Source organism: Sphingomonas rustica, assembly GCF_039652585.1.
GTDB lineage: Bacteria > Pseudomonadota > Alphaproteobacteria > Sphingomonadales > Sphingomonadaceae > Sphingomonas > Sphingomonas rustica.
This window is the reverse complement of record NZ_JBDIZK010000003.1, coordinates 54702-283976: the sequence shown is the minus strand read 5'-3', so window position 1 is coordinate 283976 and position 229275 is coordinate 54702. Positions and strand designations below refer to the sequence as shown.

Below are 229275 nucleotides of genomic sequence, written 5' to 3'. Positions count from 1 at the left end.
CGGTGGTCGCGGCCTATGGCCTCATCCTGCCGGTGCCGGTGCTGGAGGCGCCGCGTCATGGCTGCCTGAACGTCCATGGCTCGCTGCTGCCGCGCTGGCGCGGCGCCGCACCGATCCAGCGCTCGATCCTGGTCGGCGATGCCGAGACCGGGGTCGGGATCATGCAGATGGAAGCCGGGCTCGACACCGGCCCGGTGCGGCTGGAGGATCGGACTCCGATCGATCGCAAGACGGCTGGAGAACTCACGGACGAGCTGAGCGCGATGGGCGCGCGGCTGATGGTGACGGTGCTGGGCGATCTCGACCGCCATCCCGCGGTGGCGCAGCCCGATGACGGGGTGACCTATGCGCCGAAGATCGACAAGGCGGAGGCACGGCTGGACTTCGGCCAGCCGGCCGAGGTGGTCGAGCGACAGGTCCGCGCCTTCAACCCTGCCCCCGGCGCGTTCTTCGAATATGACGGCGAGCGTTTCCGCGTCCATGCTGCGGAAATCGTTGACGCCAGCGCCCCCCCCGGGACGGTGATCGACGAGATGCTGACCATCGCCTGTGCCCAGGGCGCGATCCGCCCGTCGCGCATCCAGCGGGCCGGGCGCGGCGTCATGACGTCACGGGAACTGCTGCGCGGATTCGCCATCCCCGCAGGCGCCCGGCTGTGACACGCTTCGCGCTCACCGTCGAATATGACGGGCGGCCGTTCATGGGGTGGCAGCATCAGGATCATGGGCCGAGCGTCCAGCAGGCGATCGAGGATGCGCTTCACGCGATCACCGGCGAGGATGCGCTGGTCCACGCCGCCGGTCGGACCGATGCCGGCGTCCATGCGCTGGAGATGCGCGCGCATTGCGACGTGGCCAAGGACATCGCGCCGTTCCGGCTGATGGAGGCGCTCAACGCACGGCTGCGGCCCAACCCCGTCGCGATCCTGGGGTGCGAGGTGGTGCCCGACGACTGGCATGCCCGCTTCTCGTGCCTGGCGCGCCATTACGAATATCGCATCGTCCAGCGCCGCGCGCCGCTGACGTTCGAGAAGGGGCTGGCGTGGCGGGTCGCCAATCCGCTCGACGCGGACGCGATGCAGGAGGGCGCGCAGCACCTGGTCGGCCGGCACGATTTCACCACCTTCCGCTCCGCCCATTGCCAGGCCGACAGCCCGCTCCGCACGCTCGACCGGCTCGACGTGGTGCGCCAGGGCGACCGGATCAGCGTCTTCGCCTCGGCCCGGTCCTTCCTCCACCATCAGGTGCGCTCGATGGTCGGGTGCCTCTCGCTGGTCGGCCAGGGCAAGTGGCGTCCCGACGACATGCGCACGGCGCTGAAGGCGCGCGACCGCGCCGCGCTGGGCTTCAACGCGCCGTCCGACGGCCTCTATTTCCTGCGCGCCGACTATCCCTGACGGGTGAACTGCGCGGCCAGTTCGACATGGGTCGACCAGCGGAACTGGCCAACCGGCTGGATCCAGTCGAGCCGATAGCCGCCCTTGCACAGGATCTCCGCATCACGGGCGAAGGTACTGGGATTGCACGAGACAAAGGCGACACGCGGTACGATCGAGGCAGCGATCTCGGCGCTCTGTTCCTTCGCCCCGGCGCGCGGCGGGTCGATCACCATCGCCTGGAAATTGTTCAGCTCCTTCGTCGTCAGCGGACGGCGGAACAGGTCGCGGTGATCGGCAAAGATCTGTCGACCCGCGCGCGCCGCCGCAGCCTTCAGCGACAGGACCGGATCGCGCGCGGCTTCGCCCGCATAGACTTTCGACCCGGCGAAGGCGAACGCGAAGGTCCCCAGCCCCGCGAACAGGTCGGCGATCGCGGCCGCGCCGCCGGCGATCTCGCGGACCGCCGCGACCAGTGCCGCCTCGCCCTCGGGCGTCGCCTGGAGGAAACTGCCGTGCGGAAAGGGGACCGGCACCCCGCCCTGCGTGATCGTGACCGGATCGGGCTCCCACCGCGTCGTTGGCCCCAACCCCTCGTCCATCGCCAGTCTCGCCAGCCCGTGGCGCTGCGAGAAGGCGGTGAGCGCCTCCGCAGCGGCCAATCCCTCGGCCTCGATCCCGTCGATCAGCACGTCGGGCCCCTGGTCGGTCAGGGCAAGCTGGACGTTGATCCGCCGGCTGACGGGCGCAACCGTCGCGAGCAAGCCACGCAGCGGCGCCAGCAGCGCGAACAGCCGCGGATCGAGGACATGGCACTCGTCCAGGTCGATCAGCCGGTGGCTGCCCTGTTCGGTGAAACCGAGATGGACCTGCCGCCCGCGCCGCTCGGCGTGAAGCGTCGCCCGGCGCCGGGTACGCGGCGCCGACAGCAACGGCGTCCGGATTTCGGTCTCCAGCCCATGCTGGCCCAGCGCGGCGCGGATCCGCTCGACGATGAATCCGCTCCAGCTCGCATCGTCGAGATGCTGGAGCTGGCAACCGCCACATTGGGGGAAGTGCCGGCACGGCGGGTTTTGATGGTGCGGCCCCGGGGCGATCGTCCCGTCGGCGGCAACGCGGTCGCCCGGTGCAGCCAGCGGCACGTGGCGGCCATCCGCGGTCACGCCGTCGCCGCGCGCCGCGACGCGAATGACTTCTTCCTCGATCACAGACACTCCGAAACCGCCTGGGGTATTTGGCCAATCAGCGCATCGGCGACGAAGGCAGGGCCGGCACGACGCGCGGCGGCCGCATGGAGCCACACTGCGGTCTCCGCCGCCACGAGCGCATCGTCACCGCACGCGACCCGCGCCGCCAGCAGCCCGGCCAGCAGGTCGCCCGTCCCCGCCGTGGACAGCCAAGGCGAGGCATGCGCCGCAACCCGAACCGCGCCGCGCGGATCGGCGATCACCGTATCGGCACCCTTGTGCACGATCGTCGCCTGCGCCTCGGCCGCCGCCGCCAGCGTGCGGTCGATCTTGCTGCCGCCCGCCTCGCCGAACAGGCGGTCGAACTCGCCGCCATGCGGCGTCAGCCAGGATGGCGCGGTGCGCGCCTGCAGCCAGCGCGCGGCATTGCGGCCGAGCAGGCTCAGCGCATCGCCGTCGAGCACCAGCGGATGGCTGGTGGCAAGCACCGCCTTCAGCAAGCCCTCCGCCCGCCGGTCGCGGCCCAGGCCGGGTCCGACCACCACCACCCCGATCCGCGGATCGGCGAGCGCGTCGGCCAGATCCTCAGCCGCCGCGACCGATTTGCGCACGATGGCGTCCACGCGGCTCGCCGGGTCCGTCCCGATCAGCATGACATAGCCCGCGCCGGCCGAAGCGGCCGCGCCAGCCGCCAGCCGGGCCGCGCCCGGCATCGCATTCTCGATCACCGCCACCATGCCGCGGCTATATTTATGGTCGAACGCGCCGGGCGCCTCGATCCGCGGCCGCGCCAGGCTGTGCCAGGCGGACTCGACCGGGATGCCGATGTCGGCCAGCAACACATGGCCGCATTTCTCCAGCCCCGCACCCAGCAGATGCGCCGGCTTCAGCGCGGCGAGCGCGATCGTCGCCGACACCCGCGGCGCACCGTAATCGGCACCGCTGTCGGTCTCGAGGCCCGAGGGCAGGTCGATGGCCAGGCTGAACTCCGCCCCTTTGGCCAGATCGGCGAGCAGCGCGCGCGGGCCGCGATCGAGCGCACGGCTCATGCCGGTGCCGAACAGGCCGTCGATCAGGATCGGGCGCGGCCGCGCCTCGTAGAGCGAGCTGGTCGCCCCCTCCCATCGTTCGAACATGGTCCGCGCGGCCGGCGTCTGCGGCTCTCCCATCGCCGCAACGGTCACGTCATGTCCGGCAGCCTTCAAAAGCCGTGCCGCCACAAAGGCATCGCCGCCATTGTTTCCGGGCCCTGCAAGCACCAGCATGTCGCGCCCGGTCGCGAACCGCGCCGCCTCGCGGGCGATGGCAGCGCCCGCCCGCTCCATGACGTCGAGCTGGGGCACGCCGCGGAAATGCGCATCCTCGGCCGCGCGCATCGCTTCGGCGGTGAGGATCGGCGCGCCGGGCGGAATCATGACCGTGCGCTTCTGGCCGACGGCGCCTTGGGCGTTGCCCGCACCGTTGCCGGCAAATGATAGCGCGCCCCGCCCAGCCGGACCTCGATCAGGTCGGACGCCACCGGCGTGACCACCGCTCGCTCTGCGCCGTCGGCTGCGACCACGCCGCGGCCATCGGTCGTCACCAACAGCCGTCGGAAGCCGCCATCGGCATGGCGAAGCGTCAGGAAGAGGCCATCCTGCGTCTGGGTCCGGGTGATGGTGCAGGTCAGCGCCATCGCCTGTTCCCCCGGCCCCGCGCATTCGATCCGGCTTTCGGCCTTCGCCATCGCCTCGCCATGCGACCTGGCCTTCACCTCCGCCATCTTGTCGGGAACGGCGACGCCATCGCATCCACCAAACCCGAGACACATGGCGGCCAGTGTTGCACCGACTGCGGCGCGGCAAACTGTTCTCATGGACAGTTCGAGATGGCCAGCAAGAACCTGATTGGTATGATATTTTCTCATCGACCGAGCTCCCCACGGAGAATCTCTGCCATGGCCGCGAGAATGCCCGCCCAGCGGGCGACGCCGGCGGCGTCGCGGATCAGGTCGTTGCGGATCTCGATCGCGAACGACGGGATATCATTGGCCTCGGCATGACGGTTGAGCGTCGCGTTCAGCGCCTTGCCCGAATAGGGCTCGTTATCGCCGACGATCAGCCCCTGACGCCCCAGCCACTCGATCGCCGGGCGAGCCAGCCGCGCATCCTGATTGTAGAGGATGCCGATCTCCCACGGCCGTTCACTTCCGCCCTGTTCCAGCTTCGGCGTGAAACTGTGGACCGACAGGATGTAATCGGGTCGGCGCGCCGCGATCCATTGCTCGATCGTCGCATGATAGGGGATGTGGAAGCGCACCAGTCGCTCCTCAGAATCGATCTGAGCATTGCCCGGTATCTCATGACCATCGCTGACTTGCGGGATCAGTCCGGGATGATCAGGCTCCCGGTGAAGATCGATCACCAGCCGCGACACGGTCCCGAGGATCGCGGGCGCATCGAGCTGCGCGGCAAGCGCGCGAGTCACGTCGGCCGCGCCGATATCGATCGCGATATGCAGGTCGAGCAGCGCCGGATCGATATTCAGGTCGATATCGTCCGGCACGCGGTTGGACGCATGGTCGCACAACAGCAACAGCCGATGCGCTGCGCCATCGATGATCTCTGCCGGCGCGACGCTCACTGGAACACCGGCCGTCGGCGCTCGCGAAACGCCGCCCTGCCCTCGGCGAACTCGGCGCTGTCGAAACAGGCGTCGAACGCATCGTCCAGGCCGGCATCGTCAGGATCCGCCAGCGCGCGTTTCAGCAGCCGCATCGCGCCGGGGGCATTGGCGGCGATACGATCTGCGAACGTGCGCGCGAGCGGTCCCGCATCCTCCCAGTGCAGTTCGACCAGCCCCATTGCGTGGGCGTCGATGGCCTCGACGATCTCTCCGCTGAACAGCATCCGTGACGCATTGCCGCGGCCGATCTGCGCGGACAGCCGGGCGACGTCCTCGCGCGGATAGCCGATGCCCAGCTTGGCCGGCGTCGCGGCGAATTGCGCGCCCTGCCCGGCGACCCGCAGGTCGCAGGCGAGGATCAGCGCAACCGCGGCACCATAGCATCCGCCGTCGATCGCGGCGATCACCGGCATCGGCAGCGCGGCAACCGCATCGATCCCGCGGCGCATGGCCAGCCTGAAACGCGTCGCATCGCCCGCCTCGAAGCGCGAGAACTCTGCGATATCGGCGCCCGCCGAGAAGATCAGCGGCACATGCGACTGGAGGATCACCACCCGCGCGTCGCTGTCCGCCAACGCCGCGGCGGCCTCGCTCAGCGCCTGCCAGCCGGCGATCGGCAGCGCGTTGCGCGCCTCGGGCCGGTTGAGGGTCACGGTGGCGATGGCGCCGTCGCGCTCGATCTGGATCATCGCGTCGCTCTGCCCGATCACGGCGCGCCTGTCATCCCGCGGCTCAGACCAGTGCCGTCTCGGCGACCCACCAGCCGGGCCGGGCTACCGCCAATGCCGCGCCATGCCGTGCCTCGATACTGTCGAACAGGGCGAAGCAGGTCGCGCCCGATCCGGACATCCGGGCCAGGATCACCCCCGGCAGTGCGTCCAGTGCCGCCAGCACCGCATCGATTTCCGGCGCGATCGCCCGCGCCGGCGGTTCCAGGTCGTTGCGTCCGGCCCGTGCACGGTCCAGCAATCCGCCGCCCCCGATCGGCCCACGATCGACGCCGTCCCAGCGGCGAAACACCTCGGCGGTCGAAACGCCGACGCCCGGATTGACCATCAGCACCGGCTGTCCCGCCAGCCCCTCGATCGGGTCGAGCCGCTCGCCGCGCCCGGTGCCCAGCGCGGTGACGCCGAACAGGCAGGCGGGCACGTCCGATCCCAGTGCATCGGCGATCGGATACAGCGCGTCGATAGTTACCCCCTGCAGCCGTGCCAGCGCCCGTAACGTCGCGGCGGCATCCGCCGATCCGCCGCCGATTCCCGACGCAACCGGCAGGTGCTTTTCCAGCTCGATTGCCCAGGGGCCGCCGCCGAACCGCTCGGCAAAGCGCGCCGCGGCGCGCATGACCAGATTGTCCCCCTCACCCTGGAGCGCGCCGGCGAAGGGGCCGGTGACGGTGAAACCGTTGCCGGGCCTGATCCGGACGATGTCGCCCAGATCGACGAACGCGAACAGCGTCTCCAGCTCATGATAGCCGTCGGGTCGTCGCGCCCGGACGTGCAGCGCCAGGTTCAGCTTGGCGCGGGCAGGCTCGGCAATCGGGTCGAAGCTCGGGTCAGTTGAGGGCACGCGGTCCATTCTCGATCTTGGCGGCAATGCGGCCGACCGTCGCGCTGTCGGCATAGATCGACGCCGCATTCCACGCATAGCGCGCGTCGACGCGTCGCCCAAGCTGCCAATAGACGTCGCCCAGATGCTCGTTGACCAGGCTGCCGCCAGGATCGCCGCGCGCCGCCTTTTCCAGAAGCGGCAGCGCCCGCACCGTGTCGCCGGCCATGAAATAGGCCCAGCCGAGCGAATCGATGATCGCGGCGTCGTCGGGCTTCAGCCGGTTGGCGCGTTCGAGCAAGGTCTGCGCCTCGGCCAGTTGCTGGCCGCGACGCACCATCGCCGATCCCAGCGTGCTGAGCGGCTTTGCCTCGCGCGGACCAAGCTCGATCGCCTTGCGCAGCGCAGCCTCGGCGCCGGGCCAGTCGCCGGCCGTGTCCAGCGCCACGCCCCGGCGATAATGGAGGCTCCAGCTGTCGGCGCCCCCACGATCGATCGCGGCGCGATAGGCGGTCGCCGCGGCGGCGTGCTGCCCCTCGTCGGACAACAGGTCGCCATAGGTGGCTGCGTCCTGCCATCCGGCGTCGCGCCGCTCCGCCTGAACCTTGGCGAGGACCAGCGCCTCGTCCTCTCGCCCGGCACGGTCGAGGACCGAGATGCGGCTGACGATCGCGCCCTGGGCAAAGGGGCTGTCGCGCCGCACCTCGGCAAGGACGGTGAGCGCCAGATCGGTCATCCCCAGCTTCGACAGCGCCTCGGCCAGATAGAGCCGTAACCGGTCGTCGCCGGGTTCGAGCAGCAATGCGGACCGGGTCAGCAGCACCGACACTTCGGGCGGTGCCTGCTCGCCCGCCAGATCGGCCGCGATACTGAGGAACAGCCAGGCGGACCCGAGCGCGGCACCCGGCCTGGTCGTGCCGCGGCCAAGGCGGTCGCGCAGTGCCTTGGCCTGGGCGCCGTCTCCCAACAGAAGGTCGCGCGCGCGATCGCGCCTGCCCGACAGGCCGAGCAGGAATGCGGCATCGATGCGCAAGTCATTGCTGCGGGGCGCCTCGATCAGCGGCTGGAGCACCGCCAGCCCCTCATCCACCTGCCCCCGATGGATCAGCAACAGGCCACGATGCTCGGCGGCATAGCGGCCGCCCAGCGGCCCCGATGCGGCAGCGAGGGGAGCGAACGGATCGCCACCGCGATCCTGGGCGACCCAGGCGCGCAGAACCGGCGCCATGAAGTTCAGCGGACCGCCCGCCAGCCGGTCGAGCGCGGCATCGACCCCGGCGCGGTCGCCGGCCTTCAGTGCGATCGCATAGCGCAGGATCGCCGAATCGAGCGGGGCGGCATTGGACCGGGCCATCGCCGCCTGTGCCCGTTCGGCCAGCGGATAATCGCCGATCGCCAGGGCCTGGCGATAGGCGAGCAGCGCGATATCCGCATCGTCGGGCGATGCGGTCAGCGCCGCCGCGAACCCGCGCGCCGCGGTGGCGGCATCGCCGCGTTCGGCGGCGGCGCGCGCACGGACATAGACGGCGGGATCGACATTTTGCGCGAGCGCCGGCGCGGCAACCAGAAGCGCCGCGATCCCGATGCCCAGTCGCTTACATATTGGGGTAATTGGGGCCTCCGCCGCCTTCGGGAACCACCCAGTTGATGTTCTGGCTGGGATCCTTGATGTCGCACGTCTTGCAGTGCACGCAATTCTGGGCGTTGATCTGGAAGCGAGCGTCCTCGCCCTCGCCGATCACCTCGTACACGCCGGCCGGACAGTAACGCTGCGCGGGCTCGGCATACAATGGCAGATTGACCCGGATCGGAACGTCGGGGTCCTTGAGCGTGAGGTGGACCGGCTGGTTCTCCTCGTGATTGGTGCCCGAGAGGAACACCGACGACAGCCGGTCAAAGGTCAGCACGCCATCGGGCTTGGGATAGTCGATCGGCTTCGAGTTCGCGGCCAGATGCATGTATTTGTAATCGGGCTTGTGCTTCATCGTGAACGGCCAGCGCAGGCCGAGCAACTCGCTCCACATGGCGACGCCCGCGAACACCGTGCCCCAGGTGGCGCCGAACTTCTTCACCAGCGGCACGACGTTGCGAACGCCGCGCAGCTCCGAATACATCCAGCTGCTCTCGTAACCGCTCGTATAGGCGTCGAGCTCGTCCGCGCTGCGCCCTTCCTGAACCGCGGCAAAGGCAGCCTCGGCGGCGAGCATGCCGCTCTTGATCGCCATATGCGTGCCCTTGATCCGCGGGACGTTGAGGAAGCCCGCCGAGTCGCCCAGCAGCGCGCCGCCGGGGAACACCAGCTTCGGCACCGCCTGCCAGCCGCCGTCGCTGATCGCGCGGGCGCCGTAGGAAACGCGCTTGGCACCCTTCAGCACCGCGGCGATTTCGGGATGCGTCTTCCAGCGCTGCATTTCCTGGAACGGCGAGAGATAGGGGTTGGCGTAATCGAGCCACACGACGAAGCCGAGCGCGACCTGGCCGTCCGCCTGGTGATAGAGGAATCCGCCTCCCTGGGTGTCGTCGTCGAGCGGCCAGCCCTGCGTATGGATGACCTTGCCCGGCACATGGTTGGCGGGATCGATGTCCCACAATTCCTTGATGCCGATGCCATAGACCTGCGGCTGGGACTCGCGCGCCAGCTCGAACTGGCGGATCAGCTGCTTGCTCAGATGGCCGCGAACGCCTTCGCAGAAGAAGGTGTATTTGGCGTGGAGCTCGAGCCCGGGCTGATAGTCGGGCGTGTGCGTGCCGTCCTTGGCGACGCCCATGTCGCCGGTGGCGACGCCCTTCACCGACCCGTCCTCGTTGAACAGGATCTCGGCGGCGGCGAAGCCGGGGAAGATCTCGACGCCCAGTTCCTCGGCCTTGCCCGCCAGCCAGCGACACAGGCTGCCCAGGCTGCCGGTATAGGTGCCCTTGTTGTGGAGATAGGGCGGCGTCAGGAATTCGGGCATCGCCGACTTGCCGGTCGCGCTGAGCGTCCAGTGGTGATTCTCGGTCACCGGCGTGCTCGCCAGCGGGCAGCCGTCCTCGCGCCAGTCGGGCAGCAGCTCGTCGAGCGCACGCGGATCGATGACCGCGCCCGACAGGATATGCGCGCCGACTTCCGATCCCTTTTCGAGGATGCAAACCGATATTTCGCTGCCCGCTTCGGTTGCCATTTGCTTCAGCCGGATCGCCGCCGAAAGCCCGGCGGGCCCGGCACCGACGATCACCACGTCGTAGGGCATCGACTCGCGTTCGGTCATCACAATCTCCTCAACCCATCAGCGCGCCGTGCGCCCAACCGCCTGTCGTCGCGCGGGCGCCACGTCTTGTCCTCTTGCCGATGAAGCCTAATTGACCGTGCCGTCAAGGCAGGAGCCTATGCGGATTCTATGGGGGTGGAACTGACTCACGATTGGCGCGGCAGCATCGCAAGCGCACTGGACTGGTGGTCCGACGCCGGCGTCGACATGCTGGCGGACGAGGAGGCGCGCGACTGGCTGGCGCTGCCGCCCGCGCCGGCGACTGCGGAATCTCGCGCCGCCGTAGCGGAACCGATCGTCGAGGCGCTGCCCGAAACTTTGGTGGATTTCGTCGCCTGGCGGATGGGCGATGCCGCCCCCGAGGCAGGATGGATGACCCCGCGGATCGCCCCGGTCGCTCCGGATACAATCTCATTGATGATTCTCACCGACCTGCCGGGACCCGAGGATCATGACGGCCTGCTGGGCGGCCTGCCCGGCCGGCTGCTCGACCGGATGCTCGCCGCGATCGGCGAATCGCGCGACTCGGTCTATCTCGCCTCGCTCGCCTGGGCCCGGCCGCTGACGGGGCGGATCAGACCCGATGATGAAGCCCGACTGATCGAACTGGCACGTCATCACATCATGCTTGCACAACCTAAGCGGCTGTTATTGCTGGGACAATCGGCAGGGCGTGTACTGGATGGGACGAACGGTGACGAAAGTTCGGAACGTAAAGCGGACGTTCAACGTCTTCCGGCGAGTATCGAGGCGGTGGCAAGCTATCATCCTCGTTTCCTGCTGGAGCGGCCCGCGGCCAAGGCGGAAGCGTGGAGGCACTTATTGCTGTTAAGTCGGGGGACTGGCCAGTGAACCTGCGTATCATCATGGCGGCTACGCTGGCCGCCGCACCCATGCCCGCCCTTGCCGAGGACCTGGACGTGGCGCCGCCAGCGGTACCTGCCGCGTCCAGCAGCGCGATCGCGCTCGCCGCTCCCGCCCTGAGCGCGGAGGCCGCACCGCCAACCTCGCACGGCGCCGAGATCGATGCGCGCGACGGCATTCCCGACCAGCTGGATGCAGAGCAGCGCCGTCAATATCGGTCGGTATTCATGGCGATCCGCACCGGACGCTGGAGCGAGGCGACGGCGCAGCTCGACGCGATGCCGGCGGGTCCGCTTCACGCGATCGCCCGCGCCGAGATCTTCACCGCAAAGAATTCGCCCAAAGCCGAGTTGTCGCCGCTGATGGCGCTGCTCGCCTCGGCCCCCGACCTGCCGCAGGCGGCACAGATCAGCCGCATGGCCAGCACCCGCGGGGCGACCGCCCTGCCCCAGTTGCCCGCGGTCCAGCGCCTGATCTGGTTCGACGCGGCGCCGGTGCGCAAGCGTACCCGCTCGGTCCGCTCGGACAGCGCGGCGACCGAAGTCGCGTTGGCGATGCAGCCCTTCATCAAGGCCGATGACGGAGTCTCCGCAGAGGCGCTGATCGACCGGTTCAGCCCCGACCTGACCGACGAGTCGCGCACCGAATGGCTGCAGAAGACTGCCTGGATCTATTATGTCGCGGGCGACGACGGCAACGCCCGCCGCGTCGCCGAAAAGGCCGAGCGCGGATCGGGCGCCTGGGCCGCGCCCGCCAGCTGGATCACCGGCCTGGCGGCATGGCGTCAAAAGGATTGCGAGGGCGCCGGCCGTGCGTTCGAGACGGTGGCCCAGCGTGCCGACGATGTCGAACTGCGTTCGGCCGGCCTTTATTGGGCATCGCGCGCCGACATGGCGTGTGGTCGGCCCGATCGGGTCGCCGGGCACCTGAACGGTGCCGCGCAATATGGCGAGACCTTCTACGGGCTGCTCGCGCGCCAGTCGCTGGGGATCGACGAAAAGCCCTTCCCCGGCAACCGCGCGATCGCGGCGGACTGGCGCCGGCTTGAAAGCCGGCCGAACGTCCGGGTCGCGGCTGCGCTGATCGAGATCGGCGAGACCGACTTGGCCGACGAGGTGCTGCGTCACCAGGCGAAGCTGGGCGATGCCCAGGATCACGCCGCGCTCACGCGCCTGGCGGGCCGGATGAACCTGCCACAAACACAGCTCTGGCTGTCGCATAACGGCCCTGCCGGCGCCCGGCCGCTGATCGAGGCGCGCTATCCCGCCCCCAATTGGGCGCCCGCGGGCGGATGGCGGGTCGATCGCAACTTGGTCTACGCGCACACGCTCCAGGAATCGCGGTTCAACGCCAGCGTGCGCAGCGCAGCGGGCGCGATGGGCCTGATGCAGGTCCGCACCGGCGCGGCGATCGATGTCGGCCGCCGCCGCGGCGTCACCTATGCCGCCTCCGACCTGACCAAGCCGTCGGTGAACATGGAGATCGGCCAGTCCTATCTCGAGCAGCTGCGCGATTCGTCGATGACCGGCGGCCTGCTGCCTAAGGTGATCGCCGCCTATAATGCCGGGCCGAACCCGGTTCAGGCCTGGAATGCGGGCATGCGCGACAATGGCGATCCGCTGCTCTATATCGAGAGCATCCCCTATTGGGAGACGCGCGGCTACGTCATGATCGTGCTGCGCAACTACTGGATGTACGAGCTGCAGGAAGGCCGTCGCTCGACGAGCCGCGGCGCGCTGGTCGAGGGCATGTGGCCGCGCTTCCCCGGCCTGCCCGGTGCGCCCGCGATCCGCATGCCGGGACGCCAGCAGGCATCGCGCATCTCCGCGGGGCCCAATGCCAATCGATGACACGCGGGTCCTTCAGCCCGTTCGCATTGCCGTCCTGACCGTTTCCGATACCCGCACCGCAGCCGATGACCGGTCGGGCGACACGCTGGTCGAGCGGCTGGAATCGGCCGGGCACGTGCTGGCCGATCGCGCGATCGTTGCGGACGATACCGATCACATCGTCGCGCGGCTGCACGGCTGGATCGACGATCCCGATATCGACTGCATCCTCACCACCGGCGGGACCGGGGTTACCGGGCGCGACGTCACGCCCGAAGCGCTGGCTCGGGTCTGGGACAAGGAAATTCCCGGTTTCGGCGAACTGTTCCGCTGGCTCAGCTATCAGACGATCGGCACTTCCACGATCCAGTCGCGCGCGACCGCTGGCGTTGCCCGCGGCACCTATATCTTCGCCCTGCCCGGCTCGACCGGCGCGGTGAAGGACGGCTGGGACGGAATCCTGCGCGATCAGCTTGACAGCCGCCACCGCCCTTGCAACTTCGTCGAACTGATGCCGCGCCTCACCGAACGTTGAAGCAAGAAGATCGGTTCAGCCCGGCTTCTTCAGCCGCTTTGTCTCCTCGTCATCGATGAAGGTGCCGACGTCATCACTCATGACGCTCCACCAGTCCAGGATATCGCCGAAATGCGCCGAACTCATCCTGCCGACAAGAGAAATGTCCATGTAGACTGATAGATCACCATCAGCATCGATCGCGACTTTTACGAACCGATATTTCGCGTTCCAGCGATTGGCGAAGTCAGTGTTGAACCAGTCACGTTTTTTGTACCAGGTATAGAACTGCATCGACTTGCACTCCGAGCCCTCGCACCAGAATTCAATGCTGAACCCTGAGCCACTCGCGGCACTTTCGATATAGGCTCCACCGTCGTCGCGCTTCTTGAGTAACGCCTTATAGCCGGCGCCTTGCAACGCTTGCGCCACCTTCTCCGGTGTCGAAAGATCCAGCGATGGATCCTGCGCAGTGGCAGAGTTCCTCGGCGATTGCGCATGGCCGTTCGCAGCCGTTGTCACCGTCAGGAGTGCAGCAGCGATCATCAGATATTTCATAGATGTCCGTCCCCCAAAGAATACTTCTGGCGGTCGCGCAACCGCCATACCACTGTCCCATAGACCACGCCTGGACGAAACCTTTGAGATCAGTCTTGGTCGCTCAGAAACACGCCCAGTTCGTGCCCGGCCGGATCGCGGAAATGGAAGCGACGGCCGCCGGGATAGGAAAAAATCGGCGCGGTGATGGTGCCGCCGGCCGCGACCACCTTGTCCAGCGCGCCCTCCAGGTCCGACGTCACCTCCACGATGGGCAGCATCGCCGCCGCGGGATGATCCTCGTCGCCGCTCAGCCCAAGGTCGGTGTCCCCGGTTGTGGTGGCCGAATAGCCCGGTCCGAAATCGGTGAAGCCCCAACCAAAGGCATCGGCGTAAAAGTCGCGGACGCCCGCAACATTCTTCACCGACAGTTCGAGATAGCTCAGGCGCGGCATGATGGTTCCCCTTGAATGTTCTTGATACGTTCTAATCGGGCACGTAGGGTCTGGCAATGGCCAAGACACGCCCTGTCCGCGGCGCGACGCTCAACGGCGAGAGCCGCCGCTTCAACCTGCCCGAGCGGCAGGCCGATGGCGACTGGCTGGACGATCGCGAGACGGTGGACGAGGGCGAGCCGGTGCTGCGCACCACGGTGACGGTGGAGCATCCGCGCACGATCATCACCCGCAACCAGTCCCCCGACATCGGCTTCGACCGTTCGATCAACCCCTATCGCGGCTGCGAACATGGCTGCATCTATTGCTTCGCCCGGCCCAGCCACGCCTATCACGACCTGTCGCCGGGCCTGGATTTCGAGACGCGGCTGTTCGCCAAGCCCGATGCACCCACGCTGCTACGGGCCGAGCTTGGCAAGCGCGGCTATGTCTGCGAGCCCATCGCCTTCGGCACCAACACCGATCCCTATCAGCCGATCGAGAAGGACTGGCGGATCACCCGCGGCTGTATCGAGGTGCTGGCCGAAACCTGTCACCCGCTGACGATCACGACCAAGTCGGACCGGGTGACGCGAGACCTTGACCTGCTCGCGCCGATGGCGGCGCGCGGGCTGGCGGCAGTGATGATCTCGGTCACCTCGCTCAATCCCAGGGTGTCGATGACGGTCGAGCCGCGCGCGCCGCATCCCGAGAAGCGGCTGGCGGCGGTCAGGCGGCTGACCGAGGCGGGCATCCCGACCTATGTCTCGCTGTCTCCGATCATCCCCGCCATCACCGACCATGAGATGGAGCATCTGATGGAACGCGCGGCCGAGGCGGGTGCGCGGGGCACCTTCTTCCTCCCCGTCCGGCTGCCGCACGAGGTCGCGCCGCTGTTCCGCGCCTGGCTCGACACGCATTTCCCCGATCGGGCGGGCAAGGTCATGTCGATCATCCAGTCGATCCGCGGCGGGCGCGACAACGACCCCAATTTCCACACCCGGTTTCGCGGCCAGGGCGCCTGGGCCGAGTTGCTTCGCACCCGATTCCACATCGCCGCCAAACGCTTCGGCCTGGACGGCGAGCGGATCCGGCTGCGCACCGACCTGTTCCGCCCGCCCGCGGGACCGCAGGGCGAACTGTTCTAGCGGCAGAAACCGTCCATCGCCGGCGGCTGATAGGCCGCGGGAACCGGCAGGCCCCGCGCGCGCATCGCGCCTTCCAGCCCCTGGGGCGGGGGCGGCAGCGCCGGGTCCACCTCGGCGGCATAATAGGGATCGCGCCCCGCCTCGGCCAGCGTACCGAAGCGGAAGCCGTGCTTGCGGAACAAGGTCATCAGCTGCGGCATCATATGCGCGTCGAATCCGCCCATGTGCATCAGCAGGACATAGGGAATGTCGCGCTCGTACAGCGCCTTCGACATCGCCCGGCTGCGCAGGATCGCGGAGTCGGCGCCGGCAACCCACGCCTTCTCCATCGTGGCGATCGCCGCCCGGTCGCCCTTGGCGACGCAGCGGGCATAGACCTCGTTATATTGCCAGTCGCCGAAATCCATCGTGACCGTCGCGACCTTGTAGCCGTGCCGCGCCAGCATCTGCCGTATGCGCGCGCGCCGGGCGGGATCGTCGACGGCCTCGGACAGGAACGGGTAGCGGAACCAGTGCCAGTCGCCCCGGCCCGACCAGGATTTCAGCACCGGCTCGTTCCTGGTCAGCTCATCCTCGAACCGGGCGTCGCTGATCTGGGCGAGGTTGGCATGGCTCCAGCCATGATTGCCGAGCGGATAGCCCGCCTTGCGCCACACCTCGTAAACCGACGAACTCTGCGCATCCTCGCGCCCGCCATTGACGAAGCCATAGGCCTCGCCGACGCCTGCCGAGCGCAGCGCCGAGGTGATGCTGATCGCGGCGTCCAGCTGGGTCTTGCCCGGCGGCATCGCCGAATGATGCGGCACATCGTCGAAGGTCAGCGCCACCATCGGCGCGGGTGCCCGCCTGCTCCGCGCAGCCGTCGGACGCGGCGCCTTCCAGCTCGCACGCGGCGTCAGCAGCTCGAGCGGCACCGCCTCGGCCATTGTCTTGTACCCGGCCATCGACGGATGCAGCCCGTCGCCCGAATCCAGATCGGCGCGCAGATGCGTCGGCCGCGCCGGATCGCGGGTTACCGCGTCGAAATCGATCACCGCATCGAAATTGCCGGGCGACCGGATCCAGGCATTGACCGCCTGGCGATCCGCCTCGTTCGCCGCATCGGGATGATAATAAGCCGAGCCGCCATAGGGCATGATCGTGCCCCCGATCGCGACGATCCCCCGCGCCCGCGCCCGTGCGACGATCTGGCGCAGCGCCCCGATCATGTCGCGCACCAGCGCCTTATGCTGGTCCGCGGTGGCAGGCGCCTCGCGGGTCAGCGTGCCGAGGTCGTTAACGCCCTCCAGCACGATCAGATGCGTCACCCCCGGCGGCGTCAGCACCTCGCGGTCGAACCGCGCCAGCGCATTGGGGCCCAGCCCGTCGTTGAGCAACCGGTTGCCGCCGATCCCGGCATTGAGCACCGCCATCTGGTCCAGCCCCTTGCGGCCGCGCAGCCGCAGCTGCAGCGCATCGGTCCAGCGCAAGTGCGTGTTCGCCTTCACCCCGTAACCGTCGGTGATCGAATCCCCCAGGACCACCACAGCCGACGCGCGGGCATTGTCGACCTCGATCCCGCCCAGCAGATACCAGCGCTCGACCGGCTTCGCCCCCGCCAGCTCGGCATCGCCGACATGCTCGCCCTTTGCGAGCCACGAGGTCGCCCGCGCGCCCGGATGCCCGGTCTGCCGCGCCGGTGCCTGGGGAAGATGGAAGCTGATCGCCAGGTCGGCACCCGGCTCGACCCGCAGCGCGACCGGGTCCGACCAGTAATCCGCCCCCGCCGGGATCACCACGTCGCGCGCGCCGCCGAAGCTGAGCGGCCTGAGGCTTGCCGGATCGATCCGCGAGGTCGCGATGTCGGCCGAACGGGCCACGCTGGCCGCATCGATCCGCAGCGGCGCGGTACCATAAGCGTTCGAAAAGCGGATCCGCACCCGCTCGCCGCCGATCTGCACCCGCACCAGCTGGCGCAGGGTCGCGTCGGTCATGTCCTCTGGCGAGGGCGCATTGTTCCCCTCGGGCACCATCTGGGACGAGGACCAGGCCGCGGCCCAGCGTTCCTGCGGCGCGGCCGCGGCGACCAGCATGGCCGCCATCAGCGCGAGCATTACCCGCATCCTGCCCATCGCACCTCTCCCCTCGCTCATGATCGCGCGTGATAGCGGTACCATAAGCGAGGGGTCGGGGATGACAAGCTCAGAAGCCGAGCCTGCCCGACGCGCCCGGCTTGGCCGCGACCTCGGCCCGCAGCCGATCGACGATCGCGGCGGCGCACGGGGGCTCGACGAAGCGCAGCTGCCGCCGCACCACGGCGAAATCGCCCGGGGTCAGCCCGGCAATCTCGCACAGCTCCACCGGCGCCGCGACGCCGAAGAACCGCTCGAACGCCATTGCCGAGCGCATCGGCCCCAGCGGCTGCAGGTCCAGCTTGAACACGAAGCGCCGCAGCGCCGCGGGGTCGAGCCGCCCGGCAAAGTTGCTCGCCGCGACGAACGGCAGCGGATGCCGGTCGAGCCAGGTCAGCATCTCGTTCACCTGGCTCACCTCCCAGCTGCGCGACGCCGTTGAACGATCGTACAACAGCGAATCCGCCTCGTCGAAGAAGAGCACGGCCTCGTCGCGCAACGCCTCCTCGAATGCGCCAGCGATGTTCGCCTCGGTCCCGCCGACCCATTTGGACAGCAGGTCCGAGGCGCGCTTGACGATCAGCGGCCGGTCGAGCGCCACCGCCAGATGCCCGGCAAGCGCGGTCTTGCCGGTGCCCGGCGGCCCGGTGAGCAGCAGCGACACGTCGCACGGCGCATCGGGCCCGGTGATGCGATCGAACAGCGGCGCCAGCGGCAGGTCGCCCTCGAACAGGTCGAGATCGACGGTCGACAGCCCCTCCAGCACCCTCGCACCACCGCGCAGCGCCCGCGACAGCGATCCCGCAAAGGCGGCGGTGTCGCCGCCCTCCCCGGCCAGCTTGCCCGCCCGCGCCGCGACGCGCAGCACGGTCGCCGCCTCGGGCGCCGCCGCGACCAGCCCGGCAACCGCGGCGTCGAGCACCACGCCTTCGTCCTGCTCGATGCGCGACAGCATCCGCTGGCCGGCCTTGCGGCCGGGCAGCCCCAGCTCGAAGACATAGCTCATCCGCCGCAGGATCGCCGGGTCGACATTGCCGATCGCGTTCGTCGTCCAGATTACCGGGACCGCATTGGTCTCGAGCATCCGGTTGATGAACAGCTTCGATCCTTCGCGCCGGCTGAACCAGTCGCCGCCCTGGGCGCGCTGCGTATCGCCGATCAGGTCCTCCATCTCGTCGAACAACAGCACGGTGTCGCCCCGGCCCGCCACGACGCGGTGGGCAAGCTGAAGCGCGGCGACCCGGTCGCAGCGGGTGGGTTCGTCGCCGTCCTCGTCCGCCTCGCCCACGCTGAACAGATCGGCGCCCGCCGCCTGGCCCAGCGTGCGGGCCAGTTCGGTCTTGCCGGTGCCAGGCGGCCCGTGGATCAGGATGTTGATCCCCGGCGCCCTCGACGCCAGTGCCCCGGCCAGCAGCCGGCGCAGCAGGCCGATGCGATCCTCATGGCCAACGAAATCGGACGGCTCGAGCTGCGCGCGCTGGCGCAGGCCGACGACGATCTCGATCAGCGCCTCTTCGCTGTCGTCCGGCCGGTCGAGCAACCGGTCGAGCGTCCAGGCGATATCGATCTCGACCTGGCCGGCGCGATTGACGACCAGCCGGATCAGGCCCAGTCGGAAGATCGGGCTGCGGCGCAGCGCGTGCAGTTCGGTCCCGGCCACCTCGGCCAGCAGCGACGGTACGTCGACGCCATTGTCGCGCAGCACCTGCACCAGCCGGGTCGCCCGCGGGCAGCGATCCGCCGCGACGCACAGCGCCAGCAGCAGCTCGGCATCCGGCGCGAGCCCCAGGACGCGGGCAAGCGTCGCCGCCTGCCGCAACGGCAGTTCCACCGGATCCGTCGCCCGGTCCTGCTGCTCGACCGAGCGGATCAGCGCGCGAAAGCCGGTCTTCTCCTTGCTTCCGGTCAGCCAGCCGAAATGCGGCTCCGCCCAGGCGAGGATCGCCTTGGCCAGCGCCGACTTGCCCGCGACATCGCGGGTTGCGCGGAGCAGCACGCTCCGCACGATCGTAAATTCGTTCATGATAACCCGATCCCTGCCCGGCCTCGCGACCGGGACGTCAGTTCTTCTGTCTGGGAAATGCGCGGGAGGCCCTCAGCCGCCCGCCGTGCCTGGGTAACGGCGCGTTACGGGAGGGTGCGGGCGCTTCCCGGGACAAGCCCGAAGATATAGCGGCAATCCGACACGTCATGTCTCCGATCGTCCCGCGACAATGGGTCCGGGATCGGCGGGCGAAGTAGCGAAATCATTTCAGGTGCGCAAGGGGCGTCGTTCAACCGCCTTGTCGGCTCTTCATCAGCGGTTGAATACGAGTCCCGAACGCTTCGACGCCCTCCAGGAAATCATCGAACGTCAGCAGCACGCCGCCGGTATTGGGAACCTCGGCCATCTCGTCGAGCATCGCCGCGACCTTGCCATAGCTGCCGACCAGGGTTCCCATATTGATGTTCACCGCCCCTTCGGGCGCCGCAAGCTGGCGGACATTGGTGGTGGCATTATGCTTGTCTGCCGCCCCCTGGTTGGCGAGCCAGGCGATCGCATCGAGATCGACCCCGTCATTATAGGATTTCCACTTCGCCTCGGCCTCTTCGTCGGTCTCGGCGGCGATGATCATGATCAGCACGAACACCGACACGTCGCGCCCGGTCTTCGCGGTCGCCTGTGCCAGCCGCTCATTGTTGGAGGCAAAGGCGGTGGGCGTGTTCACCCCCTTGCCCAGGCAGAAGGCATAGTCCGCCCATTTCGCGGAGAAAGCCAATCCCTCGTCCGACGATCCGGCGCAGATGATCTTCATGTCGCCCTGGGGCTGCGGCCGGACGAGGCAGTCGTCCATCTGGTAATAATCGCCCTTGAAATCGCTGCGCCCCGTCTCCCACAATTCGCGCAGGATGCGGGCATATTCGTCGAGCATCTGGTACCGGTTGCGGAAATGCTCGTCGCCCGGCCACAGCCCCATCTGGCTGTATTCGGGACGCTGCCAGCCGGTGATCAGGTTCAGCCCGAAACGGCCATGGCTGATCGAATCGATCGTGTTGCACATGCGCGCGGCAAAGGCGGGCGGGATGACCAGCGTCGGGCAGGTCGCATAGATCTTGATCCGCTCGGTCACCGCGGCCAGCCCGGCCATCAGGGTGAAGCTTTCCAGCCCATATTCCCAGAACTCGGTCTTGCCGCCGAACCCGCGCAGCTTGATCATCGACAGCAGGAAGTCGAGCCCGTGCTTCTCGGCGCTCAGCGCGATCGCCTTGTTCAGGTCGAAGCTCGGCTTGTACTGCGGCGCGTTCTCGCTGATCAGCCAGCCATTATTGTTGATGGGAACGAAGACACCGACCTGCATGCAATGATCCTTTATTCGGCGTCGAGCCAGTCGAGCAGCCACAGGTTGAAGTGATCGGGGCGGGTCACGTTCACCGCATGTCCCCCGCTGGTCATGCGCGCCAGCTTGGCACCGGGAATCTGCTCGACCATCTGCTCCGAACAGGACGCGGGGACCAGCATGTCGTCGCCGGTCGCGATCAGCAGCACCGGCACCGCGATCTCGTTCAGGCGCCGCGCGATATCGAACCGGCGCGCCGCGGCGATTCGCCGCTGGACCATCTCGACGCCCGGAAAATGCGCCAGATGCACCTCTTCCTCCGCCTGAAGCTGGTCATGATGCTCGGAGATCCACTGGGCGGGAAACAGGAAGATGGGCTGGCCGTGAACGAAGGCGCGCGGACTTTCGCGCAGCAGCACCAGCCGCGTGTCGAAACAGCGCGCGGTATGCGGATCGAGCTTCGCCCAGCCGTTGATCACGACGACCCGACTGAGCCGTCCTGGATGCTTCAGCGCGAGCGCAAGGCCGATCATCCCGCCGATGGCATGCCCGATCAGCGTCGCGCTGCGGATTGCCAGCGCGTCCATCAGCCCGATCAGGTCCTGCGCCATCGCCTCCAGCGTCAGGTCGCCGGCCACGATCCGCTCGGACCGTCCGGTCCCGCGATGATCATAGACGATGACCCGGTGATGCTCGGCCAGTGCCGCCAGATTGGGCGTCCAATAGCCCGCCGAGCCGCCCAGGCCCGACGACAGGATCAGCGGCTCCCCGCCCGCCGGCCCGTGTTCCTCGTAATAAAGTCCGCCGGCGACCGGCATCAGAGGTGCGCCACGCTTGCGATTTCCACCAGGCAGTCCGGTTTCACCAGGTCGCATCGGATGCAGTAGCGCGCCGGCTTGGCGCCGGGGAAATACTCGGCATAGACCGCATTGAACGCGGCATAATCGGCCAGGTCCTTCAGGAAGATGTGGTTCATCGCGACATCGGCCATCGTCGCGCCCGCCGCCTCCAGCGTCGTCTTGATGACTTCCAGCACATGCCGGGTCTGCGCCGCGGCGTCGCCGACATGCAGCACCACCCCGCCCTCGCCCAGCGCCAGCACGCCCGAAACATAGACGGTGTTGCCTGCCTTCGCCCCGGCCGAATAGGGCGCGATCGGCGTCGGGAATTGCGGCGGATTGATCGGTTCGAAGGGCATCGTTCTGGTCCTTTCCGTGTCCGCCGCGCCTGGGGTCAGTCGGGCAATTGTCCGAAGCTGCCGCAAAAATCGGCGCTGCTGCTCACCCAGCCAAAGAATTTCTCGATATTATAGACGCTTGCAGCCTGCATTTCGGGCGGACCTAGATGATGCGTCGCATCCTCCAGCATCACCCCGAAATATTCGAGGTGGAAGCCGTCGCGCAGCGTGCTTTCGACACAGACATTGGTCGCAATGCCGACGAAGACGATCGTCCGGATCCCGCGGGCGCGCAGCACGCTGTCGAGCTGCGAGTTGAAGAAGGCGGAATAGCGTGTCTTGTGGAGGGTGATGTCGCCCGGCTGCGGCGCCAGCGCGTCGACCAGCGCATAGTCCCAGCTGCCGCGCGCCAGCAATGTGCCCGCCAGCTCGGGGCGCGCGCGCATCGTCTTGAGCGCATTCGACTTGTGCCAGTTGGGCGATCCCGGTCCGCCCGCCTCGACATAGTCGGGATCCCAGCCATTCTGGAGATAGACGATCTGGATCCCCGCCTTGCGCGCCGTCTCCAGCACGGTGGCGATCCGCCCGATCGTCCCCGCGGCACCCGAAATGTCGAACCCCGCCTGATCGACATAGCCCCCGGGCGAGGCATAGGCATTCTGCATGTCGATCACGACGACCGCGGTCTCGGACGGCAGCACCCGCACCGCCTCCGGCCGAGCGCCGAGGATCACGCCCCCGTCGCCCGCCGATCCGATGGTCACTGTCTCCATTCAGTGGAGACTGACCCGCCCGAGGGGAACGGTCAAGCCGCGGCCAGCTGGAAGTCCTTGTACTTCTCGCGGATCGCGGTCTTCAGCAGCTTGCCCGTCGCGGTATGCGGCAGTTCATCGACGAAGTGGATCTCGTCGGGCAGCCACCATTTGGCGACATGATCGGCCAGATGCGCCTGGATCGCCTCGGCGGTCACCTCGCTGTCGGGCTTGCGCACCACCAGCAGGATCGGCCGCTCGTCCCAGCGGGGATGGAACACGCCGATCGCCGCCGCCTCGGCGACGCCGGCGCAGCCGACCGCTGCATTCTCGAGCTCCACCGAGCTGATCCATTCGCCGCCGGACTTGATCACGTCCTTGGCGCGATCGGTGATCTGCATCACCCCGTCGGGATGGATCACCGCGACGTCGCCGGTGTCGAACCAGTTGTCGGCATCGACACAGGGGCCGTTCTCGTCCCGGAAATATTGCTTGATGATCCAGGGACCGCGCACCTGAAGCCGGCCCGAACTGACGCCGTCGCGCGGCTGAAGCTCGCCCGCATCATTCACAACGCGCAGCTCGACGCCGAACGGCACCCGGCCCTGGCGGCTGACGACATCGACCTTCTCGTCGAAGCTCAATTCGTCCCAGTCATAGCTGGGTGCGCCCATCGTGCCGATCGGCGACGTCTCGGTCATGCCCCAGGCGTGGTTGACGCGGATGCCCATCTTCATCAGCCGCTCGATCATCGCGCGCGGCGCAGCCGAACCGCCAATGGTGACGATCTTGAGATGCTCGGGCGCGGCACCGGTCGCGTCCATATACTGGAACATTCCGAACCAGACGGTCGGCACACCCGCCGAGTGCGTCACTTTCTCGCGGTTCATCAGGTCGCACAGGACCTTGGGCTCGTTGACCGCGGAGAAGACGAACTTGGCACCGACCGCTGCCGCCGCGAACGGCAGTCCCCAGCCGACCGCGTGGAACATCGGCACGATCGGCAGGATCACCGCCTGGGTCGACAGGTCGAATTCGGCCGGTTGCAGCTCGGTGATCGCGTGGATCACGGTCGAACGGTGGGTATAGACCACGCCCTTGGGATTGCCCGTCGTCCCGCTGGTATAGCAGATCATGCAGGGATCGCGCTCGTCGCCCTCATGCCATGTATAGTCGCCGTCCTCGCGCGCCAGCAGCGCCTCGAAACTGTCGGGGCCGTCGCCGTCGAAGCAGACATAATGTCGGATCGTCGTCCATTGCGGCTTCATCTTCTCGACCAGCGGCGCAAAGGCGCGGTCATAGAGCAGGACCCGATCCTCGGCATGGTTGCCGATAAAGGCCAGCTGATCCTCGAACAGCCGCGGGTTGATCGTGTGGATCAGCCCGCCCATGCCGATCGTGCCGTACCAGGCAACCAGATGCCGGCCATGGTTCATCGCCAGCGTGGCGACCCGGTCGCCGGGCTTCAGGCCCAGCCGCTCCAGCGCCTGGGCGAGGCGGCGGGCATCATGCGCCACCCCCGCCCAGCTGCTGCGAGTCTCGCTGCCATCGGCCCAGCGGCTGACGATCTCGCGGCTGCCATGTTCGCGCGCCGCATGGTCCAGCAGGCGCATCACGCGCAGTTCGAAATCCTGCATTCCACCCAGCATCCTGTCTCTCCGCTCTTATGGCTTTCGCCACGAAGCTAACCCGTCGGTTGCGGGCCTGTCGAGAGAGCGGCCGGACATCCAGCCTGCCGTAGCGTCAGTCGGTCATGCGGCGACCGCAAGCATGGCGTCGGTGCTGCTGAACCCCGCCCCGACCACGCCCGGAATGGCGCGAATGCGACTGACAATCTCTTCGTCCAGCCGGAAATTGCGGCCCAGCACCATCTCCGCCTTGCCCTGTCCGTCGATCGGCGCCCACAGCCGGACGATGCAGCGGCCGCCCCGCGCGCCACCGATCGTCTGCGCCAGCTGCGGCAATGCGGTCGCGGTGGCGATGGTGACGTCCAGCATCATCCGCGCCGATCCGGCGATCGATTCGAACGACTGCACCCGCTTGATCGCGACGCGCGGCGCATCCTCGCCCGGACGCCGGTCGAGCTCGACCGTCAGGATTGCACAGCCGCCGGCGCGGGCGCATTCCTCCATGTCCTTGGACACCAGTTCGTCGAAGCAGCTGACCGGCACCTGCCCGCTGGTGTCGGAAATGGTCGCCATCATGTAGCGGTTGCCGCGCGCCGAGGTGCGCCAGCGCGCATCCTCGATCAGAGCGGCGACGGTGGCGCCGGCGCGCTGCCCCTCGGGGATTTGCACCTCGCCCAGCATCGTGATCGGCCGCGCGCCCTGGCTGCGCGCCAGATGCTGGTAGCGGTCGAGCGGATGGGCCGAGAAATAATAGCCGAAAGCGTCGCGCTCGGCGGCGATCCGGTCGGCCAGCGCCCAGTTGGCGCTGCGCGGCAGCGAGATGCCGCCGCCGCCCGGCTCGGACTCGCCGAACAGGCCGCCCTGGCCGCTGGTGCGGTTGGCATGGGTACGCTGGGCGACCGCCAGGATCGTCTCGGCCGCGGCGTGCACGCCGGCGCGATTGGGTTCGATGCTGTCGAACGCGCCGGCACCCGCCAGCGTCTCGACCTGGCGCTTGTTCAGCAGGCGCGGATCGACGCGCCGGGCGATGTCGTCGAGCGAGACGAAGCGGCCATGACGCTCGCGCTCCTCGACCAGCTGCTCCATCGCGCCTTCGCCGACGCCCTTCAGCGCGCCCAGCGCATAGCGGACCGCCAGCCGGTCGTCCTTTTCCTGCACCATGAAATCGGCGACCGATTCGTTGATGTCAGGCGGCAGGCAGTCGATCCCCAGCCGCTTCATGTCGTCGGCGAAAATCGCCAGCTTGTCGGTCTGGTGGATGTCGTAGCACATCGACGCGGCGAAGAATTCGTGCGGATAATGCGCCTTCAGCCAGGCCGTATGATAGGCGAGCAGCGCATAGGCGGCGGCGTGCGACTTGTTGAAGCCATAGCCGGCGAACTTGTCGATCAAGTCGAACAGCTCGTTGGCCTTGGCCGCCTTGATGTCGTTCTTCGCGCAGCCCTCGACGAAGATCTGGCGCTGTGCGTCCATCTCCGCCTTGATCTTCTTGCCCATCGCGCGGCGCAGCATGTCCGCGCCGCCCAAGCTGTAGCCCGCCAGGATCTGCGCGGCCTGCATCACCTGTTCCTGATAGACGAAGATCCCGTAGGTTTCGGCCAGGATGCCTTCCAGCAGCGGATGCGGATAGACGATGTCCTCGCGCCCGTTCTTGCGCGCGCCAAAGGTCGGGATGTTGTCCATCGGGCCAGGGCGATAGAGCGAGACGAGCGCGATGATGTCGCCGAAGTTTGACGGGCGCACCGCTGCCAGCGTGCGTCGCATGCCCTCCGATTCCAGCTGGAACACGCCGACCGTGTCGCCGCGCTGGAGCAGTTCGTACACGCCCGGATCATCCCAGCCGAGGCTCGCGAGATCGACCTCGATATGCCGGTCGGACAGCAGCTCAACTGCCTTCTGCAGCACCGACAGCGTCTTGAGGCCGAGAAAGTCGAACTTCACCAGCCCCGCGCCTTCGACATATTTCATGTCGAACTGGGTAACCGGCATGTCCGATCGCGGATCGCGGTAGAGCGGGACCAGCTGCGCCAGCGGCCGGTCGCCGATCACCACGCCGGCGGCATGGGTGGAGCTGTGCCGCGGCAGGCCCTCCAGTCGCATGCACAGATCGACCAGGCGGCGGACATCGTCCTGCCCCTTGTACTCGGCGACGAACTCGCTGATCCCGTTCATCGTGCGCTCGAGCGTCCACGGGTCGGTCGGGTGGTTCGGGATCAGCTTGGCGAGCCGGTCGACCTGGCCATAGCTCATCTGCAGCACGCGGCCGACGTCCTTCAGCACGGCGCGCGCCTTCATCGTCCCGAAGGTGATGATCTGCGCAACGTGATCGCGGCCATATTTCTCCTGCACGTAGCGGATGACCTCGCCACGCCGCGTTTCGCAGAAGTCGATGTCGAAGTCGGGCATCGACACGCGTTCCGGGTTCAGGAACCGCTCGAACAGGAGGCCCAGCTTCAACGGATCGAGATCGGTGATCGTCAGTGCCCAGGCGACGACCGAGCCCGCGCCCGAACCACGTCCAGGGCCGACGGGGATGCCCTGCCCCTTGCCCCACTGGATGAAGTCCGCGACGATCAGGAAATAGCCGGGGAACCCCATCTGGATGATGACGTCCAGCTCGAACTGGAGCCGCTCGCCATAGGCCTTGCGCTCGGCCTCGTCGGTGATGCCGGCCTTTTCCAGCCGCGCGTTCAGCCCCGCCCAGCTGAGCTCGTGCAGCATCTTCGCCTCGCCCTCGCGGTCGCCGGCGAGGCTGGGCAGGATCGGCTTGCGCTTGGGCGCCATGTAGGCACAGCGCTGCGCCAGGACCATCGTGTTCGCGATCCCCTCGGGCAGGTCGGCGAACAGCGACTTCATCTCGTTTGCTGGCTTCATCCACGCATCGGGCGAACTGCGCGGGCGATCGTCGCTGGTGACGTAGGTCGAGTTGGCGATGCACAGCATCGCGTCATGCGCCTCGTGAAAGCTTTCCTCGGCGAAGCAGCACGGATTGGTCGCGACCAGCGGCAGGTCGCGGGCATAGGCAAGCTCGAGCAGCTTGGGCTCGGCCTTGCCCTCGACCTCGTCGAGGCGGCGGGTGATCTCGACATAGAGCCGCTTGGGAAACAGCGCCTCCAGCCGGTCAGCATAATGATTGGCGGCGCTGTCCTGTCCCTCGGCGAACATCCGGGCCAGACCGCCCTCGGCCCCGCCGGTCATCGCGATCAGCCCCTCGGTCCGCCCTTCCAGCGCCGCGAACGGCACATGCGCATCCTCCTCGATCGGACGATCGAGATGCGCAGCGGACACCAGGTGGCACAGGTTGAGATAACCGGTCTCGTCCTGCGCGAACAGCGGCAGCCAGTCGATCACCGGCTTGGCGCCGTCGGGCATGTCCGGGCGCATGACCGCCAGCAGCGTGCCGATGATCGGCTGGATACCCGCCTTCGCGCAGGCATCGGAAAAGGACATGGCGGCATAGAGGCCGTTGCGATCGGCCAGGCCGACGGCGGGGAAGCCGAGTTCCTTGGCGCGCTTGGCGATCGCCTTGGGATCGATCGCCCCTTCCAGCATCGTGTAGGAGGAAAAAACGCGAAGGGGCACGAATCCGGAATGCATGCCCGATCCTAGGGATTCCCCGCCCGATTTGCCACCCCGCCGGGCGCTCGACGCATCGGTTTCGGCGCAGGAAACTGCGCGCGAAAACCGCTCCGGCGCTAGGCGTCAGAGCAGCTTTTCGATGTCCTTCTCGATATCCTCGGGCTTGGTCGTCGGCGCGTAGCGGTCGACCACCTTGCCATCGCGGTCCACCAGGAACTTGGTGAAGTTCCACTTGATGCCCTCGGTCCCCAGCACGCCGGGCGCTTCCTTCTTCAGGTGCCTGAAGATCGGCGCCGCATCGGGCCCGTTGACGTCGACCTTGGCAAAGACCGGGAAGGTCACGTCATAGGTCAGCGAACAGAAGGTCGCGATCTCCTGCGCATCGCCCGGCTCCTGCGCGCCGAACTGGTTGCAGGGAAACCCCAGCACCTCGAACCCGCGATCGGCGAACTTGCGATGCAGCGCCTCCAGCCCCTCATATTGCGGCGTGAAGCCGCATTTCGACGCGGTGTTGACGATCAGCAGCAACTTGCCGGCATAGTCCGACAGATCGGTCTCGCTGCCGTCTGCCTTGCGAACGAGAATGTCGGTGATCGCGGTCATTCGGGAGTCCTTTTCAGCCTGGGCCCGGCGGTGCGCGCCTGAACCTCTTCGAGAGTTTTGAACCGTCGATCCGGGTCCTCGGACCAGGCGAAGAATTGCAGGACGCCACGAACGTCAGAAACCGGAAGCATGCCAACGCCACCAGGCCCGAACTCTCGCGGAAAGCGACTGTCCATGGAATTGTCGCGGTTGTCACCCAGAACAAAGATGTGACCCGCGGGAACGAGGACCTCGCTGAAGTGATCCTGAGGCTGGGCGCCGCGGTCCAGCACGACATGCGGGGCTGCTTCCCCGGGGAATTGCTCCAGCTTCGCCCGAACAGTTCGCCGCTGCCCAAAAGCGTCCACCTGCGCGTAGCCGCCATGGTCCGTTTGCGGAACCGGTTGTCCGTTCAGGATCACGACGCCGTCTCGAAGCGCGACGCGGTCGCCGGGAAGACCGACCACACGCTTGACCCACTGGTCCTCCTCCATCCGAAAGACGAGCACCTGGCCTCGCTTCGGATCCGTGAGTCTCAGATCGGCGACCACATAGTCGCCTGTTTTAAGCAGGGGATCCATGTTTTCCGAAGGAATCGAATAGGTTTTAAAGCGGCCTACGGGGCTGGGCGCGAGATAGTTCAGTGCAAGGCCCAGCACTACCATCGCGCCGACCACAGGCCACGACGACAGACCAGTTTCAGGGCCGCGAACGCCGCTCAGCCGCAGGGTAAGCACGATCGAAGCGATCAGCAGCGCAACCTGCGCGATCACAACAGCGACAACTGTGAAATACGCTGCTGACCCAAATCTCGGGACCAGGAACAGCAATAGCGGATAGCAGCCGATGGCAAGCTGTGCAGCGAAAAATCCCAGCCCGAGGCGAACTCTTCCAGCCCGGACGAGCCCCGCACCGAAGGCGGGGATGTTGAGCAAGGCGAGCCCGATCCGCGCGCCCGAGCCGCGCTTCTGGCCATGCCGCGGCTCGACCAGGCCTTCTGCCTGATCCGCAGTCAGCTCGCTCACCCTTTTCCCCCTATTCCAGATGCCCCTCGTGCAGGCGTACCACGCGGTCCATGCGGGCCGCCAGCCGCTCGTTATGGGTCGCGATCAGCGCGGCCGATCCCTGATCGCGGACCAGCGACAGGAACTCGCCCAGCACCTTGTCCGAGGTTGCCTCGTCCAGGTTTCCGGTCGGCTCGTCGGCCAGCACCAGCAGCGGGCGGTTGGCCAGCGCGCGAGCAACCGCGACGCGCTGCTGCTCGCCGCCCGACAGCTGGCTGGGACGATGGGTCAGGCGGTGCGCCAGACCCAGCGCATTCAGCAGCTTCTCTGCCTGCGAATCGGCGTCGGCGCGAGTGGCGCCCCGAATCAGCTGGGGCAGCACGACATTCTCGAGCGCGTTGAAGTCGGGCAGAAGGTGGTGGAACTGATAGACGAAGCCCAGCCGGTCGCGGCGCGTCGCCGTCCGCGCCGCACTGTCCAGTTGCGCGGCCTCGGTCCCGTCGATGCGGATCGATCCCTCGAACCCGCCCTCGAGCAGGCCGACGGCCTGGAGCAGTGTCGACTTGCCCGATCCCGACGGGCCGAGCAGCGCGACGACCTCGCCCCGGTTCACCGTCAGGTCGACCCCGCGCAGCACCTCGATCCGGTGGTCGCCCTGGGTGAAGGCGCGGCGCAGGCCGCGCGTCTGGAGGATTGGCTCACTCATAGCGCAGGACCTGTACCGGATCGGTGCTCGCCGCCTTCCAGGCCGGGTAGAGCGTTGCGAGGAAGCAGAAGGCCATCGCCATCAGGCAGATGCCGATCGTCTGGAACGGATCGGTCTTGGCCGGCAGCTCGGTCAGGAAGCGCATCGACGGGTCCCAGACGTTCATGCCGGTCGCCAGCCCGATCAACTTCACGACATATTCGCGGAAGGTGATAAACAGGAAGGCGAGCACGCCGCCCGCCATGACCCCGAAGATGCCGACCGTCGTCCCCACGGTGATGAAGATGCGCATCAGCCCGCCGCGCGTGGCGCCCATCGTTCGCAGCACCGCGATGTCGCGCGTCTTTGCGCGCACGAGCATGATCAGCGACGACACGATGTTGAACGCGGCGACGATCAGGATGATCGACAGCACGATGAACGAGACGACGCGGTCGATCGTCAGCGCCTCGAACAGTTCGGAATTCATCGTCCGCCAGTCGACGATCTGCGCCTGGGCCTGAACCTTGGGCTGGAGCGGGGCGAGGATGTCCTCGATCCTGTCGGGATTGTTGGTCTCGATCTCGATCATCCCGACGGTGTCGCCCATCAGCAACAGCGTCTGGGCATCCTCGATCGGCATCACCACGAACGCCTTGTCGTAATCATAGACGCCGATCTCGAAGATCGCCCCGACCGTGTAGGACACGATCCGCGGCATCGTCCCGAACGGGGTCGAGGCGCCGGCGGGATTGAAGATCGAGATCTTGCTGCCAACCGTCGCGCCCAATTGCTGCGCCAGGCGGGACCCGATCGCGACCGTCTCGCTCCCCGGCTTCAGCGAGTCGAGCGATCCGACGACCTGGTTCTTGGTCAGCGTCGGGTTGCCGCGAATATCCTGGACGCGCATGCCGCGCACCAGCGCGAACTCGACCCGGCCGCCCATCGAGGCGACCAGCGGCTGTTCGATCAGCGGGGTGGCGGAGACGATGCCCGGGGTCTTCTCGGCCTCCTCGATCACCCGGCGCCAGTCGCGCAGCTGTCCGCCGAACCCCTGGACCACGGCATGACCGTTCAACCCGGTGATCTTGTCGAACAGCTCTGCGCGAAAGCCGTTCATCACGCTCATCACGACGATCAGCGCGGCGACGCCCAGCATCACAGCGACGAGGCTGAAGCCGGCGACGACGGCGATGAACGCCTCGCCGCGGCCGGGAAGCAGATATCGCTTCGCGATCATCCGCTCATAGCGTGAAAGCAGCATGAAGGTGGCCAGAGTCCCGAGCCTGAGGAATGTCCTGCCCGCTCTATGGCAGGTTCGGCCGGCCTTGCAATTGCGCATGCCGTCTCCGCCCCCTGTTGCCGAACGGACACAGGGTCGCGCCAATCTGAGTCACATCTGCGCATTCCCGGTGACAAAGGCCGCGGGCCACCGTAGCAAACCAACATCGAAACGCAGGCAACGGCCGTGGTTCGGGGAGTTCCGAAGTCCCGCTCGTAGGCAAGTACGGGCGCGTGGGCTGAGGATCTTACTAAGGGGGCTGACGAGGCATCGTCACGCAGGCGCTCGGGCTGGAAACAGTCCGAGCGTTTGCCGTTTCAGGACCCCCTCTTCTTTTCCGCTACTTCGGCTCGACTGGGATCATCGTACCCGCGCGCGCCCTGCCCCCGCCGTGCAATGCACAAAAGGAGGAAGCTGCGCGGGCGGCAGCTCCCTCCCCTCGACCTTCCCCGGCCATGGTGGAAGGCCAAGCGCTGTGACGCGGCAGCGGGTCAGAACCCCAGCTTGATCGTTCCGCCCCAGGTCTGCGGATCGCCCAGCTGGGCCGAGATCAGCCCGGTATTGCCCGGCGTGACCGCGAGCGATTCGAAATAGTCCTGGTCGAACGCGTTGCGGACCCATCCGAAGATGTCGAAGCTCCCGGTGCGGAAGCCGACGCGGAAATTGTTGATCGAATAGCCGTCGATGTCGGTGTAGATCGACCGAGAGGCGTTGGACGAGAATTTCGACCGGTAATTGCCGTCATAGCCGAAATAGACATTCCCATCGCGACCGAGGATCTTGGCGGGAAGGTTATATTCCGCGCCCCACGAGAATGCCCATTTCGACACGCCCGGAAGCCACTGGCCCGAGACGTTGCAGTTGGCCGGGCTGTTGGCGCCGGGCGTGGCGGGCGGCCCGACCGGCGTTCCGGTGCCGCCACCGGCCAGTTCGGGCGGGCACGGCGCATCGACGAACTTCACGAACTCGTGATCGGTGAAGGCGCCGCTGACATAGGTGCTGAACCGCTCGCTGGGGCGCAGCGAGAAATCCGCCTCGATCCCGCGGACCCGCACCTTCTCCGCATTCGCCAGATAGCCGCGCAGCACGTTGCTGCCGCTGACGTTGCTGATCACGCTGGCCTGGAAATCCTTGATCTCGGTCCAGTAGCCCGCGATGTTCAAGGTCGCCCGTCGATCCCAGAACTGGGTCTTCAGCCCGACCTCGAAATGGTCGACCTTTTCCGGCTTGATCTGGGCGACGTCCAGCGCCGGGGTCCCGTCGGCCCGGCTGGGCACGCCGTTCAGGTTGATGCCGCCGGTCTTGAACGAGCGCGCATAGGTTGCATATGCAAGTATATCTGGGGCGATCTTGTACGACAGGTTGATGTCGTAGGAGAGGTTCCAGTCGCTGAACTCCGGCTCGAAGAATTGCGACGCCTGGGTCCCGCGCTGCGCCGCCGTCCACGGATCGTTGTAATAGGGGCTGGCCGGATTGCTGCTGACGACCTGGCGGGTGCCGTCGGACGCGGTGCCGGTGACGACCGAGTTATAGAGCCCGTCCTTCTTGTCGTAGTTGATCCGGATGCCCGGCGAGATGGTCAGTGCGTCGGTGACCTTCCAGTTGACCTTGGCGAAACCGGCGAGGCTCAGATTGTCGAGGCGGATGTCGTTTTCGGCAATGATGCCGTTGAGCACCGACGGATTGCGCGACAGCGCGCTGCTCGGCGCGAGCAGCCACGCGCTGGCCGCCGGACCCGTCTCCTGCACGCCGCTGGTGCGGATCTGCTGGTAGAAGCCGAAGGCGCCGACCACGAAGTCGAGCGGGCCCGCGTCGAACGCGTAGCGGACTTCCTGGGTATACTGGTCCTGCTTCGTCGGATTGTTCACCCGGGTGTAGATCGGCAGTCCGGTGAAATCGCGATCGTTCTTCGGACCCCAGTCCCAATAGCGCCAGGCACTGACCGACGTCAGGGTGCCGGGCCCCAGGTCCCATTCGACCCGAAGCGAGGCGCCGCCCAGCTCGTTGCGCGCCGCCAGCTGCGCGTCGAGATCGGTCAGGCGATCGAACGGATTGATGCTGGGCACCTTGTATCCCGGAAACAGCGCGGTCAGCGCGGCATATTGCCGGTTTGCGGCGCGCTGGGTGGTGCCGACGCGCGCATAGAGCTGGCCGCAGCAGATCGGGTCCTGCACGTTGAAGTCACCCGACAGCGTGATCCGCAGATCCTCGCTCGGCTTCCACAACAGCGCGCCACGCAGGCCGAGATTGTCCTGCGAATTGATCCAGCTGCCGGTCGTGACATTATAGACCGTGCCGCGGCGATCGGTGCTGGCCAGGCTGAGCCGCGCCGCAAGCGTGTCGGACAAGGGGCCCGACACCGACAATTTGGCCTGCTTGAAGTTATAGTTGCCCAGCGACACCTCGGCCCTGCCCTCGAAGTCGAAGCTGGGCGCGCGCGTCGTGATGTTGATCGCGCCGGCGGTGGTGTTCTTGCCGTACAGCGTCCCCTGCGGGCCGCGCAGCACCTCGATCTGCTCGACATCGACGAAGTCGAGCGTCGCCGAGGCGATGCGGTTGTAATAGACCTGGTCGACATAGACGCCGACGCCCTGTTCGAACCCGTCATTCGTCAGGCCGAACGGCGCGCCGATGCCGCGGATGTTGATGAAGGTGTTGCGCGGGTTGGTCGAGAAGAACTGCAAGGTCGGCTGCAGCTGGGTCAGGCGGTTGATGTTGTACGTGCCCTGGGCATCGAGCGTCTCGCTGCCGATGACCGAGATCGCGACGGGGACGTCCTGGACATTCTCGGTACGACGTCGCGCCGTGACCACGATCTCCGTCCCCTCGCGGTCCTGGACCTCGTCCTCGGCGGGCTGAGCCGTCGGGTCCGCCGCGGCGGTCGAGGCAATCGGCTCGTCCCGCGGCGGCTGGCCGATGGCGGCGGGCGACGTCGTCGCCAACAGTGTAAGTGCGAAACCCGCGATGCTCATCCAAACTCCCCTTTGGAAACTCTCGCAGGTAAACTCCACTATTCAGATGGGATTAGTCGATAAAGTAAAACTTTGCGAGCATGAAGGCTTGTGCAGCTCACGTCTGAAACTCGCCCAAGGCACGGAAACAAGGCGATTTAATTCACCCTTGAAACTGTGCGACCGGATTCCGAAATATCCTCTGCGGCGCCGAAACGGGCCGCGTGATTGTCCGGCGCCTCGCATCAGGGCCGGACGGGACGTTCACTTTGCTCACTGGAGGATTTGAAATGCGTCAGTTCGATTTTACCCCCTTCCGCCGCTCGACCATCGGGTTCGACCGGCTGTTCGACATGCTGGAGGCAAGCGCCCGCCAGCAGGCTTCCGAAAACTATCCGCCGTTCAACCTCGAGCGCGTCGCGGAAGATCGCTACCGGATCACGCTGGCAGTCGCCGGCTTCAAGTCGGATGAGATCGACATCACCGCGCAGCAGAACCTGCTGGTCGTCGCCGGCAAGAAGGCGGAGAACGAGAACAGCCAGGGTGCCTATCTGCATCTCGGCATCGCCAACCGCAGCTTCGAGCGTCGCTTCGAACTCGCCGACTTCGTCCGCGTCGACCGCGCCGACCTGGCCGATGGCCTGCTGACCATCGAACTGGTCCGGGAAGTCCCCGAAGCGATGAAGCCGAAGAAGATCTCGGTCGGTACCGGCGGCGAGCCCGCCGAGGCCATCGAGCATCAGTCTGCCAAGGCGGCCTGACGCTCGCGGCGTCTCCCTCCCTTTAGACGCCGCTGAGGGGCGCCCGGACCGATGGGTCCGGGCGCTTTTTCTTTGGCCCTGGATGCAGAAGCGCCGCCAGCGCGGCGGCGCCGGGAGGCGTCAGACCAAGCGCGACTGCCGTACCGCCGCCTCGATGAAGCTGGCGAAGAGGGGATGCGGGTCGAACGGCTTGGACTTCAGTTCGGGGTGGAACTGGACGCCGATGAACCAGGGATGGTCCGGCCGCTCGACGATTTCGGGCAGCATGCCGTCCGGCGACATGCCCGAAAAGACCAGCCCGCCGGCCTCGAGCACGTCGCGATAGCGCGTATTGACCTCGTACCGGTGGCGATGCCGCTCGGAAATGTCGCTCGCCTGATAGATCGAGCTGACGACCGAATTGCCGGCAAGCTTCGCCGGATAGGCACCGAGCCGCATCGTGCCGCCCAGGTCGCCGCCCTGCTCGCGCGTCTGGAGCCCGTCCTTGCCCATCCATTCGGTGATCAGGCCGACGATCGGGGTCTCGGTGTCGCCGAATTCGGTCGTCGAGGCGTGGTCGAGTCCCTGCTCGCGCGCGCCCTCGACACAGGCCATCTGCATGCCCAGGCAGATACCGAAAAAGGGAACGCCGCGCTCGCGGGCGAAGCGGACGCTGGCGATCTTGCCCTCGCTGCCGCGTTCGCCGAACCCGCCGGGCACCAGGATCGCGTGCATCGGCTCGAGCTGCGAGGCGATCTCCGCCTCGTCGCCCTCGAACAGCTCGGCGTCGAGCCAGCGGACATGCACCTTCACCTTGTTGGCGATGCCGCCATGGACCAGGGCCTCGTGCAGCGACTTGTAGGCGTCCGGGAGGCCGACATATTTGCCGACGACGCCGATCGTGACCTCGCCCTCCGGGTTCAGGACGCGCTCGACGATCTCGCTCCAGCGATCCAGGCGCGGCGGCGCACCGGGGTCGATCCCGAAGGCCTTGAGCACTTCATGGTCGAGACCCTCGGCATGATATTGCAGCGGCACGCCATAGATGGTGCTCGCGTCGAGCGCGGGGATCACCGCGTCCTTGGGCACGTTGCAGAACAGCGCGATCTTTGCGCGGTCGCTGTCCGGCAGCGGCTGCTCGGAACGGCACACCAGAACGTCGGGCGACACGCCCAGCGCAGCCAGTTCGCGCACCGAATGCTGGGTCGGCTTGGTCTTCAACTCGCCCGCAGCGGCGATATAGGGGACCAGCGTCAGGTGGACGCTGACCGAATTGCCCCGGCCCAGATCGTTGCGCAGCTGGCGAATGGCCTCGATGAACGGCAGCGACTCGATGTCGCCGACCGTCCCGCCGATCTCGCACAGCACGAAGTCCAGACCCTCGGTGTCGGCCTGGGCGAATTCCTTGATCGCATCGGTGACGTGCGGGATGACCTGAACGGTGGCGCCGAGATAGTCGCCCTTCCGCTCGCGCGTGATGATCTGCTGATAGATCCGGCCCGAGGTCACATTGTCCGACTGGCGCGAGGCGACGCCGGTGAACCGCTCGTAATGGCCGAGGTCGAGATCGGTCTCGGCACCGTCGTCGGTCACATAGACTTCGCCATGCTGGTAGGGGGACATGGTGCCTGGGTCGACGTTCAGATAGGGGTCGAACTTGCGGATACGGACGCTGTAGCCGCGCGCCTGAAGCAGCGCGGCGAGCGACGCCGCCATGAGACCCTTGCCGAGCGAGGAGACCACGCCGCCGGTGATGAAGATATACCGCGCCATGGGGAAAAACGCCTAGCTTGAATAGACGCGCGCCGACAAGCTCTCGAATCGAGCGTCGGCGTGCATCAGGGTAGAAAACGCCTCCGCGTCGCCGCGGAGGGACGAGAAATCAGAGACGGAAAGCGTCGGCGGCGTTGGATGGCGCCGAGCCGTCGGCGGGCGTCGCGCCCGGAGCCGGGACCGCACCGGGAGTCGGGGCGGTCTGCGCGGGCGGAAGGTTGCCGGGAAGCGCCGGAGCGACAGCGGCAGGAGCGCGCTGGCGCGAGGCGTCGATCGTGGTCGACTGGCGATTGGCCGCAAGAACCGCCAGGACGATGCACAGAACGATGAACGCGGTTGCGAGGATCGCGGTCGCCCGGGTCAGGAAATCCGCCGCGCCGCGTGCCGACATCAGGCCCGACGGGCTGCCGCCCGAGGTCAGGCCGCCACCTTCCGACTTTTGCATGAGGATCACCGTCACCAGCAGCGAGGCGACGATGAACTGGACGACGAGCAGGAAAGTGAACAGCATTTCGAAGTGCGGACCTTTTGCGGAAAGGCGCGACATAGTGGAGGGGGCCGCAACGATCAACCGTCCTCGACGACCGGCCGCCGCCGGCACCGCTTCATCGCTCGCGAAACGATCCACCGCAGCCGGCCAACATTTCGGCTGCGGACTGAAACTTGCTCAGATTATGCGCGTTGTCAGAGAATAGCCCGGCCCATGCCGGTCCCGTAACGACAGAGTAGAGTATCGCCCGTGAACGCCATGCCGGACCCCTCGCTCGCTTCGTGGAAGAACACGCTGATCGACTATGTCCGATCCGGCGAGCCCGATCTGACCAACCGACAAATGGCGTTGCTTCTGCTCGTCTATCTCGACCCCGGTCCGCATACCGTCCGGGGACTTGCACGGGCGCTGAATGTCTCTAAGCCCGTCGTCACGCGCGCCTTGAACAGGCTGGGCGCCCTCGGCTATCTGCGCCGCCAGCGCGATGACACCGACAAGCGTAACATTTTCGTCGCGCGTACGACTGAAGGGGCTGATTTTCTTGCAGAATTCGGGCATTTCCTCGCTGGAGGCAGCATCAGCGAGCCTGTCATCCGCCGGGGCAACGCGTAAGCGTTTCGCGCTGACCGGCGTGTCGCCGCGGATCGACCCGAGGGTCGATGCCGTGCGGCCCGATCTGGCGGATATCCGTCTGGCAGACCGCGTTTTTGCCCCGCATTACGCGGCACCCCTGACCCGTAGCCTGGCCCGCCCCGTGTCGCTGCGCGAGGGTCCAAAGGCCGATTCGCCGGTGATGACGGAATTGAAGCCGGGCGAGTCGTTCGACATTCTGGAATTCGCCGGAGCCAATGCCTGGGGCGTCGCGTCCGCGGCCGGGCTGGTGGGCTATATCGATGCGGCGGCGCTGGAAGGTGCGGACAAATGAGCATCCGGGTCTTCATCGACGGTGCCGTGGGCACCACCGGCCTCGAGATTCGCGAGCGGCTCGAGGGTCGCGGCGAGATCGAGCTGATCACGCTCGACGAGTCGGCGCGCAAGGATGCGACGATGCGCCGCGACGCGCTGAACGCGGCGGACTTCGTCATCCTGTGCCTTCCCGACGATGCGGCGATCGACGCGGTCGCCATGATCGAGAATGACAGGACCCGGGTCATCGACGCCTCGACCGCGCACCGCGTGGCGGAAGGCTGGACCTATGGCTTTGCCGAACTGGAACCCAGCCAGACCGCCGCGATCGCCCAGGCGCCGCGCGTCAGCAATCCCGGCTGCTATCCGACCGGCTTTCTCGCGCTGGTGCGGCCGTTGATCCGAGCCGGCCTGATCCCGGTCGATCATCCGCTGAGCGTCAATGCCGTCTCGGGCTATTCGGGCGGCGGCAAGTCGATGATCGCCGAGTTCGAGGATGTGAAGGCGGCCGGTCACACCGACACGGCGTTCCGCGCCTACGGCCTGGGCCTGGCACACAAGCATGTGCCGGAGATGCAGAAGCACGCCCGGACCGAGCATCCGCCGATCTTCATGCCGGCCGTCGTGCGCACCTATCGCGGCATGCTCGTGGAAGTGCCGCTGGCGCTGCACGCCCTGCCGCGCAAACCGTCGCTCGCGACGATCGAGACGGTGCTGGGCGACGCGTACAAGGACAGCCCGGTGGTCAAGCTCGTGCCCGCCGAAGACCTGGCGACCTTGTCGGTCGAGGCCGATGCCGGGACCGACCGGCTGACGCTTCGCGTATTCGGCAATGCCGAACGCGGCCAGGCGCGCCTGGTCGCGACGCTGGACAATCTGGGCAAGGGCGCAGCCGGCGCCGCGGTCCAGAATCTCAACATCATGGCGGGCTTCGACCAGACTGCCGGCCTGGTGCTGTGAATCGGCGCCGGGCGCGGTGCGCGGGATAGACCGGCTATCCGGCGCGCGGGTCGTTTTATCCCCGTCCCGGCTTGATCTTTGAGCCTCGTTCGTGTCGAGCGGAGCCGAAACAACGGAGAGCGTGCATGAGTCAGGCGGTCGGCAAGCTGTTGCTGTTCGGAGCCACGGGCGACCTCGCCCAGCGGATGCTCCTCCCCTCGCTGTACGGCCTGCATGCGGACGGGCTGCTGCCCGCCGGCCTGACCATCACCGGGACGGCGCGTTCGGACCATGACGATGCCGGCTATCGCAAGTTCGCCGCCGATGCGCTCGACGAATTCCTGCCGGCCGACCGGAAGGACGACAGCGCTGTCGCATCCTTTCTCGATCGACTGAACTATCAGCCGCTGGACGCGTCTCAGACCGACGGGTTCGGCGTGCTCGCAGAGAAGCTGGGCGACATCTCCGGCGGCCTGGCAATCTTCCTGTCGACCGCGCCCTGGCTGTTCGGCCCGACCATCAAGGGCCTGGAATCGGCCGGGCTGGCCGGCGACAATGTTCGCATCGGGCTGGAAAAGCCGCTGGGCCGCGACCTCGAGTCGAGCCGCGAGATCAACGACATCGTCGCCCTGGGCTTCCCCGAGGAGCGCACCTTCCGCATCGACCATTATCTGGGCAAGGAAACCGTCCAGAACATCATGGCGCTACGGTTCGGCAACTCGCTGTTCGAGCCGATCTGGAACTCGCACGGCGTCGATCATGTCCAGATCACCGTGTCGGAGACCGTCGGCCTGGAAGGCCGGGCCGGATTCTATGACGACACCGGGGCGATGCGCGACATGGTGCAGAACCACATGCTGCAGCTGCTCGCGCTGATCGCGATGGAGCCCCCTGCCCGCTTCGACGGAACCGCGATCCGCGACGAGAAGGTCAAGGTCCTTCGTTCGCTGCGCAAGATGACGCCCGCCGAGGTGCCGCATCTGACCGTCACCGGCCAATATGGCCCGGGGGCGTCGAAGGGAGAGATCGTCAAGGGCTATACCGAGGAACTCGGCAAGCCGTCGGGCACCGAGACCTTCGTCGCGATCAAGGCGAATGTCGACAATTGGCGCTGGGCCGGCGTCCCCTTCTACCTGCGCACCGGCAAGCGGCTGGCCGAGCGCCGGTCGGAAATCGTCATCCAGTTCAAGCCAGTGCCGCATTCGATCTTCGCCGATCGCGGCGGCCAGCTTCAGGCAAACACGCTGGTCATCCGCCTCCAGCCCGAGGAATATATCCGCCTGCTGGTGATGGCGAAGCAGCCCGGCCTGGACCGGGACGGCATCCGCCTGCGCGAAGTGCCGCTCAACCTGGCACTCGACCATGAATTCGCCGGCACCCGCCGCCGCATCGCCTATGAGCGGTTGCTGCTCGACCTGATCGAGGGCGATCCGACCCTGTTCGTCCGCCGCGACGAGGTGGAGGCGCAGTGGGAGTGGATCGACGGGATCCGCGCCGGCTGGGAAGCGAACGATGTCCACCCCAAGCCCTATGCCTCGGGCAGTTGGGGACCCAGCGCCGCGATCGCGCTGACCGAACGTGACGGCGTGACCTGGAACGAGTGACGCCGCCCGCCGGAGCGGGCACAATCGGATCGAGACCGAACCCGACGGCTTCTCGTCCGTTGCACGACTACCCATCTGATGACTCAAGGAGCTGACATGACGACCGAAATCGAATGGTGGGAGTATGACGACGCCGAAGAGATGGCCGAGGCCGTCGCCGGCGATGTCGGCTTCATCATCGAAAGCGCGATCGATGCGCGCGGCGCCGCGGTCATCGCACTGGCCGGCGGCAAGACGCCGCTGCCGATCTACGAGAAGCTGGCCAAGGCCAAGATCGACTGGAAGCGGGTCACGATCGTCCCCGGCGACGACCGGATGGTGCCGCTGGGCGATCCGTTGTCGAACGTGACGGCGATCGGCAAGATCTTCCTGCCCAAGGGCGCGCGCGTGATCCCGCTGATCAGTTCGACCGTCGCCGACTACAAGGCAGCCGGCCGCGCGGCGGACGCGCTGCTCCAGGATCTTCACTGGCCGCTCGACCTGTGCCTGCTCGGCGTGGGCGGCGACGGACATGCCGCGTCGATCTTTCCCGGCCCCGACTATGACGAGGCGCTCAACGGGCCGAAGGAGCGCCGCGCGCTGGGCGTGATGCCCGATCCGCTGCCGCCCGAGGCTCCCGTCGCCCGCGTGACGCTGAGCCGCGAGGCGATCGTCACGGCACGCGCGCTGATGATCGCGATCACCGGGCAGGCCAAGCGCGACGTGCTGGAGGCGGCGATCGCCGCGGGCGCTTCGTCCCCCTATCCCGTCGGCCGCATCCTGGCCGATGTCGAACTGCCGCTCGACGTGCACTGGGCCGCCTGACATGACGCTTCACCCCGAAATCGCCGCCGTCACCGATCGCATCATCGACCGGTCGAAGGAAAAGCGCGCCGCCTATCTGGCGCTGATCCAGCGTGAGCGGGAATCGGGGAACGATCGCCCCAAGCTGGGCTGCGCCAATCTGGCGCATGCCTATGCCGGTACCGACGAGCAGCGCGAACGGCTGACGGCCGGGCGATCGATGAACATCGGCATCGTCACCTCGTACAACGACATGCTGTCGGCGCATGCGGTCTACTATCGCTATCCCGAGCAGATGAAGCTGTGGGCGATCGAAGCCGGCGCGACCGCGCAGGTCGCCGGCGGCGTGCCGGCGATGTGCGACGGGGTGACCCAGGGCTATCAGGGCATGGAATTGTCGCTGTTCAGCCGCGACACGATCGCGATGGGCACGGCGATCGCGCTGAGCCATCGCACCTTCGAAGGCGCGGCGTTGCTCGGCATATGCGACAAGATCGTGCCGGGGCTGCTGATGGGGGCGCTGCGCTTCGGGCATCTGCCGATGCTGCTCGTACCGGGCGGGCCGATGCGGTCGGGCCTGCCCAACAAGGAAAAGGCGGCGGTTCGCGAACGCTATGCCGAGGGCAAGGCGAGCCGCGAGGAACTGCTCGAGGCGGAAATCTCCGCCTATCATTCGAAGGGCACCTGCACCTTCTATGGCACCGCCAATTCCAACCAGATGATGATGGAGGCGATGGGGCTGCACATCCCCGGCGCCGCGTTCGCCAATCCCGGCACCAAGCTGCGTCAGGAACTGACCCGCGCCGCGGTGCACCGCCTGACCGAGATCGGCTGGAACGGCGACGATTATCGGCCGCTGGGCCATGTCGTCGACGAGCGCGCGGTGGTGAACGCCGCCATTGCCCTGCTCGCCACCGGCGGATCGACCAACCACCTGATCCACCTGCCTGCGATCGCGCGCGCGGCCGGCGTCGTGATCGACTGGGAGGATTTCGACCGCCTCTCGCGCATCATCCCGCTGCTGACCCGCGTCTATCCCAACGGATCGGCCGATGTGAACGGGTTCGAGGATGCCGGCGGCCCCGCCTTCGTCATTCGCGAGTTGCTGCGCGGCGGCCTGATGCACGCCGACGCCCTTACGATCGCGAAGGACGGCATGGCCGCCTATGGACGCAAGCCGGTGATCGACGAGAGCGACTCGCTTGCCTGGCCCGAGCTGCCCGCGACCAGCGGCGACACGTCGATCGTCCGCACCATCGAGGAGCCTTTTTCGGAAGAGGGTGGCTTCCGGATCCTGGCCGGCAATCTCGGCCGTGCCTGCATCAAGGTGAGCGCAGTCGAACGCGATCGCTGGACGATCGAGGCACCCTGCCGCGTGTTCAGCGACCAGCAGGAGGTGCAGGACGCATTCCGCGCGGGCGAACTCGATCGCGACGTGGTCGTCGTGATGCGGTTCCAGGGACCGCGCGCCAACGGCATGCCCGAACTCCACAAGCTCACCCCGCCGCTGGGCGTGCTCCAGAACAAGGGCTTTCGCGTGGCGCTGGTCACCGACGGCCGCATGTCGGGCGCATCGGGCAAGGTCCCGGCGGCGATCCATATCAGCCCGGAGGCGCTGGGCGGCGGGCCGCTCGGCAAGCTGCGCGACGGCGACATCATCAAGCTGTGTGCCGAGGAGGGTATCCTGGAAGCCCTGGTCGATCCGGCCGAGTGGGCGGCGCGCGACCATGCAGCCCCCCCGCCCCCTGCCATCGGTACCGGTCGCGAGCTGTTCGCCATGATGCGGATCGGCGCGTGCGAGGCCGAACTCGGCGGGTCGGCGATGCTCGCCGCGGCGGAACTCTGAAAATTCCTGGCCTGACAACGATGACATTCCCGTCCGTTGCCGATAAGGCGTCCCAAACGGTTCGGGGAGAGTGCATGGAAGTCGTTGCGGTCGATATCGGTGGCACCCATGCCCGCTTCGCCATCGCCGAAGTGGCGGGAGGCCGTGTCGTCTCGATGGGCGAGACGGTGAAGCAGAAGGTCGCCGAGCATTCGAGCCTTCAGCTGGCCTGGCAGGCCTATGGCGAGACGATCGGACGCCCGCTGCCCAAGGCGGCGGCGATCGCGGTGGCCTCGCCGATCAATGGCGAGCTGATCAAGCTGACCAACAATCCGTGGATCATCCGTCCGCAGTTGATCCCCCAGCGGCTCGGCGCCGATGTCTGGAAGCTGGTCAATGATTTCGAGGCGATCGGCCATGCCGTCGCCCAGTTGGGCCCCGAGTCTTTCCAGCACCTGTGCGGCCCGGACGAGACGCTGCCCGATCGCGGTTCGCTGACGGTGTGCGGGCCCGGCACCGGTCTGGGCGTCGCGCAGGTATTCCGCCACAAGGCCGGATACGAGATCATCGCAACCGAGGGCGGCCACATGGATTTCGCCCCGCTCGACGGCATCGAGGATGCGATCGTCAAGCGGCTGCGCAAGACCTACAACCGCGTCTCGTCCGAACGGATCGTCGCAGGTCCCGGCATCGTGGCAATCTATGAGACGCTGGCCGAGATCGAGGGCAAGCCGATCGCCTCGCGCGACGACAAGACGATCTGGCAGATGGCGCTGGAGGGTCAGGACAGCCTGGCCGTCGCCGCGCTCGACCGGTTCTGCCTCAGCCTGGGGGCGGTTGCGGGCGACCTGGCGCTGGCGCACGGGCCGACCGGAGTGGTGATCGCGGGCGGTTTGGGCTTGCGGCTTAAGGACCATCTGCTGCAATCGGGCTTTGGCGAGCGGTTCGTCGCCAAGGGAAGATTCCGCAACCTCATGTCCTCTATTCCGGTCAAGCTGATCACCCATCCCGAGCCCGGCCTGTACGGCGCGGCGGCGGCATTCGCACAGGAGCACGCATCATGAGCATCGAGTCCGGAATCGAGGCCATCATGCGGACCGCGCCGGTCATCCCGGTGCTGGTGATCCACGATGCGGCCGAGGCGAAGCCGCTGGCCGAGGCGCTGGTGCGCGGCGGGCTGCGCGTCCTCGAGGTGACGATGCGCACGCCGGCGGCGCTCGACGCGATCCGCGAGATGAAGCAGGTCCCGGGCGCGATCGTCGGGGCGGGCACGGTCGTCAGCGAGCAGCAGTTCGCGCAGGTCATGGATGCGGGCGCCGAGTTCATCGTCTCCCCCGGACTGACCGAGAAGCTGGCCGATCCGATCATCGCCAGCGGCGTGCCGTTCCTGCCCGGAACTGCGACGGCCGGCGACATCATGCGCGGGCTCGACCTGGGCCTGGAGCATTTCAAGTTCTTCCCGGCCGAGACGTCGGGCGGTCTCAAGGCGCTGAAGGCGCTGGCCGCGCCCTTCTACCAGGCGAAATTCTGTCCGACCGGCGGGATCACCCTGGCCAGCGCACCCGAATGGCTCGCCTTCGACCCGGTGCTGTGCGTCGGCGGCAGCTGGATCGCGACCGGCTCGCTCGACGAGGTCGAGGCCAAGGCGCGCGAGGCGGCCGCATTTCCGCGCTGAGGCGCGGCCGGCACGTCCTTGCAAAACAATAGAGCGCTCGCCTGTCCCGTGACAGGCGAGCGCTCTTTCGTTTCAGGGCCGGGATGAAGCGCCGGCCGGGCGGATTACTGCATCTCTCCGCGAGCGCGGCGCAGGTCGCGCCACTTGGCCACATTGGCGTTATGCTGGTCGAGCGTCTCGGCGAAGACATGGCCGCCGGTGCCGTCGGCGACGAAATAGACCGAGTTGGTCCGCTCCGGATTCAGCGCCGCGTCGATCGATTCCCGGCTGGGATTGGCGATCGGGCCCTTCGGCAGGCCGACCATCGAATAGGTGTTATAGTCGTTCACCGCGTCGATTTCCGAGCGCAGGATGCGGCGGCCCAGCGGCTTGCCCCTGGTGATCGGGTAGATGATCGTCGGATCCGCCTGCAGCTTCATGCCGCGCTTCAGCCGGTTCGAATAGACGCCGGCGACCATGCGGCGCTCGGACGGCTTGCCGGTTTCCTTCTCGATGATCGAGGCCAGGATCACGGCCTGTTCGGGCGTGCTGACCGCAATTCCCGGCGAACGCCGCGCCCAGGCGGCGGCGAGATAGTCGCGCATCGCCTTCTGCATCCGGCCGACCACGACCTGGCGGGTATCGCCGCGATTATAGGCATAGCTGTCGGGCAGGATCGATCCTTCGGCCGGAACCGCGACATCGCCGGTCAGGTGATCGGCCTTCATCAGCGCCTCATAGGCGAGAATCGACGGCATGCCCGGGGTCACCGTCACCATCCGCTGGAGAGTGCGCCCGCCCTGCATCAGTTTCAGGATGTCGGACTGGCTCTGCCCGGCCACGAAGCGATATTCGCCGGCCTTGATCGGCTCACTGCCGCCGAACAGCTTCGAGAACAGGACGAACATCCGGGCCGAGCGGATCGTCCCGGTCTTCTCCAGTTCGTCGGCTGCGCGGTTCAGGCTGGCGCCAACCGGGACGATCACGGTGGTGTTCGCCGTGGACGGGCCCCGCCCGCCCCATAAATGCACCACGCCAAGCCCGCCGGCGATGGCGAGCAGCAGCGCCGCGACCAGCAGGACGCACCCGGCCCGCCCCCGCTTCCGTACCGGAGGCGGGGGAATGGGAGCAGGGTCCGTCTGCTGGACCGGATCAGACAGCTTTCATCACCAGGCTGGCATTGGTGCCGCCGAAACCGAACGAGTTGTTCAGCACGGCCTTCACCTTGCGCTCCTTGGCGACGTGCGGGACCAGGTCGACGCCCGCGCAATTCTCGCTCGGATTGTCGAGGTTCAGCGTCGGCGGCACGATCTGGTCGCGCAGCGCGAGGATGCAGAAGATGCTCTCGACCGCGCCGGCGCCGCCCAGCAGGTGGCCGATCGCCGACTTGGTCGACGACATCGACAGGCTGCCGATATTGCTGCCGAACAGCTTGCGCACCGCGCCGAGTTCCAGCTCGTCGCCCAGCGGGGTCGAGGTGCCGTGGGCGTTGACATAGTCGATGTCCGACAGGTCCAGGCCCGACTTGCGCATCGCCATCTGCATCGACCGGAACGCGCCCGAACCCTCGGGATGCGGCGCGGTCACGTGATAGGCGTCGCCCGACAGGCCATAGCCGACGACCTCGGCATAGATCTTCGCGCCGCGCGCCTTGGCGTGCTCATATTCCTCGAGCACGACGACGCCGGCGCCCTCGCCCATCACGAACCCGTCGCGATCGACGTCATAGGGACGGCTGGCGCGGGTCGGATCGTCGCGGAAGCCGGTCGACAGCGCGCGCGCCTGGCCGAACCCGGCAATGCCGATCGGGCAGATCGCGCCCTCGGCGCCGCCGGCGAGCATGATGTCGGCATCGTCCATCGCGATCATCCGGGCTGCGTCGCCGATCGAATGGGCGCCGGTCGAACAGGCGGTGACCACCGCGTGGTTCGGGCCCATCAGGCCGTATTTGATCGAGACCTGGCCCGAGATCAGGTTGATCAGGCGGCCATGGACGAAGTGCGGCGACACGCGCTTGGGGCCCTTGGCCGCCAGAACGAGCGATTCGCTCTCGATGCCCGGCAGGCCGCCGATGCCCGCACCGATCGAGCAGCCGGCGCGGAACCGCGTCTCCTCGTCCATGTCGGTCAGGCCGGCATCCTCGATCGCCTGCCCCGCGGCGTCGATGCCATAGACGATGAACGGATCGACCTGGCGCTGGATCTTGTGATCGACGCGCTTGCCGGGATCGAACCCATATTCATGGTCGGCCGGCTTCACTTCGCAGGCATAATTGGTCTGGAAGTCGGTCGCATCGAAGCGGGTGATGGTGGCCGCGCCCGATTTGGAAGCGATGATGTTCTTCCACGCGGTTTCGACATCCGCTCCCAGCGGGGTGACGAGGCCGAGCCCGGTCACGACTACACGGCGCATCCTGTGTCTCCGTCAAACTTATCAGATTCGAAACGCGCATAGTCGCAAAAGCGCCGCGCATAAACAAAACGGCTCCCCGCCCCCCGTGATGCCACGTCAGAGGCGGGAAGCCGCTTAACTTTCACTGCCGGCCATCAGGCACAGCCGCGTGGACGCCTCAGGCGCCCTGGTGCTCGCTGATATACTTGATCGCGTCACCCACGGTCGTGATCTTCTCGGCCGCGTCGTCGGGGATCTCGACGCCGAACTCTTCCTCGAAGGCCATCACCAGCTCGACGATGTCGAGGCTGTCGGCGCCCAGATCGTCGATGAAGCTGGCTTCCGGCTTCACTTCGCTGGCTTCGACGCCGAGGTGATCGACCACGATCGTCTTGACGCGTTCCTCGGTGCTCATGGTCCCTGTTTTCCTTCTGTTGGGGCTCTGAATTCGTCAACCGCACGTAGAGCGCTGCCAACGCGGTTGCAAGAGGGCCGCGGCCCTGCGGACGAACAGTTGGGTCGGAAGTCGATCAGCGCCGTTTCCGGCACGACGAGTGACCCTGCACATCCATTATCGGTTCAGCTTTGCGCCTGCGATCACACCATCGCCATGCCGCCGTTGACGTGAATCGTCTGGCCGGTGACATAGCCTGCATCCCTGCTGGCGAGATAGACGACCGCCGCCGCGATATCCTCGCCGGTGCCCAGGTCGCCCGCCGGAATCCGGCCGAGCAGCGCGGTCTTCTGCGCCTCGGGCAGCACGTCGGTCATTGCCGAGCGGATGAAGCCGGGCGCGACGCAGTTGACGGTGATGTTGCGGCTGGCCAGTTCCTGCGCCAGCGCCTTGGACATGCCGACCAGCCCCGCCTTCGACGCGGCATAATTGGCCTGGCCCGGATTGCCGGTCTGGCCGACGACCGAGGTGATCGAGATGACGCGGCCGAACCGCGCCTTCATCATCGGCTTGGCCGCGGCGCGGATCAGGCGGAACGCAGCCTCCAGGTTCACGGTGATGACCTGGTCCCACTCCTCGTCCTTCATCCGCATCGCCAGATTGTCGCGGGTGACGCCGGCATTGTTGACGAGGATGTCGAGCTTGCCCAGCGCCTCGACCGCGCGCGGCACCAGCGCATCGACCTCGGCCGCATCGGACAGGTTGCATGTCAGCGCGACATGATCCCCGCCCAGCTCGGCGCGAAACGCCTCGAGCTTCTCCGCATTCGATCCCGAGACCGCCAGCCGCGCCCCCTGCGCCGCCAGCCCCCGCGCGATCGCCGAACCGATCCCGCCAGAGGCGCCGGTGACGAGGGCAGTCATGCCTGTGAGGTCGAACATCTTGGTTTCCTTTGTAGTCGAATGAGCATTTAAATATTCGCGCAGAGACGCGGAGGCGCAGAGGGGTCGTGATTGTTGACCAGCCGCCGAATGCCTTCCTTGAGCGTCGCTCCGCCGAAATTGAGAAGCAGCCCGACGGGCTGCCCGGTCAAACGCAGATAGGTCAGAAGCTGCTTCGCATGGGCCGCATGCAGCTGGTCCACCGACTTGATCTCGACCAGCAGCCGACCGTCGACCAGCAGGTCGATCCGGAACGCCGCCTCGAACCGCATGTCCTCGAACACGATATCGACCGGCTTCTGCCGCGCGACGGCATAGCCCATCGATACCAGCTTAGCCGCGAGCACAGTCTCGTACACGGACTCGAGCAGGCCCGGACCGAGCTCGCGATTGATCCTCATCGCCACGTCGATGACGTCTCCGCTGATCCGGTCGATCTCCTTCACACGCTCGCTCTCTGCGCCTCCGCGTCTCTGCGCGCACCAATCTTCCTATAACTAGAGCGCCTTCGCCAGCGCTTCGATGTCGTCCATCGTCACAACGCTGGTGACCGTCGCGTCGGGGGTGATGCGCTTGACCATGCCGCCCAGAACCTTGCCGCCCAGCTCGACGAAATCGGTGACGTCGGCGGCGAACATCGCCGCGACCGATTCGCGCCAGCGGACCATGCCCGTCACCTGCTCGATCAGCAGCGTGCGGATCGTCGCGGGATCGGCGACCGGGGCCGCGGTGACGTTGGCGTAGACCGGCACCAGCGGCGCCTGGATCGCGACGTCGGCCAGCGCCTTTTCCATCGCATCGGCGGCCGGCTGCATCAGCGGGCAGTGGAACGGCGCCGACACCGGCAACAGCAGCGCGCGCTTGGCGCCGTGATCCTTGGCGATGGCGATGGCGCGGTCGATCGCCGCCTTCGCGCCGGAGATCACGACCTGGGTCGGGTCATTGTCGTTGGCGACGGTGCACACCTCGCCCTCGGCGGCGGCATCGGCGATCGCCTGCGCCTTGGTCAGGTCGGCACCCAGCAGCGCGGCCATCGCGCCGACGCCGACCGGCACCGCCGCCTGCATCGCATCGCCGCGGATGCGCAGCAGCCGGGCGGTGGTCGACAGGTCGATCGCGCCGGCCGCGCACAGGGCGCTATATTCGCCCAGCGAGTGGCCCGCGACGAAATCGGCCTTCTCGGCGAGGCGGATGCCGCCTTCCTTCTCCAGCACCCGCAGCACCGCGATGGCATTCGCCATGATCGCCGGCTGGGCATTGGCGGTCAGCACCAGCTGATCCTCGGGACCTTCCGTCATCAGCTTGAAGAGGTTCTGGCCCAGTGCCTCGTCGACTTCCTGGAAGACCTCGCGCGCGGCGGCGCTGGATTCGGCAAGTGCCTTGCCCATGCCGACGGCCTGGCTGCCCTGGCCGGGGAAGATGAATGCGCGCATGGCTGGCTCCTTCATGATGAAGCGGGGGCGTTAGAAAAGTTGCGCCGCGATGCCAAGCCCAACGCGCAGGCGACACTTTGCGACCATTTCAGCCGCAACGCGACAAACGCCTGCGACATGCGACCCCCATTTTGACCTCAACGCCGGATCGCCCGGTGTCTCGATGAGGAGAGCAATCATGAAGAAGTTCATTCTGGCAGTCGCCGCGGTCTCGATGGTCGCAACCCCCGTGCTCGCCGCCCCGGCACAGCAGCGGCATCAGACCGTCACCAAGACGGTCGTGAAACACAAGCCCAATGGCCGCACCGTGGTGAAGCAGACGGTGCGCAGGCCCGCCCCGCAATATCGCACCTCGTGGCGCAAGGGTGAGCGGTTCGACTATCGCCAGGCGCGCAACTATCGCCAGGTCGACTATCGCAGCTATCACGGCCGTCTGAAGGCCCCGCCGCGCGGCTATCGCTATGTCCAGTCGGGCAATGACGCGGTGCTGGTCGGCATCACCAGCGGCCTGATCGCCGCAGTCTTCGCCAACGTCCTGCGCTGATAATGACGGCGGGGCCCCTCGGGGCTCCGCCGATCGCCTGTCCTCCGGATCAGTTGACCGGGGTCGGCAGCGCCCTGCCCGCGACATGGGCGTCGATATTGGCTACGACCAGGTCGAGCATGGCACCCCGAGTCTCGACGGTCGCGCTGCCGCGATGGGGCTGCAGCACGACCTGATCCATCCCCAACAACTCTCCCGGGACGTCGGGCTCGTCCGCGAACACGTCGAGTCCCGCCCCGGCAATCCTGCCCTCTCTCAATGCAGCGACGAGCGCCGGCTGGTCGACCGCATTGCCGCGCCCGACATTGATCAGCACGCCGTCGGGACCCAGCGCCTCGAGCACTTCCGCCCCGACCAGCCGGTCGGTCGCCGCGCCGCCGGGCAGGACGAGGATCAGCGTCTCGACCGCCGATGCCAGCGACACGAGATCGGGATGATAGGCATGGTCGACACCCTCCTGCCGGTGACGTCCGCTATAGGCGATGGTGCAGTCCATCGCCTCCAGCCGCCGCGCGATCGCCTTGCCGATCCGGCCCAGGCCGGCGATCCCGACCCGGCGCCCGCTGGCGCGGTGGCCGAGGGGGAACGCCTCTCCCGCCGCCCAGCCGCCCCGGCGCACCAGCCGGTCGCCGGTGGCGATGCCGCGATAGACCGACACCATCAGTGCGACGGCAAGGTCGGCGACATCGTCTGTCAGGACATCGGGCGTATTGGTCACCCGGATGCCGCGAGCGGTCGCCGCGCCGACATCGACGCTGTCATAGCCGACCCCGTGCACCGCGATCAGTTCCAGTCCGGGCATCGCATCCATCACCGCCCCGTCCACAGCCGAGCCGCCGCCCGGGACCAGTGCGATCGCCGCACGGGCGTCCGGGCCATCGGCATCGACCAGGGTATGGCGATCCTCGATCAGAGGGGCGATTCGGGGCATCAGCGCCGCGTTCACGGCTATGGTCGGTCGGGTCATGGCGATGCCTTGCGCCGCTCGCCTGCCGTGGCGCAACCCCGCTGCGGTCCGGCTGCGACGGACGGGATCAGCTCGTCGGCTGGCCCCATCCGCCACCCAGCGCCCGGAACAGGTCGATCTGTGCGCCGGCGATCGACGCGTCCGCCGCGGCCAGCGACGCCTCGGCATCGGCAAAGGTCCGCTCGGCATCCAGCAGCGCCAGCGAATCGATATCGCCCTCGCGCTGACGGGCACGGGCGATGTTCACCGCGACCTCGGCCTCGTTGCGCGCGGTCTGCAACGCGGTGCGCTGCTCGATCACACGGGCATAGGCCGACAATGCAGTCTCGGTCTCGCGCAGCGCGCCCAGGACTGCGCCGTCGAACTGGGCGAGGGCCACCTGGCTGTCCGCCTCCGCCGCTGCGATCCGGGCACGCGCCGGCTCGGGATTGATGTTCCAGCGGATAAGCCCGCCCAGCAGCCAGCGCAGCGGACCACCCCCGAAAATGTCGTCGAAACCGATCCCGGTCGATCCCCCCGACGCGCCGAGGCTGATCCGGGGATAAAGGTCCGCGGTCGCCACCCCGATCCGCGCGGTTGCAGCCGCCAGGCGGCGTTCGGCCGCGCGGACATCGGGCCGCCGCGCGAGCAAGGCGGCGCCGTCGCCCACCGGGATCGGCTGGTCGATATGGAGCAGCGCGGTGCTGCGCTGCCGCGCCTCCGCCGGCAGGTCGGCCGGGGCACGGCCCGTCAACATGGCGAGGCGGAACAGCGCAGCATCCCGCTGGGCGGCAAGCGCCGGCACGTCGGCCTGACGCTGGTTGCGAAGCGCGGCGATTCGCGACGTGTCGAGCCGCGTCGCCAGGCCGACGGTGCGGCGACGCTCGGTCAGGTCGATCGAGCGGTCGAGCAGCGCGACGATCCGCTCCGCGACCTCGAGCCGCGCCGCAAGCGAGCTGGCATCGGCATAGGCACGCGCGGTTTCCGCCGCCACCATCACCCGCACGGCGGCGGCATCGAAGGTCGCGGCGGCCAAGTCGCCCCGCGCCGCCTCGACGCCGCGGCCCAGTCGGCCGAACAGGTCGACTTCATAGGAAACGTCGAGGCCGATATCGACCTGCCAATTCTCCCGGTCCATGCCGGGCAGGCGCTGTTGCGCGGGCGTGCGGCCATAATCGGCACTTGCCCCCGCGCTTGCCTGGGGAAGCCGCGCCGCGCCCGCGCCGCGCAGATCGGCGCGGGCGCGCTCGATCCTGGCGAGCGCCGCCCGCACATCGGTATTGGCCGCCAGGGCATCGCCGACGAGCCGGTCGAGGACCGGATCGTCATAGAGACGCCACCAATTGCCCTGAACGGGGTCGGGCGACACCACCGGACTGGTGGCGACGAACGGACCGGCTGCCGCTGCCGACGTCGCCGGCGGGACATGGTCGGGTCCGGTCGCGCAGGCGGCGAGCGCCAGCGCGGACACGGTTGCGATCAGCGAACGATACATGAGCATGGCTCCTTATTCGGCCGGCTGGAGCTGGGGCTCTGCTGCCCCTGCCCCGCCCTGCGGCTTGCCGCGGCGGCGCGACAGGCGATCGCCCAGCGCACGGCACACGACATAGAAGGTCGGCGTGAAGATCAGGCCGAAGCCCGTGACCCCGAGCATCCCGAAGAACACCGCGGTGCCCAGCGCCTGGCGAAGCTCGGCGCCTGCACCCGTCGCGATCAGCAGCGGCACCGCGCCGAGCACGAAGGCGAATGAGGTCATCAGGATCGGACGCAGCCGATCCTGGGCCGCGCGCACGGCGGCCTCGATCGGGGACAGACCGTCATTGCTTTCTGCCTGGCGGGCGAACTCGACCACGAGGATCGCGTTCTTCGCCGCGAGCGCGATGAGCACGACCAGTCCGATCTGGGTCAGGACGTTATTGTCCATCCCCCTCAGATTGACCCCGATCATCGCCGCCAACAGGCACATCGGCACGATCAGGATGATCGACAGCGGCAGCACCACGCTTTCATATTGCGCCGCCAGCACCAGGAAGACGAACACCACTGCCAGCGCGAAGACGAGCGTCGCGGTATTGCCGGCCAGTTCCTGCTGGAACGCGATGTCGGTCCATTCGGTATCGAACCCGGCCGGCAGCGATTCGGCAGCGAGCCGCTCCATCGTCACCAGCGACTGGCCCGACGAGAAGCCCGGCGCAGTGTTGCCGTCGACCTCGACTGCGGGGAACATGTTGTAGCGCACCACGCGGTACGGGCCGGTCTTGTCCTCGAACGTCGCGACCGAACCGATCGGCACCATCGCGCCGCTGTTCGACCGGGTCTTCAGGTTGGCGATGTCGGACTCCGTCGCGCGGAAGGGCGCATCGGCCTGCGCGGTGACGCGATAGGTGCGGCCCAGCAGGTTGAAGTCGTTGACGAAGGCCGAGCCGAGATAGACGTTCAGCGCCTCGAACACCCGCTCGGGCGGAACGCCCAGCATGTCGGCCTTGCGCCGGTCGATATCGGCGAAGATCCGCGGCGTCGCGGTGTCGAAGAAGGTATAGGCGCCGGCCAGGCCGGGTGCCTGGTTTGCCTTGCCGATCAGGCCGTAAGCCTGCTTCGCCAGTTCCTCATAGCCATGGCCGCCACGGTCCTGGACCATCATCCGGAAGCCGCCGGCTGCGCCGATGCCCTGGATGACAGGGGGCGGGACGATCATCAGCCGCGCTTCGGTGATGTCCGCGGTCGCCTTGCGCGCCTCGTCCATGATCTGGTCGACATGGATGCCGCGGCGATCCTTGAAGTCCTTCAGCGGGATATAGGCGGCGGCGGCGTTGGGGGCGAGCGTCTGCGACGGACCGTCGAAGCCGGCCAGCATGACCGCGCCCTTCACGCCCTCGAGCGGCAGGATGCGCTGCGCGACCTTGCGCATGACCGCATCGGTCCGCTCGACCGACGAGCCGGGCGGCAGCTGGATGACGGTCAGGAAATAGCCCTGGTCCTGCATCGGGATGAAGCCGGTCGGGGTCGACCACAACAGCCCGATGGTCGCGGCGATCAGGCCGACATAGGTCACCATGACCCGCTTCGGCCGCGTGACAAGCGCACGGGTCAGGCGGCTGTAGCGATCGCTCATCCGCTCGAACCCGCGGTTGAACCAGTCGCCCGCGGCGCGGATGCCGCGCATCACCCGGTTGGAGGTCGGCTTGTCCTCGGCATGGCCTTTCAGCAGCACCGCGGCGAGCGCCGGCGACAGGGTGAGAGAGACGATCAGCGAGATGATCGTCGCGGTCGAGATGGTCGCAGCGAACTGCTGGTAGAAGGCACCCGAGATGCCGTTCATGAACAGGGTCGGGATGAACACGGCGCACAGCACCGCGACGATCGCGACCAGCGCCGCCGACACCTCGTCCATCGAGGTGAACGCCGCCTGCAGCGGGGTCATGCCGCGCGACAGGTTTCGCTCGACATTCTCGACCACGACGATCGCGTCGTCGACGACGATGCCGATGGCGAGCACCAGCCCGAACAGCGACAGGTTGTTGAGCGAATAGCCGACCATCAGCAGCACCGCGAAGGTGCCGATCAGCGAGACCGGGATGGCCACGACCGGGATGATCGCGGCGCGCCAGCGCTGGAGGAACACGATGATGACGAGGACGACGAGCACGATCGCCTCGCCCAGCGTCTTCATCACTTCGTCGATCGACTGGGCGATGAAGTCGGTGGGGTTGTAGATTACCTCATAGGCCAGGCCCTTGGGGAAGTGCTTCTCGAGCGTCTTCATTTCCTGTTCGATCGCCTGGGCGGCGGCGAGCGCATTGGAGCCGGGACGCTGGAACACGCCGAGCAGAACCGTGGGTTCGCCCGACAGATAGGTATTGGTGGAATAGTCCGCGGCGCCCAGTTCGACGCGCGCCACATCGGCGACGCGGACCTGATGGCCATCGGCGTCAGAACGGATCACGACGTTCGAGAATTGCTGCGGGTCGACCAGCCGGCCCTGCGTCTCGACATTGAGCTGGAAGGCGTTGCCCTGGTTATAGGGCGGCTGCCCCAGCGTGCCGGCGGCGACCTGGACGTTCTGCGCCCGCAGCGCCTGGACGATGTCGCCCGCGGTCAGGTTGAGCGCGGCGGCGCGGCCCGGATCGATCCAGATCCGCATCGAATAGTCGCGCGCGCCGAACAACTGCACATCGCCCACGCCCTCGATCCGGGCGAGGCGATCCTTCACCTGCGTCAGCGCATAGTTGGACAGATATTGCGTATCGAGCGAGCGGTCGGGCGAGACCAGATTGACCACCATCAGGAAGTCCGGCGTGGTCTTCTTGGTGACGATGCCCAGCCGCTGGACCTCCTGCGGCAGGCGCGGCACCGCGATCGCGACGCGGTTCTGAACCAGAACCTGCGCATCGTCGAGGTCGGTGCCCTGCTTGAAGGTGACGGTGATCGTCACCCGCCCGTCGCCGGTCGATTGCGACGACTGGTACAGCATGTTGTCGACGCCGTTGATCTCCTGTTCGATCGGCGCGGCGACGGTCTCGGCGACGGTTTCGGCAGATGCGCCCGGATAGGTGGCGGTGACGGTCACCGTGGGGGGCACGATGTTGGGATATTGCGAAACGGGAAGGCCCAGATAGGCGAGCCCGCCCACGATCGTGATCACGATCGCGATGACGGCCGCAAAGATCGGGCGCGTGATGAAGAACCGCGAGAGGCGCATGGCCTGCTCCTCGTGAAAAGAGGTCTGAATGGGGTTCCGCCGCCGGGTCGAGGGTTTGAGGGAACCCGGCGGCGGACGGTCAGCGGGCGAAGGTTGCTTCGCCCGTGACCGGAGCCGAGATGACCGGCGCCTTCGCGGCGGGACCGCTGGGCTGGATCCTGCCCTGGCGGACATTCACCTTGCTGCCCGGCATCGCCATCTGCGTGCCGCTGATCACCACCCGGTCGCTGGGCGCCAGGCCCGACCGGACGATCCGCAGCCCGCCGATGACGGCGCCAAGCTGGACCGTCTTTGGCGAGACGATGCCGTCCTGCCCGACGACCAGCACGACCTTGCGTGCTTGGTCGGTCGTGATCGCCGCATCGGGTACCATGATCGCCTGGCCCGTGCCGCCGCTCGACAGGCGCATGTTGCCGAACATGCCGGGCGTCAGGAACAGGTCGGGGTTGGACAGCACCGCGCGGCCGCGGATCGTGCCCGACTTCGGATCCAGTCCGTTGTCGGTGAAGTCGAGCTTGCCCTTCCAGCGGAACTCGCCCTCGTCCTGCAGGCGGATCTCGACCGGCGAGGACTGGGCGCCGTCTTCCTGGGCACGCTTGGTCTTGAGGAACAGCGCCTCCGACCCGTCGAAGGTGAAGTAGATCGGGTCCAGCGCGTTGATGGTGGTGAGCAAGGTGCTGCCCGGCCCTTCGCCCGCGGCGACCAGATTGCCCGCATCGACGCGGCGATCGGAAATGCGTCCGGTGATCGGCGCGCGGACCTGGGTGAAGCCGACATCCAGCGCGCGCTGGCGCACCCGCGCCTGGGCACCGGCCAGCGCCGCCTGGGCCGACTGGACCGAGGCGCGCAGCCGGTCGATGTCGCTCTTGGCAACCGCCTCGACCGCGACCAGCCGCTCGGCGCGCTCCAGATTGGCCCGGGCCAAGGTCAGTTCGGCCGAGGCGCTGGCGACGCCGGCACGCGCCTCGGCAAGCGACGCCTGATAGGGGCGCGGGTCGATGGTAAACAGCAGCTGGCCCTTGCGGACCACCGCGCCGTCCTGAAAATGCACCCCGACGACCTCGCCGGCGATGCGCGGACGCACCTCGACGCTGCGGCTCGGCTCGAACCGACCGACATAATCGTCCCACTCGTTGATCTCACGGACCAGCGGCGTCGAGACCGTCACGGTCGGCGGCGGCGGCGCATCGACCGCCGCTGCCTGCTTGCCGCCCAGGCTGAGCAGCGCGACGGCAATGACGAACGGCGACGCCACGATCCCGCCGCGCTGCCACAGCGGCAGCGTGCGAAACCGGTCGAGCAGCCGCGGCTCGTCGCCCGCCCGCGCGGCGCCGGCGGTTTCGATCTTCGTTTCCATGTTCATGCTTCAGTTCCTGCGATTGCGCGCGGTCCGGCCGCGGCTGATGCTTTCAAGCAAGGTTTCGTACTGGGCGGCGGTGAAGCCGGCGGCGTGGAACGCCTCCAGCTCGGATGCCGCAACCGAATAACCACGGTGCCAGGACAGCACGGCCATCCGGCGCAGTGCCTCCAGCCGGGTATCGGCCAGCTTGGGGTTGGGCCGTTCGCCGCCGAAGACGACGCCCAGCGCCACCGACATCCGGCTGGGCCGGCTGAGCGTCGACAGCCGGTCATTCTGCGCCAGCGCGATCACCGACCATTCGAGCCCGGTGAACCCGCTGGCATTGACGACATCGGCCGGCACCGCGACGGGGCTGCCCTGCAGTTCGGAAAAATTCAGAAACGCCATTGCCGCTTCTCCCTCGTTCGCGGCGGGCAAACGCCTCCCCCGCTCGAAAACGGCCTTTTCGGCCGCGAGCCCGCCATCATGATCTCGATGCATGAAGGGTCGGCCCGCGAACTTGCGTTCGCGACCCCGTCCGACCTCATGATGGAAGCTTCAACCGTGCCCGGTGGCGACGATTCATTCCATACCATCTGGTATAGAAATCGCGCTGCACTGCGTCAAGGGCTTTCTATATCGACCGGTACGCTTTGTCGACAGCTTTGGTTTCGACGCGTGCAGTTTGTCTATCGCACCCTATTTTCCCGGCCACATCGCCAGGCTGGTGCGGATCAGATTCTGAAGTTCCTCGCGCGAAACCCCTGCGCCGGCCTGCACCGCCATGCCCTGCATGATCGCCATCAGGTGGCGGGTCAGCCCCTCGGCGCTGATATTGTCGGGAAGGTCGCCTTCCTCCTTCGCGCGCTCGAAGCGCTCGACAAAGGCGGCGTGCGCGGCGACGCCGCGGGCCACGACTTCGGCACGGATGCTTTGCGCTTCCGCACCGCACGCGACCGCGCTGATGACGCCCAGGCATCCCTTTGGCTCGCAATCGCTGGTCTGCATCTCGAGCCCGCCCTGCAGCATGCGTTCGGCGACCTCGCGCGCGGTCGGCGCTTCAAGGGCGCGCCCGACATAACAGAGCTTCTCGGCCTCATAGAGGTCGAGCGCCTTGCGGAAGAGCGCTTCCTTGTTGCCGAACGCGGCGTAGAGGCTGGGGCGCGTGATACCCATCGCCTCGGTCAGGTCGGTCAGCGACGCGCCTTCATAACCCTTGCTCCAGAAGACGCGGAGCGCGGCGGCCAGGGCAGTATCGACATCGAATTCGCGGGGACGACCCTTCACCGCGGTGCAGGTTTCTGTTTCCATAATGATCGGTATATAATGGTTCCGGCAGCAAAATCCACTACACAGAGTCCGGGCTGGGGAAACCCCTTAATCGTGTCTGCTTTGCATACGCCATGCTGAGCGGTGCGACCCCGGTCAATAGACCGCCAGCGCCCGCTGCGTCGCCGGACGGGCCAGCCCGCGCTCCAGCCAGGCGGCCACATTGGCGAAGCCGTCGAACTCGACCAGGTCGCGTGCCTCGTAGAAGGTGATCAGGTTGCGGACCCAGCCGAGCATCGACATGTCGGCGATGCTGTAGTCGTCGCCGACAAACCAGTCGGGACCATCGAGCGCTGCATCCATCACCCGGAGCAGCCGCTTGCTCTCGGTCACGTAACGCTGGAGCGGCCGCTTGTCCTCGTACGACTTGCCGTCGAACTTGTTGAAGAAGCCGAGCTGCCCGAACATCGGCCCCACGCCGCCCATCTGGAACATGACCCACTGGATGCAGTGCCAGCGCGCCTCCGGCGTCTGCGGGATGAAGCGGCCGACCTTGTCCGCGAGGTAGATCAGCATCGCGCCGGATTCGAACAGCGCAAAGGGACGCCCTTCCGGACCATTTGGATCGAGCAGCGCCGGGATCTTGCCATTGGGATTCAGCGAGAGGAACTCCGGCGTCTTCTGATCCTGCTGGCCAAAGTCGATCTTGTGCGCTTCATAGGGAAGCCCCGCCTCCTCCAGCAGGAACAGCGGCTTCACCCCGTTGGGCGTACCCAGCGAATAGAGCTGGATCCGATCGGGATGCTGCGGCGGCCAGCGATGCGTCACCGGGAATTCGGCCAAATCGGTCATGTCTCGTCTCCTGATCGGGTCCTGAGACAGCATGCGCGAACCACCCGCCCGGTGCCAAGCCCCTTCCCCGCCGGCCCCGATCGACGCTAGAAAGAAGGGCATGACGACCACCGCGCGCCCGACCGATCTCGGCCCGCTGAACGGCGCCGCGCTGGCGGCGGCGCTGCGGCGCTGGCGGGTCATCAATCGGGTGAAGCAGGCGGCAGCCGCCGAGCGGCTGGGCGTGGCACAGTCCACCGTCTCGCGCTGGGAAGCGGGAGGCCAGCCGATCGATCCGGGCGAGGCGCGACGATTGCTGGCGCTGGTCGCAGCCCGGCCCGATTCCGCCGCCGACGCCGCGCTGGCGATGCTGGTACGCGAAAGCCGCCGCGCGGTGCATCTTGTCTGCGACACCAGCCACCGGCTGCTCGCCTTCTCGCCCGCACGTGCGGCGTCGTTCGGGGTCGATGCGGCCGGGCTGATCGGGCGATCGCTGTGGCGCTTCTCGCCGCCCGAGCTGATCGCGGTCGAGGCGGCGTTGCCCGCTGCGGGCTGGTACGACGACCCCTGCCCGGCGCCGATCGAGTTCGAGACGGGATGCAACCGCTCGCGGATCGTGCCGATCCGGCCGAGCCGGTGCCGGTGGACGCGGATGACGCTGTCGGACGGGTCTGCCGTGCGGCTGGTGGAGACGCTTTAACGGCTCTTTCGTCCCGCTCGCGGGAGGGCTTGTCACGGGGCGATGCTGTCTGAGGACAGGCCCTCCCCTAGCCCCTCCCGCAAGCGGAAGGGGGACTTAGGCGATCTCGTCGATCAGAGCGGGCAGTTGCGAGAATTTGGACAGGCGGTGGTAGCGCGGGTGATGTGCGGGCTCCTCTGCGCGCTCGTGGCTCCAGGCCAGGTCGTGCGGCACGAAGGCAGCCCAGGCGCCGGCCTCGAGCGCCGGGACGATATCCGATCGCAGCGAGTCGCCGGCCATGATCGCACACGACGGGTCGATCCCGCGACGCTGGAACAGGGTGCGAAAGGTCTCCGGCCGCTTGTCGCTGACGATCTCGACCGAGGCGAAATGCTCGCCCAGTCCCGATGCCGCCAGCTTGGCTTCCTGGTGCAGCAGGTCGCCCTTGGTCACCAGCACCAGGTCGCCGCGTTCAACCAGGGCCCGGATCGTGTCTTCCACCCCGTCGAGCAGCTCGACCGGATGCGCCAGCAGGTCGCGCCCCGCCGCCAGGATCTTGCGAAACGCGTCGACCGGCAGCGCGTCGCCGCCCAGCTCGATCGCGGTCTCGATCATCGACAGGGTGAAGCTCTTTGCCCCATAGCCGTAATGCGCCAGGTTGCGGATCTCGGTCGTCTCGAGCGTAGCGCGGGCGATCCCGGCCTCGGCAAAGGGCGCGATCATGTCGAGAAAGGCATGCTCGGCCACTGCGAAGTGGCGCATGTTATGCCAGAGCGTGTCGTCGGCATCGAGGCAGATGAGCTGGATGGACATCGCCGCGGGATAGGCCCGGGCAAGGCGGGCCGCCATGGATAAATTATCCGTTCGGCAGGCCCCGTCGAGCCGCTAGACGCGCTGCAATGACTCGCCCCCGTGCCTCGACTCATGCCGCGTTCCTGCTGGTCGCGGCCGGCACCGCGATCGGGATCGCCGGCACCGATCTGGTGTTGCCGGCGATCCCGTCGCTGCCCGCCATGCTGGGCGGAACTGCGGAGCGGGCCCAGCTGGTGCTGGCCGCCTTTACCGCAGGCGCGGCGATCGGGCTGCTGTTCTTCGGGGAGATCGGCGCCCGGATCGACCATCGCAGGCTGATGATCGGCTCGCTCGCTTCCTATGGGCTTGTCTCGTTTCTGTGCACCTTCGCTCCCGGCCTCGACGCGCTGATCGCGCTTCGGTTCGTCCAGGGCGCCTCGGGCGCGGCGGCCGCCGTCTTCGCACCGGGGATGATCCGGGCGCTGTATGGCGATGATCGCGCCGTGCGTGCGCTGGGTGCGCTGGGGAGCATCGAGGCGCTGGCGCCCGCCGCCGCACCGATACTGGGCGCGTGGCTGCTGTCGATCTGGGGATGGCGCGCGTCGTTCGACACCATCGCCGCGCTCGCGCTGATGCTGGCGGCCATCATCCTGTGGCGACGCGACCTGCTTCCGGTGGTGGTGCGCCCGGTCGGGTCGGGCAGCTATGCGCAGTTGCTGCACAACCGGCGCTTTATCGGTCATGCGCTGGGCTACGCCTTCACGCTGGGTGCGCTGCTGGTATTCGTGTTCGGCGCGCCGACGGTATTCACCAACAGCCTGGGGCTCGGCCTGGGCGCGTTCGTGCTGATGCAGGTGTGCGGCATCACCCTGTTCGCGGTTGCCGCCAACAGCACCGGCCATCTGGTCCAGCGGTTCGGCGAGATGCCGGTCATCGTGACGGGGACGATGTTCGCCGTCATGGGGGCGGCCGCGATGCTGGTCTATGCGCTTGTGGGCGGGGCCAGCCTGGCGGTCGTCATTCCCGCCTTCACGCTCATCAATCTGGGGCTCGGGATTCGCGGGGCGCCAGGGTTTCACGCCGCGATCCTGGCGGCGAACGGAGACGATGCCCGCGCCTCCGCACTGGTGATCCTCGCCATCCTGATGACCGCGGCGGTCGGCACGGCGGCGGTTGCACCATTCATCGGCGCCGGCCTGGTCGCTTTGGCGACGGGCTCGACAATCCTCGCGATCAGCGCGCTGATGATGGTCGGCCTGACGCGCTAGACGCCCTTCGAAGCGTCTCCGAAACGAAATTCCCATCTGCGCGATGGGCATTGAAAGATTTTCTTGTTCGCATGCCGACCGGTCGGGCCCTTACCTCTTGGCCGTGGGAAGCCGCGCTCGGGCTTCGCGGTGCGGTGTCGCAGCTTCCCGCACCTTTGACCCTGGAGCGGGCGGATCCTCTCCCCGCCCGCTCCTCCAGAGTAGTTGAGTATGGCAAGCCGCGTCGATCCCGCCCCATCCCGAGCCGCATCCGGCGGACCGTCTCGCCAGCATCGCTGGCCGAGCTTCGGCGTGCAGGTGCTGATCGGCATGACGGTCGGCCTCGCCCTCGGCCTTGTCGCTCGCCTGATTGCGCCCGATGCACCCGTCTTCGCCGCGGCGCTGGGGGAAGGGCTTCACACGCTGGGGCAGATCTTCGTCCAGCTGCTCAAGGCACTGGTGCCGCCGCTGGTCTTCACCGCGATCGTCGCGTCGATTGCCGCGCTGCGCGATCTGGAAAATGCGGCGAAGCTGGTCGTGCAGACACTGGTCTGGTTCGCGATCACCGCGCTGATCGCGGTGGCGATCGGCATCGCACTCGGCCTGGCGATCCAGCCCGGCCTTCATTCCGGAGTGGACGCGGCCAGTGCCGCCGCGCCCGGGACGACCGGATCCTGGCTCGATTTCCTCAAGGGGCTGGTCCCCGCCAATTTCCTGGGCATCACTGCTTCCACCAGTCTGGCCGATGGCGCCGCGCGCACGACGATCGGGTTCAACGTGCTGCAGATCATCGTCGCGGCCATCGCGGTCGGGGCGGCGGCGGTCCGGATCGGGCCGGCGGGCGAAGGCTTCCTGTCGTTCAACGCCTCCGCACTGATGGTGATGCGCCGGCTGCTGCGCTGGGTGATCGCGCTGACCCCCATCGGCACCGCCGGGCTGATCGGCGATGCGGTGATCCGCTATGGCTGGGACGCGCTGTCGGCGCTGGGCAGCTTTGCCGGGGCAATCTATCTCGGCCTCGCGCTGGTGCTGTTCCTGATCTACCCGACCCTGCTCGCGCTGCACGGCCTGTCGCCGACGCGCTTCTTCGCCTCGGCATGGCCGGCGATCCAGCTCGGCTTCGTATCGCGTTCGTCGGTCGGCACGCTGCCGGTGACCGAGGAAGTGACCGAACGCGCGCTGGGCGTGCCCGCCGCCTATGCCGCCTTTGCGGTGCCGCTGGGCGCCACGACCAAGATGGACGGTTGCGCCGCCATCTACCCCGCCATCTCGGCGATCTTCGTCGCGCAATTCTTCGGGGTTCCGCTGCACCTGTCCGACTATGTGCTGATCGCCTTCGTGTCGGTCATCGGTTCGGCAGCGACCGCCGGGCTGACCGGAGCGACGGTGATGCTCACGCTCACCCTGTCCACGCTGGGCCTGCCGTTGCAGGGCGTCGGCCTGTTGCTGGCGATCGACCCGATCCTCGACATGGGCCGTACCGCGGTGAACGTCGCCGGACAGGCACTGGTCCCCACAATCGTCGCCCGCCGCGCGGGCATCCTCGATCTGGACCGCTTCCGCCAGGGGGCGGACGGCGCTCCCGTACCGGCCTGAAACCCCTCCAATCGGAGATCCCCCATGTCGCTCAGGCTTTTCGATACCGTCCCCGACTTCACCCAGGAATCGACCGAGGGACCGCTCAACTTCTACCAATGGGCCGGCCGCAACTGGGTCGTGCTGTTCTCGCATCCGCGCGACTTCACGCCGGTGTGCACCACCGAGCTGGGTACCGTCGCGCGACTGAAGCCCGAGTTCGACCGGCGCGGCGTCAAGGTGATCGGCCTCTCAGTGGATCCGGTTGATCGTCACCTGCAATGGGCGGCCGATATCGAGCGGACCCAGGGATCGGCGCTCAACTATCCGCTGATCGCCGATGTCGACCGCCGCATTTCGGGCCTGCTCGGACTGATCCACCCCAATGCGTCGGACACCGCGACGGTGCGCAGCGTATTCGTCATCGACCCGGCCAGGCGGGTACGCCTGATCCTGACCTATCCCGCCTCGACCGGACGCAATTTCGACGAGATCCTGCGCGCGATCGACAGCCTTCAGCTGACCGATGCGCACAAGGTCGCGACCCCGGCCGACTGGAAACAGGGCGACGACGTCATCATCCTGCCAAGCGTCGATGCGGAGCAGGCCAAGGCGCTGTTTCCCGAGGGCTGGACCGAGCACACCCCCTATCTGCGCACGGTGCGCCAGCCCGAGGCGGACCAGCCGTGAGCGCATCGCCGACCGGGTCGGCCTTTGCCGACGAGATCGCCGAGGCGGTGAGCGCGCTGAATGGCGCGCGCACCGCCTGGCGGCAGCGCCAGTCGGGCCTGCACGGGGTGTCGCGCTTCCCCGCGCCCGCCGAACTGGCCAGGGTGGTCGAGCATCTGTCCGCCGCGCTGTTCCCGGTGCGGCTGGGCGGCTTTCGTGGCGGCGCGGCGCGCGAGGATGACTTCGTCGCCGCTGAGATCGGCGCGGCGCTGGCGATCCTGCGCGAGCAGGTCGCAAGCGAGCTCGACTATTGGCAGGCGGAATCGCGCCAGGCCTTCGATCCCGACCAGGCCGACACGATCGTGCGCCACTTCGCCGCCGCGCTGGCCGAGGTCCGCACGCTGGTCGACAGCGATGTCGAGGCGGCGTTCATCGGCGATCCCGCAGCGCGCAGCGTCGACGAGATCCTGATCAGCTATCCCGGCGCGCTTGCGGTGCTGCACCACCGGCTGGCGCATCCGCTTCACGCGCTGGGCGCGGTGATCGTGGCGCGGGTCATCTCCGAACTGGCCAATGCCCGGACCGGGATCGACATCCATCCGGGCGCGACGATCGGCCCGTCCTTCTTCATCGACCATGGCACCGGCGTCGTCATCGGCGAGACCGCGATCATCGGCCGCAATGTGCGCCTGTACCAGCATGTCACGCTGGGCGCGCGCAGCCCGCTGGGCCTGAGCACCCTCACCCCGCGCGAGCGCTTTGCGCGGCATCCGGTGGTGGAGGACGATGTCGTCGTCTATGCTGGCGCGACGATCCTCGGCCGGGTGCGGATCGGCCGCGGGGCGACGATCGGCGGCAATGTCTGGCTGCTCGAGGACGTGCCGGCCGGGACGGTGGTCGTCCAGCCGGGCGCGATCCGCCTGCAGGAGGACGTCGCGGAAGGCCTGACCCGGCAACTGGCGGGCCAGACGACGTGACCGCGCCGTTCTTCCTCCCGCGCCCGGCGCACGCAGCCGCCGGTCCGCGCCCGCCGCGCAAACCGGTGGTCGGCGTGCTGTGCTGCAACGAGGTGCATGAGCGGCCCATCCAGGCGGTCGCCAGCCGGTTCATCGAGCCGCTGTCGCGCGTGTCGGGTGCCAGCGTGCTGCTGGTGCCGGCACTCGCCGACGCGCTGGATGCAGTCGCGCTTGCCGACCGGCTCGACGGGCTGCTTCTGACCGGATCGCGCTCGAACGTCGCCGCAGCGCATTATGGCGGTGCGCGCGAGGCCTGCGAGAGCGCGCTCGATCACCAGCGCGATACCGTCGCCCTGGCGCTGGCGGCGCATATGATCGAGGCGGGCCGGCCGGTGTTCGGCATCTGTCGCGGGCTGCAGGAGCTCAACGTCCTGTTCGGCGGCACCCTCACCGCCGAGCTTCCTGCGGGCAGCCATCACCTGGGCGAGCGCGACGGGGTGCCGTTCGAGGCGCTGTTCGACCATGACCATGATGTCGCGCTGGTCGAGGGCGGGCTGTTGCATGCCTCGATCGGCAGCAGCGACATCCGCGTGAATTCGGTCCATCATCAGGGCATCGACCGTCTGGGATCGGGGCTGTCGACCGAGGCGATCTCGCCCGGGGATTCGCTGGTCGAGGCATTCTCCGCCCGCCCCTGCGGCGCACCGGTGCTGGCAGTCCAGTGGCACCCCGAGTGGAATTATGCCCAGCGTCCCGAGGGTCGCGCCTTTTTCGGCCTGGTCGGCGATGCGCTGCGCGAGCGCGCCGACGCCTGACCAACACCGACTTGCACCGCAGCGCCACTGCGGCTATTGGCGCGCCTCCCGATCAACACCCGACAGGAAAGGAGTGCATCATGCGAACCGTTCGCTCGACCATCGATAGCATTTCATTCCATGAACTTCGGGACCCTGTTGCATGGGCACTTTCTGTACGGGCGATTCTCATCGCCTGATCTCTGGCCGCGCGCCCGACGCCGCGGCTGTTCTTATCGAAACAACGAACGAGCTTCCTCTCATCGGGGAGGCGCGGTCATGAGCGCGGACATTCACATCATCGCCTCGTCCGGCAGCTGGATCGAGCAGTCGGCGATCGACCAGCTGCATCACAGCGCCGTGCTGGAGGGGATCGAGCGGGTCGTGGGCCTGCCCGATCTCCATGCCGGGCGCGGCATCGCGGTCGGCGCTGCCTTCTGGTCGCCCGGCCATGTCCATCCGCCACTGGTGGGCAGCGACATCGGGTGCGGGATAGCGCTGTGGCAGGGTGACCTGCCGCTGCGCAAATTCCGCGCCGACGCCGCGGAGCGCAAGCTGCACGGGCTGGAGGGACGCTGGTCGGGCGATGCCGCCGCGGCGCTGGGCGATGCCGGCCTGCCGGCGGACCTGATGGGCGAGGCGCTGGGCACGATCGGCGGCGGCAATCACTTCGCCGAGCTGCTGCGGGTCGAGGCGGTGCTTGACGAGGCGGGGTTCGATGCCTCGGGCCTCGCCACCGACCGGGTGCTGCTGATGGTGCATAGCGGGTCGCGCGGGCTGGGCCAGGCGATCCTCGACCGGCATGCACGCATGGCCGGCGGGTCGTCGGCGCTGCTGGCGGACGGCGCCGAGGGAGCCGCCTATCTGGCCGAGCATGACCAGGCGATGGCCTGGGCCGTGCTCAACCGTCAGGTGATCGCCCATCGCTTCCTCGATCGACTGGGCATGGCCGGAACGCGACTGCTCGACATCTGCCACAACAGCGTCACGCCGCATCGTGGCGGCTGGCTGCATCGCAAGGGTGCGGCACCGGCGGACAAGGGGCTGGTCGTGGTGCCGGGATCGCGCGGCGACCTGACCTATGTCGTGCGGCCGCGCAGCGAGGCCGGCGATATCGCGCTCGCCTCGCTTGCGCACGGGGCGGGCCGCAAGTGGAGCCGCAGCGAGACGAAGGGCAAGCTGGGCCGCCGGGTGACCGCGGCGGCGCTGGAGCGCACGCCGCTGGGCGGGCGCGTGATCTGCGAGGATCGCGACCTGATCTTCGAGGAGGCGCCCCAAGCTTACAAGGACATCCACCGCGTCGTACGCGACCTGGTGGAGGCCGGGCTGGTCGATCCGGTGGCGACGCTGCGCCCGCTGCTGACCTACAAGGTACGCCGGTCATGAGCGGCGATGCGATGGCGGAGATCATCCTCCATGTCGGTGCCGGCCAGGGTCCGCGCGAGTGCGAGTGGGTGGTGGCGCAGCTGGCTCGCGTCTTCCTGCGCGAAGCGGAGGCGGCGGGATTGGCCTGTGTGCCGGTCGAACCGGTCGAGGGGCCGGTTCCGTCGCTGCTGCTGCGCGTCTCCGGCAGCGGCGCCGAGGCGTTTGCCGCGGCGCGGTGCGGCTCGATCCGCTGGATCGGGACCAGCCCGTTCCGGCCGCTGCACAAGAGGCGCAACTGGTTCGCCGGTGTCTCGCGCGTTCCGCCGCCCGAGGCGGTGCCGGATCTGCGCGACGGCGATATCCGCTACCAGGCGATGCGCGCGTCGGGGCCGGGTGGCCAGCATGTCAACAAGACCGACAGCGCGGTGCGCGCCACCCATCTGCCGACCGGGCTGACAACCACCTCGCAGGACCAGCGGTCGCAACACGCCAATCGCCGGATCGCCCGGCTGAAGCTGCAGCTGATGTTCGTCGAGCGGCAGGAGCGCGGCGCGGCGGACGGCAAGCGCAGCCTGTGGGAGCGCAACCACGCGCTGGAACGCGGCAATGCCGTGCGCAGCTATGAGGGGCCGCGGTTCAGGCTGGTGCCCGATTAGGCTGCCAGCTGGGGATTGCCGCCGCCTGGCGGATCCAGTCGGCCAGCTGCGGCTGGTCTACCGGATCGCCTTCCTGGAGATGGACATATCGGGCGTTCGGGTCTTTCGAGCCGACCGGCGGCTGGGGATCGAGCGCCGCGCCGCGGAAGAACGAGATCTTGATGTAGCGGGTGAAGCAATGGACGCCCAGAAAGAAGCCCTGCCCTTCCACCCCATAGAGCGGCGAGTTCCACTTCACCGCCTTGCGCACATCGGGCACGATCCGCTCGACCAGCGCATCGAGCTGGCGCCCGGCGTCGCGTTTCCAACCCGGCATGGCGGCGATGTACGCCTGGACGGGGGCGTCGCCATCACCCTTGGGGATTTGCGGGTTGCCGCCGGAGAGAAGCTTCGGCTCGCTGCCCGCGCTGGAACCTGAGACTGCCATGGTTTCGCTCCCTTTCATGCCCGCCATGTCTGGCCTTCCCCCGACCCGCGCTCAAGTGCGGCTGACTTGGGCTACTCCAGCCCCAGCAACCACCGGTCCAGCCGCACCGCGCAGACGGTGGCGCGGGGGAGCGCGCGGTTGAGTTCGACGCGGTGGCGCATGATCCAGGAGAGGCAGCTGAGCCTGGTTGCGAAGGCGGAAATCTCGTCGCGCTGGGCGCGCAGGGTATGGCGGTCGACCAGGAAGCGGTCGCCGGGATGGCATCCGGGCGCTGCCGCCCAATCGCTGCAGGGCGCGATAACGATCGGCACCCAATAGGTCCGGTTGCAGTCGAGCAGATCGACATCGGCGCGATGCATGGGCTCCTCTCCCGTCATTCGCGCCGTTGGCAGCCGCGGCGACACCACCGCGACTGCCCTGTTTCTCTCGTACGGCGCGTCGCCGCGCCTGGCTCAGGCCAGGTCGAAGCGATCCGCGTTCATCACCTTGGTCCAGGCCGCGACGAATTCGCGGACGAACTTCTCCCCGGCATCGGCCGAGGCATAGACTTCGGACAACGCCCGCAACTGCGAGTTCGAGCCGAAGACCAGGTCGGTGCGCGTCGCAGTCCATTTCTGCTCGTTGGACCTGCGGCAGGTGCCGGTAAACTGCTCGTCACCGGTCTCGTCGACTTCCTTCCACGCCGTGCCCATGTCGAGCAGGTTGACGAAGAAGTCGTTGGTCAACTGGCCGGGCCGGTCGGTGAGCACCCCGTCGTTCGTCTCACCATGATTGATGCCCAGCACGCGCAGGCCACCGACCAGCACCGTCATCTCCGGCGCGCTGAGGCCGAGCAACTGCGCACGGTCGATCAGCAGTTCCTCGGTCGGCACGCTGTAGCGGACCTGGAGATAGTTGCGGAAGCCGTCGGCCTTGGGTTCGAGCACGTCGAAGCTCGCCGCATCGGTCTGCTCGGCCGAGGCGTCGGTGCGGCCCGGGGTGAACGGCACGTCGATCGCCTGACCGGCGTCGCGCGCCGCCTTCTCGATGCCGACGCTGCCGCCCAGCACGATCAGGTCGGCGATGCTGACCTTCTTGCCGCCGGCCGCCGATCCGTCGAAGTCGCGCTTGATGCCCTCATAGACCTCGAGCACCTTTGCCAGCTTTGCGGGCTCGTTGACTTCCCAGTCCTTTTGCGGCGCCAGGCGGATGCGCGCGCCATTGGCGCCGCCGCGATGGTCCGACTGGCGATAGGTCGAGGCGGATGCCCAGGCGGTGCGCACCAGATCGGCAACGCTGAGGCCGGAGTCGGCGATCCTGGTCTTCAGCGCAGCGACGTCGTCCGCGCCGATCGCGGCATGGTCGGCCGGCGGAATCGGATCCTGCCAGATCAGATCCTCCTGCGGCACTTCCGGGCCGAGATAGCGCGCCTTGGGACCCATGTCGCGGTGGCACAGCTTGAACCAGGCGCGGGCGAAGGCGTCGGCGAACTGGTCCGGATTGTTGCGGAACCGCTCGGAGATCTCGCGATATTTCGGATCGACCTTCATCGCCATGTCGGCAGTGGTCATCATCGTCGGCAGGCGGCGGTCGGGGCTGTGCGCACCCGGTGCAAGATCCTCCTGCTTCTGGCCGACCGGCTGCCACTGCTTGGCGCCGGCGGGGCTGCGGACCAGCTCATACTCATAGTCCAGCAGCATGTGGAAATAGCTCATGTCCCAGGTGATCGGGGTCGGCGTCCACGCGCCTTCGATGCCGCTGGTGATGGTGTGGTCGGCAAAACCGGACTCATGCCCACTCTGCCAGCCCAGGCCCTGCTGGGCGATGTCCGCCCCTTCGGGATCGGAGCCGACCTTGTTGGCATCGCCGGCACCGTGCGCCTTGCCGAAGGTATGGCCGCCCGCGGTCAGCGCGACGGTCTCCTCGTCGTTCATGCCCATCCGGGCGAAGGTCTCACGAATGTCGCGTGCCGACTGGGCCGCGTCGGGATTGCCGCCGGGACCTTCGGGATTGACGTAGATGAGGCCCATCTGGATCGCGGCCAGCGGGTTTTCCAGCGCGCGGCCCGCCTCGTCATCGATACGGGTCTGGCCCAGCCATTCCTCCTCGGTGCCCCAGTAGATGTCCTTCTCGGGCTCGAACACGTCGGCGCGGCCGCCGCCGAAGCCGAACACCGGACCGCCCATCGACTCGATCGCGACGTTGCCGGTCAGGATCATCAGGTCGGCCCAGGACAGCTTCGACCCGTATTTCTGCTTGATGGGCCATAGCAGCCGGCGCGCCTTGTCGAGATTGGCGTTGTCGGGCCAGGAATTGAGCGGCGCGAAGCGCTGCGATCCCGAAGAGGCCCCGCCCCGGCCGTCGCCGGTGCGATAGGTGCCGGCGCTGTGCCAAGCCATGCGAATGAAAAAGGGACCGTAATGACCATAGTCGGCCGGCCACCAGGGCTGGCTGTCGGTCATCAGCGCCGTCAGGTCGCGCTTGACCGCATCATAGTCGAGCGACTTGAACGCCTCGGCATAGTCGAAATCGTCGCCCATCGGATTGCCCGACAGCCCGTTCTGCTGAAGGATCTCGATCGACAGCTGGTTGGGCCACCAGTCCCGATTGGTCCGTCCCAGCAGCTTCCGCAGCGCAGCGGGCTCCTTGACCGGGCAACTCAACGGGTCTCCGCTGGTCTTCGCGTCCATGCCGATATCCTCTCTCTGGTGATTGTCTGCGCGCAAAGACTAACCCGAGCCGGCTGATCGCAGAAATCACTAAACTCGCTCAGGCCGAGCAGGAAAATCGATCAGAGCCCCCATATCATGGGCCTGGGGAACGGCCCAGCGCGCGCGATGTTGTCGCGTCATGACGATACGACACTTTGATTGCCTGGTGGTCGGCGGGGGTCCTGCCGGTCTGACGGCGGCCATCTACCTGTCGCGGTTCCACCTGAGCGTGCTGGTGATCGACGAAGGCAACAGCCGCGCCGCGATGATCCCGCGAACGCATAATCATGCCGGCTATCCGGGCGGCATTGCCGGCACCGATCTGATCGCCCGCATGCGCGAACAGGCGCTGCACCACCGCACCCTGATCGAAAGCGGAGTGGTCGAGACGCTTCGGCAGGATGGCGACGGCTTCCTGGCAGACACGGCCGGCTTCGCGGTGCGCGCCCGCAGCGTGCTGCTGGCGACCGGCGTGATCAACATCCGACCGACCATGCCCGACGACCTGCATGACGAGGCACTGGCGCGCGGCCTGTTGCGCTATTGTCCGGTCTGCGACGGCTATGAGGTCACCGATCAACCGGTGGGGATCATCGGGACGGGCGAGCGGGGCATCCGCGAGGCACGTTTCCTGCGCAGCTATACCGCCAATCTGACGCTCATCGCACCGGAAGGCCCCCACGAACTGTCGGACGCGCAACGTGCCGACATGGCCGACGCCGGCATCGCGATTGCCGACGGTCCGCCGCGGCTGTCGATTTCGGGAGATCTCATGCGGGTCGACACCCCGGAACACGCCTTCGAGTTCGCGAGTGTCTACCCGGCGCTCGGCTCGACGATGCGTTCGGAACTTGCCCAGCAGCTCGGCGCAGCCTCGACCGAGGAGGGCTGCCTGCGAGTCGACTCGCACCAGCGGACCAGTGTTGCCGGGCTCTATGCGGCAGGCGACGTGGTCCTCGGGCTCGACCAGATCAGCCACGCGATGGGCGAAGGCGGGGTTGCGGCGACGACGATGCGCAACGACCTTGCCGCGATCAGGCCGCTGCGTCGCTGATCCCGGGCCTCGCGAGCGACTCGCGCAGATCCTGGACCGCTTCATTGAGCGCCGCCAGTTGCGACACGCCCAGTCCGCTGCGCGTCATCAACGCTTCGCCCAGACAGCCGCAACGCTCGCGCATGTCCCGACCCGCCGGCGTCAGGCGAACCTTGACCTGCCGCTCGTCCTGCGGATTGCGCGTCCGCGTCACCAGCGAAGCGATTTCCAGCCGCTTCACCAGGGGCGTGATGGTGCTCGACTCCAGCGCCAGCCGCTCGGCGATCTGGCCGATGGTGCGGGCGTCCTGCTCCCACAGCGCGTGAAGCACCAGATATTGGGGATAGGTGATGCCCAGCTCGTCGAGCATCGGCTTGTACGCCCGCGTGATCGCCATCGACGCCGAGTAGAGCGAGAAGCAGAGCTGGTCGTCGAGCGGAAGGGCGGCAGGCATCGGGCATCTCCATGACCCGGATCGATCCCGGGTTGCAGCGACCATATAATCGTTATCGCGATAAATTATCAGTCTGGACATTCCCTTACCGAGAACCTATCTTTCCTTTATCGCGATAATGATTTTCGCGAACGAGATATGAAAGGCCACGCTATGTCCGTCGATGTCAAATATCGCACCACCGCAACCGCAACCGGAGGCCGCGATGGCCAGGCGCGTACCGAGGACGGCTCGTTCGAGGTCAAGCTGAGCACGCCGCGCGAGCTGGGCGGCGCGGGCGGCGACGGCGCCAATCCGGAACAGCTGTTTGCCGCCGGCTATTCGGCCTGCTTCCTCGGTGCGCTCAAGGCGGTCGGCGCGCAGAAGAAGGTGAAGATCCCGGCCGACACCCACGTCACCGCGACCGTCGGCATCGGCCCGCGCGACGCTGGCGGCTTCGGCCTGACGGTCGATCTGAGCGTCGACCTGCCGGGCCTGGACCGCGAGGAAGCACGGCAGCTGGTCGATGCCGCGCACCAGGTTTGCCCCTATTCGAACGCCACGCGCGGCAATATCGATGTGGGCCTGACCCTCGCCTGAGGCGTTGAGGCCAGCCATCCCATCAGGAGCAAGCGTCATGCCCCGCCCATCCGGCACCGAAGGTTTCGTTCTCAACCAGACGATGCTGCGCGTTCGCGATCCGATCGCGTCGCTCGCCTTCTACCGCGACGTGCTGGGCATGACGCTGCTTCAGCAGCTGGATTTCGAGGAGATGCGCTTCTCGCTCTACTTCCTCGCCTATCTGGCCGATGGAGAGCAGATCCCGCAGGATCCGGCGGAGCGCGCCCGCTTCATCTTCGCGCGGGAAACCACACTGGAACTGACCCACAACTGGGGCACCGAAAGCGATCCGGACTTTGCCGGCTATCACAGCGGTAACGACGATCCGCGCGGCTTCGGCCATCTGGGCATCAGCGTGCCCGACGTGGACGCGGCGTGCGCGCGCTTCGAGACGCTGGGCGTCCCGTTCCGGAAGCGGCCTCAGGACGGCAAGATGAAGGGCATCGCCTTCATCACCGACCCGGACGATTACTGGATCGAGATCCTGTCCCCGAACGGGATGACCGGCACGGTTACCGCCGCCGGCTGATCCCCGTTCACGGACGAAGTGCCGCCCGGTGTCCCACGGACATCGGGCGGTTCGTCACGTCGGGATGGAAATGTCAGGCGGGGTTGCGACCGCGCGACAGGATGATGCCGCCCACCAGTCCAACGGCGCCGATCAGCACGATCGAAGTCGACAGCAGGGCGTTCTTCACGCCGATCATTGCCCCTAGATCGAGATACTGAGTCAGGAACGCGCAAAGCCAGGCAAAAACGACCAGCACAAGCACCAGGGTCAGGTTCGACCGCGTCATGCATCCTCCCATGTTCATTCTTTATCTTGCGAAGATATGACCAGATTCTCCGCGAACACAACTCCCCATGAAATAAGAGACGGAACGTTCGGTTCGACGGTCGATTATGGGCGATCATGATCGCAATGGGGGTGGACGCCCCCGCCCCCCTGCCCCATGGTTGCACCACCCTTTCATGCGACGCCACGACCGATCAATCCGCACGCGCCCGGCGCGCCTCACGCAACCAAGCGCCGCCAATCCCCCGCGCCCGGCTCGGGAGGGCTGATCGATGGAAGAGATCGTCGCCCGCGCGACCGCCTTTCTCAGCGTTCACGGCATGTGGGCCGGACCGATCGTCGGACTGCTGTCCTTCGGTGAATCGCTTGCGATCATCGGCATCTTCATTCCCGCGACCGCGGTCATGCTGGCGATCGGCGGGCTGGTCGGCACCGGCACGCTGGACCCCGTTCCCATCATCCTGTGGGCGGTCGGCGGCGCGATCCTGGGCGACTGGATTTCCTACTGGATCGGACGCCGGATCGGCCCGTCGGTCTATCATCGCTGGCCGCTGAACAAGCATCGCCCGATGGTTGCCCGCACCCGGCTGTTCTTCCGCAAATACGGCTTCCTGGCCGTGTTCCTCGGCCGCTTCCTGGGTCCTATCCGCGCCACCGTACCGCTGGTCGCGGGCGTCGTGGAAATGTCGAAACGGCCGTTCCAGATCGCCAATATCCTTTCGGCAATCCTGTGGGTCCCGGTGATGTTCCTGCCCGGCATCCTCGCCGCCAAAAGCATCGGGCCGGCGGCCCATATCACCGAGGCACATCTGATCGGCCTCGGCGTCGGCGTGGTGCTGCTGACGTTCATCGCGATGACCATCACCTCGCGCGTGCTGGGCAGCGATGGCCATCGCAAGCGACGCAAGTCGCGCCGGCGATGATCCCCCTGCCCCAGCTGCGCGCTTTCGGAGACTGATCGACCATGGAGACGCTGCTCGACCCCTCAATATGGGTGGGTCTGCTCACGCTCATCGTGCTCGAAGTGGTGCTCGGCATCGACAATCTCGTGTTCATCGCGATTCTGGCGGACAAGCTGCCGCCGCATCAGCGCGATCGTGCCCGGCTGCTGGGCCTGTCGCTGGCGCTGGTGATGCGGCTGGTGCTGCTGGCCAGCATCGCCTGGATCGTGGGGCTTACCGCACCGGTCGTCTCGGTGGCCGGCTGGGACTTTTCGTGGCGCGACATCATCCTGGCGGGCGGTGGCGTCTTCCTGCTGGTCAAGGCGACGATGGAGATCCACGAACGGCTCGAGGGCAATGACGATCATGGCGCGACCGGGGGCGCACATGCCGCTTTCTGGGTCGTCATCGTCCAGATCCTGGCGCTCGATGCGGTCTTCTCGCTCGATTCGATCATCACCGCCGTCGGCATGGTGGAGCATCTATGGGTGATGATGGTCGCGGTCATCGTCGCGATGACGATCATGATCATCGCCAGCAAGCCGCTGACCGCATTCGTCGGACGCCACCCCACGGTGATCATCCTGTGCCTCAGCTTCCTGCTGCTGATCGGTTTCAGCCTGGTCGCCGAAGGCTTCGGCTTCCATCTGCCCAAGGGCTATCTCTATGCCGCGATCGGCTTTTCGATCCTGATCGAGGCGTTCAACCAGATCAGCAGCCGCAACCGGCGCCGCGCGCTCGACCTCGTCCCGCTGCGCCAGCGCGCCGCCGACAGCATCTATCGTCTGCTCACCCCGAGGGCGAAGCTTGCCGAGAACGGCAATGCGACGGGCGGCGAGCGCGACGCGCCGCACGAGGAGGACAGCGCCTTCCAGCCCGCCGAGCGCGAGATGATCCACGGCGTCATCGCGCTGGCCGATCTTCCGGTCAGCGCAGTGATGACCGCCCGCCCCGACATCTTCTGGATCGATGTCGAGGCCGATCCCCAGGAAAGCCTGTCGCGCCTGATCGAGAGTGGCCGCACCCGCGTGCTGCTCGCCCGCGGCCAGATCGACGACTTCATCGGCGTGGCCGAAACCCGCCTGATCCTGCCCTCGCTGATGCGCGGCGACGCGGCGCTGGCGGCGCTCGCCGAACGGCCGCTGATCGTCTCTGAGGCGATCTCCGCACTTCGCCTGACCGACATCTTCCGCGAAACCGGCGAACGGTTTGCGGTGGTGGCCGACGGCTATGGCAATATCGAAGGGGTGGTAAGCACGACCGACATCTTCGCGGCGATCGCCGGCGACCTTGCCGAGGACGAGGATCTGGCCGCGTGCGAACGAATCGACGACCGGACGATCGAGGCGGACGCGACCGTCCCGCTGGGCGACGTCACCGAAGCGCTGGGCCAACCGCCCCTCGCCGTCTCCGGCAGGTACGGGACGCTGGGTGGCTATCTGCTGTTCGAGTTCGGCCGCATGCCCGATGTCGGCGAGACGCTGGAGCGCGACGGGCTCCACTTCACCGTCAAGTCGGTGCTCGCCAGCCGGATCGACAAGGTGGAGGTCGCGGTAGCCGAAACCGAAGCCGCCTGACAACGGGACCAGTCGACTTAGCCGCTGAATAGCGCGACCGCCGACGCGGGACCGAACCGCCCCCTGAATCCAGCACGCGACCACAGGACGAGTACCAGCACCAGCGTGCCAGTCATTCCACCGCGCCGCGGCGGTTCCGTCGGGTCAGACCGCAACGTCCTCGATCGCCGCAGGTTCGTGGATCGGGCACCCATTGAAGCGGGCGCGATAACCGGACGAGAACGCATAGGCATCCTTGCGCACGCGGTTGATGCCGCCCAGCGGCCGATGCGCGGCCAGCGCGTGCCAGGGGCTGAAGGACAGCGTGTCCTCGATATGCACGCTGTTCTCGCCGTCCCAGGCGGTTTGCGGTTCGATCGTCAGCGTGGCCACGGTGCGGAATGGGCTGAGCTCTTCATCCCAAAGGACGGTCGGGTCCTCGACGGGCATGGCTTCGAGATCGGTGCAGAGCTGGGCGCGCAATTCCCAGACGCCCCGCCGTTCGCGCAGTGCCTCGTTCATCGCTTCGCGGATCGCGTCAGGATGGCCGCGCGCATCGATCGTCTCGTCGGTGAGGTCGGTGACGCCGTGAACCGGGACGAGCTGGAACTTCGCGATATGGTCGCCATAGCGGAACGCCGTCTGGCTGAAATAGGTCGCGCCCAGGGGATGCACCGGCTTCGCGCCGCCCAGGGCGGTAAGCGTCGTCGAACGGGTACCGACCGCTTCCAGTCCGGCCTCGAACGCGCGCAGCACCGACGAGAGCAGCTTCTTGGCCCCTTCCGCCTTTTCGGTGGTCGCGGCGAGCAGCTTGAGATTGCCGAGGAATTTCTTCGGCGTCGCGGCGGCGAAAACGGGGCCGTTGACCATGACGAAGTCCTGGGTGCGGTCGCCTTCGTGGCCGGGCAGGCGCTCGCCCTCGACCCCGATCACCTTCAGCGCGACACCGCGCGGCAGGCGGATCGCATCGTCGAGGATATCGCCGGCGTTGGTCGAGAAGCGCAGGATCGCGTCATGGCATCCGGGTGCGGCGAACAGCCCCTGTGCCAGTTCGGGCGGCAGGTCGTCGGCAATGCGAAAGACGCCGCGGACAAGGCCGTGCCCCTTGGCATGGACCGAACGGACGGCATGTCCATACGCCTTCGAGGTGATCTCAAGGATCTTGCCGAACTGCTCTTTCAGCGCCTCGATCGTTTCCGCTTCGTCCGGTTCGGGCTGTTCGACATCAGCGGCATAGCGGACGGGCGGGTTCATCTCGGGCGTTCCTTGTCGTTCGCCTGCCTGAACCAATCGCTTGCGCACCCGTTCCGTAACGGCGAGGATCGAGCCGGGTGCGCCAGGCATAACAGAGACGGGTAAGAGCATGAGCAAGCAGCGTTCCGACAAGCCGGAGATCAAGCCGTTCGAGGGACCGGCAGGCGGCTGGGGATCGATGCGTTCGGTGGCCGAGATCCTGCCGCGCGAGCGCGTGTCGCCCGATGCGATCCGCCAGCTGGCCCGGCAGAACAAGCCGAAGGGCTTCGCCTGCGTCAGCTGTGCCTGGCCCAAGCCCGCCGATCACCATCCTGCCGAATTCTGCGAGGAGGGCGCCAAGGCGACGGCGTGGGAACTCACTTCGCTGCGCACGACGCCCGAATTCTTCGAACAGCACACGCTGACCGAATTGCGCGGCTGGAGCGACTATGAGCTGGAGCAGCATGGCCGGCTGACCCATCCGCTGCGCTACGACGCAGCGAGCGACCGCTATCTCGCATGCAGCTGGGAAGAGGCGTTCGACGCGATCGGCACGGCGCTGCGCCCGCTGGATCCGAAGTCGGTCGCCTTCTACTCGTCCGGACGGACCAGCCTGGAGGCGTCGTACATGTACGGGCTGATGGCCCGGATGTTCGGCAACCAGAACCTGCCCGACAGCTCGAACATGTGCCACGAATCCACGTCGGTCGGACTGAAGTCGGCGATCGGCGTGCCGGTCGGCACCACCCGGCTCGACGATTTCAAGAAATGCGACGCGATCTTCTTCTTCGGCCAGAATGTCGGGTCCAACGCGCCGCGGATGCTTCACGACCTTCGCTCGGCGCGAAAGCGCGGCGTCGAGATCATCACCTTCAACCCGCTCAAGGAACGCGGGCTCGAACGCTTCACCGATCCGCAGAACCCGATCGAGATGCTGACGGGCGGCGAGACCGCGATCTCGACCCAGTATCACCAGGTGAAGGCGGGGGGCGATATCGCCGCGATCACCGGCATCGCAAAATTCCTGATCGAATGGGACGATGCCGCGCTGGAGTCGGGCGGCGCGCAGATACTCGACCACGACTTCATCGAGCAGCATACCCACGACTTCATCGCCTTTGCGGAGACGGTACGCGCCCGCGACTGGGCCGATATCGAGCGCGAGACCGGTCTGGCGAAATCGGCGCTGGAGGATGCGGCGCGCGTCTATGCCAGGTCCAAGGCGGTGATGGCGATCTACGGCATGGGTCTGACCCAGCATGTGAAGGGCGTCGAGAATGTCCGCATGGTCGTCAATCTGCTGTTGATGCGCGGCAATATCGGCAAGCCGGGCGCCGGCCCCACGCCGGTGCGCGGTCACTCCAACGTCCAGGGACAGCGTACCGTCGGAATTACCGAAAAGACCGAACTGGCGCCGGTCGAGAAGCTTAAGGAGCTCTACGGCTTCGATCCGCCGACGGAAAAGGGGCTGGACACGGTCGAGACCTGTCGCGGGGTCATCGACGGATCGGTCAAGGCGGTCATCGGACTGGGAGGAAATTTCCTGCGCGCGGTTCCCGAAACCGGCGCGATGGAAGCCGCTTGGCCGAAGCTGGACCTTTCGGTCCAGATCGCCACCAAGCTCAACCGCAATCACCTGTTCGCGGGCAAGGTCACCTATCTGCTCCCCTGCCTCGGCCGGATCGAGCAGGATGTGCAGGCCAGCGGGCCACAGGCGGTGTCGGTCGAGGATTCGAGCAGCTGCATCCACGGATCGCGCGGCAACGCCACGCCGGCCAGCCCGCACCTCCTGTCCGAACCGCGCATCGTCGCCGAGCTGGCCAAGCGGATCCTGCCGCCCAACCCGCGGGTGGACTGGGACAGCTGGGTGGCGGACTATAGCCGTATCCGCGACGCGATCGAGGCGACCTATCCGGCGTTCTTCAAGGATTTCAACAAGCGGCTGTTCACGCCGGGCGGCTTCTGGAAGGGGAACAAGGCCTCCGAGCGGATCTGGCAGACGCCCAGCGGCAAGGCGGAGTTCTTCGCGCCGACCGGCCTGAACGCCACCGGCTTCACCGATGCCGAGGGTCGCTACCGGCTGATGACGCTGCGATCGAACGACCAGTTCAACACGACCGTCTATGGCTATCACGACCGGTTCCGCGGCGTGAAGGGTACGCGCGACGTGCTGTTCATCAACCGCGCGGACATGACCGAGACCGGACTGACCGAAGGCCAGATCGTCGCGCTGGAAAGCGATGCCGGGGACGGCATCGTGCGGCGGCGCGACGGGCTGATCGTCACGCCCTATGATATCCCGCGCGGCTGCCTGGGCGCCTATTATCCCGAGGCGAATGTGCTGATGCCGGTCGAACATCATGCCGAGGAAAGCCATGTTCCGGCGGCGAAGTCGGTTCCGGTACGGATCACCGCCTGACCGCCGCGCTGCCCCGGCCGTTCGACCGCATCGCGCGCGACCGGAGCATCGAGCCGGTCGAGCGGGCGATTGCATGCGAAATGCCGGTCGCGATCGAGTGCAACGGGCTGGGCTATGCCGTGCTGATGGCGACGCCGGAGGATCTGATCGATCTCGCCTATGGCTTCGCGCTGACCGAACGGCTGATCGATGGTGCCTCGGATATCGCCGACGCCGAGGTCCATGAGGTCGCAGGCGGCTCGATCGTCCGGCTTACGCTGGATCGTCGCGTTTCCGACCGCATCGCCGACCGGGTCCGGCATCGCACCACGGACTCCTCCTGCGGCCTGTGCGGGATCGAGAGCATCGAACAGGCCTTGCGGCCGCTGCCCGAACTGCGCGATCGGTGGCGCGGATCGGACGCCGCCGTGTTCCGCGCGCTCGACGCGCTGGGCGAGCGGCAACCGCTCAACATCGCGACGCGGGCCGTGCATGCCGCCACCGCCTGCTCGATCGAGGGCGACATCCGACTGGTGCGCGAGGATGTCGGGCGCCACAATGCGTTCGACAAGCTGATCGGCGCGATGCTGCGCGATCGTCTGGACTGGGGCGGCGGCTTCGCCTTGCTATCGTCGCGCTGCTCGTTCGAACTGGTCGAGAAGGCGGTGCTGTCGGGTTGCCCGATGCTCGCGACGATCTCGGCCCCGACGCATCTGGCGCTCGAGCGTGCCCGCGCGGCTGGGCTTGCCCTGCGCACGCTCGCCCGGTCGGATGCGCTGCTGAGGCCGGCGGAATGAAGGTGCTGGGCGCTGTCCTCGCCGGCGGGCGCTCGCGCCGGTTCGGCAGCGACAAGGCGCTTGCGCTGCTGGACGGTCGCGCGCTGATCGATCATTCGATCGCCGCGTTGCGACCGCAGGTGGAGGCCTGGGTGGTCTGCGGACGCGAGCATCCCGGTGCGATCTGTCTTCCCGACCATCCGGCGCCCGACCTGGGACCGCTTGGCGGGCTCTGCGCGGCGCTGCGTCATGGCGCCGATGGCGGTTACGATGCGGTGCTGAGCGTGCCGTGCGATGCGCCGGGGCTGTCCTACGACCTGCTCGATCAGCTCCGGTCGGCCGGCCCCGCTGCCTATGTCGCGGAACTGCCGGTGATCGGTCTCTGGCCCACGCGGCTGGCGGACGCGCTGGCCGACCACCTGTCCAGCAGCGACGACCGGTCCATGCGCCGATTTGCCCGGATCGCCGACGCGGTAGCGACATCGCTGCGCGAGCCGCTCGCCAACATCAACCGTCCGGACGACCTGCCGCGTCAGCCCGGATAGGGCTCGGCCTTCAGCAAATCGGCGAGATGGGCGGCATTGCCTGCCACCATCTTCGCGGTTTTCGCGACCTTTTCCGGTGTCTCGTCGAGATCCTTGAAATCGACCGACCCCATCGCCTCGCCGACCCAGTAACAGGCGGCGACAGCGGGAACCGTATAGCCGACATCGTTCAGCGCCTGGAACAGCTGGGCCGAAATGAAATGCGCGCCATCCTCATTGCCGACGATCGCCGCAACCGCGACCTTCGAATAGCTCGGCATCCGCCCGGCCTCGTCGGTTTCGCTGATGAAGGCATCCATCCGCTCGAGCACGCGCTTGGCGACGCTCGACGCCTGTCCCATCCACACCGGCGTGCCGAAGATCAGGATGTCGGCCGCCAGGATCTGCTCGCGCAGCGCAGGCCAGGCGTCGCCCTCGCCCTCATCCGACGTCACGCCCGGCAGCACGTCATGATCGGCGATGCGGATCGTCGGTGCGATCTCGACGCCTTTCTCGCGAAGTTCGGCCGTGATCAGCTTGATCATCCGGTCGGTCGAACTGGTCTCGCCGCTGCTGCGCTTGAGCGTGCAATTGATCGGCTGTGCCTTGAGTGCCACGAATGTCGTCCTTCCCGGATAGCGTCAGCGTGCGGCCGGCGCGACGCGCCAGACCGTGTTGGAAAGGTCGTCCGCGATCAGGAGCGCGCGGGTACGCGCATCATAGGTCACGCCGACCGGCCGTCCCCGCGCCCGCCCGTTGCCGTCGATGAAGCCCGTGACGAAATCGACCGGCTTGCCCGCAGGCTTGCCGCCGGCGAAGGGCACCCAGATCACCTTGTATCCGGCCAGGTCCTGCCGATTCCAGCTGCCGTGCTCGCCGACGAATGCGCCCTGGGCGAACGACGGCCCGAACCCGCCGCCGGTCACGAAGCTGATGCCGAGCGGCGCGACATGGGAGTCGAGCGCATAATCCGGCCGGACCGCGGTGCGCACCAGGTCGGGTCGCTGCGGCCGCACGCGCGGGTCGATATTTCCGCCCCAATAGCTGTACGGCCATCCATAGAAGGCGCCGCGACGGACCTCGGTGATATAGTCGGGCACCAGATGCGCGCCGAGTTCGTCGCGCTCGTTCACAGCGGCCCACAGCGCGTTGTTCTCGGGGTTGATCGCCAGCGCGGTCGGATTGCGGATGCCGCTCACATGGGTGCGGTGCGACCCGGTCAACCGATCGACTTCCCAGATCACCGCGCGATCTTCCTCGACCTCCAGCCCGCGCTCGCCGATATTGCTGTTCGATCCGATGCCGACATAGAGTTTCGTTCCATCGGCGCTCGCGGTCAGCGACTTGGTCCAGTGGTGATTGATGCGCGAGGGCAGCTTCGTGACCTCGACGCCCGGCGTCGTGATCCGGACCTGCCCGTCGCGATAGGGGAACTGCAGCAGCGCGTCCTGCGTCGCGACGTAGAGATTGCCCTCAGCATAGGCGAGGCCATAGGGCGCGTTCAGCTTGTCGATGAAGATCGTGCGCAGGTCGGGTTTCCCGTCACCATTGGCATCGCGCAGCAGGGTGATCCGGTCGCCGCCCTTCACTCCGCTCTTGCCCAGGCTCTTGATATAGCCGGCGATCACGTCCTTCGGACGCAGCTTCGGCGCATTGCCGCCTGAGCCTTCGGCGACCAGGATGTCGCCATTGGGCAGCACCAGCATCTGTCGCGGGATCTTCAGGTCGGTGGCGATCGGGGCGATGGTGAACCCCTGCGGCACCGTCGGCAATGCCCCTTCCCAGCCGGCGGGCCGGGCGATCTTCATTGGCGGGATCAGCGTTTCATCGCGTGCCGGCAGCTTGGGGTCGGGACCATATTGATCGATCGCCTCGCTTCCGCCGCAGGCGGCGAGCGCAAGTGGCAGGGAGAGGGCGAGCAGGCCGCGGCGGATCATCGCGCCACCTCCGTGCGGCCGGCAAGGCTGAACGCGACCCACGCGGCTGCCAGCGCGAGCAGGGTCGAGATCACCGACAGGACCAGGCCGAAGGTGCCGACCGAACTCCAGCCGTCACGGCTGTGCTGGAACGCGTTCACCAGCCCGGCAATCCACATCAGCAGGACCGCCCCGAAGTAGAAGAGCCTGGCGCCCTTCAACCTGTCACGACGATGCCTGACGAACGCGATCAACGCCCAGAGCAGGACCGGAGCGCCAAACAGCAGGGCGCCGGTGATCAGCCACTGCGAAAAATTGGTCCACTGGATCTCGGCGGTGTTCAGATAGGTGATGTCGGACGCCAGCGCCCCGCTGAACCCCGCGACCGGGAATGCGAGCAATATGCCGTGAAGCGGATGCAATCGGTAGGCGATGCTCGCCCGGATGTCGGTCATCGATGGGTCTCCGCGTCGCGAGCCGGCGACGGGAAACCAATTCCCTAACGCGTCATTGGTTGCAGCAAGTGCCTGTCAAACATCGCCGATCAGCGCGGCATGGGCCGCCTTGAGGCACAGCAGCAGATGCGACCGATCGTCGATCGCAACCCCCCAGGAGAAGGCCGAAGTACCGCCGCGGACATCCCCGCGGATGTGATCGGCGACGCGCATCATCTCGTCGAAGCTCGGGCTTCTGCCGTGCTCGATACAGTCGATGACTTCGGGCGCGATTGTCGTTGGGCCACGCCGCATGATCGATCCTCAGCTTGCCCGCGGGAGATAGGCACAAGCGGCCCGGTTGAAAGGGGCGAAACCGCGCGCTTGCGACGAACCGCCTGGCGCATACGCCTGCGCCCGAGCCGCGAAAAACCGGACGGGAAATCCCGTCTCGTTCCGAAAGAAAGGCGCGATTGCGGGTTGAATCCGCGGCGATGGCCCGGTTAACGGGACCCTCCCCTTCCCTCAGCGCGGAGATCCGACGTGGAAACCGTCTCCATCGTCCTGTTCCTGCTCCTCGCCGTCGTCGTCAGCGGTGCGGTGTCGAGGATGCTGCCGGTCTCGTTACCGACGCCATTGGTGCAGATCGCGCTGGGGGCGGCGATCGGCCTGTCGACCGAGCACAAGGTCGACCTCGATCCCGAGCTCTTCCTGTTCCTCTTCCTGCCGCCGCTGCTGTTCCTCGACGGGTGGCGCATTCCGAAGGACGAGCTGCTCAAGGATATGTCCACCGTGTTCGAGCTCGCGCTCGGCCTGGTGTTGCTGACGGTGATCGGCATGGGCTTCTTCATCCACTGGATGATCCCGGCGATGCCGCTGGCGGTCGCCTTCGCGCTTGCCGCCGTCGTCTCCCCGACCGATCCGATCGCGGTATCGGCGATCGCCGCGCGCGTACCGATCCCGCGCCGGATGATGCACATCCTGGAGGGCGAGTCGCTGCTCAACGATGCGTCGGGACTGGTGTGCCTGCGCTTCGCCGTCGCAGCCGCGCTCACCGGCACCTTCTCCGCATCGCAGGCGGCACTCAATTTCCTGTGGGTCGCCGGAATCGGCATCGTCGTCGGCATCGCCGTGACGCTGGTCGCGACGCGCGCCAAGGCCTGGGTGTCGAAGCGCTTCGGCGAGGAATCGGGATCGCAGATCCTGGTCAGCCTGCTGATCCCGTTCGGGTCCTATCTGATCGCCGAGCACCTCCACGCCTCCGGCATCCTCGCCGCGGTGGCGGCCGGCGTGACGATGACCTTCGCCGAAATCTCCCGCCAGGCGATGGCGAGCACGCGGATGCGCCGCAACTCGGTCTGGGACACGATCCAGTTCACGCTGAACGGCATCATCTTCGTGCTGCTGGGCGAGCAGCTTCCCGGCATCCTCGCCGGCGCCGCGGAAACGGTCCGGGTGACCGGCCATCACGGCACCGGCTGGCTCGCCATCTACATCGTCGCGATCGTGCTGGGCCTGGCGGCGCTGCGCTTCGCCTGGGTGTGGGTGTCGCTGCGGCTCACCCTGCTGCGCAAGCGCGGCCAGGCAGATGCGCAGCCGCTGCACAGCCCGAACTGGCGGCTGATCGCCGCCATGTCCTTCGCCGGCGTTCGCGGCGCGATCACGCTGGCGGGTGTGCTCACCCTGCCGCTGGTGCTGGACGATGGCAGTCCCTTCCCTGCCCGCGACCTGGCGATCTTCCTCGCCGCCGGCGTGATCATCCTGTCGCTGCTGATCGCCAGCATCGCGCTGCCGATCCTGCTGAAGGGGCTCACCATGCCCGCCGAACCCTCGCGACAGGCCGAAGAGGACATGGCCCGCGTCGCGACTGCCGAGGCGGCGATCCGTGCGATCGAACGCGCCCAGCACGACCTGGCCGAGCAGCGCGGCGATGCGGACTTCTATGCCGCCGCCGGCAGCCGCATCATGGACCTGTACCGGGACCGGATCGAGAGCCGCAGCCAGGGGGCCAAGGCTTCGGCCGAGGCGCGATTGCAGGATAGGCTGGAGCGCGACCTGCGCCTTGTCGGGCTGAAGGCCGAGCGCGCCGCCCTTCGCAGCCTGGCGCTCGAACGGCGGGTCGGCAGCAGCATCGCGCAGAAGCTGACGCGCGAACTGGACCTGCTGGAAACGCGCTATCGCGGCTGACGCCAGCCAGCGGAGCCTTGGGCACGATATGACGTTGAGGACCCATGCCCGAGTCGATCGCCGATCTTCAGAAACAGATGGAGGACGCCGCCGAGGCGATGGACTTCGAACGCGCGCGCGAGCTGCGCGACCGGATCAACCTGATCCGCGGCGGCGCATCGAGCGAGGATGCGGGCGCTGCCGATACGACGGGGCTGGTGCGGCAACAGCCGGGCGCGATGGGCCTGGGCACGAGCCAGCAGCGCATGACGCCGCCGCCGGGCTGGAAACCGCCGCCCAAGCCCGATCCGATGACGCGCGGAACCGGCCGGAAGCGCAGATAATCCTCAATCCTCGTCGTGAGCGTCGCGGTCCGCAGGTCCACTGCCCGGCACGAGTTCGGCGAATTCGGGGAACAGCCGCTCGACTTCGGCGCGAAGGTCCGCGCTGCCCGGCCACAGGTCATAGCGCGCGAGCAGGTCGGTCATCAGCCGCGCACGATGCGGCCCGACCCCGGCGATGACGTTCAGCCCGGCAATGCCGCGCTCGTCGAACCGGTCCGCCAGATCCCCGAGCGTGCGAATGCCGGCAGCGCCCAGCAGGCTGCGCAGGCCGGATGGCAGGGTCGACCGGCTGATCGGCAGGTCCCGGCTGCTCGCGCCCTCCGTCGAGCGCAGGCGGGTGAGTCCGGCACGCTCGCGCTTGAGCGCGCGCCGGATCCGGCCCAGCTGGCTGACGGTCAGGCCAAGGCGACGACGGATTTCGCGATAGGTCATGCCGCCGCTGCGCAGGTCGCGCGCGGCTTGCAGATCGCGATTGGCCTGTTCCAGCTTGTTCGACACCCGATGATCCGCGCAGTTCCACCAAACTGCCTAGAGCGAGGCAACCAATCCGGCCAGCCCGGGTTAAATCTTCGTCATCGTTCGCAGGTGGCATCTTTCCGTCACAGCTTTCGTATAAATCGGCTACAGGCCCGATCGCGAACCGAAGGGTTCCGACATCCTTTCCCTGTTCCCTTCCAGAGCAAGGCACCCGCCACCTCAATGACTTCCGCCTCGATTACCGCCACCCTGCCCGCCCGCCCTGCTCTCGATTTCAAGACCATCGCCCGCGACGTCGCTGCCTTTCGCGGCGCCGATACCGGTCGTGGGATGTTCGAACTGATCGTCAGCGCCGTGCCGCTGGCAGTGTTGTGGGTGCTGATGTGGCTGTCGCTCGACCTGCATTATCTGATCACGCTGGCGCTGGCAGTGCCCGCTGCCGGGTTCCTGCTGCGCCTGTTCCTCGTCCAGCATGATTGCGGCCACGGCTCGTTCTTTCGCGGACGACGGGCGAATGACTGGACCGGCCGCGTCATCGGCGTCCTGACCCTGACGCCCTATCATTACTGGCGCCGCACCCATTCGATGCATCACGCCGGCACCGGCAATCTCGACAAGCGCGGCATCGGCGATGTCGCGACCCTGACGGTGCGCGAATATGCGGCGCTCGGTTTCTGGGGGAAGCTGGGATATCGGTTCTATCGCAGCCCGATCGTCCTGTTCGGGCTGGGCCCCGCCTATGTCTTCCTGCTGCAGCACCGCGTGCCGGTGGGATTGATGCGCGCGGGCTGGCAGCCCTGGATCAGCACGATGGGCACGAACCTGGCGGCCGCGCTGCTGTGGATCGGGCTCGCCTGGGTGATCGGGATCGGCCCGTTCCTGATGATCCAGCTTCCGATCACGCTGATCGCCGCCTCGGTCGGGGTGTGGCTGTTCTACATCCAGCATCAGTTCGAGGATGCCTATTGGCAGGCCGGGCCGGGCTGGAATTTCCATGAGGCGGCGTTGATGGGCAGCTCGCACTATGTGCTTCCGCCGGTCCTGCGCTGGTTCACCGCCAATATCGGCGTCCACCACATTCACCACCTGTGCAGTGCAATCCCCTTCTACCGGCTGTCGAAGGTCCTTCGCAACGTGCCGCATCTGACCGACGTGAACCGCATGACGATCGCGCAAAGCGTCCGATCGGTGGGGCTGGTCCTGTGGGATGAGGATGCCGGCCGCCTCGTGCGGTTCCGCGACCTGCGCGCTGCATCCTGATCGAACGCCGCCCTCACACGGGCGGGCGGGCGCAGCCTGCGCAACCTTCATCGGTTGAAAGCATTCAAGGGGAATGCCGGGATATCGTTGCGATGTTTCAACCCGTGAAACGATGACCGAATCGGGCGCCGATATGCCGGGTGCCCGTGACCGGCGATATCGCCCGACAAACGCAATGAAGGGCGGCTCGGCATGCAGCGGTTGACGGTCTCGACCTCGGAAGCTCTGGACAGGTTCATCTCCCGCGTCTCGCGGCGGTCACCCCTGAGCGATGACGAGGCGGCGGCGCTGCTGGCCTTGCCCGCGACGATCCAGCGCGCCCGGGGCAATGCCGATATCGTCTCTCCCGGCGAACTGGTCGAGCAATCCTGTCTGGTGGTGGACGGCATGCTGGGCCGCTTCGTCCAGATGGTGGATGGTCGGCGCCAGATCACCGCAATGTATGTCGCCGGCGATATGTGCGACCTGCATTCGGTCGTGGTCCCGCGTGCGGATGGTGCGCTCCAGGCATTGTCCAACGTCGTGGTGCTGCGCATTCCCCATGACGATCTGCGTCGCATCGCCAAGCGCTACCCCGCGATCGTCGAGGCCTTCTGGCGCGATTGCGTCGTCGATGCATCGATCCAGTCGGTGTGGATGGCCAATATGGGCAGGCTGGATGCCAAGGCGCGCATGGCGCACCTGCTGTGCGAGATCGGCACCCGGCTGGAACATGCCGGGGTCGCCAAGCGCGACCGGTTCGCGTTCGAGGCGACCCAGTCCCACCTCGCCGATGCGCTCGGGCTGACCCCGGTCCATGTCAACCGGACGCTCCAGGATCTTCGCTCGACCGGATTCGTCGCGATCGGCAATCGCCGCGTCGAGATTTCGGACTGGGCCGCCCTCGCCGCCATTGCCGGGTTCGATCCCGCCTATCTCCATCTCGACCAGGATACGGTCAGCGCTGCCACGGCATGGCGACACGCACCCGCCTCGCGTGCCTGACCCCGGCTCCGGACATCGACGGCCATGCGATTATTGACACTGTTCAATAGTTGGCGCAGCGATGTGCGGCAGTATCAATCCGAGAGTGGAAGCCGGTACGGATCGTTTTTGGAAAATCCCGACGATGGCTTGCCCCAGGGCATTTCAACCACCGGCTGCGGCCTAACTTCTCATCGATGACCGGAGCAACCATGCGCTACATCCTCACGCCTTGCGTCGCGGCGACCCTCACCATCCTCGCAGGATGCTCGTCACCCACACCCGAAGCCGGCAACGCCGTCGCCCAACCATCGCCTGCACCCTCCCCCGCCTCCGGCGGCAAGGAGGCACCGCGTCTGACCAGCAAGATTTCGGGCCTGATGATCTCGGCGAGCGGCGACCTGCCCAAGGCGCCTGCCGAAGCCGGGGCGCGAGACGACTGCGCTCACCTGCTGTCGGATCCCAAGACCGCGGCCGGGCGAGAGGTCGCCGAGCGCGGCTGGGGCGTGACCGGAGAGGCGAAGGTCGGCGACTATCAGGCGGTCAGCTTCGTCGGCTCGTTCGAACGGGGCACCAGCGGATCGTGCCTGCTCGGCAAGGGGAATGTCGCCCTTTTTAAGGACGGTAAGCTTGCCGCGCTGGCATGGATGAAGCCCGGCTCACCACGATCCCTCGCCCGGATCGAGACGCTTGGCGACGACCGGCTGCGCCTGTGGGACGGCGATTTCCTGTCCCAGCCTTTCGCCGATCTGGTCGCCGACGCGACCGGGACGATCGCGGCCATCCCGATGGCGGAAAAGGACGCCGTGTGCGGCGGCAAGGCAGAGGTCCCCAATCTGTACGGCGTCCCGATCGCGACCGCGCGCGCCAGGCTGGCGAGGCACGGCTGGACGCCCGGCGAACGCGAGGCATCAGGAGAGGATTCGGGTGCCGTCGGCGAACTGGTCGCGAACGGGGTGACCGAAGTCGATGATTGCTCGGGTACCGGCTTCGGCTTCTGCCGCTTCACCTATGGCGGTGCGGCGGGCACGCTGAGCGTGACCACCGTTGGCGAAGGCGACCGCCCCGTCGCGGGATATGACGTCAGCTGTACGTGACATCGGGCCGCGCCGGGCAACCGCCCGGCGCGGCCGTTGCGTCGGTCAGGCAGCGTTCTCGACCACGGTCTCGTAGATGGTCGTGCGGTCCGGGCCTTCATAGATGTGGATCAGGACCCAGTCGGCGTCGCGCCGCGCGACGATGACGCGCATGCGATCGCCGAACAGGCCGTCGGCCAGTCCGACCGGCGCGACCTTGCCCGAATTGAAGATCAGCGCGCCCATCCCGCCGCCGCATGCCGCTTCGCCGACGCACGAGAAGATCGTCTCGAAGCCCGCGGCGCGGAGCAGATTGGCGTAATAGCTGCCGACCTGGGCCGTCGCGAGGGCGGGCCGCACGGCATAATCGATATGGGTCACGACGCCGTCCAGCTGCCGGGAGAGCCGGGGGGCCTCGGCATCGCCGACGCGGCCGGTCGGAATCAGGACGGTGTCCTGCGACGGCGCGCGATAGCCGGTAATCTCCGCACCTTCATAGCGCGGCAGAAGCGGGTGGTCGTCCCCGGGAACTTCGGCAATCGCTGCCGATGATATCATCATCGCCGACACGAAGAGGATCAGTTTACGCATGCAGTCGCCTCCTTTTGGCCGGATACGCGGCCGGGGCGATTGCTATCAAAGCGTCCGACACACATCAACGAATATATAGACACCGTTCAGTTTATCGAGGATGGTCATGGCACCGGACGGGTCGCGCCGCGTTCTAGCGCGGCGATGGTTGATCCCGGTTGTCCGGGAATGGAGATGATATGACGGTGTCGAGTTCGATCATGATGATGGTGATGGCGGCAACGGCCGTTCCCGTGCACGGCCAGTCCCGTGCGGAGGTCGACAAACGCTACACCCCCGCCTTTGAACGCTGCATCAGCAGCGGCGATGCCGCGAAGGGCGTGACTGCGGGAATCATGGACTGCACCGGTGCCGAGAATATGCGCCAGGACGCGAAGCTGAACCAGACCTACCGCGCGGTCATGGGGCGGCTGAATCCGGCGCAGAAGACCGCGCTGCGCGCGCTGCAGCGCGACTGGATCGTCCAGCGCGACGCCGGGTGCCGCGACGATTCCGGTGCCGAGGATGGCGGATCCGCGGCCGCGATCAACTACAGCAGCTGCATTCTCGACCAGACGATCCTGCGGACGATCTGGCTGGAGCGGTATCGCCCCTGAGAGGCGCGGATCGGGTGCGGGTCAATCGCTGGCGTCGGCCACCGCCGCCGCCAGCGTATCGCGCACCCGACCCAGCGCCATCTCGACCGGCTCGTCCTCGCCCATCAGCGTGAAGCTGCCGCTCAGGTCGAACAGGCAGTGGCCGTGAACCGTGGCGACCAGCGACCGGGCCAGCTTCGGTGCCCTGGCAGCGGCCGAGTCGGGCAGCGCGACCGTCACTTCATGGACGACGATGTGGGTCAGCTCGCCGCGCAGCCAGTCATGCTCCTCCGGCATGACATAGTCGACCGGCAGGTGATGGTCGTAGATCGCGAGCCACAGATTGCGGTTCTCGCGCGCGAAGCGGAAATAATTCTCGACCAGGCAGCGGATCCTGTCGCCTTCGCAGGCATCGAGTGCGCGACGCAGATCCTTGGCCCAGATCTGGAACGTGCGGGTGTTCAGCGCTACGATGAAATTATCGTAGCTGCCGAACACGTTATAGAGCGTACCGATCGAATAACCGATGCGTTTCGCGACTTCCCGGCCAGAGAAGCGGGCAAACCCGACTTCCGCCAGGTGCTTGTGCCCCTCGACCACCAGCATCTGCTCGATCTCGGGGCGGGTGTGATCCGATCGGCGTCCCATAACCAGCTGTTAATACAGGAAAGCCGCGCCGTCGACCATAATTGAGCAGCGATTACTAACGTGCCTGACTGCGTGGTGATCGCCCCTGGTGCCCGACAAGAGGCTCTCGCAAATTCCGCCGCGGAACTAATTATCGACTGATCAATTAATGGGTACTCCCGCTGGACTCGGGTGTTCGGTCCGGCCATGCTCCCGGCTTCGAGCATGGTTCCGGCGTCTCCTGGCGGTGAGCCTGGACGGCGGATCGGGAACGGGTCGAGCAGAGGAAGGCAGTTCGGTATGCGTATCATGGTTCGTGCGGGGGTTCGCACCTCGATTCGACTTGCGGCAATTGCCGCACTGGCGGCCTCTACACTGGCGGCGGCGTCGGCACAGACGACACCCGATCGGGGCACCGTCGCGCTCGGCCGGCTGGCGGCGAAGGATCTCGATGTCGGGACGCCGGGCGGAAAGGCGTTTCTGGGCGTGATCGGCGGTACGAACAGCTGCGCGCCGCCCAATGGGCCGCTTCCCGGTTTCGAGCGTCTCTGTTCCTGGTCGGCAACCAATGCGGATGACGATTTCGACATGATGGTCGGCATCAACGACAACCGCATCGTCAGCGTGCTGACCTCCTGGCCGCGCCAGCTTCCCGCCGCGACCTGGAGTTGCGAGGCGTTCGCGCCCGACAGCGACGGCCCGGGCCTGTCGATCTGCTCGGTCAAGTCGGCCTCCGTGCAGGATCGGGCCCATTGGGCGAAGGGCTGGCGCGACTATCTGAACTCGGTGAGCTGAGGAGCATGACCATGAAGACCCTGTATCTCGCCACCGCCCTGTCGATGCTGGCCATGCCCGGCAGCGCCATCGCGCAGCGGAGCCACGATCCGTACCCGCCGCGCTACGACGACCTGATGACCGCGATGTGCAAGTCTCAGGCGCAGGAGAAATCCTGCGTCGTCGGCAACAAGCGACTCACCTACTGGATCAGCTTCGACACGATCGTCGACGGCCGCAAATGGTACACCGCTATCGCCACCGCGGAGCCGGCCGCGGGATTTCCGGACTTCGTTCCTCCCGACACCAAGCTGGGCCTGTCGCAGGTGACCTATGAGCTGAAGAACGGCAGCTGGCAGCTGCTGACGCGCCAGCTCGACTTCGGCGCAATCTATGCGGCCAGCCGGACCGGCAACCCGCCGATGGAGGATGATACCGGCGAGTATTTCAGCAAGCCGCTGAGCGACGGCGTGCTGGTCGGCTATCCCAACCGGATGCTCGCGGGCGAGGGGCAGACGCTCCACGCCCATGCGATCTTCCGCTCCGCACCCGACAAGTCCGGTCGCTGGCTGTTCGGCGGCAATATCGTCGGCGCCACCGACAATGATGTGGGCTGCGATCGCGAGTCGGCGCCCGGGAGTTGCTTCGTCACCCGCGCCAGTCTCACTCTCACCGGCCAGAAGACCGGCCAATGGCCCGATATCAAGGTCGATCTGACCGGCACGCTTCCCGTCGCCGGCGGCAAGGTCCGCGCCGCAAAGGCGAGCGACGCCAGCGTGTGGCGCTATGATGCGGCGAAAGGCGCCTATACGACCCCCGAGGCTCCCTGAACGAGCCTGGCTTCCCTGGCGGATGGTACCAAAGCCTCCGCCAGGGATCACATGGAACGATGGACGGCCGTCAACGGCTCGCGAGCAGTTGCACTTTCTCTCGCGGCGCATCCTCGACCTTGTGCATCGTGTTGATCGAGACATGCGGCCATGTGATTCGGCCCGGCAGACCGCTTGTCCGCGAATCGAAATCGAGCATCACGATCTGAAGATATTGGAGCCGGAGCTTCGGCCTGCCCAGGTCGTCGGTTTCCGCAAGCTCCTGGATCCAGAAGGTCGATCGAAGTGCGGATGCGTTCGCCTGCTTGACGATGAAGGGGATGTTGTGGATCCCGCCGGTCTCGACCTCGGTGTCTACCGCCAGCGTCGTGGTGCGGAGGATCTCGACCTCCTGGTTGGCAGCCTTGAGCAGCTCGGCCGGGTGAACCGGGTCGAACAGCCCCTCGAACAGATTATCGTGAAAATGCTTGTACGGCGCGAGATACGGATTCTCGAGATTCTGTTCCACCTTCAGGGGCAAGCCGATGATATCGGGAATGTCGGGCGGCCCATCCCTTGTCGGGACGCTTCGGCCCAGGGCGAGCAGCGCGTCGCCGTGAGGCACGCTTCCCAGTCTGGCGATGTCGAACCCGTCGGTGACCTGATCGAGCATGTTGAGCCATAGCCCGGGCTCGTGATGAATGGTGTTTCCCGGCGGACGGGTCGGTCCGAGGACGGTGCTGCGCGGAAAATCCGCCGTCGCGATCTGATCGGTGACCTGCTCGTAATCCAGCGCCACCAGGGACTGGTCGGCCTGAACGCCCAATGCCGTCAGCCCGCGATTGGGCACGCCCTTGTCGACAAGGTCGAAGACGAGGGTTTCATTATACTGGTTCAGGAGCAGCCGATAGTCGAGCTCCGAGCCCGGACGGGTCTCGAACGGCAGGGCGATCATGTTCCACCCCCGCCCTTCCAGCCCGCCTTCATTCTTCCACACGCCGGGCAGCAACGCGAGCGGGCCGAGAAGTTCGTCCCCCTCACTGGCTGCCTGGATGACGCGGCCACCGTCCTTCAAGGCGGCAAGGGTTGCTCTGCTGATCACCATCGCTGCTTCTCCGCTCGTTCTGAAAGGGATTTCGGATCAAATGCCTTCGACCAGGAGTCTCGTATCCGGCAGTTTCGCGAGATGCGGGATCTCCAGATCGGGCCGCGCCATGCGCGTCAGGGCGTTCAATGCCGCGGCGATCGCGCCCTCCTGCCACCCGGGCAGTGAGGACAGCTGATCGCCGACGACGAAGAATATCGGGTCGGACAGCTTGCCCCTGGCATCGTGAATGCCGGTGCCTTGGCTGAGATTGTTGAAGTGCCGGGCCGCATCCTGGTCGTTGCCGACCGCTTGCCAGTACGCCCATCCCCCCTTGATGTAGGGCATGTTCTGCCAGGCGATGGCCACGCCGTCGTGCAGACCGTTTCCAAATTTCTTGCCGAATTGCCGAGCGCCCTGACGCGCCAGGTCGAGCCGTTCACCGACCGTCTTTCTGCCCCAGTCGCACGCGGTCTGGCCGAAATTATAGGCGCCGGTCAGCACCCCCTTGCGATCGTGATAGGCCGTGGAGGGGTACCAGATCTGGACGATGTCGTGCGATGTCCAGCTGATGCCGCCGAAGATCGGCACGACGCCTTCCTCGCTTTCGGGCGCGACCATCGTGGTGAGCTTCAGCGACTTCTCGTGATCGTGCGTGATCAGCTTGCCCTGCCAGAGCGTCCGGTCGCCCTGCCATCCCACCTTGGTGGTCACGGCCAGAAACTTGTCCTGATACTCGCCCTTCTCGTTCTGGCGTGGCCTGGCCTGTGCGGCGAACACCGCGTCCAGCCCCTGCTTGAACGGGAGTTCGAATCCGCTCTTGTCTCCGCCGGATCGCAGGTCGTCGGACAGAAGCTTCTCGAGGAACGGCATGGCGATGTTCGAGAAACAATAGTCCGCCCGATATTCGATCGTTTCCTCGGTACCGATCTTCGCGACCTGGACGACGAACTCGCGATGCTTCGCATCCCATTCGATCGAGGTCACCGGGCTGTTGAGATGGATGGTCCCGCCCAGTTCCGCCACTTTCCGGGCGAACGCCCGCTGGACCTGATCCATCCCGCCCACGGGCTGGAAGATCGTCTGCTGCCAGAGGAAATCGGCCGGCTGATAGAAGCGGGTCTGTTTCCAATATTCGGAAGCCAGCAGATCCTGAAGCTTGATCGCCGTCGCGATCTCGCCGGCGGCCACGCCCGGAAGCACATCGAAGCCCGCGCGCGAAATTGCGTTTTCGAAGCCCGCGGTCCCCGGTGTCGGCGCGTAGCGCCCATATTGGTCCAACTCGCCGAAGCTGATCATCAGCGACCTGAACTGCTCCGCCAGCCGCGCCTGATCGCCCTTGGGAATGGCAAGGCTGGGCGCATCGAGCAGTTCGGCGGCATGATCGTGAACCAGCTGCGCCAGCCATCCGCGCAGATTGTGGTCGATCTGGCGATAGACCCGAGGCGCGTCCTTCAGCGGTCCCTTGTTCATGTGGACGAGGTTCGACATCGAGTTCATCACATAGACCTCGACCTCGACGCCGAATTCGCGAAGGTAATTGAGCAGTCGCTTGTGGGCCGAGGGAATGCGTCCGGGACCGGCATTCAGATAGGGCTCGGCGTCCCCGACCGGCCACTCGAACCGGACGACCTGCGTCTCGCCCGGCTTCGATCCGAACAGCGCGTCGTCCTCGTCTTCGGTAAGGGTGTCGCCCGTCCGCAGCGAGAGACAGCGTCCGCCGGTCCGATTCTGGGCCTCCAGGACGGTGACCTGCATTCCGGTGCGGTGAAACAGCAGCTCATACGCCGTCGTCAGTCCGCCCACGCCCGCACCCAGAACAAGCGCGCGCTTGCCCGCGAAGCTTCCTTCTTCGAGTTTGACCGGACCCGGCGTGATCCGCATCTGCGCATTCGTTGCGTCCGCCAGTTCGGCCCATGCCGAGGCATTGGGATGCGATTCGAGATATTCGGCGCGGCTGATCTTGTTCGACATGCCCCTCTCCCCCGACAGGACTTTGCTTAGTCGCCGGTGAGCATGCCAAATTGTTTCAATAATCCAACTGAATTCAAAGAATACCAGCGATTATGGAACAGATATTCGCGCGACCACAACCGCATCCTCGTCGAATAAATGCGAATATTCCGGCAAATTCTATTTATAAATCGACCACATAATTTGTGATCTTCATGAAGATTGGCCGATTTGGCGACGGTTTTCTGTCGGCAAGTCGGATTCGGGGAAGCCGCCGTTGCCGCAAAAATGAACGCCGAGGCCGATCATTGCCGGATCGGACCCGGACGTGACCACGCATCGCGGTACGCATGATCGATCCGATCGGCCTCACGCACCCTCGCGACGAGGAACAGGACCCGATGCCGGAACGCACCGACTGATGGGGGCCAGGGCTGAATGTAGCGCGCGATCGCACAGGGTCTGATCGCGATGGAAAACCTGGGGAAGCGCCAAGGTATCGGAACGGATTCAGGCGTTCGGGATCTGCCCGTTCAGGGCGAATTCCACTCGGGAATTCGCGGGGTTTGGTGGAGCCGAGGGGGATCGAACCCCTGACCTTCGCAATGCCATTGCGACGCTCTCCCAGCTGAGCTACGGCCCCAAAACCCCGGGAAGGCGTGCCCTCTAGAAGGGCCTTGCCGGGTTGGCAAGCGGCTTTTTCACCGCTTGCCAATTATCCACATCAATTCTCGTCTTCGTCCTTCACGGTCTCGACGCCCAGGTCGTCGTCGCCGCCCAGATCGACGTCGTCGTCGGCCGACGGCTCTTCGTCGTCCGCGCCGATGTCCAGATCGTCGCCCAGATCGGCGTCATCCGTCTTCTTCTCGTCGGCCTTGACCTGCTCGAACGGCAGCGGCTGCTTCGACTTCAGGATGGGCTCGGGCTCCCAGGTGAAGGCGCAGCTGATGCACGTAACCGGGTCGTCCTTGCCCAGATCGTAAAATCGCGTTCCGCACTTCGGGCAACCACGCTTCGTGCCCCATTCCGGCTTCACCATGTGTCGCCTCTTGCCTTTCAAAATGACTGGATTTCGGGATAGGTCCCGGAAAGTGGTGGGCGCATTGCCATAGCGCAAGGGCGCTGTCAAAGCCGCTTGGCGCGGATCTCCGGCGGCGGCCCTGGCGGACCCGCCGCACCGGGCGAATATCGCGGCGCGCGCGCCTTGCCTTGCCATCACCGCCCTGCCAAAGCCGCGGCCATGTCTGCCACCCCTCCCCGCCCCCTCAGCCTGTCCGCGCGCGGACCGCTGCGCGGAACCGTCACCGTCCCCGGGGACAAGTCGATCAGCCACCGCTCGCTGATGTTCGGCGCGCTCGCCGTCGGCGAAAGCCGGATCGAGGGATTGCTGGAGGGCGAGGATGTCCTGGCCACCGCAGCCGCGATGCGGGCGATGGGCGCGACGATCGAGCGCGGCGAGGACGCCGTCTGGCGCGTGCACGGCGTCGGCGTCGGCGGGCTGATGCAGCCTGCCCAGGCACTCGACATGGGCAATTCGGGCACCTCGACCCGCCTGCTGATGGGCCTGGTTGCCAGCCACCCGATCACCGCGACCTTCATCGGCGATGCATCGCTGTCGTCGCGCCCGATGGGGCGCGCGATCGAGCCGCTGTCGCAGATGGGCGCCGAGTTCAACGCAAGTCCCGGCGGCCGGCTGCCCCTGATGGTCCGCGGCCTCTGCCCTGCCGTGCCGATCGAATATCGCCTTCCTGTCGCCTCGGCCCAGGTCAAGTCCGCCGTCCTGCTGGCCGGCCTCAACACGCCGGGCGTGACGCGGGTGATCGAGCCGGTGCCGACCCGCGATCACAGCGAGCGGATGCTGAAGGGATTCGGCGCCGAACTGACCGTCGAGGAAGGTCCCGACGGCCGGATCATCTCGATCCGCGGCGAGGCCGAGTTGAAGCCGCAGCAGATTACCGTCCCCGGCGATCCCTCGTCGGCGGGCTTCTGGATGGTCGCCGCATCGATCGTGCCGGGGTCCGACATCCTGATTCGCAACGTCTGCCTCAATCCGACCCGCGCCGGGCTCGTCACCGCACTGCGGATGATGGGTGCCGATATCGAGTCGGTGGACCTGCGCGAGGTGGGCGGCGAATCGGTTGCCGACCTGCGCGTCCGCCACGCCCCGCTGACCGGGATCGAGGTGCCGCCGGAGCTGGCGCCCAGCATGATCGACGAATATCCGGTCCTGTTCGTGGCCGCCGCCTGTGCCGAGGGCCGGACGGTCGCCCGCGGCGCTCATGAGCTGCGCGTCAAGGAGTCGGATCGCATCGCGGTCATGGCCGAGGCGCTGGGCGCGATCGGCGTTGCGGTCGAGGAACATGAGGACGGGATGTCGATCCAGGGCTCGGGCGGCGAACCGCTGGCAGGCGGCGCTCGGATCGCCTCGAAACTCGACCACCGCATCGCGATGAGCATGACCGTGGCTGGACTCGTTTCGCGCAACGAGGTCACGATCGACGATGTTGCGCCCGTCGCGACCAGCTATCCCAATTTCTATCCGACGCTTGACGCCCTGACCGAGTAGTTCACCTTGTATTCCATGATTATCGCAGTCGACGGACCGGCAGCCTCGGGCAAGGGAACGATCGCGCGCGCATTGGCGAAGCATTACGGGCTGCCGCATCTCGACACCGGCCTGCTGTACCGAGCGGTCGGCGCGACCGTGCTGAAGAACGACCTGGACCCGTCGAACGAGGCCGATGCCGTCGCCTCCTGCAGCTTCGACGATAGCCTCCTCGACGATCCGGCGCTGAAGACCGAGGATGCGGGCAAGGCGGCATCGATCGTCTCCGCCCATCCGCTGGTCCGCGCCGCGCTGCTGCTGCGCCAGAAGAAGTTCGCGCATCAGCCCGGCGGTGCCGTGCTCGACGGTCGCGATATCGGCACGGTCATCGCGCCGGACGCCGACGTGAAGCTGTTCGTCAAGGCGACGCCGATGATTCGCGCGCAGCGCCGCCACCTGGAACTGCGCAAGCAGGGCATCCTGGCGAGCATCGACAAGGTGCTGGGCGACATCCGCGCCCGCGACGAGCGCGACACGAAGCGCAGCGATGCGCCGATGAAGCAGGCCGAGGATGCGGCGCTGCTCGACACCAGCTTCCTGTCGATCGACGCGGCGGTCCAGCGCGCGATCGCACTGGTCGAGGCCCGGATGGCGGCGAAGACCCCCGCCGCCAGTTGAGGCTGGACCGATGATACGCTTCCCGATACTCGCCGCGCTGATGCTGCTCGGCCTGACCGCAGCCGGACCGGTGGATCAGGGGCGCCCGGTACCCGGCATGGTCCGGGTGCGGATCGTAACCAGCGAGGGCAACATCACCCTCGCACTCGACGCGCGCCGCGCGCCGAAGACCACGACCAACTTCATGCGATATGTCGACGATGGCCGCTTCGAGGACACGCGCTTCTATCGCGCCGCCCGCCGGACCTCCGACCCGAAGCTCGGCTTCGTCCAGGGCGGCATCGGGACCGAGGCAAGGCGGATGCTGGATCCGCTACCGCTCGAGCCGACCAGCACCACCGGGCTGAAACATGTCGATGGCGCGGTCTCGATGGCCCATGGCGCCAATCCCAATAGCGGGAACGGCAATTTCTCGATCATGATCGGCGCCAATCCCAGCCTGGATGCCCGGCCGGGCAATCCGGGCTATGCCGCGTTCGGCCGCGTCATCGCCGGCATGGACGTCGCCAGGCGGATCCTTGCCAAGCCTTCGGGCGGTGGCGACGGCGCGATGCGCGGACAGATGATCCTCAAGCCTGTGACGATCATCCGCGTCGAACGGCTGGACGGCACGCCGCAGCCGACCGGCCGGTTCAAGGCGTGGAAGGCGTTCAAGCTGAAATAGCGTCGGGCGCCGTCGATGCCGCGCCTTGCCTCGCGCACCGCCACACGTTATGTGCGCGCCCATCCTGCGAGCCGTGACTCGCGGGGGAAGGTGCTGGGCAAGACCCACGCGCCCTTTTCGCATTTTCGATGCGTATGGGACTTCCCTCGCGGCTCATGGCGCAAAGGATGCCGCGTCCGGCATGGGGCCGCCGCGGCATTTCGGCCTTTAAAGACCGCTGGAACCAACCAGCCGGCCGGAAACACTGTTAGTTGGGATTGAACCTCTTATGGCTACTTCGCCGAACCCGAGCCGCGACGATTTCGCGGCATTGCTCGAACAGACCCTTGGCGCAGCGGACGGCTTTGAAGGCCGCGTCGTCATCGGCACCGTCACCGGCATAGAGAACGACCTGGCCGTCATCGACGTCGGCCTGAAGAGCGAAGGCCGCGTGCCGCTTCGCGAATTCGCCGCCCCCGGCCAGAAGGCCGACCTGAAGGTTGGCGACGAAGTCGAGGTCTATGTCGACCGCGTCGAGAACGCCAATGGCGAAGCGATGCTCAGCCGCGACCGCGCCCGCCGCGAAGCCGCCTGGGACAAGCTGGAAACCGAATTCGCCAAGACCGCCCGCGTCGAGGGTGTGATCTTCGGCCGCGTGAAGGGCGGCTTCACCGTCGACCTGAACGGCGCCGTGGCGTTCCTGCCCGGCTCGCAGGTCGATATCCGCCCGGTGCGCGACGTCACGCCGCTGATGGACATTCCGCAGCCCTTCCAGATCCTCAAGATGGACCGCAAGCGCGGCAACATCGTCGTGTCGCGTCGCGCGGTGCTCGAGGAAACCCGCGCCGAGCAGCGCTCGGGCCTGATCCAGTCGCTGGCCGAGGGCCAGGTTATCGACGGCGTCGTCAAGAACATCACCGATTACGGTGCGTTCGTCGACCTGGGCGGCATCGACGGCCTGCTGCACGTCACCGACCTGAGCTACAAGCGCGTCAACCACCCGTCCGAGATGCTGAACATCGGCGACACGGTTAAGGTGCAGATCATCCGCATCAACCGCGACACGCAGCGCATCTCGCTGGGCATGAAGCAGCTCGAGAGCGATCCGTGGGATGGCGCATCGGCCAAGTATCCGCTGGGCGCGAAGCTGAGCGGCCGCGTGACCAACATCACCGAATATGGTGCGTTCGTCGAACTGGAGCCGGGCATCGAAGGCCTGGTCCACGTCTCGGAGATGAGCTGGACCAAGAAGAACGTTCACCCGGGCAAGATCGTCTCGACCTCGCAGGAAGTCGAAGTCATGGTGCTCGAGGTCGACGAGGAAAAGCGTCGCATCTCGCTGGGTCTCAAGCAGGCCCAGGCCAATCCGTGGGAGCGTTTCGCAGCCGAGCATCCGGTCGGCTCGGAAGTCGAGGGCGAAGTCAAGAACGCGACCGAATTCGGTCTGTTCATCGGCCTGGACAACGACGTCGACGGCATGGTCCACATGTCGGACATCGCCTGGGGCATCTCCGGCGAAGACGCGCTGAACCTGCATCGGAAGGGCGAAACCGTTAAGGCGGTCGTGCTCGCGATCGAACCCGACAAGGAGCGCATCTCGCTCGGCATGAAGCAGCTCGAGCGCGGCGGCGTCGCCTCGCCGGCGGCTGGCGACAAGCTGAACAAGAACTCGATCATCACCGTCACCGTTCTCGAAGTCCGCGACGCGGGCCTAGAGGTCCAGGCGGGCGACGATGGCGCGACCGGCTTCATCAAGCGCACCGATCTCGGCCGCGACCGCGACGAGCAGCGTCCGGAGCGGTTCCAGGTCGGCCAGAAGTTCGACGCGATGGTCACCGGCTTCGATCGTTCGAAGAAGCCGACCTTCTCGGTCAAGGCGATGCAGATCGCCGAAGAGAAGCAGGCCGTTGCGCAGTATGGCTCGTCCGACTCGGGCGCGTCGCTGGGCGACATCCTCGGCGAGGCCCTGAAGGCCCGCAACGAGAAGAACTGATCCGGTTGGGGGGATCGGCACCCGCCGGTCCCCCAACTTTTGTTGATTTTTGTTAGATTCTGGTCATCTGCGCCTTGATGCAAATCCCATGTGCGCTAACGGTGCGACCGAGGGGTGGTCGTCGTGGAGAGTCTTCTGCGACGCCAATGGGAGGTATCTCGGGATGATCCGTTCGGAACTCGTACAGGCACTCGCCGAGGATAATCCCGGCCTGTCGATCCGTGAGGTGGAAAAAATCGTGTCGGTCTTCTTCGACGAGATCGTCATGCGACTGGCCGAAGACGGCCGAGTCGAGCTCCGCGGCTTCGGTGCGTTTTCCACGCGCGGCCGCGACGCCCGCACGGGACGCAATCCCCGGACCGGCGAGACGGTCGATGTCGATGCGAAGCGCGTTCCCTATTTCAAGCCCGGCAAGGAAATGCGCGCGCGCCTGAATGTCGACTGATTGACGGTTGACGATTTCGCTGCCCTGCGCTTGCGTGGGCCGGATGCGGACGTGGCGGAACCGGTAGACGCCGGAGACTTAAAATCTTCTGCCCCTCGGGGCGTGCGGGTTCGAGTCCCGCCGTCCGCACCATGAAGCGCGCCGCGCACGCGTGACGGCATCGCGGGCGGCGTCGGTTGCCAACGCCCCTCCCCGCTCATACACCTCCGGCCATTCGCCAACCGGAGCCTTCGATGATCCGCGCCCTTCTTGTTTCCGCGCTCGCCCTCTCGGTGGGCGCGTGCGAGGACAGCCGGCAGGAGGGCAAGCCGATCGTCGTCAGCGTGATCGGCGATCCGGCCCGGATCGGCGACCCCGACACCGCCCCGCTGGGCCCGCCGGACCGCGCGTTGATGGCGGCGACCGCCCAGGGTCTGGTCCGCTTCGATGGCGCCGGCCAGATCGAGCCCGGCCTGGCCGAGCGCTGGACCGTCACCGACGACGGCCTGTCCTACATCTTCCGACTGCGCGACGCGTCCTGGTCCGACGGATCGCCGGTGACCGCGGCGGAGGTCGTGCGGGTGCTGCGAAAGGCGGCTCAGGCGAAAGGGGGCAACAGCCTGTCTCCGTTCCTGGCGGTCATCGACGAAATCGTCGAGATGACGCCGCAGGTGATCGAGGTCCGCCTGCGCCGGCCCCGCCCCGACCTGCTGAAGCTGTTCGCCCAGCCCGAACTCGCGGTGTTCCGCACCGCCGGCAGCAGCCGGCTGGGCAGCGGGCCGATGGTCGCGCAGCGACGCGGCGACGCCTTGCTGCTGACCCCGGCACGCGATCCGGCAGCGGCGGTGGAAGAGGAAGGACCCCGCCCCATCGCCGCGACCCCGGTTCTGCTTCGGGGCGAGCGTGCCGCGCGCGCCGTCGCCCGCTTTCGCAACGGCGATGTGGATGCGGTACTGGGCGGGACCTACGCCGAATGGCCGCTCGTCTGGGCCGCAGGCATTCCCGCCGAGCGGCTGAGGCTCGATCCCGCGCTGGGCCTGTTCGGCCTGGCGGTCGTGTCGCGCGACGGTTTCCTGGCCGAGGCGGCCAATCGCAACGCGATCGCGATGGCGCTGGACCGCGACGCGCTGACCCGAGCCTTCCATCCCGACTGGAAGCCGGTCGAGACGCTGATGCCGCAAAAGCTCGATTCCGCACGGGCGCCGGCGTCACCGATCTGGGGTCCGATTCCGGGAATCGGGCGCCTCATCACCGCACAGCAGGTGGTCATTGCGTGGAAACGCGCACACCCCGGCAAGCTTCGTCTGCGCATCGCCTTTCCGCCCGGCCAGGGATCGACACTTGCCTGGGCGGCGATCGCACAGTCGATGCTGAACATCGGCATCGTCCCGCAACGGGTGGCGCTGGGCGAGCCCGCCGATCTCGAGCTGATCGACCAGGTTGCGGCTTATGACAGCGGCCGCTGGTTTCTGGTGACGGCCTGCCGCCTCTGCTCACCGGAGGCGACGGCCGCGATCGAGGCCGCGCGCGATGCCGTCGACCTGCCGAGCCGGTCCCAGCGAATTGCCGAGGCCGATCTCGTACTGACCAACGACGCTTCCTATATTCCGATCGCACAGCCCTTCCGCTGGTCGATCGTGACCCCGCGGGTAACCGGCTGGCAGGGGAACACGCGGGCCTGGCACCCGTTGAACCACCTGCGAAACGAGGTCGAATAGACGATGGCGAAGACGACGCGGATGCATTCGGGTCTGATCGGCAAGGCGATGCTGGGCAATGACGCGGCATCGGTACGGGCTCGGGTGGAAACGATGGAAAAGCTGCTCGAACGCAGCTTCGTCATTCCCGGCACGCGTCAGACCGTCGGCCTCGACGTGATCCTCGACATCATCCCGGTGGGCGGCAGCTTCATTGCCGCTGCGCTGGGCGGCTATATGGTCTGGGAAGCGCGCAATCTGAAGATGCCGAAGAGCGCGATGGTGCGGATGGCGGGGAATGTCGGCTTCGACTGGCTGCTGGGCCTGATTCCGGTGGTCGGTATCATTCCCGACTTCTTCTTCCGGTCGAACACCCGCAACCTGCGGATCATCCGCAAGCATCTCGACAAGCACCACCCGTCGACGGTGACCATCGACCTGAAGTGAAGCCGCGCGGCTCAGCGGCCGCCCCGCCAGATCTTCACCCGTGCGCGGTCCGGTGCGCCGCCGCTTCCCGCGCGACAGCTTTCGTAGCGCATCCGCGTGTCGAGGCAGAGCCAGAGTTCGTCGAGCCAGCCGTCGCGCGTCAGCGTCACGCGGATCGCGCCGGGTTTCACCGCCGGGTTCGCACTGGCAAAGGCGCGCTTGAACCCCGCCACCGTCAACGGCCGGCGCGACAGCGCGCTCATGTCCGGATAGCGAAGCGCCGAATAGAGGCGCCGCGCCGTTCCGAAATATTCGCCGGGCGTCACGCCCATGCAGGTGCCGTGCTTGGCCCATTCATGCTGGATCAGTTGAGCCGACGGGGTCGAGCACATCGTTTCGCGGATGACCTGGGGCGGCACGATCTCTGCGCTGGTGCAATATTGCGGCCATTCGCGACCGCGACCGTCGGGCCACAGTCCGTGCAGCGTGAAGCCGAAGCGGTTGCCGCCGCCGCACTGGAACCGGCTGTCGGCATCGCCGCCATTGGCGCGGCAATATCCCGGGTTCCATGTCAGCGCGAGCGTATAGGATCCGATCGGCACCACCCGCTTGGGCTGCGACGCACTGGGCAGGTCGGGTCGCGGAATGTCCGGCCGGGCCGGCGGGCGGCATACCAGCGCCTGGGCGGATGCCATTGCGGGGGTCATCACCGCCAGCATGGCGGTCGCAAGTGCCGGAATGCGCGTGCCCATCGATCCGATCCTCAGTCCTGAACGAAGTCGAGACCGATATCGGCGGCAGGTGCCGACTGGGTCAAGCGACCGACGCTGACAAAGGTCACACCTGTCTCCGAAATGGCGCGAATTGTGTCGAGACGCACGCCGCCCGACGCTTCGGTCGGAACGCGCCCGCCGACGATGGCCACCGCTTCACGCAGCGTCGGCGGCGCCATATTGTCGAGCAGCAGGTGCGTGGCCCCTGCGTCGAGTGCGGGCTCGATCTGGTCGATCGCATCGACCTCGACGATGATCTGCCCGATCCCCGCCGAGACGGCGCGGCGAACCGCTTCCTCGACCGATCCGGCCACGGCGACATGGTTGTCCTTGATCATCGCCGCATCCCACAGGCCCATGCGGTGATTGGTCGCCCCGCCCATCCGCGTGGCATATTTCTCGATCGCGCGAAGCCCGGGCAGCGTCTTGCGCGTGTCGAGCAGGACCGCGTCGGTGCCGACCATGCGATCGACATAGTCGCGCGTCATCGTGGCGATGCCCGACAGATGCTGGACGGTGTTCAGCGCCGAACGCTCGGCGGTCAGCAGCGCGCGCGCCCTGCCGCGCAGCCGCATCAGGTCGGTGCCGCCAGGAACGCTCTGACCGTCCTCGACCAACCGCTCGATCGCCACGTCTGGATCGAGCCGGCGGAAGAACGCCTCGGCGATCGGGAGGCCGGCGACGGTGATCGCGTCGCGGCTGTCCATCACCCCTGTGAACATCGCATCCTCGGGAATCACCGCCGCCGAGGTGATGTCGCCGCGATCGCCGAGATCCTCCGCCAGCGTCGCGGTGACAAAGGCATCGAGGTCGAACTGGTCGAGTATAAGGGTCATTGGGGTCCCCTAGCTCCGACCGCCCCGCCCCGCTAGGCTCGCGCGTTCAGATCAGGGGAGTTTCGATGCGCTTCATCCTTGCCGGGCTTCTTGCCAGCGCCGTGCTGTCGACCGGCTCCGTGCCGATCCGGGCACAACAGGCGGCGCCTTCGCCTGCCGAAGCCAGGTTCGCCGCCCTGTCGAAGCGCTATATCGACGGCCTCGCCCGGCTTTCGCCGACCTATGCCACGACCCTCGGCAACCATGCCCATGATGGCGAGCTTCCCGACATCAGCGCCGCCGGACGCGCCGCCGCCTTGCGGTTCGACCGTGGCCTGCTCGCCGAGCTGGGCAAGATCGACCGCGCTGCGCTGAGCCGCGACAGCCAGGTCGATGCCGCCCTGCTGGACAATGCACTGCGCTACGATCTCTGGCAGACCGAGACGCTGCAGAACTGGGCCTGGGACGCCCAGATCTATAACGACATCGCCGGCGGCGCGCTCTACGGCCTCGCCGCGCGCGACTTCGCGCCTTGGCCGGACCGGCTGAAATCGGCGACCGCGCGGATGGAGAAACTGCCCGCGCTGCTTGCCGAGACGCGGCGCCAGCTGGTGCCGGCGCGCGTTCCGGAAGTCTATGCCCAGACCGTCTCGCGCCAGAATGGCGGCGTGGTGGAAATCGCGGAGACGATGCTGGCCCCGCATCGCGACACGCTGTCCAAGCCGGACCAGGCCCGGTTCGATCGTGCGCTGGCCGGTCTGAAGGCCGCCGTCGCGGAGCATCAGAAATGGATCGACACCGTCCTGGTGCCACAGGCCAAGGGCGACTTCCGCCTCGGCGCCGCACTTTACGACCAGAAGCTGCGCTTCGCGCTCCAGTCGGACCTGACCCGGCAGGATATCAAGGCAAAGGCCGAGCAGGCCGCGCGCGACATCCGCGCAGAGATGTATCGCATCTCGCGCACGGTCCTCGCCGGCCGGCCGGGCGCGCCCGCCCTGCCCGACGCTCCCACCGCCGACCAGCAGCAGGCGGCGATCGAGGCCGCGCTGGAGCTGAGCTATGCGAAGCGTCCCGCTCGCACGCAGTTGATGGAGAAGGCCAGGGCTACGCTGGCCGAGGCGACCGCGTTCGTCCGGGCCAAGGATCTCGTCACCGTCCCCGATACGCCGGTGAAGATCATCACCATGCCGAAGTTCCAGCAGGGATTCTCCGTCGCCTATTGCGACAGCCCGGGCGCGCTGGAGCGCAATCTCGACACCTTCTACGCGATCTCGCCGATCCCGGACGAGTGGAGCGACGAGCAGGCAACCTCGTTCCTGCGCGAATATAACGACTATATGATCCACGACCTGAGCATCCATGAGGCGATGCCGGGCCATTATCTCCAGATCGCGCATTCGAACGACAATCGCTCGGTCCTGCGCGCCGTCCTGTCGTCAGGGTCCTTTGTCGAAGGATGGGCGGTCTATGCCGAAGGGATGATGATGGACGCCGGCTATCTGAATGGCGATCCGCTGTTCAAGCTCACGGTGCTCAAGATGCGGCTGCGTTCGGTCACCAACTCGCTGCTCGACATCGGCATCCAGACCGAAGGCATGACGCGCGAGCAGGCGATGACGCTGATGACCAAAGGGGCGTTCCAGCAGGAGCGCGAGGCCGCCGGCAAATGGGTGCGCGCCAGCCTGAGCTCGACCCAGCTGCTCAGCTACTTTACCGGCTATGCCGAGCATATGGCGCTGCGCGAGGAGGCAAGACGCCGCCAGGGCGCCGCGTTCGGGCTCAAGGCCTATAACGACGCGGTGCTCAGCCACGGATCGCCCCCGGCAAAATATGTCGGCGCGCTGATGTTCGACCAGCCGATCCGATGACCATGGCCGATCGGACGCTCACGCGCGAATGGATGCGCGGGTTGCGCGCATGGGTCGACGGGACCACCGGCCGGGGACCGCACCAACCGCTCGACATGGCGGCGCGGGTCCGGCTGGACATCCTCGGGCTGGGTCTGGGCCAGACGCTGGGCCATCTCCACCATCATCGGCCCGACTATGACAGCTTCGAGGCCTGGGTCGCCGAAATTGCCGGCCCGCCCGATCCCGATGCCATCGCACGCTATCATGCCTGGCTTGACGGCGCGCCGCCGCCCGAGGCGACGCAGCACAGGTTCGACGCGATCGCCGCGATGCCGGATGTGCTCTCGCCCGCGGAAATCCGGCATTGGGACGAACACGGATATGTGATCCTGCGCCAGGCGGTCTCGGCGGACGAGGCGGCGGCGATGGCATCCATAGTCTATGAGACGGTCGGCGCCCGACCGGACGATCCCGCCAGCTGGTACGCCGGCGAGAACACGATCATGATCGAGCGGTTTCAAGGCCCCGGGCTGGATGCGGCGCGCAAGTCGCCCCGCGTGCACAAGGCATTTGCACAGCTCTGGGGCACCCCCGATCTCTGGACGATCATCGACCGGCTGGGTTTCAACCCGCCGGTGGCGCATGTCGCACCCGGGCTCGGCATTCGCCGCCATTGGGACGTCAGCCTCGTGCCGCCCATCCCGTTCGCGACCCAGGCGATCCTGTACCTGACCGATACGGCGCCCGATCAGGGCGCGCTCGAGCTCGCCCCCGGCTTCCATCGCAGGATCGACGCATGGCTGGCGGAGCATCCCGACGATCCGCGCGCTGTCGATCTGAGCGGCGAGACGATCTTCGTCGGCGGCGCTGCCGGCGACCTCGTGATCTGGCACCAGGCGCTGCCGCATGGCGCCAGCCCCAATTGCAATCGGGTGCCCCGACTGGTCCAGTATGTGAACATGTACTCGGCCGACATGGTTCATGCCGAGGAGTGGCGCTGACCGTCAGTGAAACGGCGTCGGCTCGGGTCGCGATTCCAGATAGCAGCGCGCCGGATCGTCGAAGCGGAACCCGCCCGCTGCCAGCCGGGCGAAGATCTGGCGCGTATGGTCGTTGCTGGTGCGGCTGGCATCGATCGTTGCGATATCCTCTTCGGCCGAAGTCGAGACGATCACGCCGCTCGCTTCGCGCACCAGCGCCCCGCCCTCGATCAGCAGGTTCACCCGGCGCTGCGTCGTCGACGGCGGCAATCCCAGCGAGCGGGCGATGAAACTGGCGGGTACCGGTACCCGCATCCCTTCCGGCGGCGGCGCATCGAACTCCGCAAACTTCAGCGCTACCTCGCGATCATAGACGAACGGCCGGGCATTGGCGCACAGGATCGTCGCGACCAGCACGAGGTCCAGCCAGGATGGAAACCGCCATGCGTGGAATTCCAGCCCGGTCAGCAGGATGTCGTGTGCTGCCACCAATCCGGTCCGCCAGTCATAGCGGACCGAGGCGCGCGTCTTGGGAAGCGGCATGTCGAACCAGGCCATGTCCTCGATCAGCCGGACCAGCACGTCATGATGGATGCGGAACTGCGCCGCGACCTCGGGGCGCGAATGGACCGCCGCCGGCACCATCACGCCGGCCGGCGTCCGAACGCACAGGTCGTCCTCGATCAGCGCATTGACATGACGCCGCACGGTCTCGAACGGCCGCGACATCGATGCCGCCAGCGCATTGATGCTGATCGCCCGCCCCTGCCCGCGCCCTTCCGGCACGGCGTGGCCATCGGACAGACCGGACAGGATTCCGCTCTCACGCGCGATCGCCATGAACAGGATCGCGCGATTGACGTCGCCATCGAACGCGCGGATGCTCGATGCCGAAGCGGTGGCATGCATCTCGGCAAGCAGCCGGGCGAGCAGGCGCCCGCCATCACCCCGCGGCGGAGCGCCTTCAGCCTGTCGAGACAAGGTGAGCATGGTCATCGGCGCCCCAGCATGCCCGAACGATGGGGCCGGGCAAGCCGAGAACCTCAGATTGAGTAGGTCCGGATCGATCCAGGTTCAGGGTACGCCATGCGACCCCTGACCGTCTCAGCCGCGAACGTGACCGGCCTGCCTGTCGAACGACGGCGCCGGCCCTGTCCCCATCAGTCTGCGCTGCCGATCTTCACCGGTCCCAGGTCCCCCATGCCGACGGTTGCGCTCGCCATTGCCAGCATCCGATCGAGGCTCTTTCGCGCCTTCAGCCGCATGCCTTCCTCGATCTCGATCCGCGGTTCCAGATCGCGCAGCGCCAGATACAGCTTCTCCATCGTGTTCAGCGCCATATAGGGACAGATGTTGCAGTTGCAGTTTCCGTCCGCGCCCGGCGCGCCGATGAAGGTCTTGTGCGGCACCGCCTTTTCCATCTGGTGGATGATGTGTGGTTCGGTCGCGACGATCAGCGTGTCGGCGTCCATCGACTGGGCATAGGCCAGGATCCCGCTGGTCGACCCGACATAATCGGCATGGTCGATCACATGCGGCGGGCATTCGGGATGCGCGGCGACCGGCGCGTCGGGATGCTGCGCCTTGAGCTTCAGCAACTCGGTCTCGCTGAATGCCTCGTGCACGATGCAGACGCCCGGCCACAGGAGCATGTCGCGGTCCATCTTGCGGTTGATATAGCCGCCCAGATGCTTGTCCGGCCCGAAGATGATCGGCTGGTCCTTCGGGATCTGCGACAGGATCTTCTCGGCCGACGAGCTGGTGACGATGATGTCGCTCAGCGCCTTAACCTCGACCGAGCAGTTGATATAGGTCAGCGCGATATGGTCGGGATGCTGCGCACGAAACGCGGCGAACTGATCGGGCGGACAGCTGTCCTCTAGGCTGCACCCGGCATTCATGTCGGGAAGCACCACGATCTTCTCGGGGCTCAGGATCTTGGCCGTCTCCGCCATGAAGCGGACGCCGCAAAAGGCGATGACATCGGCATCGGTTTCCGCCGCCTTGCGGCTCAGGTCCAGGCTGTCTCCGACGAAATCGGCCAGGTCCTGAAGCTCGGGCTTCTGATAATAATGCGCCAGGATAACGGCGTTGCGCTCCTTGCGCAGCCGGTCGATCTCGGCGCGCAGGTCGAGTCCTGTCAGGCTCCCGCCGATGCCGTTGCGTGCGTCCATCACCAATCCCTTCCTTGTCGGGGCTGCACATGGCCCGGCAGGCCCGCAGGATCAAGGCATTGGCGGAAATGGCGGATAGTGCGGCCGGCATCCGAGCGCGACGATCAGCTAAACCTGCGCCAGGCTCGGGCTGAAGGTCCGTGACGCGGGTTGAGGATCTCGGGAAGACCCCGTTAGCGGGGGAACGCCCCGAGTGTTCGGCACCAAACCGCCTGTTCCATCGACCGCTTCGGCTCAACCGGAGGCGGTTCCGGTTGAAGCCGATGGAAGCTTGCATATGCTGACAGGTATCGCACCGCCATCGCGGCGCTTGCGGGTTCCGTACCCGCGCAACCAGGAGATACCGCTTGGCCATGCCTTCCGGGACGCTGAAGATCTGGCTCAACGCCTTCATCCCCTATCACGTGCAAGGCTATACGAGAAAGATCACGAAGGGTGAGACGGCGGGCCTGTCGGCCGTTCCCCTGCCCGGCATCGCGCGCCTCAACATCATGAATTGGGATCACGACTGGGACTCCGGCTTTCTCACCGATCAGCGAAAATTCTCGAGCAACGAGACGGCAAGCGTGCGCATGCAGTCGGCCGTGACGGTCGATGTTTCCGCGACCGGGATGAACCCTCGTTTCCATCCGATGCGCACATCGGGCACGACGGGCGTGAAGCTCAACACGGGCAAGATCGTCGGCAAGAGCAACGCCAACATGAAGAATTGCGTGTTCAAGACGGAGGAGAAAGGTTTCCAGGCCAACTTCGGACGTCCCCTGCCTTCCGGCCTCAACCGGATACTGGTCCTGAACGTGAAGGGCGCGGCATCGGATCCCCTGGTCAGCGCATCGGCGGACATCGACTATAAGGGGCATTTCAAGATCGTGCAGTCGGACCGCAACAGCATGATCTACGTGGAGTTCCAGGGCAAGATCGACGCCTTCCCCGCGTTCGAATGCTATGCGTCGTGGAACGGGAAGGTCCAGACCCTGTTCACCGCACCGCCACCTGCGCACAATACCGTGGTCGACCTTCTCGGCGGCGCAAATCGACGCATCTCGGGCTGCGCCGAATGGTGCTGATCGCGCAGAACCCTGCGATCGCCGTCAGCGCATATTGGCGATGACATCCTCGGGCCGGCGCGATTCGTCCCAGCGTTCGCCGTCGCGCACCGGCTCGTCAGCGAAGCGCACGGTCACCTCCGCCTTCAGGCCCGCCGCACGCAGCGGCATCGCGAAGCTGCTCTCGACCGCGCGGCGCGTCGCATCTCGCGCCAGCCGCATCGGCATGGGCTCACGCGCCTGGCGGACCAGTTCCTTCTGTCCCGCCTGGCGATTGGCGTCGTCGAGCCGCTTCTCGACATCGGTCAGCGTCATCAGGATGCCGCCCTCGCCATAGCTGCGGATATTGTCGATATCGACATCGGGCCCGACGACCTCGACCGGCGGCAAGGTGATGGTCAGCCGTCCGGTCGCCTTGTCATAGACAACGTCCTTCTGCCGCAACTTCGCCAGGTCGACCTCGTAGCGGACATTGCCGGGCATGATCATCGTCTTCTGCGCGCTGAGTCCAAGCCGGCTCTGCGACGAGGTGACCACGGCGACATAGCGCGCAGCGAAGGTCGATAGCCGATTCTGTTCGCGCAGCCCCTGGAGGCTGGACGTCGCGATCGTTTCTGGATCGGGCGCGAAGAAGCGCTGCTTCAGATAGTCGCTCGCCGCCCATGCCGCGAGCACGAGAACGAGCATGCCGGCGACGAACCCCGCCAGCAGCTTCAGGCAACCGCCGCCAAGGCGATCGCCGCTCTCGGGATCAACCGAGCCTTCGCGTCCGGTCGTGACCGGGCCGTCGAAGCCGCTGCTCAGGCTGCGATCCGCCATGTCTCTCCTTCCGCCTCGACCAGCCCGCGGTCGCTGAGATCGATCAGATGGGCAAGCACCGACCGGCCCGCCGCACCGATCAGGCGCGGGTCGAGGCCGACATACATGCGCGCGACCAGTGCCGGGATGTCTTCCGGACCGCCGCCCAGCAGGCGCAATATCTGACCCTCGCGCTGCTTGCGGTGGCCGATCAGCCCGCGAACGAAGCGGTGCGGCTTCTCAACCGCGTCGCCGTGCGCCGGGTAATAGATGCGATCCTGGTCCCGCTGCATCAGCCGGTCGAGGCTGCGCATGAACGCCGCCATGTCGCCGTCGGGCGGTGCGATGACGGTCGTGGACCAGCCCATGACATGATCGCCGGTGAACAGCGCGCCATTCTCGCGCAGCGCATAACAGAGATGGTTCGACGTGTGCCCCGGGGTCGCCACAGCCTCCAGCGTCCAGCCGTCGCCGGCCAACGTCTCGCTGTCCGCCAACACCCGGTCGGGCGCATAACCGATATCGAAGGCGGCATCGGCACGCGGGCCCGCATCGGCCAACGCGAGCGGTGCGCAACCGATGATCGGCGCACCGGTCGCGACCTTCAGCGGCGCCGCCGCCGGGCTGTGGTCGCGGTGGGTGTGCGTGCACATGATCGCCCGGACCGGGCGCCCCGCGATCGCCGCCATCAGCGCATCGAGATGGTCCGGCAGGTCGGGCCCAGGATCGATCACCGCCAGATCGGTGGTTCCGACCAGATAGGTCTCGGTCCCCGTATAGGTAAAGGGAGAGGGGTTGGGAGCCAGGATGCGCGTCACGAGCGGATCGAGCGCTTGCGCGAGGCCGGTCGGGGCATCGATCATTCAGGCGATGTGGCCCGTCGCGGCCGCGAAGACAAGGGCATGGTCGAATTGCGCCGTCGCGCGCTCGTACCACTGACCCCGCATCGGGAAGCGGGGCCGACCGCGAAGGAGCGTCGGCCGACCCCGTCCCAGAGACGCTCGAAAAGGGGCATCATCGAGCATCTTCCCCTGGCCTCCGAACGGGCTTCCCCTCCCGAAAGCCAGCCCGGTCGGACCGCCGCCATCGGCGGCGATCCGGATCCCGCAATGATCAGTTCATGCTGTTGGCGCGAGCGCGGGCGCGTTCCTGCTGAACCTCGGCCAGCGCCTCGTCGATACCCTTCAGGGCCTGCGCCTTGGCCTCGGCAGACATGCTGCCGTCCCGCTCGATCGAGCGGCGCGCCGACCTGAGACCCATCAGCGCGCCGTCGAGACCGAGGTCACGCGACCGGAGTGCCAGAACGCGCGCTTCCTGCACCCGCATCGGAGCCTCGACGCGTGACATGTGCTCGATTCGGTTGGTGCAGATGATCGTGACCTGCTTCTTCCCGTCCTTCGACGGGCGGTTGATCACCATCTCGCCAGTTATCGGCCCGCTGGTGCACTTCTCGGAACGGATTTCGGGTACCATCGCCTCGATTTCCACCCGGGTCGGAATTTTGACATCAGCCAGTTCACCTTCGCCATTCACCACGACCACCCGGCGCTTTTTGCCATCCTTGTTGCCGTCTTCGTCCTGCGTGACGGTGTACCGATAGACCCGGAGCTTCTCCTTGGGCGCCGCGGCGGGCGCCGCCTGCACCGCGGCAGGAGCGGCAGGCGCCGACGGTTCGGCAGGCTCGGCCGGTGCGGCTGGCGCGTCCTGTGACAGGGTGATGCCGGTCGCCGCCTCGACCTTCGACGTCAGGCGCTCCGCTGCCTTGCTCCCCGACGCGGTCAGCCCGAGTGCGGCCAGCGACAGTGCCCCCAGCCCCAGGGCGCCCGTCGCGATGCGTGCCGGGGACGTTTTGTGGGTCTTCGAAAGCATGCGTAACCTCCCTTTGATTTCGTTGATCGTATGCAGATGACATGCCGCCGAGACCGCACCCCCATGCGCGGACTTGACGATCGCGCGGCCATAGGCGTGGCGCAGCGCCGCTTCGCGGCCGGCGAGCACCAGCGCGTCGCAGGCCATTTCCTGGTCGGCGCGGAAGGCGCGGAAGGCCCGCCAAGCGACCGGGTTGAACCAGTGGAGAGCGAGGACGATCAGCGCGACCCAGTTGGCGATCAGGTCGCCGCGGACATGGTGGCCAAGCTCGTGCGCCAGCGCCAGCGCACGCTCCTGCTCGTCATAGCGCTCGGTGAAATCACGCGGAAAGGCGACATATTTGCGCCAGACCCCGAAGGCGAGCGGGCCATGGGCGGCGTCGGTCTCGATCACCCGCACCTTGCCGTCCGCGACCGTGCGATCGACCCGCGCCCGGCTGAGCAGCCGCGAACAGAACCGCCCATGCGCGATCAGATGATAGGCAAGGAACGCTGCCGCGCCAGCCGCCCAGATCATCGCCGCCACCAGCATCCAGTCGACCGCCGGCGCTGCGGGCGCGGCGCCCGCCGCGGCCGCGATCGGGGCATCCGCGCCGGTATCGACCACATAATAGGTGATGACGTCGCTCATCGCCGCGACCGGCGCCGCGCTCTGCTCGCGCCAACCCTGGGGGAGCGGCGGCAGCAGCATCCGCAGCACCGGCAACAGCCACAGCGCATAGGCCAGGCCGGGGCCGAACGTCCGGCGAACCGGCGCACGGATCGCCAGCACCAGCAGCATCAGCAGCGTGGTGGCGACGAAGGTCTCTGCGACCCAGGCGATCATGACTTGAGGTCCTTCAGCAGGGCCTCGATCTCGGCGATGTCCTGGTCGGTGATCTCGTCCCGCTCGGCCAGATGCGCGACCAGCGGCGTCAGCTTGCCGCCGAACAGCCGGTCCATCAGCCGTCGCGATTCGCCCGCGACATAGTCCGCCCGCTCGACCAGCGGCCGGTACAGGTAACGGCGCCCTTCTTCCTTATGCGCGATGACGTTCTTGGCGAGCAGACGACCGAGCAGCGTCTTGACGGTGTTGGCGCTCCAGCCGCGTTCGGTCGGCACGCGTTCGGCCACCTCCTGCGCGCTGAGCGGCGACGTGTCCCACAGCACTTCCATCACGGTATGCTCGGCGTCACTGATGCGTTCGGTCATCTTCACCCCTTCCAATGACTACACCTGTAATCGGTGCGTTTACGTCTGTAGTCAATAGGGTGAATGCCCGCTGAACGGAACATGACGGACTTGACGAACCTGCGTGACTCCCCTTCTCCCGCGCAAGCGAGCCGCCGGCCCGCGCGCATCTACAGGAGGCTGTCATCGTCGGAATTATCGCCCATGCGCCCGTGGACCTGGTCGCAGAGGTGGACGAGTCGCTTCTCGATCGGTTCGCGATCCGCAAATTGCTCTGCACGACCATGCCGGTCGAACGCAGCATCGAACTGGGCAAGGAGCTCGCGGACGGGGCGACCGCCCCGCGCCTGCTTCCCGGCGGCTGCGGCGCGAACATGGCCTCCTGGCTGGCGCGGCTGGGCAGCGACACCGCGGTCGTCGCACCGTTCGGCAACGACGCGACCGCGCAATTCGCGCGGCGCGACCTGGAAGCACGCGGGGTTCGCATCGTCGGCTTCGACTATGACGGCCCGCATTCGGTCATCTACACCCTGATCACCTCGGACCGGGAACGGACCTTCGCCGACTATTGCCACGGCGTCGACTATGACCTGTTCGACAGCGCAGCGGGGCTCGCCGGCGAGAAGCTGGTGTCGATCGACGGCTACCTGCTGCTGCGGCCCGGCGCCGCGGAGGGCGTGCGCGCCTATCTGGAGCGTTCGCGGCCCGCCGAGCAGCAGATCGTCTTCTGTCCCGGCGACGTCAGCGTGCTGGCGGATGCGGCGGAAATCGCGCACTTCATCCTCGATCGCAGCGACCATCTGCTGATCAACCGCAACGAGGCGGCTGCCCTGTTCCCCGGCCTGAGCGACGAACAGGTCGCGACCGAATTGCGGAGCCGCGGCATCTCCGGCGCGATCACCCAGGGCGAGCATGGCGCCTTCCTGTTCAACGCCGACACGTGGCTCCACATTCCGTCGGCCAGCCTCGGTCGCCCGATCGCGAACACCAACGGCGCCGGCGATGCGTTCGCCTCGGGCTATGTCCACGGGATCGACCGGGGAATGCCGCTGGACGCGATCGCCACGCTCGCGACCCGGTGCGCCGCCGAGATCCTGATGACCGAATCCGCCCGCCCCGCCCTGCCCGTCGCCGCAACGCGCTGACCTGTCGGACCGGTTTACACTCCGGGCGCGGTGGCGGAATCGTTAACCGCTGCAAGGCGCGGAAATCCGCAGATCCGTCGAATTGGCACGGTTGCTGCGATGTAGAATGACATCCGAGCGTTCAACGCTTCATCAGGGCGGGTCGACCAGCTTCACGGTCTCGCGTCGACCCGCCCGACCCGGCCCATCGGGCGCTCCCCTCCATCCCATCCCGAAGCCGCACGAAAAAGGGCCGGAGCATCGCCCCGACCCCCTTGCGTCACTTGGATCGATCGCAACTCAGCGCGAAGCGAACTGAACCGTGCGGCGCGGGCTGGCCCAGCTTGCGACCTGATCGCCGGACTGGGCGCGAACGAAACATGCGCCGCCCCTGCTGCGCACGGTCGTGCACAGCGACACCGCATCGGCGCGGGCGAAGCCGCCGACCGAAAGCCGGTACAAGGTCGTGCCGGATTTGCTGAAGCTCATGCCTTTCGGCGTGTAACGGGCAAGCGCCGGGACGCGCGTGCTGGTCCGCTTCCATGCGTCGCGGGCGACCCCGGCATTGTCGAACGCGCCGAGCTGTACGACCCAGTCGCCCCTGGCCGCGACAACGGGCGCGGGCACTGCCGCCGCCGCAACCGCGGTCCGCGCCGCGACGGCCCGGCGAGGCGCCAGGTCAGGCGCGCGGGTGCCCGCGGGAATTGCCTGGACCACCTCGGCACGGGGCCCGAAGACGACCGATCCGGTCCCCGCCAGCTGCGCGGTGATCGGGCCGGACGACGTCGGGGTCGGCGCAGGGCCGCTATCCGCGACCATGGCGGCCGCGTTTTCCGGCGCGCCCGGCATATATTGGTCGATCGGATCGGCTGCCTTGGCGACCGCAGTCCCAGGTTGAAGCGCCAGCGCGAGCTGCGCGGGCTGGCCCTCGTCCTCGACGGCGCGCACGCCCAGCAGCGAGGCGACCTGGTCATAGGCGTTGGCCGGGCGCGAGAAGCTGGCCCATTGCATGATCCGCGCGTCGAGCTGGTCGGCGGGCACATCCATTGCCGCGACATTCTTCGCATCCTGCCAGCGGCCCGCAAGCGCGAGGGCCAATGCGTAGTTCTGGCGGGTCTTCGACGTCGCATCCGCGGCGCGCACCGCCGGGACCAGGAGTTCCACCGCCTTCACCGGGTCCCCGGCCAGGGCGTAGGCAAGCCCGCGGTCGCTGACCGGGATCGAGGCATGATGCCGATCCAGCGTCGATCGCGCGCCCGACCAGTCGCCCTGAGCGATCTGGGCAAGCGCGTAGTTGAGCGCCACCCGGCCGTCGGACGAATCGAGGCTCAGCGCGTCGCCCAGTGCGGTCCGCGCCGAGGCAAAGCGTCCGGCCAGCAGATAAGCCTGGCCGAGCAGCGCCCGATATTCCGCATTCTGCGGCGCATTGGCCACCGCCGTCTCGGCATGCGCGACCGCATCCTGCGCATTGCGGCGCGCGATCGCCTTGCGGGCGGACGCGGCCTCGGCCGCCGCCTTTTTCGGATTCTCGCTCGACGCGGCGGTCGCGATCATCCCCGGTCCGGCCCCGACCACCGCGCCCGACAGGACGAGGATCGACAGACCGATCGGAACAAGGGTGCGGCGCTTCATGGTCATGCCCTCAATGGCTGGTCGTGGTGTCGAGCTGGCCGGCAAGCGCGTCCACCTCGGCAAGCGAGTCGAGAAACACGTCCAGCGCGGCGGTCACCAGCTGCTGCGCCGACCGGTTGGTGACGGCCGATGCCAGCCTCAGCCGCAGGTGACGGTCCTGGTCCAGGCGAAGCGTGAACGCCGCCTTCGCCTTGTCGGTTCGCGCCCGCGAGGCGACCTGCGCGTCGCGGATCATCCGTGCAAGGAGCTGGCGCTGGGCCGGCACCGCTACGGGCGACTCGGCGTTGTCCCCGGGCTCGGACGGTGCGGTGACCGGATCGGCCACCGCCTCGTCGATCGCCGCCGGTTCGGGTGCCAGCTGCTCTTCCAGGATTGCCCGCTGGCGCACGACCTCGGGGACGGGGGGCGCCGTGATCGGCGACGCCGGCGCGGGGGCCAGCATCGGCTGCGGCGGATAGCCGCGATCCTCGCCCATGTCGTTCCAGCCGAGATCCTCGCCTGTATAGGACAGGTGCGGCACGAACCCCTGGGGGCGCATGGCCGGCCGGGCCTGGCCCTTGCGGGCGAGCAGGCTGGACGACAGCGACGCGATCGGCTTGTTGATGCTGCTCATGTCAGCTCACCACCCGGCGGCCAAAGCCGCTTCCGGCGGGCCGCGCACCGAACTGGCTGACGGGCGTCGAGGGCACCGAGAAGACGGTGCGCCGGAAATTCTTCTCCAGCCGGTCGGAGACATAGCTCCACAGCTGGGCGACCTCCGCGGCCGACTTGCCCTTGGGATCGGTTTCCATGACCGTGCGGCCGTCGATCATCGACGAGGCGAAATCGGTGCGGTGATGGACGGTCACCGGCGCGACCGTTCCATGCTGCGACAGCGCGACCGCCGCCTCGGAGGTGATCCGCGCCTTTGGGGTGGCCGCATTGACCACGAAGATCAGCGGCTTGCCCGCGCGTTCGCACAGGTCGACCGTGGCCCCCACCGCGCGAAGGTCATGCGGGCTCGGCCGCGTCGGGATGACGATCAGCTCGGCGACCTGGATGACGCTCTGGATCGCCATCGTGATCGCCGGCGGCGTGTCGATGACCGCGGTCCGGAATCCCTGCTGGCGCAGGATCTCCAGATCCGCCGCCAGCCGCGCGACCGTGGTCTGCGCAAACGCCGGAAACTCCGTGTCGCGCTCGTTCCACCAGTCGGACAGCGACCCTTGCGGATCGATATCGATCAACACGACCGGACCACTGCCGGCCAGCTGTGCCTGCACAGCCAAATGCCCGCTCAGCGTGGTCTTTCCGGACCCGCCTTTCTGCGATGCCATCGCCAGGACGCGCATGTACCCCCTCGAATTCAGTGATCCCGATCGAGGGATGCCATGGCGGGGAATAAGAACAGGTTAATGGGCGAGCGTCCCGATCTTAAGCCTTTCCTCACACTCGGTGGTTAACCCCGCCTTATCCATAGGGACCAAGGCGCGGAGCAAGCTGTTGAAGATGGTATTCGGGATCGGGGCGGCATGCGCGCTGCTGGCAGCCTGCCCCCAGTCGCTGGCGCAGCAGGCAGGCACGGAGCCGGTCAAGGCGGGCGTCGACGCCTGGGAGCGCGGCGACTATGCCGGTGCGGTCGAACGCTGGCGGCCCGAGGCGCTGAAGGGCAACGCCGACGCCCAGTTCAATCTCGGCCAGGCCTACAAGCTGGGCCGCGGGGTCAAACCGGACCTGAACCTGGCCGAGGAATGGTATCGCAAGGCCGCGGTCCAGGGCCATCCCGAGGCACAGGACAATTACGGCCTGATCCTGTTCCAGAACAACAAGCGGCCCCAGGCGCTCGAATGGCTCGAACGGTCCGCCGCACGTGGCGAGCCGCGCGCCCAGTTCGTGCTGGGCACGCTCTACTTCAACGGCGACTCCGTCGCCCGCGACTGGGTGCGCGCCTATGCCCTGACCACCCGCGCATCGCAGGCCGGTCTGCCCCAGGCATCCGCCGCGCTGTCGCAGATGGACCGCTATATCTCGCTCGGCGACCGGCAGAAGGGGCTGACGCTCGCACGCGAGCTGGAACGCAGCGCCAGCCTGCCGCAATCGCCCATCACCGTCGAGCCCACCACCCCGCCCGTCCGCGTCGCAGCCGGCGAAAAGCCCGCGCCGCCCCGCCAGACCCGCCCGGAACCCCGCCCGTCGCCCACTCCCAGGACAGCCCGTCCCGCTCCCGCTCCTGCGCCCAAGCCGACCGCTCCGCCTCGCGACGGCGGCTGGCGCGTGCAGCTTGGCGCGTTCGGCGACGCCGGCAATGCGCGCCGACTATGGGCCCAGTCGGCCAGGCGCTTTCCGGGGAGGCAGGTCTATTATCCCAGGCGCGGACCGCTGACCCGGGTGCTGGTGGGCCCCTATGGCTCACGAGCCGAGGCCGCCGCCGCCTGTCGCGGGATCAGCCCCTGCGTGCCCGTCACCAACTGATCCTGCACGCGTCCTAGTCGCCGCCGCCCGGCCCGTCCGTCGGCGCTTCCGCTTGGCGATAGTCGATCCGGATCCGGACCATGGTGCCCAGCATCGGCTTACCGCCCACCCGTGGCGGTCGCACCCGGAATTGCCATGACGCCTGGCGGACCGCGCCCGCATAGCGCGATCCGCGCGGCGAATCGGCCAGTTCGACGCAGTCCTCGACCCGGTAATTGGCGACCATGCGGCAGGCGATGATACCCCAGCCTGCGCCGACCTTGGGCGGTATATACGGGGCGAGCTCGGCCTGGGTCGGCTCGCGATACCATTCGGCGGCGTACAGGGGCTCGCCATTGGGCGCCTGGCCGACGATCGGGCTGTCGCCCGGCATCCGCCCGCTGCCTGCCGATGCGCCGGCGCCGGACGCGGCGCCCGCATCCGCGCTCCTGCTCGGCTGGCCGCGTCCGACATCGGTCGCGGTATAGTCGCGCTTGGGAAGCCACAGGACATCTGCCTTTGGCACCGGCGGCGTCGGCGGCACTTCGGGCGGTGGCGCGACATCGGGGGGAACGGGGCGTTCCTCCACCGGCTTCTCGGCCGATTTCGCCTGGGGCTTCTGCTCCGCCTGCTTGGTCTCGCTGGCCTCGGCCTCGCTGTCGCTTTCGCCGCTGCTCACGTCGAATGCGAGCGTGTCGGGCGCCCCGGCCTTCGGCTCGGGCCTGGGCATCAGTGCGAACAGGAAGATCAGGATCAGCAGCAGCTCGATCGCGATCGCCAGCACGAGCGCGGCACCGCGCTGGCCGAGCTTCGCCCGCATCCGCTCCCGGACGGTCAGCTGTTCGCCGCTACTCATCGTCGAACGCAACCCGACCCCGCCATGCCGCGCAGGAGAGGCCCGACGCGCGTCACCCTTCTAGACCCGCACATTCGGGCAAATTTGCGACCGTGGCAGGCGTCTGGCGACTCAGGACGAAACCGCCCAGTCGCTGCGCGCGATACCCTGGGCATGGAGCAACACGGTCAGGTCGCCATGATCCACCCGTGCACCCGCCGCAGCGGCAACGATCGGCTTGGCATGATAGGCAACGCCCAGGCCCGCCTTGCGGATCATCGCCAGGTCGTTGGCGCCGTCGCCCACCGCCAGTGTCTGATGCGGGGACAGGCCGCGTTCGGCGATCGCCGCCAGCAGGGTCGCTTCCTTCGTGCCGCTGTCGACGATCGGCTTGCCCACCGCACCGGTCAGCGCGCCAGCCTCGATCAGCAGGCGATTGGCGATCATCCGGTCGAATCCGATCCGCGCGCCGACCGGATCGGCGAAGCGGGTGAAGCCGCCGGACACGAGGATGGTCAGCGCACCGCGCGCGCGCATCGTCTTCACCAGCGCCTCGGCCCCCGGCATCAGCCGCACCCGCTCTTCCAGGCAGCGGTCGATCGCCGACTCCTCCAGCCCTTTCAGCAGCGCGACTCGGGCGTCCAGCGCGGCGGCGAAGTCGAGTTCGCCGCGCATCGCCCGCTCGGTCACCTCCGCGATCTGCGGTTTGATCCCGGCATAGTCCGCCAGCTCGTCGATGCACTCGACCGTGATCATCGTCGAATCCATGTCCGCCACCAGCAGTGTCTTCGCGCGCCCCTCGACCGGCTGGACGATCACGTCGGTGCCGGCGAATGCGCCTTCCAGCGCGCCGCGCGCCGCATCGGCGTTGCTGTCAAAACATATGTCCGCCGCGACCCCCTCGTCGATCCAGCGCTGCTCGCCCGGCGAACAGCCCGCGGCCGCCAGCCGATCGGCGGCAGAGGACAGGTCCCCCGCGGGCAAGCGGTCTGCTATGAGCGTGGCGATGAACATGGGCACCCCTGATCTTCCGAAGGTCGCGCTCATCGCAGGGCCGACCGCCAGCGGCAAGTCCGCGCTGGCGATCGCGCTCGCGGAGCGGCACCGCGGCACGGTGATCAACGCCGATTCCGCCCAGGTCTATGCCGACCTGCGCGTCCTGTCGGCGCGCCCGAGCGTCGAGGAGGAGACGCGCGTCCCGCACCGCCTGTTCGGTCATATCGACGGCGCAGATGCCTATTCCGCGGCGCGCTGGGCAAGCGAGGCGCGTGCCGAGATCGACGCCGCCCATGCCGCCGGTCGCCTGCCGATCCTGGTCGGGGGTACCGGCCTGTATTTGCTCACCCTGATCGAGGGGATCGCGCCCGTCCCCGACATCGAGCCGGAGATCCGCGACCAGGTTCGTGCGCTGCCGGTGGCCGAGGCCTATGCCGAACTGGTCCGCCTCGATCCCGCCGCCGCGGCCCGGTTCCGCGCCAGCGACACCACCCGGGTGGCGCGCGCGCTCGAGGTCGTTCGCTCGACCGGCCTTCCGATCGCGCATTGGCAGGCCGAGCGCCAGGGCGGCATCGGCGACCGTATCGCCCTGTCCGCGATGATCCTCCTGCCCGATCGCGACTGGCTCACCCGGCGCACCGACCAGCGGTTCGAAGCGATGCTGGACGGGGGAGCCGTCGACGAAGTCCGCGCGCTCGAGGCCCGCACCGACCTGGCACCGAACGCACCCGTCCGCCGCGCCATCGGCGTTCGCGAGATCGGCGACTGGCTGGCCGGCACGATCGATCGGGCAGAAGCTGCCCGCCAGGCCCGGATCGCCACCCGCCAATATGCCAAGCGGCAATATACCTGGTTCCGGCGACAGCCCCCGCCCGCCTGGACACGCACCGATCAGACAGATATTTCCAATAACATCGATGTAATTGAAACAATGTTGTCCATTTAGGGCTTGACGCATCATTTTAGTGCGACTAGCAGCCTCCCTCCGGCGGTGCTATGTCGCACCGCAACAAGAGGAGGCAGGCGTGACCGAGAAGAGCGGAGCAGACATCCTGATCGAGACGCTGTGCGATCTCGGTGTGGAAGTCATCTTCGGTTACCCGGGCGGCGCCGTCCTTCCGATCTATGACGCGCTGTTCAAGCAGGACCGGATCAAGCACATCCTGGTGCGCCACGAACAGGCGGCGACCCACGCGGCGGAGGGCTATGCCCGCTCGACTGGCAAGCCGGGCGTGGTGCTGGTGACCTCGGGCCCTGGCGCGACCAATGCCGTCACCGGCATCACCGACGCGCTGCTGGATTCGATCCCGATGGTCGTGCTGACCGGCCAGGTTCCGACCGCGCTGATCGGCACTGACGCGTTCCAGGAAGCCGACACGGTCGGCATCACGCGCCACTGCACCAAGCATAACTATCTGGTGAAGGACCCGGCCAAGCTGGTCGACGTCGTCACCGAGGCGTTCCATATCGCCACCACCGGCCGTCCCGGCCCGGTCGTTGTCGACATCCCCAAGGACGTTCAGGTCGCGACCGCGCGGGTCGGATCGAACGCCCCGATCCGCCATGCGACCTACAAGCCGCAGACCAAGGCGGATGCGGCGAAGATCCAGGAAGCGGTCGACATGCTCGCCGCGGCCGAACGCCCGATCTTCTACACCGGCGGCGGCGTCATCAACTCGGGGCCGGAGGCATCACGCCTGCTGCGCGAGCTTGCCGCGCTGACGGGCGCGCCGGTGACCTCGACGCTGATGGGCCTGGGCGCCTTTCCCGCCGCGTCGGACCAGTGGCTGGGCATGCTGGGCATGCACGGCACCTACGAAGCGAACATGGCGATGAACCGCGCCGACCTGATCATCGCCGTCGGTGCGCGTTTCGACGACCGGGTGACCGGCCGGCTGGACGCGTTCAGCCCGAACAGCCGCAAGGTTCACATCGATATCGACCGGTCGTCGATCAACAAGAACGTCCGCGTCGATCTGCCGATCATCGCCGATTGCGGTTCTGCACTCGCCGACATGGTCGACGCGTGGAAGACCCGCAGCCATCCCAGGCCCGATCTCACCGAATGGTGGAACCGGATCAATGGCTGGCAGGCACGCCGCTGCCTCGACTTCCCGGATCGCCAGGACGTCATCATGCCGCAGCGGGCGATTCGTGCGCTGCATGCGGCGACGAAGGATCGCGATCCGATCATCACGACCGAGGTCGGCCAGCACCAGATGTGGGCCGCGCAGCATTTCGATTTCGAGGACCCCAACAAGTGGCTGACCTCGGGCGGTCTCGGCACGATGGGCTATGGCCTGCCCGCCGCGATCGGCGCGCAGCTCGGCAATCCCGATGCGCTGGTGATCGATATCGCCGGCGAAGCATCGATCCAGATGAACATCCAGGAACTCGGCACCGCGACCCAGTATCGCCTGCCGGTCAAGATCTTCATCCTGAACAACGAATATATGGGCATGGTCCGCCAGTGGCAGGAACTGACCTATCAGTCGCGCTATTCGGAAAGCTATTCGGATGCGCTGCCCGATTTCGTGCGGCTGGCCGAGGCCTATGGCTGGAAGGGCCTGCGCATCGATACGCTCGACGAGCTGGAACCCGGCATCCAGGCGATGCTCGATCATCCCGGGCCCGTCATGGTCGACTGCCGCGTGGCGAAGCTCGCCAACTGCCTGCCGATGATCCCGTCGGGCGCCGCGCATACCGAGATGCTGCTGGAGGGCAATGTCGTGTCCGGCGAGATGGACGACGAAGCGAAGGCGCTGGTGTGATGCCCGCTATCGTCTCGCCCACCCCGCCCGCCCCCCGGACTCGCTGAAAGCAGATCATGCACATCAAGGAAGAAGTGAAGGAACGGCACACGCTTGCCGTGATCGTCGACAACGAGCCGGGCATTCTCGCCCGGATCGCCGGCCTGTTCACCGCGCGCGGCTATAATATCGAGAGCCTGACGGTGAGCGAGATCAGCGAGGATCGCGCGGTCAGCCGGATCACGATCGTCACCAGCGCATCGGCGCATGTGATGGAGCAGATCATCGCCCAGCTCGACCGGCTGGTGCCGGTCCACAAGGTGACCGACCTGACCGCCGCAGGCCCGCATGTCGAGCGCGAGCTGGCGCTGATCAAGGTCGCCGGCACCGGCGATCACCGGATCGAGGCATTGCGCCTTGCCGAAGTCTACCGCGCCCGCGTGGTCGACGCGACCATCTCCAGCTTCGTGTTCGAAGTGACCGGCGGCACCGAGAAGATCGACAAGTTCGTCGAGCTGATGGGTGAAGTCGGGCTGGTCGAAGTCGCCCGCACCGGCGTCGTCGCCATCTCGCGCGGCCGCGACGCCGCCTGAACTTACCCCTCTCCGCCCGGAGAGGATGGGGACCGCGACGACGGTCCCCCAGTCATCGATCTCGACCAGGCAAACAGCCGGTCTCTGCCAACCTCGCCTCCAACCGGCGAAAGAAAGGGAAAGCCCATGCGTGTCTATTATGATCGCGATGCCGATCTGAACCTGATCTCCGACAAGAAGATCGCCATTGTCGGCTATGGCAGCCAGGGCCATGCCCATGCCCAGAACCTGCGCGACAGCGGCGTCAAGAACGTCGCGATCGCGCTTCGCGAGGGCTCGGCGACCGCCAGGAAGGCCGAAGGCGCCGGCTTCAAGGTGCTGAGCAATTCCGAGGCGGCCGAATGGGCCGACATCCTCATGATCCTGGCCCCCGACGAGCACCAGGCGGCGATCTGGGAGAACGACCTGAAGGGTCGCATGCGCCCCGGCACGGCGCTTGCCTTCGCGCACGGCCTGAACGTGCATTTCGGCCTGATCGAGCCGCCGGCGGACATCGACGTGATCATGATCGCGCCCAAGGGTCCGGGCCACACCGTGCGCAGCGAATATGTCCGCGGCGGCGGCGTGCCCTGCCTCATCGCGATCCATCAGGACGCCTCGGGCAACGCGCATGACGTCGCGCTGGCCTATGCCTCGGGCGTCGGCGGCGGTCGTTCGGGCATCATCCAGACCGACTTCAAGGAAGAGTGCGAGACCGACCTGTTCGGCGAACAGGCCGTGCTGTGCGGCGGCATCACCCACCTGATCCAGGCCGGGTTCGAGACGCTGGTCGAGGCCGGCTACGCTCCCGAAATGGCCTATTTCGAGTGTCTGCACGAGACCAAGCTGATCGTCGACCTGCTCTATGAGGGCGGCATCGCCAACATGCGCTACTCGATCTCGAACACCGCCGAATATGGCGACATCGTCACCGGCCCGCGCATCATCACCGACGAGACGAAGAAGGAAATGAAGCGGGTCCTGGCGGACATCCAGTCGGGCCGCTTCGTGAAGAACTTCGTCCTCGACAACCGCGCCGGCCAGCCCGAGCTGAAGGCCTCGCGCAAGGCAGCAGCCGCGCATCCGATCGAGCAGGTCGGCAGCGAGCTGCGCGCGATGATGCCCTGGATCGGCGCGAACAAGCTGGTCGACAAGGACAAGAACTGACCCCATCGCACCTTCGGTGTGACGACAATGACAAGCCTCCCCTCGCCCGAGGGGAGGCTTTTCCTTTGTCGGCACGGCAGGCCGCTCCGCGCGCGCGTCCGCCTGCCGCTGGCGCTGTCGACACGGGGATCGGGTAGCGTCATCCTCAGGGTGTCGAAGGAGCCGAAGCTTGCCACAGCAACAGGACGACGGTGTCGCCCCCGCGATCCGGATTTTCGAGGACAGGCTGATCCTCGAGGCGCAGCCGCCGATCAGCGACGATCGGATCGCCGAGATCGAGGCGCGGGTCGGCCGCCCGCTGCCGCCGGGCCTCGTCGCGCTGTGGCGCACCGCCTTTGGCGGCCGGCTCGACTATGCGCTGTCGATCGACTTCAACGGGACGGTCGCCGGCTTTTCCTGCAACGAGCTCTTCTATCCCGACAGCGACGGCTATCACGACCTGTGGGGCTGGATCGATCACGAGATCGAACTCGCACGCGAGGCCGGGGATCCCATGATCGCGCAAGGGCAGCTGCGCTACCTGCCCTTTGGCGGCTTCGAATATCTCGACCGCCTCTATGTCTGCCTCGAGGAAGGGCCCGATTATGGCGCGGTGGTTGCCTATATGCAGGGCCTGCCGCCCGCCTGGGCCTTGCGGCTGCACGAGGATTCGATCGCCCGGATCGCCGATGACGTGCCCGGCTTCTTCCACCTGCTCGGCCTCGACCAGGATCCTTTCGAGTCCGGCGACGACGCCTATGCTGCCGGCGACGAAATGGTCGACGCGATCGAGACGGTGCGCAGGACCGATCCTGCACGGGCGGAGCGGCTGACCGCGCTGGTACGCTCCGCCGTGCTCGACTGGCGCGCCGCCCTCGACGACGGCTCGATCGCGACGGACGCACGTCTTCGTCGACTTGCGTTGAACCATGCGGCGTCGAAGGGCGACCTCGTCCTGATCGAAGGGCTGGCGGCGCTCGGATGCGACCTTGGCGAACGCTATATCGGTGGCGGCAACCTGCTCGATCATGCCCTGCTGCTCGGGCAGGACGGCCTGGCCGATGCCATGATCGAGCGTGGACTGGACGCGAGCAATTCGATCATCGCCGCTGCGAGCACGATCGACGCCCGGCGCACGGCGCAATTGCTCGACCTCGGCGCCGAAATCGGCCTGCATTCGCCGCGGACCGCGGCCAATGCCGGCCATGTCGACAGCGCCCGGCTGATGGTCGATGCACTGGCCCGGCTCGACCTGGAATTGCTGGAGGAACTGCCCGATCAGCTCAACCGCTCGGCCGACGACGCCCATCGCTCCGCCGAACGGATCGAGAGCGGCGACATGGGCTCGAACGTCGCGCCCGACGACTATCGCCGCCGGGCCGGCGATCTTCGCGACCTGGCCCGTCATGTCGAACAGGTCCTCGCCGACGGCACGCCGTCGCCATCGGGCGGGCCATGGTGGCGCAAGCTTATCGGGGGTTGATGTCCCTTTCGCGAAACCCAGTGTTTCGCACTCGTCATTTGACGGCCGTCAATTTCACGCTGACATAGGGCACCGTTTTTCTCGGACAGGAGCCGTCATGCGTTATCGCAACTTCGCCCTTATTGCCGCCCTCGCCATCGCGGCACCCGTCATCGCCCAGCAGGACGCCGCCCTGCCCGGCGCCAAGGATCCGGCACGCGTCACCGCCGGCACCTACACCGTCGATCCGCACCACACGCTGGTCAGCTGGAAGGTCAATCATTTCGGCTTCAACGATTATTTCGGCTTGTTCGGCGACGCCACCGGCACGCTGACGATCGACCCGGCCAAGCTGGCCGAGGCGAAGGTCGACATCACCATCCCGGTCTCGAAGGTGACGACCGCCAGCGCCGGCCTGACCGCCCACCTGCTGAAGCCCGCCGAAGCCGGCAAGACGGCCGACTTCTTCGGCGCCAATCCGGCAGACGCCCGCTTCGTGTCGAAGCGGGTCTCGCCGCGCGGCACCCGCGCGGTGATCACCGGCGACCTGACGCTGAACGGCGTCACCCGCCCGGTCACGCTCGAGGCCGAGTTCACCGGCGCCGGTGCCAACCCGATGTCGAAGAAGCAGACCGTCGGCTTCGCCGCGACCACGCGGATCAACCGCAGCGAGTTCAATGTCGGCTACGCGGTTCCGATGGTATCGGACGCGGTCGACCTGACGATCACCGTCGCCTTCGAAAAGAACTGATCTCCACGCCGGCTTCTCTACGGCGGACAAACGAAAAGGCCGGGGATCGCTCCCCGGCCTTTTTGCATTCGGACGTGCCGGCCGGCGTCAGAAGCCGAAGCGGGCGCGCACGCCGTAGAAGCGCGGCATGCCGGGATAGCCGGCATAATTGCCGTTCTGCTCGGGCACCGCGAAGCCGGTGACATAGTAGAACTGGTTGGTCAGGTTCTCGACGAAGAACTCGCCGCGAATATTGCCGTCGTTGGACTGCAGCCCGACCCGGGCCGACACCAGCGCATAGGCCGGATTGCGAACGATGCCGCGATTGGCGTTCAGCGGGCTGATGCCGACGATCTCGGTCTCGCCGTTGAGGCGCGCATCGACATGCAGCAGGCCCTTTAGCCCGCTGGTGATCTGCGGCTGCCACGTCACGGTCGAGGTCACGACATGGCGCGGCTGGTTCTGGATCTGGCGCCCCTCCAGCCCGGCCAGCGGCGTTCCGGTGAAGTTGTTCGACGCATCATATTTCGCATCGAGGAAGGTATAGCCCAGCCGGACCGTGAAATCGGACGAGGGACGGATCGTCGCTTCGGCCTCGACACCCTTGGACGTCGAGGAATCGATGTTCTGCACGACGAAGTTGTTCCCGCTGAACACCAGGTTCTGCAGGTCCTTGTACTTGCCGTAGAAGCCCGCGACGTTCAGCGTGAACGCACGGCCCCAGCTCGACTTGAAGCCGACCTCGAACGAGTCGACGGTTTCCGACCCGAACGCCAGGTCGCTGGCCTGCGCGCCGTTGCCGCCCAGCAGCACCGAGTCGAACGTCGCCTGGTCGAGATTGTAGCCGCCCGACTTGTAGCCGCGGTCATAGCTCGCATAGGCGAGGAAGCTGGGTGAGATCTTGTAGGCCAGCTTGACGGTGCCGGTCACCTTGCTCTCGTCCTGGCTGTGCGCGTAATTGCCGTTGAACTCGGTGTTGATCGCCGGGTTGCAGCTCAGCAGGAACAGGTTGTTGAACAGCCCCGGCACGTTGCGCAGGAAATTGGCATAGGCGGTCGCCGCCGGGTCGCCTGCACGCACCTGGTTGAAGAAGGTGCAGCTGCCGGTGTTGTTGTTGATCGACGCGTCCAGGTCCTTCTTCTCGTAGTTGAACCGCGCGCCCAGCGTGACCGAGAATTTGTCGGTCACGTTGACGATATTGTGGGTGAACGCCGCGAAGGCGTTGGTCTTCACCGTGAACAGGTCGGGATTGTTGCCCTGCCCTGCCGCCGCGCCCGGCAACGGGCTGGTGACCAGCGCCGCCAGGCCCGGGATCACTGCGGTCGGATAATTGGGGATCTGGCACGCGCCCGGCGCACCGGTGCCCGCCTGCGCCCGGAAGCAGGCGACGAGCGGCGCGAGCGCGCCGAAGCCTGCGGGCGGCACGGCCGGGTTGAGGATCGCCTGGCCGAACAGCGGCACCGACGGGCCGAGCGAGCCGTAGAACTGCAGCGGGCGCCCGAACGCCGGCGCCAGCTGCCCGGCGAACACGGTATCGACATAGCGATTGCCGTCATTGCCGATGTTGACGGTGTCACGCAGCGTCAGCTTCTCGTTCAGGTAGAAGCCGCCGACCAGCCAGTCGAGGATGCCGGCCGACCCCTGCAGGCGGATTTCCTGGGTGAAGTCGTTCAACCCGGTCTTGTACCCGCTGCGATAGGCGCGATCGATGCCGGCGAAGTCGATGTCCTGGTCGCGGGTGGCGCGCCACACGCGATAGGCGGTGATCGAGGTCAGCGTGACGTTGCCCAGGTCCCAGTTCAGCTCGCCCGAGAAGCCATAGTCGCGCACCCGCTCGCCATAGCCGCGATTGGGCGAGATCGCCTGGGTGCGGTGCTCCGGGTTCTGCGTGTAGGAGATGCCGCCGATCGTCACCGCGTCGCCGACATAGCTGCCGATGATCCCCTGCGGCGCCGTCACCGCGTTGATCGCGGCGTTCAGCGGCCCGCGCGCGACGCTGATCGCCCCGCAGCAATCCTCGTCGGTTGACGAATAGTCGCCGATCAGGCGCAGCGTGATGTCGCCGCTGTCGAGGAGCGCCTGGCCGCGGACGTTCCAGCGGTTGATGTCGTTGATCGCCCGGTCGGAATTGGCGTCGTTGATATAGCCGTCGCGCTTGCGATAGCCGGCGTCGAGGCGCAGCGCGAGCTGCTCGCTCACCGGGCCGGTGATCGCGCCTTCCAGCTCATAGGCATTGTAGTTGCCATAGCTTCCCTCGACATAGCCGCCGAACTCGAACGCCGGCTGCGCGGTGAAGATCGACAGCGCGCCGGCCGAGGTGTTGCGGCCGAACAGCGTGCCCTGCGGCCCGCGCAGGATCTCGACCCGCTGCAGCTCGGGAAGTTCGGACAGTGCGACGCCTGCGCGCGGACGGAACACGCCGTCGATGAACACGCCCACTGCGGGTTCGAAGCCGGGATTGTCGCCGGCGGTGCCGATACCGCGGATCGACAGCGACGATCCGGTCGCCGCCGACTGGCCGGTGGTGGTCTGGAGCGACGGCGCCAGCTGCTCGAGTCCGCGAATGTCCTGGACGCCGGCATTTTCCAGCAGCTCGTTGCTGATCGCGGTGATCGCGATCGGCACTTCCTGGACCGTCTCGTTGCGGCGCGTGGCGGTGACGACGATGTCGTTGGCCGAGCTGTACTCGGCATCGCCCTGCGAGCTGTCCTGCGCCATCGCGGGCGCGGCGAAGAAGACCGTCAGTGCCGACGCTGCGAGCAGTTCGAACTTTTTCATGGGATGCACCCCCTCCTGAGAAAGACGCTGGCAGCCATCGCCGTGGCTGCTCATTGCTTTTGTATGAACGTCAACTAACGCTGAGAAATTCGACGCGTCAACGGGAATAGCGAGCGGAACACGGGGCTTCCGGACGCTTTTTCCGAAGGCGGTACGGCGATGTCACACACGGTTTGAGCGCGAAAGCCGCATGCCGTAGCGTCATCGTCGATCACGGCCACAACTGGATTGGAAAGACGGGATTCATGGCGGACATTCACGACGGCACCGACGATGGCGACATCGTCGCTCCTCCGGCCAAGATTCCCGTGCCGGACGAGGTCCAGGACGCGATCCGCACGCTGATCCGCTGGTCGGGCGACGACCCCTCCCGCGAGGGGCTGATCGACACCCCTGCCCGCGTCGCGCGCGCCTGGAAGGAATATTGCCAGGGCTATACCGAGGACCCCCGCCACCATCTCAGCCGCGTGTTCGAGGAAGTCGGCGGCTATGACGAGATCATCCTGCTGAACGACATCCCGTTCCAGTCGCATTGCGAGCATCACATGGCGCCGATCATCGGCAAGGCGTCGATCGCCTATCTGCCCAAGGACAAGGTCGTCGGCATCTCGAAGCTGGCGCGCGTGCTCCACGCCTATGCCCGCCGGCTCCAGGTGCAGGAGCGGCTGACCGCCGAGGTCGCCGACTGTATCTGGAACGCGCTTCACCCGGTCGGTGTCGCGGTGGTGATCGAGGCGACCCATGCCTGCATGACCGCGCGCGGCGTGCGCACCCCCGGCGTCGGCATGGTGACCAGCCGGATGATGGGCGTGTTCCGCGAGGACGAGCGCAGCCGCAAGGAAGTGCTCGCGCTGATGGGATATTGATCGTATGCGCATCCTGGTGACCGGCGGCGCCCGCCGCATCGGCGCGGGGATCGTCCGCAGGCTGGCGCTGCGCGGGCATCAGGTCGCGATCCACCACCATAACTCGCCCGAAGAGGCGGAGGCGCTGAGCGACGCGCTGGCGCAGATCGGCGGACGGACCTGCGTCGTCTCCGGCGAGCTCGAGGTCGCCGCGACCGCAGCCGAGCTGATCGACGCCGCACGCGAGGCACTGGGCGGACCGGTCGACGGGCTGGTCAACAACGCCTCGATGTTCGCCTATGACGCCTTGCCCCTGTCCGACTTCGATCTGCTCGACCGGCACATGCGGATCAACCTGGGGGCGCCCGTCGCCCTGGCATCGGCACTGGCCGGGCAGGACGATCTGGACGACGGCGCGGTGGTCAACCTGCTCGACCAGAAGCTGGCCAACCTCAACCCGGACTTCTTCACCTATAGCTGCAGCAAGGCGGCCCTGGAGGCGGCGACCATCATGATGGCGCAGGCGCTCAGCCCGCGCATCCGGGTCAACGCGGTCTCCCCCGGCCTCACCCTGCCCAGCCTCGACCAGACGCCCGAGCAATTCTCCGAACATGCCCGCCAGAACCTGCTGCAGCGGCCCGTCGCGCTCGACGAGATCGCATCGACGGTCGAGCATCTTCTCACCGCGCGCAGCATCACCGGGCAGAATGTCTTCGTCGATTGCGGCCAACGCTTCGTGAAGCGTGACGGCGACGTGATGTTCGACGGGCGGGAGCGTCCCGATGCCTGACTATACCATCCATCTCGACGCGCTGGAGGTCAGCATGGGGCTCGGCATCCATCCGGAGGAACGCGCCGCGCCCCAGCGGGTCCTGCTGAGCGTGGCGATGGACTGTCGCTACCCGCAGGTCCCGCCGGACAGAATCGACGCGGTGGTCGATTACGACTTCTTGCGAACCGGTATCCGGAACCTCGCCGCCTCGCGCCATTTCGAGTTGCAGGAGGTGCTGTGCGAAGAGGTCGCGCGTCTGGCGATGCGCGATCCAAGGGTGACGGGGGTCCGCGTCCGCTCGATGAAAATCGATATCTACCCCGATGCCCGCGTCGGCTGCGAAATCGTGCGCAGGCGCGAGGAACCGCAAGGCTGAGGCCGTTGTTCATGCTCCGCTAAGGGCCGTTAGCGTTTCATGCGCGTAACGTTCCGAAGGAGGAGAATGATAATGTTTAGGTCCATGCTTACAGTAGCGCTTGGCGCAGCCGCGATTTCGGCTCTGCCCAGCTTTGCACCGGAAGCATCCGCGCAGACGCGCACCGAGCAGCAGCGCTGGAACGCCGCCCAGTCGCGATACGACCGCGAAACGCAGATCTATGAGCGCGAACGCGATCTCTACGAGCAGGCGCGTCGTCGCCGCAGTGGCGGCAATAACGGCTATTATCCGCGTCCCGGCGACAGCGGCTATAATGATCCGCGCAATGGCCCGGACTATGACGACCGCTATCGCACCGATTACGATGCATCGCGCTATTATCGTGACGACCCGCGCTATACCGAACGTCGCCTGAGTTCGCAGGACCAGGTCTATCGCGGCTCCGACGGCCGTTACTATTGCAAGCGCAATGACGGCACGACTGGCCTGATCGTCGGCGGCGCCGCGGGCGCACTTGCCGGCAACGTCATCGACGGCGGCCGCAACCGTGTTGCCGGCACGCTGATCGGCGGCGCGCTGGGCGCGCTGCTGGGCAAGAGCGTCGATCAGAACCAGGACGTTCGCTGCCGCTGAGGCAGACAGGTCCCCGGGCAGCGTGCCCGGGACCCTGATCCTGGCCTGTCCCCGGCGGTGCCGGGGACGGGTTCAGGCGCGGTTCGCCGCGCTCAGCACCGCGCGGACCGACGCGGTCGCGATATCGGCATCGATCCCGACGCCGAACACCGTCCGCCCCTCCGCCGTGCGACACTCGACATAGGCCGCCGCCTGCGCATCGGCACCGTGACCGATGGCGTGCTCGCTGTAATCGACCACGTCCAGGCTGGGCCCGGTCGTCCCGGCCAGTGCGTCGATCACGCCCGAGATCAGGCCGTTGCCGCGCCCCGAGATCGATCGTTCCTCGCCGCCCACCGCGATCCGGCCGACGAACACGCGGCTCCCGGCCGCGCCGCTTTCCTCATAATCGACCAGCACGAACCGGTCGCTGCCGCCCGGCAGGTAGATGCGGTCGAACAGCCCGCCGATATCGGCGGCATTGAGTTCGCGGCTCGTCTCGTCGGCCAGCGACTGGACGTGGCGCGAGAAATCGGCCTGCATCTTCTTGGGAAGCTTCAGCCCGCGATCCTGCTCGAGCACCCAGGCGACGCCGCCCTTGCCCGACTGCGAATTGACCCGGATCACCGCCTCGTAATCCCGGCCCAGGTCCTTGGGATCGATCGGCAGATAGGGGACGTCCCAATAATCGTCGTTGCGCTGCGCCTGCGCGGCGAAGCCCTTCTTGATCGCGTCCTGATGGCTGCCCGAAAAGGCGGTGAAGACCAGCTCGCCGGCATAGGGATGGCGCGGATGGACCGGGATCTGGTTGCAATATTCGACGGTCTTGATGACCTCGTCGATGTCGGAAAAATCGAGCTGCGGGTCGATCCCCTGGGTGTAGAGGTTCAGCGCCAGCGTCACCAGGCAGACATTGCCCGTCCGCTCGCCATTGCCGAACAGGCATCCCTCGATCCGGTCGGCGCCCGCCATCAGGCCCAGCTCGGCGGCGGCGACGCCGGTCCCGCGGTCGTTATGCGGGTGGAGCGAGATCACCACGCTGTCGCGGTTGCGGATGTTGCGGCCGAACCATTCGATCTGGTCGGCATAGACATTGGGCGTCGCGCACTCGACCGTCGCCGGCAGGTTGAAGATGATCGGCTTTTCCGGGGTCGGCTGGAGCACGTCCATCACCGCCTCGCAGACCTCGAGGCTGAAATCGAGCTCGGCGGTCGAGAAGGTCTCCGGGCTGTATTCGAAGCGCCAGTCGGTGTCGGGGCGCTTCGCCGCCTCGTCCCGCAGCACCTTGGCCCCGGCGACCGCGATCTCGCGCACCTCGTCGCGGCTCATGTTGAACACGATGCGCCGCCAGGCGGGCGAGACTGCGTTGTACAGGTGGACGATCGCGGTCTTCGCGCCTTCCAGGCTCTGGAAGCTGGTCTCGATCAGGTCGCGGCGCGACTGGGTGAGCACCTGGACGACGACATCGTCCGGGATGCGATCGTTGCGCACCAGTCCGGAGATGAAGTCGAACTCGGTCGCGCCGGCGCTGGGGAAGCCGACCTCGATCTCCTTGGCGCCGATGCGGACCAGCAGATCGAAGAAGCGGGTCTTCTTCTCGCTGTCCATCGGGTCGATCAGCGACTGGTTTCCGTCGCGCATGTCGGTCGACAGCCAGCGCGGCGCATGGGTGATGGTCTTTGCCGGCCATTGGCGGTTCGGCAGGTCGATCGTGGGGAACGGACGGTATTTGGTACGGGGATCGCGTAACATATGCGCTGTCTCTTCGGCTCGACCGGCACAATGCCGGTCAGGGTCGGTCCAGGGGTTTGAAAGTCGCCCTTAGGGGAGACGCGCGCGGATGGCGGACGCCCCTAAGGGCGGATAAGTCGCAGTCGAAGGGCGCATGCGCGAAACATGGCCCTCCAATGGCCCAGGCCGTTCATCTTGTCCACCATCGTCGATCTGCACCGCGATAAAGTCAGGGTGCCTCGGTTTCGTCCGCTGCCGCCGGGGTCTGCTCCTCGACCTCGCTCGCCGCATCGGCCTCGTTTCCGGCGACGATCTCGCTTGCATTCGCGCCTGCCTCGTCGCTCGGCGATGGGCTGGGCGACGGCGTCGGGCTGGGCGTGGCGACGATTTCGGCGGTGGGCGGCGGGTCGGAATAGTTCGTCCCGGTCGTGCCGCCGCCGCCGCATGCCGCCAGCAGCAGCAGCCCACCCAATGCCAGAATCGTCCGCGTCATCACGCTTCCTTCGTCAATTCCTGCGCCCGATAGCATGACTTAGCGGCGAGCCGAACCGTTACAGCGCCGAATCGTTGCCGCACCGCTCCCTCTCCCCCGTCAGAAGTGCAAGGACGGAACGGTGTAGATCGCGAGGAGTTTTCACAACGGCGATTGCGGCATCCGAGGGTCGCCTGGCCCGCTAAAGCGGGTTATCCACAGGCAAAAGCCGCGTTAGCGGGGAATATGGACCATCGGATGCGTGCATCGCGCAAAGAACCACAGTACATCGTCCGCAGCGACAACGGCGGAAAGGCCTCGCACGAGCCGTCTGCGCTGACCAAGGAATAGCCCGCCCAAGGGCACGAACAGGAGAAGAGAAGTTATGGCGGAAACCAAAGCAGCCGCTCGCGGCGGCATCGCCAAGCCCGTCACGCCCTCGCCCGAGCTGGCCAAGATCGTCGGCACCGCCGACCTGCCGCGCAGCGAGATCGTCAGCAAGATGTGGGAATACATCAAGAAGCACAATCTCCAGAACCCGGAGAACAAGCGCGAGATCCTGGCCGACGACACGCTGAAGCCCATCTTCGGCGCCGACAAGGTCACCATGTTCGAGATGAACAAGCACATCGCGAAGCATGTGAAGTAAGTCGCTGCGGGCCGCCTGGCGCGGCCCGTACCAGACTTGGCTGAAGGGCGGGTCCGCAAGGGCCCGCCCTTTTTGCGTGGCGTCGGTCGTCCAGGCCGGGTCGCAGGGTCCGATTGGCATCGACGCCGGTCGGGATTACGACCACACCGGAATGGTTGAACGGGGCGTCACGCCCGGGGATGGATCGTTGATGGATATCACCTGCTATGTGATGGACGGCTGGGCGCCGCGCATTCGCCCGGCATCTTCCCGGCGCGACTGGATGGAAGCCACGCCCGAGCGCTTCGCCTATCGCTGCCTGCCGCTCGCCATCGCCAATGCCCAGGGTTGGGAGTTGCTCAGCCCCTGCGGCTTCGAGGCGCGGTGGAATGGCGGCCCGCTGGTCGAGGATGTCGAGATCCGGATCGACGAGGGATCGGGCACGCGGGTGCCGGTTTCGCTGTTCGGCCAGGGGACGCTTACCTTCCATGTCGAGGGGATCTTCGAAACGCCGCCGGGATGGAATCTGTGGGTCGGCGGATCGCCGAACGACGCGAAGGACGGCATCGCCCCACTGGGCGGCGTGATCGAGACGGACTGGTCGCCCTACACCTTCACCATGAACTGGCGCTTCACGCGCGCGAACCATTGGATCCGGTTCGAGAAGGACGAACCCTTCTGCTTCTTCTTCCCGGTCGAGCGCGCCCTGTTCGACCGGATTGAACCTCGCATCCGGCCGCTGCGCGACGCCCCAGCGCTCAGGGACGCCTTTCTCGACTGGAGCCGATCGCGGGACGACTTTCAGAAATGGGTCGAAGAGACCCGGCCGACCGCGCCGGCGGATCGGTGGCAGAAACTCTATTATCGCGGCCTGAAACCGGACGGCCATCCGGGCGCAGCGGATCACATGTCCAAGGTCCGCGTGCCTCAGTTCATCGGACTCGACGGCGCGCCGCTGGAGGCACCCCTACCGCCGGCTCGATGCCCCGCATCGCCCGGTCCCGCGCCGGCGCAGCCGGACGAACGGCTGGAAACGCTGGGGCAGCTGCTTGACCTGCTTCGGGATCAGCATCTGACCAGGAACCTGGCAACGCTGCGGGACATCCAGCGGGGCGCGGCACCCGATGCCGCCGCGGCGTCGAGCGAACCGGCAGGTCGGGCGCTTGGCCATCGCCAATGGGCGCTCGAGATCGCCGAGCGGCAACGCGCCCTGGCCGACGGCGCCGACCGGATCGAGGAAACGGGCCGCCTGACGGGCGACGAGTTCCTCCAGCGCTTCTATGCGCCGAGCCGGCCGGTGGTCATGCGCGGCGCCATTCTCGACTGGCCCGCGATCGACAGATGGACGTCGCAATATCTCAAGGACCGCATCGGCGCAGCGGAGATCGAGTTGCAGGGCGGCCGGAACGGCGCGACCGATTTCGAACTCTACAAGGACAATCACAAGCGGACGATGGCGTTCGATCGCTTCATCGATCAGATCCACGACACGGCCAGCGGTAACGATCTCTACATCACGGCCTATAACAGCGCCGCCAATCGCGAGGCCGTGGCGGTCCTCGATTCCGATCTCGGGACGATCGAGTCGATCCTCACGGGTCAGCCGGGGATGCTGTGGATCGGCCCGGGCGGAACATTCACGCCGCTGCATTTCGATCTTACCAACAACCTGCTCGCACAGGTCGTCGGCACGAAACACCTCGTTCTGCTGCCGCCCAGCGAAACCTGCAAGCTGGCCCATAACCGGCATGTGTTCAGCGATGTCCACGACATCACCGACCCGTCCTTCCTGGCGCTCTACCCACAGGCAGAATCCGCCCGCCAGTTCGAGGTCACGCTGAATCCCGGAGACCTTCTCTATATCCCGGTGGGGTGGTGGCATCAGGTCGTGGCCGAAGACTTCAGTGTCATGCTGACCTATACCGACTTCGTCTGGCGCAACGATGCATATGAGATATTCCCGGCAAATCAGGGCAATTGACCTTTCCGAAGACGGACCCGGAATCCCGTCGATCGCGCAAGTGAAGGCGGTCCGGCACACATGGCGGACAAAATGCCGGCCACCGTCCGTGACAGGTTGACCATTCGCAGTTGCAGCATTTATTTCACCCGCGAACGGGATACACCGCGATCGTCCCGCATGGGGGGTTCTAATGCGCTTTCTGATCACCGGCACCGCCGGCTTCATCGGCTTTCACCTCGCCAGCCGTCTTCTCGCGGATGGGCATCAGGTCACCGGCTTCGACGCCGTCACCGACTATTACGACGTCCGGCTCAAGGAAGCGCGGATCGCGAAGCTGTCCGAGCACCAGGACTTCCGCTTCGTGAAGGGCCAGCTCGAGGATCAGTCGGCGCTCGATCGTGCGGCCGACCTGGCCCAGCCCGAAATCATCATCCACCTCGCGGCGCAAGCGGGGGTGCGCTATTCGATCGATGCGCCGCGCACCTATGTCGACAGCAACCTGGTCGGTTCGTGGACCGTGCTCGAACTGGCGCGCCGGATCCAGCCGCGCCACCTGATGCTTGCCTCGACCTCGTCGGTCTATGGTGCGAACGAGGACATGCCGTTCGGCGAGATCCAGCGCACCGACGAACAGATGAGCCTCTATGCCGCCACCAAGAAGAGCATGGAGGCGATGGCGCACAGCTATTCGCACCTGTTCGGCGTGCCGACCACCGCCTTCCGCTTCTTCACCGTCTATGGCCCTTATGGCCGTCCCGACATGGCGCTGTTCAAGTTCGTCTCGGCCACGCTGAAGGGCGAGGCGATCGACGTCTATGGCCATGGCAAGATGGCGCGCGACTTCACCTATGTCGCCGATCTGGTCGAGGCGATCACGCGCCTGGCGGATGTCGTGCCCGGAGAGGCCAATCGCGTGCCCGGCATCGACAGCCTGTCGAAGGTCGCGCCCTACCGCGTCGTCAACATCGCCGGCGGCCAGCCGACCCCGCTGATGGACTTCATCGAGATGATGGAGGAATCGCTGGGGATGAAGGCGAAGCTGAACATGATGGAGATGCAGGCCGGCGACGTTCCCGCGACTTCGGCCGATCCCTCGCTACTCAAGGCCTTGACCGGCTATATCCCCGGCACCAGCGTCCGCGACGGCGTCCACGCCTTCGTCCAATGGTATCGCGAGCATTACGGCAAATAGGCTGGCTGTAGCGGGGCCAACAAAAAAGGCGTGCTGCCAGACGGTTTGTGACACTAACTGATCCGCAATGTCGCTGACCAATCTGCAACGCCTCGAAGCCGAATCGATCCACATCCTGCGCGAAGTCGTCGCGGAGGCCGAACGCCCCGTGATGCTCTATTCGGTGGGCAAGGATTCGGCGGTGATGCTGCATCTGGCGAAAAAGGCGTTCTACCCCTCGCCCCCGCCCTTCCCGCTGCTCCATGTCGACACGACCTGGAAGTTCCAGGCGATGTACGAGCTGCGCGACCGTGCCGCCGCCGCGGCGGGCATGGAGCTGCTGGTCCATCACAATCCCGAGGCTCAGGCCAGGGGAATCAACCCGTTCGACCATGGCAGCCTCCACACCGACCTGTGGAAGACCGAGGGCCTCAAGCAGGCGCTGGACAAATACGGTTTCGACGCGGCGTTCGGCGGTGCCCGGCGCGACGAGGAAAAGAGCCGTGCCAAGGAGCGCGTGTTCAGCTTCCGCTCGGCCAATCACCGCTGGGATCCGAAGAACCAGCGGCCGGAGCTGTGGAACCTCTACAATGCCCGCAAGGCCAGGGGCGAGAGCATCCGCGTCTTCCCGATCAGCAACTGGACCGAGCTCGACATCTGGCAATATATCCTGGCCGAGGGGATCGAGATCGTGCCGCTGTATTTCGCAGCGCCCCGCCCGACGGTCGAGCGCGACGGCATGCTGCTGATGGTCGATGACGACCGCTTCCGGCTCCGCCCCGGCGAAGCCCCTGTCGACCGCTCGATCCGCTTCCGCACGCTCGGCTGCTACCCGCTGACCGGCGCGGTCGAGAGCGAGGCGGACACGCTGGAAGCGGTGATCCAGGAAATGCTGCTGACCACCACCAGCGAGCGCCAGGGCCGCGCGATCGACCATGACCAGAGCGCGAGCATGGAAAAGAAGAAGCAGGAGGGCTATTTCTGATGGCCGCGATGCTCCGAATTTCCATCGCAAGGCATGCCACTCTCCCCTCCCTTCCAGGGAAGGGCAAACGAGCCGACACCCCAGCCCTCCCCGCGAGGACCGCATGACCGTCTCCTATCGTCCCGATGCGCTGATCGCTTCGGACATTTCCGCCTATCTCGCCCAGCATCAGAACAAGTCGCTGCTGCGCTTCATCACCTGCGGATCGGTCGACGACGGCAAGTCCACGCTGATCGGGCGGCTGCTGTACGACAGCAAGATGATCTTCGAGGACCAGCTTGCCGCGCTGGAGGCCGACAGCCGTCGCGTCGGCACCCAGGGTCAGGAGATCGATTTCGCCCTGCTGGTCGACGGCCTTGCTGCCGAGCGCGAACAGGGCATCACCATCGACGTCGCCTATCGCTTCTTCGCGACCGAGAAGCGCAAGTTCATCGTCGCCGACACGCCGGGCCACGAACAATATACCCGCAACATGGTCACCGGCGCCTCGACCGCCGACCTGGCGGTGATCCTGATCGATGCGCGCAAGGGCGTACTGACCCAGACGCGCAGGCACAGCTATCTCGCCCACCTGATCGGCATCCGCCACATCGTGCTGGCGGTGAACAAGATGGACCTGGTCGGCTATGATCAAGCGGTCTTCGACGCAATCGTCGCCGAATATCGTGAGTTCGCGGCCTCGATCGGCATCGCCGATTTCACCGCGATCCCGCTTTCCGGCTTTCGCGGCGACAACATCACCGCGCTGTCGGACAACACGCCCTGGTTCGCCGGCCCGGCACTGATGCCGCATCTGGAGACGGTCGAGCTCGACGTCGATGCCGATCGCGCCAGGCCGTTCCGCATGCCGGTCCAATGGGTCAACCGCCCCAATCTCGACTTTCGCGGCTTTTCCGGCCTGATCGCCGCGGGCTCGGTGACGCCCGGCGACAAGGTGCGGATCCTGCCCTCGGGCCGGACCACCAGCGTGACCCGGATCGTCACGCTAGGCGGCGATCTGACCGAGGCCGGGGCCGGCCAGTCGGTCACGCTGACGCTCGCCGACGAAGTCGACTGCTCGCGCGGGGACCTGATCGCCACCGCCGACGCACCGCCCCAGGTGGCTGACCAGTTCCAGGCGACGATCGTGTGGATGGACCAGGAGGAGCTGCTCCCGGGCCGCGCCTATTGGCTCAAGATCGGCAGCCAGACGGTCAGCGCCACGGTGCAGCAGCCGCGCCACGCGATCGACGTCAACACGCTGGCCGAACTCAGCGTCAGGACGCTGGGCCTCAACGATATCGGCGTGGCGGAGGTCTATACCGATCGCGGCATCGTGTTCGAGGCCTATGAGGACAGCCACGCGCTCGGCGGTTTCATCCTGATCGACAAGATCACCAACGCCACCGTCGGCGCGGGCATGCTCAACTTCTCGCTGCGCCGCGCGCAGAATGTCCATTGGCAGGCGACCGAGATCAACCGCGAGGCGCATGCCCGCCAGAAGAACCAGTCGCCGCGCCTGTTGTGGTTCACCGGCCTCTCGGGCTCCGGCAAATCGACCATCGCCAATCTGGTCGAGAAGCGGCTGCACGCGCTGGGCAAGCACAGCTTCCTGCTCGACGGCGACAATGTCCGCCACGGGCTGAACAAGGATCTGGGTTTCACCGATGCCGACCGGATCGAGAATATCCGCCGCGTCGGCGAGGTCGCGCGGCTGATGACCGATGCCGGCCTGATCGTGCTGACCGCCTTCATCTCGCCCTTCCGCGCCGAGCGCGAGCTGGTCCGCAAGATGATGCCCGAGGGCGAGTTCTTCGAGATCTTCGTCGACACCCCGCTCGACGAGGCGGAGCGCCGTGACGTGAAGGGCCTCTACCGCAAGGCGCGCAGCGGCGAGATCGCCAATTTCACCGGCATCACCAGCCCCTATGAGGCGCCGGTGAACCCCGAGATCCGCATCGATACCACCCGAACCTCGCCCGAGGCCGCCGCCGAGCTGATCGTCGAGCAGATCATGGGCGTGTGGAGCCCGACATTGTGACGATCACCCCGATGACCGACGCCGAACTCGCCGCCGATATCGCCACCGAGGCGGGGAAGCTGTTGCTGGCGGTGCAGAAATGCGGCCTGTCGGGCAAGGCACTGTGCAACGCCGGCGATCTCCAGGCGAACGACCTGATCCTGGCGCGGCTGCGCGCCGAGCGGCCGGGCGACGCGATCCTGTCGGAGGAATCGGCCGACGATCTCGACCGGCTCAACCATCGCCGGGTGTGGATCGTCGATCCGCTGGACGGCACGCGCGAGTTCGGCGAGGGCCGGGCCGACTGGGCGGTGCACATCGCGCTCTCCATCGACGGCGTCGCCGCGGTGGGCGCGGTCGCCCTGCCCGCGCTTGGCCTCACCCTGTGCACCGGCCATCCGCCTGCGCTGGCCGCGGCCAACCACCCGCCGCGCATGGTCGTCAGCCGCACCCGTGCGCCCGAACAGGTCACCGCGATCGCCGAGGCGATTGGGGCGGAGCTGCTGCCGATGGGCTCGGCCGGCGCCAAGGCGATGGCGGTCGTCCGCGGCGAGGCCGATGCCTATTGGCATGCCGGCGGCCAGTATCAGTGGGACAATTGTGCGCCCGTGGCCGTCGCCGCCGCGGCCGGACTGCACGTGTCGCGGATCGACGGCGCCCCGATGGTCTATAACCTGGAGGAACGCGCGATCCCCGACCTGCTCATCTGCCGGCCGGAGCTGGCCGAACAGCTGCTACGCTTCGGCTGATGCCGCGCCCTCGGGCGCACCGGCGAACCATGTTTCGGCGTCCGGCTTGAACAGATAGCTGACCGCCCAGGCACGCAGCAGATAGACCGCCCAGCCAACCGCCGACACGATGTCGAACCGCAACCCGCTGCGGAACAAGGTCAGCGCCAGCATCACGGTCGAGATCACGAACCAGATCGAGATCAGCCACTTCGCCACCACACTGCGCCGATGCGCCGCGAACCACCACAGCAACAGGGTCGCGACACAGACTGCGGCGGATCCGAACGCCAGCACGCCCGCGCCCATCGCCCGCGTATTGGGATTGGCCTCCATCATCGCGACGCCGCTTTCCCAGCTCAGCGCGATCGAAACGAGGCTGAGCGCGAACGCCGCCAGATAGAGTCGTTCGAACCAAAGGATCGATGTCGGACGCATGATGATCTTCCCCTGTCAGGCGGTCACGATAGCGCCGCCCGCTGCAGGCGCAACGATTCAGGTGACGGGACAAGGGGTTGCCGGCGCTGAGGGGGGAGGTGAGCGCCGGCAAGGCTGATCATGGTCCGGGGATATTGCCGCGATATGTCCGGCACCCGCCGATCGCGCCTCTGCGTCCTCTCACCACGGACATTTCGGCGCGAACCCGCAATCCTCGGTGCGCGTTTGCAGCGACGTCGCGATACGGGGAGAAGATATGACCATCGGCAGGACACGACGCCGCGCGGTCGCTGCGGCGCAGTCGGACAACCGCCCCTTTGCCAGGACCGACGAGTCCGACCTGCGCTCCGACGATCCCGCCCTGCCCGGTCGCGCGCGCGACCTGATCCGAGTCGGCGAGATCGGGATCGCCGGGGGCGACCATGCCGCGTTGCTCCGGTTCTTCCACCCCGACTTCCGCTTCCACGGGCCGGCCGGCGCGGAACTGGGTCGCGACCAGCTGCTGGGCTATTTCGCCGCCTGCCGCGACGCGTTCGACGGCTTCGCCGTTACGCGCCAGATGCTCCTGTCCGATGGTGGCGACCATCTTGCCGCGCGCACCCGTTTCGCCGGCACCTTCGCCCACCGCTTCACCGGCCTGGGCGAGCCGATCGAGCCCAATGGCAGGCCGTTCGAATATCGCCTGCTGAATATTTTCCGCTACGCCCCCGCCGGACAGTTGATCGAGGAATGGGCGCAGTATGACACGCGCAGCTTCATCGACCAGCTTCGCCGGCCGGCCTGACTTCCCATCATCGGACCGGGCCGATAGAGGCGAGCGAAGATATATTTTGATCTAGGAAATTTCCTATGCCCGACGCCTTCATCTGCGACGCGGTTCGCACCCCGATCGGTCGCCTGAACGGCGCGCTGTCGTCGGTCCGCGCGGACGACCTGGCGGCGATCCCGCTGCGCGAACTGGCGCGGCGCAATGCGGGTGCGGACTGGGCCGCGCTCGACGACGTCATCCTCGGCTGCGCGAACCAGTCGGGCGAGGATAATCGCAACGTCGCGCGGATGGCGGTGCTGCTGTCGGGCCTGCCCGAGACGGTGCCGGGCATCACGGTGAACCGCCTGTGCGCATCGGGCCTGAATGCGATCGGCATGGCGGCGCAGGCGATCCGCGCGGGCGACGCCGAGTTCCTGCTGGCGGGCGGGGTCGAGAGCATGACCCGCGCGCCCTATGTGATGGGCAAGTCCGCGGGACCGTTCGACCGCGCGCAGAAGCTGGAGGACACCACGCTCGGCTGGCGCCTCGTCAACCCGGCGATGCGCGCCGCCTACGGCGTCGACACGATGCCGCAGACCGCAGAGAACGTCGCGGAAGAGTGGCAGGTCGCGCGCGACGAGCAGGATGCGTTCGCGCTCCACAGCCAGGAGAAGGCGCTGGCCGCCCAGGCATCGGGCCGCTTCGCCGCGGAGATCGTCGCGGTCGAGATCCCGGTGAAGAACGACGCGCCGCGCATCGTCGACACCGACGAGCATCCGCGCCGCACCAGCCTGGAGGCGCTGGCGAAGCTGAAGCCGGTCGTGCGCGAAGGCGGCACGATCACCGCGGGCAACGCATCGGGCCTGAACGACGGCGCCGCGGCGATGGTCGTCGCCTCCGCCGAGGCGGCGCAGCGCCATGGCCTCACCCCGCGCGCCCGGGTGGTCGGCATCGCCGCCAGCGGCCTTGCGCCGCGCGTCATGGGCATGGGTCCGGTCGAGGCGGTGCGCAAGCTGCTGGCCCGCACCGGCGTCACGATCGACCAGGTCGACGTCATCGAGCTGAACGAGGCCTTCGCCAGCCAGGGCATCGCGGTGCTGCGCGAGCTGGGCGTCGAGTGGCGCGATCCGCGGGTCAATCCCAATGGCGGCGCGATCGCGCTGGGCCATCCGCTGGGCATGTCGGGCGCACGCATCGCCATGACCGCGGTCGAGCAGCTCACCCGCACCGGCGGCCGCTACGGCATCGCCACCATGTGCGTCGGCGTCGGCCAGGGCGTCGCGATGCTGGTCGAGCGGGTGTGATTGCAATTCGCGGCCGACCGCCCCACTTGGCCGCGATGACCACCGCAAGCCAGCTTCAGGACCGCATCGCCACCACGCTGTCCCGCACCATCGGCGGCACCCAGCGGCGGTGGCGACTGCTGGTGGGTCCGATCAAATTATACGATCGTACAACACATCCGCACTGCAACTGGACGGTGCGCCCCAGCGGCGGCGCGGGCGAGGTTGCGGCGATCGAGCGGCTGCTCGACACGTTGCGGCTGGAAGTGCCGATCGTCGAGGAAGGCTGACGGAGCGCGCGCGCCGCTGCCGCGTTGTGCGGGCATGCAGAACAAGAGATCGATGAAGGCGGCGGTCGCGCTTCCCCTGATGCTGATGGGGACGCCCGCGCTCGCACAGACCGAGAAGCTGGGCGCCAATCTGGAGCGCTTCGCCTACCCCTTCCCGGTCAAATGGTACGAGACCCGGTCGCAGGACGCGCCGGTCCGGATGGCCTATATGGACCTCGCGCCGACCGCGACCGCGAACGGCCGCACCGTCGTGCTGCTCCACGGCAAGAATTTCTGCGCCGCGACCTGGGAAGCGACCGCGCGCACGCTGGCGGCCAGGGGCTACCGCGTGATCGTCCCCGACCAGATCGGCTTCTGCAAATCGTCCAAGCCCGCCGGCTATCAGTACAGCTTCCACGCCATGACCGAACTGACCCGAGGGCTGCTCGACCAGGCGGCGGTCGGCAAGGTCGTGCTGGTCGGTCATTCGACCGGCGGCATCCTGGCGATGCGCTTTGCGCTTTTGCACCCGGAGCGGCTCGAAAGGCTGGTGCTGGTCAACCCGCTGGGCCTGAACGACACGGTGGCCGAGGGCGTGCCCTATGCCGATGTCGGCACGCTGCGCGCGGAAGAAGCGAAGACCGACGCGAAGTCGATCCGGGCCTATCAGCAGCGCACCTATTACAGCGGCAAGTGGCGGCCGGACTATGACCGCTGGGTCGCGATGCTCGCCGGCCAATATGCGAGCGACGACGGCGACGTGGTGCGCGACGCGCAGGCGCGCCTGTCCGACATGATCCTGACCCAGCCGGTCGCCGCCGAGATCCCGCGCATCCGCACGCCCGTGTCGCTGATCATCGGCCAGAAGGACCTGACCGCCTTCCGCGCGAACACCGCGCCGGAGGCGATCCGCGGCCGGGTGCGAACCGTGCCCAAGGCGGCCGAGGAAGCCGTGACCCGCTTCCGCGACGCGCGGCTGGTGCGGCTGCCGATGCTGGGCCACTCGCCCCAGGTCGAGGATCCGGCCGCGTTCGAGGCTGCGCTGCTGGCCGAACTCGCGCGGCGATGACTCGTCAGCCGTCCCCTGCCCGCCGATCCTGGGCGAGCATGTCGACGAGCGCGCGCAGCGGCGGCGCCACGAGGCGGCTGGAGAAATAGAGGCGCGGCCCGTCATAGCCGGGCCACCAGTCGGCGAGCGCCGGGACCAGCGACCCGGTCGCGAAATGCGGATCGAGCCAGTTGCGGAAGATGTAGATCACCCCGTGTCCGGCGATCGCCAGGTCGATCGCGGCGGCGGCACCCCCGCTGGTGACGCTGAGCCGCGCCGGCGGATCGAGGACGAGCGTCTCCGCGCCCTGCTCGAATTCCCAGGGGAACAGCGCCGCTCCCGCCAGCCGGGTGCGGATACAGTCATGGTCCATCAGCTGCGACGGGTGCGTCGGAATACCTCGACGCGCCCAGTAGGACGGCCCGGCGGCCACACCTGCCTGCTGACGCTCCGGCCCGATCGGGACCGCGATCACGTCCTGCTCGAGATGTTCGCCATAGCGGATGCCCGCGTCGCAATCGGCGCGGGTGATATCGACCAGCCGATCCTCGACGATCAGGTCGACATGCACCTCGGGATGGCGGTTCATGAACCGGTCGAGAATCGGAGGCAGGATGTCGACCATCACCGCAGCCGGCACGTTGAGCCTCAGCCGCCCGCGGACCAGCGCCCGGGAACTGGCCGCCTCGTCCAGCGCCGCGCGCGTATCGGCCAGCAGCGGGCCGATACGCGTGGCAAGCTGGCGCCCGGCCTCGGTCAGCATCACGCTGCGCGTCGTGCGGTTGAACAAGGCGACGCCCAGTCGCGCCTCGAGCTGGGTGATCGTCTCGCTGACGCCGGAGGGCGACTGGCCGAGCGCCCGGGCCGCCGCGCGAAACCCGCCCGTGTCGGCGACCGCCTGGAAGACCTGGAGATCGTCGAGCGAGCGATAGGTCTCATTGTTCGCCATGGCGAACAGGCTATTCGGCAACCGGTCGATTATCAATGCGGCCGTTCGGGTCCATCTCAATACGCAGAGGAGATCGACATGACCCAGACCACCCCCGATGCTGCGGCGGCCGGCCGTTTCACCTTTCCCGGGACCGCGATGACGGTCAACCGCATGGGCTATGGCGCGATGCAGCTCGCCGGCCCGCACGTGTTCGGCCAGCCGAACGATCCGGAAGAATGCCGTGCGGCGCTCCGAGAGGCGCTGATGCTGGGCGTCGACCATATCGACACCAGCGACTTCTATGGCCCGCACGTCACCAACCGGTTGATCCGCGAGGCGCTCCATCCCTATCCCGACACCCTCACCCTGGTCACGAAAGTCGGGGCGCGGCGCGACGATCAGGGCGCGTGGATTCTCGACCGATCGGACGACCTGCTGCGCAGCTCGGTCGAGGACAATCTCGCCAATCTGGCGCTGGAGCGGCTCGACATCGTCAATCTGCGCATGGGTGGTCCCGAGGATGACGTCGTCGCCCCGATGCGGACCATGCGCCGCATGCAGGAGGAAGGACTGATCGCGCATATCGGGATCAGCACCGTGACCGCGGCGCAACTGGCGGCGGCGCGGGACATCGCCCCGATCGTGTGCGTCCAGAACCAGTATAATCTGGTTCAGCGGAGCGACGACGCCCTGATCGATGCGCTGGCCGCCGGCGGCATCGCCTATGTCCCCTATTTCCCGCTGGGCGGCTTCAGCCCGTTGCAGGTCGACGCGCTGAATGCGGTCGCAGCGGAACTGGAACAGACGCCGCAGGCGGTGGCGCTGGCCTGGCTGCTTCAGCGCAGCCCGAACATCCTGCTGATCCCCGGCACCTCGAAGCGCGCCCATCTGCGCGCCAACATCGCAGCGGCGTCGCTGCGGCTTGAGGGGGATCAGCTGAGTCGGCTGGACGGGTTGGCCGGGCTGGATTGAGGATTGGGCTCCGGCGGGCAGCCACACCCGCCGGCGTACCAGAGGACAGCGCGTCTTAATTTCCGAACTGGCGGATCAGGCGGATGCCGAAGCGGGGGCGCCATGCCTCGTCACGGGCCTTCACCCCGCCGACGCCGATCTGCAGGTCGATCCCGTCCGCCACCTGCTTGTGAAGCTGCGGCATCACCAGCAGCGAGCGGTCGGCGCCCGAGCGGTAGTTCACCTCGACCCCGGCCAGGCTGTGCCGGCCGAGATCGTAGAAGGTCGAGTGGTTGAGCAGAAGCACGGGATGCGACGGGCCGGAGGTGGTGACGTCCCCGATGCCCACCATGCTCAGCGTGCTCAGCCGGTCGGAAAACCGATTGCCGAGCACATAGAGCAGGCTGTTTTCCCACCGGCCATGCTGGCGATTATAGAGCCCGAGATACTGGACGCCGTGGATGCCGCGGCCCCGGTTGAGCGTACCGAACGTGCCTTGCACGCCCAGTTTATATTCGACCACCCGGCCATTCTCGAACGGCAGTTCCAGCTCGACGGCAAAGCCGTCGGCGACCGCATATTCGATCTCGGGCGCCCATTCGACGCTGCGCTCCGGGCCGGACAGGTTGCGCTGTAGCAGGACGTTCGCCTCGAGCTCGCCGCGCTTCGCACCGAGCGGGCGGACGAGGTCGAACACCATCGGCTCGGGTATCGAGGGCGCCGGCGCGTCCTGCGCGGCGGCGGGCATGGCGAGTAGCAGCCCGGCCAGGGCAGGCATAATTCTGCGGATCATGTGCGGTTCGGGTTCCCGGTGGCAGTCGGTGGCCGCTGTCCGCACACAGGCTTACATGGTCCTTACAACCGATCCGTGCAGTTCCGATCGGTTGCAATTGCCGCTTCGGGATGCGACCCGCGGGCCGGGATGCGATTGCTTATCGTCGAGGACAGCGCCGAGCTGGTGGCCATGCTCGGCCGCCTGCTGGCCGCTGCCGGCCTTGCCAGCGACCACGCCGCGACCGCCGAGGATGCGGCGCTGCTGCTGCGGACGAACGCTTATGCCGCGGTGGTGCTGGACATCGGCCTCCCCGACGGCAGCGGGCTGGACGTCGTGCGCACGCTGCGATCGGTGCAGGATGCGACACCCGTGCTGATGCTGACCGCGCGCGGCAGCGTGGCGGACAAAGTGGCGGGACTGGCGGCCGGCGGCGACGACTATCTGGTGAAGCCGTTCGCGCCGGAGGAACTCGTCGCGCGGATCCAGGCGCTGCTGCGCCGGTCCGGGGCGATCGTCGACCGGGTGATCGCGTGCGGCAACATCGCCTTCGATCCGGTGCGCCGCGAGGTGCGCATCGCCGGCGCGACGACGATCCTGTCGGCACGCGAGCTGAGCGTGCTGGAGGCGCTGATCCGCCGCAGCGAGCGCGTCGTCGCCAAGTCCGCGGTCGAGGCGCAGTTGTTCGGGATTGACGACGATCTGGGGTCGAACGCGATCGAGGTCTATGTCCACCGGCTGCGCCGACGCCTGTCCATGGCGGGGGCGACCGCGCAGATCGTCACCATTCGCGGCCTGGGCTATATGCTGGCGGGACCGGCGGCATGAGGCGGTGGCGCATGCCCGTTCCGCGCTCGCTGCTGACGCGGATCCTGTTGTGGCATGGCATCGCAGTGCTGGCGACCGCGATCGCGGTGTCGGCAGGCATCTACCTGTTCCTGGAGGGCACGGCCGAGCGGTTCCAGCGCCAGACGTTCCAGGCGCAGGTCCAGGCGATCCGCGACGGGTTGCGGGCGGAGAAGGGCGGCAGGCTGAGCCTGACGCCGGCGGCCGCGCGCGAGGCATCCGACGAAGGCCGCGGCCTGAGCTTCCGGATCGTCGACGGCGAGGGTCGCGTGCTGCTGGCTCCCGACGGTGCCGGCGTCTTTCCGCTGGCGCAGGTGCCGCGCGGCGCCGAAGAGGCCTATTTCACCCGCCGGTCGCGGACCGCCTTCTATTCGGGGCTCAGCGTGCCGGCGCGGATCGCCGGCGAGGCGGCGTGGATCGTCACGATCCAGAATCTCGACCACCCGGCAAATGTCGTCGACGACATCGTGCGCCAGTTCCTGCTCTATGGGCTGGCGGTGATCCTGCCGCTGCTGATGCTGATGCTGGGAATCGACGCGCTGATCGTGCGCCGCGCGCTGCGGCCCGTGACGCGCGCATCGGCGCAGGTCCGCGCGCTTGATCCCAACCGGCTCGACGCGCGGATCGATGCCGCGCCCCTGCCCGTCGAGGTCCGCCCCCTCGCTACTTCGATCAACGACACGCTCGACCGGCTGGTCGCGAGCCTGCACCTGCAGCGCGACTTCACCGCCGATGCCGCACACGAGTTGCGCACCCCGATCACCATCGCGCGGATGCGCGCCGGCGAGATCGCCGATGCCGAGCTGCGCGCGGCACTGGTCGCCGATCTGGACGGCGTCGCCGGGATCATCGCCAACCTGCTGCAGATCGCCGAGCTCGATGCGATGGACCCGGGCGCGGGCGATGCGATCGACCTGTCCGCGCTGGCGGCCGACTGCGCCGCGGCGATCGCTCCGCTCGTCCATCGTAGCGGCCGGTCGATCACCTTCACCGCCGCTCCGGCCGAGGTCGCGGTGCGCGGCGACCGCGACCTGATCGCACGCGCGATCGGCGCGCTGCTGGAGAATGCGGTCAAGCATACCCCGGTCGGCAGTTCGATCGAGCTGGCCGTCAGCTCCGAAGGCGCTGTCGAGGTTCGCGACGACGGCCCCGGCATACCCGCCGAACAGCAGCAGTTCGTGTTCCGCCGCTTCTGGCGCGGAGACCGCGGCGCACGCAACAATGCCGGGCTGGGCCTGGCCATCGTCGAGCGCGTCGCGCAGATCCATGGCGGTCGAGTCCAGCTCGATTCCGTGCCGGGCCGGACGATCTTCAGGCTGGAATTCCCGAACGCCGTTGGCGACGCGATGATCGACCGGCCGACGCGCTAGTCGATCGCGTTTCGCACCAGCCCGACGACATCGGCAGCACGCCCGCTGAGCACCGCCTTGGCCGAATACAGCGCGGTGCCGAAGATCTGGCTCGCCTCGACCTTGGGCGGCATCACCAGTTCGAACCGGTCGGTCACCACGTCGAGCAATGCGGGCCCGGGCGCATCGAGCCACTCGCGCACCGCGCCGGCCAGCTCTCCGCTCCGCTCGACCCGGCGGGCGTGGAACCCGATCGCCTCGGCCACGCGCGCGAAATCGGGGTTCACGAGATTCGTATAGGCGTCGAGCAATCCGTCGACCTTCTGTTCCAGTTCGACGAAGCCGAGCGAGCTGTTGTTGAAGACGCAGACCTTGATCGCCAGCTTTTCCTGAACGGCGGTCAGCAGGTCGCCCAGCAGCATCGCGATCCCGCCATCGCCCGACAGCGAGATCACCTGGCGATCGGGAAACGCGGCCTTGGCACCCAGCGCCTGCGGCATCGCATTCGCCATGGTGCCATGGGTCAGCGAGATCACCCGGCGGTTTCGCCCGGTGGACGGGACATGGCGCAGGCACCAGACCATCGGCGAGCCGCAATCGGCGGTGTAGATCGCATCGGCGCGCGCGGCGGCGGCGATCGTCTCGGTCAGATATTGCGGGTGGATCGGCCGATCGTCGTCGGCGACCGAATGCTTGCGCTGTGCTGCGACCGCCTTGTCATGATGGCCGAGACAGTCGTCGAGGAAGCTGCGGTCGTCGCGCTTCACGATCAGCGGGAGCAGCGCGTCGAGCGTGTCGGCGATGTCGCCCGCCGCCGCGATATCGACGGGGTGCCGGCGGCCGAGATGACTGCCGTCGATATCGATCTGGATGATCGTCGCGTCCGAGGGATAATATTGCCGCCACGCGAAGTCGCAGCCGAGGAGCAGCAGCGTGTCGCACGTCATCAGCGCGTGATAGCCGGCCTCCGATCCGAACACGCCGGTCATGCCGACATTGTGCGGATTGCCATGTTCGAGGAAATCCTTGGCACGCGAGGTGTGCGCGACCGGTGCGTTCAGCTGCTCGGCCAGCGCCACGACATAGTCGTGCGCGCCCTCGCATCCCGATCCGCCATAGATCGCGATCCGCCTGCCCCCGTTCAGCGCCTCGGCGATCCGCGCCAGTTCGGCCTCGGACGGGCGGGTGCGCGGCCGGGTCCGATGCACCGCGAATGCGGGCGTGTCCGTAACCTTCGCCTGAGAGACGTCGACGGGCACGATCAGGACCGCCACGCCCTGTTTTGTCAGCGCCGCCTGCGCCGCCATCGCGGTCATCCGCCGCGCCTGTTCGGGCGTCCTGATCTCTTCGCAGAAGACGCTGCAGCTCGAATAGACCGCCTTGAAATCGACTTCCTGCGGAAAGTCGAAGCCCAGCTCGTCGCGCACGATCTGGCTGGCGATCAGCACGACCGGCGCGCGGTTGCGATGGCTTTCGAACAGGCCGTTGATAAAATGCAGCCCGCCCGGGCCGCAGGAGCCGGCGCAGGCCGCGAGTTCGCCGGTCAGCAGCGCGTCGGCGCCGGCGGCGAACCCGCCCGCTTCCTCGTGCCGGACATGGATCCAGCGAATGTCGCTGCGCCGGATCGCGTCGGTCACATAATTGAGCGTATCGCCCGCCACCCCGTAGCAGCGGCGCACGCCGGCTTCGTGGAGCGTCTCGACGATGATCTCTGCAACGGTGTGGCTCATTCGGAAACTCCGGCTGAAAACTGACATGGGTCAACGCCCATGGGCGTGCCGCGTTTCCTGCCCGGGGTCGTGACCGTGGCCAATCATATGGAAGTTTGGATCGGTGTCGCGGCGCCCCTAGCGGGTGTTCTCCGGACCGGGCACGCCGGATTCGTTGCCGACCGCCTCGCCCCGTTCGCTTTCGCGCAGATGCGACAGGTTCATGCCGATGAAGATGATGCCGACGATCGCGAAGATCGCGACGATGACGAGGATCAGCCCGCGGCGATTGCGGGGCGTGGACGGGGTTTCGCGGGGGGTCGGTTCCATCGCGCCACAACGTCGCGCCCGCAGTTCCGATCCCGCAACCGGCGCAGTCGTCACAGCAGCAGGACGGCACCCAGCACGACGACAGCGGCGGTGATCGCCATCGCGGCGATCATCAGCACACCGTCGCGCAGCAGCAAGGCGGTGCCGAACGCCGCGATCGCCGACATCGGGGCAGTGGTGGCGAGCGGGATCAGTTCGAGCGGCGGCACCGTCAGGGCCAGCCCGATGATCAGCGCGGCGGCGACCTTCAGCGGCGTCCCTTGCGTCATCCAGCACAGACGGCCGTGAAACCATCGGTCGAGCCGGCGGCCGGTCGAACGCAGCTTGCCCGTGACCTTGCACAAGGTGCGCGCCTTGATGTGGCGTCGTTCGACGAAGCCGGGCAGCCAGGGTTCGCTTCGGCCGATCAGGATCTCGACCGCGACCAGGATGATCGTCGCTGCCATCAGCGTCGGCACGCCGGGGATCGATCCCACCGGCGTGATGTCGATCAATGCGGGAAAGAGCAGGAAGGCGCCCTGCCCCCGCTGGCCCAGCGCCTCGCGAATGTCGCCCACGCTGACGCGGTCGCTCCCCTGCGCAGCCTGGTCGAGGCGGTCGAGGATGTCGTCGATGCCGTGGGGCCGATAACTCATGGGCAAGCTGAACGGCATGGGGATGTGCGCGGTTCCCGACAGCGAACGCAACGCAACGGCATAAAAACGACTCGGGGGCTGCATCCGATCGCGCTTTCGGGCATTGGTGGGGCAGATGATCGTTGTTCTGCTGATTTCCTTCTTCGGTGCGTGCACGGTCCCCCTGCTCGCCCGGGTGATGGGGCGTGGCGCGGGGTTCCTGATTGCGTTGCTGCCGCTCGGGCTGCTCACCGGGTTCGTCTCCGTCGCGTCGATCGTGGAGCGCGGATGGGTTCGCGGACAGGGCATTCCCTGGGCACCGCAACTGGGTCTCGACTTCACGCTGCGGCTGGATGGTTTCTCGTTCCTGTTCTGCCTGCTGGTGACGGGCATCGGCGCGCTCGTGATCATCTATTCGGGCGGCTATCTGACCGGAAAGCCGCGCGTCGAGCGCAGCCGGTTCTTCACGCTGATCCTGTTGTTCATGACCGCGATGCTGGGAACGGTTCTGGCGGAAAACCTGCTGGTGCTGCTGATCTTCTGGGAGGCGACCAGCGTCCTGTCGTTCCTGCTGGTCGGGTTCGACGGACGCAGCTCGCGATCACGCCGCGCCGCCACCATGGCGCTTCAGGTCACCGCCTTTGGCGGGCTGATGCTGTTGGCTGCGGTCTGCATGATCGGCCATGTGCTGGGCACCTATTCGATGGCGGAGGCGGTGCGCCAGGCCGACGTCATCGCCGCCAGCCCGTTCGGCGGGCCGATCGTCGCCTGTATCCTGATCGCAGCCTTCACCAAGTCGGCGCAGTTCCCGTTCCATTTCTGGCTCCCCAACGCGATGCAGGCGCCGACACCGGCATCGGCCTATCTCCATTCGGCGACGATGGTGAAGCTGGGCATCTACCTGCTCGCGCGGTTCGAGCCGGTATTCGCGGCGACCAGCTGGGGCCGTGCGACCGTTATCACCGTTGCCTGCATCACCATGCTGGTCGCGGCGCTCCAGGCGCTGCGGGCGGAGAATTTCAAGTCGGCGCTCGCCTATTCGACGATCGCGTCGCTGGGCATCCTCACCTTGCTCGTCGGGCTGGACGGGCCGGCGGCGACGGTTGCGATGGTCGGCTTCCTGATGGCGCATGCGCTGTACAAGGCGGCGCTGTTCTTCTGTGCCGGATCGGTGATCCATTCCACGGGCCAGCAGAATTTGCGGTCGCTGGGCGGACTCGTCCGGGTATTGCCGATCACCGCGATCGCCTGCCTGGGGGCGAGCCTGTCGATGGCGGGCATCCCGCCGTTCCTGGGCTTCATCTCGAAGGAATTCCTGTTCGAGGCGCAGCTGGAGAGCAGCTGGGAGCTGGTGCCGCTGGCGATCGCGGTGCTCGTCAACGCGGTGATGGTCGGCGTCGCGGGCGTCATCACGCTGCGCCCCTTCTTCCTTGGCCGCGACAAGCTGAAACCGGTCCGCCACAAGGAAAGCCTGTCGATCGTCGCGCCGCCGCTGCTGCTGGCGCTGGCCGGACTGATCATCAGCCTCGACCCCGACTGGATCACCCGCGTCGCGCTGCGCCCTGCGGTCGCGGCCGTCTATGGGCGGCCGGTCGAGGTCGACATCTCGGTATGGCACGGCATCACGCCGATGCTGATGCTCAGCTTCGTCGCGGTCAGCATCGGGCTGCTGATCATCCGCTTCTGGCGCCCGATCCACACCAGGCTGCGCAGCGTCGACCGGCTGGATGCCTATTCGGTCGAGCGGCTGTGGGAGCGCGGGCTGCGCGGGCTGGTCGCCGGTGCGCGGGGCCTGACCGCCTGGGTCCAGCATGGCGACCTGCGCCGCTATCTGCTGATGGTCGTTGCCGGGACTGCCGCGCTGATCCTGTGGTCGGTCGGGATGGCGGATGCGTGGCCCAAGCTGCCCGAACCGGGCGATGTTCGCATCGCGCCGACGATCGTCGCCCTTGTCGGACTGGGCGGCGCCTTTGCCGCGACGCGGACCAAGTCGCTGGTCGCCGGGCTGGTCGCGACCGGGCTGACCGGATTCTCGGTCGCGATCACCTTCATGATGAACGGTGCGCCCGACCTGGCGCTGACCCAGTTCACCGTCGAGGCGCTGATCGTCGTGCTGCTGACCGCGCTGCTGCTGGCGATCCCGATCGCCACGCCCGCCACCCGGACGCCGGGGATGCGGCGCAGCGACGCGATCATCGCGGCGCTGCTGGCAGGTCTGTTGTTCTTCGGTTTTCTCGACATGGCGGCGCACGGGCATGAGTCGGCGGCAGGAGAATTCTTCGGCCGGATGAGCTATGTCGCCGCGCAGGGCCACAATGTCGTCAACGTGATCCTGGTGGACTTCCGGGCGATCGACACGCTGGGCGAGACATTCGTCATCGCGGTCTCCGCGATCCTTGCCGCCTCGCTGCTCGCCACGCGCGGCCGCAAGGCCGCACCGGGCACCCCGGCCCCGGTCCATTTCTCGTTCGCGATCGTCGGACGGGGCCTCGCGCTGCTCCTGCTGGCCGCGTCGATCGTGATCCTGTGGCGCGGCCATGACCAGCCGGGCGGCGGGTTCGTCGGCGGGCTGGTCGCGGCGCTTGCCTTTGCCGTGCTGTCGCTGGCCTATGGCGTCGATCGCGCGCAACGGTCGCTGCGCGCACGGCCGCTGACGCTGGTCGGCATCGGCATGGGCTGCGCGCTGGTGAGCGGCCTGCCGGCGATGCTGGCGGGCAAGCCCTATCTGACGCACCTGTGGTGGGACGGCGGCGGCGTGCTGCCCAAGCTGGGCACGACGATCGTGTTCGACCTGGGCGTCTATCTGGTCGTCCTCGGCGCGGTGCTGGCGTTCCTGTTCGGCCTTCAGCGGGAGGCGAGCCGATGACCTATCTCTATGCCCTGGTCGGTGCCGGCATGTTCGGCTGCGCGATCATCCTGATCCTGTCGCGCAACATGGTGCGCATGCTGCTGGGGCTGTCGCTGCTGGCGACGGGCACCAACATGCTGCTGTTCCTGGCCGGGCGGATCCGCAGCCAGCAGCCACCGATCATCGAGGAAGGTGTGCGAACGCTGGGCGAGTCCGCCGATCCGATCACCCAGGCGATGATCCTGACCGCCATCGTCATCGGCTTCGCGCTGACGGTGATGCTTGCCGTCCTGGTGCTGCGCGCCTGGCGGACTCAGGGCACGGTCGACGCGCGCGACGGCGATGCGGCCGAAACGCTGGGGCCGCCGAGGGAGCGCGATCCGGTCGATGCCTGACGCCCTGCTCCTGATCGCACCGGTCTTGGTGCCCTTTTTCGGCGCCGCGCTGGCGATGATGCTGCGCGGCCGGCCGGTACTCGCGCGCGCCGTCGGGGTGGCGACCACGGGCGTGCTGGCGGTCGCCTCGTTCGCGTTGCTGTGGCGGGCAGCCACCTGGTCCGGCCTTCCGCTGACCGTTTTCGGCGGCTGGCCCCGCGGGTTCGGCATCAGCTTTTCCGCATCCTGGCCCGGCGTCATGCTGGTCGCGGTCACCGCGCTGATCGCGGTCGCCGCCGCGATCTATGCGATCGGAGATATCGGCACCAGGCGGCGGCGCGCAGGCTATGACGCGCTGATGCTGGCGATGCTGGGCGCGGTGAACGGCGCCTTCCTGACCGACGACCTGTTCAACCTCTATGTCTGGTTCGAGCTTGCGCTGGTCGCCGCACTCGGCCTGCTGACGATCGACCGGCGCCCGTCCCAGATCGACGGCGCGATCCGTTATGCCAGCTTCGCGATGCTGGCGGCGACCGCGATTCTGCTGGGCGTCGGCATGATCTACGGCATCACCGGCACGCTCGACATTCGGGAGGCCGGCGCGGCACTGGCCGGGCGGCCTCCGGGCTTCGCGCTGGCGGTCGCATCGGCGCTGCTGCTGGCGGGACTGGCGCTGAAGGCCGGGCTTGCGCCGTTTCACCTGTGGCTGCCGGCATCCTACCATACCGCCCCGACCACGGTCGCGTCGGTATTCGCCGGGTTGCTGACCAAGATGGGCTTCTATGCCCTGTTGCTGGTCTTCGTCGCGCTGTTCGGCATCGCGTCGGGCTCGCTGGCGGCAGCGCAGCTGACCCCGGTGTTCGGGCTGATCGCGGCGGTGACGATGATCGTGTGCGCGCTGGGCGCGCTGGCGCAGACCGACATGCGCCGGCTGCTCGCCTATCACGTGATCGCCCAGGTCGGCTATATGGCGGTCGGCCTGGCGCTGGCATCGCGCGACGGCGTCGCCGCGTCGGTCTTCTACATGGTCCATTCGATCATCGTGCAGGCAAACCTGTTCCTGGGGATCGGCCTGATCCGCCGCGCCAGCGGCAGCTGGGACCTGAGCGGTGCCGGCGGGATGGTTCGGCGCGAGCCGCTGTTCGCGCTGGTCTTTGCCGTCCCGGTCCTGTCGCTGGCCGGCATCCCGCCCTTTTCGGGCTTCTGGGCAAAGCTGATCGTGATCCGCGAGAGCCTGGACGCGGGCATGGGCTGGCTGGGCGCGATCGGGATCGTCGCCGGGCTGCTCACGATCGTCTCGATGGCGATCCTGTGGTCCGACGCGTGCTGGAAGGATCCGCGCCGGCCGCTCCACCGCATCCCGCGCACCGGCGTGGCGGCAATGGCGTTGCTCAGTGCCGCCACGATCGCGATCGGCCTCCTGCCGCAATGGCTGTGGACGGTCGCGCAACTCTCCGCCCGCGCGCTGACGGGGACGCCATGAGGATGGTGCGCAAGATCCGCGCGGCGCTGGTGCTGGTGGCGGTGTTCCTGTGGGACCTGGTCGCCGCGTCGTTCGCGGTGGCCCGCATCGTGCTGGCCCCGCGGGTGCGGACCAACCCGGCGATCGTCGAAGTCCCCGTGTCGGTGCGCCGCCCCTGGGCGGTGGCGCTGTTCGCCTATTTCACCTCGCTGACGCCGGGATCGACCTGCATCCATGTGTCCGAGGATCGCACGCGGCTGTACCTGCACGTCCTGGATACGCGCGATCCGCAGGCCACCGCCGCCCGGTTCAAACGGCTGTACGAACGCTGGATCGCGGAGCTGGAGGCATGATCGGGATCGAGACCCTGGCGACGATCCTCGCGGTCGCGCTCACGCTGGCGCTGGTCCTCGCGGCATGGCGCATGGTGCGCGGGCCGAGCTTCGCCGACCGGTTCATCGCGCTGGACATGCTGACGGCGGTCGCGGTGGGCTTCGCCGCGCTGACCGCGGTGGCGACCGGACGCGGCGCGTTCCTCGACATCGCGCTCGGCATCTCGCTGATCAATTTCGTTGCGACCGCTGCGTTCGCGGTGTTCCTCGAACGCAAGCAGAGGGAGGAGTCATGACGATCGCGGCGATGCTGCTGATGGTGCTGGGCACAGGTTTCCTGCTGGTCGCGGCGATCGGCGTGATCCGGCTGCCCGATCCGCTTCAGCGGATGCACAGCGCGACCAAGGCGGGGACGCTGGGCACCGCGCTGCTGCTGCTGGGCGTCGCATTGTCGGGCAGGATCGACGGCGGCAACAGCGGTATCCTGGCGATCCTGTTCCTGCTGGTGACGCTGCCGATCGGCGCACAGTTGCTGGCGCGCGGCGCCTATGTCTCGGGCACGCCGCTAAAGGGCGTCGAGGACGATGTGCTGAAGGGCGAACTCGACCGGGCGGAGGAGCCGGCCGGCGTCAGGTCGCCAGAGGCCTGAGCCCCGCCGGAGCGGTGGCATGCAGTTCGCCGCCGGCGATCCGGTCGCGCACGTCGAGGAAGATGCGGCGCGCCGCGTCGGAGAGTTCAGGATCGAGCAGATGGTCGTCGATCAGCTTCAGCAGGCCTCGCTTGGACTCGCGGCTCGCGGTGTCGGCGCAGGCATCGTCATCGTCCCATAGCCGGTCGACCGCCAGCTTCACCTGATCGATCACGCGCAGCATCGATCCCGGTTCGCCGTCACGCCCCTGCCGCACCTCGATCGCGAGCCGGTCGAGCTTCTGTTCGCGGCGCGCCATGGTTTCAGCCAGCGCGGGATCGTCCGCCACCCGTGCGGCGGAGCGGTGCACGCTGGCGGCATCGGCCAGCGCGTCCGAAAGTGCGACGAGCGCGGAAGCATCATGGCGATCGAGCATCCAGGCGATCCTTTCATCGTTGCGGGTCACCAACCGAACCCCCGTGCCGCCGCTGCCGTTCCCTTTTCCACGCGCAGGCGGACCTTCCCCACCGCCACCACGTTGGCCCGCAAACCCCGACAGGACTGGAGACGCGCATGGCCGTCAGGCTCAAACCGATATCGGATCAGGTGATCGTCATCACCGGCGCCACCTCCGGCCATGGCCTGGGTACCGCGCAGAAGGCGGCGGCAGCCGGCGCCCGGGTGATGCTAGCGGCGCGGGACGGGGAGGCGCTGGCGAGGATTTGCGAGGCGATCCGGGCCGCAGGCGGCGTCGCGGACCATGTCGTGACCGATGTCGGGATCGAAGCCGATGTCGAGCGCCTCGCCGACGAGACCATCGCCCGGTTCGGCGGGTTCGACAGCTGGGTGAACAATGCCGGTGCCGGCGTCTATGCCCTGCTGAGCACGCTGCCGATCGACGAGCATCGCAAGGTCTTCGAGACCAATTACTGGGGCATCGTCCACGGCTCGCTGATCGCGCTGCGCCATCTGGAGTCGCGGCCGGGCGGCGGCGCGCTGATCAACATCGGATCGATCAATGGCGACATGGGTGCCCCGCTGCTCGGTGCGTACAGCGCCTCGAAACATGCCGTGAAAGGCTTTACCGATTCGCTTCGGATCGAGCTGATGCAGCGCAAGGCCCCGGTCTCGCTCACGCTGATCAAGCCCAGTGCGATCGGCACGCCCTTCCCCGATCACGGACGCAATCACACCGGCTATCGCGCAAGGCTGCCGGATCCAGTCTATTCCCCCGATCTGGTCGCCGATGCGATCCTGGACGCCGCGCAGCATCGCCGGCGCGCGGTCACCGTTGGCGGCGTCGGCAAGCTGCAGGTCCTGGGCGCGACGCTGTTCCCGTCGCTGTTCGACCGCCTTGCCACGACCATGAACGCGATGCTGGTCGATCGCACCGCGCCGGTCCCCGATACGCCCGGCAATCTGTACGCCCCGCAGGGCGATGACCGCCGCGCCGAAGGTCGACAGCATGGGCGCAGGTTCAGCCTCTTCTCCACGGCACGGCGGCACGGCGCCTTGACGGCAGGCGCGGCAGTGGCGGTCGCCATGGTCGCGATCGCGCTCAGAAATGCGCGAGATAGCCGCCGTCTACCGCCAGCACCTGCCCGGTGACGTAGGAGGCGGCGTCCGAGGCAAGGAACAGGACGGCGCCGGCAATCTCCTCGGGACGGCCCCAGCGGCCGAGCGAGGTGCGGCGCTCGAGATGTTCGGCGATTGCCGGATCGGCGACCATCGCCGCGTTCGCCTCGGTCGCGAAGAAGCCGGGCGCCACTGCGTTCACGGTGATCTGGCGCGATCCCAGTTCGGCGGCGAGCGCACGGGTCAGCGCGTCGAGTCCGCCCTTCGACAGGGTGTAGGCGGCGTCGCCACCGCGCGCGATCGGCCCCGCGATCGAGGTGATGTTGATGATCCGCCCGCCCGCGGCCATGCGCGGCGCCAGCATCCGGGCAAGGTCGAACGGCGCGACCAGGTTGATCTCCAGCACCCGCCGCACCGCTGCGCGATCGAGATCGCCGAGCGGCCGGCGGTCGCGTTCGCCGGCATTGTTGACCAGGATATCGACCGGCGGCCGGTCGGCGAGCGCCGCCGCAAGTGCAGCCTCGTCGGCCAGGTCGAAGACGATCGCCTCGGACGATCCGCCGGCACGGCCGATCTCGTCCGCCAGTGCCGCCAGCCGATCGATCGACCGGCCGTGAAGCACCACATGCGCCCCTGCCCGCGCCAGCCCCAGCGCGATCTCGCGGCCAAGGCCGCCGGCGGCGCCGGTGACAAGCGCCGTCCTTCCCGAAAGCGTCACGACGCCGCCGTCACTCCGCGTGCAGCGTCATCAGCGAGTCCATCAGCCCGTCCTCGGCGCTGGAGCAGACGCCCAGCACGACCGCCTCGTCACATCCCGGCGCGGCGACATAGGCATGGCCCATGTTCGAATCGAGATAGATGGACTGGCCTTCCTCGAGCGTGACCGAGTCGTAGAATTCGGTGTGGACGACGATGCTGCCCGCCACGACGTAGATGAACTCCTCGCCATGATGATGGACGAGTTCGCCGAACTCCTCCGCCGACTTGGCGCGCACGCGGGTGATCACCGGGATCATCCGCTTGCGCCGCAATTCGGTGCACAGGTAGAAATAGTCGTAGTTCGCGGTGTTGACCCGGATCGCGCGATCAAGATCGCCGATGCTGCGCCGCGCGGTGATCTGCACCTCGGGACCCGTGTCGTTCTCGGCGAACAGCTCCGACATGCGGATGTTCAGCCGCTGGCTGACCTGGAGCAGCTTGTCATAGGTCAGCGTCAGCCGGTCATGCTCGACCTTCGACAGGGTCGAGACCGGAATGCCGCTGCGGTCGCTCATTTCCTTGAGCGTCCAGTTGTTCCGGGCGCGCATCGCGCGGAGCAGCGTGCCGAGCGTCGGATGCTCGGGTTTCAACCGAGTCGCCATCAGCGCCCGCCTCCAAAAACAGCAATGTTTGACAATTTTCCAAACAGGATCATTATGTCCCGATCAGGAGCATGGCGTGTCATAATGGGCACATCGTAGCCATCTCGGTGCAGGCGCGCAATCCAAGACGCTCCGCGCGCAGCAAGATCAAAGAGGGGAAGGGTCATGTGGAAGCGATCATGGAAGGCAGTCGCGGCGGGGGTCCTCGCTCTGGCCGTCGCGGTACCTGCACTTACTCAACCCGGCACGCCGCTGGCGCCGAAGCCGGCCACGGCCGAAAGCGCGGCCGCCGTGCCGATCACCGGCACCAGCTATGCGGCAAACCTGACCAAGACCGACGCCGACGCCTGGCTTGACGGCTATATGCCCTATGCGCTCGCGCGCGGCGACGTCGCCGGCGCGGTCGTCGTCATCGTCAAGGACGGCCAGGTCGTCACCGAGCGCGGCTATGGCTATTCCGACGTGGCGAAGCGCAAGCCGGTCGATCCGGCGACCACCCTGTTCCGCCCCGGCTCGACCTCGAAGCTGTTCACCTGGACCGCGGTCATGCAGCAGGTCGAGGCCGGCAAGCTGAACCTCGACGCCGACGTGAACCAGTATCTCGACTTCAAGATCCCCGACTATCAGGGGAAGCCGGTCACGCTGCGCCAGATCATGACGCACACCGCCGGGTTCGAGGAGATCATCAAGGGCCTCCTGGCCTTCGATCACGTCACCCCGCTGGGCGAGGAACTGAAGAAGCGCGTGCCGGAGCGGATCTTCGCGCCGGGCACCACCCCCGCCTATTCCAACTACGCCACGGCGCTGGCCGGCTATATCGTCGAGCGCGTATCGGGCATGCCGTTCGACGACTATATCGAGCGCAACATCTTCCAGCGGCTGGGCATGGCGCATTCGACCTTCCGCCAGCCCCTGCCCGCCAATCTGAAGCCGTTCATGTCGCAGGGCTATATGCTCGGGTCGGGCAAGGCCGAGAAGTACGAGATGATCTCGCTCGCCCCCGCCGGCTCGCTGGCGGCAAGCGGCAGCGACATGGCGAAGTTCATGATCGCGCACCTCAATGACGGCGGCCCGCTGATCAAGCCGGAGACGGCGCGGCTGATGCACACGCCTGCGGGCAACATCCTGCCCGGCGTGAACCGCATGGCGCTCGGCTTCTACGAGCAGGACATCAACGGCCACACCGCCGTCGCGCACGGCGGCGACACCGTCTTCTTCCACAGCGACCTGCTGATCTGGCCCAAGGAAAAGGTCGGCGTGTTCATCTCGGTCAACAGCCCGGGCAAGGATGGCGCCGCCGGCGCGATCCGCGGCGCGCTGATGGACCAGTTCGCCGATCGCTACCTTCCGGTCGAGAATCCCAAGCCGCTGGTCGAGCTGCCCACCGCCAAGGAGCATGCCAAGATGCTCGTGGGCACCTGGACCAACAGCCGCAAGATCGGATCGAACTTCGCCTCGATCGTCAGTTTCATCAGCGACGCGACGGTCAGCCTCGATGCGGACGGCCGTCCGCTGATCCCCAGCGTGACCACGCGTGGCGGTGCGCCGCGCACCTGGATCGAGACCGCGCCGTTCGTGTGGCAGGCCTCCGACGGACACCAGCGGCTCGCTGCCAAGGTCGTCGATGGCAAGATCGTGCGCTGGTCGGTCGACGACATCTCGCCCTTCATGGTGTTCGACCGGACGCCCTGGTATCTCGACGGCGCCTGGCTGATGCCGCTGTTCCTGATCGGGGTCGGCGTGATCCTGCTGACTGCGCTGGCCTGGCCCGTCGCCGCCCTCACCCGCCGTCGCTTCGGCGCGACGCTGGCGCTGGCCGGAAACGACCGAAAGGCGTATCGCCTGGTCCGCGGCTTCTCGTGGCTGGTGATCGGCGTGCTCATCGGCTGGGCGATCGTCATCACCGGGATCGAGAATTTCGAGGCGCATGGCAGCACCGACTGGCTGATCTACCTGGTGCAGATTCTGGGCGCGATCGGGTTCTTCGGTCTCGTCGGCGTCGCGATCTGGAACGCGCTGCGCGTGTGGACCGGCAAGCGGGGCTGGTTCGCCAAGCTGTGGAGCGTGCTGCTGGTTCTCAGCGCGGTGTTCGTGCTGTGGGTCGCGCTTGCCTTCAAGCTGATCAGCTTCGGCGCGGCGTACTGATCCGATGACGCGCACGCTCGACGTCGCGGTGGAACGGCTTCCCTTCGCGAAGCCGTTCCACATCTCCGGCCACGTCTTCACCGAGAGCCCGGTGGTCGTCGTCACCCTCGCCGACGGTCCGCATACGGGCCGCGGCGAGGCAAGCGGCGCCTATTATCTGGACGACGACGTGCCGGCGATGCTCGCGGCGATCGAGCGCGTGCGGGCGGGCATCGAGGCCGGCATGACCCGGGAGGCGCTTCAGTCGGCGCTGCCGCCCTGCGGCGGTCGCAATGCACTCGACTGCGCCCTGTGGGAGCTGGAGGCGCGCCAGACCGGGCGGCCCGTCTGGGACCTGGCCGGACTGCCCGAGCCCACCCCCCTGCTCACCACCTTCACGCTGGGCGCAGACGCACCGGAGGTCATGGCCGAAGGCGCGCTGGCATTCAGCGACGCGTGTGCGCTGAAGCTCAAGCTGACCGGCGAGCTTGCGCTCGACATCGCCCGGGTGAACGCCGTTCGCACGGCGCGGCCGGACTGCTGGATCGGCGTAGATGCCAATCAGGGCTTTGCCATCGGTGATCTGCCGATGCTGGTCGAGGCACTGGTCGCGGCGGACATCCGTCTGCTCGAACAGCCGCTCGCGCGCGGCCGCGAAGCCGATCTCGACGGCTTCGTCTCGCCGATCCCGATCGCAGCCGACGAAAGCGCGCTGAGCCTGGCCGACGTGCCGGGCTTGGGCGGGCGCTTCCAGACGGTCAACATCAAGCTCGACAAATGCGGAGGCCTGACCGAGGCGATCGCGATCGCCCGGACCGCACGCGCGCAGGGCCTGGACGTGATGGTCGGCAACATGGTCGGATCCAGCCTGGCAATGGCGCCAGCCTATCTGCTCGGCCAATTGTGCGACGTCGTCGATCTCGACGGGCCCATTTTCCTCGCGGCCGACCGCGTGCCGTCGATCCGCTATGCCGGCGGACTGATCCATTGCGACGAGACGGTGTGGGGCCGCGTCATCTCACCGAAATAGTTTTGCAACACGCGTTGACATTTCTCCGATCAGGACAGTAGCATCCGGATCAGAGAATGGCTCCTCGAAGGGCCGATCCGAACAGGGAGCAAGGCGATGACGACATTGCCAAGGATATCGCGTCGCCGGATGCTCGGCGGCGCGGCGGCAAGTGCTGCGGTGGCTTTCCCGATGATCAACACCGGTTCCTATCGGCTCCATGCCGCGTCGCCCAAGACCTATTCGAAGCGGGCGGTCGACCTGATCGCGCAGTCGCTGGTCATCGACATGCTCGGCGTTCTCAAGATCACGCTGACGAATGATTTCTACGCGGCGCCGATGACCCCGCAGGATCGGGCCGACTTCAAGGCCGCCAGCATCACCGGCATGCATCATTCCTACGGCATCGGCGGTCCGGACGCCTATTCCGAGGTGCTGTCCTATATGGGCCAGTCGCTGGGCTATTGCTCCCGCAACCCGGACGTCTTCACGCTGATCGACAAGGCGGCCGATCTCGACCTGGCGAAGAAGCAGGGCAAGGTCGGCGTCATCCTGGGCGTGCAGAGTTCGGAGCATTTCCGCACCCCCGCCGATGTGAAGCTGTTCCACCAGATCGGCCAGCGCTGTTCGCAGCTGACCTATAATGCGCAGAACCTGCTCGGATCGGGATCGACCGAGCGCGTCGACGGCGGCGTCACCGATTTCGGCGTTTCGATCATCGAGGCGATGAACAAGGTCGGCATGCTGGTCGACGTGTCGCATTGCGGCCCGCGCACCACGCTGGATGCGATCGAGATCTCGCCCAGGCCGATCGCGATCACCCACAGCAACTGCCGCGCGCTGGTCGACCATCCCCGCCTGAAGACCGACGAGGCGATCAAGGCGCTGGCGGCCAAGGGCGGCGTGATGGGGATCACCGGCGTGCGCATGTTCGTGCGCGACCGCGAGCCGACCGGGATCGGCCATATCGCCGACCATGTGGATCACGTCGCCAAGCTGGTCGGCATCGAGCATGTCGGGATCGGCACCGACGCCGACCTGAACGGCTATGACGACATGGAGCCGGAGGCCTATGCGCGGCTGAAGGCGTCCTACAAGTCGAGCTACGGGTTTCGCGACAAGATCGATACCGACGGGTTCGATCATCCGATGAAGATCTACGACCTCACCGAAGAACTGATCCGCCGCAACTATTCCGACAAGAATATCGCGGCTGTTCTCGGCGGCAATTTCCGCCGCCTGCTCGCCCAGACCTGGGGCGGATAACCTTTCGCAATCTCTAGGGGGAGATCGAAAATGACCAAGACCGGCCATATCCTGCGCAGCGCTCTCGCGCTGTCCACCGCCATGGGCGCACTCGCCTTCCCGCTCGCCGCGATGGCCCAGACGGCCGAAGATGCGGTGCGCGATACCGACGAGATCGTCGTCACCGCACAGAAGCGCGAACAGAATCTCCAGGACGTTCCCATCTCGATCAGCGTGGTGACGGGCGACGACCTGCAGCAGCAGGGCGCCGCCTCGCTGACCGACTATGCCGGATATGTGCCCGGCATGCAGGTCAGCAGCGCCGGCACGCCCGGTCAGTCCACCATCACGCTTCGCGGCGTCGCCCCGCTGTCCGCGTCGCAGACCGTCGGCATCTATCTCGACGATGCGCCGGTTGGATCGAGCAGCATCTATAACCGCGCCGGCGTCTTCTCGCTCGACCTGCTCCCTTATGACGTCGAGCGCGTCGAAGTGCTGCGCGGTCCCCAGGGCACGCTGTACGGCGCCAGCTCGATCGGCGGTCTCGTCAAATATGTCACCGTCGCGCCGAGCACGTCGGATTTCAGCGTTCGCGGCGGCGGCGAGCTGTTCTTCATCGACGGCGCCGAACATCCCGGCTGGGCCGGCCAGACGATGGTCAACGCGCCGCTGGTCCAGGGCGTGCTGGGCGTCACCGGCAGCTTTGCCTGGCGCAAGACGCCGGGGTTCGTGAACAGCGTCAACAACGCCGCGCTGAACGACCAGAACAGCTATGAGCAGATCAGCGGCCGCGTTAGCATGTTGTTCAGGCCGACCGACGATCTCAGCATCCGCCTGAGCGGCATGTGGCAGTCGATCGACGCCGACGGCAACGGCCTGTATGCGGCGGACCTGACGGGCAAGCGGCTGGGCGACGGACAGTCCAACAACAACTACATCGCCGAGAAATTCACCACCGACATCGAATATTATGCGGCGACGGTGGACTACGACTTTGGCCCCGTCAGCCTGACCTCAGCCACCACCTACAGCACCCGCAACGCGATGCAGCTGCAGGATGCGACCTATTCGTTCGGCGTCCTGTTTCCCCTGCTGACCGACCCGCCCATCGCGCCCGGCATCACGCCATTCACGATCAACCTGGGCCTCAAGAAGTTCACCCAGGAAGTGCGGCTCGCCTCGGAAAGCGGCGGAACGTTCGAATGGCTGATCGGCGGCTTCTACACGAACGAGGACAGCACCAATAATCAGCTGGTGCGCTCCTACGACATGATGGGCAATGTGATCCCGGCGCTCGACCCGCTGGCGACCATCGCCCTTCCGGCAAACTATAAGGAATATGCCGCCTTCGCGAACGCGACCCTGCGCTTCGGCGAGCGGTTCGAGCTCACCGGCGGCCTGCGCTGGGCGCGCAACGAGCAGACCTTCCGCCAGATCAGCGAAGGCGCGATCGTACCCCAGGCCAACAACCCGGGCGCCTCGAAGGAAGACGTGTTCACCTTCAGCGTCAGCCCGCAATTTCATGTGACCGACACTGCGATGCTCTACGCTCGCGTCGCGTCGGGCTACCGTCCCGGCGGTCCGAACGTCGTCGTCCCGAACGTGCCGCCCACGGTCGGATCGGACACGCTGACCAATTACGAAGTCGGCTTCAAGGCCGACCTGGCGGGCCGCGCGGTCTCGATCGACGTCGCCCTGTTCTACATGGACTGGAAGGACATCCAGGTCGTCCGCGCGTTCGGCGGCGTGTCGGGCCAGGCCAATGGCGGCGGCGCGGTCAGCAAGGGGATCGAGGGATCGCTGTTGTTCCGTCCCGTCCGGGGCCTGACGCTGACCTTCAACGGGTCCTATACCGACGCCAGGCTGACCGATGACGCGCCCGAGATCAGCGGCGTGGACGGCGACCGCCTGCCCTCCGTTCCCGAGTTCAGCGGATCGGCGCGCGCAGATTATCGCTTCGACCTGGGCGGCAATCTCACCAGCGACCTGGGCATCGGCATTCGCCACGCCGGCAGTCGCTTCTCGCTGGTCGAGAGCGATCCGTTGAACGCGACCGCCCGGCCCTATACGTCGGTCGATCTGAACGGTGCCGTCAATATCGGCGACAACTGGAGCGTCCGCGCCTATGCCCGCAACCTGTTCAACAACAAGGGCGAACTCGTGCGCGCGATCCTGACCGATGGCCTCAATCGACCCAGCTATATCAGCATCAACCCGCTCCAGCCGCGCACGGTCGGTGTCGCGTTCGACCTGCGCTTCTGACCTTGTGGACCCTGATCCGATGAATGCCCGCGTCGTTCCCGAAACCGGCACCCTGCTGCTCCCGCAACCCTATCTGCTGTTCCTCGGCGACACGACCATCGCCGGGTTCGCCAAGACGGCGCAGGGGCTGCGGGACTGGGCGGGCGACAAATGCGTGGGCGAATTCGCCCTCCCCGCCGCGACCGTCAGCACCGGCCTGACACCGATGACCCCGGCCGAGGCCGTGGCGGCGGGCGCGCGGGCGCTGGTGATCGGGGTCGCCAATGCGGGCGGGATCATTCCGCCCGCCTGGCGCCCGGCTCTGGTCGAGGCGCTGGAAGCGGGACTGGACATCGTCAGCGGCATGCATGTGCGGCTGCGCGACGTTCCCGAACTGGCAGAAGCGGCAGACCGGCTCGGCCGCAACCTGATCGACATCCGTACCCCACCGGCCAGCATCGCCATCGGCACCGGCCGCAAGCGTAGCGGCAAGCGGCTGCTGACGGTCGGCACCGATTGCGCGCTTGGCAAGAAATATACCGCGCTGGCGCTGCACCGCGCGTTCGTCGGTCGCGGCATCGATGCCACATTCCGTGCGACCGGCCAGACCGGCATCATGATTGCTGGCAGCGGCATGCCGATGGACGCGGTGGTCGCCGATTTCGAGGCGGGAGCGGCCGAGATGCTGTCCCCCGACGCGCCGGCCGATCACTGGGACGTGATCGAGGGCCAGGGATCGATCTTGCATCCGGGGTTCGCCGCGGTCTCGCTCGGCCTGCTCCATGGCAGCCAACCCGATGTCTTCGTCGTCTGCCACGAGCCCGGCCGGGCCGAAATGCTGGGCACCGCCGGCTTCGGCGTCCCGCCGGTCGACGATATCGTCGATCTCACGCTCCGGCTCGGCCGGCGGACCAATCCGGCAATTCGCTGCGGCGGGTTCAGCTTCAACACGTCGCAGCTCGACGAGGCCGAGGCGCTCGCGTTGATGGCGCGCGAGAGCGAGCGGCTGGGCCTGCCGGTCGGTGACCCGGTCCGCCAGGGCGCCGGATTCGACGCGCTGGTCGCGAACTGTCTCTCGGCATGAGCGGCACGGGGGGCGCCGCCGGGTCGAGCTGGTTCCAGCGCTTCCTGCTGCCCGGCTTCGCGCTGAAGGCGGTCATCATCGGCGGCGGCTATGCCACCGGCCGCGAACTCGCCGAATATTTCCTGGCCAGCGGCCCTTGGGGCGGGATCGCCGGCATGGTCTTCGCCATGCTGTTGTGGAGCGTCATCGCGACGGTGACCTTCGCCTATGCCCGCCAGGTGCGCGCATTCGACTATCGCGCCTTCTTCCAGTCGCTCCTGGGCCCGGGCTGGGTCGTCTTCGAGGCGGCCTATATCGTCTTCGTCGTACTGATCCTGGCCGTATTCGGGGCAAGCGCGGGCGCGATCGGCACCGCGATGTTCGGCTGGCCGGCGCTTGTCGGCTCGACACTGCTGGCGGTGTCGATCGTCGTGGTCGCGGCGCTGGGCAGCGGCGCGGTCGAGCGGGTGTTCAAATATGTCTCGATCCTGCTCTACACCGTTTACGCGCTGCTGCTGGTCTTCGGGCTCTTTACCTTCGGCGACCGGATCTCGACCGGCTTCGCCACGCCGGCGCCGAGCGACGGCTGGGCGGCGGGCGGGCTGACCTATGCCAGCTACAACATCGTCGGCGCGGTGGTGATCCTGCCGGTGCTGCGGCACCTGACCAGCCAGCGCGACGCTGTCGTCGCCGGGCTGATCGCGGGTCCGCTGACGATGCTGCCGGCAATCCTGTTCTTCGTGTGCATGGTCGCCTTCTATCCGGCGATCGGGTCGGAGACGCTGCCCTCGGACTTCCTGCTGCGCCAGCTCGACATGCCGGTCTTCCACTGGGCATTCCAGCTGATGATCTTCCTGGCGCTGCTCGAAAGCGGCGCGGGATCGGTCCACGCGATCAACGAGCGCATTGCAGGCGTGGTCCGCGCGCGGCGCGGCCATGACCTGGGCACCGGGGCGCGGGCGATCATCAGCGGCGTGCTGTTGCTGATGTGCGTGTTCGTCGCCGAACGCATCGGTCTCGTGACCCTCATCGCCAGCGGCTATCGCCTGCTCGCCGCGCTGTTCCTGGTCGTGTTCGTCCTGCCGCTCATGACGATCGGCCTTTTCCGCCTCGTTCGCGGCCGTGCCACGCCCATCGAGAGAGAGACAGTCTCATGAAGCTGCGTTTCCTGCCCGCCGCCCTGCTCGTCCTGATCGCGACGCCCGCCGCCGCCGATCCCCCCAAGGGCTTTGTCGAGCGCGTCGAGAGCCTGCGCAAGCAGACCGGCGCGCCGGGCGTCGCGATCGCGATCGTCGAGAAGGGCAAGACGACGATGGTTCGCGGCTGGGGCGTGCGCAAGCTCGGTGCGTCGGCGCCGATCGGACCGCATACGCTCTTCCAGACCGGATCGACCGGCAAGGCGTTCACCGCGACCGCGCTCGCCATCCTGGTAGACCAGGGCAAGATCGCCTGGGACGACCGGGTCATCGACCACATGCCGTGGTTCCGGATGTACGATCCCTATGTCACGCGCGAGATGACCATCCGCGACCTGCTGGTCCATCGCAGCGGCCTGGGCCTGGGTGCCGGCGACCTGCTGTTCGTGCCGCGCAGCGACCTGTCGCGCAGGGAGTCGGTCCGCCGCCTGGCCTTCATCAAGCCGGCGACCAGCTTTCGCGCCTCCTATGCCTATGACAATATCCTCTACATGGTCGCCGGCCAGCTGATCGAGGAAGTCAGCGGCAAGAGCTGGGAACGGTTCATGGTCGAGAACGTGCTGCGCCCCGGCGGCATGACCGATGCGACCGCCGAGAGCGAGGTTCGCTTTTCCCGCGCCGACCGCTCCTACCCCCATGCACGCCTGGGCGGCGCGCTGCGCGGGGACGGCGACCAGCAGGTGCTCGACGAACGCGCCGAACTGGGTCGAAACGCGGCGCCGGCCGGCGGCCTGGCGCTCAGCGCGACCGACCTTGCGCGCTGGCTGCAGATCCAGCTGCGCCATGGCAAGCTGCCGGGCGGCGGCCAGCTGTTCAGCGAAGCCTCCGCGCTGGAGATGTGGAAGCCGGTAGTGCCGATGCCGATCGCGCAATTGCCCGAGCCGCTGGCGCTGGCGACGCCGAAGTTCAACAGCTATGCGCTCGCCTGGAACGTCTCCGACTATCGCGGCGCGCGGATGATCTCGCACGCCGGCGGCGTGTTCGGCTCGATCACCATGGTCGTGCTGCTGCCCGACCAGGATGTCGGCTTCGCGATCGTCATGAACTCCGAGGAAAGCGGGTTCATGCGCGGGCTGATGTACGAGCTGATCGATCATTATCTCGACCTGCCCAACCATGACTGGCCGACCCGCTGGGCGGCGTTCATGGAACAGCGGATCGCCGGCGGCAAGGCGGCGCTGGCGCAGCGCCAGGCATCGCCGGCGAAGGTCGGGCCGTCGCTGGCGCTGGACCGCTATTCGGGCACCTATCGCGACCCCTGGTATGGCGACATCGCGGTGCGCAACGCCGTCAACGGGCTGACGATCGACTTCCGCTCGACCCCGCGCATGGCCGGCCGGCTCGAGCACTGGCAGTATGACACCTTCGTCACCAGGTTCGACGACACGTCGATCGAGCCCGCCTATGTCACCTTCGCGCTCGATGCGGACGGCAAGGTGTCGCGCGTGACGATGAAGGCGGTCAGCCCGCTTGCCGACTTCAGCTACGACTATCACGATCTCGACTTCGCGCCGGTGACGGCGAAGTGATGCGCGGCGCGCTCGTCCCGCTTGCCGCGCTGCTGCTGGCGGGATGCGCGACCACGCCGCACTCCGCGGGGCGCACGTCGCACGCCGGCTTCCTGACGCTCGATACCCATCTCGACACGCCGACCCATTTCGACCGTCCGGGCTGGAGCTTCGGCGAGCGCCACGATCCGGCGACCGACATCGTCCAGATCGATCTGGTGCGGATGGAGGAAGGCGCGCTGGACGGCGGGTTCTTCGTGATCTTCACCGATCAGGGTCCGCTGACGGCGCAGGGCTATGCCGCTGCGCTGGCGCATGCCCGCGCCCGCTCCGACCTGATCGACCGCACGCTGGCCGGTTTTCCGACGCGGATCGGGCCGGCACGCACGGCGCAGGATGCGCGCCGGCTGAACCGCGCGGGCAGGCTGATCGCGTTCAAGAGCATCGAGAACAGCTATCCCCTGGGCGAGGACGTCTCGTTGCTGCGCGACTTCTACGACCGCGGCGTGCGGCTTGCCGGGCCGGTCCACAGCAGGAACAACCAGTTCGCCGATTCCTCCGAAGACAAGCCGCGCTGGAACGGGCTCAGCCCACTGGGCCGGCAATGGGTGGCGGAGGCCAACCGGCTGGGCATCGTGATCGACGCCAGCCATGCGTCGGACCAGACACTGGACCAGTTGCTCGACATCTCGACCACGCCTATCCTGCTGTCGCATACCAGCGCACGCCAGGCCTTCGACCATCCGCGCAACCTGGACGACGACCGCATCCGGCGGCTGGCGGCGCAGGGCGGCGCGATCTGCGTCAGCACGATCTATATGTCGAAGCTGAACCTGGCCGGCGAGCGCGGCGCGCTGTTCGATCGCTACGAACGGATCGGCGAATTGCCGCCCGCCGACCAGGTCGCGCTCGCGCGGCGGTGGCGCGAACTCGACGCCACCGCGCCGCTGTGGGACACCGATTTCGAACGCTACATGGCGATGGTGCTGCACGTGATCGAGGTGGCGGGCGTCGACCATGTCTGCTTCGGCGCCGACTGGGACGGCGGCGGCGGGATCAGGGGGATGGAGGACATCTCCGCCCTGCCCAAGGTCACCGAGCGGTTGCGCAAGGCTGGCTATTCGGATGCGGACCTCGCCAAGATGTGGGGCGGCAACGTCCTGCGCATCGTCGAGGCGGCGGAAGCGAAGCGCACCGCGCGCTGAGACCGGCCGGCGCCAAAGGAACGGATCGGGGCGGCGAGGCATTAGCATCGACCATCGCCAATCCGGAGCCCAGATGCGCGCGCTGCTCGTTCACAATGACAATGCCGGTACCGACCCCGTTTCGCGGGCGGAAATCGAGTCGGTCCTGCGCGAGGCAGGGATCGAGACCGCCTATTGCTCGCATGGCGAGGACGACCTTGCCGAGGCGCTGACGAAGCCGTTCGACCTGATCGTCGCGGCAGGGGGCGACGGGACCGTGGCCGATGTCGTCTCGACGCTGGAACAGGTCGAGCGACCGATCGGCATCCTGCCGATGGGCGGATCGAACAACATCGCCAATTCGCTGCGCGTCGACGGCGACTGGCGCGACATTCCGCGCCGCTGGTCGCTGGACCGCTGGACGCGGCTCGACCGAGGCGAGGCGGACGGCCCCTGGGGCGTCCGCTGCTTCGTCGAGGCGATCGGATCGGGCGTGCTGACCGACTCGTTCGAGCAGGTCGATGACGAACCCGATACGCCCGAGGAGAAGCGCGCCAACGGCCGTAAGGCGTTCCGCCGGGCGCTGGGCGACGCCGAACCCTTCGCTTGCCGGATCGAGACCGACGACTGGTCATGGCAGGGCGAATGTCTGATGATCGAGGTGATGAACCTGCGCTATGTCGGCGCGCGGCTGGCGCTCGCGGGTGACGCCCCGCCCGATGACGGGCTGCTCGACATCGTGCTGGTCACCCCCGACCAGCGCGACCTGCTGTGCCGCTGGGCGGAGGATCCGGATGCCGGCCCCTGCCCGATCGGCACCCGCCGCGCTTCCGAAGTGCGGCTGATCGTCAAGGATCGCCCGTTCCGCCTCGACGACCGGTCGCCCGACGAGACCCTGACGGGCATGGTCGCGGTGCGGATCCGCGGCAATTCGGTCCGTGTCCTCACCCCGAGCGAGCCGCTGTCATGACCGGCGCCGGACCGGCGTCGTCGCTGGACCCCGCCCTTCTCGCGGAGATCGAGAGCGTGGCGGTCGAGCTGGCGCAACTGGGCGGTGCGGAAATTCGCGCCGCCTTGGGCAGCATGTTGCGGATCAAGTACAAGAGCATCGACGATCATCCGGGCCTGTTCCGCGACCCGGTCTCCGAAGTCGACCGCCGCGCCGAGGAACTCATCCGCCAGCGCCTGGCCGAGCGTTTTCCCGACCATGACATCGTCGGCGAGGAGATCGATCACCGCCCCAGCCTGGGCAGCGATTTCCTGTGGGCGGTCGACCCGATCGACGGCACGGCGAACTTCATCAACGGCTTTCCGATGTTCGCTTCGTCGGTCGGCGTTCTCTATCGCGGCTGGCCTATCGCAGGCGCGCTGTGGTGCAGCACCAGCCATGCGCTGGAGCCCGGCGTCTATCATGCCAGCCAGGGCAATCCGGTCCGCTTCGACGGCGTACCGCTCGACACCCGTTCGAACCCCGCGATCCGCCGGCGGCTGGGCGGCGAGCCGCGCGCCACGGTCGCGCCGGAGCGCGGATGGGACGGTCGCAAGACCGGATCCGCGGCGATCGAATGCGCGTTCGTGGCGGCCGGACTGCTCGACATGGCCTGGTTCGACCGGCCGAACCTGTGGGATGTCGCCGGCGGGCTGGCCTTGGCGCTGTCGGCGGGCAAGGAAGCGCAGATCCATCGGGAGCAAGGGTGGACGGCGTTCCAGGGCTTTGCCGAGGATGGCGACGCCGCGCACTGGTCGGCCAGGATCGCGATCGGCACCGGCGATACGGTCGGCGCATTCGTTCGCGAGGATATAGCCGGCTGAACCTCCCGGAGCGCGCCGGTCAGGTTGCCGTGCGGGCCCACCAGAGATGGAAGGGCGGCATGTTCAGCCACTGGCGGGCGCGCTCGACCTCATCGAAGTGACGATGCAGGAGCGGTTCGAGCGCCAGCTTCACCTGATAGGCCATGAACAGTCCGCCGGGCCGCAGCATTTGCGCGGCGCAGGCGACGATCTCGTCGCCGGTCGCCTCGTCGAGCGTCGAGAAGGGAATGCCCGACAGGATATGGTCCGCCCCGTCGTTGCCAAGCCCGTCGATGATCTGCCGAGCGTCGCATGCCGACCCATGGACTGCGACCAGCCGGGGATCGTCGATCGTCGCGCGCAGATGGTCGATGAACCCCACCTCGGTATCGATCGCGATCAGTGTCGCGCTCCGCGGAAGGCGGCGGAGCACCTCGCGGCTGAACGTGCCGACGCCCGGCCCGAACTCGACCAGGGTCCGTACCCGATCCCACTCGACCGGCTGCAGCATCCGCCGCACCGTGTTGGACGATGTTGCGAGCGGGGACCCGACGGCCGCGGGGTTGGCGACGAAGCCGCGCAGGAAGGTCAGGGCGCAGGATGCGCCGGGCTTGTTCAGCGATGCGGACTGGGCAATCTGGTTCATCTGGCCTCCCTGGTCGGGAGATCAACGCGATCACCTGGATCCGTATCCCATTGGTAGGAAAGCTTTATTCGCGACCGCGCGACTGGGTGGGAACGCCGCTGTCCCAGTCGACGAGTTCGAGCTGATGCAGCAGGTCGGCGAAGTCGTCGCCTTCCTGGACCGGGAATGCACGATCGAATCCGGCGCCCAGTCTTTCAAGGTCGCTGTTGGTCAACAGGCCGACGGCCACGATCCGCTTGTCGTCATTCATCGCACCCGAACGCAAAAGCAGGGGAATCGTGCCATCCATTCATCGCATGCGACGGATCGTGCCGGAACGAAGCAGCCGGGCCGCTCATTTTGCAGGGCATCGGCCGGCCTGACTGCCAGTCGTTATATACTCGCACAAAAGGATTATCATGGGCATCTTCGACATGATCCAGGAGTCGATCACCAAGCAGGTCGAGGCAGCGTCCGCGGCTCAGGGCGGCGCGCCCGTCAACGTCGAGAATGCGCTGATGGCCTATGAGGCGAAGCGCGGGAAGACAGACCTCAACTGGCGCACGTCGATCGTCGACCTGATGAAGCTGCTGGAACTGGATTCCAGCCTCGACAACCGCAAGGCGCTGGCCACCGAGCTTGGCTATACCGGCGCGAAGGACGGATCGGCCGAGATGAACATCTGGCTGCACAAGGCGGTGATGCAGCAGGTCGAGAAGAATGGCGGCACCGTGCCGGACTCGCTCAAGAACTGACTCAATTCGAAGCGCCCCGCCGAGCGCGCAACAGCGTTTCGAGTTCGGCGGGGCGCAATTCGCGGGCAAGCTGATCGAACGTGCAGGAGGCTGCGTCCTTGTCCGGACGCCAGCGACGGAAGCGCGTGCCGTGGCGGAACCGGTTGCCGGTCACCTGGTCATAGTCGACCTCGGCGACAAGGTCGTGGCGCAGCGAGGTCCAGGGATGGCCCTTGCCGCCTTTCCAGCGGCTCGGGCCGCCGGGTGCGTTACCGGTGAAGCCGGGCTCGCCCTCATGCTCCTTCAGGACCGGCCCGAGTTCGGCGCGCACCGCACGCGACAGGCCGGAGACGAATCCGACATGATCCAGCCGCCCGTCCTCGTCGAACAACCCCAATAGCAGCGACGCGACTTCGCCCGTGTCGGTCCTGCGATAGCCGCCGACGACGCAGTCGGCGGTGCGTAGCTGCTTCACCTTCGCCATCGCGCGTTCACCGAAGCGATAGGGCTCGTCGAGCCGCTTGGCGATCACCCCGTCCAGCGCCCCGCCGCTGCGCGCCAGCCAGCGCCGAGCGTGCCGAACATCGCTGCTGGCCGGCGACAGCAGCAGGTCGCCCCTGCCCGCCTGTGAATGAAAGCCGGCCAGGGCAGCGCGGCGCTCGCTCAGCGGCCTCGCCGACAGATCCTCCCCGTCGAGCGCCAGGCAATCGAACAGCATGAACTGGGCGGGCGCTTCGGCAACCAGCTTCGCCACGCGCGATGCCGCCGGGTGAAGCCGCGCCTGGAGCGCCGCGAAGGACAGCGCGTCGCCAATCGGGATGATGAGTTCGCCATCGAGGGTAAACCGGTCGCATGGCAGTGCCGCGAGCATCGCGACGATGTCGGGAAAATAGCGGTCGAGCGGCTTGCCCGACCGCGACCACAGATTGACCGCGTCGCCGTCGCGCACGGCGATCGCTCGAAATCCGTCCCATTTGGGCTCGAACTGCCATCCCTCACCGTCCGGCAGCGCCGCGACAAGGCGGGCTTCCATCGGTACCGGCGGGCCCCCGGTCTTCTTGCTGGCGGTCATCGCGGATCAACTGCCCCGGCCGGCCGAGGTTGCGCGGCCTCAATTGGACCGCGAGGGATCGGTCACCGGATCGAATTCATGGGCGTCGGAGGCACGCAGGAACGGCAGCGCGCTCGTCTGGCGCTCGATCCGGCGATGGACGACCGCGTCGGTGCCGGAGATCCACAACTTGTGCAGCGCGTCGCTGTTCGCTTCGTCGGCATGGGTGCGCCGTTCGTTGTGCCGGACATATTCCAGCCAGGTCGAGAAATGGAACCGTTCGATCCACAGGGTCGGATCGGCGAGATCGCGCAGCAGCGTCCATTCGCGCGCGCCGTCACGGCTGCGGATCCGCCGCCGTTCGGCCATGACGCGCAGGAAAATGGTGATGTCGGTCTGGGCGATACGGTGTTCGACGGTGATGACGATCGGACCGCTGCGCGCATCGACCGGGACCGCGGTGTGCGGCTCGGTCCAGCTGTTGCGGGGATCGAGATTGAGGTCGCTAATCTGCGGCAGGCGCAGCACCAGGCCGATGGCGATGCCGGCAAGCTGGATCACGGCTGCCGCCAGCAGCGCCTCGACCACGCCATGAGCGCTCGCGATCGATCCGAACAGCCAGCTCCCCGTCGCCATCCCGCCGAACGCCGCCATCTGGTACAGGGCGATGGCGCGGGCGACGACCCAGCGCGGCGATGCCATCTGCACGCTGACGTTGAAGGTCGACAGCGCCAGGACCCAGCCCCCTCCGGCGAAGGCCAGCGCGGGCAGCGCGAGCCAGAACATCCCGAGCGCGGTGACCGCGCCGCCGATCGCGAGGCCGAGCGAGGCGTAGCGCACCAGATTTTCGGTACTGACCCGCCCGCGAAGCTTCCCGCCCAATACCGCACCGCCGACCGCACCCAGCCCGAACGCGCCGAGCAACACGCCATAGGTCAACGGCCCGCCGCCGATCAGGTCGCGCGCGACCAGCGGCATCAGTGCCGGCAGCGCGCTCGCCGCCAGGCCGAACGCGGCCGCGCGCACCAGCACGGTGCGGATCGGCGGCGACAGGCGGACATATCGGATGCCCGCCGCCATCGCGAGGCCGAGCCGTTCGCGCGGAAGCCGCCGGGGCGGCAGGTTCGGCTGCCAGCGCAGCAGCACCGCGATCAGCCCGACATAGCTGACCGCATTGGCAAGAAAGGCGGCCGCCGCACCCGCGGCCGCGACGATCAGGCCGCCGATCGCGGGACCCAGGCTGCGGGCGATGTTGAAGCCCATGCTGTTCATCGCCACCGCGCTGGGCAGGACGCTGCGCGGCACCATGTCGCCGACCGACGCCTGCCAGGCAGGCCCGTTGACCGCGGTGCCGCAGCCGATCAGGAAGGTGAAGACCAGCAACAGCCAGGGCGTGATCCAGCCCAGCCAAGCCCCCAGCGCGAGCATGGCGGAGACGGCGAGCATGAAGCATTGCGCCGCCAGCATCACGCGGCGGCGATCGAGATTGTCCGCAACGGCGCCTGCCCAGAGCGACAGTAGCATGATCGGCAGGCTGGTGGAGGCCTGGACCAGTGCCACCATCTGCGGCGAGGCGCCGAGACCGGTCATCATCCACGAGGCGCCGACGGACTGGATGAGGCCGCCGAAGTTCGAACACAGGCTGGCGATCCAGACCGCGCGAAACAATCGGATGCTGAAGGGAGAAGGGCTGGGATCGGTCATGACGGGCATCAATGCGGCACCCCCACCGCACGATCCATCCGCATCGCCTTGTCGGACGGAAATCGTTCCGCCCGCGGAGCCCCACCGACCCTGGCGCGTTTGATGGCTGATTTTAGAGGAGAAACGGGTGCGCTTCGGTCTGATCGGCTCATCGCTGTTGGCAGTTTCCATGGCACTGTCGGCCTGTAGCACGGAAAGCGGAGGTTCGGGACAGACGAACGCCGGAGCGGAACAACAACAGTCGGGCTGGACCGAGGCGACCGCAAAGCAGTTGCGCGACGCGATAGGCAAGCGCGCCGAACACGGGCTGGACCGGCTCCCGCTCGACAAGGGGATCGACTCGCTCGACCAGGCGGCGCTCACCAAGGCGGCCCTGACCTATGGCGAGGCGCTCGCCCACGGTGCCACCGATCCCACCAAGCTGTTCGAGGTCTATACCCTCCCCCGGCCCGATCCGGACCTGAAGCCCGGTCTGGCGCAGGCGTTGAAGGACGGCAAGGTCGGCGACTGGCTGGAGAGCCTGGCACCGCGCGACGACGGCTATCGCAAGCTGTCGCAAACCTATTTGTCCCTTCGCGGCAAGCAGGGGCAGCCGGGTCAGGCGACGCCGGTCATTGCCGATTCCGGCGAGCCGCTGAAGCCCGGCTCGACCGATCCCCGCATCCCGGCGATCGCGCAGCAGCTGGTCGTCTTCGACTATCTCGACCGGGCACAGGCGCAGGGACAAAGCTACAGCCCGGCCATGGTGGCCGCGGTGAAGCGGATGCAGGCCGATTACGGGATCAACCCCGACGGCCTGATCGGCAGCGACGCGATCGAGATCCTCAACCTGTCCGATGCGGACCGGGCGCGGGCGATCGCGGTCAATCTCGAGCGGCTGCGCTGGCTGGAGCGCGAACCGCCGGCGACGCGGATCGACGTCAACATCGCGACCGCGAGACTGCGCTACTGGCGCGACGGCAAGGTGGTCGACGAGCGCAAGGTCATCGTCGGCGAGCCCGATACCGAGACGCCGCAGCTCGGCTCCCCGATCTTCCAGCTGGTCGCCAACCCGACCTGGACGGTCCCGCGCTCGATCCAGGAAAAGGAGATCGCCCGAAAGGGTGCCGGCTATCTGCGCGAGAACAACATGGTGTGGAAGGATGGCTGGATCGTCCAGCAGCCGGGGCCCAGGAACTCGCTGGGCCTCGTCAAGTTCGACATGAAGAACGAACATGCCATCTACCTGCACGACACCCCCGCCAAGCAGGTGTTCAACGAGGTGCAGCGCCAGCGCAGCCATGGCTGTGTCCGCGTGTTCGACGCGCTGGGCTTCGCCGAGATGCTGGCGCGCGACAATGGCGTGCTCGATGAATGGAACAAGGCGCGGGCGACCGGCGAGGAGAGCTTCGTCAAGCTGCCGAAGGAGATCCCGGTGCGGCTGCTGTACCAGACCGCGGTCCTGGATGCCGACGGCACCGCGATCGTTCGCGCCGATCCCTATGGCTGGAACGACAAGGTCGCCAAGGCGCTGGGCTTCGACCTTGGCACGATGCGCCGCGCGCGCAGCGGCGGCGTCGATATCGGCCCGTGATCCACTCCCACCTCTTGCTCCCCTCCCGCTTGCGGGAGGGGTCGGGGGGAGGGCCTGTCACATTAATTGGTGCGGCTTTACGGGGACAGGCCCTCCCCTAGTCGCTCCCGCAAGCGGGAGGGGAACTGGTTGCGCACGCATCTTCCCGTTCATGTCCGACGCCGCCACCGATTTCGTCAGGACAGCAGAGCCGCGAGGCGTGGCTCGACGGTCCGGATGCCGATAGCTAGGGTCGACGAATGGTAGCGAAGGGTGCAGCGATAATGGGGCGGGTTTCGGTGAGTTTGGCTGCGCTGGCGACGGCGCTCGTGATTGCGGCACCCGCCTCGGCCCAGGCGCCCGCCCCGTCCCGCCCGTCGCCTGCGCCCGCCAAGCCGCTGATCCCGACCGAGACGATCGTGCTGGCCAACGGCCTGCGCGTCGTCATGAACGTCGATCGCTCGGATCCCGTCGTGGCGGTGGCGCTGGTCGCGCATGTCGGGTCGGCGCGCGAAACCGTCGGGCGCACCGGCTTCGCGCACCTGTTCGAGCATCTGTTCTTCCTCAACTCGGAAAATCTCGGCCCCGGCGGACTCGACCGGCTGTCGGCGCGGGTCGGCGGATCGGGGGCGAATGGCTACACCAATCTCGATCACACCGTGTATCTTCAGACCGTTCCGAAGGATGCGCTGGAAAAGATGCTGTGGGCCGAAGCCGACAAGCTCGGCTATTTCATCAACACGGTCACCCCGGCGGTCGTCGCCAAGGAGATCGAGGTCGTCAAGAACGAGAAGCGCCAGTCCTACGACAACCAGCCCTATGGCCAGCTCTTCCCGATCGCGCAGGCGGCACTCTATCCCGCCGACCATCCCTATAGCTGGACGACGATCGGATCGCTCGCCGACCTGAATGCAGCGACGATCGAGGATGTCCGGCAATTCTATCGCCGCTGGTACGTGCCGAACAATGCGACGCTGGTGATCTCCGGCGATATCGATCCGGCGCAGACGCGGGCATGGGTCGAGAAATATTTCGGCGAGATTCCGCGCGGCGCGCCGGTCGAGATCCCGACCCCGCGAGCGGCCACGCTGACCGCCACCAAGCGGCTGATGCACCTCGACGCCTTCGCCACCCTGCCCCAGGTCACGCTGATCTGGCCGACCGTTCCCGAAGGCGCGGCAGAGGATGCCGCGGTCGAGCTGTTGTTCGACGCGCTGACCCAGGGGCCCGACGGGCCGGTGTACCGCAGCGTGGTGGAGGAAACCAAGGTCAGCGACGAGGTCGGCGGCAATGTCTGGGACGAGCAGATGGCGGGCGTCGCGATGCTGCAGGTTCGCGCCTTCGACGGCGTCCCGCTCGACCGGGTGGTTGCCGCGATCGACGCGGGACTGGCCCGGTTCCGCAAGCAGGGCCTGACGCCCGAGCGGCTGGAGCGGTTGAAGGCGGTGCGCGAGGCGGACCTCTATGACCGCATCGGCAGCGTCGGCGGCAAGGTGGAGACGCTGGCCGAATCCGAAACCATCCGCCGCCGCCCGGACCAGGCGGAAGTCGAACTGGCTCAGCTTCGCGCGGTCACCGTCGCGGACGTGATGCGCGCGTTCGACCGCCATGTCGCCGCCAGACCGCGGCTGGAAGTCGGGTTCGTTCCCAAGGACCAGCCCAAGCTTGCGCTCAGCAATGCCGACACCGCAAAGGTCGTCGAGGAAGCGATCGTCCAGGGCGCGGAGAAACCGGTCGACCAGAATGCCGGCAGGGCGGAAATCGCGCGCACCCCCTCCTCGTTCGACCGGACTGTCGAGCCGCCAGCCGGTCCTGCACCGGTCGTCCCGACGCCGGCGATCTGGAATACGGTGCTGGGCAACGGTACGACCCTGTCGGGGATCGAGGATCGCGAGCTGCCGGTTGTGGCGTTCGAGATCGCGGTCGATACCGGACAGTTGCGCGACGATCCGAAGAAGCCCGGCACCGCCTGGCTGGTCGGCGAGATGCTGACCCGCGGCACCCGCACGAAAACGCGCGAGCAATTCGAGAATGCGATGAAGGCGCTGGGCGCCAGCGTCTCCGTCAGCGTCGGCGAGGAGCGCAGCGTGATCGGCGTCTCGACGCTGGCGCGCAACTTCCCCCAGACCGTGGCGCTGGTTCAGGAAATGCTCACCCAACCGCGCTGGGACGCGAACGAACTGGCGCTGGCAAAGGCATCGACGATCGCCGGGCTGCAGGCGTCGCGCGCCGAGCCGGGCTATCTGGCCGACATGGTGGCGAGACAGGCGATTTACCGCAGCAGCATCCTGTCGAACGACGAACGCGGCACGCCCGCATCGGTCGAGGCGCTGACCCTCGACGATCTCAAGCGGTTCATGGCGACGACCTGGTCGCCGCGCGGCGCCCGGATCCGGGTCGCGGGCGCGGTAACCGAAGGCGATGCGCAGGCCGCCTTCGCCGGGCTGGCGCGCGAATGGACCGGCCCCGCCCTGGCGCCAGCGGGCTCGGTCGCCTTTGCCGCACCCGATCGCACGCGCGTCTATTTCTACGATGTGCCCGGCGCCAAGCAATCGTCGATCCTGATGGTCCGCCCGGGGCCGGCGCGCGGCGCGCCCGACTGGTTCCGTGCCCGTGCCGCCAACTTCATCCTGGGCGGCGGCGGCTTCGCGTCGCGGCTGACGCAGGAATTGCGCGAGGGCAAGGGCTATACCTATGGCGTTCGCTCCGCCTTCGAGGGCATGGCAACCGGCGGGCGCTTCAGCGTCGCCAGCCCGGTTCGCGCCAATGTCACGCTGGAGGCGGCGACGCTGATGCGCGACATCGTGCGCGATTATGGCAGGACGTTCACCGACTCCGACCTCGAACTGACGCGAGGGTCGCTCGCCAAGTCGCGCGCGCGCGAGTTCGAAACACTGGGAGCCAAGGTCGGTCTGCTGGGCATGATCGGCGATTACCGGCTTCCGGCGGACGTGATCCGCGTCGAGAATGCCCAGCTTGCCGGGCTGGACAAGGCGACGGTCCAGACGATCGCCCGCAGCTATATGGACACCGATCACATGATCATCGTGGTGGTCGGGGACGCGGCGACCCAGGCGAAGCGGCTCGAGGCGCTCGGCTATGGCGCGCCGGTGATGGTGCCGAAGCTGAAATAGCGGCGTTGGACCCGGGCAAGAACCCGAGGTCTTGTTGTTTCGCAGGCACTTGCCTCTTGCACGACACCCTTTGGATTCCCACTTCAGGGTCATCGTTCAACCAACGGAAAGGAGGTGGTCTGATGTCTCATTGTCCCATGCCGCGTGCGGCAGTTCTGGTGAGCAAGACCCCCGTAGCGGGGGAGCAGCTCGGCTGAGCTGTCCGCATCCGGGCAAAGACAATGGAAGGGCCGTGCCGCAAGATGCGGCCCTTCGCTTTTGTGGGGTCGGGAGAAGCCTCCGCCTGTCAACGGGTCTGCCACCTATACCCGGCCAACCCTAAGTATGATTTCGCGTCCGCCCTCGCTGCGGCACATCTGATCGCGTCATCGGGAACAGGTGCTCTGCGGCGATGAGGAACCGGCCGGTCTTGCGGCCGCCCTTCCGCTGGAAAGATGCGCCCGCTCTCCGAAACGACCCGGCGGAATGCCCGCCGGACCTGCAACCGGGGAGCGTCTCGATGCCTGCATATCCCTTCCCAGTGACCCGTCGTTCGGTCGTTGCCGGCACCGCCGGCCTCGGCCTCGCCTCCCTGCTGCCCGCCATGGCGGCAGCATCGCCCCGTCATACCCCCAAAGTTCGCGCCAAAGATGGAGAGACCAACATGACCAGCGGCTTCGTGAAGACCAAGGACGGCACCGAAATTTACTACAAGGACTGGGGGCCCAAGAATGGCCAGCCGATCGTGTTCCACCATGGCTGGCCGCTGTCGTCGGACGACTGGGACGCGCAGATGCTGTTCTTCTTCAACAAGGACTATCGCGTCGTCGCCCATGACCGGCGCGGCCATGGGCGCTCGTCGCAGGTCGATACCGGCCACGACATCGACCATTATGCCTCGGACGCGTCGGCAGTCGCCGAGCATCTCGACCTGCGCAATGCGGTCCATATCGGCCATTCGACCGGCGGCGGCGAAGTCGCCCGCTATGTCGCCAAGTTCGGCCAGCCCCAGGGCCGGGTCGCCAAGGCCGTGCTGGTCGCAGCGATCCCGCCGCTGATGCTGAAGACCGACGCCACCCCCGGCGGCACGCCGATCGAGGTGTTCGACGGGTTCCGCCAGGCGCTGGCCGCCAATCGCGCCCAGTTCTTCCTCGATGTCGCCTCGGGGCCCTTTTACGGCTTCAACCGTCCCGATGCGAAGGTCTCTCCCGCCGTCGTCCAGAATTGGTGGCGCCAGGGCATGGAGGGCAGCGCGCTGGCCCATTATGCCGGGATCAAGGCGTTCTCGGAAACCGACCAGACCGAGGACCTGAAGGCGATCACCGTGCCGACGCTGGTGCTGGCCGGCGATGACGACCAGATCGTGCCGTACAAGAACGGGGCAGAACTCCAGGCGAAATATCTGAAGAACGCGACGCTGAAAATCTATCCCGGCTTTCCGCACGGCATGCTGACCACCCATGCCGACGTCATCAATCCAGACCTGCTGGCCTTCATCAAGGCCTGAACGGGTTCGACGCAAAAGGGAGGGCGGGTCACCCGCCCTCCCTTGCTGGTTGCCGCCCGCAGGCGGCGCCCCCCGGCTACCAGCCCTTGACCGTGCGCGGTGCGCCACCGACGGTGAAGGTCGCGTGCGCGTCGGCGTTGGAGCTCGATCCCACCCAGACGTCGAAGGTGCCGGGATCGACCACCCAGTCCTTCAGCGCAGCGTTCCAGTATTTAACGCTCGATTCGTCGAGGGTGAAGCTCAGCGTCCGGCGCTCGCCGGGGCGCAGCGTCACCCGCTGGAACCCCTTGAGCTCGCGCACCGGGCGCGAGGCGCGGCCCGCACGCTGGTGGATGTAGAGCTGGACCACTTCGTCGCCGACGCGCTGGCCGGTATTGGCGACCGTCGTCGTCACCGTGACCTTGCCCGCCGCGGTGACGCTGCCCGACACGACCGGCGCACCGATCTCGAACGAGGTGTAGCTCAGGCCATAGCCGAACTCATATTGCGGCGTCGCCGGGATGTCCCAGTAGCGCTTGCCCTGTTCCTTGGGCGAGTGGCTGGTGTTGTGCGCATAATAGATCGGGACCTGCCCGGCGGTGCGTGGCCAGGTGACCGGCAGCTTGCCGCCCGGATTGACGTCGCCGAACAGCGCGCGGGCGATCGCGTTGCCGCCGCGGGTGCCGCCATACCAGGCATGGAGGATCGCCGGCGCCTTCTCGATCACCTCGCCCAGTTCGACCGGGCGGCCGCTCATCGTCACGACCACCAGCGGCTTGCCGGTGGCGACCGCGGCCTGGAACAGCCGCAACTGGCCATTGGGCAGCTTCAGGTCGGAGCGCGAGGCGCCCTCGCCGCTCATATCCTCGGCCTCGCCCAGCGTCAGGATGATCAGGTCCGACTTCTTCGCCAGGTCGATCGCCCGGTCGAATTCGCTGTCGGCGCGCGCCTCGTCCCAGCGCGGCTCCTTCTTCGCCTGGCCCGGGATGGTGATCGATTCGAACATCGACGGCACGTTGCGGCGGAACTGGATGCCGGGCGCGGTCTCGACCTTCACCGAGGCTCCCAACCGGGTACGGATGCCCTCGACCAGCGTCACCGTCTCCGGCAAGTCGTACTGGAACGACCAGGGGCCCAGCATGTCGCGCTTGGAATCGGCAAGCGCGCCGATCACCGCGATCCGCTTGTGCGCGCCGGGGGTCAGCGGCAGCGTGTTGTCGTCGTTCTTGAGCAGCACCAGCGCGCGTTCCGCAGCGGACTGAGCCGCGTCGCGGTGCGCGGGGTCGGCCAGGGTGGCGGCGGCCTTGGCCTCGTCGACGAACGGCACCTCGAACAGGCCCATCCTGAACTTGGCGACCAGGATGCGGCGCACGGCGGTGTTGAGCGTCGCCACCGGCAGCTTGCCCGAACGGACCGAGGCGGCCAGCGTCTCGGCCGAGGCGGCAGGTCCGAACGACATCTCCATGTCGTTGCCCGCGGCGATGCTGCGCACCGCGGCGTCGGCATTGTCCTTCGCGAAATTCTGGACGACCTGGTTCTTGGTGCCGTTGGCGTCGGACACGACCCAGCCCTTGAACCCCATCTGGCGCCGCAGCACGTCGGTCAGCAGCCATTTGTTGCCGACCGCGGGCACGTCGTTGAGGTCCATATAGGCGCTCATGACATTGCCGGCGCCGGCCTCCACCGCCGCGGCGAAGGGCGGCAGGATCACGTTGTAGAGCTGGGCGTCGGACAGATAGACGCCGTCATAGTCGCGACCGCCCTCCGACGCGCCATAGCCGGCGAAGTGCTTCGGGCCGGCGATGATCCGGCCGGGCGTTCCGATCGAGGGACCCTGGAAGCCGCGGACCTGCGCCCGGGCGATCGCCGCGCCCAGGAACGGATCCTCGCCCGGTCCCTCGACGATCCGGCCCCAGCGCGGGTCGCGCGCGATGTCGAGCATCGGCGAGAAGGCCCAGTGGATGCCGACCGCGCGCGCCTCGGCCGCGGCGACCGCCTGTCCCCGCTCGATATTGGCGGGGTCCCACGACGCGGCATTGGCCAGCGGCACCGGGAAGATCGTGCGGAAGCCGTGGATGACATCATAGCCGAAGATCAGCGGGATCTTCAGCCGGCTTTCCTCGACGGCGATCTTCTGCAACCGGTTGATCACCGCGGGATCGGTGACGAACAGCAGCGAACCGACCTTGGCATCGCGGACCTGACCGGCAAATTGCTCGGGCGCGCCGAACATGAATTGCTGCGAGACCTGGCCGGCCTTCTCCTCCAGCGTCATCGCCGCGAGCAGCGCATCGGCGCGCTGCTCGGCGGTCAGCCGGGTATTCAGCCAGGGCCTGGCCGCCGGTGCCGCCTGCTGCGCGACGACCGGCTGCATCGTGCCGGTCATCGCCGCGGCACCGGCGAGCATCAGGGCTGCGAGCTTCAACTTGCGCATCAAATTCTCCTGCGGATCAGCGGGTGGGTGCCGGGGCGGCATCGATGGTGGGGCCGAGCGGATCCTTCTTCAGCACCGCGGTGCCGCCTGCCTCGAAGTCCAGCACCTGGTCGGCTGCCGGGTCATAGCGGGACCAGACCGGCAGGCCCGGGCCATTGGGATCGCCCTTCTTCGCGAAGTTGACGATATAGGCGCTGACCGTCTTCGCCACCGCCAGGTCGCGCGGGCTGGTCTTGTCGCCATATTTGACCGCGACCGTGTCGAAGAACCACGGAATCTCCGCCGCATGGTCGGCGCCGGTCTTGTTCAGCGATTCCGCGACATAGGAGAAGCGATAGTGCCAGGTGGGCGCGCCGGCCTGTGCGGTCGAACGCGCCACCTGGCGCGCACCCGCGACCATGAAGCCGGTCGGGCCACCGATATCGTTGTCAGTCGCGCCGACCATGATCGGCACCTTGGGGAAATTGCCCGAGCGATAGGCTTCGGCCGCATCGACCACCAGCGTTCCGTCGGGGAACGGGCTGGCAAAGGTGCGCGGGCCTGCGGCAGGCGCGAACAGCGCCATCATGTTGAGCCCGTCGGTCACCTGCTCCGCCGACAGCGCGCGCAGCTTGGCCAGCGCCTGCGGGTCGTCCGCGGCGATGCCGTTCTTCGCGGCGAAGTCGAGGCCGATCTTCTCGGTCACCGCCAGGCCGCCCGGGCCCATGCCCTGGCCGTTGCCGCCCGACATGATGACTGCGCGCGAGAACAGGCCCTTCGCCATCGGCGAGGTGACCAGGCTGTTGACCGACATGCCGCCGGCACTCTCGCCGATGATCGTCACGTTCGCCGGGTCGCCGCCGAACGCCGCGATGTTGCGCTGGACCCATTTCAGCGCGGCAAGCTGGTCCATATGGCCGTAATTGCCGAGCAGCCCGCCATCGAGATTGGCCTTGGTCAGCTGCGGATGGGCGAAGGTGCCGAACCGGCCGACGCGATAGTTGGCGCTGACGAAGATCACGCCCTGCCTAGCCAGGTTCGCACCCGAATAGGTCGGCGGCGACGCGCCGCCGTTCACGAAGCCGCCGCCATAGATCCAGAAGACGACCGGCAGCTTGCCCTTGGCGTCCCTGGGCTTCCACACGTTGAGGACAAGGCAGTCCTCGGCCGGCTGGGTGCCGAGCGGGGCCGCGTCGCTGGGGAACGGCACCTGCATGCAGTCATGACCATATTCGGTGGCGGCGCGCACGTCGTTCCACTTTGCAACCGGTTGCGGCGCGCGCCAGCGCAGGTCGCCCAGCGGCGGTGCCGAGAACGGGATCCCCTTCCAGCTCGACACGCCGTCCGACGTGCTGCCCGACACCTTGCCGGCGTCGATCGTGACGGTCTGCGCCCCCGCAGCCGCACAGAGAGTCAGCGCCGAAACGGCGACCAGCGTTCTAAGCATGTCCATGAATCAGGGTCCTCAACGGAAGGCGTTCTTCAGCGCCGGTTGAACGATCGGGCGATAGGATATCGGTACGCAAATCGATTGCACTGCCGCCTTCTCAGCACGATCGGGGGCCTGGCGTCGAATAAATTTTGCACATTGGCCGACAGGCGGGTGCAACGCATGCGCGCGGTGCCCTCGAAGTCGCTCATCCGGCCTTCGCCAAGCAGCGGGATGCATCACCCCCGCGACTTGCCGGCCGGCGGGGCAGATGCCACCGCCGGCCGGCGCGCGCTCAATCCGGGCGGGGAGGATAGGTCCCGTCGTTGCAGATATAATAGGCCATGACGAGGTAGGGCTGGATGTTCGGATGCGGGTCCGTGCCCCCCTGCGCATTGCCATAGGCGGGCGATACCTGGAGCCCCAGCGTGGTGTCGTTCGAGATCGGGGGCACGTCATAGGCGTTGATGGTTTTCGCCGCGCTCGTCAGCCCCCGGCTCAGCAACGAATTGCCTGCCGCGCCAGTGGCGGTGGCCGTTCCGGTCATTCCGGTCGTGCCAGAGCCCGAAAGCCTGGCGGAAAAGCCGTGCCTGTGCGCCGGCGCGGTGCTGTTCGTCAGCGTCACGGTCTCCTGGCCCAGCGTCGCACCGAATGCATAGACCGTCCCGGTCTGCGCGGTCCCGCTGCTGAGCGGAATGCGGCCGTTGAGATTGGGCATATTGAAATAGGTCCGCGAGTCCCCGCCGAACCGCGATCCCAGCAGACTGTACAGCGCCTGGTTCTGCGCAAGACTCACCTGCTGTCCATTGCAGGCGATCCATCCGATCGGACTATAGCCGAAAGGAAACATGCGAATTTCGCCGATAAAAGCGTCAGCCATATAAACCTCCGGATAACCGATTAATTGGGGAATTCGGGATACAATCCGCCCGTTGCGATCGCGTAACACAATGCGATACTGGGTTGGACGTTGAGATGTGCCTGGCCTAGACCTCCGCCTGGCTGAATCGTCGTCGGCTCCAGTGCAAGGGTCGTTCCCGCCTGCGACTCGTTGCAATAATAGAAGTTCGACCCGACGTTGCCGGGCGCGACACCCGTTGTCGGGATCGTCGCCGTGGCATTGTTGCTCGTGACCGACACGGTATGGGTGTGCGCCGGCACCATCGCCGACGTCAGCGTCACCGTTTCCGCGCCGGCGGATTGCCCGAGCGCATAGTTGGTGCCGCCGGCGGTCTGGCCGAAACTGACCGGGCTGCGACCGCGAAGGTCGGGAAGATTGAACGTCGTCTGCCCGTTTCCGCCATAGGTGGTACCGATGAGCGAGAAGAGCGCCTGATATTGGGAGATGCTGACCGCGCGCCCATCACAGGGCAGGAAGTCGACCGGCGTATATTGGTCGAATGCGAGAAGGCGAATTTCGCCGACATAATAATTGGACATGTTTCCTCCGCTGCTAGCTGGTTCAGTTGCGGGCGGGCCAAAGGCCCTGGGTGGCGATGCAGATCTGAACTGCCAGGATCGGCTGGCGATTCTCATGCGCTCCGCCGCCGCCCGATGCGGAAAGCGTGGATATGTGCAACGGCACCCATGCGGGGTCGGCCGGGTAGGTCGGACTGGGTGCGTAGAGATTGAACGGCTGGATGCCCGCCGGACTGGCGCTTGCCACCCCGATGAAATTGCCCGCCGGGGAAGATCCGGTGGTGGTCGTGGACTGCGACGCGGTGACCGAATGGGTATGCGGCGGCGTCTGGGCTGCCGTCAGCGTGACGCTTTCGGCACCACCGGTCTTGCCCAGTTGATAGAGCGTCGGCCCGGCGGTCGACTGGCCGGTGGCGACGGCGACGCGCCCACGCAGATCGGGCAGCGCGAAGTTGACCTTGCCGTCACCGCCATACGTGTTGTGGATCAGGGCGAAGAGCGCCTGATATTGTTGGATGGTCAGGATCTGGCCATTGCAGGGCAACCATCCTTTGGGCACCTTGCCGTATGAGAATAGTCGCAACTCCCCCAGAAAATTGTCCGTCATTTCACCCTCCTTCGCTCGGAACATCTACGAGACATCGAATCGGCAGCGATTGGAGGAAGATATTGCGCCCGCCCCCGCGCCGCATCTCGCGAGGATAAAGACCAGGCGTGACGGGTGAGGCTATAAATATAGAGTCCAAAACGGACTGATGCTCGAATGCCGCAAAAAATTCGGTTGCGACCGCCTATAGTCGTTCGGGATAACGCCTTGTCATTGGCGAAGGGCTGAGCTAGCGCATGCGCGACTGACCCGACCCTCCTGCCGGGCGGTGTTTGCCGGGTCCTGTTGAACTGTTGTGAAATTTATACGTGCGGGGAGCTTGATGATGAACGAACTTCGCAATTCCGTCGATCTCTCTGGCGATCGCTCTTGCGATGCCGAAACGCGGCAATGGGTCGCACCGCTTCAGTCGATGACGACGTTCTCCGCAACGGAGTTCACCCAGTCGGGCGCGCTGCCTCCCGCCGACGACGGCAACGGTACCTGGACCCAGTCATAAGGCGGGCGACCGGGCAGCGCATCTGCCCGGCACAGGATCCAGGCGGGATTTCGCCATGGCTGCCTGCCGGACGTCCGGACGCGGTCCGGAATCCCGCATTGTGCCTGTGAGATGGATCGACCCGATCTGATCTTTACCGAAGGCGCTGGCATCATCCCCGTGGATGGAAGCTCGTTATGACCGAGTTCCGCGGCCATGTCGCGTTCGAGCCGGAGGCAGGGACTCAGGATGATCGCGCGCGCGCAGGCGCCCCATTTCTCGCGTCAGGTGTCGGGGCGCCGCGCGCCTGGCGCGACAACAGCGCCGCCCTCGCCATCGGCCAGCGCATCGTCACTGCCGAAGACCGTCGCGAACGCCAACCGGAGCCGGACGCGGCGGGACGGGTGGTTCTCTTCAGCGGGTATCTTTTCGAACCGTCCGAGGTCGCCGGGGAACTGGGCCTCCCTGCCGGGTCGCCCGATTCGCGGGTCGTCGCTTCGTGGTTCGACCGGCACGGCCTCGGGTCGCTCCACCGGCTGAAAGGCGACTATACCTTCGCCCTGTGGGATCCGAACCGGCGGCAGGTCCATCTCGTGGTCTCGCCGATGGCAAGCCGGATCGTCTACTGGCATGCCCGGTCGACCGGGTTCTGGTTCGCCACGACGCTCAGTGCGCTGCACCAGTTTGCCGGGGTTCCGAAGGCCCTCGATCCGCTGCAGCTGGCGCTTCATTTCACCGTCCACATCGTCGATCCTGCCGATACCCTGTACCGGCAGATCCGGTTGCTCCCGCCCGGCACCGCGCTGACGGCCGATGCGAAAGGCGTGAGGGAAAACGCGTTCTGGCGTCCCGACCCGGCCCGCAGGCTGAGCCTGCGAACCCCGCACGCCTATGCCGAAGCGGCGCGGGACCTGCTGGACCAGGCGGTGCGCCGGCAGTTGCGCAGCGACAGGATTCCTGGCGTGCTCGTCTCGGGCGGGCTCGACAGCTCGGCGGTCGCGGCCACGGCGGCCCGGACGATCGCCCCCGCGACGATCGACACCTATACGTCCGAGCCGCCGCCCGGACAGCCGGTCGAAGGCCGCGAAGGCTGGTATGATCGCGAGCGGCCGCATGTCGAGGCGCTCGCGGCGCGCTACCCCAACCTGACCCCCCATTTCTGTCATTCGCACGAGCCGGCGCCGTTCGAGGTCGATCCGACGCCGCTGTTCGCCGCCGGCGGGCGCATGCAGTTCATCGCCAACCATATCGGCTGGTTCGATGCCGCCTATCGCGCGGCCCGCAGGGACGGTCATGCCGCGCTGCTCACCGGCGCGATGGGCAACATGACGCTCAGCTTCGACGGCCTTCGCGGATTGAGCGACTATGCCCGCGCGGGGCGGATCGACAAGCTGGTCCGGCTGCTTCCGGCGGCGGCGCGCTTCCGCCAGAGGTCGCTCTGGGGTCTCGTCAAATCGCACGTCCTGTTTCCGTCGCTGCCCCCGAAACTGCGCGACACCCTGTGGCGCCGCCGCCATCCCGGCAAACATCCCTGGGCCGAATATGCCGCGATCCGCGCCGAGTTCGCGGGCCAGGTCGATCTCGACGCCACGCTCTGGTCGTCGGGAGAGAGCGCGCGCTTCGCGAACAGCCCGGACAGCCGCAAGATGGTCGCGCGATTCCTCCAGGCCCAGCGCATCCGTGTTCTGGAAACGCTTGGCACGCTGAGGGCTTATTACGGCTTCGAACTGCGTGATCCCTTCGCCGATCCCGACCTGGTCGAATTCTGCCTGGCAATCCCGCGCGACCAGTATCTCCTGGGCGGCGAGCAACGCAGCCTCGCCCGGCGGACCCTGGCCGATCGCCTGCCCCCCGCCCTGCTGGACGAGCGTCGCTATGGCCAGCAGAACCCGGAATGGTTCACCCGCCTGTCGGCGCAGCGCGACAGTTTCGCCGCCGATATCGAGCGGCTGGGCAACGTCCCGCTTGCGGCCGAGATGCTGGACCTGCCCCGCCTCAGGCAGCTGATCGAGACGTGGCCGGCCGACGCCGAAGCGGCCACAGCCCGGCGCTTCGAATATGAGCATCTGATTCCCCGCGCCGTCCAGACCGGCCGCTTCATCCGCTGGGCCGAGGGCAGCAACCAGTAGTTATGCGGTAACGGCGCGATATCCCAGGCGGCGCATGGCAGCGCCATGGTCGGTCTCGATGCGCGCGATCTGCCCCGCAGTCAGCCGGTCGCGCCACGCGGCCACGCGCCCCTCCCCGAAGAAGCCGCGCCCGTCGCGCCATTCGGTGAACCCGCGTTCCGCCTCCTGCGCGCGCAAGGTCTCGATCGACGTGGCCGCGACCGCGCGCTGCACTGCCTGCGGGTCGTGCGGCAACGCGAGCGCCGTCACGATCCCTGCAAGTGCCGATGCCGGATCGGCCCTCAGCGACTCGTACCGAACCAGATGGGCGGCGAAGGGCTGCGGCGCGCACCAGTCCTCGACATTCTGGCTCCAACTGCCCCAGTGATCGAACAGACAGGGCCGCAACCCCTGGCGCGAGCGCGCCATCCGGTGATCGGGCGTTCCCATCACTGCGATGGCCTCGTCGATGCTCATGTTCAGATGCCGCGCCAGCGACAGCGCCACGTCGCGCGGATCGCGCACCAGATAGATTGCGCCGAGGGACAGGTCGGCGGGAAACAGGCTCTCGCGCCCGATCAGCGGCGAGCGCAGTTCGTGCGTCTTGAGATAGACGGGTTCGGGCTGCGTCGCCATCCAGGTGCGGATGGCAGCGGGACGCCAGGCCAGGATCTCGGCCTCCGTCAGGTCCGCGGCGGCGATGCCGATCGCCTCGTCGAACTGCCCGCGCTCGTGGGTGCGATGGCTCCCCAGGACGATCGCGTTGATGTCGACCGCAGCGCCCCCCGCCAGATAGGACTGGAGCAGCAGCCGCAGCCAGGTATTTCCCGACTTGGGATAGGAGGCCAGCCAGTAGATGCCGGTCATGGCGGCGGCGTCCCCACCGACGCGAGGATCGTGTCGACCAGCGCCGGCAACGCGGCGAAATCGTCGCTTCGCGTCACTTCCGCAACCGTCGCGGCCTCGACCAGCCGGGCCATGCTCCTGAACATGGCCGGCTGTTTCCCAAGCCCCAGGCCCAACCGCCAGCGATGGACCAGATCGTAGCGCCGCAGCGCCTCCAATCCGCTCATTGCCCGGATCCGCGCGGGTCCGGACCCGGGCTCGGATCGCAGGAACAGCACATGCGCCGGGGGCAGCGGCTCGAGCTGGAACCCGCCCTGCGCGACCGGCACGTGATATTTCTCCAGCTCGGCTCGGCTGCGCTCCAGTCCCCCCGTGGCGATCGCGAGTTGCCGAGCCGAATCCCGCCACAGCTTCACACGCGGAAAGGCGGGCAGGATTCTCGGTCCCGGATGCCCGTCGACATCGAGCGCGCACAAATCGTCGCTGAGCAGCCGATAGCCGCGCCCGGCGAACGCCGCGGCAAGCGTCGATTTGCCCGCGCCGGAATTGCCCGAGATCAGCAGGACGCGCCCACCGATGTCGATCCCGCTGGCATGAAGCGGCAGCACGCCGCGCTGAAAACACAGGATCGCCAGCACCGATCCGAGCAGGAAGACGCGGATATCGGGCACCTCCAGCGGCAGGGCCGTCTGGACCACGATCCGCCGTCCCGCTTCCACCCAATAGTCGGCAACCGCCGGAATCGTCACCCGGACGCCGGCCGGCTGGATCTGGACGGCAGGGCTGAAACTCGGCAGTTCCGGATCAAGCGGTGGCACCGCGCCGATCTCGACGACGATATCCGGCTCGCGCGCATCCCCCTGCCAGGGCAGCAGATCGGGAAGCCGCAATGCGCTGCGCACGCGCCAGCCGAAAAGATGATAGTCGCTCATACCGCTCCGCTGCCGCCCCCTCGCTACGATCCTCGTCCGTTTCTATACGGTGCCGATGGCAAGTCTTGGGGAGTTCTTCAATATGGTGGCGATGGAAGCGGTGATTGCACGCAACGGGTCGGTTCTCGATGCCAATGTCGGTGACGAAACCGTGCTGATGAGCGTCGATACCGGGGAATATTACGCGCTCACCGCCACCAGCCGCGATATCTGGAACCGGCTGGATACCCCGATCAGCGTGCGCGACCTTTGCCAGGCGCTGGCCGACGCCTATGGCGCCCCCGTCGAGACGGTGACCGCCGATACGCTCGCGTTTCTCGACTATCTCGAGCGCCGGAACATGCTGAAAATCGGGGATTGAGGGTCGTCGGCGGCTTGAGAAGATCGCCGAGCAGGACGGCCATTTGTCCGGTCGTCGGAAACTGCCAACGCCTCGGCTCCGAGTGCGAGTTCCGGTCCGCTAATGGTGCATGCGGACCTGCGCGACACGCGGTCTGACTGTAAGAGCCCGAGCCGCTGGGCGGCCGTCCAGCAGCCAGCCGGGGTCCATCTCGCCCGCCAGGTTGCGAGTCGAACGGATCACATCTGCGCCGGCCCTTTCAACCCGGGCGGCGGCACATCGTCCGCATCCGGATCGCGGCCCTGCTGGCGATCGAGCGACCGCATGATCGGGGTCACGGTAAGCCCGTGCAGCAGGATCGAGAACAGCACGACCAGCCCGACGATCCCCCAGAGGCGCTCTGCCTGCGCCACGGCCATATGGTTGATGCCATAGGCCAGATAATAGATCGTCCCGACGCCGCGGATGCCGAAGAAGGACAGCGTCAGCTTCTCGCTCCGCTCGGCGCGGTACCCGATCAGCGCGAGCCATCCGGCAAGCGGTCGAATCAGCACCAGCGTCGCGACTGCAAAGACGATATCCGTCCAGCTGACCCGCGCGAACAGCCCGCTCACCATCGCGCCGCCGAACAGGATCAGCAGGATCATCATCACCAGCCGCTCGAGCTGCTCGATGATCGTATGCATTTCGTGATGGAAATCATGCTCGCGATGCGTGTGGCGGAAGGTGAGCGCGGTGACGAACACCGCCAGGAAACCATAGACATGGACGATCTCGGTCAGCCCGTAGGATACGAAGGTCGCCGACAGCGCGATAAGGCCGTCGCCCGTCTTCGCCAGCTTGGAGTCCGCGGGGACATGGAAGGTCAGCCACCCGAAGGCGCGCCCCACCAGCCAGCCCCCGACGATGCCGCCGCCAATCTCCCAGGCGACACGGTAGGTGAGCCATTCGCCAAGCCACGGCGTTCCCGCGGCGGCGCTGGCGGCAAGCAGGATGGCAAGATGGACGAACGGAAACGCTGCCCCGTCGTTGAGCCCTGCTTCCGAGGTGAGCCCGAAGCGGACTTCGTCTTCCCCGCCCGTCTTGGGCGGGCCCACCTGCACATCGGCGGCGAGCACCGGATCGGTGGGCGCAAGGCTCGCCCCCAGGAGCAGGGCAACCGCGATCGGCAGGCCCAGCGTCCACGTGGCCAGAACGGTGATCGCAAGGATGCTCAGCGGCATGGTGATCGCCAGCAGCCGCCAGGTGACCGCCCAGCGCCGCCATCCGAATATCCGGTCGATCTTCAACCCTGCCCCCATCAGCGCGATGATCACGATCAGCTCGGAAAAGCGTTCGGTCACCTCGGGGTAGCGGATCGGCAGCGGGCGAAGCGTGATCTGGGGCAGGAGGAAGATCACAGCGCCGATCCCGATGCACACGATCGGCAGCGAAAGCGGCAATTTTTTCAGCGCAAGCGGAAGCCAGGCGACCAGCGCGATCAGCAACCCCGTCCCGGTGAGCACCAGGATATAGGGGGACGGAAGCAGACTTGCGTGTTCCATGACGGCTGAACAAGCCGGAACGCGGTTCGGACGCGATCCGACGATCTGCAACTCGGTCTTCGACGAATTACCGGCGTCAGAGTGGCCGGTCGCCAATTCCACACGCGACCACCGCCGTTCATGGGAAAGTGCAATCGCGCTCGCGATCGAGCACCATGAGCTCGCCATGCCGTGCCGGCGGCACAGGTCCATCACCCCCGCTCCCGCCTCCGGCCTTCCTTCAATATGTCGATGATCTGCTCTTCCGGAAACTGCTCCGCTTCATCGTCCATGCCTTCGATCGAGCCTGACTCCAGCTCGAGGTCCACTGGAGAAGAAAACGGGGGTCACGTCAGTGTGCATGTTACATGCTTTGGGCCCGCGTGGCCTGACCAGCTGGTTGCGGCGGCATTACGAGCCGTTCCCGGCGCGATACATGGCGAGCGCATCGTCGCGCCATGCGGCGCCGCTGGTCGCGCGATCATAGAACATGTGCCCGCCGGGATAGACACGCAGCCGAAGCCGGTCGCCGACCAGGTTACGCGGCATTTGCTGGATCAGCAGCTTGGAAAGGAAATAGGGGCAGGCAGTGTCGTTCCAGCCATGCGAGATGAGCACCTGCAACCGCGCATCGCTGGCCATCACCTTTCTCAACTCGGCCACCGCGGTGTCAGCAGTGTCGTTCTCGAAAATCTCGTACAACGCGTAGTTGTGGGCGCGATAATGGCCATCCACGCGCCAGCCCACCTCGTTCATGACAAAGTCGGTTATTGCGGCTGTGTATGGCGCGCTTGCTGAGAGGATCGGATCGAAATAATCCCGACTTTCGTTGGCCGGAAACGGGTCCAAGGCCTTTGCGCGAGCATCATAGCCCGACGAGACGACGCCCTCGTCCCGATGACGCTCGCGCAGCGCCAGCGTGGGCGACAGACGACCATCCATTCGACGGACGATAAAAGGGTTCACACCGATATAGTCAGCCACCTTGGCGGAGAGACGGTCCGTGGCAGCGGCATCCGAGGCCCCGGCAAAGAAGTCGGTGAGGAATTCAGTCTGCGCGTAGCGCTCGACCGGCGCCAATGCCTCCGGCGTAAGCGACTTGCCTTCCTCCTCCCAGTGCGACGCCGTAAGCGATGGCAGAATGGCCATGTAGCGGAGCGGCGACAAGGCATCCTGTTCGCCCATGGCCGGGATATCGAGATAGGGCGAAACCAGGGCAAGTCCCGAAAAGCCGATCCCACCGTTGATCTGGAGTTCATAGGCTATCCGGGGTAGCCGATACCCCGAGTAACTCTCCCCGACCATATATTTGGCGCTCTTCATGCGGTCGTTACGGGCAAGCCACTGGTACATGACCTCACTCAGATATTTGACGTCCGCCTTGGCGGTCATGAACGCTTTTCTGGTTTCGCCCTCGTCAACTCGGCTACGCGAAAATCCGGTCCCGATCGGGTCGATGAAAACCAGATCGGTAAAGGGCAGCCAGCTGTTCTGGTTTTCGACCGTAATCGGTGCGCCGGATGCCGTATGTCCGGGTTCGATCCGTCTGGGTCCGAGCGCCCCGAGATTGAGCGTCGCGGATGCGGCGCCTGGCCCGCCGTTCATGGCAAACGTCACGGGACGGGCGATCGCAGATCCCGGGACGGTATAGGCGGTGTACACCACCTCGCCGAGCATCCTGCCCCGTTCGTCGCGCAGATCGATTGCACCGACGGTCACGACATAGTCGATCCGCTTGCCCTCGATGATCCCGGAGCGACGGATCGACCGCGGCGCGGGAAAATCCTTTAGCTGGTCTGCGACCGGAGCTGCCTGTTCGAGCTTATCGGTCGCCGCCGCCGCCGCCGCCGGGCTGAACTGAAGGAGCGTCGCGCTCAACGCAATCAGGACAACCACGCGACGCAACATCATCATCTCCTGGAATATCGCGCCGACCGAGGTCACCACCTGACATCGTGCGGCAAACTTGCCGCGCCCTGATTTGGTGTCAATAGCCATTAAGACAAATTGTCAGGAAAAACCTTGATCAAAAAGCACTCTTGGGAGCTGATTGTTACGTGACAGAACGTCCAAATTAGCTTGACGGCCGATGAGCCGTCACGGCACATCGGCCAGACCATCCAAGGGGAGTCACCATGAAGCCTTGCAACAGGGTCCGTTTCGCGGTGGGACTGCGATACCTCGCCGGCACGATGCTAATGGTGGCGGCAACCCCCGCCGCGCGCGCCATGATGACGCCAGACACGGCCGCCGCTGCCCCAGCAAGAGTGGTTCACGCCGAAGCCCTGCAGGATGCCCTCGCGCCCCGCCTGATCGATGACGAGAGCGTGGTGGTCAGCGAACGTCGCGTCCAGACCCGGCGTGGACCGCTGACCTACGAGGTCAGGGTCGGTCGCGTGCCGATCCGCAACGATGATACGGGCCAGGTGCGCGGTCGTCTGTTCTTCGTCGCCTATGTGGTCAAGACGAAGGGCCCCCGCCGCCCGATCACCTTTGCCTGGAATGGAGGGCCGCTGGTCGCGTCCGCGATCATCCATATGGACGGACTGGGACCACGCCGCCGAACGGCCCAGGGTATGGTCGACAATCCCGACACGCTGCTCGCGGATACCGACCTTGTTTTCATGGACGCTATGGAAACCGGCTTCTCCCGGCCGGCAGCCCCGGAATTCTCGCCTGAGTTCATGAACATGACCGGCGACGTCAACGCGACGGCCGAGTTCATTCGCGCATATCGGGCGCGGTTCCGCACCGGAGACCAGCCGCTTTTCATTGCCGGCGAAAGCTATGGCGTGTTCCGGGCGGCGGCACTGGCCGAAAAGCTGAGCGCTGCCCATGTCGACATCGCCGGAGCGATCCTGCTCTCGGGCGACATTCCGAATATTCCGCAGCCGCCCGAGTTCTACGACGCGATGCACATCCCGGCGCGAACCGCAGCGGCCTTCCATCACAAACGCCTTGCACCGGACCTGATGCGGGACCGCGAGGCGACGATGCAGGCTGCGCTGGACTGGGCGCGGACGGTCTATATGCCCGCGCTTGCGCGCCGCGGCACGCTCGCTGCAGACGAACGCGAGGCGATCGCCACGACGCTTGCGCGCTACACCGGCATCTCGCCGGCGCAGGTTAACCGCGAGACGCTCGTCGTACCCATCCAGCAATATTTGACTACCTCTCTGAGCCTCGACGGCAGCAAGGCGCTCAGCGACGAGGATATGCGCGTCAGGATAGACGAAGATCGCAGCGACGTGCGCAGCGCAGAACTCGTCGACAGTTATATCCGCGGCGAGCTTGGTTATACGACCGACCTTACCTATGCCGGGCTCGAAACCGGTTATTCGCCTTATCCCGCCCCCAGGAAGCTCTCGATCCGCGACCGCTGGATCTACAATCAGCCCGGGGTCACACCCGAGATCGTCGCCGAGGTCAAAAGGACCTGGGAAGTGTCGCCGCTGGCGCGCGCAAACCCGACCTGGATCATCAATGCGATGAAGCAGGATAAGGATATGCGTGTCTTCGTCGCAACCGGCCGCTTTGACCCGCTGAACATGTGCGAGGGCAATGCGATCGCCGCCGCGCAGTTGCCGACCGATCTCCGCACCCGCATGAGCACGCACTGCTATGAAAGCGGGCACATCATCTTTCGCGACAATGATGCGCGCGCCCCCTTCCTGCACGACTTGTCCGCGTTCATCCAGCGGACGATGGCGGAGCGGCAGCCGAAGCCGTAAGGCGACGGGGTGGCGCTCGACAGTTCAGTCCGCACCGGGATGGGGCAACGTCGAAGGCCCTGCCCGCCGGTATCTTGAACCATCGCTCGGGACGGCCAGCGACCCACGGCGCAGGCCGTAGAGCCCGCGAGCAACCGTTGGCGCAAACCATTCTCAGCTACGGTTTTCCCCGACCGCGTCCGCAGCACAGCGAAATCCGATAAACGCCGAACGGTCCTTCGACGGCGCCATCAACAGCAGCCGCGCGTGCTCGGTATTGCGATATGCTTGCGGAAAATACCAATAAGCGCCTTGCGGCTGATAATAGCTTCCGCCCCTCAGGATAGCCGATCTTGTATGCTCGTCGCGATGCTCGTCTGTCCACTGCCAGACAGTGCCGACCATGTCCTCGACACCAAACGGACTCGCGCCCGATGGATGCAGGCCCCGCGCGTCGGGTGCGCGCGGGTTTCGGCTCTTGTCCGGTACGGGGACCGCATCAACGCGCCAGTCGTTGCCCCAAGGATATACTCTGCCATCGCTGCCTTGCGCCGCGTATTGCCACTCCCATTCGCGAGGAAGGCGCTTACCGGCCCAGGCGCAATATGCACGCGCATCCTCGATCGAAATCCAGGTGACCGGTTTAGCCTCCGCGCCGACCGGAAAGATCCCACTGCGCCAATCCAGAAGAAAATTGCCGTCGTCCTTGGGTTTGTATCCGCTCGCGAGAAACCGGCTGAAAGCACTGTTACTGACCAGATGGCGATCGATGTAGTATCGCGGGATATCCATCACGCGTTTATGCACACGGCGCGGACTATCTTCCCAAGGATATTGAACGTCGACATTCCCCTTGTCCTCCTCGATGGTCACGGCCTGCACGGAAAATACGAAGCGGCCGCCGGGAATTTCGAGCATGCCATCTGGCGGAGACGCATAGGGCTTTGTTTGGTCGATCGGTAAGATAGCCTGGGGTAAGGGCCGCCACCTATCGTCGAACTCCGAGAGCGCAGAACCCGAAAGTTGCCGCATCGTCGCCATCAGCGTGAGAATTTCCGGCGCGGGTGCCGCGCGCGTCGCGAGAATTGCCCCGATACCTTGCGCCTCGAGGTCGAAGCTCAAAAGGCGTTGTCCGTTCACGCTCGTCGGCGTCAGCTCAACGCCGTGATAGAGATCGAAATAACGCTCGCCGGATCGTTCAGGTACGGCGATCTGGGCACCAGTAACGCTGAACCCGTTGCGATTGACGATCGTCCAGAGCGTCTGGTCCTGATTTGGCCACCGGCTGGCAAACACGCCGCCCTGCTCCATCGGTGAATAGGGTTCCCACTCCTTCGTTCGAAGCATCGGGGCAATTGCTCTGGAAATGGTGGCGAAGCGGCGGATGAGCTCCGCGTCGCGCGGCGTAAGACCGTTCCAGATGCCCCACACATTCTCCCAGGTCTCGAACCCCACGCCATTGAAGAACGCGTAATGAACATGATCGACCTTACTGCGCGCCCAGCGCTCGTTGACATGAACCATGTGGCGTGGCTCAAGCCATTTGTAGCGGTCGACGCGCGGCGCGAACTCGAACCCCTTGTCGTGATAGTAACCCCAACTCATCAGATTGTTGGCAAGCATGGCGTCGTTGAACCGCAGCTCAGGCTCCAGAACGAGCGGGTAGCCTATACGGTCCGCGGCCTGGTTATAGGCCTCCGGCACGCCCGGCTGCGTATCCCCATTGATGCCGTCGGCTCCCACTTCCTTCATGACTGCCGCAAGTTCGTCAGGCCAGGGTTTGTCGGGCTTCCGGGTTCCCTGGTCCCACATCATCATTGGGAACAACACCCTCACGCCGCGGCGATGGAAGTCATCGACCATCTGCTTCACACCGGAAATGCCGCCAGGCATGGAGCGTATCATGTCGATGTGATTGCGTGCATCGATGCCGCTGTTCGGGTAAAATGGCCAAACCAGAACCGAGTCGATTCCGCCATATCGCTTGACGAGATCGTCTAGATAGCGGTCGACCGTGTAGCGGCGCGCCACAGGATCATAGAGATAGCGATCCTCCACGCCGACTTGAGCCTGAATGAAATCGTTCTGGGTCCACGCCGTGCGCGGATCGGCATAGCGATGGTCCGAATAGCCGATGTAGAAATATCGTTGGTCGCGCCACACGCGATTGCTTTCGAGCCACGCTTTTCTTTCGGCTTCACCGCAAAACCCGGAGCGATCTAATCGCAAACACGCCGGCGGGATCAGCAGGCGCTCATCGGGAGGCGCAAACTCTCCGTTCTGCGCGTGGGTGCAGCTTGCCGAGAATAGCATGGCGGCCGCGGTTCCGATCCCGGCCCATCGTTGAAAGAAAAGGGTCGCGCCGCTCATTGATTTGGCCCTCCTAGTGCAAGTGCGCAGTCGGCGACTGGCAGGCGATGGGCGAAGGTCCCGGAAACGCATTTCCGCTGCGCCCGCCACCATCGCTCAGCCATATCCGCGAGATGATGATGCCGCGTCCCTCGCCCGGTGGCCGCATCGGCCTCCGGAACGGGCGCACTCACAACCGCAGCGCGTCGCCATGACGCCGCGCCGAGATCCTCGCCCATCCCCATGAACCCGCGGCGATTTCCTTTCGGTGTGGATCAGAATCTTTGAGAGAAGCGAAGGCCGTAGGTGCGCGGCTGATTCACGTTGACGACGAGCGGATTGAAGAAGCTGTAATAGCCTTGCGCCGTCGCGGTGATCGCACGCTCGTTGGTCAGGTTGCTGATATAGAAATTGACACCGAACCGCTCCATCTCGAGACCGGCCCGGAAGTCGACAGTGGAATAGCCGGGGACCGTGTAGGGCTCAGCGATCGAGTCATAGGTCGATCCCCGATAAGCGTAGGTGCCACCGACATAGGCGCGCGCATTGTCCTGCAGTTGCCAAGCATAGCTGACATCCGCAGTCGCCGTCCATTTCGGTATGGCTGGAATACGTTCGCCTTTGACCTTCCGGACCTCAGGCGAGTCCTCGGTAAATTCCGCATCGGTATAGGCAGCGTTGCCGCTCAGGATCAGCCCCTTCACCGGCTCGAACGATGCCTGGACTTCGCCACCCTGGCTGCGGGCCGTGCCGCCATTGCCGGTGAGACCGAAGGGCCCGACATAGATGAGCGTCTGAATGTCCGTCCAATCGATACGGAAGAGATCCGCATCGAAGGTCACACGTCCGCCCAGCAGGTGCATCTTCACGCCGGCCTCATAGCTCCAGATGCTGTCCGATACGAAGAAGGGCTTGAGATCAGCAGGCGCACCCGGCGGCAGGCTACGCGCACCACCCGGCCGGTAGCCGCTCGCAGCGCGGACATAGAACATCAGGTCACGGGTCAGCCGCCAGCGGGCTCCGAGCTGATAGGTATCCGCATCTTCACCCGATGCGGTGTTGGTTTCTTCGGTGGCGCCCGGCGGCAAGCCGTAAAAGAATCCTGCCAGCACCGATGTGCTGTGCTGGTCGATCCGGCTGTGCCGATAGCCAGCGGTGACGTCGAACGTTTCCGAGAGATAGGCCGTCGCATTGATGAAACCGGCATATTCGTCGAGAGTCGCTTCAAGCCTGTTCTGCGCCAACGGGACGGACGTCGTGTCAGGCACACCAATCGGAAGATACGGAATGAAGTTCAGTGCGACGTCGGAATTGGCGTGCTGATAGAAGGCGCCTGCCTGAAACTCGACCGGCCCGAAACGATTCGACGTGAAGCGCAGCTCTTGCGAGAATTGCTTCTGACCAAGCTTGCTTTGCTGACTGGCCGGGGTGGCGTATTCGATCCCGCTGCCGGTGCCGACATAATTATATGTCAGGTCGTTCATTGCACGCGGCACGACATTGGAAAGGCCACTGGACGACAGGATGGTCCCGATCGACGTGTCCCATTTGAGCGTTGCGGCATAGACTTCGCTGCGCACGCGAAAGCTCTCGGGCGTGTAGCGTTCCTGCTTGTCCCGCCCAAACAGCGGCTTCGACGTTTCCCAATCGAGATCGACGGAGGCGAAACCATTGACGACCGAATTCTGGATCGATGCCGAGAGGTCGACACTGAAATTGTCAGTTGGCCGCCAGTATAATGCGCCGCGAACACCCCATGCCTCACCATTGTTCACCGCTTCGCGAGCGAGAGGTCCGACATTGTCGATATAGCCGGCGTCACGCCGATAATGACCGCTGACACGGACCGCGAGGTTCCCGGTGAGTGGCGTCGACGCCGATGCGCGCAGCGTCGTGCCGAATTGACCGTTGTCCAGCATATTGACCTCTTCCGAGGTATTGAGCTCGGACTTGGTCAGGCTGGGCTTCTTGAGAACATATTTGATCACGCCGCCCAGTGACGATGCGCCGTAAAGCGTCCCCTGCGGCCCCTTGAGAACCTCGACACGCTCAATGTCGTTGGGATCCAGATCGGGAGAATTCAGGCCGCTGCGCGATGCGCCGCCGGAACCGCTGATCGGCACATCATCGACATAGACGGAGACGGTTCCTGCGACGACAAGCGGCGGGATGCCGCGGATCGCGACAGATCCGTTGCCCGCCGCCCCACCGGGCTTGATGCTGATGCCTGGCGTCAATGCGATGAAGTCCGCGAGGCTCTTCGCACCGCGCTGCTCGAGTTGCGCACCGGTGACCACCGAAATCCCTTGTGGCACGGTGCTGAGAAGCTGTTCACGCTTGTACGCGGTTACGACGATGTCATTGGACGAAGGGCCAGATTGCGGCTCGTCCTGGGCATCTGTCGCCACGGGCGCGGTGGCGGTTGGATCGCCAGCGGCAACCTGTGCCATCGCCACCGACGGAAAGAACGCAGCGGCGGTCGCCAGCATCAGCGCTTTCCTCGCGTGCATGCGGTTGGCTGACAACATCACCTTGGCACTTCCGAGGGCAGCTCGCATCACACAGTTCCCCTGACCATTTTTCCTGCTGGGCGAGCACGTGGCGTTCCCGACGATACTCGACCCCCACTGCCTTACCGTCGTAACAATCAGGATCGACGTCAAGTCCATTTAGCTATTTTGTAACCTGGAAGCAGTAGCGACGTTTCTAACCGTCGCTACCGCTGCACCTCGGTATCGGACTCGTGCATTAGGCGAAATCCAGCCCGGCATATACATTTTGTCAGGCAACGCGGGGACCGAGCCGTGAGCCGGCACCAGGCCCGAGATGCTGGCCGCATGTCCAGTCAATCCGCCGTTGCAACGCAATATGGATCATGGGCTCGTCGGATGTGCGCGCAGCGCTGTTGCCTTGACAAAATGTCTGTCGCGCGGACTGTTTGCATCCCCTACCGCCCCACACATATCGTGGGCGAAACCCGAGATCGACTGTTTGAGGCATTTTAGATGGCAATCACCAAGAAGAAGCTCGCCCCTCCGCCCGAAACGGTCGATCCCTTCAGCGCGTATTTTTCAGTGGGCGAAGCCATTGCGACTCTGCTGCATCCGTTTGCCGAAGTCGTTCTGCACGATCTGCGGACGGGTCGCATCGTGCGGATATGGAACAGCTTCACGCAACGCCAGGCTGGCGACCTGTCGAACTTGAAGGGCGCCAAGGACGCTTTTCCTGACGAGGAATCCGTCCTCGGCCCTTATGAGAAAGCCCTGCCATCACAGGGTCGCACCAAGTCCATCACAGCCGGCCTTCGCAATCCCGAGAACGAATTGATCGGTTTTCTCTGCGTCAATCTCGACGTCAGCGTTCTGGACAGCGCGATAGCGACGATGACGAGCTTTGCATCGACCGAACTTAAACGGCCGGAACCCATTTACCGGAACGACCTCCAGCAGCATGTCAGCTATCTGGTTCGTGATTATTCGCTTCGCGTCAACAAGCCGATCGAAAATCTGACGCGCGCCGAGCGCGCCGAACTGGTGGGAATGGTCGATCGTGATGGCCTTTTCCAGGCACGCCACTCGGTAACCCACGTCGCGAATGCCATGAAGATCAGCCGCGCGAGCATCTACAACCTGCTCAGCAAGATTAACAAGGATAGTGACAATGGGGATGCCGAGAAGCCTTCGACCACCCCAGGAACCGCGGGCACCAAAACATCGCGCCGCCGTACAGCCCCCGGAAGCGAATAAGAGCCCCAGCCACTTGAAGGCATCCTCTGCCGCGCGCCCGGCCAGGGCAGCGGGGTGCACGGCCGACATTCCCGCCGGCGTCTGGGTTGATAACAGGATCGCCTGCAGCCCGTCGTTTGCCGGGGAAATTGCCGAATCACTGATGATTCGCGTTTCACGCTGCAGTCGCTCGATTGATGTCAGAAAAGAGTCGTCGCGGGACGGTTCTCATCCACATGGCGAGATCAACACGGAAAGGGATCGCGCCGAAGCGCGGCCCCTTTCCTGATCAAGGAAATGCCCCCCTCTACGCAGTCAGTACTTTTGACTGAGAATGATTCCGAAGGTCCGGGGCTGATTAATCGTGAACGGGTAATATGGAAGCCTGTAACTGTTGGAAATCACGCTGCCTAGCAATGCACGCTTGTCGGTCAGATTCTTCACGTAGAAATTTACAGAGAAGAGGCCGGTTTGAAAACCGGCATGAGCATTCCAGAGAGCGTAGGCATCCAGCGTACGGCGGCTTGAGTCGAGTTGGGAGGAGCGTGTGTTCCAGTCGCCCCCGAAGGTGATCGACATCGTATCGCTGACCGGTGCCGAATATTCGGCGTAGGCACCTGCTGTCCATTCCGGCACAAAATAGAGCTTTTGGCCGGGAGTCACCTGAGTGACGATATTCCCCTCGGTGAACCTCCCGTCGGTGTAGGCGAAGTTCCCCCCAAGCGTCAGACCGCGAACGGGAACATAGGACGCCTGGAACTCGACGCCCTTGCTGCGCGCCTTGCCCGCATTACCGTCCGTTGCGTCGTTGGCCACGGGCTCGAGTGCCTGGATGTTCGACCAGTCGATCCAGAAGCCGTCGAATTCGACGAGCAGCCTGCCGCCCAGGGTGCGCAGCTTTGCGCCTGCCTCATAGCTCCACAGGCTGTCAGACGTGAAGAAAGGCGCGAACCCCGCCGGTGAACCGGGCGGCACCGTTCGACCGCCTCCCGGCCGATAACCGCTTGCTGCGCGTCCATAAAGCAACAGGCTGTCCGTCGGGCGCCAGCGGACTCCCGCCAGATAGGTACTCGCATTCTCGGACGATCCGGAAGTGCTTGTGAAGGGGGTCGTCGGAGCGGTGCGACTCACAAGCACGCCAGTCCGTACACTCAGGTTGTCCGTATCGATCGAACTGTAGCGATAGCCGGCAGTGATATCGAGGCGTTCGGTGAGGTAGAAGGTGCCATTTGCGAACCCGGCATATTCCGTAAGACCCGCGGTGCGGTTCGCGATGATCCGCGGGGACACTGGCGCGATCTGTCCGCTCGGCAAGAAGCTCCGATAGCTGGCGACCTCGAACAGGTCTTCATTCTGGTAGAACCCGCCCGCCATGAACTCGACCGGACCAAATCGGTTCGAGACAAAACGCACTTCCTGCGTGGTCTTCTTGACGCTGCCGTCATAGCCACGCCCGAGCGGGGTTGCAGGACCTACAGGGAAAATGGAATTGTAGGATCTTTGAAGATCGGTTGCATCATACTGAACGGACGTATCGAACTTCGAATAGCTGGTTGCGGAGACCAGCGTGCCCGGCCCCAGGTCCCAGTTGATAGACGCCGAGTAGAGTTCAAGATCCACGCCAAAGGGCTCGGCAACGTAGCGGCGCTGTTCGAGATCACCGTAGAATGGAGCCTTCGTTGCGAGAACATAGTCTACGTTCGCGCCCCCATCCGACTTGCTGTGCTGGCGCACTGCATCCAGCCGGATCGAGAAGTTTCCTGTCGGCGCGTATTTCAGCGAACCGCGAAAGCCCCAGTCGCGCGAACGATTGGCGCCTTTACCGCTGATGCCCAGATCCGTGATATATCCGCCGGAATAGCGGTAATATCCACTCGCACGGACTGCGAGCTTGCCGGTAACGATCGGGGTCGAGATTGCAGCGCGAACCTTGACGCCGGCCTCACCGCCATCGATGAAATTCAGTTCCTGGCTCGCCGTGAGTTCGGTCCTTGCGAGATTTGGCGCCCGGGTCACATAGTGGAGGACCCCGCCCATCGAGGAAGCACCGTACAACGTACCCTGCGGCCCCTTTAGCACCTCGACTCGATCCAGATCTGTTGGATCAAGATCAACGGTAAACTGCGATCCCCGCGTTGCGGGACTAGCGGGCCCGACGGGGATATCATCGACATAGGTTGCGGTGGTGGCCCCGACACTCTGCGGGGAAACGCCCCGAATGGAAACCGCGCCGTGACCTGTGTTCCCGTAGGAATTGATCGACAGACCCGGCACGAATGCGATGTAATCAGCAATGCTGTCGGCGCTGCGGGTGGTGAGTGTGTCGCTCGAGACTGCCGAGATACCGGCCGCGACAGTGCTCAGACCCTGCTCCCGCTTGTTGGCGGTGACAACAATGTCGGAAACAGCGTCCTCGGCGGTCGCAGTATTCGCAGCCGGGCTTTGCGACTGCGCCGCCTGTCCGTCGCTCGACTGCGCCCAGGCCGCCTGGAAGGGAAGGGTCGCTGAAATCACCGCCAAAGCGCTGGCGGCGCCCAACTGCGTCAAGCGGTGACCAAGAGAAGCATCTCGTTCTCGGTTGCCCATTTCATTCCCCTTTCAAGCAGTGTGCCCGGATCCGGATATCCTGCGAGGCCATCCCATTTTTACAATGTGCCCGCATAGACACTCTGTCAATCTGGTAACCACCACCCCGGCGTGGCGCCACTCTCTGGAGCAGCTTCAGGCCACATCGCCCGCAAACCGGATTGAGGACGCATCCCTCTCAACCCAGGCCAAGGCTGGACATTGACGTTTCGTCTCCAACGACGTTTAGTCGGAAGGGCGCGAGTGGAGAGCGATTATGTTGACGAGACGGGACATCCTTCACGCGGCCGCAGCGCTCCCGGTGAGTGCATCTGCAGCTATTCGCTCGGATGCCTCAAACCAGACCGGGACCGGCAGGGCGATTGTCGCGCTGCCTGATCGGACCGCCTTTTCGCACAAGGGCGTTCATCTCAACGCAGCCTATACCCATGTTCTGCCTGATGTTGCGGCAGATGCGGGTTGGCGGCATCTGGAAACGAGGCGGAGGGACGGCTGGCGCGAATTTCCCGTCGATAACGATCGCGATGCGGCGGCGGCTGCATTCGCCGCCCTGATCGGTGCCGATCCACGGGAAATCGCGATTGTCCCGAGCACGAACGAGGGTGAGAACCTGATCGCGGCCGCTCTGGATCTCGGGCCGGGTGCCGGCGTCGTGACCGATTCTTTCCACTATAGTGCATCGCTGGCGATGTACGGAGAGCGCCACAAGCTGGGCATGCCACTGACCGTTATCGCGCCGTCCGGCGGCACGATTGACTATGGCGCCCTGGAAGCAGCGATCGTACCCGGCACGCGCCTGGTGGCGGTAACGCTCGTTTCCAGCCTGACCGGACACACGCATGATCTGCGCCGCGTGTGCGAGATTGCGCATGCCCGCGGAGCGCTGGTGTTCGCCGATATCATTCAGGCAGCGGGGGCGATGCCGATCGACGTTCGCTCCTCGGGCGTCGACTTCTGCTGTGCCGGAACTTACAAATGGTTGATGGGCGATTTCGGCGCCGCGTTTCTATACGTTCGCGCGGACCGACTGGCGCAATTGCGCCGAGTGCAACTCGGCTGGCGCGGCGTCAAGAAATACCAGATGCATGCTTTGCCAAGCCAACCACCGGGACCTGCCGGAGGAGATTGGTCGCTTGCGACTGACACGGCCGGCATGTTCGAAGTCAGTACGCCCGCATGGGGAAGTCTCACGATCGCGGTGGCGGCCATGAACTACATCAGCAGCATCGGCGTGGACCGCATAGCGCAACACCGGGCGCCCCTGTTGAGCCGCCTGCAAGATGTTCTGCCAGGATTGGGCTATACGCCGCTCACGCCACGAAACGCAGCAGGTCCGTTTGTTGCTTTCGAAAAGCCCGGGTTGCGCGAACGGCTCCAGGCAAAGCTGACGGCCGCTCAGATCGCGGTCACTTTACAGCCAGACAAGATCAGGATCGCTCCATCGGTCCACAACGGACGTGACGACATCGAGCAGCTGATCGAAGTCCTGTCGCAAGCGGCGTGAAGTGCCAGCGGGCCGCAGCGATCGGCGCCCGCGTGGCAATCCCAAGCCGGAAGTCAGCACGCAGGACAGCATCGAAGGCGATTGCGCAAGTGCGATGCAGGCCCGCGAGGATGAGTCAGGATGTTGGCCCGCGCACCAAATTCCGACCAGTACTCACCATGGCAACCGCCCATGCCATTGCCTGGCCGACGTCAACTCAAAGGCGCGCCCGGCAACGGCAATATCCTGAGCGACGTGTCCCAGAGACTTGTAAATGGTGATCTGGTCCGGTCCCTCCCTGCCCGTCGCCGCATCACCGAGCACTTCGCCGATCTCGGCGGCGATGTGATCCTCGCCAACGATGCCGGCAGCGATGGCGTCCCGAAGCTCTCCGGCTTGCAAAAGTGCATTTGCGCGTGAGTCCGCGAAATACCTCGATCGCCTGACCGCCTCGACATCAACTTCACGAGACGCGGCTGTGCTCGCTCCGATCAAATTCAGGTGCTGGCCCCGCTCGAGCCATTCGCCTCGCACAACCGCCGTGTCCGAATGCGTGAGCGTACAAACGACGTCGGCGCCGATTATCGCCGTTTGGGCGTCATTGGCGACCGTCACGGTCTTGAAGCCCCGGAGATGATTTTCCGCAAAGGTCTCCGCTTTGGTCCGATCCCGCGCCCAAATGCGGATCTCGTCGAACGAACGGACGGCAGTCATCGCCTCGACATGACGAACCGCCTGCGCGCCGGCCCCGAGCAATGCGAGCACGCGCGATTGCGGACGAGACAGGGCATCTGTTGCGACCGCCGTGGCGGCTGCGGTCCGAAGCGCCGTCAGAGAGCTCGCTTCCACGATCGCCAGCGGGCGACCGTCGACGCTGTCAAAAAGGAGCATGGCCCCCTGATGTCCGGAAAGACTCCCCCGGGCTGCTGGCTTGAACAGGCTTAACACCTTGATGCCGAACCGGTTGTCGGAGAACATTCCGCCAGGCATCAGCGCCATCGCTCCGCCGCGCTCCAGTTGCTCGACCCAACGATGGGGCGCCCAGCTTCGCGCCGCTGACACGTCGATCATCGCTGTTTTCACCAGCTTGATTGCATCGTCCATCGTCAGAAGCGCCGCCAGGTCGGCCGACCCGATGATATCGATCATGTGCGCGGGAGCTCGCGACTCCAATGATGTTTCGCGCACGAAAGTATCAGCCCGAACGTCCATCCATCCCCTGCCATTTCTAATCGAGCTGCGGTGAAACCCGGGCGCTCCGGTTGATACAACAAACATATATAGACAGTTTGTCATTTTCCAAGCACCATCCTCCCGATATCGGGTTGTCCGATTTTACCGGTCAGGCAAAATATTGACGCCGGGCAGCGGCTTGAGGTTGGAGGAAGAAGATGGTCGACCAAGGCTGGGACATCTGCCCTTACTTGCCCTGTCCGGATCGAAGCGGAGCGAGGATGCGGATCCCGGGCACGATCCCCGCGGAAGGAAAAAAATGAAGGTTCAGAAGCCAGGCGCGGCAACGATCATCTTCATCTGCTTTCTCATAGCAGTGTTTGAGGGACTCGATATTCAGTCGATGGGGGTCGCCTCGCCGGGGCTCTCGCGCGAGCTTGGCTTCTCGCCGGGCGAAATGGGCATCCTCATGAGCGCAAGCACCGTCGGGCTGATGATCGGTGCAGCGCTTGGGGGAAGGCTCTCGGACCGATATGGCCGCCGCTCCGCTCTCTTGCTGTCGATGCTCATGCTCGGGCTGTTTTCGCTCGCAACCGCCAAGGTATCGACATTCCCGATCCTGGTCACCGTCCGCCTGCTGGCGGGCCTTGGCCTGGGAGGTGCGTTCCCCAATCTGATCGCCCTGACATCCGAATCCGCTCCTCCTCGCTATCGCGCCACGGCGCTCAGCTTCATGTATTGCGGCCTCCCGATCGGCGGCGCCGCCGCAGGAGCCCTTTTGGGATTTCACGGGGGGGCGGAGTGGCGAGCGGTATTCTGGGCCGGTGGGCTCGGGCCGCTCCTGCTCCTGATCCCGATTGCGTTCGGCTTACCGGCGGCAAGCTCCAAGGCCGAGCGGACTGGCGGCACGGTTGCGACTTCATCTGAATCCGAGCGTGACGCAAAGCTGCTGGGCACTCGCTCGGCAATCACGCTGCGGCTTTGGCTTGCCTATTTCTTCACGCTGCTCGTCGTCTATCTCTTGCTGAACTGGTTGCCATCGCTGCTGGTCTCCCAGGGCTTTTCCGGCGCCGAAGCTGCCAGGTTTGCCCTGATCATGAACGGCGGGGCGGTGGTAGGAAGTCTCGTCCTTGGACGCCTTGTCGATATCGGCCGGCCGAGCATCGTCCTGGCCACGGCCTATTCCGGCATGGTCGCAGCTTTGCTGATACTCTCACTGGGCCCGAACGATGCCCTGATCCTCGGCGTGTTTGCCGCCGGCTTTTTTGTGATCGGCGGACAGCTCGTGCTCTATGCGCTGGGGCCGATGGCCTATCCGCCGGAAATACTCGGCGCCGGCGTCGGCGCCGCTGTATCCGTCGGCCGGGCCGGTTCGGTGGCGGGGCCGCTGCTGGCAGGCTTGATCATTTCCGCGGGGGTCGCGCCTGCCCTTGTCCCTGCGCTCGCTGCCCCGGGGCTGGCCGTTGCCCTTATTGCAGGCTTGGGCGTGCTTCGTCGATTACCCGATGAGCGACGCGGATAATGGCGCAAGTCACTCGAGCCTGGGGGTGGCGAGCTCGGCGGCAAGCCCCCGACGTCGCTACTTCATCAAGCTTTCAATGAAGAAGATCACCTGCGCCGCGTGCTCCTTCGGATTCGCAAACTCACTGGGGAAGCCGTGACCGCCGGTAGGCCCTTCCAAAAGCAGCGAGTCCGCACCGACACTTTGCAGCTTCGCCGCGAAGCGCCGTCCGTAACCGGGTCCAACAATTCCGTCTTCTGCCGAAACCACGGTCAACACATGGGGATAACGGATTCCGCTGCGTATATTCTGATAAGGGGAATAGCCCAGCATTATCGGGACCTGACTGGGATCCTTCGGGTCGCCCGTCTCCGTGGCCTGGCCTGCATCGATGATGCTGCCATCGTCAACGCCTCGGAACAAGTCGGTGACGGGAACCCCCACGATAGCGGCACCGAATAGATCCGGCTGCTGCGTAACCATATTCGCCGACAGCAAGCCGCCGAATGAACGTCCGAAGCTTCCGATCCTTCGGGGCGCGGTGAGGCCAGAATTCACCATGTCCTGCGCAACTGCCGCGAAATCATCGAAGGTGCGCTGCCTTTTGATGCCCTTCGCCGAATTCGCCCATGCCGAGCCACGCTCACCGCCACCGCGAACGGCGGCAAGTGAAAAAGCGCCGCCGCGCGTAAGCCAGGGAACGAGCCCCAAACCAAGATCACCTGTGAAATAGCTCGGATCCACATTTATGCCATAGCCGCCATAGCCAGACAGGATAACGGGCACAGGACCGGGTTTTGTCGTCTTGGGCTTGACCAGATAATAGTCGATCATCGTGCCGTCGCGAGATTTGGCCGAATGAACTTCGGTCACGAATTTGCTCGCATCCACCACCGGTGTGCCGCTGAACAGCGCGATCGGCTTACGGCCGGGCAGGACGAGGCTTGTCTGGGTCGGTTGCAGGAACCCGGTTTGCCGTACGATCAGGCCCGGTCCAAAATGATCATTACTCGGAATTGTCATCGCCACCCCAGGCGGAGCGGACAGTGATCGCGTGATCGACCAACCGCGCGCCGCAGGCCGAGCGATCACCAGCGTCTTCCTGAGGTCGCGGGTTTCGATGAAAGCGATTCCATCGCCGCCTCCCGCTATGCCTTCGGAGGGGTCGTTGACGTACGAGCCCTTTGCCGGCGTGTATACTGTTGATACTCGGTGGCCATCCGCGGCTTCCAGATCGTAGGATATCAGCGTGTCTGCCGCGTAGGATCTCCCCTCGATCACCGCTGTGTCAGCCAACTGCACGACAACCTTGCTGCCGGTCACAAAAGCCGTGCCGAAATTCTGAAGCCTGGTCGGAAGTTTGAGCTGCTCGATTGATCCGTCTTGTCCGGCGAGATAGAGTTCGAAGTTCGAATAGTCGATTACCCGGGTGAGAAGGCCCCGTTGGGTAGCCCCTGCGCCAATCGTCGTCGCGCTCACCATCGAGTCCAGCGGCTTGGCTGACAGGACCGGCTTGGCATCTGCTATCGGCGTGCCTCGCTTCCAAGCGACCAGCCTCTGCGGGAACCCGCTCGCCAGCTGATCAGCAGGATTGGCAACATACCCGATGATGATTGTGTCAGTATCGAGCCAAGCGAAATCGCCGCGGGTCGGCGGACTGTGGAAGCCGCCCTTGACGAACTCACCCGCGGAAAAATCAAATTCCCGATTTTCTATGAAAGAAGATCCGCGATTACCGAACGGGAGAAGGCAGCGATTTTTCCTCGGCAGGCATTGAACGTTCAGGTTCAAATACATGACCTCATACTCTTTACCCTCGCTGGCATTCAGAGCATCCATGTCGAGCACGAGCCGCCAGTCAATCGCGCGTCCGTCGGCAACCGCTCGCCGCGACGCAACGTAAAACGCGCCGGCCTTGTACTCATTGTTGCGCACGAATCGGACGATATTGTCTTCGAGCAGGAAAAAGCTCGGCGCCGGCGAACTCGCAGCGCGTGCTTGCTTGATTTCCGCCTCGACGGCAGCGAAATCCGGGCTGGCCGTAAGCCGCCGCATGGTCTCCTCGGATTGCTTCGCCGCCCAATCCAAAGCCGCGGGATCACGCCCCTTGGCGAGCCAAGTGAACTGGTCCGGCGCTGCGGGATCGCCAGCAGCCTGCGCCAGGGCCGAAGCGCCCATCGGCAAGAGCGAAAGAACGCTGGCGGCCAACATAGCTCGCACAAGTCTGCAGCGATTGACCCGGCCAGCCCGCAAAAGCGTTTGCTGACCAACTCTGCGGTTTGAAAAACTTTGCATGACACATCCTAACGCTAGCCGCGCAGCCTTATCTGTGACAATTCGTCCATGCCATCACGATGTCAACCACGATAGGGCTCTGATCGCGAATACTCGCTTCCGGTCAACGACCTTTGGTTGGGTCGAGCACATGTGGCGCGCACCATCGGGTTGGCGACCTCATGCACCGGTCACGCTTGCAGCGCCTGCACCGACATGCATCGGCATACTCCCCGGAGGCAGCGTGTGATCTGCAGAAGGTGAGATACGGCATGTTCTTACGGACCCGGGCCCTTTCCTCGAGCAGCGATGCTGCGTTCAGTTGCGAGGCCTTTGCCGTATCGCTTCTGCGGCGGTTCCGGCGGGCAGTGTCGTAACCAAGGGACAGCGGCTCCTGATGCTGATCATCAATCCAGCCAAAGTCTCGTCGCGCCGTCCGATATCGTCGCCGCGAGGATCCAAGCGGTTGCAGTGCGAATGGGGGTGCATTGCTGATGCGCGCTTGAAGGGTTGCGTCACATGCCCAGACGCTTCTTCGACGGCCGAGCGAGCGGGTTTCAGATCATCCATGGAGTTCGACACACCGTACCCGAACCCGCAATCTTCTGTTCTCGCTGACGCCTTTGGCTCGTTCGGTATCGGATACCAGTCGCGCAAGAGACCGCGCCGGGCGACATAAGATCGTTCGCATGCGCGAGACGGACATCCGGCTGCGCCTCGTCGGCACTATGGATGTAGCCCGTTAGCCTGTACCGATCCCAGTCTCGCCAACAACCCGCACGGTCATTCTCTCAAGCGCGCCATGGCCCAAATGGACGGGCTCCCGCAATGTGGGGCCAGGCCTGTCCGCCCGAGGGTTTGCAAGGCGGCAGCCCGTAACGAACGGTCGGGGGGTGGTGCCTGGGTCGACCGCACGTCGAAGTCGGTTAGAAATCGAACATCGCACGGGCCTATTTCATCAAGCTTTCGATGAAGAAGGTAACCTGCGCCGCGTGCTCCTTGGGATTGGCAAATTCACTGGGGAAACCGTGGCCGCCGGTAGGTCCTTCCAAAAGCAGCGAGTCCGCACCGACACTTTGCAGCTTCGCCGCGAAGCGCCGTCCGAAGCCCGGCCCGACCTGCCCGTCCTCTGTTGATACGACGGTCAGGACATGGGGATACCGTATGCCCCGACGTATATTTTGATAGGGGGAATAGCCGAGCATTATAGGAACCTGCTTGGGATCCTTAGGGTCACCGGTTTCCGTGGTCTGACCTGCATCGATGATGCTGCCATCGTCAACGCTCCTGAACAGATCGGTGACCGGCACGCCCACGATGGCAGCGCCGAACAGCTTGGGCTGCTGGGTTACCATGTTGGCCGACAGCAAGCCTCCGAACGACCGCCCGAAGCTGCCGATCTTTCCTCGCGTGGTGATGCCGGAATTCACCATATCCTGCGCGACAGCGGCGAAATCGTCGAATGTGCGTTGCCGCTTGATGCCCTTTGCCGAATTGGCCCATGCCGATCCGCGCTCACCACCCCCACGAATAGCGGCAAGCGAGAAGGCGCCACCGCGCGAGAGCCAGGCCACAAGCCCCAGCCCGAGGTCACCGGTAAAGTAACTCGGCTCCACGTTTATGCCGTATCCGCCGTAGCCTGAGAGAATGACGGGCATGGGCCCCGGCTTTGCCTGCTTGGGCCGAACCAGATAGTAATCGACCATCGTCCCGTCGCGAGACCGGGCCGAATGAACTTCCGCCACATATTTGCTGGCGTCCACAACCGGCTTGCCGGTGAACAGTGGGATCGGCTTGCGGCCTGGCAGCACGAGGCTTGTCTGGGTCGGTTGCAGAAATCCCGTCTGCCGCACGATCAGCCCTGGTCCAAAGCGGTCATTGCCGGGAATGGTCATCGCGACCCCGGACGGCGCGGACAGCGAGCGCGTGATCGACCAGCCGCGTGACGTCGGCCGCGCCAGCACGAGAGTCTTTTTGAGATTGCGAGTTTCGACAAATGCGATCCCGTCCCCGGTTCCCGCTATGCCTTCGAAGGGGTCGTTGACGTAGGACCCAGAAGCCGGCGCATAGACCGTGGATACCCGGTGACCTTCCGGCGCTTTCAGATCATATGATATGAGCGTGTCTGCGGCATAGGCCTTGCCCTCGATCACCGCTGCGTCAGCCAGTTGCACGACAAGGTGGTTGCCGGTCACAAATGCCGTACCGAAATTCTGAAGTCTGGTGGGAAGTCTGAGCTGCTCGACGGTCCCGTCTTGTCCGGCGAAATAGAGCTCGAAGTTCGAATAGTCCACGACTCGAGTGAGAAGACCCCGTTGCGTGGCGCCCGCTCCAATCGTCGTCGCGCTCACCATCGAGTCCGACGGCTTGGCTGAATAAACCGGTTTGGCTTCCGCTATCGGCGTTCCGCGCTTCCAGGCGACAATCGTCTGCGCAAAGCCGCTCGCCAGCTGGTCGGCAGGCTTGCCGATATACCCGATGAGAATGGTGTGGGGGTCGAGCCATGCGAAATCGCCGCGAGTCGGCGGGCTGTGGAAGCCGCCCTTGACGAACTCGCCAGCTGAAAAATCAAATTCGCGATATTCAACGAACGAGGATCCACCATTGCCGAACGGGAGCAGGCAACGCTCTGCCTTCGGCATGCATTGAACGTTCAGGTTCAGGAACATGACCTCGTACTGCTTGCCTTCGCGGGCATTTAGAGCACCCACGTCAAGCACAAGCCGCCAGTCGATCGCGCGCCCATTGGCAGCCGATTGCCGCGGCGCAACGTAAAAGGCGCCAGCCTTGTACTCATCGTTCCGCACGAAGCGGACGACCTTGTCTCCCACCAGGAAAATATTGGGTGCCGGCGAACTCGCAGCGCGCGCTTGCTTGATTTCAGCCTCGACGGCAGCAAATTCCGGGCTGGCGGTAAGCCGCTGCATCGTCTTCTCGGACTGCCGGGCAGCCCAATCCAGAGCCTTGGGATCACGCGCCTTTGCGAGCCAGGTGAACTGGTCAGGTGCGGCGGGGTCAGCAGTCGGTTGCGCCGAGGCCGAGGACCCCATCGGCGCGAGCGAAAGCACACTTGCAGTCAACAACGCTTGCGCCACTCTACGAGATTTTGATGAGCAAATTTCCCGACGGATTCGCTTGCCTAAGCTGCGCTGTGACAAAATTTGCATGACACTTCCCTCACCCTGTCCGACGCTGCGTCTTGTATGTGACAATTCGTCTATAATACCACCATGTCAATATCTATATGAGGTTCTCCGATAAGCTCGTACGTCAGCCCATAGGAAGCCGACCGAACAGTTAGGGTCGGCTGCCCGCAAAGGCTGGTTCCCTGCCCTCACAGCTCTGATCACCGACGGCGACACGGCTCCCGGGGCCGCCTCCGATCCACAAGCTTCCGACCGACCATCGATGGAACCGCGCGCCGGGCGAGACACTGGTCACGGACGCTGCTCACCTCGGGCCGCCGGCCGACCCATCGGGGCGGCCTCATCCATTCATAGCGACCGGTTGAATCCGCCCAATATGCCTGCACCGCCTATGTGGAGCGCCTCGCCGAAGCCGGGATCGAGCCGTCGGTCGGTAGCGTCGGCGATAGCTACGACAGTGCTTTGGCCGAGACCCATCAATGGCCTCTACAAGGCGGAGGTGATCCACAGGCATGGGCCGTGGCGCAGCTTCGAAGCCGTCGAATATGCCACGCTCGAATGGGTCGACTGGTTCAACCATCGTCGCCTGCTCGAACCCATCGGCAATATCCCGCCTGCCGAAGCCGAAGAGCAATATTATGCTGCCGCGGACAATATCGATATGGCAGCGTGACTTACGACCCAAGGCCTCCGGCAAACCCGGGGCGGTTCAGACCTTCCCGCCGCTGGTGGCGACTTCGATCGAGGGTTCAGGCGTGAGCAGGTCCTGCAGAGCCCCGGATCTCAGATTATCGATAGCGGCGAGGATGAGCGCCTGCTTCGTGCGTGCAATGACCGACTCCAGCCGACTTCAGGCACCTGAAAAACGCGATACAATTTACGATACAATAGCCGTCCAAATCAGGCGTACCCGGTCCGACCGAGTCCAACTGAGCTTCCCGCCTCCGCGTCGAAACTTGTCGATCTTTCAAAGCGTTAAGGCCGAATCACGAGGATTCGGATGGCTGGGGCGGCAGGATTCGAACCTGCGAATGACGGTACCAAAAACCGTTGCCTTACCACTTGGCGACGCCCCACCGGGAAGCGCGGCTTATAGTGGCATCGCCGCGCTTGGGAAGCCTCAGAAAAGCCGTTGCAGCCAGTTGTGCGGGTCGGGTGCCTCGCCGCGCTGCATCGCGACCAGATCGGTGCGCAGCTTCTCGGTCAGGATGCCGGGGCCGCCATTGCCGATGACGAAATCACGGGTTCGGCCGCGCACGCGGCCGATCGGGGTGACCACGGCGGCGGTGCCGCAGGCAAAGGCCTCGCGCAGCTTGCCGCTCTTCGAATCCGCTTCCCACTGGTCGATCGAATAGCGCTCCTCGCGCACGTCGACGCCGGCATCGCGCGCCAGGGTGATCAGCGATTCGCGGGTGATGCCCGGCAGGATCGTGCCGCCCAGCGGAGGCGTGATCACCGATCCGTCGTCCATCACGAAGAAGATGTTCATGCCGCCCAGTTCCTCGACCCACTTGCTCTCGGCAGCGTCGAGGAAGACGACCTGGTCGCAGTCGTTGCGGATCGCCTCGGACTGGGCGACCAGGCTGGAGGCATAGTTGCCGCCGCACTTGGCGGCACCGGTGCCGCCCGGGGCTGCGCGGGTGTAATCCTCCGACACCCAGAGGGTAACCGACGGCGCGCCGCCCTTGAAATAGGCGCCGGCAGGCGATGCCAGGACGATATAGAGATATTCGGATGCAGGCTTCACGCCCAGGAAGACCTCGCTGGCGAACATGAACGGGCGCAGGTACAGCGAGCCGCCCTCGATCTCCGGGATCCAGTCGCGGTCGACCGCGACCAGTTCGCGGATCGAGCTGAGGAACATCTCCTCGGGCAGTTCGGCCATCGCCATGCGGCGCGCGGATTCGCGGAACCGCTTCGCATTCGCCTCGGGCCGGAACAGCGCCGCGCCGCCGTCAGGCAGGCGATAGGCCTTCAGCCCCTCGAAGATTTCCTGGGCGTAATGGAGTACGGCGCAGGCAGGATCGATCTGCAGCGGCGCGCGCGGTTCGATCCGCGCATTGTGCCAGCCCTTTTCCGCCGAATAGCGAATGACCGCCATGTGATCGGTGAAAATCTTGCCGAAACCCGGATTGGCGAGGAGTGCGGTCCGATCGTCGGCTGCGATCGGGTTGGTGTGCGCCTCGAACTCGAAATCCAGGATCGTCGCCATGTTCGCCATCCACTCCTCAACTCGGGTTGCGGACGACTACGCGCGGTGGCAAGAATGGTCAACATGGCTGCCCCAATTCCTGCCTCCCCGCTGTTCCTGCGCGAGCCCGAGATCCGGCGCGGCGTCGAGCTGCTATATTTCGGCTATTCGCACCTGACGCGGTCGATCGATGCGGGTCTGGCCGATCAGGGACTGGGCCGGGCACATCACCGCGCGCTCTATTTCATCGCGCGACAGCCCGACCTGACCGTCAGCGAATTGCTGGGACTGCTGGCGATTACCAAGCAATCGCTGGGCCGGGTGCTGGGCGACCTGACCGAACGCGGCCTGGTCGAGACGCGCACCGGCGACAGGGATCGCCGCCAGCGGCTGTTGCGGCTGACCGAAAGCGGCGCGGCGCTGGAAGCGGAATTGTTCGAGGCGCTGCGCGAGAAGATGAGCGCGGCCTATTCGCGGGCGGACCGTCAGGCGGTCGGCGGCTTCTGGGCAGTGCTGGAAGGGCTGGTGCCCGAGAGCGAGCGCGACCGGGTCGCAAGGCTCGGCAAATAAGCGAACGCCCCCCCCCGCCAGCGGCGAAGAGGGGCGATCGGTTCAGGCGACCTTGAAGCCTTCCTTGTTCATGGCCAGCGTCAGCGCCTTGTTCTTTTCCTCGCTGAGCGTCGCGCGCAGCATCGGGAAGAGATCGGTTTCCTCCTCCTTCACATGCGCCTCGATGTCGGCGCGGAACTTGCGCACGGTCTGCAGCCATTCGGGCGAGGCGTTCGGCATGTTCTCCAGCTCATAGAGATACTGTTTCACATAGCCGTGCTCCTTGTTGAGCTCGTCGGCCTCGGCCTGCTTGCCGGCGTCGCGCAGCGCCGGATAGATCACATTCTCTTCCTCGATCGCATGCTTCATCAGCGCATGCTTCATCTGGGCGAGCAGCACCGAGCGGCGCGTGGTGGCGTTTTCGTCGGTCGCTTCCATCGCGTCGAACAGCTTCATCACCGCCTTGTGCTCGAGCACCAGCGCATCGACCCAGTCGCCGGCCAGCGCGCTGGGCGCCTGGACGATCGCCTTGCGGCCGAGCATCGCGAGCACGCCGAGCGCGGCGCCGCCGGCGACTGCGCCCGCAAGCGCGCCCAGCCCGCGCGAACCGTTGCCGGTTTCGCTGCCATCCTTCTTGCTGCCGGTGAACCGGCCGTTCTTGTCACGAGTTTCGGTGGCCGTGGTCATGTTTCGACTCCGTCCTGAAATGGGGATCGGAGCCAACAACACGCCCGCGCGCTTCGCGTTCCGCGTTATTTGCGTGCGATTTCGGAGAGTTCGGCGCTGCGCCGTGCTGCGGCCGACAGCGTGTCGTGGACGAGCCGCTTCATCGCGTCGCCATCGTCGAGCACATCGAGGCCGGCGCGGGTCGTTCCGCCCGGGCTGGCGACGCGATCGGCCAGCACGCCCGGCGCCTCGCCGCTGCTATGGGCAAGCGCCGCCGATCCCTCGACCGTCGCGATGGCGAAACGCTGCGCCTGATCGGCCGGCAGGCCCAGCGCCTCCCCTGCCCCGGCCAGCGCCTCGATGAAGCGATAGACGAAGCCTGGCCCGGAGCCGGACAGCGCGGTGACCGCGTGGAACAGACCCTCGTCCTCGATCCATTCGGCCAGGCCGAGCGGGCGCATCAGCGCCTCGATCTCGGAACGCGCCGCAGGATCGGCATCGGCCGCATGCATCGCGACGACGCCCTGCCCGATGCTGCCCGGCAGATTGGGCATCGCCCGCACGACGCGCCCGGCATCGAATGCGTCCGCAAGTACCGCTTCCTCGACGCCGGCAAGCACCGAGATCAGCAGGCGGACGGACACGCCCGCATCGGCGAACTGGCGCGCGACCGGCTCGAGGAGCTGTGGCTTGACCGCAAGCACGAGGATGTCGGGCGCACCATCGGGGATGGCCGCGGCCACCGCGACGCCGTCAGGCGCCGCCGGCAGCTGCGGGTCGATGACGGTGATCGACCCCGCGGGCACGCCGCTGGCGATCCAGCCGCGCAGCATCGCGCCGCCCATATTGCCGCATCCGACCAGCCAGATGCCGGTGCCCGCGGGCCGGCTCACGCCTCGCCCTGGGTATCGATCAGCGATGACGCGATGGCCTCGGCCGGGCTCTTGCCGCCCCACAGGACGAACTGGAACACCGGATAGAAGCGCTCGCACTCGTCGATCGCACTTTCGACCAGCAATTCGGCACGCGACAGCGACAGGCTCGGCTCGTCGCCGTCCAGCACCGCGGCATGGCGGTACAACAGGATGCCGCTGGCCGACCATAATTCGAAATGGCCGATCCAGAGCTGCTCGTTGACCAGCCCCATCGTCTCATAGACCGCGGCGCGGCGCTCTTCCGCCACCCGGATGTCCGGGAAGGCAAGGAACTGGAGCACGCCGTCATCCTCGCGCCAGATCGCGCGCAGCTCATACTCGGTCCAGCTGCCCTTGACCTTGGCGACGATCTCGTCGTCCTCCCGCTCATGGCTCCAGCCATGCGCGGCATAGTAATTCTCGAGCATATCGATCGGCGCGGCGTCTTCCCGGTCGAACTCGGCCTCGTCGAGCATCACAACCTCCACCCCCGAAACGCAGGGAGGGGATTAACCGGCCGCCCCTTGGCGGCACAAGCGCAGCGTGCGGAACCCTGTCGAAAAACTGTGGACAATCGGTGCAAACTCAATCGGCGGCCTTCGGCGTTGCAGGGGTGTTGCCGGCCAGCTGCGCCTCGAGCGCGGTGATGCGGGCCTTGAGGATTTCGGCTTCGTCACGGGCGGCGGCGGCCATCGCCTTGGTCGCCTCGAACTCCTCGCGGCTGACGAAGTCGAGCCCGCCCAGCCATTCGCGGGTGCGCTCGCGCGCTGCCTCGCTGCCCTCGCGCGCCATGCCGGCGACGGTGCCGGCGGCGCCGTTCACGAACTTGACGAAATCGTCGAAAAGGCGGTTGTCGGTCTGCATGATGATCCCAATCGGTTGAATTCAGTTGATGATGATCTGGTCACTCGCGCCCGATGGCACAAGTGCCTGTGCATTCGGATTGAGCCGGTCGATCTGGTAGAGGACGAAGCCCGCATAGCAGAGCCATGCCAGATAGGGCAGCATCAACAATGCCGCGCCGACGCGGATGCGCGCGAACAGGGCAATGCAGCCGACCACCAGCACTGCCAGCACGCACAGCAGGATGAACGCCGCCCCGACCTGATGCAGCCCGAAGAACAGCGGCGACCAGGCGAGATTGACGAGCATCTGGACCACGAAGAGGGTCAGCGCCGGGACGCGCCGCGGCGCACTGCGCGCGTTCAGGATCATCGCCACCGCGAGGCCGGCCAGGATGTAGATCGTCGCCCAGGCAATCGGAAAGACCAGATCTGGCGGCGTCGCGGCCGGCTTGGTCAGCGCCGCATACCAGCTGTTCTGTGCCCCGGCGGGATAGAGCCGGGCGGAGACGAACCCAAGCAGCAGGATCAGCGGCACCGTCACCATCGCCCATCGCAAATAGGCCAGGCGCAATTGCCCCCTGGATGCGATCTCGCCCATGTCCCACTCCCCGCTCACAACCCTGTACGTGACGGCCCCCGCCGTGCGCTCCCCTAATATAGACGATCGGCGTTCGGCAAAGGCCAATCCGACGTCCCGATGCGGCATGCCGCATGCCGCACGCGCCGCCGTCGGCTAGTCCGCGTCCCGGTGCGCGGCGATCAGATATTCGACATTGCCCTCGGGCCCGGTGATCGGGCTCTCGACCACCCCCTCGACCCGCCAGCCCTTC

General features: G+C 66.4%; 211 protein-coding genes, 3 tRNA genes and 1 pseudogene (2 of these 215 running past the window's edge). 107 read left to right on the top strand and 108 right to left on the bottom strand.

The genetic code is table 11. From position 1 onward, the window contains the following. Together fmt and truA are read left to right on the top strand one after the other, a co-directional pair. Window positions 1-659, top strand: the 3' portion of a protein-coding gene (gene fmt / locus TPR58_RS06945) for a methionyl-tRNA formyltransferase (protein ID WP_346245893.1). It extends 250 nt beyond the left edge of the window; only the last 659 of its 909 coding nucleotides appear in the window; its start codon lies beyond the left edge, outside the window; the stop codon is at window positions 657-659. Continuing rightward, the gene (gene truA / locus TPR58_RS06940; RefSeq protein WP_346245892.1) at window positions 656-1396 is read left to right on the top strand and encodes a tRNA pseudouridine(38-40) synthase TruA; all 741 of its coding nucleotides are present in this window, start codon (window positions 656-658) and stop codon (window positions 1394-1396) included. The genes fmt and truA overlap by 4 nt, the downstream gene beginning before the upstream one ends. Here the strand turns inward: truA and TPR58_RS06935 are convergent. The 8 genes from TPR58_RS06935 to TPR58_RS06900 all read right to left on the bottom strand — a co-directional run bounded on the left by TPR58_RS06935 (window position 1387) and on the right by TPR58_RS06900 (window position 10022). After that, window positions 1387-2583 (bottom strand): class I SAM-dependent RNA methyltransferase, encoded by a 1197-nt coding sequence (locus TPR58_RS06935; RefSeq protein ID WP_346245891.1) that lies wholly within the window; start codon window positions 2581-2583, stop codon window positions 1387-1389. The two genes, truA and TPR58_RS06935, sit on opposite strands and share 10 nt — an antisense overlap. Then, on the bottom strand, window positions 2580-3977 hold the full coding sequence (locus tag TPR58_RS06930; RefSeq protein WP_346245890.1) for an NAD(P)H-hydrate dehydratase: 1398 nt from the start codon (window positions 3975-3977) through the stop codon (window positions 2580-2582). The genes TPR58_RS06935 and TPR58_RS06930 overlap by 4 nt, the downstream gene beginning before the upstream one ends. Then, window positions 3974-4324, bottom strand: a complete 351-nt coding sequence (locus tag TPR58_RS06925; RefSeq protein WP_428835704.1) for a hypothetical protein — start codon at window positions 4322-4324, stop codon at window positions 3974-3976. The genes TPR58_RS06930 and TPR58_RS06925 overlap by 4 nt, the downstream gene beginning before the upstream one ends. A 140-nt stretch (window positions 4325-4464) precedes the next feature. Continuing rightward, window positions 4465-5184 carry an N-formylglutamate amidohydrolase gene (locus TPR58_RS06920; RefSeq protein WP_346245888.1) on the bottom strand — a complete coding sequence of 240 codons (720 nt, stop codon included), beginning with the start codon at window positions 5182-5184 and terminating at the stop codon, window positions 4465-4467. Beyond that, entirely contained in the window at window positions 5181-5936 is a 756-nt protein-coding gene (locus tag TPR58_RS06915) for an enoyl-CoA hydratase/isomerase family protein (protein WP_346245887.1), read from the bottom strand. The genes TPR58_RS06920 and TPR58_RS06915 overlap by 4 nt, the downstream gene beginning before the upstream one ends. Window positions 5937-5958: 22 nt before the next feature. Beyond that, a complete protein-coding gene (locus tag TPR58_RS06910) occupies window positions 5959-6804 on the bottom strand; it encodes a 4-(cytidine 5'-diphospho)-2-C-methyl-D-erythritol kinase (protein ID WP_346245886.1) in 846 nt (281 codons plus the stop codon). After that, window positions 6782-8128, bottom strand: coding sequence for a tetratricopeptide repeat protein (locus tag TPR58_RS06905; RefSeq protein ID WP_346245885.1), 1347 nt, complete (start codon window positions 8126-8128; stop codon window positions 6782-6784). The genes TPR58_RS06910 and TPR58_RS06905 overlap by 23 nt, the downstream gene beginning before the upstream one ends. Window positions 8129-8369: 241 nt before the next feature. Further along, on the bottom strand, window positions 8370-10022 hold the full coding sequence (locus TPR58_RS06900; protein ID WP_346245884.1) for an electron transfer flavoprotein-ubiquinone oxidoreductase: 1653 nt from the start codon (window positions 10020-10022) through the stop codon (window positions 8370-8372). Between the two features lie 129 nt (window positions 10023-10151). On the opposite strand from TPR58_RS06900, the gene TPR58_RS06895 reads away from it, so the two are divergent. From TPR58_RS06895 to moaB, 3 genes are read left to right on the top strand one after another with little or no spacing between them, the layout of a single operon-like run. Then, window positions 10152-10874: a uracil-DNA glycosylase family protein gene (locus TPR58_RS06895; RefSeq protein WP_346245883.1), complete on the top strand. Its 723-nt coding sequence runs from the start codon at window positions 10152-10154 to the stop codon at window positions 10872-10874. 41 nt (window positions 10875-10915) lie between these two features. After that, window positions 10916-12736 carry a lytic transglycosylase domain-containing protein gene (locus TPR58_RS06890; protein ID WP_428835703.1) on the top strand — a complete coding sequence of 607 codons (1821 nt, stop codon included), beginning with the start codon at window positions 10916-10918 and terminating at the stop codon, window positions 12734-12736. Then, window positions 12723-13250, top strand: coding sequence for a molybdenum cofactor biosynthesis protein B (gene moaB, locus TPR58_RS06885; RefSeq protein WP_346245881.1), 528 nt, complete (start codon window positions 12723-12725; stop codon window positions 13248-13250). Before TPR58_RS06890 ends, moaB begins: the two co-directional genes overlap by 14 nt. 15 nt (window positions 13251-13265) lie before the next feature. Here the strand turns inward: moaB and TPR58_RS06880 are convergent, their stop codons facing one another. After that, complete coding sequence (locus tag TPR58_RS06880; RefSeq protein WP_346245880.1) at window positions 13266-13787, bottom strand: YbjN domain-containing protein; 522 nt, start codon at window positions 13785-13787, stop codon at window positions 13266-13268. 89 nt (window positions 13788-13876) lie between these two features. Continuing rightward, window positions 13877-14221 (bottom strand): VOC family protein, encoded by a 345-nt coding sequence (locus tag TPR58_RS06875; RefSeq protein ID WP_346245879.1) that lies wholly within the window; start codon window positions 14219-14221, stop codon window positions 13877-13879. Window positions 14222-14277: 56 nt separating this feature from the next. Here TPR58_RS06875 and TPR58_RS06870 point away from each other — a divergent pair, with 56 nt between their 5' ends. Next, complete coding sequence (locus tag TPR58_RS06870) at window positions 14278-15348, top strand: PA0069 family radical SAM protein (RefSeq protein WP_346245878.1); 1071 nt, start codon at window positions 14278-14280, stop codon at window positions 15346-15348. Here the strand turns inward: TPR58_RS06870 and TPR58_RS06865 are convergent. The 13 genes from TPR58_RS06865 to TPR58_RS06805 all read right to left on the bottom strand — a co-directional run bounded on the left by TPR58_RS06865 (window position 15345) and on the right by TPR58_RS06805 (window position 34437). After that, window positions 15345-17480 (bottom strand): GDSL-type esterase/lipase family protein, encoded by a 2136-nt coding sequence (locus TPR58_RS06865; protein ID WP_346245877.1) that lies wholly within the window; start codon window positions 17478-17480, stop codon window positions 15345-15347. The two genes, TPR58_RS06870 and TPR58_RS06865, sit on opposite strands and share 4 nt — an antisense overlap. A 49-nt stretch (window positions 17481-17529) precedes the next feature. Continuing rightward, entirely contained in the window at window positions 17530-19482 is a 1953-nt protein-coding gene (locus TPR58_RS06860) for an AAA family ATPase (protein ID WP_346245876.1), read from the bottom strand. Window positions 19483-19732: 250 nt separating this feature from the next. Next, a complete protein-coding gene (rutA, locus tag TPR58_RS06855) occupies window positions 19733-20797 on the bottom strand; it encodes a pyrimidine utilization protein A (protein WP_346245875.1) in 1065 nt (354 codons plus the stop codon). An 11-nt stretch (window positions 20798-20808) separates the two neighbouring features. Then, a complete protein-coding gene (gene rutD, locus TPR58_RS06850) occupies window positions 20809-21594 on the bottom strand; it encodes a pyrimidine utilization protein D (protein WP_346245874.1) in 786 nt (261 codons plus the stop codon). Next, window positions 21594-21974: a pyrimidine utilization protein C gene (gene rutC, locus TPR58_RS06845; RefSeq protein ID WP_346245873.1), complete on the bottom strand. Its 381-nt coding sequence runs from the start codon at window positions 21972-21974 to the stop codon at window positions 21594-21596. The genes rutD and rutC overlap by 1 nt, the downstream gene beginning before the upstream one ends. Window positions 21975-22009: 35 nt before the next feature. Continuing rightward, complete coding sequence (rutB, locus tag TPR58_RS06840; RefSeq protein WP_346245872.1) at window positions 22010-22717, bottom strand: pyrimidine utilization protein B; 708 nt, start codon at window positions 22715-22717, stop codon at window positions 22010-22012. A gap of 41 nt (window positions 22718-22758) precedes the next feature. Continuing rightward, window positions 22759-24354, bottom strand: a complete 1596-nt coding sequence (locus TPR58_RS06835) for a long-chain fatty acid--CoA ligase (RefSeq protein WP_346245871.1) — start codon at window positions 24352-24354, stop codon at window positions 22759-22761. A gap of 102 nt (window positions 24355-24456) precedes the next feature. Continuing rightward, on the bottom strand, window positions 24457-27930 hold the full coding sequence (gene dnaE / locus TPR58_RS06830) for a DNA polymerase III subunit alpha (protein ID WP_346245870.1): 3474 nt from the start codon (window positions 27928-27930) through the stop codon (window positions 24457-24459). Window positions 27931-28035: 105 nt separating this feature from the next. Next, entirely contained in the window at window positions 28036-28515 is a 480-nt protein-coding gene (locus TPR58_RS06825; protein ID WP_346245869.1) for a glutathione peroxidase, read from the bottom strand. Then, complete coding sequence (lepB, locus tag TPR58_RS06820) at window positions 28512-29519, bottom strand: signal peptidase I (protein WP_346245868.1); 1008 nt, start codon at window positions 29517-29519, stop codon at window positions 28512-28514. The genes TPR58_RS06825 and lepB overlap by 4 nt, the downstream gene beginning before the upstream one ends. 10 nt (window positions 29520-29529) lie before the next feature. Continuing rightward, window positions 29530-30204 carry an ABC transporter ATP-binding protein gene (locus TPR58_RS06815; RefSeq protein ID WP_346245867.1) on the bottom strand — a complete coding sequence of 225 codons (675 nt, stop codon included), beginning with the start codon at window positions 30202-30204 and terminating at the stop codon, window positions 29530-29532. Then, entirely contained in the window at window positions 30197-31447 is a 1251-nt protein-coding gene (locus TPR58_RS06810; RefSeq protein WP_346245866.1) for a lipoprotein-releasing ABC transporter permease subunit, read from the bottom strand. The genes TPR58_RS06815 and TPR58_RS06810 overlap by 8 nt, the downstream gene beginning before the upstream one ends. A gap of 509 nt (window positions 31448-31956) precedes the next feature. Further along, a complete protein-coding gene (locus TPR58_RS06805) occupies window positions 31957-34437 on the bottom strand; it encodes a TonB-dependent receptor (RefSeq protein WP_346245865.1) in 2481 nt (826 codons plus the stop codon). Window positions 34438-34706: 269 nt separating this feature from the next. On the opposite strand from TPR58_RS06805, the gene TPR58_RS06800 reads away from it, so the two are divergent. Continuing rightward, a complete protein-coding gene (locus TPR58_RS06800) occupies window positions 34707-35177 on the top strand; it encodes an Hsp20 family protein (RefSeq protein ID WP_346245864.1) in 471 nt (156 codons plus the stop codon). 120 nt (window positions 35178-35297) lie between these two features. On the opposite strand, the gene pyrG is transcribed toward TPR58_RS06800, so the two are convergent. Next, on the bottom strand, window positions 35298-36929 hold the full coding sequence (pyrG, locus tag TPR58_RS06795; RefSeq protein WP_346245863.1) for a CTP synthase: 1632 nt from the start codon (window positions 36927-36929) through the stop codon (window positions 35298-35300). A gap of 109 nt (window positions 36930-37038) precedes the next feature. Beyond that, window positions 37039-37437 (bottom strand): preprotein translocase subunit SecG, encoded by a 399-nt coding sequence (gene secG / locus TPR58_RS06790; RefSeq protein WP_346246052.1) that lies wholly within the window; start codon window positions 37435-37437, stop codon window positions 37039-37041. Between the two features lie 240 nt (window positions 37438-37677). On the opposite strand from secG, the gene TPR58_RS06785 reads away from it, so the two are divergent. From TPR58_RS06785 to eda, 8 genes are all read left to right on the top strand, one after another. Beyond that, on the top strand, window positions 37678-38031 hold the full coding sequence (locus TPR58_RS06785; protein ID WP_346246051.1) for a MarR family transcriptional regulator: 354 nt from the start codon (window positions 37678-37680) through the stop codon (window positions 38029-38031). Next, window positions 37961-38344 carry an SH3 domain-containing protein gene (locus tag TPR58_RS06780; protein WP_346245862.1) on the top strand — a complete coding sequence of 128 codons (384 nt, stop codon included), beginning with the start codon at window positions 37961-37963 and terminating at the stop codon, window positions 38342-38344. The genes TPR58_RS06785 and TPR58_RS06780 overlap by 71 nt, the downstream gene beginning before the upstream one ends. Next, window positions 38341-39285, top strand: coding sequence for an N-acetyl-gamma-glutamyl-phosphate reductase (argC, locus tag TPR58_RS06775; protein ID WP_346245861.1), 945 nt, complete (start codon window positions 38341-38343; stop codon window positions 39283-39285). The genes TPR58_RS06780 and argC overlap by 4 nt, the downstream gene beginning before the upstream one ends. Before the next feature lie 125 nt (window positions 39286-39410). After that, window positions 39411-40868 (top strand): glucose-6-phosphate dehydrogenase, encoded by a 1458-nt coding sequence (gene zwf / locus TPR58_RS06770; RefSeq protein ID WP_346245860.1) that lies wholly within the window; start codon window positions 39411-39413, stop codon window positions 40866-40868. A gap of 96 nt (window positions 40869-40964) precedes the next feature. Further along, window positions 40965-41672, top strand: coding sequence for a 6-phosphogluconolactonase (gene pgl / locus TPR58_RS06765; RefSeq protein ID WP_346245859.1), 708 nt, complete (start codon window positions 40965-40967; stop codon window positions 41670-41672). Between the two features lies 1 nt (window position 41673). After that, window positions 41674-43497, top strand: coding sequence for a phosphogluconate dehydratase (gene edd, locus TPR58_RS06760; protein WP_346245858.1), 1824 nt, complete (start codon window positions 41674-41676; stop codon window positions 43495-43497). A 74-nt stretch (window positions 43498-43571) separates the two neighbouring features. After that, a complete protein-coding gene (gene glk / locus TPR58_RS06755) occupies window positions 43572-44540 on the top strand; it encodes a glucokinase (RefSeq protein WP_346245857.1) in 969 nt (322 codons plus the stop codon). Continuing rightward, entirely contained in the window at window positions 44537-45151 is a 615-nt protein-coding gene (gene eda / locus TPR58_RS06750; RefSeq protein WP_346245856.1) for a bifunctional 4-hydroxy-2-oxoglutarate aldolase/2-dehydro-3-deoxy-phosphogluconate aldolase, read from the top strand. The genes glk and eda overlap by 4 nt, the downstream gene beginning before the upstream one ends. A 104-nt stretch (window positions 45152-45255) precedes the next feature. On the opposite strand, the gene mltG is transcribed toward eda, so the two are convergent. From mltG to fabD, 6 genes are all read right to left on the bottom strand, one after another. Next, a complete protein-coding gene (gene mltG / locus TPR58_RS06745; RefSeq protein ID WP_428835702.1) occupies window positions 45256-46254 on the bottom strand; it encodes an endolytic transglycosylase MltG in 999 nt (332 codons plus the stop codon). 28 nt (window positions 46255-46282) lie between these two features. Continuing rightward, entirely contained in the window at window positions 46283-47542 is a 1260-nt protein-coding gene (fabF, locus tag TPR58_RS06740) for a beta-ketoacyl-ACP synthase II (RefSeq protein WP_346245855.1), read from the bottom strand. 157 nt (window positions 47543-47699) lie between these two features. Next, complete coding sequence (locus TPR58_RS06735) at window positions 47700-47936, bottom strand: acyl carrier protein (RefSeq protein ID WP_110153256.1); 237 nt, start codon at window positions 47934-47936, stop codon at window positions 47700-47702. A 182-nt stretch (window positions 47937-48118) separates the two neighbouring features. Further along, window positions 48119-48856, bottom strand: a complete 738-nt coding sequence (gene fabG, locus TPR58_RS06730; RefSeq protein WP_346245854.1) for a 3-oxoacyl-[acyl-carrier-protein] reductase — start codon at window positions 48854-48856, stop codon at window positions 48119-48121. Between the two features lie 29 nt (window positions 48857-48885). After that, window positions 48886-49257 (bottom strand): GxxExxY protein, encoded by a 372-nt coding sequence (locus TPR58_RS06725; protein ID WP_428835701.1) that lies wholly within the window; start codon window positions 49255-49257, stop codon window positions 48886-48888. 96 nt (window positions 49258-49353) lie between these two features. Further along, window positions 49354-50289, bottom strand: a complete 936-nt coding sequence (fabD, locus tag TPR58_RS06720) for an ACP S-malonyltransferase (RefSeq protein WP_346245852.1) — start codon at window positions 50287-50289, stop codon at window positions 49354-49356. Between the two features lie 178 nt (window positions 50290-50467). Here fabD and TPR58_RS06715 point away from each other — a divergent pair, with 178 nt between their 5' ends. Beyond that, entirely contained in the window at window positions 50468-50833 is a 366-nt protein-coding gene (locus tag TPR58_RS06715; protein ID WP_346245851.1) for an RcnB family protein, read from the top strand. Window positions 50834-50882: 49 nt separating this feature from the next. On the opposite strand, the gene TPR58_RS06710 is transcribed toward TPR58_RS06715, so the two are convergent. The 7 genes from TPR58_RS06710 to TPR58_RS06680 all read right to left on the bottom strand — a co-directional run bounded on the left by TPR58_RS06710 (window position 50883) and on the right by TPR58_RS06680 (window position 59938). Further along, the gene (locus tag TPR58_RS06710) at window positions 50883-51800 is read right to left on the bottom strand and encodes a 2-hydroxyacid dehydrogenase (RefSeq protein ID WP_346245850.1); all 918 of its coding nucleotides are present in this window, start codon (window positions 51798-51800) and stop codon (window positions 50883-50885) included. 67 nt (window positions 51801-51867) lie between these two features. Beyond that, window positions 51868-53280 carry an efflux transporter outer membrane subunit gene (locus TPR58_RS06705; RefSeq protein WP_346245849.1) on the bottom strand — a complete coding sequence of 471 codons (1413 nt, stop codon included), beginning with the start codon at window positions 53278-53280 and terminating at the stop codon, window positions 51868-51870. Window positions 53281-53286: 6 nt separating this feature from the next. Next, window positions 53287-56478 (bottom strand): efflux RND transporter permease subunit, encoded by a 3192-nt coding sequence (locus TPR58_RS06700; protein WP_346245848.1) that lies wholly within the window; start codon window positions 56476-56478, stop codon window positions 53287-53289. A gap of 79 nt (window positions 56479-56557) precedes the next feature. Then, a complete protein-coding gene (locus TPR58_RS06695; RefSeq protein ID WP_346245847.1) occupies window positions 56558-57841 on the bottom strand; it encodes an efflux RND transporter periplasmic adaptor subunit in 1284 nt (427 codons plus the stop codon). 3 nt (window positions 57842-57844) lie between these two features. After that, window positions 57845-58225: a hypothetical protein gene (locus TPR58_RS06690; protein WP_346245846.1), complete on the bottom strand. Its 381-nt coding sequence runs from the start codon at window positions 58223-58225 to the stop codon at window positions 57845-57847. Window positions 58226-58516: 291 nt separating this feature from the next. Beyond that, a complete protein-coding gene (locus tag TPR58_RS06685; RefSeq protein ID WP_346245845.1) occupies window positions 58517-59128 on the bottom strand; it encodes a TetR/AcrR family transcriptional regulator in 612 nt (203 codons plus the stop codon). Window positions 59129-59242: 114 nt separating this feature from the next. Further along, window positions 59243-59938 (bottom strand): glutathione S-transferase family protein, encoded by a 696-nt coding sequence (locus TPR58_RS06680; RefSeq protein ID WP_346245844.1) that lies wholly within the window; start codon window positions 59936-59938, stop codon window positions 59243-59245. A 100-nt stretch (window positions 59939-60038) separates the two neighbouring features. On the opposite strand from TPR58_RS06680, the gene TPR58_RS06675 reads away from it, so the two are divergent. Further along, the gene (locus TPR58_RS06675) at window positions 60039-60617 is read left to right on the top strand and encodes a helix-turn-helix domain-containing protein (protein WP_346245843.1); all 579 of its coding nucleotides are present in this window, start codon (window positions 60039-60041) and stop codon (window positions 60615-60617) included. Between the two features lie 96 nt (window positions 60618-60713). Here TPR58_RS06675 and TPR58_RS06670 read toward each other — a convergent pair whose 3' ends face one another. Next, the gene (locus TPR58_RS06670; protein WP_346246049.1) at window positions 60714-61409 is read right to left on the bottom strand and encodes an HAD family hydrolase; all 696 of its coding nucleotides are present in this window, start codon (window positions 61407-61409) and stop codon (window positions 60714-60716) included. An 86-nt stretch (window positions 61410-61495) separates the two neighbouring features. On the opposite strand from TPR58_RS06670, the gene TPR58_RS06665 reads away from it, so the two are divergent. The 7 genes from TPR58_RS06665 (at window position 61496) to prfH (ending at window position 68650) form a co-directional block, all read left to right on the top strand. After that, complete coding sequence (locus TPR58_RS06665) at window positions 61496-62656, top strand: MFS transporter (RefSeq protein WP_346245842.1); 1161 nt, start codon at window positions 61496-61498, stop codon at window positions 62654-62656. A 210-nt stretch (window positions 62657-62866) separates the two neighbouring features. Continuing rightward, complete coding sequence (locus TPR58_RS06660; protein ID WP_346245841.1) at window positions 62867-64231, top strand: dicarboxylate/amino acid:cation symporter; 1365 nt, start codon at window positions 62867-62869, stop codon at window positions 64229-64231. Between the two features lie 24 nt (window positions 64232-64255). Beyond that, window positions 64256-64900: a peroxiredoxin gene (locus tag TPR58_RS06655; RefSeq protein ID WP_346245840.1), complete on the top strand. Its 645-nt coding sequence runs from the start codon at window positions 64256-64258 to the stop codon at window positions 64898-64900. Further along, window positions 64897-65856, top strand: coding sequence for a serine O-acetyltransferase EpsC (gene epsC, locus TPR58_RS06650; RefSeq protein ID WP_346245839.1), 960 nt, complete (start codon window positions 64897-64899; stop codon window positions 65854-65856). The genes TPR58_RS06655 and epsC overlap by 4 nt, the downstream gene beginning before the upstream one ends. After that, window positions 65853-66650 (top strand): gamma-glutamyl-gamma-aminobutyrate hydrolase family protein, encoded by a 798-nt coding sequence (locus TPR58_RS06645; RefSeq protein ID WP_346245838.1) that lies wholly within the window; start codon window positions 65853-65855, stop codon window positions 66648-66650. Before epsC ends, TPR58_RS06645 begins: the two co-directional genes overlap by 4 nt. 258 nt (window positions 66651-66908) lie before the next feature. Beyond that, window positions 66909-68015 carry an RNA ligase RtcB family protein gene (locus TPR58_RS06640; RefSeq protein WP_346245837.1) on the top strand — a complete coding sequence of 369 codons (1107 nt, stop codon included), beginning with the start codon at window positions 66909-66911 and terminating at the stop codon, window positions 68013-68015. Next, a complete protein-coding gene (gene prfH, locus TPR58_RS06635) occupies window positions 68012-68650 on the top strand; it encodes a peptide chain release factor H (protein WP_346245836.1) in 639 nt (212 codons plus the stop codon). Before TPR58_RS06640 ends, prfH begins: the two co-directional genes overlap by 4 nt. On the opposite strand, the gene TPR58_RS06630 is transcribed toward prfH, so the two are convergent. From TPR58_RS06630 to katG, 3 genes are all read right to left on the bottom strand, one after another. Then, window positions 68631-69077, bottom strand: coding sequence for a DUF1801 domain-containing protein (locus tag TPR58_RS06630; protein WP_346245835.1), 447 nt, complete (start codon window positions 69075-69077; stop codon window positions 68631-68633). The two genes, prfH and TPR58_RS06630, sit on opposite strands and share 20 nt — an antisense overlap. A gap of 71 nt (window positions 69078-69148) precedes the next feature. Then, window positions 69149-69436, bottom strand: a complete 288-nt coding sequence (locus TPR58_RS06625) for a hypothetical protein (RefSeq protein ID WP_346245834.1) — start codon at window positions 69434-69436, stop codon at window positions 69149-69151. Window positions 69437-69529: 93 nt separating this feature from the next. After that, window positions 69530-71746, bottom strand: a complete 2217-nt coding sequence (gene katG / locus TPR58_RS06620) for a catalase/peroxidase HPI (protein WP_346245833.1) — start codon at window positions 71744-71746, stop codon at window positions 69530-69532. 160 nt (window positions 71747-71906) lie between these two features. Between katG and TPR58_RS06615 the strand changes: the two genes are divergently transcribed. Continuing rightward, entirely contained in the window at window positions 71907-72821 is a 915-nt protein-coding gene (locus TPR58_RS06615; RefSeq protein WP_346245832.1) for an NAD(P)/FAD-dependent oxidoreductase, read from the top strand. Here TPR58_RS06615 and TPR58_RS06610 read toward each other — a convergent pair. Beyond that, complete coding sequence (locus tag TPR58_RS06610; RefSeq protein ID WP_346245831.1) at window positions 72802-73254, bottom strand: MarR family winged helix-turn-helix transcriptional regulator; 453 nt, start codon at window positions 73252-73254, stop codon at window positions 72802-72804. The two genes, TPR58_RS06615 and TPR58_RS06610, sit on opposite strands and share 20 nt — an antisense overlap. 153 nt (window positions 73255-73407) lie before the next feature. On the opposite strand from TPR58_RS06610, the gene TPR58_RS06605 reads away from it, so the two are divergent. Both TPR58_RS06605 and gloA read left to right on the top strand, forming a co-directional pair. Then, window positions 73408-73833 (top strand): organic hydroperoxide resistance protein, encoded by a 426-nt coding sequence (locus TPR58_RS06605; RefSeq protein ID WP_346245830.1) that lies wholly within the window; start codon window positions 73408-73410, stop codon window positions 73831-73833. Between the two features lie 37 nt (window positions 73834-73870). Beyond that, window positions 73871-74383, top strand: coding sequence for a lactoylglutathione lyase (gene gloA / locus TPR58_RS06600; RefSeq protein WP_346245829.1), 513 nt, complete (start codon window positions 73871-73873; stop codon window positions 74381-74383). A 73-nt stretch (window positions 74384-74456) separates the two neighbouring features. Here the strand turns inward: gloA and TPR58_RS06595 are convergent, their stop codons facing one another. Next, window positions 74457-74651 (bottom strand): hypothetical protein, encoded by a 195-nt coding sequence (locus TPR58_RS06595; protein WP_346245828.1) that lies wholly within the window; start codon window positions 74649-74651, stop codon window positions 74457-74459. A gap of 271 nt (window positions 74652-74922) precedes the next feature. On the opposite strand from TPR58_RS06595, the gene TPR58_RS06590 reads away from it, so the two are divergent. Together TPR58_RS06590 and TPR58_RS06585 are read left to right on the top strand one after the other, a co-directional pair. Continuing rightward, entirely contained in the window at window positions 74923-75573 is a 651-nt protein-coding gene (locus tag TPR58_RS06590; protein WP_346245827.1) for a DedA family protein, read from the top strand. Between the two features lie 41 nt (window positions 75574-75614). Then, entirely contained in the window at window positions 75615-77168 is a 1554-nt protein-coding gene (locus tag TPR58_RS06585) for a TerC family protein (protein WP_346245826.1), read from the top strand. Between the two features lie 144 nt (window positions 77169-77312). Here the strand turns inward: TPR58_RS06585 and TPR58_RS06580 are convergent, their stop codons facing one another. Beyond that, window positions 77313-78401, bottom strand: coding sequence for a catalase family protein (locus TPR58_RS06580; RefSeq protein WP_346245825.1), 1089 nt, complete (start codon window positions 78399-78401; stop codon window positions 77313-77315). A gap of 109 nt (window positions 78402-78510) precedes the next feature. Here TPR58_RS06580 and TPR58_RS06575 point away from each other — a divergent pair, with 109 nt between their 5' ends. From TPR58_RS06575 to mobA, 3 genes are all read left to right on the top strand, one after another. Next, on the top strand, window positions 78511-80799 hold the full coding sequence (locus TPR58_RS06575; protein ID WP_346245824.1) for an FdhF/YdeP family oxidoreductase: 2289 nt from the start codon (window positions 78511-78513) through the stop codon (window positions 80797-80799). Window positions 80800-80879: 80 nt separating this feature from the next. Continuing rightward, window positions 80880-81575: a formate dehydrogenase accessory sulfurtransferase FdhD gene (gene fdhD, locus TPR58_RS06570; protein WP_428835696.1), complete on the top strand. Its 696-nt coding sequence runs from the start codon at window positions 80880-80882 to the stop codon at window positions 81573-81575. Beyond that, window positions 81572-82099 carry a molybdenum cofactor guanylyltransferase gene (gene mobA / locus TPR58_RS06565; protein WP_346245823.1) on the top strand — a complete coding sequence of 176 codons (528 nt, stop codon included), beginning with the start codon at window positions 81572-81574 and terminating at the stop codon, window positions 82097-82099. Before fdhD ends, mobA begins: the two co-directional genes overlap by 4 nt. Here mobA and TPR58_RS06560 read toward each other — a convergent pair. The 4 genes from TPR58_RS06560 to TPR58_RS06545 all read right to left on the bottom strand — a co-directional run bounded on the left by TPR58_RS06560 (window position 82087) and on the right by TPR58_RS06545 (window position 84743). After that, window positions 82087-82695 (bottom strand): flavodoxin family protein, encoded by a 609-nt coding sequence (locus TPR58_RS06560; protein ID WP_346245822.1) that lies wholly within the window; start codon window positions 82693-82695, stop codon window positions 82087-82089. The genes mobA and TPR58_RS06560 overlap by 13 nt on opposite strands. A 24-nt stretch (window positions 82696-82719) precedes the next feature. Beyond that, the gene (locus TPR58_RS06555; RefSeq protein WP_346245821.1) at window positions 82720-84015 is read right to left on the bottom strand and encodes a PQQ-dependent sugar dehydrogenase; all 1296 of its coding nucleotides are present in this window, start codon (window positions 84013-84015) and stop codon (window positions 82720-82722) included. Beyond that, window positions 84012-84449, bottom strand: coding sequence for a DUF2231 domain-containing protein (locus TPR58_RS06550; RefSeq protein ID WP_346245820.1), 438 nt, complete (start codon window positions 84447-84449; stop codon window positions 84012-84014). The genes TPR58_RS06555 and TPR58_RS06550 overlap by 4 nt, the downstream gene beginning before the upstream one ends. A 75-nt stretch (window positions 84450-84524) precedes the next feature. After that, on the bottom strand, window positions 84525-84743 hold the full coding sequence (locus tag TPR58_RS06545; protein ID WP_346245819.1) for a hypothetical protein: 219 nt from the start codon (window positions 84741-84743) through the stop codon (window positions 84525-84527). Window positions 84744-84971: 228 nt separating this feature from the next. Between TPR58_RS06545 and TPR58_RS06540 the strand changes: the two genes are divergently transcribed. Together TPR58_RS06540 and TPR58_RS06535 are read left to right on the top strand one after the other, a co-directional pair. Next, on the top strand, window positions 84972-86615 hold the full coding sequence (locus tag TPR58_RS06540; protein WP_346245818.1) for a Na+/H+ antiporter: 1644 nt from the start codon (window positions 84972-84974) through the stop codon (window positions 86613-86615). A gap of 44 nt (window positions 86616-86659) precedes the next feature. Continuing rightward, window positions 86660-86938, top strand: coding sequence for a UvrB/UvrC motif-containing protein (locus TPR58_RS06535; protein WP_346245817.1), 279 nt, complete (start codon window positions 86660-86662; stop codon window positions 86936-86938). A 3-nt stretch (window positions 86939-86941) separates the two neighbouring features. Here the strand turns inward: TPR58_RS06535 and TPR58_RS06530 are convergent, their stop codons facing one another. Next, window positions 86942-87436, bottom strand: coding sequence for a hypothetical protein (locus tag TPR58_RS06530; protein WP_346245816.1), 495 nt, complete (start codon window positions 87434-87436; stop codon window positions 86942-86944). A 201-nt stretch (window positions 87437-87637) separates the two neighbouring features. On the opposite strand from TPR58_RS06530, the gene TPR58_RS06525 reads away from it, so the two are divergent. The 3 genes from TPR58_RS06525 to TPR58_RS06515 all read left to right on the top strand — a co-directional run bounded on the left by TPR58_RS06525 (window position 87638) and on the right by TPR58_RS06515 (window position 90735). Then, on the top strand, window positions 87638-88675 hold the full coding sequence (locus tag TPR58_RS06525) for a fatty acid desaturase (RefSeq protein WP_346245815.1): 1038 nt from the start codon (window positions 87638-87640) through the stop codon (window positions 88673-88675). 192 nt (window positions 88676-88867) lie between these two features. After that, complete coding sequence (locus TPR58_RS06520; RefSeq protein WP_346245814.1) at window positions 88868-89659, top strand: Crp/Fnr family transcriptional regulator; 792 nt, start codon at window positions 88868-88870, stop codon at window positions 89657-89659. A 191-nt stretch (window positions 89660-89850) separates the two neighbouring features. Continuing rightward, a complete protein-coding gene (locus tag TPR58_RS06515; protein WP_346245813.1) occupies window positions 89851-90735 on the top strand; it encodes a hypothetical protein in 885 nt (294 codons plus the stop codon). A 45-nt stretch (window positions 90736-90780) separates the two neighbouring features. Here TPR58_RS06515 and TPR58_RS06510 read toward each other — a convergent pair whose 3' ends face one another. Then, window positions 90781-91305, bottom strand: coding sequence for a hypothetical protein (locus TPR58_RS06510; protein WP_346245812.1), 525 nt, complete (start codon window positions 91303-91305; stop codon window positions 90781-90783). Window positions 91306-91484: 179 nt separating this feature from the next. Between TPR58_RS06510 and TPR58_RS06505 the strand changes: the two genes are divergently transcribed. Next, on the top strand, window positions 91485-91901 hold the full coding sequence (locus tag TPR58_RS06505; protein WP_346245811.1) for a lysozyme inhibitor LprI family protein: 417 nt from the start codon (window positions 91485-91487) through the stop codon (window positions 91899-91901). Between the two features lie 21 nt (window positions 91902-91922). Here TPR58_RS06505 and TPR58_RS06500 read toward each other — a convergent pair whose 3' ends face one another. Further along, the gene (locus TPR58_RS06500) at window positions 91923-92528 is read right to left on the bottom strand and encodes a TetR/AcrR family transcriptional regulator (RefSeq protein WP_346245810.1); all 606 of its coding nucleotides are present in this window, start codon (window positions 92526-92528) and stop codon (window positions 91923-91925) included. Window positions 92529-92807: 279 nt separating this feature from the next. Here TPR58_RS06500 and TPR58_RS06495 point away from each other — a divergent pair, with 279 nt between their 5' ends. Both TPR58_RS06495 and TPR58_RS06490 read left to right on the top strand, forming a co-directional pair. Then, window positions 92808-93302, top strand: coding sequence for a hypothetical protein (locus TPR58_RS06495; protein WP_346245809.1), 495 nt, complete (start codon window positions 92808-92810; stop codon window positions 93300-93302). A gap of 11 nt (window positions 93303-93313) precedes the next feature. After that, the gene (locus tag TPR58_RS06490) at window positions 93314-94111 is read left to right on the top strand and encodes a hypothetical protein (RefSeq protein ID WP_346245808.1); all 798 of its coding nucleotides are present in this window, start codon (window positions 93314-93316) and stop codon (window positions 94109-94111) included. A 70-nt stretch (window positions 94112-94181) separates the two neighbouring features. Here TPR58_RS06490 and TPR58_RS06485 read toward each other — a convergent pair whose 3' ends face one another. From TPR58_RS06485 to TPR58_RS06470, 4 genes are all read right to left on the bottom strand, one after another. Beyond that, window positions 94182-95195 (bottom strand): heme-binding protein, encoded by a 1014-nt coding sequence (locus tag TPR58_RS06485; protein WP_346245807.1) that lies wholly within the window; start codon window positions 95193-95195, stop codon window positions 94182-94184. Window positions 95196-95231: 36 nt separating this feature from the next. After that, window positions 95232-97148, bottom strand: coding sequence for a flavin monoamine oxidase family protein (locus TPR58_RS06480; protein WP_346245806.1), 1917 nt, complete (start codon window positions 97146-97148; stop codon window positions 95232-95234). A 546-nt stretch (window positions 97149-97694) separates the two neighbouring features. Beyond that, a tRNA-Ala gene (locus TPR58_RS06475) sits at window positions 97695-97770 on the bottom strand. 81 nt (window positions 97771-97851) lie between these two features. Next, window positions 97852-98166, bottom strand: a complete 315-nt coding sequence (locus TPR58_RS06470) for an FYDLN acid domain-containing protein (RefSeq protein ID WP_346245805.1) — start codon at window positions 98164-98166, stop codon at window positions 97852-97854. 201 nt (window positions 98167-98367) lie between these two features. Here TPR58_RS06470 and aroA point away from each other — a divergent pair, with 201 nt between their 5' ends. The 8 genes from aroA to TPR58_RS06430 all read left to right on the top strand — a co-directional run bounded on the left by aroA (window position 98368) and on the right by TPR58_RS06430 (window position 105554). Continuing rightward, window positions 98368-99693, top strand: coding sequence for a 3-phosphoshikimate 1-carboxyvinyltransferase (gene aroA, locus TPR58_RS06465; RefSeq protein WP_346245804.1), 1326 nt, complete (start codon window positions 98368-98370; stop codon window positions 99691-99693). Window positions 99694-99708: 15 nt separating this feature from the next. Continuing rightward, window positions 99709-100350 carry a (d)CMP kinase gene (gene cmk, locus TPR58_RS06460; RefSeq protein ID WP_346246047.1) on the top strand — a complete coding sequence of 214 codons (642 nt, stop codon included), beginning with the start codon at window positions 99709-99711 and terminating at the stop codon, window positions 100348-100350. 10 nt (window positions 100351-100360) lie between these two features. Further along, window positions 100361-101014: a peptidylprolyl isomerase gene (locus TPR58_RS06455; protein WP_346245803.1), complete on the top strand. Its 654-nt coding sequence runs from the start codon at window positions 100361-100363 to the stop codon at window positions 101012-101014. Between the two features lie 268 nt (window positions 101015-101282). Then, window positions 101283-102986 (top strand): 30S ribosomal protein S1, encoded by a 1704-nt coding sequence (gene rpsA, locus TPR58_RS06450; protein ID WP_346245802.1) that lies wholly within the window; start codon window positions 101283-101285, stop codon window positions 102984-102986. A gap of 163 nt (window positions 102987-103149) precedes the next feature. After that, window positions 103150-103431 (top strand): integration host factor subunit beta, encoded by a 282-nt coding sequence (locus TPR58_RS06445; RefSeq protein WP_346245801.1) that lies wholly within the window; start codon window positions 103150-103152, stop codon window positions 103429-103431. Window positions 103432-103476: 45 nt separating this feature from the next. Next, window positions 103477-103563: transfer RNA gene (locus tag TPR58_RS06440), tRNA-Leu, on the top strand. A 101-nt stretch (window positions 103564-103664) separates the two neighbouring features. Further along, complete coding sequence (locus tag TPR58_RS06435; protein ID WP_346245800.1) at window positions 103665-105128, top strand: ABC transporter substrate-binding protein; 1464 nt, start codon at window positions 103665-103667, stop codon at window positions 105126-105128. 3 nt (window positions 105129-105131) lie between these two features. Next, a complete protein-coding gene (locus TPR58_RS06430) occupies window positions 105132-105554 on the top strand; it encodes a DUF4112 domain-containing protein (RefSeq protein ID WP_346245799.1) in 423 nt (140 codons plus the stop codon). Between the two features lie 11 nt (window positions 105555-105565). On the opposite strand, the gene TPR58_RS06425 is transcribed toward TPR58_RS06430, so the two are convergent. Both TPR58_RS06425 and nadC read right to left on the bottom strand, forming a co-directional pair. Continuing rightward, window positions 105566-106285, bottom strand: a complete 720-nt coding sequence (locus TPR58_RS06425; RefSeq protein ID WP_346245798.1) for a ribonuclease T2 family protein — start codon at window positions 106283-106285, stop codon at window positions 105566-105568. 11 nt (window positions 106286-106296) lie between these two features. Further along, entirely contained in the window at window positions 106297-107142 is an 846-nt protein-coding gene (nadC, locus tag TPR58_RS06420) for a carboxylating nicotinate-nucleotide diphosphorylase (RefSeq protein ID WP_346245797.1), read from the bottom strand. A 65-nt stretch (window positions 107143-107207) separates the two neighbouring features. Here nadC and TPR58_RS06415 point away from each other — a divergent pair, with 65 nt between their 5' ends. Both TPR58_RS06415 and TPR58_RS06410 read left to right on the top strand, forming a co-directional pair. Next, entirely contained in the window at window positions 107208-108989 is a 1782-nt protein-coding gene (locus tag TPR58_RS06415) for a DUF885 domain-containing protein (protein WP_346245796.1), read from the top strand. Further along, window positions 108986-109972, top strand: coding sequence for a phytanoyl-CoA dioxygenase family protein (locus TPR58_RS06410; RefSeq protein ID WP_346245795.1), 987 nt, complete (start codon window positions 108986-108988; stop codon window positions 109970-109972). Before TPR58_RS06415 ends, TPR58_RS06410 begins: the two co-directional genes overlap by 4 nt. 3 nt (window positions 109973-109975) lie before the next feature. On the opposite strand, the gene TPR58_RS06405 is transcribed toward TPR58_RS06410, so the two are convergent. Next, the gene (locus tag TPR58_RS06405) at window positions 109976-110947 is read right to left on the bottom strand and encodes an ArsR family transcriptional regulator (RefSeq protein ID WP_346245794.1); all 972 of its coding nucleotides are present in this window, start codon (window positions 110945-110947) and stop codon (window positions 109976-109978) included. A 164-nt stretch (window positions 110948-111111) separates the two neighbouring features. Next, window positions 111112-112125: a quinolinate synthase NadA gene (gene nadA, locus TPR58_RS06400; protein WP_346245793.1), complete on the bottom strand. Its 1014-nt coding sequence runs from the start codon at window positions 112123-112125 to the stop codon at window positions 111112-111114. A 347-nt stretch (window positions 112126-112472) separates the two neighbouring features. On the opposite strand from nadA, the gene TPR58_RS06395 reads away from it, so the two are divergent. Then, window positions 112473-113192, top strand: coding sequence for a hypothetical protein (locus TPR58_RS06395; protein WP_346245792.1), 720 nt, complete (start codon window positions 112473-112475; stop codon window positions 113190-113192). A gap of 24 nt (window positions 113193-113216) precedes the next feature. On the opposite strand, the gene TPR58_RS06390 is transcribed toward TPR58_RS06395, so the two are convergent. The 4 genes from TPR58_RS06390 to TPR58_RS06375 all read right to left on the bottom strand — a co-directional run bounded on the left by TPR58_RS06390 (window position 113217) and on the right by TPR58_RS06375 (window position 117028). Continuing rightward, window positions 113217-113990 (bottom strand): DUF4230 domain-containing protein, encoded by a 774-nt coding sequence (locus tag TPR58_RS06390; RefSeq protein ID WP_346245791.1) that lies wholly within the window; start codon window positions 113988-113990, stop codon window positions 113217-113219. After that, the gene (locus TPR58_RS06385; protein WP_346245790.1) at window positions 113972-114832 is read right to left on the bottom strand and encodes an MBL fold metallo-hydrolase; all 861 of its coding nucleotides are present in this window, start codon (window positions 114830-114832) and stop codon (window positions 113972-113974) included. Before TPR58_RS06385 ends, TPR58_RS06390 begins: the two co-directional genes overlap by 19 nt. Window positions 114833-115082: 250 nt before the next feature. Then, complete coding sequence (locus TPR58_RS06380) at window positions 115083-116663, bottom strand: M56 family metallopeptidase (protein ID WP_346245789.1); 1581 nt, start codon at window positions 116661-116663, stop codon at window positions 115083-115085. Continuing rightward, entirely contained in the window at window positions 116660-117028 is a 369-nt protein-coding gene (locus tag TPR58_RS06375) for a BlaI/MecI/CopY family transcriptional regulator (RefSeq protein WP_346245788.1), read from the bottom strand. Before TPR58_RS06375 ends, TPR58_RS06380 begins: the two co-directional genes overlap by 4 nt. Window positions 117029-117219: 191 nt before the next feature. Here TPR58_RS06375 and TPR58_RS06370 point away from each other — a divergent pair, with 191 nt between their 5' ends. Further along, on the top strand, window positions 117220-118152 hold the full coding sequence (locus TPR58_RS06370; RefSeq protein ID WP_346245787.1) for a carbohydrate kinase family protein: 933 nt from the start codon (window positions 117220-117222) through the stop codon (window positions 118150-118152). A 279-nt stretch (window positions 118153-118431) separates the two neighbouring features. Here TPR58_RS06370 and TPR58_RS06365 read toward each other — a convergent pair whose 3' ends face one another. Genes TPR58_RS06365 through TPR58_RS06355 form a run of 3 tightly spaced genes read right to left on the bottom strand, consistent with a single transcriptional unit; the run spans window position 118432 to window position 121094 of the window. Next, entirely contained in the window at window positions 118432-119763 is a 1332-nt protein-coding gene (locus TPR58_RS06365) for an SPOR domain-containing protein (protein WP_346245786.1), read from the bottom strand. Window positions 119764-119773: 10 nt separating this feature from the next. Next, window positions 119774-120376: a hypothetical protein gene (locus TPR58_RS06360; RefSeq protein ID WP_346245785.1), complete on the bottom strand. Its 603-nt coding sequence runs from the start codon at window positions 120374-120376 to the stop codon at window positions 119774-119776. A gap of 1 nt (window position 120377) precedes the next feature. Beyond that, window positions 120378-121094: an AAA family ATPase gene (locus TPR58_RS06355; protein ID WP_346245784.1), complete on the bottom strand. Its 717-nt coding sequence runs from the start codon at window positions 121092-121094 to the stop codon at window positions 120378-120380. Between the two features lie 157 nt (window positions 121095-121251). Between TPR58_RS06355 and TPR58_RS06350 the strand changes: the two genes are divergently transcribed. Beyond that, the gene (locus TPR58_RS06350) at window positions 121252-122214 is read left to right on the top strand and encodes an SPOR domain-containing protein (protein WP_346246046.1); all 963 of its coding nucleotides are present in this window, start codon (window positions 121252-121254) and stop codon (window positions 122212-122214) included. Between the two features lie 13 nt (window positions 122215-122227). Here the strand turns inward: TPR58_RS06350 and TPR58_RS06345 are convergent, their stop codons facing one another. Next, the gene (locus TPR58_RS06345; protein WP_346245783.1) at window positions 122228-123049 is read right to left on the bottom strand and encodes a hypothetical protein; all 822 of its coding nucleotides are present in this window, start codon (window positions 123047-123049) and stop codon (window positions 122228-122230) included. Between the two features lie 111 nt (window positions 123050-123160). Next, complete coding sequence (gene serB / locus TPR58_RS06340) at window positions 123161-124042, bottom strand: phosphoserine phosphatase SerB (protein WP_346245782.1); 882 nt, start codon at window positions 124040-124042, stop codon at window positions 123161-123163. On the opposite strand from serB, the gene miaA reads away from it, so the two are divergent. The 6 genes from miaA to TPR58_RS06310 all read left to right on the top strand — a co-directional run bounded on the left by miaA (window position 124041) and on the right by TPR58_RS06310 (window position 130705). Further along, window positions 124041-124970, top strand: coding sequence for a tRNA (adenosine(37)-N6)-dimethylallyltransferase MiaA (gene miaA / locus TPR58_RS06335; protein WP_346246045.1), 930 nt, complete (start codon window positions 124041-124043; stop codon window positions 124968-124970). The two genes, serB and miaA, sit on opposite strands and share 2 nt — an antisense overlap. Before the next feature lie 79 nt (window positions 124971-125049). Continuing rightward, window positions 125050-126795, top strand: a complete 1746-nt coding sequence (locus tag TPR58_RS06330; RefSeq protein ID WP_346245781.1) for an acetolactate synthase 3 large subunit — start codon at window positions 125050-125052, stop codon at window positions 126793-126795. A gap of 56 nt (window positions 126796-126851) precedes the next feature. Continuing rightward, complete coding sequence (ilvN, locus tag TPR58_RS06325; RefSeq protein WP_346245780.1) at window positions 126852-127367, top strand: acetolactate synthase small subunit; 516 nt, start codon at window positions 126852-126854, stop codon at window positions 127365-127367. Window positions 127368-127493: 126 nt separating this feature from the next. After that, a complete protein-coding gene (gene ilvC / locus TPR58_RS06320) occupies window positions 127494-128513 on the top strand; it encodes a ketol-acid reductoisomerase (protein ID WP_346245779.1) in 1020 nt (339 codons plus the stop codon). 169 nt (window positions 128514-128682) lie between these two features. Then, on the top strand, window positions 128683-129975 hold the full coding sequence (locus tag TPR58_RS06315; RefSeq protein WP_346245778.1) for an SMI1/KNR4 family protein: 1293 nt from the start codon (window positions 128683-128685) through the stop codon (window positions 129973-129975). Window positions 129976-130072: 97 nt separating this feature from the next. Continuing rightward, window positions 130073-130705: a YceI family protein gene (locus tag TPR58_RS06310; RefSeq protein WP_346245777.1), complete on the top strand. Its 633-nt coding sequence runs from the start codon at window positions 130073-130075 to the stop codon at window positions 130703-130705. An 87-nt stretch (window positions 130706-130792) separates the two neighbouring features. On the opposite strand, the gene TPR58_RS06305 is transcribed toward TPR58_RS06310, so the two are convergent. Next, a complete protein-coding gene (locus TPR58_RS06305; RefSeq protein WP_346245776.1) occupies window positions 130793-133462 on the bottom strand; it encodes a TonB-dependent receptor in 2670 nt (889 codons plus the stop codon). Between the two features lie 245 nt (window positions 133463-133707). Here TPR58_RS06305 and folE point away from each other — a divergent pair, with 245 nt between their 5' ends. From folE to TPR58_RS06285, 4 genes are all read left to right on the top strand, one after another. Then, window positions 133708-134328 carry a GTP cyclohydrolase I FolE gene (gene folE / locus TPR58_RS06300; protein ID WP_346245775.1) on the top strand — a complete coding sequence of 207 codons (621 nt, stop codon included), beginning with the start codon at window positions 133708-133710 and terminating at the stop codon, window positions 134326-134328. Between the two features lie 4 nt (window positions 134329-134332). Then, the gene (locus TPR58_RS06295) at window positions 134333-135097 is read left to right on the top strand and encodes an SDR family oxidoreductase (protein WP_346245774.1); all 765 of its coding nucleotides are present in this window, start codon (window positions 134333-134335) and stop codon (window positions 135095-135097) included. Continuing rightward, entirely contained in the window at window positions 135090-135455 is a 366-nt protein-coding gene (locus TPR58_RS06290) for a dihydroneopterin aldolase (RefSeq protein ID WP_346245773.1), read from the top strand. The genes TPR58_RS06295 and TPR58_RS06290 overlap by 8 nt, the downstream gene beginning before the upstream one ends. 84 nt (window positions 135456-135539) lie before the next feature. Then, window positions 135540-136088, top strand: coding sequence for a glycine zipper 2TM domain-containing protein (locus TPR58_RS06285; RefSeq protein WP_346245772.1), 549 nt, complete (start codon window positions 135540-135542; stop codon window positions 136086-136088). A 72-nt stretch (window positions 136089-136160) separates the two neighbouring features. On the opposite strand, the gene leuA is transcribed toward TPR58_RS06285, so the two are convergent. Together leuA and TPR58_RS06275 are read right to left on the bottom strand one after the other, a co-directional pair. After that, window positions 136161-137819 (bottom strand): 2-isopropylmalate synthase, encoded by a 1659-nt coding sequence (leuA, locus tag TPR58_RS06280; protein ID WP_346245771.1) that lies wholly within the window; start codon window positions 137817-137819, stop codon window positions 136161-136163. 208 nt (window positions 137820-138027) lie between these two features. Further along, a complete protein-coding gene (locus TPR58_RS06275) occupies window positions 138028-138291 on the bottom strand; it encodes a hypothetical protein (protein ID WP_346245770.1) in 264 nt (87 codons plus the stop codon). Between the two features lie 225 nt (window positions 138292-138516). On the opposite strand from TPR58_RS06275, the gene TPR58_RS06270 reads away from it, so the two are divergent. From TPR58_RS06270 to TPR58_RS06240, 7 genes are all read left to right on the top strand, one after another. Beyond that, complete coding sequence (locus tag TPR58_RS06270) at window positions 138517-138621, top strand: HVA1 family protein (RefSeq protein ID WP_346245769.1); 105 nt, start codon at window positions 138517-138519, stop codon at window positions 138619-138621. A gap of 34 nt (window positions 138622-138655) precedes the next feature. Then, window positions 138656-138919, top strand: a complete 264-nt coding sequence (locus TPR58_RS06265; RefSeq protein ID WP_346245768.1) for an SWIB/MDM2 domain-containing protein — start codon at window positions 138656-138658, stop codon at window positions 138917-138919. Between the two features lie 190 nt (window positions 138920-139109). Beyond that, entirely contained in the window at window positions 139110-140879 is a 1770-nt protein-coding gene (locus tag TPR58_RS06260) for a DUF6065 family protein (protein WP_346245767.1), read from the top strand. 172 nt (window positions 140880-141051) lie between these two features. Next, on the top strand, window positions 141052-142053 hold the full coding sequence (locus TPR58_RS06255) for an NAD-dependent epimerase/dehydratase family protein (protein ID WP_346245766.1): 1002 nt from the start codon (window positions 141052-141054) through the stop codon (window positions 142051-142053). A 67-nt stretch (window positions 142054-142120) separates the two neighbouring features. Beyond that, entirely contained in the window at window positions 142121-143017 is an 897-nt protein-coding gene (gene cysD / locus TPR58_RS06250) for a sulfate adenylyltransferase subunit CysD (RefSeq protein WP_346245765.1), read from the top strand. A 103-nt stretch (window positions 143018-143120) separates the two neighbouring features. Then, window positions 143121-145037, top strand: a complete 1917-nt coding sequence (gene cysN / locus TPR58_RS06245; RefSeq protein WP_346245764.1) for a sulfate adenylyltransferase subunit CysN — start codon at window positions 143121-143123, stop codon at window positions 145035-145037. An 11-nt stretch (window positions 145038-145048) separates the two neighbouring features. After that, window positions 145049-145765, top strand: coding sequence for a 3'(2'),5'-bisphosphate nucleotidase CysQ (locus TPR58_RS06240; RefSeq protein ID WP_346246044.1), 717 nt, complete (start codon window positions 145049-145051; stop codon window positions 145763-145765). Here the strand turns inward: TPR58_RS06240 and TPR58_RS06235 are convergent. Continuing rightward, window positions 145751-146182 carry a hypothetical protein gene (locus TPR58_RS06235; RefSeq protein ID WP_346245763.1) on the bottom strand — a complete coding sequence of 144 codons (432 nt, stop codon included), beginning with the start codon at window positions 146180-146182 and terminating at the stop codon, window positions 145751-145753. The genes TPR58_RS06240 and TPR58_RS06235 overlap by 15 nt on opposite strands. A gap of 256 nt (window positions 146183-146438) precedes the next feature. On the opposite strand from TPR58_RS06235, the gene TPR58_RS06230 reads away from it, so the two are divergent. The 4 genes from TPR58_RS06230 to TPR58_RS06215 all read left to right on the top strand — a co-directional run bounded on the left by TPR58_RS06230 (window position 146439) and on the right by TPR58_RS06215 (window position 149551). Further along, complete coding sequence (locus TPR58_RS06230) at window positions 146439-146966, top strand: ester cyclase (protein WP_346245762.1); 528 nt, start codon at window positions 146439-146441, stop codon at window positions 146964-146966. Between the two features lie 65 nt (window positions 146967-147031). After that, the gene (gene pcaF / locus TPR58_RS06225; protein WP_346245761.1) at window positions 147032-148234 is read left to right on the top strand and encodes a 3-oxoadipyl-CoA thiolase; all 1203 of its coding nucleotides are present in this window, start codon (window positions 147032-147034) and stop codon (window positions 148232-148234) included. Window positions 148235-148269: 35 nt separating this feature from the next. Continuing rightward, the gene (locus tag TPR58_RS06220; RefSeq protein WP_346245760.1) at window positions 148270-148503 is read left to right on the top strand and encodes a hypothetical protein; all 234 of its coding nucleotides are present in this window, start codon (window positions 148270-148272) and stop codon (window positions 148501-148503) included. A 34-nt stretch (window positions 148504-148537) separates the two neighbouring features. Beyond that, window positions 148538-149551, top strand: a complete 1014-nt coding sequence (locus TPR58_RS06215; RefSeq protein WP_346245759.1) for an alpha/beta fold hydrolase — start codon at window positions 148538-148540, stop codon at window positions 149549-149551. A gap of 4 nt (window positions 149552-149555) precedes the next feature. Here TPR58_RS06215 and TPR58_RS06210 read toward each other — a convergent pair whose 3' ends face one another. Next, window positions 149556-150479, bottom strand: a complete 924-nt coding sequence (locus tag TPR58_RS06210; protein ID WP_346245758.1) for a LysR family transcriptional regulator — start codon at window positions 150477-150479, stop codon at window positions 149556-149558. A 78-nt stretch (window positions 150480-150557) separates the two neighbouring features. Between TPR58_RS06210 and TPR58_RS06205 the strand changes: the two genes are divergently transcribed. Next, window positions 150558-151433: an oxidoreductase gene (locus TPR58_RS06205; protein WP_346245757.1), complete on the top strand. Its 876-nt coding sequence runs from the start codon at window positions 150558-150560 to the stop codon at window positions 151431-151433. A gap of 55 nt (window positions 151434-151488) precedes the next feature. Here the strand turns inward: TPR58_RS06205 and TPR58_RS06200 are convergent, their stop codons facing one another. Continuing rightward, window positions 151489-152205, bottom strand: a complete 717-nt coding sequence (locus TPR58_RS06200; protein ID WP_346245756.1) for a hypothetical protein — start codon at window positions 152203-152205, stop codon at window positions 151489-151491. Window positions 152206-152334: 129 nt separating this feature from the next. Between TPR58_RS06200 and TPR58_RS06195 the strand changes: the two genes are divergently transcribed. Both TPR58_RS06195 and TPR58_RS06190 read left to right on the top strand, forming a co-directional pair. Next, window positions 152335-153012 (top strand): response regulator transcription factor, encoded by a 678-nt coding sequence (locus TPR58_RS06195; protein WP_346245755.1) that lies wholly within the window; start codon window positions 152335-152337, stop codon window positions 153010-153012. 11 nt (window positions 153013-153023) lie between these two features. Then, complete coding sequence (locus TPR58_RS06190; RefSeq protein ID WP_346245754.1) at window positions 153024-154400, top strand: ATP-binding protein; 1377 nt, start codon at window positions 153024-153026, stop codon at window positions 154398-154400. Here TPR58_RS06190 and TPR58_RS06185 read toward each other — a convergent pair. From TPR58_RS06185 to TPR58_RS06175, 3 genes are all read right to left on the bottom strand, one after another. Next, on the bottom strand, window positions 154397-156109 hold the full coding sequence (locus tag TPR58_RS06185) for a thiamine pyrophosphate-dependent enzyme (RefSeq protein ID WP_346245753.1): 1713 nt from the start codon (window positions 156107-156109) through the stop codon (window positions 154397-154399). The genes TPR58_RS06190 and TPR58_RS06185 overlap by 4 nt on opposite strands. Window positions 156110-156226: 117 nt before the next feature. After that, the gene (locus TPR58_RS06180; RefSeq protein ID WP_346245752.1) at window positions 156227-156418 is read right to left on the bottom strand and encodes a hypothetical protein; all 192 of its coding nucleotides are present in this window, start codon (window positions 156416-156418) and stop codon (window positions 156227-156229) included. 50 nt (window positions 156419-156468) lie between these two features. Beyond that, on the bottom strand, window positions 156469-157053 hold the full coding sequence (locus tag TPR58_RS06175) for an exopolysaccharide biosynthesis protein (protein WP_346245751.1): 585 nt from the start codon (window positions 157051-157053) through the stop codon (window positions 156469-156471). Window positions 157054-157168: 115 nt separating this feature from the next. On the opposite strand from TPR58_RS06175, the gene mbhE reads away from it, so the two are divergent. Genes mbhE through mnhG form a run of 6 tightly spaced genes read left to right on the top strand, consistent with a single transcriptional unit; the run spans window position 157169 to window position 162697 of the window. Next, complete coding sequence (mbhE, locus tag TPR58_RS06170; protein ID WP_346245750.1) at window positions 157169-159898, top strand: hydrogen gas-evolving membrane-bound hydrogenase subunit E; 2730 nt, start codon at window positions 157169-157171, stop codon at window positions 159896-159898. Beyond that, complete coding sequence (locus TPR58_RS06165; RefSeq protein WP_346245749.1) at window positions 159895-160275, top strand: sodium:proton antiporter; 381 nt, start codon at window positions 159895-159897, stop codon at window positions 160273-160275. Before mbhE ends, TPR58_RS06165 begins: the two co-directional genes overlap by 4 nt. Then, window positions 160268-161737, top strand: a complete 1470-nt coding sequence (locus tag TPR58_RS06160; protein WP_346245748.1) for a proton-conducting transporter transmembrane domain-containing protein — start codon at window positions 160268-160270, stop codon at window positions 161735-161737. Before TPR58_RS06165 ends, TPR58_RS06160 begins: the two co-directional genes overlap by 8 nt. Then, window positions 161734-162069, top strand: coding sequence for a Na+/H+ antiporter subunit E (locus tag TPR58_RS06155; protein WP_346245747.1), 336 nt, complete (start codon window positions 161734-161736; stop codon window positions 162067-162069). The genes TPR58_RS06160 and TPR58_RS06155 overlap by 4 nt, the downstream gene beginning before the upstream one ends. Further along, window positions 162066-162344 carry an MrpF/PhaF family protein gene (locus TPR58_RS06150; protein ID WP_346245746.1) on the top strand — a complete coding sequence of 93 codons (279 nt, stop codon included), beginning with the start codon at window positions 162066-162068 and terminating at the stop codon, window positions 162342-162344. Before TPR58_RS06155 ends, TPR58_RS06150 begins: the two co-directional genes overlap by 4 nt. After that, the gene (mnhG, locus tag TPR58_RS06145) at window positions 162341-162697 is read left to right on the top strand and encodes a monovalent cation/H(+) antiporter subunit G (protein WP_346245745.1); all 357 of its coding nucleotides are present in this window, start codon (window positions 162341-162343) and stop codon (window positions 162695-162697) included. The genes TPR58_RS06150 and mnhG overlap by 4 nt, the downstream gene beginning before the upstream one ends. Here the strand turns inward: mnhG and TPR58_RS06140 are convergent. Continuing rightward, window positions 162678-163112, bottom strand: coding sequence for a hypothetical protein (locus TPR58_RS06140; RefSeq protein WP_346245744.1), 435 nt, complete (start codon window positions 163110-163112; stop codon window positions 162678-162680). The genes mnhG and TPR58_RS06140 overlap by 20 nt on opposite strands. Before the next feature lie 137 nt (window positions 163113-163249). Here TPR58_RS06140 and TPR58_RS06135 point away from each other — a divergent pair, with 137 nt between their 5' ends. Beyond that, window positions 163250-164284, top strand: a complete 1035-nt coding sequence (locus TPR58_RS06135; RefSeq protein WP_346245743.1) for an SDR family oxidoreductase — start codon at window positions 163250-163252, stop codon at window positions 164282-164284. Here TPR58_RS06135 and TPR58_RS06130 read toward each other — a convergent pair. Then, window positions 164235-164969: an SDR family oxidoreductase gene (locus TPR58_RS06130; protein WP_346245742.1), complete on the bottom strand. Its 735-nt coding sequence runs from the start codon at window positions 164967-164969 to the stop codon at window positions 164235-164237. The two genes, TPR58_RS06135 and TPR58_RS06130, sit on opposite strands and share 50 nt — an antisense overlap. 10 nt (window positions 164970-164979) lie before the next feature. After that, window positions 164980-165612 carry a helix-turn-helix domain-containing protein gene (locus tag TPR58_RS06125; protein WP_346245741.1) on the bottom strand — a complete coding sequence of 211 codons (633 nt, stop codon included), beginning with the start codon at window positions 165610-165612 and terminating at the stop codon, window positions 164980-164982. 165 nt (window positions 165613-165777) lie between these two features. On the opposite strand from TPR58_RS06125, the gene TPR58_RS06120 reads away from it, so the two are divergent. The 10 genes from TPR58_RS06120 (at window position 165778) to TPR58_RS06075 (ending at window position 178994) form a co-directional block, all read left to right on the top strand. Continuing rightward, window positions 165778-167757 (top strand): serine hydrolase, encoded by a 1980-nt coding sequence (locus TPR58_RS06120; RefSeq protein WP_346245740.1) that lies wholly within the window; start codon window positions 165778-165780, stop codon window positions 167755-167757. 4 nt (window positions 167758-167761) lie between these two features. After that, window positions 167762-168766, top strand: a complete 1005-nt coding sequence (locus TPR58_RS06115) for a dipeptide epimerase (RefSeq protein WP_346245739.1) — start codon at window positions 167762-167764, stop codon at window positions 168764-168766. 96 nt (window positions 168767-168862) lie between these two features. Further along, entirely contained in the window at window positions 168863-170011 is a 1149-nt protein-coding gene (locus TPR58_RS06110; protein ID WP_346245738.1) for a dipeptidase, read from the top strand. Window positions 170012-170041: 30 nt separating this feature from the next. Further along, on the top strand, window positions 170042-172252 hold the full coding sequence (locus TPR58_RS06105; RefSeq protein WP_346245737.1) for a TonB-dependent receptor: 2211 nt from the start codon (window positions 170042-170044) through the stop codon (window positions 172250-172252). Window positions 172253-172271: 19 nt separating this feature from the next. Beyond that, complete coding sequence (locus TPR58_RS06100) at window positions 172272-173315, top strand: N-acetyltransferase DgcN family protein (protein ID WP_346245736.1); 1044 nt, start codon at window positions 172272-172274, stop codon at window positions 173313-173315. Continuing rightward, complete coding sequence (locus tag TPR58_RS06095; protein WP_346245735.1) at window positions 173312-174451, top strand: YkvI family membrane protein; 1140 nt, start codon at window positions 173312-173314, stop codon at window positions 174449-174451. Before TPR58_RS06100 ends, TPR58_RS06095 begins: the two co-directional genes overlap by 4 nt. Further along, window positions 174448-176019, top strand: coding sequence for a serine hydrolase (locus TPR58_RS06090; protein ID WP_346245734.1), 1572 nt, complete (start codon window positions 174448-174450; stop codon window positions 176017-176019). The genes TPR58_RS06095 and TPR58_RS06090 overlap by 4 nt, the downstream gene beginning before the upstream one ends. Further along, window positions 176019-177203, top strand: coding sequence for a dipeptidase (locus tag TPR58_RS06085; protein ID WP_346245733.1), 1185 nt, complete (start codon window positions 176019-176021; stop codon window positions 177201-177203). Before TPR58_RS06090 ends, TPR58_RS06085 begins: the two co-directional genes overlap by 1 nt. 73 nt (window positions 177204-177276) lie before the next feature. Then, on the top strand, window positions 177277-178152 hold the full coding sequence (locus TPR58_RS06080; protein ID WP_346245732.1) for a diacylglycerol/lipid kinase family protein: 876 nt from the start codon (window positions 177277-177279) through the stop codon (window positions 178150-178152). Beyond that, the gene (locus tag TPR58_RS06075; RefSeq protein WP_346245731.1) at window positions 178149-178994 is read left to right on the top strand and encodes an inositol monophosphatase family protein; all 846 of its coding nucleotides are present in this window, start codon (window positions 178149-178151) and stop codon (window positions 178992-178994) included. The genes TPR58_RS06080 and TPR58_RS06075 overlap by 4 nt, the downstream gene beginning before the upstream one ends. A 19-nt stretch (window positions 178995-179013) precedes the next feature. On the opposite strand, the gene TPR58_RS06070 is transcribed toward TPR58_RS06075, so the two are convergent. Both TPR58_RS06070 and TPR58_RS06065 read right to left on the bottom strand, forming a co-directional pair. Beyond that, window positions 179014-179619: a class I SAM-dependent methyltransferase gene (locus tag TPR58_RS06070; RefSeq protein ID WP_346245730.1), complete on the bottom strand. Its 606-nt coding sequence runs from the start codon at window positions 179617-179619 to the stop codon at window positions 179014-179016. 64 nt (window positions 179620-179683) lie between these two features. Further along, window positions 179684-179908 (bottom strand): hypothetical protein, encoded by a 225-nt coding sequence (locus TPR58_RS06065; RefSeq protein ID WP_346245729.1) that lies wholly within the window; start codon window positions 179906-179908, stop codon window positions 179684-179686. Between the two features lie 109 nt (window positions 179909-180017). On the opposite strand from TPR58_RS06065, the gene TPR58_RS06060 reads away from it, so the two are divergent. Next, window positions 180018-180353 (top strand): DUF3597 domain-containing protein, encoded by a 336-nt coding sequence (locus tag TPR58_RS06060; RefSeq protein ID WP_346245728.1) that lies wholly within the window; start codon window positions 180018-180020, stop codon window positions 180351-180353. A gap of 1 nt (window position 180354) precedes the next feature. Here TPR58_RS06060 and TPR58_RS06055 read toward each other — a convergent pair whose 3' ends face one another. Beyond that, window positions 180355-181404, bottom strand: a complete 1050-nt coding sequence (locus tag TPR58_RS06055) for an ATP-dependent DNA ligase (protein ID WP_346245727.1) — start codon at window positions 181402-181404, stop codon at window positions 180355-180357. 39 nt (window positions 181405-181443) lie between these two features. Beyond that, complete coding sequence (locus TPR58_RS06050) at window positions 181444-183096, bottom strand: MFS transporter (protein WP_346245726.1); 1653 nt, start codon at window positions 183094-183096, stop codon at window positions 181444-181446. A 160-nt stretch (window positions 183097-183256) separates the two neighbouring features. Between TPR58_RS06050 and TPR58_RS06045 the strand changes: the two genes are divergently transcribed. The 3 genes from TPR58_RS06045 to TPR58_RS06035 all read left to right on the top strand — a co-directional run bounded on the left by TPR58_RS06045 (window position 183257) and on the right by TPR58_RS06035 (window position 189259). Then, window positions 183257-184660 carry a L,D-transpeptidase family protein gene (locus TPR58_RS06045; RefSeq protein WP_346245725.1) on the top strand — a complete coding sequence of 468 codons (1404 nt, stop codon included), beginning with the start codon at window positions 183257-183259 and terminating at the stop codon, window positions 184658-184660. 278 nt (window positions 184661-184938) lie between these two features. Beyond that, window positions 184939-187773, top strand: coding sequence for a M16 family metallopeptidase (locus tag TPR58_RS06040; RefSeq protein ID WP_346245724.1), 2835 nt, complete (start codon window positions 184939-184941; stop codon window positions 187771-187773). A 643-nt stretch (window positions 187774-188416) separates the two neighbouring features. Next, a complete protein-coding gene (locus TPR58_RS06035; protein ID WP_346245723.1) occupies window positions 188417-189259 on the top strand; it encodes an alpha/beta fold hydrolase in 843 nt (280 codons plus the stop codon). A 76-nt stretch (window positions 189260-189335) separates the two neighbouring features. Here the strand turns inward: TPR58_RS06035 and bglX are convergent, their stop codons facing one another. The 5 genes from bglX to TPR58_RS06010 all read right to left on the bottom strand — a co-directional run bounded on the left by bglX (window position 189336) and on the right by TPR58_RS06010 (window position 195106). Continuing rightward, window positions 189336-191672 (bottom strand): beta-glucosidase BglX, encoded by a 2337-nt coding sequence (gene bglX / locus TPR58_RS06030; RefSeq protein WP_346245722.1) that lies wholly within the window; start codon window positions 191670-191672, stop codon window positions 189336-189338. Window positions 191673-191688: 16 nt separating this feature from the next. Next, window positions 191689-193098 (bottom strand): carboxylesterase/lipase family protein, encoded by a 1410-nt coding sequence (locus tag TPR58_RS06025; protein WP_346246043.1) that lies wholly within the window; start codon window positions 193096-193098, stop codon window positions 191689-191691. A gap of 277 nt (window positions 193099-193375) precedes the next feature. Next, window positions 193376-193930: a phage tail protein gene (locus TPR58_RS06020; protein ID WP_346246042.1), complete on the bottom strand. Its 555-nt coding sequence runs from the start codon at window positions 193928-193930 to the stop codon at window positions 193376-193378. Between the two features lie 50 nt (window positions 193931-193980). Beyond that, entirely contained in the window at window positions 193981-194520 is a 540-nt protein-coding gene (locus TPR58_RS06015) for a phage tail protein (RefSeq protein ID WP_346245721.1), read from the bottom strand. A 22-nt stretch (window positions 194521-194542) separates the two neighbouring features. Continuing rightward, a complete protein-coding gene (locus TPR58_RS06010; protein WP_346245720.1) occupies window positions 194543-195106 on the bottom strand; it encodes a phage tail protein in 564 nt (187 codons plus the stop codon). 325 nt (window positions 195107-195431) lie between these two features. Here TPR58_RS06010 and TPR58_RS06005 point away from each other — a divergent pair, with 325 nt between their 5' ends. Beyond that, the gene (locus tag TPR58_RS06005; protein ID WP_346245719.1) at window positions 195432-195605 is read left to right on the top strand and encodes a hypothetical protein; all 174 of its coding nucleotides are present in this window, start codon (window positions 195432-195434) and stop codon (window positions 195603-195605) included. Window positions 195606-195781: 176 nt separating this feature from the next. After that, complete coding sequence (locus TPR58_RS06000; RefSeq protein WP_346245718.1) at window positions 195782-197713, top strand: asparagine synthase-related protein; 1932 nt, start codon at window positions 195782-195784, stop codon at window positions 197711-197713. Here TPR58_RS06000 and TPR58_RS05995 read toward each other — a convergent pair whose 3' ends face one another. Continuing rightward, on the bottom strand, window positions 197714-198559 hold the full coding sequence (locus TPR58_RS05995; RefSeq protein ID WP_346245717.1) for a sulfotransferase domain-containing protein: 846 nt from the start codon (window positions 198557-198559) through the stop codon (window positions 197714-197716). After that, window positions 198556-199470: a hypothetical protein gene (locus tag TPR58_RS05990; RefSeq protein ID WP_346245716.1), complete on the bottom strand. Its 915-nt coding sequence runs from the start codon at window positions 199468-199470 to the stop codon at window positions 198556-198558. Before TPR58_RS05990 ends, TPR58_RS05995 begins: the two co-directional genes overlap by 4 nt. A gap of 55 nt (window positions 199471-199525) precedes the next feature. On the opposite strand from TPR58_RS05990, the gene TPR58_RS05985 reads away from it, so the two are divergent. Next, a complete protein-coding gene (locus TPR58_RS05985; RefSeq protein WP_346245715.1) occupies window positions 199526-199831 on the top strand; it encodes a PqqD family protein in 306 nt (101 codons plus the stop codon). A gap of 218 nt (window positions 199832-200049) precedes the next feature. Here the strand turns inward: TPR58_RS05985 and TPR58_RS05980 are convergent, their stop codons facing one another. Next, window positions 200050-201354 (bottom strand): cation:proton antiporter, encoded by a 1305-nt coding sequence (locus TPR58_RS05980; RefSeq protein WP_346245714.1) that lies wholly within the window; start codon window positions 201352-201354, stop codon window positions 200050-200052. 390 nt (window positions 201355-201744) lie between these two features. Further along, the gene (locus TPR58_RS05975) at window positions 201745-203331 is read right to left on the bottom strand and encodes a S10 family peptidase (RefSeq protein WP_346245713.1); all 1587 of its coding nucleotides are present in this window, start codon (window positions 203329-203331) and stop codon (window positions 201745-201747) included. A 203-nt stretch (window positions 203332-203534) separates the two neighbouring features. On the opposite strand from TPR58_RS05975, the gene TPR58_RS05970 reads away from it, so the two are divergent. Continuing rightward, the gene (locus tag TPR58_RS05970; protein ID WP_346245712.1) at window positions 203535-205064 is read left to right on the top strand and encodes a S10 family serine carboxypeptidase-like protein; all 1530 of its coding nucleotides are present in this window, start codon (window positions 203535-203537) and stop codon (window positions 205062-205064) included. 153 nt (window positions 205065-205217) lie between these two features. On the opposite strand, the gene TPR58_RS05965 is transcribed toward TPR58_RS05970, so the two are convergent. Next, a complete protein-coding gene (locus tag TPR58_RS05965) occupies window positions 205218-207413 on the bottom strand; it encodes a formylglycine-generating enzyme family protein (RefSeq protein WP_346245711.1) in 2196 nt (731 codons plus the stop codon). A gap of 254 nt (window positions 207414-207667) precedes the next feature. Further along, on the bottom strand, window positions 207668-209950 hold the full coding sequence (locus tag TPR58_RS05960) for a TonB-dependent receptor (protein ID WP_346245710.1): 2283 nt from the start codon (window positions 209948-209950) through the stop codon (window positions 207668-207670). A gap of 447 nt (window positions 209951-210397) precedes the next feature. On the opposite strand from TPR58_RS05960, the gene TPR58_RS05955 reads away from it, so the two are divergent. Next, a complete protein-coding gene (locus tag TPR58_RS05955) occupies window positions 210398-211138 on the top strand; it encodes a helix-turn-helix transcriptional regulator (protein WP_346245709.1) in 741 nt (246 codons plus the stop codon). Window positions 211139-211432: 294 nt separating this feature from the next. Here TPR58_RS05955 and TPR58_RS05950 read toward each other — a convergent pair whose 3' ends face one another. After that, complete coding sequence (locus TPR58_RS05950) at window positions 211433-213703, bottom strand: TonB-dependent receptor (RefSeq protein WP_346245708.1); 2271 nt, start codon at window positions 213701-213703, stop codon at window positions 211433-211435. A 301-nt stretch (window positions 213704-214004) separates the two neighbouring features. Between TPR58_RS05950 and TPR58_RS05945 the strand changes: the two genes are divergently transcribed. Further along, window positions 214005-215207 carry an aminotransferase class V-fold PLP-dependent enzyme gene (locus tag TPR58_RS05945; protein ID WP_346245707.1) on the top strand — a complete coding sequence of 401 codons (1203 nt, stop codon included), beginning with the start codon at window positions 214005-214007 and terminating at the stop codon, window positions 215205-215207. A gap of 153 nt (window positions 215208-215360) precedes the next feature. Here the strand turns inward: TPR58_RS05945 and TPR58_RS05940 are convergent, their stop codons facing one another. Then, window positions 215361-216335, bottom strand: a complete 975-nt coding sequence (locus TPR58_RS05940) for an ornithine cyclodeaminase family protein (protein ID WP_346245706.1) — start codon at window positions 216333-216335, stop codon at window positions 215361-215363. A 343-nt stretch (window positions 216336-216678) separates the two neighbouring features. On the opposite strand from TPR58_RS05940, the gene TPR58_RS05935 reads away from it, so the two are divergent. Continuing rightward, window positions 216679-217881, top strand: a complete 1203-nt coding sequence (locus TPR58_RS05935; RefSeq protein WP_346245705.1) for an MFS transporter — start codon at window positions 216679-216681, stop codon at window positions 217879-217881. A gap of 57 nt (window positions 217882-217938) precedes the next feature. On the opposite strand, the gene TPR58_RS05930 is transcribed toward TPR58_RS05935, so the two are convergent. Continuing rightward, a complete protein-coding gene (locus TPR58_RS05930; RefSeq protein ID WP_346245704.1) occupies window positions 217939-220155 on the bottom strand; it encodes a prolyl oligopeptidase family serine peptidase in 2217 nt (738 codons plus the stop codon). 929 nt (window positions 220156-221084) lie between these two features. Then, window positions 221085-223301, bottom strand: coding sequence for a prolyl oligopeptidase family serine peptidase (locus tag TPR58_RS05925; RefSeq protein WP_346245703.1), 2217 nt, complete (start codon window positions 223299-223301; stop codon window positions 221085-221087). Between the two features lie 369 nt (window positions 223302-223670). Between TPR58_RS05925 and TPR58_RS05920 the strand changes: the two are divergent. Further along, window positions 223671-223953: pseudogene (locus tag TPR58_RS05920) on the top strand (integrase core domain-containing protein); the annotation flags it as partial. Window positions 223954-224281: 328 nt separating this feature from the next. Here TPR58_RS05920 and TPR58_RS05915 read toward each other — a convergent pair. Together TPR58_RS05915 and TPR58_RS05910 are read right to left on the bottom strand one after the other, a co-directional pair. Then, window positions 224282-224356, bottom strand: a tRNA-Gln gene (locus TPR58_RS05915). 44 nt (window positions 224357-224400) lie between these two features. Next, entirely contained in the window at window positions 224401-225492 is a 1092-nt protein-coding gene (locus TPR58_RS05910) for a branched-chain amino acid aminotransferase (protein ID WP_346245702.1), read from the bottom strand. Window positions 225493-225555: 63 nt separating this feature from the next. Here TPR58_RS05910 and TPR58_RS05905 point away from each other — a divergent pair, with 63 nt between their 5' ends. After that, complete coding sequence (locus TPR58_RS05905) at window positions 225556-226041, top strand: MarR family winged helix-turn-helix transcriptional regulator (RefSeq protein ID WP_346245701.1); 486 nt, start codon at window positions 225556-225558, stop codon at window positions 226039-226041. A gap of 42 nt (window positions 226042-226083) precedes the next feature. On the opposite strand, the gene TPR58_RS05900 is transcribed toward TPR58_RS05905, so the two are convergent. From TPR58_RS05900 to TPR58_RS05875, 6 genes are all read right to left on the bottom strand, one after another. Beyond that, on the bottom strand, window positions 226084-226707 hold the full coding sequence (locus TPR58_RS05900; RefSeq protein WP_346245700.1) for a hemerythrin domain-containing protein: 624 nt from the start codon (window positions 226705-226707) through the stop codon (window positions 226084-226086). A gap of 65 nt (window positions 226708-226772) precedes the next feature. Then, the gene (gene proC, locus TPR58_RS05895; protein ID WP_346245699.1) at window positions 226773-227579 is read right to left on the bottom strand and encodes a pyrroline-5-carboxylate reductase; all 807 of its coding nucleotides are present in this window, start codon (window positions 227577-227579) and stop codon (window positions 226773-226775) included. Then, on the bottom strand, window positions 227576-228079 hold the full coding sequence (locus TPR58_RS05890) for a type III secretion system chaperone family protein (protein ID WP_428835695.1): 504 nt from the start codon (window positions 228077-228079) through the stop codon (window positions 227576-227578). Before TPR58_RS05890 ends, proC begins: the two co-directional genes overlap by 4 nt. A gap of 106 nt (window positions 228080-228185) precedes the next feature. After that, window positions 228186-228464, bottom strand: coding sequence for an accessory factor UbiK family protein (locus TPR58_RS05885; protein WP_346245697.1), 279 nt, complete (start codon window positions 228462-228464; stop codon window positions 228186-228188). Between the two features lie 21 nt (window positions 228465-228485). Beyond that, window positions 228486-229043 (bottom strand): TspO/MBR family protein, encoded by a 558-nt coding sequence (locus tag TPR58_RS05880; RefSeq protein ID WP_346245696.1) that lies wholly within the window; start codon window positions 229041-229043, stop codon window positions 228486-228488. 135 nt (window positions 229044-229178) lie between these two features. After that, window positions 229179-229275, bottom strand: the 3' portion of a protein-coding gene (locus tag TPR58_RS05875) for a TlyA family RNA methyltransferase (RefSeq protein WP_346246041.1). The gene runs 644 nt beyond the window's last position; only the last 97 of its 741 coding nucleotides appear in the window; its start codon lies off the right edge, out of view — the gene reads right to left on this strand; the stop codon is at window positions 229179-229181.

Coding starts and splice junctions, on each gene's coding strand:
- TPR58_RS06895 (WP_346245883.1), top strand. CDS start 10,152: ATGGGGGTGGAACTGACTCACGATTGGCGCGGCAGCATCGCAAGCGCA.
- TPR58_RS05935 (WP_346245705.1), top strand. CDS start 216,679: ATGAAGGTTCAGAAGCCAGGCGCGGCAACGATCATCTTCATCTGCTTT.
- TPR58_RS06500 (WP_346245810.1), bottom strand. CDS start 92,528: ATGGGACGCCGATCGGATCACACCCGCCCCGAGATCGAGCAGATGCTG.
- TPR58_RS05880 (WP_346245696.1), bottom strand. CDS start 229,043: ATGGGCGAGATCGCATCCAGGGGGCAATTGCGCCTGGCCTATTTGCGA.
- pcaF (WP_346245761.1), top strand. CDS start 147,032: ATGCCCGACGCCTTCATCTGCGACGCGGTTCGCACCCCGATCGGTCGC.
- TPR58_RS06835 (WP_346245871.1), bottom strand. CDS start 24,354: ATGCTGGGTGGAATGCAGGATTTCGAACTGCGCGTGATGCGCCTGCTG.
- TPR58_RS05985 (WP_346245715.1), top strand. CDS start 199,526: ATGGCAAGTCTTGGGGAGTTCTTCAATATGGTGGCGATGGAAGCGGTG.
- TPR58_RS06310 (WP_346245777.1), top strand. CDS start 130,073: ATGCGTTATCGCAACTTCGCCCTTATTGCCGCCCTCGCCATCGCGGCA.
- TPR58_RS06365 (WP_346245786.1), bottom strand. CDS start 119,763: ATGAAGCGCCGCACCCTTGTTCCGATCGGTCTGTCGATCCTCGTCCTG.
- TPR58_RS06535 (WP_346245817.1), top strand. CDS start 86,660: ATGCCCGAGTCGATCGCCGATCTTCAGAAACAGATGGAGGACGCCGCC.
- TPR58_RS05975 (WP_346245713.1), bottom strand. CDS start 203,331: ATGGCTATTGACACCAAATCAGGGCGCGGCAAGTTTGCCGCACGATGT.
- mnhG (WP_346245745.1), top strand. CDS start 162,341: ATGACGATCGCGGCGATGCTGCTGATGGTGCTGGGCACAGGTTTCCTG.
- TPR58_RS06360 (WP_346245785.1), bottom strand. CDS start 120,376: ATGAGCAGCATCAACAAGCCGATCGCGTCGCTGTCGTCCAGCCTGCTC.
- TPR58_RS06190 (WP_346245754.1), top strand. CDS start 153,024: ATGCCCGTTCCGCGCTCGCTGCTGACGCGGATCCTGTTGTGGCATGGC.
- TPR58_RS06675 (WP_346245843.1), top strand. CDS start 60,039: ATGACGACCACCGCGCGCCCGACCGATCTCGGCCCGCTGAACGGCGCC.
- moaB (WP_346245881.1), top strand. CDS start 12,723: ATGCCAATCGATGACACGCGGGTCCTTCAGCCCGTTCGCATTGCCGTC.
- TPR58_RS06680 (WP_346245844.1), bottom strand. CDS start 59,938: ATGACCGATTTGGCCGAATTCCCGGTGACGCATCGCTGGCCGCCGCAG.
- TPR58_RS06710 (WP_346245850.1), bottom strand. CDS start 51,800: ATGACCCGACCGACCATAGCCGTGAACGCGGCGCTGATGCCCCGAATC.
- TPR58_RS06390 (WP_346245791.1), bottom strand. CDS start 113,990: ATGGCGGATCGCAGCCTGAGCAGCGGCTTCGACGGCCCGGTCACGACC.
- fabF (WP_346245855.1), bottom strand. CDS start 47,542: ATGCGCCGTGTAGTCGTGACCGGGCTCGGCCTCGTCACCCCGCTGGGA.
- TPR58_RS05995 (WP_346245717.1), bottom strand. CDS start 198,559: ATGACCGGCATCTACTGGCTGGCCTCCTATCCCAAGTCGGGAAATACC.
- TPR58_RS05930 (WP_346245704.1), bottom strand. CDS start 220,155: ATGCAAAGTTTTTCAAACCGCAGAGTTGGTCAGCAAACGCTTTTGCGG.
- TPR58_RS06695 (WP_346245847.1), bottom strand. CDS start 57,841: ATGAACATGGAAACGAAGATCGAAACCGCCGGCGCCGCGCGGGCGGGC.
- rutD (WP_346245874.1), bottom strand. CDS start 21,594: ATGCCGGTCGCCGGCGGACTTTATTACGAGGAACACGGGCCGGCGGGC.
- TPR58_RS06515 (WP_346245813.1), top strand. CDS start 89,851: ATGCGCTACATCCTCACGCCTTGCGTCGCGGCGACCCTCACCATCCTC.
- katG (WP_346245833.1), bottom strand. CDS start 71,746: ATGGACGCGAAGACCAGCGGAGACCCGTTGAGTTGCCCGGTCAAGGAG.
- TPR58_RS06110 (WP_346245738.1), top strand. CDS start 168,863: ATGACGACATTGCCAAGGATATCGCGTCGCCGGATGCTCGGCGGCGCG.
- TPR58_RS06205 (WP_346245757.1), top strand. CDS start 150,558: ATGACCCAGACCACCCCCGATGCTGCGGCGGCCGGCCGTTTCACCTTT.
- TPR58_RS06725 (WP_428835701.1), bottom strand. CDS start 49,257: ATGAGGATCAATCGCGAGCTCGGTCCGGGCCTGCTCGAGTCCGTGTAC.
- TPR58_RS05885 (WP_346245697.1), bottom strand. CDS start 228,464: ATGCAGACCGACAACCGCCTTTTCGACGATTTCGTCAAGTTCGTGAAC.
- TPR58_RS06195 (WP_346245755.1), top strand. CDS start 152,335: ATGCGATTGCTTATCGTCGAGGACAGCGCCGAGCTGGTGGCCATGCTC.
- TPR58_RS06150 (WP_346245746.1), top strand. CDS start 162,066: ATGATCGGGATCGAGACCCTGGCGACGATCCTCGCGGTCGCGCTCACG.
- TPR58_RS06425 (WP_346245798.1), bottom strand. CDS start 106,285: ATGGGCACGCGCATTCCGGCACTTGCGACCGCCATGCTGGCGGTGATG.
- TPR58_RS06065 (WP_346245729.1), bottom strand. CDS start 179,908: ATGGATGGCACGATTCCCCTGCTTTTGCGTTCGGGTGCGATGAATGAC.
- TPR58_RS06545 (WP_346245819.1), bottom strand. CDS start 84,743: ATGCGGCGTGGCCCAACGACAATCGCGCCCGAAGTCATCGACTGTATC.
- TPR58_RS05980 (WP_346245714.1), bottom strand. CDS start 201,354: ATGGAACACGCAAGTCTGCTTCCGTCCCCCTATATCCTGGTGCTCACC.
- TPR58_RS06640 (WP_346245837.1), top strand. CDS start 66,909: ATGAGCGCGGACATTCACATCATCGCCTCGTCCGGCAGCTGGATCGAG.
- TPR58_RS06495 (WP_346245809.1), top strand. CDS start 92,808: ATGCGTATCATGGTTCGTGCGGGGGTTCGCACCTCGATTCGACTTGCG.
- aroA (WP_346245804.1), top strand. CDS start 98,368: ATGTCTGCCACCCCTCCCCGCCCCCTCAGCCTGTCCGCGCGCGGACCG.
- nadA (WP_346245793.1), bottom strand. CDS start 112,125: ATGGACGCACGCAACGGCATCGGCGGGAGCCTGACAGGACTCGACCTG.
- TPR58_RS06345 (WP_346245783.1), bottom strand. CDS start 123,049: ATGAGTAGCGGCGAACAGCTGACCGTCCGGGAGCGGATGCGGGCGAAG.
- TPR58_RS05905 (WP_346245701.1), top strand. CDS start 225,556: ATGGCTGCCCCAATTCCTGCCTCCCCGCTGTTCCTGCGCGAGCCCGAG.
- cysN (WP_346245764.1), top strand. CDS start 143,121: ATGACCGTCTCCTATCGTCCCGATGCGCTGATCGCTTCGGACATTTCC.
- TPR58_RS06060 (WP_346245728.1), top strand. CDS start 180,018: ATGGGCATCTTCGACATGATCCAGGAGTCGATCACCAAGCAGGTCGAG.
- TPR58_RS06615 (WP_346245832.1), top strand. CDS start 71,907: ATGACGATACGACACTTTGATTGCCTGGTGGTCGGCGGGGGTCCTGCC.
- TPR58_RS06305 (WP_346245776.1), bottom strand. CDS start 133,462: ATGAAAAAGTTCGAACTGCTCGCAGCGTCGGCACTGACGGTCTTCTTC.
- TPR58_RS06455 (WP_346245803.1), top strand. CDS start 100,361: ATGATACGCTTCCCGATACTCGCCGCGCTGATGCTGCTCGGCCTGACC.
- TPR58_RS06550 (WP_346245820.1), bottom strand. CDS start 84,449: ATGACCGACATCCGGGCGAGCATCGCCTACCGATTGCATCCGCTTCAC.
- folE (WP_346245775.1), top strand. CDS start 133,708: ATGGCGGACATTCACGACGGCACCGACGATGGCGACATCGTCGCTCCT.
- TPR58_RS06690 (WP_346245846.1), bottom strand. CDS start 58,225: ATGGCGTTTCTGAATTTTTCCGAACTGCAGGGCAGCCCCGTCGCGGTG.
- TPR58_RS06910 (WP_346245886.1), bottom strand. CDS start 6,804: ATGGACCGCGTGCCCTCAACTGACCCGAGCTTCGACCCGATTGCCGAG.
- mbhE (WP_346245750.1), top strand. CDS start 157,169: ATGATCGTTGTTCTGCTGATTTCCTTCTTCGGTGCGTGCACGGTCCCC.
- TPR58_RS06575 (WP_346245824.1), top strand. CDS start 78,511: ATGAGCAAGCAGCGTTCCGACAAGCCGGAGATCAAGCCGTTCGAGGGA.
- dnaE (WP_346245870.1), bottom strand. CDS start 27,930: ATGCATTCCGGATTCGTGCCCCTTCGCGTTTTTTCCTCCTACACGATG.
- TPR58_RS06430 (WP_346245799.1), top strand. CDS start 105,132: ATGGCGAAGACGACGCGGATGCATTCGGGTCTGATCGGCAAGGCGATG.
- TPR58_RS06050 (WP_346245726.1), bottom strand. CDS start 183,096: ATGCCCGTCATGACCGATCCCAGCCCTTCTCCCTTCAGCATCCGATTG.
- TPR58_RS06605 (WP_346245830.1), top strand. CDS start 73,408: ATGTCCGTCGATGTCAAATATCGCACCACCGCAACCGCAACCGGAGGC.
- TPR58_RS06265 (WP_346245768.1), top strand. CDS start 138,656: ATGGCGGAAACCAAAGCAGCCGCTCGCGGCGGCATCGCCAAGCCCGTC.
- TPR58_RS05990 (WP_346245716.1), bottom strand. CDS start 199,470: ATGAGCGACTATCATCTTTTCGGCTGGCGCGTGCGCAGCGCATTGCGG.
- TPR58_RS05965 (WP_346245711.1), bottom strand. CDS start 207,413: ATGAGCGGCGCGACCCTTTTCTTTCAACGATGGGCCGGGATCGGAACC.
- TPR58_RS06715 (WP_346245851.1), top strand. CDS start 50,468: ATGAAGAAGTTCATTCTGGCAGTCGCCGCGGTCTCGATGGTCGCAACC.
- TPR58_RS06080 (WP_346245732.1), top strand. CDS start 177,277: ATGCGCGCGCTGCTCGTTCACAATGACAATGCCGGTACCGACCCCGTT.
- TPR58_RS06155 (WP_346245747.1), top strand. CDS start 161,734: ATGAGGATGGTGCGCAAGATCCGCGCGGCGCTGGTGCTGGTGGCGGTG.
- TPR58_RS06115 (WP_346245739.1), top strand. CDS start 167,762: ATGACGCGCACGCTCGACGTCGCGGTGGAACGGCTTCCCTTCGCGAAG.
- TPR58_RS06925 (WP_428835704.1), bottom strand. CDS start 4,324: ATGGCGGAGGTGAAGGCCAGGTCGCATGGCGAGGCGATGGCGAAGGCC.
- TPR58_RS06825 (WP_346245869.1), bottom strand. CDS start 28,515: ATGACCGCGATCACCGACATTCTCGTTCGCAAGGCAGACGGCAGCGAG.
- TPR58_RS06220 (WP_346245760.1), top strand. CDS start 148,270: ATGACCACCGCAAGCCAGCTTCAGGACCGCATCGCCACCACGCTGTCC.
- prfH (WP_346245836.1), top strand. CDS start 68,012: ATGAGCGGCGATGCGATGGCGGAGATCATCCTCCATGTCGGTGCCGGC.
- rutA (WP_346245875.1), bottom strand. CDS start 20,797: ATGCAGGTCGGTGTCTTCGTTCCCATCAACAATAATGGCTGGCTGATC.
- TPR58_RS06070 (WP_346245730.1), bottom strand. CDS start 179,619: ATGAACCAGATTGCCCAGTCCGCATCGCTGAACAAGCCCGGCGCATCC.
- TPR58_RS06810 (WP_346245866.1), bottom strand. CDS start 31,447: ATGCTGCTTTCACGCTATGAGCGGATGATCGCGAAGCGATATCTGCTT.
- TPR58_RS06480 (WP_346245806.1), bottom strand. CDS start 97,148: ATGTCGAACAAGATCAGCCGCGCCGAATATCTCGAATCGCATCCCAAT.
- TPR58_RS06215 (WP_346245759.1), top strand. CDS start 148,538: ATGCAGAACAAGAGATCGATGAAGGCGGCGGTCGCGCTTCCCCTGATG.
- ilvN (WP_346245780.1), top strand. CDS start 126,852: ATGCACATCAAGGAAGAAGTGAAGGAACGGCACACGCTTGCCGTGATC.
- TPR58_RS06240 (WP_346246044.1), top strand. CDS start 145,049: ATGACCGACGCCGAACTCGCCGCCGATATCGCCACCGAGGCGGGGAAG.
- TPR58_RS06210 (WP_346245758.1), bottom strand. CDS start 150,479: ATGGCGAACAATGAGACCTATCGCTCGCTCGACGATCTCCAGGTCTTC.
- TPR58_RS06185 (WP_346245753.1), bottom strand. CDS start 156,109: ATGAGCCACACCGTTGCAGAGATCATCGTCGAGACGCTCCACGAAGCC.
- TPR58_RS06785 (WP_346246051.1), top strand. CDS start 37,678: ATGCCGGACCCCTCGCTCGCTTCGTGGAAGAACACGCTGATCGACTAT.
- TPR58_RS06405 (WP_346245794.1), bottom strand. CDS start 110,947: ATGACCATGCTCACCTTGTCTCGACAGGCTGAAGGCGCTCCGCCGCGG.
- TPR58_RS06010 (WP_346245720.1), bottom strand. CDS start 195,106: ATGACGGACAATTTTCTGGGGGAGTTGCGACTATTCTCATACGGCAAG.
- nadC (WP_346245797.1), bottom strand. CDS start 107,142: ATGACCCTTATACTCGACCAGTTCGACCTCGATGCCTTTGTCACCGCG.
- TPR58_RS06175 (WP_346245751.1), bottom strand. CDS start 157,053: ATGAGTTATCGGCCCCACGGCATCGACGACATCCTCGACCGCCTCGAC.
- TPR58_RS06135 (WP_346245743.1), top strand. CDS start 163,250: ATGGCCGTCAGGCTCAAACCGATATCGGATCAGGTGATCGTCATCACC.
- TPR58_RS06385 (WP_346245790.1), bottom strand. CDS start 114,832: ATGATCGATGCCCCGACCGGCCTCGCGCAAGCGCTCGATCCGCTCGTG.
- TPR58_RS06005 (WP_346245719.1), top strand. CDS start 195,432: ATGAACGAACTTCGCAATTCCGTCGATCTCTCTGGCGATCGCTCTTGC.
- TPR58_RS06090 (WP_346245734.1), top strand. CDS start 174,448: ATGAAGCTGCGTTTCCTGCCCGCCGCCCTGCTCGTCCTGATCGCGACG.
- TPR58_RS06075 (WP_346245731.1), top strand. CDS start 178,149: ATGACCGGCGCCGGACCGGCGTCGTCGCTGGACCCCGCCCTTCTCGCG.
- TPR58_RS06200 (WP_346245756.1), bottom strand. CDS start 152,205: ATGATCCGCAGAATTATGCCTGCCCTGGCCGGGCTGCTACTCGCCATG.
- TPR58_RS06485 (WP_346245807.1), bottom strand. CDS start 95,195: ATGGTGATCAGCAGAGCAACCCTTGCCGCCTTGAAGGACGGTGGCCGC.
- TPR58_RS06630 (WP_346245835.1), bottom strand. CDS start 69,077: ATGGCAGTCTCAGGTTCCAGCGCGGGCAGCGAGCCGAAGCTTCTCTCC.
- pyrG (WP_346245863.1), bottom strand. CDS start 36,929: ATGGCGCGGTATATCTTCATCACCGGCGGCGTGGTCTCCTCGCTCGGC.
- TPR58_RS06180 (WP_346245752.1), bottom strand. CDS start 156,418: ATGGAACCGACCCCCCGCGAAACCCCGTCCACGCCCCGCAATCGCCGC.
- TPR58_RS06595 (WP_346245828.1), bottom strand. CDS start 74,651: ATGACGCGGTCGAACCTGACCCTGGTGCTTGTGCTGGTCGTTTTTGCC.
- TPR58_RS06870 (WP_346245878.1), top strand. CDS start 14,278: ATGGCCAAGACACGCCCTGTCCGCGGCGCGACGCTCAACGGCGAGAGC.
- TPR58_RS06930 (WP_346245890.1), bottom strand. CDS start 3,977: ATGATTCCGCCCGGCGCGCCGATCCTCACCGCCGAAGCGATGCGCGCG.
- edd (WP_346245858.1), top strand. CDS start 41,674: ATGACGCTTCACCCCGAAATCGCCGCCGTCACCGATCGCATCATCGAC.
- bglX (WP_346245722.1), bottom strand. CDS start 191,672: ATGCGCAAGTTGAAGCTCGCAGCCCTGATGCTCGCCGGTGCCGCGGCG.
- TPR58_RS06255 (WP_346245766.1), top strand. CDS start 141,052: ATGCGCTTTCTGATCACCGGCACCGCCGGCTTCATCGGCTTTCACCTC.
- TPR58_RS06580 (WP_346245825.1), bottom strand. CDS start 78,401: ATGAACCCGCCCGTCCGCTATGCCGCTGATGTCGAACAGCCCGAACCG.
- TPR58_RS06490 (WP_346245808.1), top strand. CDS start 93,314: ATGAAGACCCTGTATCTCGCCACCGCCCTGTCGATGCTGGCCATGCCC.
- TPR58_RS05940 (WP_346245706.1), bottom strand. CDS start 216,335: ATGATCGATATCATCGGGTCGGCCGACCTGGCGGCGCTTCTGACGATG.
- TPR58_RS06100 (WP_346245736.1), top strand. CDS start 172,272: ATGAATGCCCGCGTCGTTCCCGAAACCGGCACCCTGCTGCTCCCGCAA.
- eda (WP_346245856.1), top strand. CDS start 44,537: ATGAGCATCGAGTCCGGAATCGAGGCCATCATGCGGACCGCGCCGGTC.
- serB (WP_346245782.1), bottom strand. CDS start 124,042: ATGTTCATCGCCACGCTCATAGCAGACCGCTTGCCCGCGGGGGACCTG.
- TPR58_RS06435 (WP_346245800.1), top strand. CDS start 103,665: ATGATCCGCGCCCTTCTTGTTTCCGCGCTCGCCCTCTCGGTGGGCGCG.
- TPR58_RS06625 (WP_346245834.1), bottom strand. CDS start 69,436: ATGCATCGCGCCGATGTCGATCTGCTCGACTGCAACCGGACCTATTGG.
- TPR58_RS06700 (WP_346245848.1), bottom strand. CDS start 56,478: ATGCGCCTCTCGCGGTTCTTCATCACGCGCCCGATCTTTGCGGCCGTC.
- argC (WP_346245861.1), top strand. CDS start 38,341: ATGAGCATCCGGGTCTTCATCGACGGTGCCGTGGGCACCACCGGCCTC.
- TPR58_RS06000 (WP_346245718.1), top strand. CDS start 195,782: ATGACCGAGTTCCGCGGCCATGTCGCGTTCGAGCCGGAGGCAGGGACT.
- TPR58_RS05900 (WP_346245700.1), bottom strand. CDS start 226,707: ATGACCACGGCCACCGAAACTCGTGACAAGAACGGCCGGTTCACCGGC.
- TPR58_RS05955 (WP_346245709.1), top strand. CDS start 210,398: ATGGCAATCACCAAGAAGAAGCTCGCCCCTCCGCCCGAAACGGTCGAT.
- TPR58_RS06095 (WP_346245735.1), top strand. CDS start 173,312: ATGAGCGGCACGGGGGGCGCCGCCGGGTCGAGCTGGTTCCAGCGCTTC.
- TPR58_RS06375 (WP_346245788.1), bottom strand. CDS start 117,028: ATGACCGAACGCATCAGTGACGCCGAGCATACCGTGATGGAAGTGCTG.
- TPR58_RS06875 (WP_346245879.1), bottom strand. CDS start 14,221: ATGCCGCGCCTGAGCTATCTCGAACTGTCGGTGAAGAATGTTGCGGGC.
- TPR58_RS06125 (WP_346245741.1), bottom strand. CDS start 165,612: ATGGCGACTCGGTTGAAACCCGAGCATCCGACGCTCGGCACGCTGCTC.
- gloA (WP_346245829.1), top strand. CDS start 73,871: ATGCCCCGCCCATCCGGCACCGAAGGTTTCGTTCTCAACCAGACGATG.
- mobA (WP_346245823.1), top strand. CDS start 81,572: ATGAAGGTGCTGGGCGCTGTCCTCGCCGGCGGGCGCTCGCGCCGGTTC.
- TPR58_RS06800 (WP_346245864.1), top strand. CDS start 34,707: ATGCGTCAGTTCGATTTTACCCCCTTCCGCCGCTCGACCATCGGGTTC.
- fdhD (WP_428835696.1), top strand. CDS start 80,880: ATGCCGGTCGCGATCGAGTGCAACGGGCTGGGCTATGCCGTGCTGATG.
- TPR58_RS06655 (WP_346245840.1), top strand. CDS start 64,256: ATGTCGCTCAGGCTTTTCGATACCGTCCCCGACTTCACCCAGGAATCG.
- fabD (WP_346245852.1), bottom strand. CDS start 50,289: ATGCGCGCATTCATCTTCCCCGGCCAGGGCAGCCAGGCCGTCGGCATG.
- TPR58_RS06230 (WP_346245762.1), top strand. CDS start 146,439: ATGACCATCGGCAGGACACGACGCCGCGCGGTCGCTGCGGCGCAGTCG.
- zwf (WP_346245860.1), top strand. CDS start 39,411: ATGAGTCAGGCGGTCGGCAAGCTGTTGCTGTTCGGAGCCACGGGCGAC.
- TPR58_RS06380 (WP_346245789.1), bottom strand. CDS start 116,663: ATGATCGCCTGGGTCGCAGAGACCTTCGTCGCCACCACGCTGCTGATG.
- TPR58_RS06295 (WP_346245774.1), top strand. CDS start 134,333: ATGCGCATCCTGGTGACCGGCGGCGCCCGCCGCATCGGCGCGGGGATC.
- rutC (WP_346245873.1), bottom strand. CDS start 21,974: ATGCCCTTCGAACCGATCAATCCGCCGCAATTCCCGACGCCGATCGCG.
- TPR58_RS06015 (WP_346245721.1), bottom strand. CDS start 194,520: ATGTCCAATTATTATGTCGGCGAAATTCGCCTTCTCGCATTCGACCAA.
- miaA (WP_346246045.1), top strand. CDS start 124,041: ATGGGCACCCCTGATCTTCCGAAGGTCGCGCTCATCGCAGGGCCGACC.
- pgl (WP_346245859.1), top strand. CDS start 40,965: ATGACGACCGAAATCGAATGGTGGGAGTATGACGACGCCGAAGAGATG.
- rpsA (WP_346245802.1), top strand. CDS start 101,283: ATGGCTACTTCGCCGAACCCGAGCCGCGACGATTTCGCGGCATTGCTC.
- TPR58_RS06260 (WP_346245767.1), top strand. CDS start 139,110: ATGGATATCACCTGCTATGTGATGGACGGCTGGGCGCCGCGCATTCGC.
- TPR58_RS06510 (WP_346245812.1), bottom strand. CDS start 91,305: ATGCGTAAACTGATCCTCTTCGTGTCGGCGATGATGATATCATCGGCA.
- TPR58_RS05925 (WP_346245703.1), bottom strand. CDS start 223,301: ATGCAAATTTTGTCACAGCGCAGCTTAGGCAAGCGAATCCGTCGGGAA.
- TPR58_RS06670 (WP_346246049.1), bottom strand. CDS start 61,409: ATGTCCATCCAGCTCATCTGCCTCGATGCCGACGACACGCTCTGGCAT.
- TPR58_RS06705 (WP_346245849.1), bottom strand. CDS start 53,280: ATGCTCATGTATCGTTCGCTGATCGCAACCGTGTCCGCGCTGGCGCTC.
- TPR58_RS06035 (WP_346245723.1), top strand. CDS start 188,417: ATGACCAGCGGCTTCGTGAAGACCAAGGACGGCACCGAAATTTACTAC.
- cysD (WP_346245765.1), top strand. CDS start 142,121: ATGTCGCTGACCAATCTGCAACGCCTCGAAGCCGAATCGATCCACATC.
- TPR58_RS06905 (WP_346245885.1), bottom strand. CDS start 8,128: ATGGCCCGGTCCAATGCCGCCCCGCTCGATTCGGCGATCCTGCGCTAT.
- TPR58_RS06270 (WP_346245769.1), top strand. CDS start 138,517: ATGGACCATCGGATGCGTGCATCGCGCAAAGAACCACAGTACATCGTC.
- TPR58_RS06165 (WP_346245749.1), top strand. CDS start 159,895: ATGACCTATCTCTATGCCCTGGTCGGTGCCGGCATGTTCGGCTGCGCG.
- TPR58_RS05910 (WP_346245702.1), bottom strand. CDS start 225,492: ATGGCGACGATCCTGGATTTCGAGTTCGAGGCGCACACCAACCCGATC.
- TPR58_RS06045 (WP_346245725.1), top strand. CDS start 183,257: ATGGCACTGTCGGCCTGTAGCACGGAAAGCGGAGGTTCGGGACAGACG.
- glk (WP_346245857.1), top strand. CDS start 43,572: ATGGAAGTCGTTGCGGTCGATATCGGTGGCACCCATGCCCGCTTCGCC.
- TPR58_RS06660 (WP_346245841.1), top strand. CDS start 62,867: ATGGCAAGCCGCGTCGATCCCGCCCCATCCCGAGCCGCATCCGGCGGA.
- TPR58_RS06235 (WP_346245763.1), bottom strand. CDS start 146,182: ATGCGTCCGACATCGATCCTTTGGTTCGAACGACTCTATCTGGCGGCG.
- TPR58_RS06410 (WP_346245795.1), top strand. CDS start 108,986: ATGACCATGGCCGATCGGACGCTCACGCGCGAATGGATGCGCGGGTTG.
- TPR58_RS06445 (WP_346245801.1), top strand. CDS start 103,150: ATGATCCGTTCGGAACTCGTACAGGCACTCGCCGAGGATAATCCCGGC.
- cmk (WP_346246047.1), top strand. CDS start 99,709: ATGATTATCGCAGTCGACGGACCGGCAGCCTCGGGCAAGGGAACGATC.
- TPR58_RS06020 (WP_346246042.1), bottom strand. CDS start 193,930: ATGTTTCCTTTCGGCTATAGTCCGATCGGATGGATCGCCTGCAATGGA.
- TPR58_RS06880 (WP_346245880.1), bottom strand. CDS start 13,787: ATGAAATATCTGATGATCGCTGCTGCACTCCTGACGGTGACAACGGCT.
- TPR58_RS06415 (WP_346245796.1), top strand. CDS start 107,208: ATGCGCTTCATCCTTGCCGGGCTTCTTGCCAGCGCCGTGCTGTCGACC.
- TPR58_RS06735 (WP_110153256.1), bottom strand. CDS start 47,936: ATGAGCACCGAGGAACGCGTCAAGACGATCGTGGTCGATCACCTCGGC.
- TPR58_RS05960 (WP_346245710.1), bottom strand. CDS start 209,950: ATGCGAGCTGCCCTCGGAAGTGCCAAGGTGATGTTGTCAGCCAACCGC.
- fabG (WP_346245854.1), bottom strand. CDS start 48,856: ATGTTCGACCTCACAGGCATGACTGCCCTCGTCACCGGCGCCTCTGGC.
- TPR58_RS06085 (WP_346245733.1), top strand. CDS start 176,019: ATGCGCGGCGCGCTCGTCCCGCTTGCCGCGCTGCTGCTGGCGGGATGC.
- TPR58_RS06890 (WP_428835703.1), top strand. CDS start 10,916: ATGCCCGCCCTTGCCGAGGACCTGGACGTGGCGCCGCCAGCGGTACCT.
- TPR58_RS06590 (WP_346245827.1), top strand. CDS start 74,923: ATGGAAGAGATCGTCGCCCGCGCGACCGCCTTTCTCAGCGTTCACGGC.
- TPR58_RS05950 (WP_346245708.1), bottom strand. CDS start 213,703: ATGGGCAACCGAGAACGAGATGCTTCTCTTGGTCACCGCTTGACGCAG.
- TPR58_RS06505 (WP_346245811.1), top strand. CDS start 91,485: ATGACGGTGTCGAGTTCGATCATGATGATGGTGATGGCGGCAACGGCC.
- TPR58_RS06900 (WP_346245884.1), bottom strand. CDS start 10,022: ATGACCGAACGCGAGTCGATGCCCTACGACGTGGTGATCGTCGGTGCC.
- TPR58_RS06470 (WP_346245805.1), bottom strand. CDS start 98,166: ATGGTGAAGCCGGAATGGGGCACGAAGCGTGGTTGCCCGAAGTGCGGA.
- TPR58_RS06585 (WP_346245826.1), top strand. CDS start 75,615: ATGGAGACGCTGCTCGACCCCTCAATATGGGTGGGTCTGCTCACGCTC.
- TPR58_RS06285 (WP_346245772.1), top strand. CDS start 135,540: ATGCTTACAGTAGCGCTTGGCGCAGCCGCGATTTCGGCTCTGCCCAGC.
- TPR58_RS06685 (WP_346245845.1), bottom strand. CDS start 59,128: ATGGAAACAGAAACCTGCACCGCGGTGAAGGGTCGTCCCCGCGAATTC.
- TPR58_RS06160 (WP_346245748.1), top strand. CDS start 160,268: ATGCCTGACGCCCTGCTCCTGATCGCACCGGTCTTGGTGCCCTTTTTC.
- TPR58_RS06610 (WP_346245831.1), bottom strand. CDS start 73,254: ATGCCTGCCGCCCTTCCGCTCGACGACCAGCTCTGCTTCTCGCTCTAC.
- ilvC (WP_346245779.1), top strand. CDS start 127,494: ATGCGTGTCTATTATGATCGCGATGCCGATCTGAACCTGATCTCCGAC.
- TPR58_RS06350 (WP_346246046.1), top strand. CDS start 121,252: ATGGTATTCGGGATCGGGGCGGCATGCGCGCTGCTGGCAGCCTGCCCC.
- TPR58_RS06865 (WP_346245877.1), bottom strand. CDS start 17,480: ATGAGCGAGGGGAGAGGTGCGATGGGCAGGATGCGGGTAATGCTCGCG.
- TPR58_RS06355 (WP_346245784.1), bottom strand. CDS start 121,094: ATGCGCGTCCTGGCGATGGCATCGCAGAAAGGCGGGTCCGGAAAGACC.
- TPR58_RS06860 (WP_346245876.1), bottom strand. CDS start 19,482: ATGAACGAATTTACGATCGTGCGGAGCGTGCTGCTCCGCGCAACCCGC.
- TPR58_RS06055 (WP_346245727.1), bottom strand. CDS start 181,404: ATGACCGCCAGCAAGAAGACCGGGGGCCCGCCGGTACCGATGGAAGCC.
- TPR58_RS06290 (WP_346245773.1), top strand. CDS start 135,090: ATGCCTGACTATACCATCCATCTCGACGCGCTGGAGGTCAGCATGGGG.
- TPR58_RS06025 (WP_346246043.1), bottom strand. CDS start 193,098: ATGCTTAGAACGCTGGTCGCCGTTTCGGCGCTGACTCTCTGTGCGGCT.
- TPR58_RS06105 (WP_346245737.1), top strand. CDS start 170,042: ATGACCAAGACCGGCCATATCCTGCGCAGCGCTCTCGCGCTGTCCACC.
- TPR58_RS06815 (WP_346245867.1), bottom strand. CDS start 30,204: ATGAGTGAGCCAATCCTCCAGACGCGCGGCCTGCGCCGCGCCTTCACC.
- TPR58_RS06140 (WP_346245744.1), bottom strand. CDS start 163,112: ATGCTCGATCGCCATGATGCTTCCGCGCTCGTCGCACTTTCGGACGCG.
- TPR58_RS06525 (WP_346245815.1), top strand. CDS start 87,638: ATGACTTCCGCCTCGATTACCGCCACCCTGCCCGCCCGCCCTGCTCTC.
- TPR58_RS06555 (WP_346245821.1), bottom strand. CDS start 84,015: ATGATCCGCCGCGGCCTGCTCGCCCTCTCCCTGCCACTTGCGCTCGCC.
- TPR58_RS06275 (WP_346245770.1), bottom strand. CDS start 138,291: ATGACGCGGACGATTCTGGCATTGGGTGGGCTGCTGCTGCTGGCGGCA.
- TPR58_RS06665 (WP_346245842.1), top strand. CDS start 61,496: ATGACTCGCCCCCGTGCCTCGACTCATGCCGCGTTCCTGCTGGTCGCG.
- TPR58_RS06120 (WP_346245740.1), top strand. CDS start 165,778: ATGTGGAAGCGATCATGGAAGGCAGTCGCGGCGGGGGTCCTCGCTCTG.
- leuA (WP_346245771.1), bottom strand. CDS start 137,819: ATGTTACGCGATCCCCGTACCAAATACCGTCCGTTCCCCACGATCGAC.
- TPR58_RS06520 (WP_346245814.1), top strand. CDS start 88,868: ATGCAGCGGTTGACGGTCTCGACCTCGGAAGCTCTGGACAGGTTCATC.
- TPR58_RS06805 (WP_346245865.1), bottom strand. CDS start 34,437: ATGAGCATCGCGGGTTTCGCACTTACACTGTTGGCGACGACGTCGCCC.